Source organism: Streptomyces sp. NPDC050416 (assembly GCF_044458845.1).
GTDB lineage: Bacteria > Actinomycetota > Actinomycetes > Streptomycetales > Streptomycetaceae > Streptomyces.
In genome coordinates this window covers 57672-284277 of the sequence record NZ_JBITII010000003.1, presented here as the reverse complement: position 1 = coordinate 284277, position 226606 = coordinate 57672, and the positions used below count along the sequence as shown (strand labels likewise).

Genomic DNA, 226606 nt, shown 5'->3' with positions numbered 1-226606 from the left:
CCGGCTTACGGTCGCCCACACAGCGACTCCAGGGCTCGGCAAAGAGGAGGACGAGGGGCGGTATCTCTACGAACAGGCCGGTTTCGAGGCCTCCGTCGACATCACCACCGCCGCTGACGGCGGCCCTCTCCCCGACGGGCTCTGGGACATCTCCCTCGCGATCGGCGCTCAGGGCGTCACCCGCGAGGTCCGGATCGGCAGCAAGCGGGACGGCGGGGTCTCGGGTGCGCCGGCGATGCACATCGTGGACAGCGGCAGCGAGGCCCGTGCCGTCACGCTCTACACCACCAATCCCCACGGCAACTTCACGCTCGACATCGGTGAACGCAAGCATGAGGTGCTGCCACACCTGAGCCTGCGCGGCGTGCGGTGGGCCCCGGGCTCGTCGACGGAACTGGAGTTGGCCAGCCGGTGCACGCTGGCCGCCTTCCCGGACGGTGCTCTCGCCGTCCACCTGGAGGACGGCCGGGGCGAAACCGCCGTCTTCCCCGCCCGCGCAGCCTCACAGCCCGGCGGCGACTTCGTCGTACGGGTACCGGTCACCGAGCTGCCGGCCGGGCTCTGGACGGGGCAACTGCGGCTGGGCGCCTGGTCATTGGAGCTGCCGCCGATTCCCGAAAACCTCGCGCCCGCCAAGTGGCGTCGCCGCGGTCTCCCCTGGTTCGCGAAGCCTGCGCCGGGACGCGGACAGGAGTTCGCCCTTCAGGTCGCCCGTATCGACCTGGTCCGGGCCGTGACGCGCCGTCTCAAGCCGTAGACGGGGCCCCTGCTGGAGCTTCGGCACGCCCCTTCGTGACCCGGATCACTGACCCCGAGGGCATCCCGTCCCCTCCCCGGGGCACAGATACCAGGGCCCCCCTGGACACGGCATGAGGTTAGGCTAACCTAATCTTGAATTCAGCCAACTGGCTGACAGCCGTGCCCGCAGTGGCTCCGTACGTACGAAAGCAGACCCAGCGATGTCGAACGCCAGAACCGCCCGCTTCTCCCGCCGCGGCATCCTCGCCGCCGGCGGTGCCCTCGGACTCGGTGCGCTCGTGACCGCCTGTGGCAGCGAGGACTCGACGGACGGCGGCTCGGACTCGAAGGCGTCCGCCAAGTCCGGCCCGTGGTCCTTCAAGGACGACCGCGGCAAGAACGTGCAGCTCGACAAGGTCCCCGCGAACATCGTCGCCTTCACCGGCGTCGCCGCCGCCCTCTACGACTACGGCGTCTCCGTCAAGGGCGTCTTCGGTCCCACCAAGACGCAGGACGGCAAGCCCGACGTCCAGGCCGGCGACATGGACATCAGCAAGGTGACCATCCTCGGCAACTCCTGGGACCAGTTCAACGTCGAGAAGTACGCCGCCCTCGCCCCCGACGTGCTGATCAGCACCATGTTCGACTCCGTCGGCACCCTCTGGTACGTCCCCGAGGCCTCCAAGGACAAGATCGCCAAGCTCGCCCCGAGCGTCGGCATCTCCGTCTACGACCGTCAGCTCACGGCCCCGCTCCAGCGCATGTGGGAGCTGGCCGAGTCCCTCGGCGGCGACATGAAGGCCGCGAAGGCCACCGATGCCAAGAAGCGGTTCGAGGAGGCCTCCGAGCGGCTGCGCAAGGCCGCCAAGGCGCACCCCGACATCAAGGTGATGGCCGGTTCCGCCAGCCAGGAGCTCTTCTACGTCTCCGGCACCAACCTCTCCGTCGACCTGGAGTACTTCAAGGCCCTCGGTGTGAACTTCGTCGAGCCGCCGGAGAAGGCCAAGGCGAAGGGCGGCGGCTGGTTCGAGAGCCTGAGCTGGGAGAACGTCGACAAGTACGCGGCCGACATCATCATGATGGACGACCGGTCCTCGGCGATCCAGCCGGCGGACATCACCGAGGCGACGTGGAAGAAGCTGCCGGCGGTGAAGGCCGGGCAGGTCATCTCGCGGTCGGCCGAGCCGATTCTGTCGTACGACAAGTGCGTGCCGTTGGTGGAGAACCTGGCGAAGGCCATCGAGGGCGCGAAGAAGGTCAGCTAGGCGTTCAGCGCCGTGGGAGCTGCGCCGGGCCTGCGGCTGCGGGTTCGCTGTGGCTGGTCGCGCAGTTCCCCGCGCCCCTGAGAGGGCACTCCTCCACCGCCTGATGACAACTCAGGAGTCGTATATGACCACCGCCGTGGCCGCCCCGTTCCGTTTCTTCTCACTCCAGGTCGTGCGGACGAGGCGGCTCGGGCCGTCCCTGGTCCGTGTCACCTTCGGCGGGCCCGATCTGCACGCCTTTCATTCCGACGGGCGTGACCAGTCGCTGTCGCTGTTCCTGCCCCACCCCGGGCAGCCCGAGCCGGTCGTCCCGCTCGAACTCGGGGACGGATGGTGGCAGGGCTGGCGTGAACTGCCGGACGGCATACGGGCCGTGATGCGGTCGTACACCCTGCGAGAGTTGCGCCGCGACCCGGACGAGATCGACATCGACTTCGCCCTGCACGGCGTCGAGCCGGGCGCCTCGGTCCAGGCCGGCCCCGCCTCCCGCTGGGCCGCCGGTGCCGCGGCCGGAGACCGGGTGCTGCTGCTCGGGCCGGCCGTCGCCGACAACCGGGCGATCCGCTTCCGGCCGCCCGAGGACACCGACCTCGTGGTCGTCTGGGGCGACGAGACCGCCGTACCGGCCGCTTCGGCCATCGTCGAGTCGCTGCCGGCCGGCACCCGCGCCCGGGTCTGGCTGGAGGTGCCGCACGCCGGGGACATCCAGGACCTGGTGACCGAGGCGGACGCCGAGATCACCTGGCTCGTGAGGGAGGAGGCGGGCCGCGAGGACTCCTCCATGGCCCTCGACGCCCTCCGCGAGGCCCAACTGCCCCCGGCCGAGCGGCCGTACGTCTGGATCGCCGGCGAGTCGGGCTGTGTGAAGGAGCTGCGCCGGCACTTCGTGCGCGAGCGCGGGATCGACCGCCGCCGGGTCACGTTCGTCGGCTACTGGCGTCGCGGCGTGAGCGAGGAGCAGTTGCGGGCAGAGGGATAGCCCGCAACCCGCCCGCGCCCACGCGTCCCCGTCCCTCTCCCACCTATGTGACCCAAGTGACCACAGTCACGGCAGGGCCCGGTTCCGCCCTAAACAACTTAGGTTAGGCTTACCTAAGTTGAACCCGCGGTTCAGCCCGCCCCTGTCCCGCACCGGACTGTCCCCACCGGAGGACCCCCACATGCGCTCGCACCTGCTCAACGACACCACCGCGGAGCAGTACCGCCGCTCCGTGACCGCCGGAGTCGAGCGGGTGGCCGCCAAAATCGCCACCACTGAACGGCCGTTCACCGGCGTCACCGTCGACGCCCTGGCTCCCGCCATCGACGCGATCGACCTCGACAAGCCGCTGCACGACACCGCCGCGGTGCTCGACGAACTGGAGGACGTCTACCTCCGGGACGCGGTCTACTTCCACCACCCCCGCTACCTGGCCCACCTCAACTGCCCGGTCGTCATCCCGGCCGTGCTCGGCGAGGCCGTCCTGTCCGCCGTGAACTCCTCCCTGGACACCTGGGACCAGTCGGCCGGCGGCACCCTCATCGAGCGCAAACTGATCGACTGGACGACCGAGCGCATCGGCCTCGGCCCCGCCGCAGACGGCGTGTTCACCTCCGGCGGCACGCAGTCCAACCTCCAGGCGCTGCTGCTGGCCCGCGAGGAGGCCAAGACCGGCACCCTGGCGAAACTGCGGATCTTCGCCTCCGAGGTCAGCCACTTCAGCGTGAAGAAGTCCGCGAAACTGCTGGGCCTGGGCCAGGACTCCGTGGTCTCCATACCCGTCGACCACGACAAGCGCATGCAGACCGTCGCCCTCGCCCGTGAGCTGGAGCGCTGCAAGCAGGACGGCCTCGTCCCCATGGCCGTCGTCGCCACCGCCGGCACCACCGACTTCGGCTCGATCGACCCGCTGCCCGAGATCGCCGAGTTGTGCGAGCAGTTCGGCACCTGGATGCACGTCGACGCCGCCTACGGCTGCGGGCTGCTCGCCTCCCTGAAGCACCGGGACCGGCTGACCGGCATCGAGCGCGCCGACTCCGTCACCGTGGACTATCACAAGTCCTTCTTCCAGCCGGTGAGTTCGTCCGCCGTGCTGGTCCGCGACGCGGCCACGCTCCGGCACGCCACCTACCACGCCGAGTACCTGAACCCGCGCCGCATGGTGGAGGAACGTATCCCCAACCAGGTGGACAAGTCCCTCCAGACGACCCGCCGCTTCGACGCCCTCAAGCTGTGGATGACGCTGCGGACCATGGGCGCCGACGGCATCGGGCAGCTCTTCGACGAGGTGTGCGAGCTGGCCCGGGAGGGCTGGAAGCTGCTCGCCGGCGACCCGCGCTTCGACGTCGTCGTGGAGCCGAGCCTGTCCACCCTCGTCTTCCGCTACATCCCGGCGTCCGTCACCGACCCCGCCGAGATCGACCGCGCCAACCTCTTCGCCCGCAAGGCCCTGTTCGCCTCCGGTGACGCCATCGTCGCGGGCACCAAGGTCGGCGCCCGTCACTACCTGAAGTTCACCCTGCTCAACCCCGAGACGCAGGCGTCCGACATCGCCGCCGTCCTCGATCTGATCGCCGGCCACGCCGAGCAGTACCTGGGAGACTCCCTTGACCGCGCGTCCTGAAAACCCGACCAAGACCCACGACTTCGTGGGCATCGGGCTCGGCCCCTTCAACCTCGGCCTGGCCTGCCTCACCGAACCGATCGACGAACTCGACGGCGTCTTCCTGGAGTCGAAGCCCGACTTCGAGTGGCACGCGGGCATGTTCCTCGACGGCGCCCACCTCCAGACGCCGTTCATGTCGGACCTGGTCACCCTCGCCGACCCGACGTCCCCGTACTCCTTCCTGAACTACCTGAAGGAGAAGGGCCGGCTGTACTCGTTCTACATCCGCGAGAACTTCTACCCGCTGCGCGTCGAGTACGACGACTACTGCCGCTGGGCCGCGAGCCGGCTGCGCAGCATCCGCTTCGACACGACGGTGACGGAGGTCCGGTACGAGGACGACGTCTACCTCGTGCACACCGAGGCCGGAGACGTCTTCCGCGCCCGCCACCTCGTCCTCGGCACGGGCACCCCGCCCCACATCCCCGAGGCCTGCGAGAACCTGGGCGGCGACTTCATCCACAACTCCCGCTACCTGAGCCACAAGGCCGAGCTCCAGAAGAAGGACTCGATCACGCTCGTCGGCTCGGGCCAGTCGGCCGCCGAGATCTACTACGACCTGCTCAGCGAGATCGACGTCCACGGCTACCGGCTCAACTGGGTCACGCGCTCCCCGCGCTTCTTCCCGCTGGAGTACACCAAGCTCACGCTGGAGATGACGTCGCCGGAGTACGTCGACTACTTCCGCGAGCTGCCCGAGGCCACCCGCTACCGCCTCACGGCCGAGCAGAAGGGCCTGTTCAAGGGCATCGACGGCGACCTGATCAACGAGATCTTCGACCTGCTCTACCAGAAGAACCTCGGCGGCCCCGTGCCCACGCGCCTGCTCACCAACTCCTCGCTGACCAGCGCGACGTACGAGAACGGCACGTACACGCTCGGCTTCCGCCAGGAGGAGCAGGGCACGGACTTCGAGCTGACCTCCGAGGGCCTGGTCCTGGCCACCGGTTACCGATACACCGAGCCGGAGTTCCTGGGGCCCGTGCGGGACCGCCTGGTCTACGACTCCCGGGGCAACTTCGACGTCGCCCGCAACTACGCCATCGACGTCACCGGCCGGGGCATCTTCCTCCAGAACGCCGGCGTCCACACCCACAGCATCACCAGCCCCGACCTGGGCATGGGCCCGTACCGGAACGCGTACATCATCCGCGAGCTGCTCGGCACCGAGTACTACCCGGTGGAGAAGACGATCGCGTTCCAGGAGTTCTCCGTATGAGCACCACCGGCATCGGCACGTTCACCATCCGCCCGCTCGACCCCCTGAAGGACGCCGAGCTGCTGCACTCCTGGGTCACCCACCCCAAGGCGGCCTACTGGATGATGCAGGACGCGAAGCTCCCGGACGTCGAGCGCGAGTACATGCGCATCGCGGCGCACGAGCACCACCACGCCTACCTCGGCCTGCACGAGGGCAGGCCCGCGTTCCTGATGGAGAAGTACGACCCCCGGTACGTCGAGTTGACCGGGCTGTACGAGCCGGAGCCCGGCGACGTCGGCATGCACTTCCTGGTCGCGCCGACCGACCGGCCGATCCACGGCTTCACCCGGGCGGTCATCACGGCCGTGATGGACGAGCTGTTCGCCGACCCGCGCACCCGCCGGGTCGTCGTCGAGCCCGACGTGAGCAACAAGGCCGTGCACGCGCTGAACGAGGCCGTGGGCTTCGTGCCCGTCCGCGAGATCGACAAGCCGGAGAAACGCGCGCTGCTCAGCTTCTGCACGCGTGAACAGTTCCTGGCCGCCCGAGGAGTAGCCGTATGACCCTGTCCGACGCCGTAGCGCATCTGTCCCCCCACCGCTGGGCGCGGGCCAACCGCCTCCTGATCCGCAAGGCGCTCGCCGAGTTCGCGCACGAGCGCCTGATCACCCCCGAGCAGGACGGGAACGGTTACGTCGTCCGCAGCGACGACGGCCAGACCCGGTACACCTTCACGGCCACGCTCCGCGCCCTCGACCACTGGCAGATCGACGCCGACTCGATCACCCGGCACCGGGACGGCGCGGAACTCCCGCTCGCCGCCCTTGACTTCTTCATCGAGATGCAGAAGTCCCTCGGCCTGAGCGACGACATCCTGCCCGTCTACCTGGAGGAGATCTCCTCCACCCTCTCGGGCACCTGCTACAAGCTCACCAAGCCGCGGATCACGGCCGCCGAGCTCGCGCGCAGCGACTTCCAGACGATCGAGACCGGCATGACCGAGGGCCACCCCTGCTTCGTGGCCAACAACGGCCGGCTCGGCTTCGGCATCCACGAGTACCTGTCGTACGCGCCGGAGACGGCGAGCCCCGTCCGGCTCGTCTGGCTCGCGGCCCACCGCTCGCGTGCCGCGTTCACGGCCGGTGTCGGCATCGCGTACGAGTCGTTCCTGCGCGAGGAACTGGGCGCGGAGACCCTCGAGCGCTTCCACGGCGTCCTGCGCGACCAGGATCTGGACCCGGCCGACTATCTCCTCATCCCGGTCCACCCCTGGCAGTGGTGGAACAAACTCACCGTCACCTTCGCGGCCGAGGTCGCCCGCAAACACCTCGTGTGCCTCGGCGAGGGCGACGACGAGTACCTGGCCCAGCAGTCCATCCGGACCTTCTTCAACAAGTCCAGCCCCGAGAAGCACTACGTGAAGACGGCCCTGTCCGTCATCAACATGGGCTTCATGCGGGGGCTGTCGGCCGCCTACATGGAGGCCACTCCCGCGATCAACGACTGGCTGGCCCAGCTCATCGACAACGACCCGGTCCTGAGGTCGACCGGCCTGTCGATCATCCGGGAGCGCGCCGCCGTCGGCTACCGGCACCTGGAGTACGAGCAGGCGACGGACCGCTACTCGCCGTACCGCAAGATGCTCGCCGCGCTGTGGCGGGAGAGCCCGGTGCCGTCCCTGAAGGAGGGCGAGTCCCTGGCCACGATGGCGTCCCTGGTCCACGTCGACCACGAGGGGGCGTCGGTCGCGGGCGCGCTGATCGAGCGGTCGGGCCTCATCCCGACCGAATGGCTGCGCCGCTACCTCCAGGCCTACTTCACGCCTCTCCTGCACAGCTTCTACGCCTACGACCTGGTCTTCATGCCGCACGGCGAGAACGTCATCCTCGTGCTCAAGGACGGGGTCGTGCAGCGCGCGATCTACAAGGACATCGCCGAGGAGATCGCCGTCATGGACCCGGACGCGGTCCTGCCGCCGGCGGTGGAGCGACTGCGCGTGGAGGTCCCGGAGGACAAGAAACTCCTGTCGGTCTTCACGGACGTCTTCGACTGCTTCTTCCGCTTCCTCGCGGCGAACCTCGCCTCCGAGGGCATCCTGGAGGAGGACGACTTCTGGCGCACGGTCGCGGAGGTCACCCGCGCCTACCAGGACTCGATGCCCTCACTGGCCGACAAGTTCAAGCAGTACGACATGTTCGCCCCCGAGTTCGCCCTGTCCTGCCTCAACCGCCTCCAACTCCGCAACAACGAACAGATGGTCGACCTCTCGGACCCGTCCGGCGCCCTCCAGCTGGTGGGCACCCTGAAGAACCCGATCGCCGAGTTCTGACCCCCGCAGCAGACGGGCACCCCGGAGTACGGTCCTCCGGGGTGCCCGTCATGTGGCCTTCTTTCAGGGGCGCGGGGCTGTATCAATGTGCGGCTCCGCCGCTGCGGGCGCGACAAGCCCCCCACGCACCCGCAGCCGGATCACCGACCGTTGGACGCACCCCACGGAACCCGCGGCGACCGATACCACTCGATCCCCAGGACGTTCCACCTTGCTTGCCGGGCAGGGTGCCCGGTCCTTCAGGGCCGGGGCGAATGCCCGCTGTCGCGTAGCGGGCAGAGGGGAGCCGAATCGCCGCCGGGGCGATTCGGCGTGTCGGGACGGACGGTGGTGAGGTTGGCCTTGAGCCGTTCGTGGTGTTGGTTGAGGGTCGTGGAAGGTGAAAGCGTCGCCGGTCACTCTGATGGGTGATGTTGATCGAAGGCGTGCGCGGGAGGGGAAAGGGGTGGCTAGGTTCGTGGCATGTCACGTTTCCGGATGTACCCGTCGCCTGTGCAGGTTGAGCGGATGCTCACGCACTGCGCGCACGCCCGGTACGTGTGGAATCTTGCCGTTGAGCAACACTCGCACTGGCGCCGGTGGCGTAGGAGCGCGCCCGGTTTCGCGGAGCAGTGCCGTCAGCTCACCGAGGCCCGGCGGGAGAACGAGTGGCTCAGCTCGGGGAACGCGGATGTGCAGCAGCAGGCATTGAAGGACTTCGCCAGGGCCAAGGACGCCAGGTTCACGTCCGGGTTCGGTGAGCCGACCTGGCGCCGGAAGCATGTACACGAGGGCTTTCGGGTCATCGGCACCGACCGCGTACCGGAATATCACGCGGACGGGTCGCCGAAGCGGAACGCGAAGACCGGCAGGCAGGTCATGGGCCGGTCGGTCGTGGTGCAGAGGCTCAACCGGCGGTGGGCTCAGGTCAAAGTGCCCGGCTGCGGCTGGGTCCGGTTCCGTCTCAGCGCCAAGGGCAAGGGCGCGAAGCTGCCCGAGGCGAAGACGTTCCGGGTCACCTTCCGCAGCGGGCAGTGGCACATCGCGTTCGCAGTCATCCCTGAGCCAATCCCGGCGCCCGGCACGGGCGAGGTGATCGGCATCGACCGAGGTGTCACGATCACTGCTGCCCTCTCGGACGGCCGGAAGCTGAACTGCCCACAGCTCACCGTCAAGGAACGCGCCCAGATCCGAAAGCATGAGCGGCGGGCGGCCAGAGCGAGGAAGGACAGCCCCCAGAAGGCGTCCGAGTACGCGAAGGCGGCCAGGCTCAAGGCGCGGGAGGCGAACCGGCGCAAGGACTGGTGCGAGAAGACCAGCACCATGCTCGCTCGCTCTTATGGCCTTGTCCGGTTCGAGAAGCTGAACATCCACAACATGACCCGCTCCGCGAAGGGAACCGTGGAGCATCCCGGCCAGAACGTCGCCCAGAAGTCCGGCCTGAACCGGGCGATCCTCGCCCAGGGCTGGGGCCTGCTCCGGCAGCGCACCGGCAACAAAGCCCCCGGCCGGGTCGAAGACGTGCCCGCCCCCTACACCAGCCTGCGGTGCAGTAGCTGCGGATGGATCGACAAGAACTCGCGCAAGAGCCAAGCCGAGTTCGTCTGTTCCTCCTGCGGCTTCACGTGCAACGCGGACACCAACGCCAGTATCAACGTCGCGGCAGGACAGGGCGGGATCCCCCGCCCCCGGCGCTCAGCCGGTGCCGGAGGGGTGACAACGGCCACCAGCCGTTCGAGCGCCCGTGAACCTCAACCCAAATAGGTTGGAATCTCGCTCTTTCAGAGGGGGAGGATGTCAACCCATGGCGGAAATCATCCAGAAGGACGGCACATGGGCCTTCGACGGCGACGCCCTGCGGCTGACCCCCGGGCGGGACAGGAACGTCAGTCTGCTGCGCAGGGAGCTGGGTGAACTGGTGGTCCCGCTCGGGGCGTTGGCCGGGATCTCCTTCGAGCAGGGCAAGAAGGCGGGGCGGCTCAGGCTCCGACTGCGCGACGGCGCCGACCCGCTGCTGCACGCGACGGGCGGCCGGCTCACCGAGCCCCACGACCCGTACCAGCTGATCGTCGAATCCGACCGCTACGGCGTCGCCGAGTACCTGACGGACGAGGTCCGCAACGCGCTGCTCCTGGACCAGGTGCCGAGCGAACCGGTCGACGCCTACCTGCTGCCGGGCCCGTCCGTCCCCCTGTCGGTCTCCGCCGGGGACGGCACCGCCGCCTTCGACGGCGAGCGCATACGCCTGGAGTGGAACTGGAAGGCGGAGGACGCCAAGGCCGCCGCCGGTGCCCGCACTCTCGCGCTCACCGACATCACGGGCGTGGAATGGCAGCCGGCGGCGGGTCTGGAGAACGGCTACCTCCGCTTCACCGTGCGGCACGCCCCCACCAAGGCTCCGCCCAAGTACGACCCCAACGCCGTGGAGCTGTGGGGCTTCAAGAAGGACCCGCTGATGGCGCTGGTCGCGGCGGCGGTCCAGGCCAGGCTTCCGCACCCGGCCCGGGCCGCCACCGACGTCCCGGACGCGCGACCGGAGCTGCCTTCTCCCCCGGTCGCGTCCGCCGAGGACGATCACGACGCCCTGCTGCGCCGCCTGCGCGAGCTCGGTGACCTGCACCGCACGGGCGTCCTGACGGACGACGAGTTCGCACTGGCCAAGCAGGCGATCCTCAAGCGGATGTAGCGCCCCGGGACACCCCGGACCGCTGCCTACGGGCGCTACTTCGCCCGGCGCGCCACCGTGAAGTGGTCCACCCGGTCACCGGTCTCGGCGATGCCGCGCACCGTCAGCGTGGCCAGGCGTCCCTTCGGCGCGGGGGCGACGTCCACGCGCAGGAAGGAGTAGTCGAGGTAACGCACCCGTGACCAGGTGACGGTCTCGTTCTGCTTGCCGCCCTTGACGTTGACGAACGAGGACACGGAGTCCACGTCGTGCTCGTTGCCCTCGTACGACAGCGGGGCGCTGAACGCGTAGAGGCTGCGGCCCGCCGCGCCGGCCGTCACGTACACCACGCCGTCGGTCTCCGGATAGGCCGTGCCGCCGATCGGGAGCTTCCTGGTGACCCTGCCGTCCTTGATGACGTCGGTGCGCTCGTACTGGTGGTTGTGGCCGTTGACGACCAGGTCCACGGTGTACTTCTCGAACAGCGGCACCCACTCCTGCCGGACCCCGCCCTCGGAGGCGTGGGAGGTGGAGGTGCAGTAGGCGCAGTGGTGGAAGAACACGACGATGAAGTCGATGTCGGGCGCGGCCCGGTACTTCTTCAGCTGGGCTTCGAGCCACTTGGTCTGGGTGCCGCCCGAGATGCCGAGGTTGGCCGGGATCTCGAAGGAGATGTCGTTGGCGTCGAGCGAGATGACGGCCGTGTTGCCGTAGGCGAAGGAGTAGACGCCCGGGAGGTTCTTCTTGTCGGGGCCGTTGTCCGGGAGCGTCCAGCGGGCCTCCTCGCCGCCGTAGCCGTTGGGCGAGTACCAGGCCTCCATGTCGTGGTTGCCGTAGGCGGGCATCCACGGGACGGACTTGGCGACGGACTCGGTCTGGGCGAGGAACTGGTCCCACACGCGCGAGTCGAAGCCGGTGTCGTCGGTCCGGCCCTGGCCGGTCGGGTCGCCGTACGCGATGTCGCCGGCGTGCAGGTGGAAGGCCGGGTTCTGGCCGAGGAGGAGGCTGTTGTTGGCGAGCGCGTGGTAGCTGACGCCCTCGTCGCCGAAGGCCGTGAAGGTGAACGGCTTCTTGTGCGCGGGGGCGGTGGTGAAGGTGCCGAGGGTGCCCAGCAGGTGGGGTTCGGCCGGGTCGAAGCCCTGGTGGCCGACGCCGTAGTAGTACGTCCGGCCCGGGCGCAGGTGGGTCAGCTTGGCGTGGACGTAGTACTGGGTGTGGTTGCCGCTCGCGCCGACACCGGCCGGTGTGAAGAGGGTGCGGACCTCGGCGTCGATCTTCCGGGAGAGGTCAGTGGGGTGGGCGCCGATCCGGATGAACGGTTTCTTGACGGCGACCGGGACCTGCCAGGAGACGGTCATCTCGGTGCGCGGGTCGGTGCCGTAGGCGAGGTGGCGGCCGAAGGGGGCCACCCGGGCGCCGTCGACGGTGTCGGTGCCGGCCCGCCCGCTCGGAACGGCGGCCTGGGCGGTGGCGCCCGGTACGAACGCGCCACCGGTGACGGCGCCGAGCGTGACGGCACCGCCTCTGATCACCGGGAGAACCTGGCGCGCAGGTACTCGTGCTGCTCGGCCATGCTCATGCGCTTGGCGAGCCGCTCGGGTACGCCCATACGAGGAGTGTCCATGGCGTCCAAAAATCGACGCCTCGGGCAACGGGACACCGGCCGCCCGGTGGACGCTTCACGAACAGGCGCTCATGACAGGTTCAACGTTCCCCCAAGGGATTCCCGCAGCCTTCTGCCCGGAAACGGGCAGAAATCTTGCGTAAGCGCCGCCGGTGCTTCAGGATCTACCGGGTGCACGACGAACTCGTTGATCATCTGACGCGGTCCACGCCCCTCAACCGGGGTGAGGCGCTGCGCGTGATCCAGGACGTGCTCGCCTACTTCGACGAGACGACCGAGGAGTACGTCCGTCGCCGCCACCGCGAGCTCCAGGCCCAGGGCCTGGTGAACGCGGCGATCTTCGAGCGGATCGAGGCGGATCTCAAATACCGCGCGGTGGCACCGCCGGAGCTCTCGCTCCGGCAGCTGCGGCGCATCGTCTACGGCTAGGACTACGTATACATGTGCGGAATCGTCGGTTACATCGGGAAGCGTGACGTCGCTCCCCTCCTCCTGGAAGGCCTCCAGCGCCTGGAGTACCGCGGGTACGACTCCGCGGGCGTCGTCATCACGTCCCCGAAGGCCTCCGGCCTGAAGATGGTCAAGGCCAAGGGCCGCGTCCGCGATCTGGAGGCCAAGGTCCCGGCCCGCTTCAAGGGCACGACCGGCATCGCCCACACCCGCTGGGCCACCCACGGCGCCCCCTCCGACGTCAACGCCCACCCGCACCTCGACGCCGAGGGCAAGGTCGCCGTCGTCCACAACGGCATCATCGACAACGCCGCCGACCTGCGCCGCAAGCTGGAGGCGGACGGCGTCGAGTTCCTCTCCGAGACCGACACCGAGGTCCTCACCCACCTCATCGCCCGCTCGCAGGCGACGAAGCTGGAGGACAAGGTCCGCGAGACGCTCCGGCTCATCGAGGGCACGTACGGCATCGCCGTGCTGCACGCCGACTTCCCCGACCGGATCGTCGTCGCCCGCAACGGCTCCCCGGTCGTCCTCGGCATCGGCGAGAAGGAGATGTTCGTCGCCTCCGACATCGCCGCGCTGGTCGCCCACACCCGCCAGATCGTCACCCTCGACGACGGCGAGATGGCCACCCTGAAGGCCGACGACTTCCGCACGTACACGACGGAGGGCACCCGCACCACCGCGGAGCCCACCACCGTGGAGTGGGAGGCGGCCTCCTACGACATGGGCGGCCACGACACGTACATGCACAAGGAGATCCACGAGCAGGCCGAGGCCGTGGACCGCGTGCTGCGCGGCCGCATCGACGACCGCTTCTCCACCGTGCACCTGGGCGGCCTGAACCTCGACGCCCGTGAGGCGCGCCGGATCCGCCGCGTGAAGATCCTCGGCTGCGGCACCTCGTACCACGCGGGCATGATCGGCGCCCAGATGATCGAGGAGCTGGCGCGCATCCCCGCCGACGCCGAGCCGGCCTCGGAGTTCCGCTACCGCAACGCGGTCGTCGACCCCGACACCCTCTACGTCGCCGTCTCCCAGTCCGGCGAGACCTACGACGTCCTCGCCGCCGTGCAGGAGCTCAAGCGCAAGGGCGCGCGGGTCCTGGGCGTGGTGAACGTGGTCGGCTCCGCGATCGCCCGCGAGGCCGACGGCGGCATCTACGTCCACGCGGGCCCGGAGGTCTGCGTCGTCTCCACGAAGTGCTTCACGAACACCACGGTCGCCTTCGCGCTCCTCGCCCTCCACCTGGGTCGCACCCGCGACCTGTCGGTCCGCGACGGCAAGCGGATCATCGAGGGCCTGCGCAAGCTGCCCGCCCAGATCGCCGAGATCATGGAGCACGAGGAGGACGTCAAGAAGCTGGCCCTCCAGTTCGCCGAGGCCCGCTCGATGCTCTTCATCGGCCGGGTGCGGGGCTACCCGGTGGCCCGCGAGGCCTCCCTGAAGCTCAAGGAGGTCTCCTACATCCACGCCGAGGCCTACCCCGCCTCCGAGCTCAAGCACGGCCCGCTGGCCCTGATCGAGCCCGCGCTCCCCACGGTCGCAATCGTCCCCGACGACGACCTCCTGGAGAAGAACCGCGCCGCCCTGGAGGAGATCAAGGCCCGCAGCGGCAAGATCCTCGCGGTGGCCCACCAGCACCAGGAGAAGGCCGACGAAACCATCATCGTCCCGAAGAACGAGGACGAACTCGACCCCATCCTGCTCGGCATCCCCCTCCAACTCCTCGCCTACCACACGGCCCTGACCCTGGGCCGCGACATCGACAAGCCAAGGAACCTGGCCAAGTCAGTAACGGTTGAGTAGCTAGCCCAGGGGCGCGGGGAACTGCGCGAACAACCCCCACACACCCGCACAGGCCAAACAAAGAGGACGGACCCCCAAGCGCCGCCACCAGGCACAGGGGGTCCGTTTTCAACACCGGGAGGCCGCCCAACCCCCCGGCCTGCGCAGCTAACCGGTGGCCGTCACTCCCCGGCCCGCAGCGCGTCGCGGAACCGCCGTGGGCCAGTGCGCGAGCGCCGCAGTCGCCGCGTACCAGGCAACAGCCCCCGCGGCGACGGCGAACCAGCCCCCGGCCTTCGCGAGCCCGTCGTTCTCCGCGAACGCCGCGACCGCGAGAAGCAGCAGCGACACGCAGAACAGGCCGTACACGCCCCGCCCGAGCTGATCCCCGCCCGCCAGCGTGAGAGACAGCACCACCAGGGCGAACAACAGCAGGAACAACCCTGCCTCGTTGCCGGCGGCGGCGTCGGACACGGCCCAGGTGAACCACAGCGCCCCGAGTACCGAGAACGCCGTACCACCGGCGGCGTCACCCTCGCGCAGGGCCACCATTCCGGCGACGAAGAGGGCGACTCCGCCCACGTATTGGGCGAGGGACGTGGCGTCGGCGGCGGACACCCCGTCCATCACGGCGGTGTTGCCGAGTCCGAAGGCCAACAGGGTGATTCCGAGGGCGAGTCGACCGGCCACGGTCGTGATTCCGCTTCCCGCGGAGACGTCTTTGTCCACGGCGGGCTCCCTTCGTGCATGTGCAGTTGTGCGGTGTCCCGTATATGCCCTTCACAAGGGCACAAACACCTCTACGCACGAGTAGATTTACGCACTGCACAGGGGCGGCAAGGGAGTTGGCGCTCAGGGACTGCTCAGGGAATGACGATGACGGGCCGCTTCGCCCGCTTGGCGAGCCGCCCGGCGACGGAGCCGAAGATCCGCCCGACGATGCCATGGGTCGACCCGACGACGATCGCGTCGGCCTCGTACTCCCGGCCGACCTCTTCGAGTTCGTGGCAGATGTCGCCGCCGCGCTCGACCAGGATCCAGGGCACCTCGGCGAGGTAGTCCGCACAGGCCAGCTCAAGACCGAGCACCTCGGTCCGGTGGTCCGGCACGTCCACGAACACGGGCGGCTCACAGCCGGCCCACACCGTGGTCGGCAGCCGGTTGGCGACGTGGACGATGATCAGGCCCGACCCGGAGCGATGGGCCATGCCGATCGCGTACGCCAGGGCGCGCTCACTGGACGTGGAGCCGTCGAAGCCGACGACGACCCCGTGCTTGAAGGCGGGATCGCAGGAGTGGCGTGGCTCTTCCGCCGCCAGAGGCTCGGCCGCCGTGGGATCGGCGACGGGCCGCTTGCGGTCCGCGGGTTCGAAGAATTCGTGACCGGCCATGGCTGTCTCGGCGTTGTGATCCTTTATGGGTGGGCCCGCGAGCGGAGCTCGCTGACAGATCCAGCAGTGTGCGGCGGCGCTGTGTCCGGGAATGGTCTTCCCAACCCCATACCCCCAAGGGTACGGCGGCACGCCTCCTTAGCCCAGATCCCGCCCGCCGTGCGTGCGGGTTCCAGGGAGCATGCACGAGGCGGCGCCCGTAACGCAATGGTTGCTGCGCTGTACAGGCGGTTTGCGCAGGCGGTTTGCGCAGGATTCACTTACCCGTGGGGGTGATCGGGTCACACAGTGACCTGCTCACGGGCCGCGCGTTGAACCCCGTGAGTCACGCCACAGGGAGCACGCATGCCCGGACCCCGCCCCGCCTCCGAGGCGGACCGCGCGGCCCCGCCGCCGCGGGACACCGCGACGGACGTGGTTCGCTGGGCGGCCTTCAGCTGCCTGCTCGTCCCCCTCGTGCTCCTCGGGTACGGCACCTCCCTGGCCGGCGCCGCCGGCACGGCCCTCGGGCTCGCGGCCGTCACGGGCGCGTGCCGGGTGCTGCTGCGGCAGTCCGAGCGCGGCGCGGCCCGGCTGGCGGCGGAGGACCGGGCGCCCCACCGGGGCCGGCACCACCGCACTGGAACGGGGTCGCATCGCGGCGGGCGGCACACTGGCGGGGATACACCGGTCGGCTGACCGGTTTCCGCGCACACGCACGCTGCTTTTCAGCCAACTTCTCGCACCCGCGCATCACCCTGCCTGACCACCCCCCAACCCCCGTTCGACCTGCACGGAAAGGGCCTCCGGGGTGCTGCGCACCCTACGCGGATTGGCCACCGCGACAAGGCGCACTTCCCTGCACGCCCCACGAGTGCAACGCTTCGTGATCGAATGCTTCACGCCAAGTTGCCAAGTCGACAATGTGCCGAGTGCCGAACCGGCCACTGCGGCGCGACGGGACACAGTAGATTCGATCTTGACTGTCTACGGCGGGGGACTCGTGCAGGACCGAGGGGAAACGTGCAGGAGCGACACAACCGAGGAGCCGCGACCACCGAGGGGGGCTTAGCAGTATGAGCCACGACTCCACTGCCGCGCCGGAAGCCGCGGCCCGGAAGCTTTCCGGGCGACGTCGCAAGGAGATCGTCGCGGTGCTGCTGTTCAGCGGCGGCCCCATCTTCGAGAGTTCCATACCTTTGTCGGTGTTCGGGATCGACCGCCAGGACGCCGGCGTGCCGCGCTACCGACTGCTGGTGTGCGGCGGCGAGGACGGCCCACTGCGGACCACAGGGGGCCTGGAACTCACCGCACCACATGGCCTGGAAGCGATCTCACGCGCGGGCACGGTCGTCGTACCGGCCTGGCGTTCGATCACTTCTCCGCCACCGGACGAAGCGCTCGACGCGCTGCGCCGCGCACACGAGGAGGGCGCCCGCATCGTCGGGCTGTGCACCGGCGCCTTCGTTCTCGCGGCGGCGGGCCTGCTGGACGGCCGGCCCGCGACGACACACTGGATGTACGCGCCGACGCTGGCCAAGCGCTATCCGTCGGTGCACGTCGATCCGCGGGAGCTGTTCGTCGACGACGGCGACGTGCTGACGTCGGCAGGCACCGCCGCGGGCATCGACCTGTGCCTGCACATCGTGCGCACGGACCACGGCAGCGAGGCGGCAGGGGCCCTGGCCCGGCGCCTCGTCGTGCCCCCGCGCCGGAGCGGCGGCCAGGAGCGCTATCTCGACAGGTCTTTACCAGAGGAGATCGGCGCCGACCCGCTCGCCGAGGTCGTCGCCTGGGCGCTGGAGCACCTCCACGAACAGTTCGACGTGGAGACGCTGGCGGCACGCGCGTACATGAGCCGTCGTACGTTCGACCGCCGCTTCCGCTCGCTGACCGGGAGTGCCCCGCTGCAGTGGCTGATCACACAGCGGGTGCTCCAGGCGCAGCGCCTGCTGGAGACGTCGGACTACTCGGTGGACGAGGTGGCGGGGCGCTGCGGCTTCCGGTCGCCGGTCGCCCTGCGCGGGCACTTCCGGCGCCAGCTGGGCTCGTCGCCGGCCGCGTACCGGGCGGCCTACCGCGCCCGGCGCCCGCAGGGCGAGCGGCCGCAGGACACCGAGGCCGCCCCGGGCGGTACGGGGCCCGGCATGTCCGGGCACCCGGGGCATTCCGGCCAGCCGCCCGCTCCGCTGCATCCGGAGCACCCGGTCCCGCTGCAGTCTCGCCGTACGGCGGCGGCGAGCGCGGTCGGATCGTCCCCGGCCCTGTCCGCGTCGGCGTCGGCCGGGTCGGACAACGGGCGGGAGTCGTACGTGCCGAGCCGGGCGAGTCTGCCGGGGCAGCGCAGCGCGACGTGATGTGACGTGAGCCGGTGACCGGGCCCGCGGGGAGGTGACCCTCCGCGCGGGCCCGGTGCCGTTTAGGGGGCGGATGCGCCCTCGGCCGCGAGGCGGATGCGCCCGGCGGCCACAAGGTCACCGCACGGCCGGTCCGGCCCGCGGCGGCTCACCGTAAGGTTAGACACATGAACGATCGCATGGTGTGGATCGACTGCGAGATGACCGGCCTCTCGCTGTCGGACGACGCGCTCATCGAGGTGGCCGCCCTCGTCACGGACTCCGAGCTCAACGTGCTCGGCGAGGGCGTGGACATCGTCATCCGGCCGCCGGACCGCGCGCTGGAGACGATGCCGGAGGTGGTGCGTCAGATGCACACCTCGTCCGGGCTGCTCGCCGAGCTGCCGGACGGCACGACGCTGAAGGACGCCGAGGAACAGGTCCTGACGTACGTCAGGGAGCACGTCAAGGAGCCGGGCAAGGCCCCGCTGTGCGGCAACTCCGTCGGCACGGACCGCGGCTTCCTGCTGCGTGACATGCCGACGCTGGAGGACTACCTGCACTACCGGATCGTCGACGTGTCGTCGATCAAGGAGCTGGCCCGCCGCTGGTACCCGCGGGCGTACTTCAACAGCCCGCAGAAGAACGGCAACCACCGGGCGCTCGCGGACATCCGCGAGTCCATCGCGGAGCTGCGCTACTACCGCGAGGCCGTCTTCGTCCCGCAGCCCGGGCCCGACTCGGACACGGCGAAGAAGATCGCCGCGAAGCACGTGCTGCCTGCGCAGTAGCCGTGCCGGGGGCCCGTGGAGGGGCGCCGCGAAAGCCGGGCGCGAGCACCCCTTCGGACCCTGTACACTTTTTCTCGGCCGGTCGGGGAAATCACTGACCTCCAAGCCGGTCATGGTGGGTGTAGCTCAGCTGGTAGAGCACCTGGTTGTGGTCCAGGATGCCGCGGGTTCGAGTCCCGTCACTCACCCTGAGTAATCAGCCGGTGGCTTCGCGTAGAAGCCACCGGCTGATTCTTTTTTGCGCGCCGGTCCCGGGCCGGGCAGTGGCCGGGGTTACGGTCGGCGGCATGGACGGTGAGCGCCGAGGGTGGCGTGCGTGTGTGCTCAGCGGCGCGGTGTTCGCCGTGTGCATGGCCGGCACCACGCTGCCGACTCCTCTCTACCTCCTCTACCAGGGCAAGTTCGGGTTCTCCGAGCTGACGGTGACCGTGGTGTACGCCGTCTACGCCTTCGGGGTCATCGGGGTTCTGCTGCTGGCCGGCAACGCCTCGGACGCCGTGGGCAGGCGCCCGGTGCTGCTGTACGGCCTCGGCCTCGCGGCGGCGAGCGCCGTCTGTTTCCTGTGCGCGACCGGGCTGGGCTGGCTGTACGCGGGCCGGCTGCTGTCGGGACTCTCGGCCGGTCTGTTGACGGGGGCCGCCACGGCGTACGTCATGGAGCTGGCGCCGGAAGGCGGCGCCTCCCGGGCCACGTTCGTGGCGACGGCCGCCAACATGGGCGGACTGGGCTGCGGGCCGCTGCTGTCCGGGCTGCTCGCGCAGTACGCCGACTGGCCGCTGTACCTGCCGTTCGTCACGCACCTGGTGCTACTGGCCGGGTCGGCCGTCGTCCTGCTGCGGCTCGCGGAGACCGTACGGGAACGGAAACCGCTGCGCACCGTACGGCCGCAGCGCCCCGCGCTGCCGCCGCAGGTCCGGGCGGTGTTCGTCCCCGCGGCGATCGCCTCGTTCGCGGGGTTCGCCCTCTTCGGGGTGTTCACCTCGGTCAGCCCGGAATTCCTCGCCGAGTCCCTGCACGTGGACAACCACGCCGTGAGCGGGCTGGTCGTCGCGCTGGCCTTCTTCGCGTCGACCGCCGGGCAACTTGCGGTCGGCGGCGTCGGGGTGCGGCGCTCCCTCCCACTGGGCTGCGCCGGACTCCTCGCCGGGCTGGCCCTGCTCGCGGGCGCGCTGCGGTGGGACCTGATGTCCCTGGTGGTCCCGAGCGCACTCGTCGGCGGCGCCGGGCAGGGCCTGGCGTTCCGCGGCGCGCTGTCCGAGGTCGCCGGGGCATCCCCCGAACACCGGCGGGCGGCGGTGATCTCGACGCTGTTCGTCGTCGCCTACGCGGGCATCTCGGTCCCGGTGATCGGCGCCGGCCTCCTGACGAGCCCGCTCGGCCTGGAGGGCGCGGGCCTGGTGTTCATCGCGTGCATGGCGGTGCTGGTGTCTGCGGCAGCCGTGTACCTGGTCCGGCGGCCGGCGGTGGCGAGGGTCTGACGGTCCCTCTGTGCGATCGTGACGGCCATGGGTGAGCTGGTGGAGCGGGTCGACGAGCAGGACCGGGTGATCGGGATGGCCGATCGGGACGAGGCGATCCGGCACGGCTGGCCGCACCGGGTCGCGACCACGGTCTGCCGGGATCCGCAGGGGCGCGTGCTGGTGTACCGGAGGCCGGAGCACGTGTCCCGGTTCCCCGGCCACTACGACTGGCTGATCGGCGGGGGCGTCGAGGTCGGGGAGGCGTACGAGGAGGCCGCGGCCCGGGAACTGGCCGAGGAGCTGGGGGTCCGGGTAGGGGTGCGGTTCGTGTTCAAGTTCCTGTGCCGAGGGGCCATCAGCCCGTACTGGCTGGGCGTGCACGAGGCGGTCGTCGCCGAGCCCCTCGCTCCCGACCCTGCCGAGATCGCCTGGCACGGCTGGGTCGGGGAGCAGGAGCTTCAGGAGGCGTTCCGGCGGTGGACGTTCGTGCCCGACGGGATGCAGGTCATGCGGCGTTGCCCGGGCCTCAGCGCACCGAGCGCCGCCACGCCGCCCTCAGCTCCGCCACACGCGTGAACCGTTCGGCCGGGTCCGGGCGCGTGGCCCGCTCCAGGAGCGCCAGTTGGGCCGCCGTGCCACGCCAGGTGGGCTTCTCGCCCGGCGTGTTCAGCAGGAGGAGGACGGCGCGGCCCAGGGCGTGCACGGTGGTGCGGGTGTCGATCGTCGCGCCGCGTCGCCATTCCTCCGGGGCCATGAAGCGCCGTGAGCCCGGCAGGCGGTCCTCCTGGAGCACGAACGGGCCCGGGCGGTGCTCGTCCAGGTCGACCAGGTGGAGTGCGCCGGCGTCGAAGTCGTAGAGGAACGCGCCGTCGTAGAGGTCGACGGCGACAAATCCGGCTGCCTCCACCGCCAGGTGGGCGTCCAGGAGGTGGTCGACGGCGTGCAGGACCCGGGGGACGGGGAGGGCTTGGAAGCGGGCCAGGGGGCCGGTGTGCCGTAGCGGCGCGGGCGAGTACAGGGACTCGCCGTGACGCCAGGGCATCACCACCGCCGTGTGCCCGTCGCCCGTTGCGAACCGGTGCAGCTGGGGGACGATGACGGGGTGCCGTACCGCCCGGTGGAATGCCCGGGCGCGGTTCAGCGAGTGCTGGGCGGCGTCGGTCGTCGCCTCCTTCACGAACCAGCGTTCCCCGTCGGCGAGCCGGACCCCGTACGACACACAGCCCGAGTCCTGGTCGCGGAAGGCCCGGAAGACCTCGCCCACCCTGCGCAGGTACGGCTCGGTGCGCGCGACCTCGGTGATGTCGAGGAGAGGATGCGGCGTCACGACGACAACCGGGGCACCAGTTCCGTCGCCAGGACCACCTGTCGTCGGTCCATGCCCCGGGACGCCAGCGGGCGGCGGTCGGCGACCTCGGTGAGGAGGAGGTCGATCATCCGGCGGCCCATCTCCTCGATGGGCTGGCGGACGCTGGTGAGGGGCGGGTCCATGTGGCGGGCGATGGCGGAGTCGTCGTAGCCGACGAGCGCCACGTCGTCGGGGATGCGGCGCCCCGCGTCGCGCAGCGCCTGGCGGGCGCCGGCCGCGGTGACGTCGGATGCGGCGAAGACCGCGTCCAGGTCGGGGCGGCGCTCCAGCAGGGCCGCCATGGCACGGCTGCCGCCCTCCTCGGAGAAGTCACCCGGCTCGATCAGCGCCTCGTCGGCCTCGTGGCCCGCGTCGCTCAGCGCGTCGCGGTAGCCGTCGATGCGGCGCTGGGCGCCGTAGACGTCGAGGCGGCCGGTGATGTGGGCCACCCGGCGGCGGCCGCGGGACAGCAGGTGCTCGACGGCCTGGCGGGCGCCGCCGTAGTTGTCCGAGTCGACCGACGCCAGGGTCTCCCCCGCCGATCGCGGGCCGCTGATGACGGCCGGGATGTCCAGCTGGGACAGCAGGTCGGGCAGCGGATCGTCCGCGTGGACCGAGACCAGCAGGACGCCGTCCACCCGGTGCGCGGCCAGGTACTGGGCGAGGCGGCGGCGCTCCTTGTCGCTGCCCGCGAAGATCAGCAGGAGCTGCATCTCCGTGTCGGACAGTTCCGCCCCGACGCCCTTCAGCATGTCCGAGAAGTACGGCTCCGCGAAGAACCGGGTCTCCGGCTCGGGCACGACCAGGGCGATCGCGTCCGTGCGGTTGGCGGCCAGGGCGCGGGCGGCGGTGTTCGGGACGTAGCCGAGCTCGGCGACCGCCGCCTCGACGGCCGCGCGGGTCGCGTCGCTGACCCGGGGCGAGCCGTTGATCACCCGGGACACCGTGCCGCGGCCGACACCGGCGCGCGCCGCCACCTCTTCGAGGGTGGGCCGGCCACCGCTTCGGCCCCGCGCTCCGTGGCTTGCCATGGGCTCCGCCTTCCCGTCCACACCCGCACTCTGCGGCTGGCCTGGAATTTAACAGGCTTGTCAGTTGGAGTGACCGCTACCGGGGCCCGTCGCCCCCGGGCTTCCGCTTAGGACACGCCCCAGGCCCGCGGGCCGGTTCGACTGGCTCGATACCGCCGCCCGTGGCCGCAAGGGGCTGCGGCCCTGGTCCAGTTAACAGCCCGATAACTGAACGCATCTCTCCCTGTCCGGTCCCTTGACACCCCCGCCCGGACCGGAGAACCTTCAACACATCACTGGTGGGAGCGCTCCCACAGTACCTGACACATACACAACCCGCACGTTCCCCGCCCGAGCCGCAGCGAGTAAAAACGGGTCCAACAATGCAGTTGGCCGGGGGGTCGGCACGTCAGGGCAACAGGAGGACGACATGCGAGCACGCATCCGAACCGCCCGCAAGGCGATGGTCCTCGCGGCCGTCGCGTCGCTGGGCGCCGGGCTGCTGGCCGGCTGTGCCGACGACAACTCCGGCTCGTCGGACGGTGACGCCAAGGGCAAGACGACGATCTCGGTGGGGCTCTTCGGCACCATGGGCTTCAAGGAAGCCGGCCTCTACGCCGAGTACGAGAAGCTCAACCCGAAGATCAAGATCGCCGAGAACTCCGTCCAGCGGAACGAGAACTACTACCCGGCGCTGCTGAACCACCTCACCACCAACAGCGGTCTGCTCGACGTCCAGGCCGTCGAAGTCGCCAACATCGCCGAGGTCACGGCCACCCAGGCCGACAAGCTCGAGGACATGTCCAAGGCTCCGGGCGTGGACAAGAGCAAGTGGCTGGACTGGAAGTGGCAGCAGGCCACGACCAAGGACGGCAAGACCATCGGCCTCGGCACCGACGTCGGCCCGATGGCGATCTGCTACCGCACGGACCTCTTCAAGCAGGCCGGTCTGCCCACCGACCCGGCCGAGGTCGGCAAGCTGTGGACCGGCGACTGGGCCAAGCTCGTCGAGGTCGGCGAGCGCTACAAGGCGAAGGCCCCCAAGGGCACCTACTTCATGGACTCCCCCGGCGGTCTGATCCAGGCGGTCCTGGGCAGCGAGAAGGAGAAGTTCTACGACGCCTCCGGGAAGGTCATCTACAAGACGAACCCGGCCGTCAAGGCCGCCTTCGACCTGACCGCGGATGCCGCCAAGAAGGGCCTCGTCCAGTCGGAGACGCAGTTCCAGCCGGGCTGGAACTCCTCCATCGCCAACAACAAGTTCGCCGCCATCGCCTGCCCGCCGTGGATGCTCGGCACGATCAAGGGCTACTCGAAGCCGGACGCGGCCGGAAAGTGGGCCGTGGCCACCGCGCCCAAGGGCGGCAACTGGGGCGGCAGCTTCCTCACCGTGCCGAAGAGCGGCAAGCACGTCAAGGAGGCCCAGAAGTTCGTGGCCTGGCTGACCGCGCCGGAGCAGCAGGCGAAGCTGTTCAAGGTGCAGGGCAGCTTCCCGAGCACCCCGTCCGCGTACACGATGCCCGAGGTGACGGGCGCCAAGAACGAGATGACGGGTGACCAGCCGATCGGTGCGATCTTCGCCGAGGCCGCCAAGACCGCCCCGGTCCAGGTGATCGGCCCGAAGGACCAGATCATCATGCAGGGCCTGACGGACAACGGCGTGATCCTGGCGACGAAGGGCAAGTCGGCCAAGGAGGCCTGGGACTCCGCCGTCAAGACCATCGACAACAAGCTGGACCAGTGACCCGTATGGCCATCCGCCACGACACCGCCGCGCCCCCCGCCGAGGGGGGCGCGGCCCCGGGCCGCCCGCCCGCGGATTCCGTGTCCCTGGAGAAGGAGCGGCGGCGCCGGGACCGGCTGTCCCGCCGCTGGCAGCGGGACATCCGCTGGAGCCCGTACGCCTTCGTCTCGCCGTTCTTCCTGCTGTTCGTCGCGTTCGGCCTGTTCCCGCTGATCTACACGGGCTGGGCCTCGCTGCACCAGGTGGAGCTGACCGCGCCGACCGACATGAACTGGGTCGGGCTGCGCAACTACACCCGGATCTTCGACGACGAGTTCTTCTGGAACGCGGCGAGGAACACCCTGACCATCGGCATCATCTCCACCGTCCCGCAGTTGCTGATGGCGATGGGCATCGCCCACATCCTCAACTACAAGCTGCGGGCCTCGACCTTCTTCCGGGTCGCGATGCTCGCGCCGTACGCGACGTCGATCGCCGCCGCCTCGCTGGTGTTCGTGCTGCTCTTCGGCCGTGACTACGGCATGATCAACTGGGCGCTCGACATGGTCGGCATCAACCCGGTCGACTGGCAGAACGACAAGTGGTTCTCGCAGATCGCCGTCTCGTCGATCATCATCTGGCGCTGGACCGGCTACAACGCGCTGATCTACCTGGCCGCGATGCAGGCGATCCCGCAGGACCTGTACGAGTCGGCGGCGCTGGACGGGGCCAACCGCTGGCAGCAGTTCATCCATGTGACGCTGCCGGCGCTGCGCCCGACGATCCTGTTCACCTGTGTCGTGTCGACGATCGGCGCGAGCCAGGTCTTCGGCGAGCCGCTGCTGTTCGACGCCAACAAGGGCACTTCGGGCGGCGCGGAGCACCAGTTCCAGACGCTCGGTCTGTATCTGTACGAGCAGGGCTGGGTCGCCCAGCACCTGGGCCGTGCCTCGGCGATCGCCTGGACGATGTTCCTCATGCTGATCGTCATCGGCATCGTCAACTACGTCATCTCGCGCCGGCTGCGCGCCAGTAGTTAAGGAGTTCCGGCCGTGACGACGACTGTGACACCCCAGGACGCCCCGCCGCCCGGCGCGGCGCCCGTGAAGGAGTCCAAACGCCCCCGCCTGCCGAAGTCCGCGCGGGCCGGCGGGACGTTGCACGGCGGTCCGATCGCGTACGCGGTCCTCATCGTGTTCACGATCGTCTCGCTGTTCCCGCTGGTGTGGACGGCGATCGCCGCCTCGCGTGACAACCAGCGGCTCGCGCAGACGCCGCCGCCGTTCTGGTTCGGCTCGGGTCTGTTCGACAAGCTGGAGATCGCCTGGAAGGACGCCAATCTGGGTGAGGCGTTCCTCAACACCACCATCGTGGCGGGGATTTCAGCGGCGACCATCGTCTTCCTGTCGACGATCGCCGGTTTCGCCTTCGCCAAGCTGCGGTTCAGGGGCCGTGGCGCGCTGATGCTGATCGTGATCGGCACGATGATGGTGCCGCCGCAGCTGAGCGTGATCCCGCTGTACATGATGGTCGCCAAGCTCGACTGGACGGACCAGCTGCAGGCGGTGATCCTGCCGTCGCTGGTGAGCGCGTTCGGTGTGTTCTTCATGCGGCAGTACCTGATCCAGGCGCTGCCGGACGAGATCATCGAGGCCGCCCGGGTCGACGGGGCGAGCAGCTGGCGTGTGGTGTGGCACGTCGTGTTCCCGGCGGCGCGGCCGGCGATGGCCGTGCTCGGGATGCTGACGTTCGTGCAGACCTGGAACGACTTCATGTGGCCGTTCCTGGTGCTGACTCAGATGGGCAACCCGACCGTGCAGGTCGCGGTCGCGGGGCTGGGGCGCGGTTACACGCCCGACCAGTCCCTGATCATGGCGGGCGCGCTGCTGGGTACGCTGCCGCTGCTGCTGGTCTTCGCGATCTTCGGCAAGCAGATCGTGGGCGGCATCATGCAGGGCGCCGTGAAGGGCTGACGCCCTGTTTCCCGGGGCCGGACCGGCGCTGCTCCGGCCCCTCCTCCCCTTCTTCCTCCCCCTCCTCCCCCCTCCACCGTCGGTCTCCACGACCCCCAATGGGAGCGCTTCCATGCCTGACTCCGAGAACCCGGCCACTGCGGTGACCTTTCCTCCCGCCTTCCTCTGGGGCGCGGCGACCTCCGCGTACCAGATCGAGGGCGCGGTGCGGGAGGACGGCCGTACGCCGTCGATCTGGGACACCTTCAGCCACACGCCGGGCAAGACGGCCGGTGGCGACACCGGTGACATCGCTGTCGACCACTACCACCGCTACCGCGAGGACGTGGCGCTGATGGCGGAGCTGGGCCTGGGCGCCTACCGCTTCTCCGTCTCCTGGTCGCGGGTGCAGCCGACCGGCCGGGGTCCGGCCGTCCAGAAGGGCCTGGACTTCTACCGCCGGCTGGTCGACGAGCTGCTGTCCAAGGGCATCAAGCCGGCCGTCACGCTCTACCACTGGGACCTGCCGCAGGAGTTGGAGGACGCGGGCGGCTGGCCGGAGCGGGACACGGCGTACCGTTTCGCGGAGTACGCGCAGATCGTCGGCGAGGCGCTGGGCGACCGGGTCGAGCAGTGGATGACGCTCAACGAGCCGTGGTGCAGCGCGTTCCTGGGCTATGCCTCCGGGGTGCACGCGCCGGGCCGGACGGATCCGGCGGCGTCGCTGCGTGCCGCGCACCATCTGAACCTGGCGCACGGGCTGGGCGCGTCCGCCCTGCGGTCGGTGATGCCGGCCCGCAACACGGTCGCGATCAGCCTCAACTCCTCAGTGGTCAGGCCGCTTTCGCAGAGCCCGGCGGACGTGGCTGCGGCCCGGAAGATCGACGACCTGGCCAACGGTGTCTTCCACGGCCCGATCCTGCACGGCGCGTACCCGGAGTCGCTGTACGTGGCGACGGCGGAGCTCACGGACTGGAACCACGTCCTCGACGGCGACCTGGCGCTGATCAACCAGCCGCTGGACGCGCTGGGCCTCAACTACTACACGCCCGCGCTGGTCTCGGCGGCCGACCCGGCGGCCAAGGGGCCGCGCGCCGACGGCCACGGCTCCAGCGAGCACTCGCCCTGGCCGGCCGCGGAGGACGTCGCCTTCCACCAGACGCCCGGCGACCGCACCGAGATGGGCTGGACGATCGACCCGACCGGGCTGCACGAGCTGATCATGCGCTACACCCGGGAGGCGCCGGGCCTGCCGCTGTACATCACAGAGAACGGCGCGGCCTACGACGACAAGATCGACTCGGACGGCCGGGTGCACGACCCGGAGCGCGTCGCCTACCTGCACGGCCACCTGTCGGCGGTTCGCCGCGCGATCGCCGACGGCGCGGACGTCCGCGGCTACTTCCTGTGGTCCCTGATGGACAACTTCGAGTGGTCGTACGGCTACGGCAAGCGCTTCGGCGCGGTGTACGTGGACTACGCGACGCTCGAACGCACCCCGAAGTCCAGCGCCCACTGGTACGCCCGAGCGGCCCGGTCGGGCACGCTGCCGGAGGTGGAGGCCGTCTAGCCACTGCGGGGGCGGGGGGACGGGGCGCGGCACTGATAGGGGAGTGCCGCGCCCCGGCATGACCTCCGGCCCCGGGCGTCGCTACACGCCGACCAGGCGCACCCTGTCCCCGCAGAGCTTGGCCATGCCGTCGAGGTCGGAGGTGAGCATCACCACCGGGCGGTGCTGGCGCAGCGCCGTCTCGGCAACGGCGGCGCCGATGGCGTACTTGTGGCCGTGCAGCCCGGCACTGATGAGTAGGGCCGTGGCGGCTTTGGCTTCCTCTTCGCCGATGGGCACGATCCGGATTCCGGACAGCACCCAGGCGAGCCGCGCCTTGTCCGTCCGACGGTGCACTGCCTCGGTGATCGTGAGCGCACTGATGACCACCTCCATGCCCCGCCTGCGCGCTTCGGCGACGAGAGCGACGACAGGCTCGTGATCATCGACGAGCTTGGACAGACCTTCGCAGTCGAGGACCAGGGTGCCCTCGTGACTCAGCTTGCGGCGGGCCACTGGCCCTCTTCGCTGAACACCTCGTCGAAGACGCGACGCGCCCGCTCCTGTTCATCCGCGGAGACGGGGCCCCTGCGCTGTTCGTAGTCGGCCAGGTACTCGTCCAGGATCTGACCGCGCAGCTCACGCTCCACCGCCTCGGTGATGAAAGCGGAGAACTGCCGCTGGCCGACGCGCTTGCGGATCGCCTCGGCCGTTCCCTCCGGGAGGGAGAGGCTGACCCGGGTCGCCGGCCCTTCACCGATGCCGTACGAGGTCTCACTCATGCCACGACATTATCAAACGAGTAGGAATCGAGACCGTTCGTTCACCGTGTCGCTCCCGCTTCAACGCGCCGCTGCCGACAACAGCCGGCGGGTCGTCGTCACGCCCCACTCGTCGAGCGACAGCAGGCGGTCGCTGGAGGCCATGAGGCCTGCGGTGGACTCCACGTGTGCCGCCCACTGTGCGCGGGTCTCGACGGCCGGGCGGGCCATCAGGCAGTCGGGGTCGTTGGTCCACAGGCGGTCGTGCTGCCACTGGCGGGCCGCGCCCGTGAACTCGGCCGGGTCCTGGCCCGGCTGGGAGTAGTCGTCGGCCTCGGGGCGGCGGTGGGGGGCCGTGTCGGGGCTGACGCGCATGGCGTCGAACAGGCCGATGGAGGGGAGCATCGGGGCGCCGCAGCCCAGGAGGTAGGAGTCCGGGCCGATCGCGTCGCGGATCAGGCGGATGCCGGAGCGGTACGCCGTGAGGGGGTCGACGTCCGCGTGGCGGATGCCGTCCAGGGCGCCCGCGTAGAGGAAGTCGGTCTTGAAGTAGTCGTAGCCCTCCGCGCGCAGGGTGGTGAAGACCTCGGTCAGGTACGCCGCCGCGTCCGGGTGGGTGGTGTCCAGGACGCGCAGGTCGTGGCCCCAGTTGCGGCCGGCGTGAGCGAAGCCGCCGGTGGTGTCGCGGACCAGCCAGTCGGGGTGTTCGGCGGCCAGGTCGCTCGCGGGGTCGACGAGGAAGGGGGCCGTCCAGATGCCGGCGCGGCGGCCGCGGGAGCGGATCTTGTCGGCGATTCCGGCGCGGGAGCGGAAGCGGCCGGAGAGGGTGAGCCAGTCGCCGAGGGCCCGCTGGTAGCCGTCATCGATCTGGACGACGTCGAGGGGCAGGTCGAGGGTGTCCATCGCGCGGAGGTTCTCGTGGATGTCGTCCTCGGTGACCTCAGTGAAGTACTCGTACCAGGAGCACCAGACGGTGGGCGCCGGGCGCGGGGCCGCGACGCCGAGACCGGAGGCCCAGTCGCCCAGTACGGACTGGATGTCCTCGCCCGTCCACTCCTTCACCGGGCCGTCCGCGCTGACCTCCGCGACTCCGCCCCGTACGGCGAGCCGGATCGACGGCACCTCGCGCGTCGGCTCGGCCGCCGCCCACAGCCGGACCGGTGAGCCGTCGCCGGGGTCGAGCGCGAGCAGGCCCTCGCCCTGGAAGACGCCGGCGGGGACGGTGACGCCGGGCCGGTAGCAGACCGTGGCCCAGTTGGTGTTGGCCGGGCGGTGGGGCGCCGTGGCGAGGGCGTAGGCGCCGCTGGGGCTCCAGGACTGCCAGCCCTCCTCGTGGACGCGGGCGCGGCGGCGGTCGACGGGCACGGAGGCCAGCGGCGTGAAGGGGTGCTGCACGGTGATCTCTTTCGGGAGGGTCAGCCCTTGTTGGCGCCCAGGGTCAGGCCGCTGACGAACTGGCGCTGGAGCACGAAGTAGACGATGAGGGTGGGGATGGCCGTGAGCAGGGCTCCGGCCGCGACCAGGTTGGGGTCGGTGAAGTACTGGCCGGAGAGGTTGTTCAGCGCCGAGGTGATCGGCATGTTCTCGCCGGTGGAGATCAGGACGATGGCCCAGAAGAAGTCGTTGTAGATCCAGATGGAGAGCAGGGTGGCGAGGGCGGCCATCGCGGGCTTGCACAGCGGCAGCACGATCTGCCAGTACAGCCGCCACACGGAGGCGCCGTCGACCAGGGCGGCCTCGGTCAGTTCGTGCGGCAGCGAGCGCATGTAGTTGCTCAGCACGAACGCGCAGAAGCCGGACTGGAACGCCACGTGGATCAGGACCAGGCCGAGCGCGGAGTCGTAGAGCTTGCCGGACATGGTGATGCCGGGCAGGTCGATCAGCAGATACAGCCGGTACAGGGGGGTGATGATGACCTGCTGGGGCAGCAGGTTGCCGGCCGTGAACACCAGCAGCAGGAACAGGTTGAGGCGGAAGTCGAAGCGGCTGACGTAGAAGGCGACCATCGACGACAGCAGCAGCGTCAGCAGCACAGCCGGCACGGCGACGATCAACGTGTTGCCGAAGTAGTGCAGCATGTCCGACTGCTGGAAGGCGTTCGAGAAGTTGTCGAAGCTCAGCTTGTCGGGCCAGGAGACATAGCCCTTCGTGCTGGTCTCCGAGTAGGGCCGCATCGCCGCGAGCAGCGCCCACAGCAGGGGCGCCAGCCAGGCCAGCGCCGTGACGGCGAGGAAGGTGTGCAGCAGGATCCGGGCGGGGCGGATGGGGGTGCGCTGCTTGTGAGCGCCGGCGACGGTGCTCATGCGCGCCGCTCCTTCCGGAAGGTGGCGATCAGGTACGGGATGATCACCGCGAGCGAGATCACCAGGAGGACGACGGCGATGGCGGAGCCGTATCCGATCCGGCTGGACTCGCCGATGATGTTGTTGGTCACCAGGATCGACAGCAGTTCGGTGCCCTGGGCGCCCTTGTTGAAGACGAAGACCAGGTCGAAGGCGCGCAAGGCCTCGATGATCGTGACGACCAGGACGACGGTGTTGGTGGGCCGCAGGGTCGGGAAGACGACGTTCTTGAACGTCTGCCACTCGTTGGCGCCGTCCAGCGAGGACGCTTCCCGCAGGGCGGGGTCGACGCCCTTCAGGCCGGCCAGGTAGAGGATCATCATGTAGCCGGCGTGCCGCCAGGAGGCGGCGACCAGGACGGCCCAGAGGTTGAGGTCCGGGTCGCCGATCCAGTCGATGTAGTGGCCGGGCTTGTTGGCTCCGATGAGACTGTTGATCAGGCCGGTGTCGGGGTTGTAGACGAGCTGCCAGACGAACCCGGTGACCGCCAGCGACACCACCACCGGCAGGAAGAACGCGGTCTGGTAGACGCGGCTGAAGCGGATCCTCTTGTCCAGCTGCACGGCCAGGAACAGGCCGAAGGGCGTGGGCAGCAGGATGAGCACGACGAACCAGATGACGTTGTGCTCGACGGCGGGCCAGAACTGCGGGTTGCTGGTGAACAGCTGCCTGAAGTTCTCCAGGCCGACCCAGTGGATGGTGTCGAAGCCGATGCCGTCCCAGCTGGTGAAGGCCAGCGCGATGGAGGCGAGGGCCGTCAGCCACACCAGGGCGACGTGCAGGATCGTCGGCACGCCCGCCATCAGGCCGAGCGTGATGCGGTCGCGGTGGGTCAGCAGGCGCCTGTGCCCGTGGGGCACCTTGGCGGTCGTGGACGCGGGAGCGGGCCCCGGAGCCGGCTCGTCGGCCGTCTCCGGGACCTTGGCGGGGGTGGCAGTCATGTCGGATCCGAGTCGTCGATTCTCCGTTCGGTCAGGAGGAGGCGAAGATCGTCTTCTTCTGACGCTCGATCGACGAGAGGATGCTGTCGACGTTCTTGGGGTTGCGGACGAAGTTCTGGAGCGCGGGCTGCATCACCGTGGAGGTGAAGTCCGGGCGGGAGTCGCGGTCCATGAACTGCGTCAGGCTCTTCGCGCTGGAGATCATCTCGAAGGACTTCTTCTGGAGCGCGGTGTAGGAGGCGGTGTCGGCCTTGGTGGAGGCGGCCACCACGCTCGAGTCGGCCTTGAGGTAGATCTGTTCGGCCTCGGGGGCGCCCAGGTACTCCAGCAGCTTGGTGGCGCCGTCGCGGTTCTTCGGGGCCTTGGAGAGCATGAAGCCGTCGGTGGGCGCCTCGACGGTGTCCTGGCCGAACTGCGGGTCGATCTCCGGGAAGGCGAAGAAGTCGAGGTCGTCCAGGTCGGCCTTGTTGGTGAACTGCTGGCCGACGAAGGTGCCCAGCAGATACATACCGGCCTTCTTCGCCACCAGGGTCTGGGCCGCGTCCTGCCAGGTGCGGCCCACCGCGCCGTCCTGGTGGTAGGGGAGGATCTCCGTCCAGTGGTCGAAGACCTTGCGCACCTTGGGGTCGGTCCAGGAGGCCTTGCCCGCCATCAGCTCGACGTGGAAGTCGTAGCCGTTGGTGCGGAAGTTGATCTGGTCGAAGGTGCCCATCGCGGGCCAGGCGTCCTTGTCGCCGAAGGCGATCGGGACCAGCCCGTCCTTCTGCATCCGCTTGCACAGGGCGACGAAGTCGTCCCAGGTGGTGGGGACCTTGTAGCCGTGCTGGGCGAAGACGCTCTTGCGGTAGAAGACCGCCCACGGGTACGTGTACAGCGGCACGAAGTAGTACTTGCCGTCCTCGCCCTTGCTGAGCTTCTTCATCGCGTCGGGGAAGTTCCCGCCGATCTTCTGCCACACGTCGTCGATCGGGCTGGCCAGCTTCTTCGACGCGAAGAACTGCATGCGGTACCCGGCGAACCAGGTGAACACGTCGTCGGGCGTGCCCTGGAGGTAGGAGTTGATCTGCTCCTGGAACGTGTTGTGGTCCTTGGTGTTCACGTCGACCTTGATGCCGGACTTCTTCGTGAAGGCGGCGTAGATCTCGGCGAACGCCTTCTTCGGCACCGCGTCCGAGGAGTTCGAGCCGAGGCTGACCGTCTTCGGGTCGGCGGCCGCACCGCTGCCGCCACAGGCGCTCAGCAGGGGTATTCCGGCGCCGATCAGGGCCGCGCCGCCTATGCCGCGCAGGACCGAGCGGCGGCTGGCGGCGGGGAGGGAGAGTCCGGAAGGAGAGAGGTCGTGCATGAACGGCTCCTGAGGGCAGGGTTCGGCCACGAGCGTGTGGCGTGAAATCCAGTCTTAATCGACCAGAAATCAACTTGACCGAACACGGTGGCGCAATAACAGCCGTATGTCCGGTCATGCGTCAAGGGTCATCTCCTTCATTTGTCGAAACGTGACCGACCCGTGAGCGTGACCGGCCGTCGGAGAGGTCAGACGGAACGGGAGCGGTTGTATGCGGCAACCAGCCTGCCCCGCCGCCGGCGCCGCACCGGCCCGCGGTGGCCCCTGCGGCTCACCGGCGCCCGGCCGTCCAGCTGGATCCAGATCCGCACCTCGGTCCCGCCGAGCACCGAGGAACCGATCCGTACGTCCCCGCCGGTCGACTCCGCGAGCCGGCGCACGATGTCCAGCCCGAGCCCGGTCGAGCCGTCGGTCCCGGAGCCGCGGCCCCGCGCCATGGCGGCCCGGGGGTCGGGTATGCCGGGGCCCGCGTCGGAGACGAGGACGATCACCGCGTCCTCGCCGTTGTGCACGTCGACCGCGAAGGCGGTTCCCTCCGGGGTGTGCCGGAAGACGTTGCCGAGCAGCGCGTCGAGCGCGGCGGCCAGGTCGGCGCGGGCCACGGGTATGCGCACCGGCCGGTCGGCCCCGGACACCCGCCACTTGCGGCCCTCGTCCTCCGCGAGCGCCGACCAGAAGGCCATCCGCTCGCGGACCACCTCGGCGGCGTCACACCCGGCGCCCGGGCCGGCCGCGGCCGTCTGCGGCTTGGCCTCCCGGGCCGTACGGATGATGGTGTCGACCTCGCGCTCCAGCTGCTCGACCGCGGTCCGGGTCTGCTCGGCGGCCGGTCCCTCGCCGAGCGAGGCGGCGTTGAGCCGCAGCACGGTCAGGGGCGTGCGCAGCCGGTGGGACAGGTCGGCCGCCAGCTCCCTCTCGTTCGCCAGCAGCTGGACGACCTGGTCGGCCATCGAGTTGAACGCGACCGCGGCGAGCCGCAGTTCGGTCGGGCCCTCCTCGGGCACGCGGGCGCCGAGCCTGCCCTCCCCCAGGTCGCGGGCCCCTTCGACCAGGCGCTTGGCGGGCCGGACCATCCGCACGCCCAGCCGGTCGGCGACCGCGACCGAGCCGAGGACCAGCGCGACACCGACCCCGGCGAGCACCGCCCAGGCCGTGCCCACGCCGTTGGTGACCTCGGCCTCCGGCACGTACACCTCGACGACCGCGATCTCGCCGGTGCTGAGCGCGACCGGCTGGAGCAGCGTCGAACCGCCGGCGACTGCCGTGGTGGAGGCGCGGCCCAGCTTCCGCACGGCGGCGATGTCCTCGTCGGCCGCGCGCTGCCGCCCGAGTTCCAGGGCCTCCTGGCCGTCGCCCGTCGGTATGTGCACGGCCATCCCGGCGTCGGAGCCGGCGGAGGCCACGACCCGTTCGAGCTGATCGCGGTCGGTGGTGATGGACAGCGCCGGGGCGACGGCCGCGGCCTCCCGCTCGGCATTGGAAAAGGCGCGGTCCCGGGCCATCTCGCGGATGACGAGTCCGAGCGGCACCGCGAAGGCGAGCACGACCATGGTGGTCACCGCCAGCGACACCTTGACCAGGGCCCACCTCATCGCGGCGCCTCCGCCCCCGGCGGTTCGAGCTTCACACCGACGCCCCGAAGGGTGTGCAGATAGCGGGGGCTGGCGGCCGTCTCGCCCAGTTTCCTGCGTAGCCAGGACAGATGGACGTCGATGGTCTGGTCGTCGCCGTACGACTGCTGCCAGACCTCGGCGAGCAGTTCCTTGCGGGGAACGACGACCCCGGGGCGGCGGGCCAGGAAGGCGAGCAGGTCGAACTCCCGGCGGGTGAGGTCGAGCCGCGCGCCGTCCAGCTCGGCCTGGCGGCGCAGCGGATCGACGGTCAGGCCGCCCACCCGGATCACCGGGGACGGCTCCCCTTCGCCCGGGCCGGAGCGGGCGCGGCGCAGCACGGCCGCCATGCGGGCCGACAGGTGCTCGACCGAGAAGGGCTTGGTCAGGTAGTCGTCCGCCCCGGCGTTCAGCAGCCGGACGATCTCCGCCTCGTCGTCCCGGGCCGTGGCGACGATCACCGGCACGTCCGTGATGCCGCGCAGCATCTTCAGGGCCTCGGAGCCGTCGAGATCGGGCAGTCCGAGGTCCAGGATCACCACGTCGAAGCGGACATGGGCGACCTCGCGCAGCGCCTCCAGCGCCGTCCCGACGCTGCGTACGGTGTGCGAGGCGTCGGTCAGGTGCCGGATGAGCGCCGAGCGTACGAACTGGTCGTCCTCGACCACGAGCACACTTGCCATGCGCCGCACCGTACGCCATCTCGAACAGCCGGGTGCGGGCCTGTGGACAACTCCGCGCCTGGGGACAACCGGCCCCATCAGACTCCCGTTTGTGGACAACGCGTGGGACGCGTGAGGCAGTATGACCGGCGATGCGCAGAGGACTCCTACACGTACTGGCATGGCTGCTCGCCACGGGCGCGGCGGTCACGCTGTCGTGGTGGGGTGTCCACACGGTGATGACGGGCACGGCCTACGATCCGCCGCGCGCCCTGCCCGTCAAGGCCGCCGATGCGCCCAGGCCGGAGTCGGAGCCGCCGCCGACGCCTTCGCAGCGAACGAGTCCGCGACCGCGCCGGACGCCGAGTCCACCGCCATCGCCCACGGCCGGAGAGCCGAGCCCGACCCCCACACGTTCCCCCAGTCCCTCCCCCACGGCCACCGGCGAGGTCAAGAGCTACGACACCGAGGGCGGCCGGGCGGTCTTCGACCTGGGCAGGACCTCCGCCTTGCTCGTCTCGGCCACTCCCGGCGCGGGCTGGTCGATGCAGGTGTGGAAGACGGAGTCGTGGATCCGCGTGGAGTTCTCCTCGGGCGCGGACCGGGTGTCGGTGTTCTGCACCTGGCACGACGGACCGCCGCGCGTGGAGATCGGGACCTACTGAGTGCCGTACGGGTGCGTGCTTACGGGTGCGTGCCGCAGGGGCTCACCGGAAGACCGAAGCGGGCGGCGCGGGGGATGCCACGGCCGCGATGTCCGTGACGGGTGCGGCCCCACCGGTGAAGTCGGTGAGCGTCCTGCCGTGCTCGACCCGGCCGGGATGTGGGTCGCAGGCGGCGCGGCGGGTCAGTTCGGCGACGGGCAGCGGCTGGTCGGAGGCGACCAGGACGGCGTTTCCGAAGCGTTTGCCGCGCAGCACCGTCGGGTCGGCGACCAGCGCGAGCTGTTCGAAACGGGCGGCGGCGGTGGCGATCTGGCCGCGCAGGTGGGCGAGCGGCGGCCCGTCGGCGAGGTTGGCGGCGTAGATCCCGCCGTCCTTGAGGGCCCTGCGCACGTCGTCGAGGAACTCGGTGGAGGTCAGATGGGCCGGGGTCCGGGCACCGCTGAACACATCGGTGATGACCAGGTCGGCCCAGCCGTCCGGAACCTTGGCGAGACCTTCACGGGCGTCGACGGACCGCACCCTGATACGCGCGTTCGCGTCCAACGGCAGCTCGCGACGGACCAGTCGGACGAGGCCGGCGTCCCGTTCGACGACCTGCTGGGTGGAGCGGGGCCGGGTGGCGGCGACGTACCGGGCGAGGGTGAACGCCCCTCCGCCGAGGTGCACGGCGTGCACGGGCCGGCCCGGCGGGGCGACGAGGTCGATGACATGTCCGAGCCGGCGCTGGTACTCGAAGGAGAGGTACGCCGCGTCGTCCAGGTCGACGTGCGACTGCGGGGCCCCGTCGATCACCAGGGTCCAGGCCCGGGCCCGGTCACGGTCGGGGATGAGCTCGGCGAGCCCGCCGTCGACACTCTCGACGACGGCTTCCCCACCGGCCTGCCCGCGCCGACCGCTCCTGGACTTTCCCATGGGGTCATTATCGGGGTCGGGCTGCTAAGCAGGGCGTACGGTTCCCCGGGCGCCACCGCCCACCCCGCCTCACGTGGCCGCCTCGGCGGCCCGCTCCCGCACTCACCGCCCCGCCGGACCTCGGCGTCTAGCGACTGTCAGACAGGCCTAGCGGCAGCTGTCCGCCGCCCTGATCGTCCGGGCCGCCTCCCCGAGGGCCTTGCGCAGCACCACCGGGTCCGTCGCGAGGTCCGCCTCGCCGGGCGGCAGCAGCCAGTCCGAGCCCTCCACCGGGGGTTCGGGGGCCAGGGGCAGTCCGCGTCCGTCGGTCTGAGTGCAGGTGCTCCCCGGCACGTCCCACGCCTCGGCCGTCCCCGGCGGCACCAGGAAGCCCAGCGTGTCACCGCCGTCGTCGTGCAGAACGGGCCCGACCGCTTCCCCGGCCCCGCGCCGCAGGATGTCGACCGCCTCCAGCCCCTGCCGCGCCGGCACCGTCACGACGTCGCAACCGGCCGACGGTGAGCTCGGCGGCGTACCCGGCGGTGTACGAGGATCGTTGATCTGGCTGGTCTCCATCCCGGCCTCCACCACGGAACCCCTGCTTGGACGAGCGGTCGGGAGTCGGGGGCCTCCCGGTCCACAGGGTTCAACGCGGCAGACCGTCAACGGCTACGGCGGAAGTCAGCCGCAAAGGATGGCACTTCATGGCAGATCACGGATGAGATATCCGGTTTGTAGCCAAACTCAGCGTGAGGGCTCCGGCACAGCAGGTACGTTCTTGCCCGCCGGACACGGGGCAGACCATACGGGACAACACGTACAACTCGCCCCGAACCGGCATGGTTCGACGGTTCGCACGAGAGGACCCGGCCATGGCGTCGTCAACGGTGACCTCGTCTCAACCCAACCGGCCACCACGGCCCAACCTCGCCTTCCGGCAGCTGCGCGGACAGCGCTCGCCGGCCGAGTTCGCCGCGTCGATCCGCCGGGCGGCCCTGGAGATCGGCGAGCAGGTCAGCTGTGACGCGCGGTACATCGGCCGGGTCGAGGCGGGCGAGATCCGCTGCCCCAACTACGCGTACGAACGGGTGTTCCTGCACATGTTCCCTGGCCGCACACTCACCGACCTGGGGTTCGCGCCCCGCTCATCGGTACGCGGACGCCGGGCGCGCGAGACCGAGGACGCGCCCCTGACGTGCACCCCGAACCCGGCGAACGCCACCCCTGAGACCAGCGGGGCGTGCGAGCCGTATGAAACGCAGAACCCGTACGACCCGTACCACCCGCACGACACCTACGAGGAGAGCGACGTGCTACGTCGCGCATTCATGACCGGCGGGGGCGCCACGGTGGCCGCCGCCTCGCTGGGACCCGTCGGCCTCGCCCCCGACGCCGCGGCGGCACAGCGCCCCGTGCGCCGCGCCGGAGCGAGCGACGCGGGTGCTCTGGAAGACGCCGTCCGCCGCATCCGGCTGCTCGACGACCGGCACGGGGCCGACGGCCTCTACCGCCGCGCGGCGGCCCCGCTGCGTGCCGCCTACGCCCTGCTGGACGCCGGTACGACCCGGCAGACGACGGCGGACCGGCTCTACTCGGGCGCCGGTGAACTCGCCATCTCCGTGGGCTGGCTGGCCCACGACTCGGGCCGCTTCGACGACGCCCGCTCCCACTACGCGGAGGCCCTGGCGACCGCCCGGATGACCGGCGACCCGGGACTGGAGGCGCACGCCTTCTGCAACACGGCCTTCCTCGCGCGCGACGCGGGCCGGCCGCGCGAGGCGGTCCGGGCCGCCCAGGCCGCACAGCGCGTCGCCCGGCCCGTCGGCTCGGCCCGGCTGATGTCGCTGCTCGCGCTGCGTGAGGCGGGCGGCTGGGCGGGCCTCGCCGACCGCGTCGGCTGCGAGCAGGCACTGGCCCGGGCGCAGGCCCTCTTCGACCGGGGCCCCTCGGACGAGGATCCTGAGTGGATGAGTTTCTACGGAGAGGCCGAACTGGAGGGCCTGGAGGCGCAGTGCTGGTCCACGCTCGGCGACTGGCCCCGGGCGGCCCGGCACGCGCGGCGGGCGGCGGAGCTCCAGGATCCGCACTTCACCCGGAACATCGCGCTGTACACGGCGGAGCTGGCGGACGACCTCGCGCGGGGCGGGCGGCCGGACGAGGCCGCCGTGGCGGGGATGCGGGTGCTGGATCTGCTGGAGGAGGTCCAGTCGTCCCGGATCCAGACGATGCTGGCGGCCACGGCGCGGGTGCTCTCGCCGCACCGGCGGGCGTCGGAAGTGTCGGCGTTCCTGGAGAGGCATGCGTCGACGCCGAGGGTGGTGTGACGCGCCGCCCCCAGCAGCACGACGGCCCGCCGCCAGGGGGCTACGGCGGCTAGGCGGCCACGGCGGCCAGGTGCCCGAGGTCGTTCCAGCTCTCGATCGCCGGCTCCCCGTAAGCCCACCCCAGCACCGACAGTGACGTCGGGTTCAGCCGTATCCGCGCCGCGAAGTCGATCGGCAGGCCCAGCCAACGCGCCCCGATGGAGCGCAGGATGTGCCCGTGGGCGAAGACCAGGACGTCCCGGTCCTCGGCGCGCGCCCAGGAGACGACCTCGTCCGCCCGGGCCGTGATCGCGGCGAGGGTCTCGCCCTCGGGGACACCGTCGCGCCAGATGAGCCAGCCGGGCCGGACGGCCTGGATGTCCGCCGGGGTCATGCCCTCGTACGCCCCGTAGTCCCACTCCAGCAACGCGTCCCAGGTCCGCGCGCGGTCGCCGAAGCCGGCCAGTGCGCACGTCTCACGCGCGCGTGCCAGCGGGCTGGTGCGCACCTCGACGCCGGGCAGGCCGTCGTACGGCGCCCGGTGCAGGCGCTCCCCGAGCAGCTCGGCCCCGCGCCGGCCCTCCTCCAGCAGCGGCACGTCCGTCCTGCCCGTGTGCTTGCCGGACAGCGACCACGCGGTCTGTCCGTGCCGGGCCAGCAGGATGCGCGGAGCCATGGGGGACCTTTCCGGGAGAAAAACGCGAGCGGAACTCCACCATCATCGCGCACGCTGGTCGCGGGCAACCCGGGGGGCGATCTCTGCGTCTTTGAGGTCCGGAGGGCGCCCCCAGGGGGCGCCCGTACGCCGTAAAGTGACACGACCGACCGGCCGGGAGCCGTGTGGAGACGAAGGGGGAGGGCGATCGGATGCCGCACACCGAGACACCGGGCACCGAGGCGGCCCCTGCGCTCCGGCTCCGCTGGTGGACGGAGCTGCCGCTGATCCTTCTGGTGTACGCGTGCTACACGGCGGGCCGGCTCCTCGCCCGGGGTGACGTGTCCGGTGCGGTCGACCACGGCCTGGCGCTCCTGCGCGTCGAGAAGGCGCTGTATCTCAACTTCGAGCACCCGCTGAACCGCCTCTTCACCCACGAGGCATGGATAGGCATACCGGCGGACTTCTGGTACGCGTCGCTGCACTACCTGGTCACGCCGGCGATCCTCGTGTGGCTCTTCCGCTCCCACGCGGTGCGCTACCGCGCCGCGCGCACGTGGCTGATGACGTCCACCCTCATCGGCCTGGTCGGTTTCACGCTGATGCCGACCTGCCCGCCCCGGCTCCTCGACGCGAGCCACGGCTTCGTGGACACGATGGCGCAGTACAGCTCGTACGGCTGGTGGGGCGGCGCGGCGAGCGCCCCGCGCGGCATGGGCGGGATGACCAACCAGTACGCGGCGATGCCGAGTCTGCACGTGGGCTGGGCCCTGTGGTGCGGGGTGATGCTGTGGCGCCACGGCGGTACGCGCACGGCGAAGATCGCGGGAGTCGCCTACCCGCTGATCACGACGATCGTGGTCATGGGCACCGCCAACCACTACTTCCTCGACGCGGTCGCGGGCGCGGCCGTCATGGGCGTCGGGCTGCTGCTGGCCCCGGTCGTGACGCGCGCGGCGGACCGGGTCAAGGCGCGTTTCGTGCCGCGTGTCGCACCGGTCACGGCGGCACCTCCCGCCGCGGGTTCCCCGATTGTCAGTGCCGGATGCCAGACTTCCGCGGGTGAGCGAATTCCACGGCAGCGCGAGTCGCGGCTCGGAGCGGGAGCAGAGCCGAGTGCCTCCCCCAAGGACGCGGGGGACGGCGCTCCGGCACCGGCTCGCTGAGCTGCGCGGTCCCGACGTACCGGCGAAGGCCCTGGACGCACGCGCGTTGGCGGCGCTGGCCGCCAACCCCGGTTGCGCGCGCAGAGCGATCCTCGACGGCGCCGGGGTGAACAAGGCGGCGCTGGCGAGCGCGCTGGGCTCGCCGTCGGCCTTCGGGCAGTCCCAGTTCGCGCTCACGCGGGGCAACGCGTTCGAGGCGAAGGTCAAGGCCGACGGCGGCGCGGAGCTGCTGCGGCTGGTGCACGAGAAGCTGGACCGGACGGCCGAGCCGCCCGCGGAGGCGCGCGTGCCCGACCTGACCGCGACCGGCCCCCAGGGGCGTACGGCCCGTACGGCGCTGGAGCTGCGCGAGGCCGCCGCACACCCGGGCGCCTGGACACTGCTCGACCACCCGATGCTCGCGCTGGACGTCGCGGGCTCCCCCGCGTTCCTGGAGCCGGACGCGGTCGTGGTGCACCCGGACGGCAGCTGGACCGTGGTCGAGATCAAGTCGTTCCCGCTGCTGGACGGTTCGGCGGACCCGGCGAAGGTCGGGGCGGCGGCCCGGCAGGCGGCGGTGTACGTGCTGGCGCTGGAGGAACTAGCCGGGCGAGTGCACCCCTCCCCGCGGGTGCGGCACCGGATCCTGCTCGTCTGCCCCAGGGACTTCTCCAACCTGCCGGCCGCGTCCGCCGTCGACATCCGCAAGCAGCGTGCGGTGACGGCCCGTCAGCTGACCCGGCTGACCCGCATCGAGGACATCGCCGAGACGCTCCCCGAGGGCACGTGCTTCTCCCCCGAGCTGCCCGCGGAAGAGCTGACGGCCGCCGTGGAGTCGGTCCCGGCGGCGTACGCGCCGGAGTGCCTGTCCGCGTGTGAGCTGGCCTTCCACTGCCGGGGCCGCTCCCGCGAGGCGGGCGCGGTGACCTCGCTCGGGCGGCCGGTGCGGGCGGAGCTGGGCGGGCTGACGACCGTGGAGGACGTCCTCGCGGCGGCCCGCGGCGAGGCGGGTGATCCCGGCGATCCGGCGGTGGCGGCCCTCCGGCGGGCGGCGGCCCTGCGCGCCGAGGCACTGGAGGCGGCATGTCGCTGATCTCCACCCTGGCCCGGCTCGAAGCGGTCAGCACGGGCCGCGCCCAGCCCGCCGCGACCGTCCGGCACCGGCACCTGTCCGACCACCCGCTGGTGTTCGTGCCGCTGACCACCGCCGGTGAGGCAGGTGCCCCGCTCGGCGCGCTGGTCGGTACCGACCGGGACGCGCCGCGGCTGCTGGTCGTCCCGCAGCCCCGCGACCGTGACCTCAGGTTCGCTTTCCTGGCGGACCTGGCCGACGTGGTGCTGCCGTACGTCGACGCGTACGCCGAGGTCGTGGAGGCCGCCGAGCGCACCGAGACCGACCCGGAGACCGGCAAGCGGGTCAAGGTCGAGGTCGACCTGTGCGCGGACGCGCCGCAGCTGATCGTGCCGAGCCGCGGGGGCATCGACCTGGTGCGGCTGCTGGGGCGCTCCATGCGGTTCCGGCGTACGGCGGAACAGGATCCGGAGACCCCGTATCCGGCGCCGACCCGGGTGCCGTTGCTCGGGCGGTGGCTGACGCACTTCGGGGAGCGGGCCCGGGTGCCCGGCTCCTCCCTGCTGCTGGCCATGACCGACGTACTGGGCCGGCACTGGGCGACCGGGCAGTCCACGCTGGAGGACCAGCACCTGGGGGCGCTGCTCGCCTGGATCGACCCGCCGGAGGGCCTGACCGGTGCCGAGGCGGCGCTGCGGGCCGAGCTGGAGCGGGACGCGCAGGGCCAGCTGAGGTGTCCCCCGGCCGGTCCCGCGACGGACCCGGCGTTCGACAACAAACTGCTCGCCCCGGCCATCGAGCGTTACGACCGGGCCCGCACGGCCCTGGCCGCAGCCGAGGACGGTCTGGAGGCCGACGACCGGCTCGGCGCGCTGGCCGCCGCCGAGCGGGAGATCCGGGACCTGGTGCTCAGCCGTACCCTGCCCACCTGGGAGAAGGTCTGGCAGGGCCTGGACCTGCTGCGGGAGCTGCCCGAGGGGGCGCATGTCGGGGAGCGCTGGACCCGCGACCGCTGGTCCTTCACCGGCCACCGCGACCGGGTCCTGGCCGGCGAACCCCCGCAGCCGCGCCGCGACGACGCGGTCACCGCGGCGAACAAGCTCGCCACACGCGAGCGCGAGCAGGCCCGGCTGGAGGCGCAGGAGGCCCTCGACGACCCGCTGGTCATGGCGGGGCGGCGGCTGTCCGGGGAGGCGTTCGCGGGTGAGGTCACGGACGTCGTGATGGCGTTCAGCGAGGGCAAGCGGCCCAGCCCGCGCCCCCTGGTCACCGTGCGCACGGACGACCGGCCGCATCTCGGGGAGCGGACGAAGGTGTACCGGTCGCTGGGCGGGAAGCCGCAGTCGGCGGAGTTCGTCGGGACCGAGGAGGACGGCGGGTACGTCGTGCTGCGGATCCTCGACAAGATGGGCCGCGGCAAGGAACCCGAGCCGGGGTCGGTGCCGGAGAAGGGCGACCGGGTCTGCTTCACGCTCTTCGAGCACGAGCAGCGGGGCGGGGCCAAGCTTCCCGACCCGGAGGAGACACCCTGGACGCACGGTGGGCCGCCCGGTGAGGCGACCCTGGAGGCCGCCGACCCGGTGACCGCGGAGGACCTGCTGTGACGACGCTCTTCGATCCCGCCGCCGCGGCGGCCCAGGCCACCGACGCGATCCTCCACGACACGCTGCACGGCACCGCGCGCGGTGTCGTCGTCGACTCCCCGCCCGGCGCCGGCAAGTCCACGCTCGTGGTCCGCGCGGCCCTGGAGCTGGCCGAGGCCGGCCATCCGCTGATGGTGGTGGCGCAGACCAACGCGCAGGTCGACGACCTGGTCCTGCGACTCGCCGAGAAGAACCCCGAGCTGCCGGTGGGCCGGCTGCACAGCAGCGACGCCGACCCGTACGACAAGGCGCTCGACGGCCTGGACAACGTCCGCAAGTCGGCGAAGGCGGCCGACCTCGCCGGTTTGGCCGTGGTGATCTCGACGGCGGCGAAGTGGGCGCATGTGAAGGCCGACGAGCCGTGGCGGTACGCGATCGTCGACGAGGCGTACCAGATGCGCTCGGACGCGCTGCTCGCCGTGGCCGGGCTGTTCGAGCGGGCGCTGTTCGTGGGCGACCCGGGGCAGCTGGACCCGTTCGCGATCGTGGGCAGCGAGCAGTGGGCGGGCCTCACGTACGACCCGTCGGCCTCGGCGGTGACGACCCTGCTCGCTCACAACCCGGACCTGCCCCAGCACCGCCTGCCGGTGTCCTGGCGGCTCCCGGCCTCCGCGGCGCCCCTGGTCTCGGACGCCTTCTACCCGTACACGCCGTTCCGCAGCGGCACCGGCCACGGCGACCGCCGCCTGTCCTTCGCCGTGCCGTCGGACGGCTCGGGCCCCGACCGGGTGATCGAAGAGGCGGCCGAGTCGGGCTGGGGCCTGCTGGAGCTGCCCGCCCGGCACACCCCGCGCACGGACCCGGAGGCGGTCCGGGCGGTGGCCACGGTCGTACGGCGCCTGCTGGACCGGGGCGGCGCGGCGACCTCGGAACGCTCACCCGATCCCACCCCCCTGTCCGCGGACCGGATCGCCGTCGGCACGGCACACCGGGACCAGGCGGCGGCGGTGCGCGCGGCCCTGACCGACCTCGGCGTCACCGACGTGGTCGTGGACACGGCGAACCGGCTCCAAGGCCGCGAGTACGACGTCACGGTGGTCCTGCACCCCCTCTCCGGCCGCCCCGACGCCACGGCCTTCCACCTGGAGACGGGCCGCCTGTGCGTCCTGGCCTCCCGCCACCGGCACGCGTGCGTCGTGGTCTGCCGGGCGGGGGTCGGCGACCTGCTGGACGACTATCCGTCGACGGAGCCGGTACAGCTGGGGACGGTGGTGAAGTTTCCTGATGGATGGGAGGCGAATCACGCGGTGCTGGCACATCTGGCCGAACACAGGGTGCCGTGGCGGCCATGACCCCCACCAGCGGACACCCCACCCCTCCGCCGGCCGGAGGCCGGCACGCCGCCGGCAGCGGCCGATGAACACAGCCTGATGGATGGGAGGCGAATCACGCGGTGCTGGCACATCTGGCCGAACATCGCGTGTCCTGGCAGCCGTGACGAACGCCCGGTGGTGTCGCAGCCGTATCCACTACCGCGATGCCCACTTGCGCGACCGCGAGACAATGGACGGTGGCCCACTCCACCGGGAGGGCCAGCGCGACGTACGAGGAGGAGAAGACATGGCGGAGCCCACGCCGCGTCGGCACGAACCGCGGCTACGCCCCGCGCCCCTGCTCTTCGAGCCCGCGGAGGCGGCCTCCGACCCTGAGCACTTCTTCGATCTCGAGTCGATCGATGATCCCCGCGCGCTGCTGTCCCGCGCGACGGAGCTGACGCTGGCGTTCCGGGCCGCGGCGGACCGGGCGGTGGAGTTCCAGGCGATCGCGGCGGCGCAGCTGGCGGATCCGCGGCGGTTCGACCGGCTGACGACCGCGGACATCGCCGAGCGGGCCGAGTGGACCGAGGACTACGCCAAGAAGATGGTCGAGTTCGGACGGGACCTGATGCGGGGCGGCGGCGAGGGCCGGGGGTCCGTCGACCCGGTGTGAGACCGGGAGACCCGCACCTTCTCGATCTACCTGGCATATGCCAGGCGGGCAAGATACTCCCTCCCCACCCCTCCTGTCCCGATTTCCCGCAACCCTCGGGAACCGCGCGTGCACGGCCGGTAGACATGGACGCCATGAGCAGCGCATGGAACGCTTCCTATGTCACCCCGGACGGGGCAGCCTGGCTCGCCTCGGCAGGAACGTACCCGCGAAGCACGCTCGCCCTCTGGGAGGAGCGGCCGGACGCACCGGTGGTGCTGCCCTGCGGGTCGGTCTTCGACGTCGTCAGCGCGCCCGCGATGTTCGGGCGGCGGATGCTCGACCGGCTGTGGGACGACGGGCCCGGCTCCGGGCCGGTCGCGGAGTTCCGCGGCCGGATGCTGCTGTTCTCCGCGCCCGGCACGGCCCAGCGGCTGCCGGTGCTGCTGGAGTGGGAGGAGTGGGGCAAGCGCGGCGGGGACACCCATGAGCCCGGTCGTACAGGCGGGGTCCCGCCCCTGCTGTGCCACGGCACGGGCGACGCGGTCACGGTCCCGGCACCGGCGGACGACGCCTCCCCCGGCCGCTCCGGCGCCCGCTGGCTCGTCGCTCCCGACACCCGTCAGCCCTGGCTGCCCGGCCCCGAGGTACTGCTGTGGGCGGTCGTCCGGGCGGCCCGTTCGGCGGTGCGGATATCGATTTTTCCTCCCACCGACCAGGGTGCTAAGGTCTACGACGTCAGCAGGCGCCGCTAGCTCAGTTGGTTAGAGCAGCTGACTCTTAATCAGCGGGTCCGGGGTTCGAGTCCCTGGCGGCGCACCGACGGCAAAGGCCCTTCGCGAGAGCGAGGGGCCTTCTGCATGCCCGGCATCCGCATCGCGCGCCTTCAGCGCCCGGCCATGATCCGCACCGTCCAGGCCCCCGAAGCCGTGCGCCCCTCCACCTCCACCCGGACGCCCTCCCCTGGCACCGTGAAGCTCTCCCCGGGGCCGATCGGCGCGTCCGCGAGGGGCGGGTAGACCGAGTCCTCCCGGCAGGCCTCGGTGCGCGGATGGGCGTCGATCACCTCGATCGGCCCGCCCCCGGAGTGCGCCCCGCCCCGCACCCGGTACACGAGCACCCCCTGCCGGCACGCTGCCACGTCGTTGCCCACCGGCCCGCGCGCCTCGAACGCGAGCACGCTGTCGCGGCCGGTGCGCAGCACCGCGAGCTTGGTGCCCCGCCCGAGCCCGAAGGCCGGCGCCCCCGCGGCGCCCGTCACCGGCACCCCCGGTCCGGCCGCCAGCGGCTCCAGGGTCAGCCGGGCGGGCCCGGCGTCCTGCACACATCGGACCTGCCGCTGCTCCAGCCAGCCCAGCTTCCACCTGTGCCAGCCGAACAGGTCGGGCGCCAGTCCGAACTGGCTGCCCATCAGGTCCCAGTCGCCGACGTGCGTGTCCCAGTCGCCCTTGCCGTCCACGGGCCGGTGGTAGAGATCGGGCAGGTCGAACACGTGCCCGGTCTCGTGGGCGAGGACGAGCCGGTCCGGGGGATGCTGCTCGAACACCGTGACGACCCGGCGCAGATCGGCGCCGTCGGCCCGCATCGGACTCGTCAGGTTCACCACCTTGGTCGCGTCGGAGTCCACGCCGGGCGCGTCCGGGTCGGCGACGAAGTACACGACGTCGTAGCGGGAGAAGTCGACCTGCGGGTCGGCCACGGAGAGCGCGTCCCGCAGGTACGCGGCCCGGTGCACGGCGCTCCAGTCGCGCTGTATGTCGTACGCCGTGGACGGCTGCGGCATCTGGATCCAGTGCCCGAGCGAGTGCGGGCGCAGCGTGAAGCGGCCGTAGGAGGCGCGTTCGAAGAAGCGGGTGGTGGCCGGGAAGTGGTCGGCGGTCAGCTCCTGCGGCGTGGTCAGCGGATGGGCGTCCGGGAAGGACAGGAAGACCATGACCGCGTCCAGGGCCGGGGCCGGGCGCGGATAGGCGGCGTTCCAGGTGTCCAGGCCCTCGGAGTGGTGGGCGTCGGTGCGGGTCAGGGCGCAGGGCGCGGCCGAGTCGGGTTCGGCGGCCGACGGGCCGGTGCCGAGGGAGGTCGCGGCGAGGGCCGACATGGTGGTGAACACGGCCGCGGTGCTGCGCAGTCGGGCGCGCGGGAACTGACGCGGCACGGGTACCTCCGGGTACGGTTCGCGGGACACCGCACCCAGACTGTGATGATTTGTCGTACTGCGTCCTGTTTGCTTGCACCAGTCGAGTGAAGATGCCGAAACATCGCGGACGTCGACACCCGCGAAGCACTCACAGAACGTCACAACTGGTCGGGGGCCTGAAGAAGCCGTCCAGGCATGAGCAGAAACGATCTGGCAGAAGGGCGGGTTGGTCCGGAACACTGGACACCGGCTGGAAGGCCCTGGGGCCAGCCTCTATGATCGGCACACTTTCCTGACCTTTCCTGCACGGACAGAGATCGAATACATGCGGGAGCGAGCGGTGAGCGGAACCTCCGAAGGGCCGGCGCCCGCGGCAGACCTCGACGGGCCGGTCGTCACAGAGAGTGAGATCGACACGTCTCCCCGTACCGAGCCCCCGGCGCCCGCGCCCTATCGCTCCGTCTTCGCGGCCGCCCCGCTCGCCATGGCCGTCGTCGACCGCGAGGGGATGGTCGTCAGCGCCAACGACTCGCTCGCCGCGCTGCTCGGTACCCCGCCCGACGATCTGGCCGGGGCCGTCGCCGCCGACCTGGTCGACCTCACCGGTGACGCCCGCACCTGGCACGCGTACCGCGAGGTGCTGCGCGGCCGGCAGTCCCGGCTGCGCTGCACGCGCCGGCTCAAGCACCCCGACGGGCGTTGTCTGTGGGTGCAGGTGACGGTCGCCCCGCTGCCCGCCGAGGACCGGACCGTCCTGCTGACCGTCGCCGACATCAGCTCACGCCGCGAACTCCAGGCCCGTCTGCGGCACTTGCAGATGCACGACCCGGTGACCCGGCTGCCCAACCGCACGCTGTTCTTCGAACGCCTGTCGACCGCGCTGGAGGCGGAGTCGTACGAGCAGAGCGGCACGGGCCGGATCGGGCTGTGCTACCTGGACCTGGACGGCTTCAAGGCCATCAACGACACCCTGGGCCACCGCGTGGGCGACCGGCTGCTGGCCGCCGTCGCCGAGCGCCTCACCCGCTGCGCGGACGAGGCCGGGCGGTCCCGGCCCAGCATCCCGCTGGTGGCCCGGCTCGGCGGTGACGAGTTCGCGCTGCTCGTCGAGGACTCCACGGGCACCGAACAACTGGCCGAGCTGGCCGAGTCGGTGCTGGAGGCGATCCAGGACCCGTTCGACATCTCCGGGCAGCGGTTGTCGGTCTCGGCGTCGATCGGTGTGGTGGAGCGGCACGCGGCCGGGACGACCCCGACCGCCCTGATGCAGGCGGCGGACACCACGCTCTACTGGGCGAAGGCCGACGGCAAGTCCCGCTGGACGCTGTTCGACCCGGAGCGCAACGCCCACCGCATGACCCGCCAAGCCCTCGCCTCCACCCTGCGGCCGGCCATCGACCGGGGCGAGTTCCAGTTGGAGTACCAGCCGCTGGTGGGCATGGAGGACGACCGGCTGCACGGGGTCGAGGCACTCATCCGCTGGAATCATCCTCAGTTCGGCGTACTGACGCCGAATCGGTTCATCGGACTTGCCGAGGAGGACGGTTCGATCGTTCCGCTGGGCCGCTGGGTGCTGCGCACGGCCTGCGGACAGGCCCGCCGCTGGCAGCTGGACCACCCCGACGAGCCGCCGATCTTCGTGAGCGTGAACGTGGCGGTGCGTCAGGTCTGGGACTCGGACCTGGTGGCGGACGTGGCGGAGACCCTGGCCGAGACGGGCCTCGCGCCGCATCTGCTCCAGCTGGAGCTCACCGAGTCGGCGGTGATGGGCTCGGCCGGCCGGCCGCTCCAGGCCCTGAAGGCCCTCAGCGACATGGGCGTGCGCATCGCCATCGACGACTTCGGCACCGGCTACTCGAACCTTGCCTACCTCAGCCGCCTGCCGGTGTCCGTACTCAAGCTGGACGGCACCTTCGTCCGCGGCTTCCAGTACGACGACCGGGACAGCACGGCCACCCGCCCGAACCCGGCCGACGAGGTCGTGGTCGAGGCGATGATCCAGCTCGCCCACCGGCTGGGTCTGACGGTCACGGCCGAATGCGTGGAGACCTCGGACCAGGCGACCCGGCTGCGGCGCATCGGCTGCGACACCGGACAGGGCTGGCTCTACTCCCGTCCGGTGCCGCCGGACCGCATCTCCGAGCTGCTGGGCACGCCGGGCGTTCAGGCGGGCGTCGGCAACCCGTAGGCGTCGGCGATGAGTTCGTAGGAGCGCACGCGTACGTCGCCGTCGTGCGCGTTGGCCGTGATCATGAGCTCGTCGGCGCCGGTGCGCTTCTGCAGGTCGTCCAGGCCGGAGCGGACCTCGTCCGGGGTGCCGTGGATGACGTTGGCGTTCCAGGAGTCGACGAAGTCGCGCTCCATGGGGCTGAAGGCGTAGGCCTCCGCCTCCTCGGGGGTGGGCACGAGGCCGGGGCGTCCGGTGCGCAGCCGGACCATGCTGAGGGCGGCGGCCAGGATCTGGCGGCTGGCCTCCTTCTCCTCGTCGGCGGCGAGCGCGGAGACGCCGATGAGGGCGTAGGGCTCGTCGAGCACGGCGGACGGCTGGAAGGACTCCCGGTAGAGGTCCAGGGCCGGGATCGTGTTCTGCGCCGAGAAGTGGTGCGCGAAGGCGAAGGGCAGGCCGAGCACACCGGCGAGGCGGGCACTGAAGCCGGAGGAGCCGAGCAGCCAGACGGGCGGGCGGTGCGGGGACTGGACGCCGCCGGGGGACGTGGCCTGGACCGGCCCCGGTACGGCGTGGATACGGCGGTAGGGATGCCCGTCGGGGAAGTCGTCGTCGAGGAACCGGGTCAGCTCGGCGAGTTGCTCGGGGAAGTCGTCGGCGCCCTCATTGAGCCGGTCGGTGCGGCGCAGGGCGGCGGCCGTGGCACCGTCGGTTCCCGGCGCGCGGCCGAGGCCGAGGTCGATGCGGCCCGGGGCCATGGCCTCCAGCGTCCCGAACTGCTCGGCGATGACGAGCGGGGCGTGGTTGGGCAGCATGACGCCGCCCGAGCCGAGGCGGATGCGACCGGTGTGGGCGGCGAGGTGGGCGAGGATCACGGTCGGGGACGAGGAGGCCACGCCGGGCATGGAGTGGTGCTCGGCGACCCAGTAGCGGTGGAAGCCGCGGGCCTCCGCGAGGCGGGCCAGGTCGACGCTGGTGCGCAGCGCGTCGGAGGCGGTGCGGCCGGCCCCGACGGTGACCAGGTCCAGTACGGAGAGGGGGACGGGGGCGCTGCCCTGCGCTGCGCCGCGTATCTCGTCTGCCGCCACGGTGGGGTGCCTCCTGCTGTGGGCCGTGTGCTGTCGTCCCGGCTCTAACAGGGGACTGTCTCCGGTTATTCCCCCGGAGGTGCCTCCGCAGGGTCAGGCGGCCTGCTCCCAGTCGCTCCGCGCTTCGCCATACGGGGGCCGCCGGGCGCCCTTCTCGCGGGCGCGGAGCACGATCCAGGCGAGGGCGGCCCCACCGGCGAGCCACCAGGGCAGGGACCACACGGCACCCCACCAGTCCGCCCGCGGATCGAGGACGGCGTCGGCGCCGGCGGTGACCATCGCCGCCGCCAGGCTCCAGCACAGCAGGCGCCCGGACAGCTGGACAGCGCTTACAGAGGATCTGAACGGGCCCGTTTCGGCCATCGGGGAGTCCTTCACGGCACGACTGGCTGCGGACGTGGCCAGTGTGCACGGAATGGACAACTGAAGGGGAACGCGCTTTCGGTCAACTCAAGAGCCCTGCGCGGCGGCGGAAGTTGAGGATCCCTCACCTCCTGGCGGGCCGTTCACCCCCTATGCCCGGATCTGCCCCACCGAAGAGGTGGGACCGATTCCGGGCGTCGGTGGCGAGAACGGCACACCCGTTCACGCCTGGACGAGCGGCTCCCTCGTGAACAGTGCCCCCAGTTCCGGCGCGTTCACGCGGCGGTCCGCCAGGCGGAGGCCTTCCCAGACCGTGACCTGGTTGGCGGTGAGGACCGGCTTGCCGAGGTCCTTCTCCAGGGCCGGGATGTGGGCCGCCGTGTGCAGGGCCGTGTCGGGCAGGAGGAGGGCCTCGGCCTCGGGGTGGTCGGCGTGCCGGGCCATGGCGAGGAGTTCCGCCTCGCCCCAGGTGCCGACCTCGGCGGCCGTGATGATGCCGGAACTCTTCACCGAGACGACCTCGACACCGTCCGCCCGCAGGAACTCGGCGAACAACTGCGCCACGTCGTCCGGGTACGTCGCGCCGATCGCGACCCGGCGCACTCCCAGCTCCCGTACCGCGTGCACGAACGCGAAGGACGTCGAGGAGGCCGGCATGCCGGCGGTCTGCGCCAGGGTGCGCACCTGGTCCTGCGCTCCGTCCCAGCCGTAGACGAAGCTGCCGCTGGTGCAGGCCCAGACCACGGCGTCCGCGCCGGCGTGCCGCAGCTCCTGCACGCCCGCCGCGAGTCGCCCCGCGGAGCCCATCTCCAGCAGCGCGTCCACCCGGTGCGCGTCCTCACCGATGTCGGTGTGCACCAGGTCCACCCGGATGTCGCTGCCCAGCAACTGCTCGATGCGCGGATAGTCGTCCTCGGCCGAGTGGCCCGGGTAGAGAAATCCCAGCGCTGTCATGTCCAGCCTTCCTGCTGCTGCTCTTCTTCCGGCACGACGGGACCGTGGTTCGCCCCCGGCGATCCGAGACCGGCCCGCGCCTCCGGATTGATCAGCGCTTGATACGGTCCCACCGCACGGGTACCCAGTCGGCGCAGCGCCGCCCACATCGTCACTTGGTTGGCCGAGATCACCGGGATGCGCAGTTCGGCCTCCAGTTGGGGGATGACGTCGTAGGTGGGCAGGTTGGTACAGCTGATGAAGAGGGCGTCGGCGTCGTCGCGTACGGCCTGCCGCGCCATGTCCACCACCTCCCGGTAGGGGACCTTCCAGATGTGCCGGGTCAGCCCCATGAAGGCACAGCCGGAGATCGTGACGCCCGCCTGGGCCACATAGGCCTCCAGCGCCTGCGTCACCGACACCGTGTACGGCGTCACCAGCGCCACCCGCCGTACGTCCAGCTCCACCAGGGCTTCCAGCAGCCCGCCGGAGGTGGTGATCGCCGGGACGGCACCCGCCCGGCTCATCGCCTCGCACATCGCGCGCTCGCCCATGACACCGCCGACGAAACTGCCCGACGTACAGGCGTAGGCGATGACCTCGGGAGCGATCGCGTTGAGCGTGCCGACCGCCTCGCTCAGCGTCTGGTGTTCGCTGACCATGCGGGCGAGATCGAGGCTGACCTCGACCGGCACGAACGGTGTTCGTGTCATGTGCAGGGAGACCTCGTCCGGCACCCACCGCCACAGCTCGCGGTCGAGAGCGAAGTCGAAGGGGGCGACTACGCCGACCCCGCGCTGCGGGCTGGGCCCGCCGAGAAATGAGACGTCCATGGCAGGGCACCGGCCTCACACTGGGCAACGAGTGTGCAACGGATCGTGGGAACGCCCGTGTTGACGACGGTAGGTTCGGGTGCGAGCGTGGTCAATCCGCCCGGATCATTCCTTGGTCAACACCGTGTTAACTCGTCGTCACCGGCCGCCTGGCGAAGGCAGGCCGCCCCCGCCGCACGGCTGGAGAAACGGCTGCTCATGCCCACCCCCACCCTGCTCGTCCTGGACGCCGAACCCCTCCCCCGCCTCGGGAGCCTCACCGGCCGCGTGAGTATCGAACACACCGACGCGGAGGGTCTCGCCGCACGCCTCCCGCGTGCGGATGTACTCCTGGTGTGGGATTTCACCTCGCGCGCCGTGCGGGACGCCTGGCCCGGCGAGGGCCCACGACCACGCTGGGTGCATACGGCGAGCGCCGGTGTGGACCATCTGATGTGCCCGGAACTCGCCGCCTCCGACACGGTGGTGACGAACGCCCGCGGCATCTTCGACCAGCCGATCGCCGAGTACGTCGCCGCGCTCGTGCTGGCGATGGCCAAGGACCTGCCGCGCACGCTTCAGCTGCAACGGGAGCGGACCTGGCGGCACCGCGAGTCGCAGAAGGTCGCCGGGAGCCGGGCCGTCGTGGTCGGCACCGGGCCGATCGGCCGGGCGATCGCCCGCACGCTGGAGGCGCTGGACATCACGACAGCGCTCGTCGGCCGCGCCCCGCGCCCCGGCGTGCACGGCCCGGAGGATCTGGACCGGCTGCTGGCGCGCGCCGACTGGGTGATCGCGGCGGCGCCGCTCACCGATCGGACGCACGGCATGTTCGACGCCCGCCGCTTCGGCGTGATGCAGCCGTCCGCCCGGTTCGTCAACATCGGCCGCGGCCAGCTGGTCGTCGAGGACGCGCTCGCCGAGGCCCTGACCAAGCAGTGGATCGCGGGCGCCGCCCTGGACGTCTTCGAGTCCGAGCCGCTGACCCCCGACAGCCCGTTGTGGCAAGTCCCGGGACTGATCGTGTCCCCGCACATGAGCGGCGACATCGTCGGCTGGCGGGACGACCTCGGCGCCCAGTTCGTAGAGCTGTACGAGCTCTGGGCGGCCGGAAAGCCGCTGGAGAACGTGGTCGACAAACAGCGCGGGTATGTACCCGGACACTGACGTTCCTTGGAGGGTGCATGACCGAGCTCACCGAGCTGACCGCCGTACGGCTCCTCGACGGCTACCGCAAGGGCGAGTGGAGCCCCGTGGAGGCGACCCGCGCGGCGCTGGAGCGGGCCGAGGCGATCCAGCCGGAGGTGAACGCCTTCGTCCGGCTGACCGCCGAGGACGCGCTGGCCCGGGCCCGGGAGTCGGAGGAGCGATGGCGGCGCGGTGAGCCCCAGGGGCTGCTGGACGGGGTGCCGGTCACGGTCAAGGACATCCTGCTGCTGCGCGGGGCGCCGACCCTGCGCGGCTCGAAGGCCGTGGATCCGGCGGGGCGCTGGGACGAGGACGCCCCGTCCGTGGCCCGGCTGCGGGAGCACGGGGCGGTCTTCCTCGGCAAGACGACGACCCCCGAGTACGGCTGGAAGGGCGTGACGGACTCGCCGCTGAGCGGGGTGACGCGCAATCCGTACGACCCCTCGCGTACCGCCGGCGGGTCGAGCGGCGGCAGCGCGGCGGCCGTGGCGCTCGGCGCGGGACCGCTGTCGCTGGGCACGGACGGCGGCGGCAGCGTCCGCATCCCGGCGTCGTTCTGCGGGATCTTCGCGCTGAAGCCGACGTACGGGCGGGTGCCGCTCTACCCGGCGAGCGCGTTCGGCACGCTGGCGCACGTCGGGCCGATGACCCGGGACGCGGCGGACGCGGCGCTGCTGATGGACGTCATCGGCCATCCGGACTCGCGTGACTGGTCGGCGCTCGCCCCGCCGCCCGGTGCCTACGCGGACGGGCTGACGGGCGGGGTGCGCGGGCTGCGCGTGGCGTACTCGCCGTCGCTGGGCGGGCAGGTGGCGGTGCGTCCGGAGGTCGCGAGGGCGGTGCGGCACGCCGTGGAGCGGCTGGCGGAGCTCGGCGCGTACGTCACGGAGACCGACCCGGACCTGACCGAACCGGTGGAGGCCTTCCACACCCTGTGGTTCAGCGGGGCGGCCCGGGTGACCCAGCACCTGGGACCGAAGCAGCGGGAACTTCTGGACCCCGGCCTGCGCGAGATCTGCACACAAGGCGCCCGCTACTCGGCGCTGGACTATCTCGCCGCGGTGGACGTCCGGATGGACCTGGGGCGCCGGATGGGCCGCTTCCACGACACGTACGACCTGCTCGTCACGCCGACCCTGCCGATCACGGCGTTCGAGGCGGGCGTCGAGGTACCGAAAGGATCCGGCCATCGGCGCTGGACAGGGTGGACGCCGTTCACGTACCCGTTCAACATGACGCAGCAGCCCGCGGCGAGCGTGCCGGTCGGCGCCGACGGGGACGGCCTGCCGATCGGACTCCAGCTCGTGGCCGCCCGGCACCGGGACGATCTGGTGCTGCGGGCGGCCCACGCGCTGTACGAGGCCGGCGTGGCGTCCGCCGGCCGGATCAGGCCCGCCGGAAGCTGAGCGTCTCCCCTGCCGCTCCCGACCTCCACAGGTCGTTGCACGCCTCGGCCATGCTGTCCAGGCCCTCGACGATCTGGCCCCAGACGATGCCGGGGATCCAGCCGACATCGGCGTTCAGCAGCAGGTTGTTGCGCTCGTAGAACAGGGCCAGGTCGACGAGCGTGGTCCCGGCGCGGACCTCGCGGTCGTAGCCGTAGGACTTGGTCCCCAACTCCGCCCCGGCGAAGGTGAAATAACACAGATCGCCGGGAATCGGAGTGATGGTCGGGTTTTCCAGGGGTGGTTCGGTTTCGGCGAAGGGCGGGAAAAGGGCGTAGATCTCGTTGCGTGCGTACTTCGCGTGGTAGACGTCGCCGGCCAGCGGAAGGGCGTCCCAGACGGCCGCGCAGGTGATCGGCGCGCGGTCGTCCAGGAGCTTGGCCCTGCAGGTCACGTCGCGCTTGACCAGGGAGACTTCGATATAGCGATCAGCCATGCCTCCATGGGAGTGCCCGCCGCCCCCGCGGTCAAGGGCGCACCGGGAGACGTGCGGGGCTTGAAAAGATCGGCATAACCCGGATGCGGTCGGGTAGCCGCGCGCCCATGGCTCCACCACAGAGAAGCCCACTGAGAAGTCCGGAACCCATATCCCAGGCCGCCTCCAGGCCCACACGCCGGTCGCTGCTCGCGGGGGTCGCGGCGCTCGGCGCGCTGGGTGCCGCGGGATGCAGCCGTGTGGCCACGGCGTCGAGCACCGAGGGCGGTGACCTGCTCGGCCGGCTCCGGGCGGCGGGCGTCGTCCGCCTCGGCATCGCCGGTGAGATCCCGTTCGGCTTCATCGACAAGAACGGCGAGTTGACCGGTGAGGCACCGGAGCTGGCGAAGGTGATCTTCAAGCGCCTCGGCGTCGACCGGGTCCAGCCCGTGCCGACCGAGTTCGGCTCGCTCATCCCGGGCCTGAACTCCCAGCAGTTCGACGTCGTGGCCGCCGGGATGTACGTCAACCCCGAGCGCTGCGAGCAGGTCATCTTCTCCGACCCCGACTACCAGATGCTCGACGCGTTCATCGTCCGCAAGGGCAACCCGAAGGGGCTGCGCAACTACAAGGACATCGTCGAGAAGAAGGCGAAGTTCGCCACCGGGACCGGATACGCCGAGATCCAGTACGCCGTCGAGGCGGGGTACAAGGAGAGCGACATCCTCATCGTCCCGGACCAGGTGGCGGGGCTGAACGCCGTCGAGGCGGGCCGCGTGGACGTGTTCGCGGGTACGGCGCTCACCGTACGCGAGGTGGTGAAGAAGTCCGCCAAGGCGGAGGCCACCGAGCCCTTCAAGCCGATCGTGAGCGGCAAGCCGCACGTCGACGGGGGCGCCTTCGCGTTCCGGCCGACCGAGACCAAGCTGCGCGACGCCTTCAACGTCGAGCTGCACAAGCTCAAGAAGAGCGGCGAACTCTTCCGCATCCTCAAGCCGTTCGGTTTCACCGAGGCCGAGATGACGGATCTGACCGCGAAGGAGCTCTGCGGCGGATGACCTCGGGACTCTGGGAACTCGTACTGAAGGGCGTCTGGGTCACGATCCAGCTGCTCGTGTGCAGCGCGCTGCTGGCGGCCGCTGTGTCCTTCGTGGTCGGCGTCGCGCGCACCCACCGGCTGTGGATCGTCCGCTTCCTGGCGGGCTTCTACACCGAGGTGTTCCGCGGGACCTCGGCCCTGGTGATGATCTTCTGGGTGTTCTTCGTGTTGCCCCCGGCCTTCGGCTGGCAGCTGGTGCCGCTGTGGGCTGGCACGCTGGCGCTCGGCCTGACCTACGGGGCGTACGGCTCGGAGATCGTGCGCGGCGCGCTGACCGCGGTCGACCCGGCGCAGCGGGAGGGCGGGATCGCGCTCAGCTTCACACCCTGGCAGCGGATGCGGCTGATCCTGCTGCCGCAGGCGGTGCCGGAGATGATCCCGCCGTTCTCCAACCTGCTCATCGAGCTGCTCAAGGGCACCGCCCTGGTGTCGATCATGGGCATGGGCGATCTGGCGTTCAGCGGCAACCTGGTGCGTCTGGCGCTCCAGGAGAGCGCGGAGATCTACACGTACATCCTGCTCATCTACTTCGTGATCGCCTTCCTGCTCACCCGGGTCATGCGCGGGCTGGAGAAGAGGCTCAAGGCGGGTGTCGGGAAGAAGCCCGACAGCAAGACCCGGGCGCCTGAGCCGGTCGTGGTGGAGGCGGTCCGATGAACTGGGACTGGAGCGCGGTCTCCGACTTCATGCCGGACTTCTGGAAGGGTCTGCTGGTCACCCTTCAGATCCTGGTGATCGGTTCGCTGGTCTCGTTCGTGCTGGGCCTGGTGTGGGCGCTGCTGATGCGGCTGCCGACGCGCTGGGTGACCTGGCCGGTCGGCGTCGTCACGGAGTTCGTCCGCAACACCCCGCTGCTGGTGCAGCTGTTCTTCCTCTACTACGTGCTGCCCGAGTGGGGCCTGACCTTCTCGGCGCTCGCCACGGGCGTCTTCGCGATCGGGCTGCACTACTCGACGTACACGATGCAGGTCTACCGCGCCGGTATCGAGGCCGTGCCGGTCGGCCAGTGGGAGGCGGCGACGGCGCTGAACCTGCCGCTGCGCCGGACGTGGACCGCGGTGATCCTGCCGCAGGCGGTGCGCCGGGTCGTCCCCGCGCTCGGCAACTACGTCATCGCGATGCTCAAGGACACGCCCATGCTGATGGCGATCTCCGTGCTGGAGATGCTCGGCCACGCGCGCCTGTTCTCGCAGGAGCACTTCCAGTTCACCGAGCCGCTGACGGTGATCGGCGTGGCCTTCATCGTCATTTCCTATCTGGCCTCCCTTCTCCTGCGAGCCCTGGAGCGACGCCTTGCCCACTGACACTCTCCCCAACCCCGAGAAGAACCCCGCCAGGAGCACCGGCGAGCTGATCCGGCTGGAGCAGGTCACCAAGCGGTTCGGGAGCAACACCGTCCTGGACCACCTGGACTTCTCCGTCGACGCCGGCAAGCACGTCACCCTGATCGGGCCGTCCGGGTCCGGCAAGACCACGATCCTGCGGCTGCTGATGACCTTGCTCAAGCCCGACGAGGGCACGATCACGGTCGACGGGCAGAAGCTGTTCCCGGCCTCCGACAAGGAGGTGCGGGAGGTCCGCAAGAAGATCGGGATGGTCTTCCAGCAGTTCAACCTGTTCCCGAACATGACGGTGCTGCGGAACATCACCGAGGCACCGGTCACCGTCCTCGGCATGTCCAAGGACGAGGCCGTGGAGCGGGCCAAGGGCCTGCTGGACCTGGTGGGCCTGTCCGACAAGTGCGACGCGCACCCGGCGCAGCTGTCCGGCGGGCAGCAGCAGCGGGTGGCGATCGCCCGGGCGCTGGCCATGCGGCCGCAGGTGCTGCTCCTGGACGAGGTGACCTCCGCACTCGACCCGGAGCTGGTCGCGGGCGTCCTGGACGTGCTGCGGGACATCGCCCGCTCCACGGACATCACCATGCTCTGTGTGACCCACGAGATGAACTTCGCCCGGGACATCTCCGACCAGGTGCTGATGTTCGACTCGGGCCGGGTCATCGAGTCGGGCCCGCCGGAGAAGATCTTCAGCGAGCCGGAGCACGACCGCACGCGGGAGTTCCTCAGCGCAGTGCTCTGACTACAGCGCGTGACCAGGCAGAACGTCCGGACCCAAGGGCTGGGGCATGCTTCTGGCATATGCCAGAGGATCGATACCCCAGTCCGGGGGCCCGGGAATCTTGTCAACCCCCGCTCTCCGCAGGGTGTTTGCCGGTTAACCTGGAAGAGGTTCACTGACCGGATTACGGCCCTAACAGCAAGCGCAGGGGGAGACCACCGTGGCGCTGAAGCACGAGCCGCCGACCACCCCGTACCACGCGGCCCAGGAAGCCCTGCGCGTCCTGGAGACCGTGGCGCGGAGTTCCACCGGAATCATCGACGCCGAGCTCGCCCGGCACACCGGCATCGGACCGGAGCGGCTGACCGCGCTCCTGCGCATGCTGCGCCGCGAGGGCTACGTCGAGCAGATCGCCGACGGCGCGTACGTCACGGGCGAGACGCTGGCCCGCCTCGGCTCCGCCCAGCACCGCGAGCAGGCCCTGCGCGACAAGCTCCAGCACACCCTCGACCGGCTGCGCGACTCGGTCGGCGCCGCCGTCTACATGAGCCGGTACGTCGACGGCGAGATCAGCGTCACCCAGTACGCCGACAGCCCGGCCACGCCCAAGGTCAACGAGTGGGTCGACTTCCGCTCCTCGGCCCACGCCACCGCGATCGGCAAGAGCCTGCTCACCCAGCTCGACCACGCCGGCCGCCGCGACCACCTCGCCCGGCACAAGATGGCCCGCCTCACCTCGCGCACCATCACCAGCGACCGGCTGCTGCTCTCCCGGCTGGAGTCCCAGCCGCCCACCGTGCCCGTCCTGGACCTCCAGGAGTACGCGGTCGGCACGGTCTGCGCGGCCGTCCCCGTCACGGCCGGCTCCTCCGTCGGCTGCCTGGCCCTGTCCCTCCCGGTCGAGCACGCCCACCGGCTCCGCCAGGCCGCGGACGCCCTCAACCGCAACGCGGCCCCGGTCCTGCTGTCCATGGCGATCTAGCTCCTGCTGCGGTGGTCGGAAGCACCCCGGAGGACCGGGTATTATTTTCTCCGTCGCCGCCGCGAGAACGCGCCACGCGGAACGCGGTCGGCGGGAGTCATGCGCCGCTAGCTCAGTTGGTTAGAGCAGCTGACTCTTAATCAGCGGGTCCGGGGTTCGAGTCCCTGGCGGCGCACCGGTGAAGGGCCTCTCGTGGGAGCGGGAGGCCCTTCGGCGTGTTCGAGATCCTCCCTGGTCAGCGGGCGGTACGCGCGCTCCCCCGGCGGCCGCCACCACACCGGGTCCGCGCACCTGAGGCCCTCCCTCCGTAACGCCGCCCGATGGATCTTGTTCGTGGCCGTCACCGGCATCCGCCCCACCACCCGCACGAACCGGGGCGCCATCTTCGTCCCCAGGTCGGGCTGGGCGAGCAGGAACCGCGCGAACGCCTCCGGGTCGAAGGTCCCGGCGATCGTCGCCATCACCTGGTCCCCGGTCACCGGATCCGGCACCGCGTACACGGCGACGGCGGCGGCGCCCTCGTACCGGGCGAGGATGTTCTCGATCATCGCGGCGGCCAGGTTCTCGCCGTCGACGCGGAGGCGGTCGTCGGTGCGGCCGGCGAAGTAGAGGTAGCCGTCGGCGTCCCGGTAGAAGAGGTCACCCGTCCAGTACCAGCCCTCCCTGCGCCGCTCCGCCTCCGCCGCCGGGTTGCGCCAGTAGCCCTCGAAGGGGCTGGGTCCCTGGTTGACCAGTTCGCCGATCGCCTCGTCCCCGTTGAGCAGCCGCCCCGCCGCGTCGAAGCGGGCCGGCGGGCACTCCTCACGGCTCTCCGGGTCGAGGACGACGAGCCCGGGTGCCGCCCGGCCGACCGCGCCCGGCGGCGTTCCCGGCGACCACTGCACCGCCGCCCCGCCCTCTGAAGAGCCGTATCCCTCCACCAGCCGCACCCCGAACCGCCGCTCGAAGGCCGCCACGTCCACCGCGCCCGCCTCCGTGCCGAAGCCGAGGCGGAGGGGGTTGTCGCGGTCGTCGGGGCGCGGCTCGGTGGCCAGGACGTACTGGATCGCCCGGCCGACATACGTGAAGTACGTCGCCCCGTATCGGCGTACGTCCGGCAGGAAACGGGACGCCGAGAAGCGCCGGCGCAGCGCCACGCCCGCCCCGGTGACGAGTGCAGGCGCCCAGCCGGCGATCACCGCGTTGCCGTGGAACAGCGGCATGCAGAGGTAGTGCACGTCCTGCGGCCCCAGGGCGAACTGGCCGGCCAGGGAGCGTCCGGCGGCTGCCAGGCGGCCCTGGGAGCAGAGGGCGGCCTTGGGCGCGCCGGTCGAGCCGGAGGTGAAGTAGAGGAGGAAGCGGTCGCGTGGGGTGGCGCGGGAGGCGTCCGGGTGTGCGCCGGAGTAGGGGGCGAGGAGGCCGGCGTACTCCTCGGTGTCCGTCACCAGCATCCGCACGCCGGGCAGGTCCAGGCCCCTGAGCAGCGGCAGGTGGGTCCGCTCGGTGACCAGGATGCGGCACTCGGTGTGCAGGATGTCGCGGGCGAGTTCGGCGCCCCTGCGGGTGGGGTTCACGCCGGCGACCGCCACCCCGGCCAGGGCCGCCGCGCCCAGCCACAGAGGGAACTCGGGGGTGTTGTCGAGGAGCACCCCGATGTGGGGCTCGGCGTCCGGCGGCAGCAGGTCGGTGAGCAGGGCCGCCCGGGCCGCTGCTCCGGACGCCACCTCATGATGGGTCAGGACCTCTTCCTCGCACCACAGCCCCGGCCGGTGGTCGCCCCACCGGTCCCGTACGAGTTCCGCGACCGTACGTCCTGTGGACTCCATGGGCCGCAAGGTAGCTGATGCACCGTCAGATGTGGAGGGCCGCCGTGGCGTCACACCACGGTGAACATGAGATGGACGATCACCATGAACACCAGGCAGAAGACGATGAACACGCCCAGAAACACCGCCGCGCAGCCCGTGCCCGCCGCGAGCCTCCCCCGTGCCGGCGCGTGGGCCGTGGCGCGCTCGGGGCGGTCCGGCAGGTAGTACACGGTGACGATGTCACCCTCCACGGTCGTCGCCGGACCGTTCGCCTCGTCGAAGCGGATCACGCGGGCGTCGTGTGCGGTGAACTCGTAGACGTGGTGCAAGGTGGTCCGCACACTGGTGTCACCGCCGCCACTCGTCGTCGTGTAGGCCCGCAGACACCGCGCCTGGGACATGAACCCGCTGTTCCAGGCGCTGCTCACATCCTGCGCGCGGCGGGCTGTCCCGGTCAGGGCGAAGATCGCCAGGGCGATCATGAGTGCCGGTACGACATAGAAGAAAGCCTGGAATACCGCCATGGTGCCCCCCGATCTCCCGCACGGTCGCGATCGGCCGGCATGGGGAACCTACCCACACCGGCCGCACCGCCGCCTCAGGAGAACCTCAGAAGGTCACGTCCGAGCACGCGTAGAACGCGTTGCCCGTGTCGGCGATCGTCCACACCGCCAGGATGACGTGGTGGCCGCTCAGCCCGGACGGCAGTCTGCCGCTGTGGGAGAGCGTGGACGGGGGCCGCTGGCCGTTGTACGGCACGGTGAAGAACGGCGTGAGGTTGAGGTCGGACCGGGCCAGGTTGTGGTTCTGGTTCCAGCCCGGCTTGGTGATGTAGTACTTGAAGTCGGTCGTGGCATGCATGGCCGTGAACTGCCAGCGGAACGTGTAGGTCTGGCCGCCCGTCACCTTGGTGGTGGGCCAGGCCCCGCCGGACGGCGTCCGCGGTGCGCTGAGCGGGCTGAACTGGCCGAGGCCGGCGTTGCATATCTGTCCGTCGGCCGGGCCGGAGGCCGGGAAGCCCTTCGGGCCCTCGACGCTCTGCGGTTCCCATTGGATCGGCCCGCAGTTGGTCACGGTGCCGTTCTGGCAGAGCTTCTGCCGGCTGACGGGGAGGTCGGTGTAGCCGTGGCCGCTGGCGCCGCCGGAGGAGAGTACGAGGGCTCCGGTCGTGGCCAGTCCCACCGCGGCTGCGGACAACTTGGTCCTAGTGCGCATGCTGCCGCTCCTGGTGAACGTGGGGGAGGTGCAGTGAGCTGTGCAGGTAGGTCTAGACCAAGTCTGAGAGTAAGGACATCAGTTGAACATGTCCATACCAATCACGGAGTTGTTTCTCCCCGGCCCGCGCAGAACGCCACCGTCAGGTCCTTCACCAGCGCCTTCCGCTCGTAGTCGTCGAGTTCGACCAGCCCCCGCATGGTCAGCCGGGTCACCGTGTCCTCCACCGAGTCCACGACCGAGGTGAGCACGCTCGCCCGGTGCTGGGCGTCCAGCGCGGCGATGCGGCGGCGGTGCATCGCGGCGGCGACCTCGGGGGCGTACTCCACCCGGAGCGGCTGCACGGAGAACACCTCCAGGCCGACCGGCGCAGCGTCAGCCGCCACCAGCCGGGTCAGCGCCTCGGCCGCCGCGTCCGTGGCGCCCCTGGCCCCGCCGGGCATCTCCACCGGCACACGGGCCAGCGCCGCCTCGACGCACTCGCGCAGATACGTCTCGTGGTCCTCGACCCCCAGCGTGGCCCGCGCGGTGTCCCGCATCCGCCACACCACCAGGACGACCACCCGCAGCGCGACCCCGCTCGCGTCGGCGGCCGGCACCGGCTCGCTGCGCCAGTGCCGCAGCCGTACGTCCACCCGGCGGCGCAGCAGCAGCGGGTTGACCCACAGCAGACCCGAGCGCCGGACGGTCCCCCGGTAGCGGCCGAACAGATCCAGCACCCAGGCCCGGCCGGTCCGGCCCCGGGCCAGCCCGCCGAACCCGAACAGCCCGAGCGCCCCGGCCCCCGCGTACGCCGCCCACTGCGCGGGACCGAGCCCGGCCCCGGTGTGCGCGGGCAGCCGCAGCGCCTCCAGCACGAGCGGCGGGAGCAGCCCGGCCCACCAGGAGGTGGCCGCGCACCCGGCCGCCCCGCACACCCCGGCCAGCACACCCGCCGCCCCGGGCAGCACCCGCGCGGGCCGCTCCGCCAGGTCGGGGTCGACCTGCGGTGCCGGGCGCGGTGCCGCGGCCGCCGGGCGTCCGAGGCGCGGCTGCTCCCCCGTGCCCTGCCGGCGGGCGACGACCGCCGGCTTGAGCGGTACCGGCGCCGGGTCGGGGTCGTCGCGGAACAGCAGGTGGACGGGGATCTCGGTGGTGGCCTCGTTCTGGATGAGCCGGGCGGGTCTGACCGGTCCGTCGGCCAGGCCGCCGGCCGGCCCGTCGGGCTCGGACGTGTGGGAAGTGGTCGTACTCATGGGTGCCTCCAGCCTCCGCGCCAGATGCGTCACAACGGTGATCCCCGGTGCCCGGGGTCCGGGCCCCTCCGGGGCGGGCTTCACGAGAAGAGCCGCCGCCAGGTCTCGGGACCCGGGTAGCCGTCCGCCGCTCCGCCCCGCCAGCCCTGGGTGCGCTGGAAGGCCTCGACGGCCCGCCGGTCCGCCTCGCCCCAGCGCGGTCCCGGCCCGACCCGGTAGAACCTGCCGAACCCCTTGCGCACCAGCTGTCTCCCCAGCTGGGTGACGTACGCGTTGCTGGCGCCGGGCCGGAACATCGCCCGGCCCGGGTAGCCGGGGACGCCGTGGGAGGAGGGCGGCGGCCCGACCGCCCCGGCCTTCACGTCCTTGCCCTTGCCGGTGACCAGCAGCTCCCAGGTGCGCGGTCCGGGCAGGCCGTCCGCGTCGGCGCCCGTCCAGCCCTGGGCCAGCTGGAAGGCACGGGTCGCCCGCCGGTCCGCGTCCGTCCAGCGCGGGCTCGGGCCCAAGGCGTAGGAGCCGCCGGCCCCGCGCGCGACCAGCATCCGGCCGAGCAGCGTGACGTACTTGTTGTTCGCGCCGGGGCCGAAATACGCCGCTCCCGGGTAGGGCGTGGCGGCCTGTGCGCCCGGCTTCCCGGCGGCCGGTTCCTTGCCCGGCACGGTCCCCGGCTCCTGTGGGGTGACGCCCTTGTACCGGTAGGGGACGTACTGGTCCGAGTCGTTCCAGTAGGCGTACGGGGTGGACTGCCGGCGGGTGTGCGGGCGGGTCTGCTCGTAGGCGGTGTAGTAGCTGTGCGTGTAGTCCGTCCAGCCGCCGAAAATCACGACGTGCGAGCCGCTCTCCGGGGCGGCCGCATTGTGGAAGAGCAGAATGTCGCCCGGCTGGAGTTCCTCCTTGGAAATCCGCTCACCGTATTGGGTGAGGCTGCCCGTCCATTCGTTTCCGGGCAGCTTCCAGGCCATCGAGACATAGCCCGAACAGTCCTGGCGGTATCCGTCGGACCAGTAGTCGTTCATGCTGTACGGCACCTTCGCGGCGACCCAGGTCTTGGCCCGGTTGATGATCTCCGTACGAGTGATGGCGGTGGGCTTGAGGGTGGCCGAGGGCTTCGCGGGGCGACCGCCGGGGCCGTGCAGCGGGGCCGTGCCTCCCTGGGGGGTGTCGGGCTCGTCACCTGCGGAAACGCCGGGTCGATGGGGTGGTGCGTGCGAGGCGGCCGCAGCCGGTGCGGCGTGGCCCGCGCCGAGCGCCGCCGAGGTCGCGGCGGCCAGGGCGAGGGCACGGCGTGCGGCCGGGTGGGCGGTGGTGCGACCCGCCCAGGAGTGCGGCAGGGCGCGGCGCCAGTGGACGCATCCGGGGCAGTCGCAGTCGCTCGCGGGGTCGAATTCCTCGAATACCGGAGACCTCATGCGAATCCCCTCACACTTCCGGCGGAAAAGGCCGCGCCTGTATCCGTCCGGGCGCGCGTCGTCAGTTTCTCAACTGTCTTCCGCACGCGCATGCTGACGGTCCGAATGATGTACGCGGCGCCACAGGGGACCCCTCTCGGGGCCGGAGCCCGTGGTCCGGAGCACCTCCCGGCGTCCTGTAGAGTTACGACGTCAGCGCGCGCCGCTAGCTCAGTTGGTTAGAGCAGCTGACTCTTAATCAGCGGGTCCGGGGTTCGAGTCCCTGGCGGCGCACAGACGGCAAAGGCCTCTCGCGAGAGCGGGGGGCCTTTCGCATACCCGGCCACAGCCCTGGTGCACTCTGGCCGGAACCCGGCCCACCGCGCGATTGGCCGGATACCCTCTCGCCATGGCAGCGCGTGATCTCCAGGAGCGGATCAAGAAGCTCATCATCGACCGCCGGCTGGCCTCCGGGGCCCCGCTGCCGACCGAGCCCGAGCTGATGGAGTACCTCGGCGCGAGCCGGAACTCGGTGCGGGAGGCGCTGAAGGCGCTCCAGGCCATGGGCATCGTGGAGATCCGGCACGGCTTCGGCACCTACGTCGGCCCGATGTCCCTGGCCCCGATGATCGAGGGCCTCGCCTTCCGCACGGTCGCCGGGCACTACCGGGGCGAGGACTCCCTGCTCCAGCTGCTGGAACTACGGGAGGCGGTGGAGACCGGGCTGGTCTCCCGGCTCGCGGGGCGGATACCGGATGCGGACCTCGTTGAACTGGACGGGCTCGTCGGCCGTATGGAAGAGCAGGCCGCGCGCGGAGCCGGTCTCGCCGAGACCGACCGGGCCTTCCACGCCACCCTCTACCGGGGGCTGGACAACGTGCTGCTGAGCGAGGTCCTGGAGGCGTTCTGGGACGCCTTCCACCGGGTCCGCACCGACCTCGGGGGCGAGCCGCAGGACCCGAAGGTGACCTGCCGGCAGCACCGGGAGATCCTCGACGCGGTCCGGTCCGGTGACTCGATGCGGGCGGAGGAGGCCATAAGAGATCACTTCGGGAACATCCGCGCCCGCCTGTCCACAACCGCTCCACAGGCTCCCCACACCCACCACAATGAACGCGTATGACCGGTAAACGCCGTGTTTCGCACCTTGCGATCATGATGAGCGCCGTAGAACCCTGGTTTTCTGGTTTTTCAAGATGCTGCGGTTTCGCGGCAGTTGGGGGGATTCGGAGCCGGTTGCGCGCCGGGCGGGGGTAGGGGCTCCTGTTCATGAAGCGATGCCGAGGGGGGCATCATGCAACCGGAAGGTCGCGTTGCCGTGTCTATAGGGTGTGGATGACGTGGTGACAGCGACCCACCACTGATACGTCTGTGAAGGTCGAGGGGGACCTGCCGCAGACGGAAGGAAGCGACGAAACACGCGGTGTCCGCGTGTGGGGGGAATGACTCATGACGTCGAGGCCGACGGGCGCCCGGCAGCAGGACCACGACCCGTCCCAGACCACCCAGCTCAGGGTTCCGGCCCATCGGATGAGCACCACGGGGACGTTCCGGCGGATCAAGAAGACGCTGCCGAGATACGACTACGAGCACTACAGCCGGCTCGCGGGTCCCCTCACCCAGCCTGATCCGACCAAGCCCTACAGAGTGCAGTACCGGTCGCTGATCTCGCAGGAACCGCACCGCATAAGAGTCGCCCTGATGCTGGCCGCGGCGCCGGTGCTGTCCGTGGTGCTGCTGGTGTGGCTGCTCCAGCCCGAGCACTGGACCGAGCGCGACTACCCGGCCTTCGACTGGCTGCCCGCGCTCGACATGGTGATGCTGGTCTCGATCGGTCTGATCGAGTTCTTCCGCTGCATGAACGTGGTGTCGAACGCGCACGCCACGCTCGTCGCCCGCGACCCGATCCCGGTGGTGCCCGAGACCGGCACCAGAGTGGCCTTCCTCACCTCCTTCGTGCCCGGCAAGGAGCCGCTGGAGATGGTGACGAAGACCCTGGAGGCGGCCGTCAGGATCCGCCACCGGGGCCTGATGCACGTGTGGCTGCTCGACGAGGGCGACGACCCCGAGGTGAAGGCGGTCTGCGAGCGCCTCGGCGTGCACCACTTCTCCCGCAAGGGCGTCGCCAAGTGGAACCAGGCCAAGGGCCCGCACCGCGCCAAGACCAAGCACGGCAACTACAACGCCTGGCTGGAGGCGCACGGCGACGACTACGACTTCTTCGCCTCGGTCGACACCGACCACGTGCCGCTGCCCAACTACCTGGAGCGGATGCTCGGCTTCTTCCGCGACCCGGACGTCGGCTTCGTCATCGGCCCGCAGGTCTACGGCAACTACGACAACCCGATCACCAAGGCCGCCGAGTCGCAGCAGTTCCTGTTCCACGCGCTGATCCAGCGCGCGGGCAACCGCTACGGCTCCCCCATGTTCGTCGGCACCTCCAACGCCGTGCGCATCAAGGCGCTGAAGCAGATCGGCGGTCTGTACGACTCGATCACCGAGGACATGGCGACCGGGTTCGAGATGCACCGCCACAAGAACCCGGCGACGGGCAACAAGTGGCGCTCGGTCTACACCCCGGACGTGCTCGCGGTCGGTGAGGGCCCCAGCGCCTGGACGGACTTCTTCACCCAGCAGATGCGCTGGTCGCGAGGGACGTACGAGACGATCCTCAAGCAGTACTGGAAGGGCTGGTACTCGCTGCCGCCGAGCAAGCTCTTCAACTACACGATGATGATCATCTTCTACCCGATGTCGGCCCTGAACTGGATCCTGGCGGCGCTGAGCTGCTGCCTGTTCCTGGGCCTGGGCGCCTCGGGTGTCAACATCGACCCGGCGGTCTGGCTGATGCTCTACGGCAACGCCTCCGCCCTGCAGATCGGCCTGTACGTCTGGAACCGCCGGCACAACGTCTCGCCGCACGAGCCGGAGGGCTCCGGCGGTGTGGCCGGCATGGTGATGTCCGCGCTGTCGGCGCCGCTGTACGCGAAGGCGCTGATCGACTCCGTGCTGCGGCGCAAGAGCAAGTTCGTGGTCACGCCCAAGGGTGATTCGGCGAGCCCGGACCGCTGGTTCGGGACGTTCCGCTACCACTGGTACTTCGTCGCGATCTTCGGTGCGTCGATCGCGGCCGGCTTCGTCTTCGGCCACTCGCACCCCGCGATGATCATCTGGGCGACGTTCGCGCTGCTGATCACCGCCTCGCCGGTCTTCGCCTGGCGCTGGCAGCTGCGGCAGGACGCGAAGAAGCCCGCCGCTCCCGCCGCGGAGCAGCCGCAGGACCCTGCGGGGCCGCACCGGACGCAGCCGCTGCCCATCCAGCAGCCGTCGGCGGCGCACGCCCCGCAGCACAAGCCCGGTTGGGCCGCCACCCCTGGCGCAAACGGGGAGGTCGGGGGGACCGACCAGACCATGCAGATCGCCCTTGGTGGACTTGGGGGACGTAAGGAATGAACGACCGTGCAGGCCGCCGCCGGGCCCGTCGACTCGCGATCGGCACGGCGGTGGTACTCGCGCTGGCCGGGATGAACGGGCCGTGGCTCTACCGCTTCAGCACCGAGAAATACCACCAGTACACAATCAACAAGCCGGAGTACAAGGCCGCGAACGGCAAGTGGGAGATCATCGAGTTTCCCGAGGAGTACCGGCAGAACACGATCCACGCGGCGCTGCTGCGCACCGGCAAAGTGCTGCTCGTCGCGGGGTCGGGCAACAACCAGGACAACTTCGACGCGAAGAAGTTCGACACGCGGATCTGGGACCCGGTCAAGGGCACCATCAAGAAGGTCCCCACGCCCAGCGACCTGTTCTGCACGGGCCACACCCAGCTCGCCAACGGCAACCTGCTGATCGCGGGCGGCACCAAGCGGTACGAGAAGCTGAAGGGTGACGTCACCAAGGCCGGCGGCCTGATGATCGTCCACAACGAGAACCCGGACAAGCCGATCACGCTGCCTGCGGGCACGAGGTTCACGGGCAAGGAGAACGGCAAGACCTTCGTCTCGAAGGACCCGGTGCTGGTGCCGCGCGCGAAGAAGGTCTTCGACAAGGCGACCGGCAAGTTCCTGCGCAACGACCCCGGCCTCGGCCGGATCTACGTCGAGGCGCAGAAGCGGGGCAAGAAGTACGAGACGGGCACGCAGGACAACTACCGCGTGCACGGCCTGAAGGGCGCCGACGCCAAGAACACCTACGGCATCGCGCAGAAACTCGCCCTCGACAAGAAGGACTTCCAGGGCATCCGCGACGCCTTCGAGTTCGACCCCGTGGCCGAGAAGTACATCAAGGTCGACCCGATGAAGGAGGCCCGCTGGTACCCGACGCTCACCACCCTGAGCGACGGGAAGATCCTCAGCGTCTCCGGCCTCGACGACATCGGCCAGCTGGTCCCGGGCAAGAACGAGGTCTTCGACCCGAAGACCAAGAAGTGGACCTACACCGACAAGGTCCGGCAGTTCCCGACCTACCCGGCGCTGTTCCTCATGCAGAACGGCAAGGTCTTCTACTCGGGTTCCAACGCGGGCTACGGGCCGGACAACGTGGGCCGCGACCCGGGCGTGTGGGACGTGGACACCAACAAGTTCACGAAGATCCCCGGCCTGAGCGACCCCAAGCTGATGGAGACGTCCGGCACGGTGCTGCTGCCGCCCGCGCAGGACGAGAAGTACATGGTGATCGGCGGCGGCGGTGTCGGCGAGTCCCAGGAGTCCAGCGAGAAGACCCGGATCGTCGACCTGAAGGCCGACAACCCGCGCTTCGTGGACGGCCCGTCGCTGGACAAGGGCACGCGTTACCCGAACGCCTCGATCCTGCCCGACGACAGCGTGCTGATCTCCGGCGGTTCGGAGGACTACCGGGGCCGCGGCGACTCCAACATCTTCGAGGCGCGCATCTACGACACGGAGAAGAACGACCTCCGGCGGGTCGCCGACCCGCTGGTGGGCCGCAACTACCACTCCGGGTCGATCCTGCTGCCCGACGGCCGCGTGATGTTCTTCGGCTCCGACTCGCTGTACGCCGACGAGGCCAACACCAAACCGGGCGAGTTCGAGCAGCGCATCGAGATCTATACGCCGCCGTACCTCTACGGCGACGGGGACCAGCCCTCTCTCTCGGGCGGGCCGCAGACCATCGAGCGCGGCGGGACGGGCACGTTCACCTCGTCGGACGCGGCCAGGATCAAGAAGGCCCGGCTGATCCGCCCGAGCGCCGCCACGCACGTCACGGACGTCGACCAGCGGTCGATCGCGCTGGACTTCAAGGCGTCCGGCGACAAGCTGACGGTGACCGTGCCGAAGAACCGGAACCTGGTCCAGGCGGGCTGGTACATGCTGTTCGTGACGGACGACCGGGGTACGCCGAGCAAGGCGCAGTGGGTCAAGGTGCCGTAGCGATCGGCTGGTAGGGGCGCTCTCCGGTGCGGAGGGCGCCCCTTTCGTGTGCTGCCTTCGCTCGCGCTCGGCCCGTCGACGCTAGGGGGTGGCCTTGGCCAGCTTCAGGGCGTAGTCCGACCACCACTGGCCAGCCTTCGGCCCGCCCTTGCACTCGCCGTCCGACTCGCCCGGGCGCTTGACCCACAGGTACGCGTCGACCAGCGGGTCCGCCGTCTTCGTCGTCGGCGTCTCCCCGAGGGCCCGGCCGGGCGGGTTGCACCAACGCTCGTCCGGGTTGCCCTGGGTATAGGGGCCCTTGCCGTTGCGGCTGGTGTCGATGACGAAGTGCTTGCCACCGACCTTGGCGGAGAGCTGCTTGCCGTAGGCGATGGAGTCCTCGGTGGAGTAGAAGTTGGAGACGTTGACGGAGAAGCCGTCGGCCTGGTCGATGCCGGCCCACTTCAGCGGCTCGAAGATCTGGTCGGGGTTCTTCCAGCCGGCGTTGCCCGCGTCCAGGTAGACCTTCGTGTTCTTCAGGGACTTGAGCTTGCTGACGGCACCCTTGAGGAGGTCGTAGCGCTCCTCGTGGAACTGCTCCGGGGTGCAGCCGTCCACCAGGTGCAGCAGGGCGTCCGGTTCGAGGATGACCGTGGCGGAGCGGTCGCCGATGCCCGCCGCCACGCCGTCGAGCCACTGGCGGTAGGCGTTGCCGTCGGCGGCGCCGCCCTGCGAGTACTGGCCGCAGTCGCGGTGCGGGATGTTGTAGAGCACGAGCAGTGCCGTACGGCCGGCCTTGTCGGCGGCCTCGGTGAACCCCTTGGTCTGCTCCCGCGGGTTGTCCGGGCCGATCCACTCGGCGACCGGCTGCTCGGCGATCTTGCGGAGGTGCTCGGCGTCCTGCTTCTTGCCGGCCTTCTCCAGGGCGGCGACCTGCTGGGCCGCCGTGCCGTCCGGATTGACCCAGAACGGGGCCTTCTCCTTGGGCTGTTGAGTGATACCGGCGCCCGCGTCGGCTCCGTCCGCCCCGTCCCCTCCGTCACCGGAAGAACAGCCCGCGACCAGCAGTGCCGCCCCCAGCACCGCTGCGGACACCCGCCTTCCGGCGGCTGCCCCTACCCCCCTGCTGCCGTACATCCAACTCCCCCTTGGGCACACTGTTCCAAGTCTCAATCCTGACATACGTCGCGCAGCTCCCGTGGGAGCAAAGCCCACCAGCCCGTGACACACAGCCACCGAGCCGGGACTTGACGTTATTCAACCTCTAGGCCGGGGCGGCCCCCTGGTTCTAGAGTCTTCTCAGCAGGGCCCGGCCTCCGGCCAGAGCTTCACCCACCGTGGCTCCCGCGCCCTCCCGCGCAGCTCGCCGGGTTACTCCCGCAGCCCGTGCGCGCGCGGTCGAGGACCAGCCCGGTCGGCGACTTCAGGGGGAGCGGGTCGTCGACCGGGTTGGGTGGGCACCCCGAGGCCGCTAGGGCCGCAACGTGCCCTAGAGGCCCGTCCCCGTCAGGTACGCCGACACCACCACGTTCGCCGTGTAGCTGCGGGTCGTACGGTCGAAGCTGCCGCCGCAGGTGACAAGCCGCAGTTCGGCACGGCCCGACTCGCGGGGTCCGTAGGCCTGGTGGGCGTCGAAGTGGTCGCGGGTGAGAACCTGGACGGACTCGACGGTGAACTCCGCGACCTTGGCGTCGGCCCGGATCACCCGGATCGTCTGGCCCGGCCGCATGGCGCTGACCTTGTAGAAGACGGCGGGCCGGGTGTCGGTGTCGACGTGACCGACCATCAGCGCGGTGCCCGGCGCCCCGGGTGCCACGCCGCCCGCGTACCAGCCGACCACGCCCGGCTGGTCGTACGGGGGTGGATCGAGCGCGCCGCGCGCGTCCAGTCCCCGTGCCACCACGGGCGCCTGCACCCCGAGCCCGGGGATGTCGACGCGCTGGGGCAGCGCGTCACCCAACGGCCGGTGCTCGGGCGGCAGTTTCACGTCCGGGGGGCGTCCGGCGGCCGCCATGTCACCGGTCGTAGGGGCGGATATGCCGTGCCGTACGTCGGTCACCTCGCGGCCCCACAGCCACAGCCCGAGCAGCAGCGCCACCCAGGTCACGCCGGCCAGCAGCCGGCCGGTGCCGGAGGAGCGGCCCTTGATGCGTTCCTGGTCTCGATCCTGTTCGGACATGGTCAGTCCGTTCCACGGCTGCGGCGGACACCGCCCAGGGCGACGACCACCGCGGCGACGCCCGCGAGCACCAGGCCGGTCACCCCCTGCGCCGTGCCGGGACCGGCCCCGCGGTCCTCGGCGGCGACGAGGTCCGCCGCGCCACCACCGCCCGCCCGGACCGGGGCCACGGGCGAGGGGTGCGCGCCCGGTCGCCGGGGGGCGGACTGCTGCTGGTCCTCCCCGGGCGTGGACTGCTGCCCGTCACCTTCACCGTCCCCGTTTTCGCCGGGTGCGGACGACTGCCCACCGCCCTCGGGTACGGGCGGCTGGCCTACGGTGCCGGGTGCGGGGGGCTGACCGCCGGTCCCGGCGAGGTCGGACAGGGGCGGCGAAGGCTCGTCCGTCCCGGACGCCGACCGCCGCCGTCCCTCACCCTCCCGGACGGTGAACGTGCCGGCCCGTTCGGCGTCCCCGCAGCGGACCTGCACGACGTACGTCCCCGCGTCGAGCGTGGAGCGGACGCGGCTCTCGCCGACGAGGTCACCGTCGGCGACGGTGAGCCGCGCGTCCGCGACGAACGCCGCCGAGCGGGCGACGGCCGTTCTCTCCGCACAGCCGGTCACGCGGAGCGTGACGTCACTGCCGGGTGCGGGGGTCGCCGGGGTCACCGAGACGCCCCCTCCGTCCGCCGCGTACGCCGCCGGGGTGAGGACGGCCGCGACCAGGGCGCTCGTACAGACAGTGACTCTCAGGGAACCCATCGTGAACCTCCAGACGCCTGGAGCCTCCCCCGCACGGTGGGCCACCGCATCCTCAGGGAGGCGGCGGCTGCTCCGTACGGGTGGCGACGGGTTTGAGTCCCGGCCCGCTGCCTCCCGGGCTCAGACCCGGTCGACGAGGTCCGCGATGGAGTCCACGACCTGCGACGGCCGGTAAGGGAAGCCCTCGACCTGGTCGGGCCTGGTCAGGCCGGTGAGCACCAGGAACGTCTGCATCCCGGCCTCCATGCCCGCCAGCACGTCCGTGTCCATGCGGTCGCCGATCATCGCGCTGCTCTCGGAGTGCGCCCCGATGGCGTTCAGCCCGGTCCGCATCATCAGCGGGTTGGGCTTGCCCGCGAAGTACGGCTTCTTGCCGGTCGCCTGGGTGATCAGCGCGGCCACCGCGCCGGTCGCGGGCAGCGGGCCCTCGGTGGACGGGCCCGTCTCGTCGGGGTTGGTGCAGATGAAACGGGCGCCGCCGAGGATGAGCCGCACCGCCTTCGTCATGGCCTCGAAGGAGTACGTGCGGGTCTCGCCGAGGACGACGTAGTCCGGCTCGTGGTCGGTCAGGATGTAGCCGATGTCGTGCAGCGCGGTGGTCAGGCCGGCCTCGCCGATGACGTACGCCGACCCGCCCGGCCGCTGGTCGTCCAGGAACTGGGCGGTGGCCAGGGCCGAGGTCCAGATGCTCTCGATCGGCACCTCCAGGCCCATGCGACGCAGCCGGGCGTGCAGGTCGCGCGGGGTGTACATCGAGTTGTTGGTGAGGACGAGGAAAGGCTTTCCGGACTCGCGCAGCTTCTTGAGGAAGGCGTCGGCGCCGGGGATCGGGACGCCCTCGTGGATGAGAACACCGTCCATGTCGGTGAGCCACGACTCGATGGGCTTGCGGTCTGCCATGTGCGGGATCTCCTGCCGTACGCGTGCAGCGTGCGCCTTGGGGCCGGGCTCCCCAGCCTAAACAGTGGCCGGATCTTGGGGAATGGCCCGTGTACGGAGTCCCGACAGGCGGGACGGCTCCTCGCGGCCCAGCGGCCCGCGGCTCAGCGGCTCACCGGCGCCGGCGCGCGAGGAGCAGTGCCGCCCCGCCCCCGGCGAGCAGCATCGCCGCGGCGGCCGCGGCGACCTGACCGCCGGTTCCCGTACGGGCGAGTTCCTCGGCGAACGGGAGGCGGTCCTCGCGGGGCGGGACGGAGGCGTCGGGGTCGGGGTCGGGGTCGGAGTCGGAGTCGGGCTGGGCGTCGGTACCGCCGTCGGTCTCCGGCTCGCCCCCGTCGATCGGCCCGCCACCGTCGATGCCGAAGCGGTAGTCGTTCGACTGCCCGACCCAGTCGCCGTCGTCGTCGTGCCGCTGCACCACGGCGGCGTTGACGGTGACCTTGTTCGGTACGGCGTCCGAGGTGACCGCGAGCCGCACCTTCACGGAGACGGTCTTGCCCGGCCCGACGGTGAACCCGGCGAAGCGGTCCTCGTCGGCCGCGAACGCCCCGATGAGCTCGTCCTCACTCGTCTTCTCGAACCGCACGGGGTGTGCCCGCGCCCCCTCGAAGAACTCCAGCCGGGGCTGCGAGGGCTCCAGCGCCCGCTTGTCGTCGACGAGCACGACGACGGGGTGGATTCCGGTACACGGCCGGTCGGTCGTGTTGGTCAGCTCGACGTACCAGGTCCCGAACCCGCCCCCGGCCTCGTAGGCGCCGGGCCCGCCGTGGATGCGGGTGGTGAGCGGGAAGGTGTGGTCGTCGGGCGCGGCACAGGCGGGCGCCGGCTCGTCCGCGTACGCCGGATGAGCCCCGGCGAGCAGAACGGCGGCCGCCGCCGCGAGGCAGAAGTGAGCGGGCGTGCAGGGTCGCATGGAGATGTGACATTGCCGGATGGAGCCGAAAACCGGCCGACGTCGCCGGGAACACCCCCGAACGGCGGCGCGAATCCGCCCGGTCGGCGGACACCTCGGGCGACCGGACAGGGCCCTCAGCGGCGCCCCAGCGCCTTCGCACGCGAGTGGGCCCAGCCGGTCAGAGCGGGCCCAGCCGGTATTCGGCTCCGACCCCTCACCCGATCCCCCGCCCGAACACCGGCCCCAGCACCAGCTGAGCCGCCCCCACCGCGACGCCCCGCCCGCCGCCCGGCGCGACCCGCACCGGCACGGCGTCCTCCCCCGTCCGCCGCGCCCGGGCCTCCAGTACCGCACCGACTCCCCGCACGAACTTCTCCGGCGCCGCGGCCACCGTCCGGCCGCCCAGCAGGACCACATCGATGTCGAGGAGCCCGACCAGGTTCGCCGCGCCCGCTCCCAGCACCCGTGCCGCCTCTTCCACGTCCCCGCGCGCCACCGCACCGAGGCACAACGCCTCCACACAGCCCCGGTCGCCGCAGGTGCACGGCGGGCCGTCCAGCTGGATCACCTGATGGCCGAACTCCCCGGCCCCGGTCCGGGCTCCCCGGTGCACGCTCCCGCCGATCACCAGACCGGCCCCAAGGCCCGTACCGAGGTGCAGATACGCGAAGGAGCCGCCCTCGCCCCCGGCCGCCAGGCCGACCGCCGCCGCGTTGGTGTCCTTGTCGACCACGACCGGCACGCCGAGCCGCTCCGCCAGCGCCTCCCGCAGCGGGAAGCCGTCCCACTCGGGGAAACCGGTCACCCGGTGCAGCACCCCCCGGACGTGGTCGAGCGGCCCGGGCAGCGCCACCCCCACCCCGAGCAGGGAACCGGCACGTGCGAGGGGCGGCGACCCGGCAGGCAACGCCTCGGACACCGTGGCCCGGACAGCCTCGGGCTCGGCCGCACGGAGAGCCTCCGGCCCGGGCGCAGGGAGATCCTCCGGCCCGGGCGCACGGACAGCCTCCGCCCTCGTCCCCGGAACGGCCCCAGCCTCCGTCGCACGGACAGCCTCCGGCCCCGCCGCACGGACAGCCTCCGCCCTCGTCCCCGGAACGGCCCCAGCCTCCGTCGCACGGACAGCCCCGTCCCCCGTCACTCGGACGGCCCCACCATCCGTCGCACGCGCAGCCCCAACCCCCGTCACCCGGAGGGCCCCACCCTCCGCCGCCGGGACAGCCTCCACCTCCGTCAACCGCAAGGCTTCCGCCACCGTCGCCCGCACGGTCTCCGTCACCGCCGTCAGCACCGCCCCCGCACCGGCCCCAAGATCCAGCGCGGCCCGCCGCTCCCGCACCACCGTCCCGCGCAGATCCACGAGCACGGCCCGGACCTCGTCCCGGTCCAGGTGGACCCCCACCGCGTGCCCCGCCTCGGGCACCAGCCGCAGCACCGTGCGTGGCTTGCCCCCGGTCGAGGCGCGGCGCCCCGCCTCCGCCGCGAGCCCGTCCTCCCGCAAACGGGCCGTGATCTTGCTGACCGCCTGGGGGGTGAGGCCCGTCCGCTCCGCGAGTTCGAGCCGGCTGATGCCGTCGGGCCCGGCCGTCCGCAGCAGGTCGAGCACCAGCGCGGCGTTGTGGCTGCGCAGGGCGAGCAGGTTCGCCCCGCTTCCTGTCCCTCCGGCGCCGTGCATGCCGCCCACTCCGTCCGTACGGTCGTCCGCCCTGTTCACGCCCACGCCCTCCATTGTCCCCGGCGCTTGCACTTTGGCAACAGCGTTGCCAAAGTGGGTGGCATGACTGGCACACCCCTCGGCACGCCCGGCACGGGCGCCTCCGGCTCGCCCCTCCGCGTCGGCCTCGTCGGCTACGGCCTCGCCGGCTCCGTCTTCCACGCCCCGCTGATCGCCGCCACCGAGGGCCTCGCCCTCGACACGGTGGTCACCTCGAACCCCGAGCGGCAGCAGCAGGCCCGCGCCGAGTTCCCGGACGTGCGCCTGGCCGCCGACCCGGACGAGCTGTTCGACCGGGCCGCCGAGCTGGACCTGATCGTCGTAGCGTCCCCGAACAAGACGCACGTGCCGCTCGCGACCGCCGCGCTCCAGGCCGGTCTGCCGGTCGTGGTCGACAAGCCCGTCGCGGGCACGGCGGCCGAGGCCCGTGAGCTGGCCGCCCTGGCCGAGGAGCGCGGCCTGCTCCTCTCCGTCTTCCAGAACCGCCGCTGGGACAACGACTTCCTCACCCTGCGCAAGCTGCTGTCCGCGGGCGAGTTGGGTGACGTCTGGCGCTTCGAGTCCCGCTTCGAGCGCTGGCGTCCGAAGCCGAAGGGCGGCTGGCGGGAGTCCGGCGACCCCGCAGAGATCGGAGGTCTGCTGTACGACCTCGGCAGCCATGTCGTCGACCAGGCGCTGGTCCTCTTCGGCCCGGCGGCCGCCGTGTACGCGGAGTCGGACATCCGCCGCCCGGGCGCCGAGACGGACGACGACACGTTCATCGCGATCACGCACACCAACGGCGTCCGCTCCCACCTCTATGTCTCCGCGACGACCGCCCAACTCGGCCCCCGCTTCCGCGTCCTGGGCTCCGCAGCCGGCTACGTCAAGTACGGCCTTGACCCCCAGGAGGCGGCCCTGCGCGAAGGCCACCGCCCCGGTCCCGGCTGGGGCGCGGAGCCCGAGTCGCTGTGGGGACGCGTGGGTTCCGGCGAGTCCCCGGTCACGGGAGGCGGCCGGCCCGAACCCACCCTCCCGGGCGACTACCCCGCTTACTATGCGGCCGTGGCGAAGGCCCTGCTGGAGGGCGCCCCGAACCCGGTGACCGCCCTGGAGGCGGCCGCCGCCCTGGACGTACTGGAAGCCGCCCGTCGTTCGGCCCGCGAGAAGGTGACGGTGACCCTGTGACCCACAAGAGCAACCCCTCGCACAGCCAGGAGCTCACCCCGAAGTTCCACCCGGAGCTCACCCCGAGTCTGGAGGAGCTGGAGAAGGAGGAACGCCGCCTGGTGTTCCGCCAGTTCACCCACGACGACGCCTGGGCGCTCGGCTCGCTCCTCGTCGAGATGGCCCGGGAGCGGCAGGCCCCGGTCGCGATCGACATCCACCGCGCCGGCCAGCAGCTGTTCCACGCGGCGCTGCCCGGCTCCACGCCCGACAACGACGCCTGGATCGAGCGCAAGCGCCGGGTGGTGGAGCGCTACGGCTCCGCCTCCTACCTGGTGGGCGCCCGCTTCCGCGCCAAGGGCACGACGTTCGAGGAGTCCTCGCGCCTCGACCCCGACACGTACGCGGCGCACGGCGGTTCCTTCCCGATCACCGTCGAGGGCGCCGGCGTGATCGGCGCGGTGACGGTGTCCGGGCTGCCGCAGCTCCAGGACCACCGGTTCGTGGTCGAGGCCCTGGAGCGGTTCCTGGACGGCTAGTTGCTGTCGGAATCATCGGCGGCCCCCTCCGGTTGGCACCTGCAGTACGCATGATCGAGCATGGCGCCCAACCGGAGGGATCCCAACCGATGACCACCGCTCTGAAGGAAACCGTCGGCCGGTACGGCATCTGGAGCGTAGGCCTGCGCTCGGAGGACCCGGACCGGCGCGGCGAACTGACCGAGGCCGCCGCCGAACTGGAGGAACTCGGCTACGGCGCCGTGTGGCTGGGCGGCAACAGCTCCGCCGCCAACGCCGCCCCGCTGATCGAGGCGACCTCGAAGCTCACCGTCGGCACCAGCATCCAGAGCATCTGGCAGCACGAGCCGGACGCCGCCGCCACGGCCTTTGCGGAGCTGGAGTCGACCCACCCCGGGCGTTTCCTGCTGGGCCTCGGGGTGAGCCACGCCAAGCGTGTGGAGCAGTACTCCCGCCCCTACTCGGCCCTCGTCTCCCACCTCGACGGCCTGGACGCCGCCGGAGTGCCGGCCGACCGCCGCCTCCTGGCCGCCCTGGGCCCGAAGTCGCTCCGGCTGGCTCGCGACCGGGCGGCGGGCTCGATCCCGTACCTGGTCACCCCGGAGCACACCGCGCACGCCCGCGAGATCCTGGGCGAGGCCCCGCTGCTGGCCCCCGAGCTGGGCGTCATCCCGGAGACGGACCCGGCCCGCGCCCGCGCCCTGGCCCGCGAGTTCCTCGAGATCTACCTCCCGCTGCCGAACTACACCAACAACTTCCTCCGGCACGGCTTCACCGAGGACGACCTGACGGACGGCGGCAGCGACCGCCTCGTCGACGCCCTGTTCGCCTGGGGCGACGAGACGGCGATCCGCGCCAAGATCGACGCCTTCTTCGAGGCGGGAGCGGACCACCTCGCACTCCAGGTCCTGGACGGCGAGCCGCGCGACGCCCTCCCGAGGAAGGCGTGGCGCGACCTCGCGGCGCTGCTGGGCTGACCCTTCAGGGGCGCGGGGAACTGCGCGAACAACCACGACGAACCCGCAGTCGCGAACAATCCGCAGCTCCCCGCCCCTCAGGCGCTTTTGAACTCCTGCCGCTGCCGCCCGAGCCCCTCGATCTCCAGCTCCACGACATCCCCGGCCCGCAGGAACGGCTTGGGCTCGGGCGCCCCCAGCGCCACCCCCGCCGGCGTCCCCGTGTTGATCACATCGCCCGGGTACAGCGTCATGAACTGACTGAGATACCGCACGACCTCCCCCACCGGGAAGATCTGCTCGGCCGTTGTCCCGTCCTGCTTCAACTCCCCGTTGACCCACAGCCGCAGCGACAGCCGCTGCGGATCCGGCACCTCGTCCGCCGTCACCAGCCACGGCCCCAGCGGGTTGAACGTCTCGCAGTTCTTGCCCTTGTCCCAGGTCCCGCCGCGCTCGATCTGGAACTCCCGCTCGGACACGTCGTGCGCGACCGCGTACCCGGCGACATGCGCGAGCCCCTCCTCCGCGGACCCCAGGTACCTGGCCGTACGCCCGATGACGACGGCCAGCTCGACCTCCCAGTCGGTCTTGCGGGACGCGCGCGGCACGAGCACGGTGTCGTTCGGCCCGACCACCGTGTCCGGCGCCTTCATGAACAGGACCGGCTCGCCGGGCGGCTCGGCACCCGTCTCGCGCGCGTGGTCGTGGTAGTTCAGCCCGATGCAGACGATCTTGCCGATTCGCCCCAGCGGCGGCCCGATCCGCAGCCCGGTGGCGTCCAGTACGGGCAGCTCACCGGCGTCGACGGCGGCACGGACGCGGTCGAGCGCCGCGTCGTCCGCGAGCAGCGCCCCGTCGATGTCCGGCACCACGCCCGACAGGTCCCGCAGGGTCCCGTCGGCGTCGAGCAGTGCGGGCCGCTCGGCCCCGGCCGTGCCGACTCGCAGCAGCTTCATGATCACGTCTCCCTCGATCGCGGGCGCCCGCCGGAGGCCTGCGACCCGGATGCGGCGGGCCAGCCATCGGAGGACTGGTCGATCCTCCAAGCTGGCAGTGCACTCCGCAATACCCAGTTCACGTACTGGACCTCTCCTGCCCGACCGGCTACCGGTACAGCACAGCCCGCTCGACGACACTCCACGTCGTACTGGTCACGACGTACAGCGCGGCGGCCAGCGGCACGACCGCCACAGTGACGAGCGTGAAGAAGGACATGAAGGGCATCACCTTGGCCACCGCCCCGAGCCCCGCCACCTGCTCCTGCTCGCCACCGGCCGGCAGCGCCGGGCTCGCGGCCGTCATGCGCTTACTGAGGCGGTAGCTGAACGCGGCGACCCCGGCGACGACCACGAACAGCCCGGCGTAGACGAGCCCCGCCCCGCCGAAGAGGCCACCCTGGAGCGCGTCCACCCACCGCTCCCCCAGCGGCGCGGCGAACAACCGGTGGCCGAGCAGCTCATTGGCCCGCCCGCCGATCGTGTCGCTGGAGAACAGGTGGTAGAGCAGGAAGAACGCGGGCACCTGGAGCAGCCCGGGCAGACAGCCGGCCAGCGGCGACACCTTCTCCTCGGCGTGCAGCTCCAGCACGGCCCGCTGGAGCTTCTCGGGGTTCTTCCCGTGCTTCTTCCGCAGCTCGGCGATCTTCGGCTGGAGCGCGGTGCGGGCCTTCTGGCCGCGCGCGGCGGCCCGGGACAGGGGGTGGACGAGGAGTCGTACGAGCGCGGTGAACAGGACGATCGCGGCGGCGGCCGCGGAGGCGCCGAACAGCGGCTGGAGGAGGTCGGCGAGTCGCTCGACCAAGTGGGCGAAGACGGACATGGGTGAGCCCTCCGGGGGTCTCGTCGTGCCGGGAGTGGGACATGGCGGCATGACGACCCGCGCGGGGCCGGCTACGGGAACGTGCTGGCTGGCCCTACGCGAAGGTCGCCCGGAGGTCGTGTCCGGGTGCCCGGGGCCGGGTGCGCCCCCGGGCGTCGGGATCGCGTTGGGGCAGGAAGGCCGTACGGAGGTCACGGTCGCGGATGGCCGTACGCACCCGCGTACGCGGCACGGCGGGCGCGCAGCGCGTGGAGACCAGGGCACAGACCGTGAGCGCGGCGGAAGCAGCGGCGGTCGCGGCGAGCGCGACGGTGGCGTAGAGGCTGCCGGTGTCCAGCAGCGCCACTTCCAGGACCAGGAGGAGCAGCACGAGAGCGGGACGCAGACCAGTCCAGCCGCGGACCATCGACTCCCTCCTCCCGAACGCCTACTCGCTCGCTCGACTACCCATCGTCTTCGCTCTGTTCGTTATACAGGATCACTCCACCGAAGGCGTCCGAGACTTCGTACACGGGTTTGAGAAAGGTTCGTCGCAAGTCTCGACAACCCACCCGCCACACCCGATGCTTCTCGTTGCCATGAGCGGGCCATGTACGGGCCACATACGGGCCAACCCGCGACGCCGGGCCGGGGGGACCGGCGCCTGCCCCGATTCCCCTACGGAGGAGCCGTGATACGACGCAGGACCCTGCTGACCGCAGCAGGCGGTACGTTCCTCGGCAGCGCCCTGGCGACGGGCACCGCGCACGCGGACGCCACCATCGCCGTCAACCCCTCGACGACGTACGGCACCTGGGAGGGCTGGGGCACCTCCCTCGCCTGGTGGGCCAACGTCTTCGGCGCCCGGGACGACTTCGCGGACCTCTTCTTCACCACCAAGTCGGTGACGTACAACGGCAGATCGCTCCCCGGCCTGGGCCTGAACATCGCCCGCTACAACCTGGGCGCGTGCAGCTGGAACAGCGTCGGCGGCGAGACGATGGCCGAATCACCGAACATCCCGGCCTTCAAGCAGATCGAGGGCTTCTGGCAGGACTGGAACAACGAGGACCCCGCCTCCTCGGCCTGGAAGTGGTCGGCGGACGCCAACCAGCGCGCGATGCTGGTGAAGGCGACGCAGCGCGGCGCGATCACGGAACTCTTCGCCAACTCCCCCATGTGGTGGATGTGCGGCAACCACAACCCCTCGGGCGCGGCGGGCGGCGGCAACAACCTCCAGACCTGGAACTACCGCCAGCACGCCTCCCACCTGGCGGCGACGGCCCTGTACGCGCGTGACAACTGGGGCGTGAACTTCGCGACGGTCGACCCCTTCAACGAGCCGGCCTCCACCTGGTGGACCGCGACCGGCACCCAGGAGGGCTGCCACATGGACCCCGCGGTCCAGGCGGCCGTACTCCCGTACATGCGCAGCGAGTTGGACAAACGCGGCCTGACGAACCTCCGCATCTCGGCATCGGACGAGACGAACTACGACACGGCCCGCTCCACCTGGGCGTCGTTCAACTCCTCCACCAAAGCCCTGGTCTCCCAGGTCAACGTGCACGGCTACCAGGGCTCGGGCGGCCGCCGCGACCTCCTCTACACGGACGTGGTGACGACGTCCCGCAAGAAGCTGTGGAACTCCGAGACGGGCGACAGCGACGGCACGGGCCTGACCATGGCGTCGAACCTCTGCTACGACTTCCGCTGGCTGCATCCCACGGCGTGGTGCTACTGGCAGGTCATGGACCCCTCGACGGGCTGGGCGATGATCGCCTACGACGCGAACACCCTCCAGCCGACCACGGTCCAGACGAAGCACTACGTACTGGCCCAGTTCAGCCGCCACATCCGCCCGGGCATGACGATCCTCGACACGGGCGTGAGCTACGCGGTGGCGGCGTACTCGGCGTCGTCCCGCCGCCTGGTGCTGGTAGCGGTGAACACCTCCACATCGGCCCAGACCCTCACCTTCGACCTCTCCCGCTTCTCGACGGTGACGGGCGGCACGAACGGCGCGGTACCCCGCTGGAACACGGTGACGACCGGCGGCGGCGACCTCTACACCCCCCGCTCGGACATCCGCCTGTCCGGCAAATCGGTCAGCGTCCCCTTCGCCGCAAAGTCGGTCCAAACGCTAGAAATAGACGGCGTAACCCTCTAGCCCGCTGTCATGGCGGCGATTCGGGACGAACTGTAGAGCCGGGATGACAAGCATGGGGAACCCGCGCAGGCCAGGCGTCTGGCCTGCGCATCTCTCACGCTCGTCACCTCCCGGCAGTACGGTGTCCCCCATGCGCCCCGACTCGCCTGCCGAAAACGTCGACCACACCGCCGAGGCGGCACGCCTGGAGCGGACCGCCGGCCTGTATCCCGAGGACTCCGAGGCCCTGCTGCTGCGCGCCGCGGCCCACCTGGAACTCGCCGGCGACCGCCCCACGGCCACGGCCCTCTACGACCGTCTGCTGTCCTCCACGGACGGCCTGGAGAACCCCCACCTGGTACGGGCGCTCAAGGCGTCGAACCTCTGGGAGTACGGCCACGAGGCCGAGGCCAGGGCGATCATCGAGGGCGTCCGGGTGGCGTCCCCGCGGGACCCGGCCCCCTGGGTGATCGTCGCCGAGGCCCTGGAGTCGCACGACGAGCTGGAAGCGGCGCACGACACGTTCACGGAGGCCGTCCGCCTCCTCCTGACCGACGTCCCGGAACCCCCGCAGCCGACCCACCCCCTCCTCTTCGGCCGCCACAGGGTCCGCCGCATGCTGGGCAAGTCCCACGACGAGTGGGACGCGCTGGCGGACACGGTCCACTCCCTCCCGATCACCCTGGACGAACTCCACGACCCCAAGCGCGTCTGGTCCCTGGGCTCGGAAAACCCGGCGGAACTGGAAGCGGAGATCACCCGTCTCCGAGCGGAACTGGGCGCCTACCGCGAGGCCCTCTCCCGCCCCTTCCCGGTGGCGATCCTCCACTGGCCGGCGACGGAACTCTCAGAACTCCTCGAGGCGTACCCGGACCTGGCCTCGGAATACCCCTCCCACGAGACCCACCTCGCGACCATAGAGTCCGCCCTCCGGGAGCTCTCCTCTTCCGGCACCCCGAACCTGGGCATCGTCACCGGCACGGTCCCGTCCTACGAGGCCTTCGCGGCGTCGGAACTCTCGTCCCCCTCGGACCCGACCCTGCTCCCCCAGTACGCGACGACACTGGCGGCCCGGGGCCGAGCAGTGCAGTGGCCGCCACAGCAGGGGGCACTTTGCTGGTGCGGCTCGGGCCAGACGTACGGCGAGTGCCACGGCAGCACCATCTAAGCCCCCTGCCTACGGCCCCAGCCCCCGGACGACCCGAACGCCGCTGAGCCGACCCGGCGTGCGCCGAAACGGGGACGCGTCCGCCACCGCCGGGCAACTGAACAACTCACTACTGCGCCACGCCCTTGGCCCCCCGCTTCCCCGGGCCGCCCGCTCGCTTCTCTCCCGTGCTGGAGCGGCCCGGGTCAAGGGTGGCCCGCAGGGCCATCGGCGCCAGCCGACGCGGAACGCAGCGCAGCGGAGTGAAGCGCCCTTGAGGCGGGGCGCGGAGGCACGACACTGGCAATGGAAGCGGGTGGCCCGACAGACGAAAATGATCAGCCTGTGGCACAACCCCCTCGGATGTCGGTGACTGCTGCTAGAACAGATCCACATCGCCATGAGTGATCGTGCGCGCACTGGCAGAGGGAACAAGGGGGAGCCGTGACAGAACAAGGGACGATCGACTCCACCAGAGCGGCGATCATCGGCCGTGACGACATACATGCGTGAGGCTCGACGACAGTGAACAGCATGACGCCTTCCTCGCCCGGCGTCTCGGCCCGCATGAGCAGGCAGGCGAGCAAGGACACGGCCGTCGAACTGGCCGTGCGGAGACTGCTGCATGCGGCCGGGCTGCGCTACCGCGTGGAGTACCCCGTACCGGGCCTGCCCCGACGGCGCATCGACGTGGCGTTCCCTCGGGCCAAAGTCGCTGTCCTCATCGACGGCTGCTTCTGGCACGGCTGCCCTCAGCACGCCACTCATCCGAAAGCCAACGCGGAGTGGTGGCGCAGCAAACTGGACCGGAACATGGCCCGCGACCGTGAGACGACGGAGCATCTGGTCGCGGCGGGGTGGACAGTACTGCGGTTCTGGGAGCACGAAGCTCCCGAAGAGGTCGCCGTCCGAGTGGCGACGGTCGTGGAGCGGCGACGGACAGAACGAACCAGGGGGAGAAAAGAGTGAGTGGCCTCACATTCGTGGATGTGTGCTCAGGGGCGGGTGGGCTTGCTCTCGGACTGGAGCAAGCGGGTTTCGAGCCGCGCCTGCTGTTGGACGACGATGATTCCGCCGTCACGACTCTGCGGACCAATCGGCCGCAGTGGAACGTGCTTCACGCGGATCTGCTGGACTTCGATCCGGCCGAACACCCCGTGAGCTACGACGTGGATCTCCTCGCGGCGGGCCTGCCACGGGTGAAGTCGAGCGCGACCGTCGGACGGACGGATTCGCGTGTGGAAGAGCGGCTGCTGGAGGCCGCCGTCTATCTCGTCCACGCGATCCGGCCTCGGGCAGTACTCATCGAGAACGTTCCGGGGCTCGCCCACTCGGACGAGTATCAACCGTTCCGTGATTTCACCCGGGCGGAACTGGCCCACTTGGGATACGAGTTCAGTTGGTTCGTCGTGAACGCTGTCGAATTCGGAGTACCGCAGAGCCGTAAGCAGGGCGTCCTGATAGCCGTCGAACGGCATCGGGCCAAGGCATTCCGACAGCCGACACCCACTGTGCAGGAGCCGACGACGGTAGGCGCCGCTTTGGGACCGTCCATGGCCTCACGGGGTTGGCAGGACGCCGGCCGCTGGGCCGCCCAAGCTGATCAACCAGCTCCGACATTGGTCGGAGGCTCGAAGAACCGAGGCGGAGCGGACCTCGGACCGACCGGGGCCAAGCGGAAGTGGGCGACCATGGGCGTAAACGCCCACACCCTGGGCGATCAGGTTCCCGGCCCTGAGTTCGTTTGGGACCCCGAGCTGGGCAGGGACAACATGGTGAAGATCACGGCTGAACAGGCGGCCCTGCTGCAGGGCTTCCCCGAATCGTGGGAGATCGCCGGGCTGAAGACCGCCCGGTACCGCCAGATCGGACACGCGACACCGCCGCCCGTCGGGGAGGCATTGGGACGAGCCGTCGCCGAAGCGTTGGACGGGCGGCCGGCAGTCTCCCCCGCCGGCTAGACTTCCGCCACATGACCAGCGCGGCGCCACACCAGTCCATCCTCGACAAGCCCTACGTCCTCGATCTCTTCGCAGGACCCGGAGGGCTGGATGTGGCCGGGCACGCGCTCGACATCCCGAGTCTCGGCATCGAGTGGGACAGGAGCGCGTGTCTGACGCGATACGCGGCCGGGCTCGACACCCTCCACGCCGATGTGAGCGCGGTACGCAGGGATGCCTTCGAGTCCCTGCCGCCGGAGATCAACGTGCTCGCCGGTGGCCCCCCGTGCCAGACCTACTCGGTGGCCGGGAAGGGCGCCGGCCGCAAGGCCCTGGAAGAGGTCAAGGGGTACATCGAACGCCTGATGGCGGGCCACTCCGACGAGGCGATCGACAAAGACTTGAAAAAGCTCAGCGATCTACGCACCGCGATGGTCCTCGAGCCCCTCCGGTACGCCATTCAGGCAACCAGGAGCCCGAACCGGGAGAAGCGCCCGTATGACGTGATCGTCCTGGAACAGGTCCCCGCGGTCGAGGCCCTCTGGCACCACTACGCCAAGGTGCTGAAGGAGACGGGCCTTCCCGACGGCACCAAGTACGAGGTCGTGGTCGATGTCCTCGACACGGAGACCTATGGGGTGCCGCAGACGCGATCCCGTGCGGTACTGATCGCTCGACGTGAAGGGCTGGGTCAGCCCTCGCTTCCCGCGCCGACCCACCGCGCGTACGAGGCGAAGGAATGGAATCGCAGGGCGGACGAGATGGCGAGCCAGATCCATCAGCCGACCCTCGACGAGGACACCGCCCCGGAGACGGAGGAACGCGGGGAAGCCAGCGACCAGGGCCTGAAGCCCTGGAAGTCGATGGGTGAAGTCCTCGCCGACCCGGTGGGCAAACATCCAGGCCGCCGCACTCCGTTCCTCGTCCGCTCGAACTACGGCAGCTCCGGAGTCCCCGGGCGCCGTGGAGTGCGGACCGACCGGCAGCCCGCCGCCACTGTCACAGGTCGTATCTCCCGCTTCGTAGTGTTCGAGCACCTCGACAAGGACATCGTCCGCGAGGGCGCGCGATTCAGCATGAACGAAGCGGGAATGCTGCAGAGCTTCCCGCCGGACTATCCCTGGTCCGGTACGGCGCAGGCCCAGCAGGTGGGAAACGCGGTGCCGCCGGTGTTCGGTGCCCATCTGCTCAGCGCCTCTCTCGGCCTTCCCGCGCCCGATCCGGAGGTGCTGAGGAAGCCGTGGCAGCCGGCCACGGAGGAACAGCGTGCCAAGCTACGAAGCCACGGCTGCGGGGCCGCTGACACCTGCACCGCCAGGTGCCCGCGTCCGGACGATCAGGCGCCGGCCCGCTCATCCACCGCCCCTCGCAAAAAGGCGTCGGCGAAGCAATAGGTGCGACAGCAGATCGCTGCTTCGCGTCAGTCCGTGCTCTTCCTGCCCCTGACCGGGGCGGTCTCGAACAGCTCTGTGAAGTAGTCGGTGAGATCGGCCACGGACTTCTCCGGGACGGGGTCCTCGTCAGGCCCCTCCGGGAGTGCGTGTCGCGCGACCGGGGGTGCCGTGTCCGCCTCTGCGATCCACTCTCGCAAAGGGGCGGGGTCTCTGGGCTCGTCCGGCGCGAGGACGTCATAGGTCAGGGTCGCTCCCGCCGTACTGATCGCCACGCTGAGACCGTTGATCTCTCGACCGGTGGTGACCTGCCCGTTCTTCAAGAGGCGAACCAGAGCCTGGGCTGTGGGACGGTGATCGATCACGTCCATCCGCAGAACGGTGTGGATGAGGTCCTGATTGCCACAGGCGACCTCGACGGGCTCATAATCAGGTCCGTTCCGGAAGAGTTCAGCCGCCCACCACAGGCGGGAGAAGCACTGCCGGTCCGCCGGGCCCCGGAAACGGTCCGCGGCAACACGCCTCACCGGCCTGTTCGCCGTCGCCTCCGGCAAGTGGCGCCACACAACGTAATCGGGGGCCACCGCCAAGGCGATGTGATTCCACAGACGTTTGTCCGCCGCCTCCCGCCGCGTCAGGCGCAGCGTGGCATGAAGCCGCGGCGCGAGCCACGCGTCGGCTCGGGTGCGGTCCTCACGGAACTCGAACATGGCGTCGTCCATCAGACTTCGGATCGGCTCGGCCGACCACCTGGCGTCGTCCTCGGGGAGCGGCTCGACGACCTTGGCGAGTTCGATGCCGCCGTGCACCTGTTCACCTTTGAGCAGTTCTTCGGTGAGGAAGGGATCGACGGCCGAGGTAGCGAGAAGCGCCAAGCGCTCCGGTACGTGGTTCGGTTGGGTGATCACGTCTCACTCTCTCGGTTCATCTGTTCCAGACTGCGGATGGCATAGGCAAGTGCTTTGGTGGCATCGGCACGACGGGCCGCCGCGTAGTGAATGCGGGTCTGCAGCTCCACCCAGCCCGATTCGCCGGTGCGCCGGCGATGGACCTGTCGCAGGGCTTCCTCGACGTGCACGCCAGGAATCACATCGGGGAGCATCTCCCGCAGCACATCGCCCTGCCAGTCGGTCGGAAAGACCGGGCTGCCTCCGGGTTCCATCTCCAGATCGCCGATGGCACCGTGGAACACCGCGGTCCAGACGTCGGTGGCCATCTGGGCGACCAGGAGGTCACGCACCTTGCTGTCCACTCCTGAGCCACTGCTGTCCAACAACCCGAGGACGCCTTCGATGTCGGTGTTCACGAACACCGTGGGGACCCGGGCCGAAGTGTCCACGATCCAGGGCACGTCGGCGTAGGCGTGCAGCCACTCCCTTGAGCTCTTACTGAACGAGGCTTTCTGGACGTCTAGTTGGAGTCCGCGGACCGGCTCCTCGGACACCGTGTCGATGATCCAGCTTCGGTCCGTCTCTGCGATCGACCGTCCTCGTACCCCGTCCACCGTCCCGACGGCATGCACGGCAAGGGATGCCCGACTCAAGTGGTGGTCACGGAGCACCTCCAGTGAGCCCGACCAGTCTCGGCCGTCCTCCGCGTCACGCGTGAGGTCGGTGGACGTGCGGACATTGGTCTCGCCGTCCGTCAGCACGGCGAGAACACGCAGATCGGACCAGGCGGCATCCGGCGCGTTCGCCCCGGGCGGCAGCGTCGCGGAGAGACCGATCGTGGCACTCACCCAGTCGGCGTGGCCCGCGATGCCAAGTGCGACAGCCTGCTGTTGGGTCGAGTATGCGGTGGTCTCCAGCTGGTCGCGGGTGCCGTCGGAGAGCTTGAGGGAGACCGAGGTCACCCGGAGCGAGACCGGCCGGTTGAGCCTCTTGTACGGGTAGATCTTCACCGTCACTCCCCCTTGCCGGCACGGAGTTCGACGACGAGGCGGGTGAGCGTGGTTCTGACGGGGTGGCTGGTGACGTCGGTGAAACCGCGGAACTTCGCGCGGCGGGTGCCCGGGGTGAAGCGCAGAATGCCGTCCTCCACCTCACACCCCTCGACGGCCACGAGTTCTGCCCAATCCAGCTTCGGACGGCCCCCGGAGCGCACGTCCAGCTGTGCGACCGGCACCATCGGGACGACCTCGTCGCCCCGCGGGATGCTCACTTCTGCCGTGATCTGCCACTCCCCACCGTCGCCGATCGTCGCGTCGAGCCCGTCAAGGACCGGGACGACCGGCCCGGTGGGCACCTTGGCCTTTGGCCTCGTCTTCACGGTCAATGCCTTGCGCAGAGCCTCACCGCCTTCGCGGCTGCCGCGCTTGGGCCGCGCGACGAGTTCCCTGACCGCGTTGTTGACCTCGGTGGTCAGCGTGTTGATCCGTCGGTACGCGGAGGGCGACCAACGCAAGGACAGCTCCTCGGTCTGCCCCCAGCGGTCGTGCTCAGGCGGTTCCGCCGCGCGCAGGAATTCCTCGGCCTCCTTCGCGAAGGGGGCCGACTCCCCGGCGGCCTCCCCCACCAGGAGAACGGCCTGAAAGGGGTTGGTCCCGAGCGGCAGATTCGGGACCCCGGCCCTTTTGACAGTCATGCGGTTGCCACGCAGCGAGTGCACCTGATTCTTCGGTGTGTCCTTGTCATTGTCGGCTTCGGTGACCAACAGGACCGCTTGGTGCGTACCGAGTGTTCCCCGGGCGCCCCCGGACAGCGGGAGCTTGAGCGGAACGCTCCGCGCCGCCACCTGCCCGGCTTCGGTGAGCCGATCCACGGTGGCGCCCTCGTAGTGCGCGCGAAGGGCACGAGTCCGGGAAGGTTGCTCGGCAGACGGGTCCACCTGCTCCTCCGCCACGACCACGTCGCCGTTGCGCAGGGAGCGAACCGAGACCTCCAGGAGGGGAAGCCTGCTGCCCCCACCGGTCATCGCTGCCCAGAAGTCACGCCCCAGTGCCTCGACCAGACGGCGGTGCATCTTGCGGATGTCGCGCGTGTCTTCGCCGCCCTCTTCGTCCATGGTGTCGTCGTCAGAGAAGCCGTCCTCAAGGCTCGCCACGTCGTGCGCGCCGACGATGAGGAAGGAAGTACCGGGTTCGTCGCTTTCCCGGGTCAGGTGCAAACGAGCCACGGTCTCCTCGTCCGCCCACCAGGAACGGGCGACCATGGCGCCGGGCGAATCGGGATCGGGGCGTCCGAACCAGGCGGGGCCCGCGTACGGCTCGCCGTCGACCTCGCGCCATGGCAGTTCGAGACGGCCGATGACTCGTCGCTCCGTACGCCCCTCGTGAGGCTCGGACAGAGTGGAGTTGATGAGCACAAGCCCGAGAGCGCTGGTCGCCCACAACGTGGCCTTCCCCAGACCGTACGAACCACCTGCGGCAGGACCGGACTTGAGGCTCTGCAGTTGGCGCCTCACCACCGCAGCGAACTTGCCGTCCGCGTAGTCGTCACCGGTGAGGCCTGAGGCGTTGTAGTCGTCGACCCGCAGCAGGACCAAGCGGCCCTTCTCGTACATGTCACGTACCCCGGCGTCGACGACCCGGCCGACTTTCTGGTTACCGGCGATCTCCGAAACGGCGGAGTAGTGCGGGAAGAGATCGTTCCAGAGAATCGCCTCACGGAAGGCCTCCAAGGCCTCGCCGGTCAGCTCGTGCAGCGTGTAACGGACACGGACCGGGCGGCCGTTCTCCGTCAGCCGCTCGTCGAGGCTGTTCTGACAGGTCTCGCGTGCGAGGACCTGAACGTCGGCCTCAAAGGCGAAGGCTGCGGCATTCCCCAGGTCACGGCCCCCGTCGGGATACCCGGGACGGTGGTACCAGGTGACCGGCAGGCCGGCCTGGGTGTCGGTGGTGCGGGTGTGCACCGTACCGAGGTCCGTGCCCAGTGCCTTGGCGATGTCCACCATGACCGTCGGGCGGGGAGTCGACCTTCCAGTGATCCATGCGGAGACGGCGGCTCGAGTGACGTCGACCTCCTTGGCCAGTTCGGCCTGCGTCTTCCCCGCGAGCTTGAGCTGACGAGCCAGCCAGGGCCCGAACTCCTCACCTGTCTCCACGTGCCACCTGCTTCTTCCTCGAGTCGCATGCTGCAGACCATGAGGCTAATTTGACACGCACGCCATCGTCAACTGAAAGTTGACCAAGCTCGATCACCTTCCCCGCTTCGAGCTCCTGATCCGACTTGCCCGGATCGCACAACTTCGCCCCAGAACGCACCGTGCCCGGTAAGCGGAACAGGCAACTCCCCAAAGAAATACGGGAGTTCAGGCTTGCACACCGGAGCACCCACCGGCTAACTTGCACGATGACGGAATAGCCGTCTCGCTCACTAAACCGAACCAGGGAAGTGGGCGGCAACGGGTGAATTATACCCGAACCCATCCAGAGAAGCGGAGACGTAGCGTCCACATACACCTGCGGCGAAACGTTTCTCAAAAGGACTGGCGACACGAGAACTTCACCCGCTAGCGTTTTAGCGAAAGGAAGCTAGCTCGAGAACAGCTATCCGTTTCCATGGGGGCGTGCGCCCGAATACACCCCTGTGCTACTGACAGAACACAACGGGGGTGGAGCGCTCCATGAATGAACACGGCTGCGGCGACCATATGAACTCGTCCCGGGAGATGAGCGCATTTGAGCTGACGATTCGCATCGCGATGAGCAAGGCCGAGATAACCGAAATTCTTCAGGGATGCAACTTGTCGGAAGAACATTTCGTCGGCTGCTTCCCCGACTTGGCCAAGGCTGTTCAGGAGCTGCCGGACGAGGATCCCCCCTCACCATGACACCCCCGCAGCTCAGCGGCACCCCGGCCTTCACCTGAAAACACACCGAAGGCCACGCACCGAGCACCGCCAGCACAGCGCACAGAAGGAGACGGGCCGGCTGCACGACCTCGGCAGCTGGCCCGCCGCCCAAGCTTTCGCCCGGACCTCGACCATCCCAGGAGTGCAGCAGCAGTGCCGTCTTCGTCCTCAACGGTGATCGAAACCGTTCTCGAGCAGTCCTCCCGTGTTCTTCAGACTTACGCAGTAGACCCTGGTCTCGTGGCAGAGCACGCCAATGGTGAACGCCGAATCACACAGGGCGGATATGGCGATCGACAGCTTTTCGAACTCGTCCAGAACGCGGCCGACGAAATCGCCGACGAGCCGGGCGGGAGAATCTATGTCGTCCTGACGGAATCTCATTTGTATTGCGCCAACGAGGGAAATCCAGTAACCCAGGAAGGCGCGGAAACAATCCTTCGGATGAGTATGTCGAAGAAACGCGGCGGCCAGATCGGGCGATTCGGGGTCGGGGTGAAATCAGTCCTTGTAGTGACCGACACGCCGCAATTCTTCAGCCGCACCGGAAGTTTCGGATTCGACCGCGCCTGGTCGTACGAGCAGATCAAGGCCGTGCCAGGTGTGACGGCGCGCTACGGCACGGAGTTCGACGCTCCGGTTTTGCGCATGGCCCGCCCGCTCGACATGCAGGCCGAGCGGGCGGCTGATCGTGTTCTGGACGAACTGCTGACCTGGGCGACCACCGTCGTTCGCCTGCCCCTGCTCCCGAAGGCCGACGACCGACTGGGCCGGGACATGCACGGCGGTCGCGCCAAGGATCACGGTGAGCCCCGCCAGGAGTTCCCGGTCGGCTTCCAGCTCTTCTCGCCGCATGTCGCGAAAGTAGTGCTGGAGGACCGCCGGCCTCGGCCCATGGCCCGCCGGACACTGACCGCCCAGCAGTCCGGCGACCTGCACATCGTGGTCGAGGAACGGACCGGGAAGGCCGTAGCCAGCGAGCGGTGGCGGGTGTTCACCACCACACACAAGCCCGGCCCGGCGGCCCGCTCGGACGCGGGTGAGCTGCATGACCGGCTCTCTCTCGAACTCGCCTGGGCCGTGCCCGCCCTGGAGAAGGACCCGGAGAGCGGCCTGCACATCAGCCCGCGGTCGCGCGGTCGTGGCAAGTTCTGGTCCTTCTTCCCGACCAAGTACGAGATGTCGCTGAGCGGCATCCTCAACGGGGCCTGGAAGACCAACGAGGACCGGCAGAATCTGCTCGACTCCTCCCCCTTCAACCAGGAGATGATCAGGGTGTCGGCGCAGTTGGTCGTCGGCTCCCTCCCCGCCCTGGCTCCTGCCGCGGACCCGGCCGCCTACCTCCCGCTGCTGCCCGGCCGTGTCAAGGAGGCGATCAGCTGGGCCGACGAGTTCCTGACTCGGGAGATCTGGGACCGCGCCGCGGACAGTCCGTCCCTGCCCGACCAGGACGGCGTACTGCGCGTCCCGACCGAGCTGCGGGTCCACCCCCGGCTCGACAGGGATCTGAAAAAGCTGTCCGGTTGGCTCCGGATGTGGCACGAGTGCCCCGGGCGCCCTTCGAACTGGCTGCACCCGAGCGTCGAGGCGGACTCCCTGCGTTCCGGCAAGGTCGAGCACATTCTCGCCGCGGCCGGGCACGGGCGGACCGATGTCCGCGAATGGCTGGAGGCGTTGGTCGAGAGCGGCACCCCCGAGGCGTCAGCCGTGGCCATCCGCATCCTCGCGGACATGATCGAGGTCCGCTCCCCGTACGCCGATGAGGCGCGCAAGGCCCGGGTCGTACTGACCGAGGAGCACGGTCTCGTCGCCCCCGTGCACGGCAAGGTGTTCCGCCGTGCCGATCAGGGAGGGCTGCGCGAGTCCCTGGTGTACGTGATCGACGAACTCGCCCAGGACCTGTCGCTGATGCACGCGCTCAACGTCCTCGGTATTCGCGAGGCCGATGTCGAAGGCCGGTTCTTCAGCGTTCTCGACCAAGGCTTCGACCACTACAGCGAGTCGGACTGGGAGCGGTTCTGGGAATTGTTCCGCCAGGCCGGGGCCCGTCGAGTGGCCCACAAAGTTCTGGAGCGAGTACCCACGCCGGCCTCGACGCTCCGTGTGCGGACGGCCGACGGCCGGTTCCGGCCGGTGGAGAACTGCATGCTCCCGGGTGTCGTGGTCGACGCGAAGCGCGATCCGAGCGTCGCCGTCGACATGGCTTTCCACTCCGACGACGCTCCCTTCTTCGCACAGGTCGGCCTTCAGGAGCGACCGTCCGGAGGGGTGCAGCCCAAGGCGGACGAGGCCTGGTTCGAGGAGTACCGCGCAGCCGTCCACGCCGCCTACCTGCGCGGTCTGGACAGCCGCGCCCCCCGTCCGGCACTGAACCGGATGAAGGTCGAGGGCGCCGCGATCGGTGGCCCGCTCCACCTTTTCCGTGCCCTCTCCGAGGAGTCACGCGCGGCCTTCCTGAAGGTGCTGCCCGATGACGCCGTGGTGGACAACTGGACGCGCCAGATCGGCGCGCAGACCAGCACTCGGCAGGCGGTGGCCTCCCCGATCCGGTGGTTGTTGAGGAAATACGGCACGGTCGCCACCTCCCAGGGGATCAAGCCGCTGAGGGAGGCCGTCGGCCCCCAACTCGCCGCCTACCGCGACGTGCTGCCGGTCGCCGACATCTCCCCCGAGAAGGCCCGCAAACTGCGTCTCCCCACCACCGTCGACGAGGTTCCCGCAGACCGCTGGAACGCGCTCCTCGACGAGGTGTCCCGCAGCGAGGACGACTCCTTTGTCGGCGCCACCTACGTGATGCTCACCCGCTTCGGTGCCGACTTCCCCGAGGACTCCCTGACCCGGTGCCGGATCGGCGACACGTGGAGCACCCGCCCCGACGAGGAGATCACCCTCGCCGTCAATGCCGCCGAGTACCGGGCTCTCCGTGCCGAGCAGTTGCCCGCGCTGCTCGTGCCGACCGTCGAGGACGCCGAGCTGATGGTCGAGAAGTGGGGCATGCTCCGCTATGCCGACGTGATCAGCCGGGAGACCCGCGAGGTGGCCGAGGGAGACCCGGTGCCGCTCGTGGAGCTGTATCCGGCCCTGCGCCAGCGTCTGAACAGCGGGAACCGTAACAGCCTGGTGCAGCGCTGCACCGAGCTGGAGGAGATCACCCGCACGCCCAATGGCACACATGCCACCCCGCTCAAGGCGGTCAGTCAGGACGGCGTCGTCAAGGTCCGCGTCCCGCTGGATCGCGAGCCGATGCTGATCCTGATCGACCACGAACTCGGGCTCGGTCTCGGAGCGGCCGGGTGCCGGGCTGTGCTGGAGCATCAGGAGCGCATGGCGCGGGACAGCGAGATGCAGGCCGCACAGAAGGCCGTACGCGAGGCCGAGGACGTGGTCGCCAAGATCGAGTTGCTGATCGGGGCGGAGGCGCTGCGTGCCGGGCTGCCTGAAGGCTTGATGGAAGCCGAGCTGCAGGCGACCGACGGCGTGGAGCCGTCCGGGCGCCGGATCGCGCAGATGGCGTTCAACGCGCACGGCGACGGGGTGCTTCAGCAGCATGCCCGGGACATCCAGGCGCGCTTCCCCAACGCGCCGGTCGGGTACACGGGTTCGTCGGCCGCCATCGCCTTCGTCTCGGAGCTGAGGTTGCCTGTCTCGTTCGCCGGTTCGAGGACTCCGTCCCCGCCCGTGTTCGAGACGGTCGAGGGCCCTCGGGACTTCCCGAGCCTCCACGGCTACCAGGAGGACCTGGTCCGGAACATCTCGACCATGCTCGACCGGCTGGCTCCCCAGCGCGGCATGCTGTCCCTTCCCACCGGCGCCGGCAAGACCCGCGTCACCGCTGAGGCCGTGATCCGCTGGATCAAGCGGTTCGGCGACCTCAAGGGTCCGCTGCTGTGGATCGCACAGACCGAGGAGTTGTGCGAACAAGCGGTTCAGAGCTGGAAGTTCGTCTGGAGCAAGGTCGGCGCGGAGCGACCGCTCACCATCAGCCGGCTGTGGAGCAGCAACGAGGTCGGAAACGTCGTCGACCACCCCCATCTGGTGGTCGCGACCGATGCGAAGCTGCAGCGCTGCCTGGGCACCGACCAGTACGCCTGGCTTCGACAGGCCGCGCTGGTGATCGTCGACGAGGCGCACACCGCCATCTCCAAGCGGTACACCGAGATCCTGGGCCAGTTGGGACTCACCCAGTACGAGACCGGGCGGCATCTGCTCGGCCTGACGGCGACCCCGTTCCGCAACACCAACGAGGAGGAGACCCGCCGCCTGGTCAACCGCTTCGGCAACCGCCGTCTCGACGAGGGAGTCTTCCCGTCCGGGGACCCGTACCGGGACCTGCAGGAGTGGGGCATGCTCGCACAGGTCGAGCACCGCACCCTGCAGGGCGGCAAGATCGAGCTGACCCGGGACGAGAAGACCCATGCCGACCGCATGGCGATGCTCTCTCGCTCCGCCGAGCAGCGGCTCGCCGACGACCACGGGCGAAGCCGTCGCATCGTCGACGAAGTGGCCGCTCTGCCGGAGGACTGGCCGATGCTGCTCTTCGCCACCTCCGTGGACCACGCCAAGTACCTGGCAGCCATGCTCAACGACCGCGGCATCCGAGCCGCCGCCGTCGACTCCACCACCAGCGCCCAGGACCGTCGCACCCGTATCGAGAAATTCCGAAACGGCCGCATTCGTGTGCTCACCAACTACGGTGTTCTCACCCAGGGCTTCGACGCGCCGGCCACCCGTGCCGTCGTCGTGGCCAGGCCGGTCTACAGCACCAACGTGTACCAGCAGATGATCGGTCGCGGCCTGCGCGGACCCCGGAACGGCGGCAAGGACAGCTGCCTGATCCTCAACGTCAGCGACAACATCGAGAATTTCGACACAAAGCTCGCCTTCACCCAGTTCGAGCACCTCTGGAGCCGTTCGTGATCGACGCCTACCTCGACAGTCCTCCGCTCACCGAGGAGCAGCGGGCCGTGGTGGAGCAGCCCTGGGACGCGCGCGTCCTGGTGACCGCCGGCGCGGGGGCCGGCAAGACTCACACGCTGGTGCGCCGGCTCGACGCGCTGTGCGGGAACGAGGACCCCGAGGAGTCACTGGAGGCCTCCGAGATTCTGGTGCTCACCTTCTCCCGGGCGGCGGCTCGGGAGCTCCGAGAGCGGATCACTCGGCACGGTGAGCGCGCTCACCGGGTGCGGGCGCAGACGTTCGACGCCTGGGCGTACGGCGTGCTGCGGCAGGCGTATCCAGACGGAGACTGGAGCGCGGCTTCCTTCCTGGAGCGGATCGAGGCCGCTGCCCGTGCCGTCGAGAAGGGAGCGCTGGAGGCCGGCGATGCCGTTCCCCCCGCGCACGTCGTCATCGACGAGGTGCAGGATCTGCTGGGGGACCGTCGGGACCTCGTGGAGGCGCTGCTCGATCGCTATCAGGAGAGCTGCGGCTTCACCGTGGTCGGTGACGCCGCGCAGTCCGTGTACGGCTTCCAGATCACTGACCTCACCGAACGCGCCGACGAGACCGGCCGGTTCTTCGACTGGCTGCGCGCCTCGTATCCGGACGACCTGGTCGAACTCCGCCTCACCAAGAATTTCCGGGCGTCCACCCCGGAGGCCCGGATCGCGCTCGCACACGGACAGCGCCTCCAGAACGTCACCGATGCCGAAGAGGCCGCGGTCCTCTATGAAGAGATGCGCGAGCTGCTTCTCGATCCGGCGAACGGGATGGGAGCCCTCACGGACCCGTTCACCCTCGACGGACTCCGCGACTTCCCCGACACCTGCGCGATCCTCGCCCGTGACAACCGGCAGGCTCTCGTCGTCTCGGAGCTGCTCCACGAGCACGGCGTCGAACACAGGCTGCGACGCCCGCTGGAAGACCGCCCGGTCCCCTACTGGGTGGCCGAGCTGTTGCGCCGCACCGAGTCCGCAACGCTCTCCGAGGACCGGTTGCGGTCGTTGCTCGGAGAGATACCTCTGCCGTACGAGCCGGATACCGGAGCGGTGTGGGCCGCGATGCGCCGGGCCGCGCGAGGCCCGGGGCGAGGCGTCCTCGACCTGGACCGGCTGCGCCGCCTGGTTGCCGACGGCCGTTTCCCGGACGAGCTGGCCGATCCCGAGACCGCACGCATCGTGGTCTCCACCGTGCACCGGGCCAAGGGCCTGGAATTCGACCGGGTGATCGTCCTTGCCCCGCCGACCGTCGCGGAGTTGCAGCAGCAGTTCAAGGAGGAGCTGGATCTCCCGGCCGAGGCCCGCGCTCTGTACGTGGCCCTGACGCGTGCCCGTCAGGACCTGTATCACGTGAACCGGCCCGAGCTGCCGATCTTCAAACGGGCTGGTGGCAGGAAGAACGGCCGCAGGTTTCTGGGCGGCTGGAGACAGTACGACCGCTATGGGATCGTCGGCCAGGCCGGTGACGTGTGCGCGGACAACCCTCCCGGCCACGAAACGGACGCCGTGGCGACCCAGTCCTACCTTCTGGAACACGTCGCCCCCGGCCATGAGGTGGTGCTGCGCAGGCGGCACGACCTGCCGCTCGGCGAGTGGCAGAGCCCGCCGTACGCCGTGCTGCACAAGGGGCGGGAGATCGGCGAGGTCTCGGAGCGGTTCCGGCAGGAGCTGTTCCAGGTGCAGAAGGTGAATCGCACGTGGGCCCCCTGGTGGCCGGACGAGATCCACGGGCTGCGGGTGGACACCGTGGAGTCCGTCGCGGGCAGCACTGCCGCCGGCGCCAACGCCGGCCTCGGTGACCGGGGCGTGTGGATCGCACCTCGGATCACCGGAATCGGAAGGTACCGACGGGCGGACGACGAGGAGCAGCGCGCATGAACGACACGGAGAACCGGCACACCGAGCACTACCGCGTCCGGGACGAGGAGCTGATGGTGGGTCTCCGCCGCGAGCTTCTCGGCCCTGCCCCGGACGCCTCTCCGGAGGACCGCGAGGAAGTCCTCGCCCGTGACGCTCCGATCGACCGCTACTTGGCCGGTGTCCTCTACCCGAGGTCGGCGGACGTCGAAGCCGAGCAGAGGATGCTCGAGGACGAGGCGGAGCACAAGGGTCTGGACATGATCCCCCTGCGCACTCGCGACAACATGGAGGAGTCCGGGACCGCGCAGGAGGTCGGCGCCGCCGGGGCCCGCCGGCCCTCCTCCATGGGGCTCACCTTCGCCGTCGACCCGGCCATAAGCGACTCCATCGTGGTCCGTGCGCGGGCCGCCGCCTACCGGGCCACGGACGCGGACGGCAACCCTGTCCCCGCCCGCCGCGCCGAGGCCCGCACCACCTCCGATCAGCAGGAGCACTGGCGGCGTGAGGAACTCGCGCTGCCCGACACCACCGTGGATGTGACCACGCCTGCGCCCGATCTACGGTTCGAGTTGACCGACGGAGTCGGGCTGCGCGTAAACGTACGGCGCCCCGACCCGACGCTGGGCACAGTGACCGTAACGGTGACCCTGGTCAACACGCACAAGGTCGGCGAGCGGGAGCTGCAGGACGCGTTCTCCCTGTTCCAATGCGGACTCGTCGTCCGCGCGTCCGACGGATCCAGTGCTTTCGTCGAGCGTCCCGCCCCCGACGTCGCGCACGATCCCGAGGTCGCCACCAGCCGCCTGCTGCACCGCCACGCCCCGACCTTCGCCGTCGGGCACGGCTGCGCCGCCGAATGGGACTGGACGCCGCCGCCGATCGGCATGTCGGACTCCGTGTGGGCCGGTGTGTCCGAGGTGCGGAGCGAGTTCGTGCCGACCGTGGAGGTGTTGCTCACCGACTCCAACCCGGAGATCGACAGCTCCGCCCTGTCCATGCTCGGTCTGGCGGAGCACCCCGACGCGAAGGTCCTCGCCGCGCTGGAAGCGCTCGCCGCGGGCTACGAGCGGTGGATCGACCGCAAGCAGGCCGAGGCAGATGCCCTGGTCGGCGGTGCGTACGAGAAGGCCGCCCGCGACCAGGTGGACGCCTGCCGCGAGGCACTAGGCCGGATCCGCGAGGGCATAGACCTCCTGCGCAACAAGCCCGACCTGATGCGTGCCTTCCGGCTGGCCAACCGGGCCATGGCCGACCAGCGCGCCCGTAGCGCCTGGGTGAAGAGCGGCCGCAACGGCTCCCCCGAACCCGCCAATGGTCGCTGGCGGCCGTTCCAGATCGCCTTCGTCCTGCTCTGCCTGGCAGGCATCGACGACCCCGAGCACCGCGACCGCGAGGTCTCCGACCTCCTGTGGTTCCCCACCGGTGGTGGCAAGACGGAGGCGTACCTCGGGCTGATCGCGCTCACCTCCTTCTTGCGCCGGATCCGGCTCCGTGAGAACGGTGGCGGTGTCACCGTCCTGATGCGGTACACGCTCCGCCTGCTGACCCTTCAGCAGTTCGAGCGCGCCACGATCCTGCTCTGTGCCATGGAACGGATTCGCCTCGGCAACTTGTCCGAGCTACGCGGCGGACCGTTCTCCCTCGGCATGTGGGTCGGTGAATCCGCCACCCCCAACAAGTTGAAGGACGCGAACGACCAACTGGCAGAACTCCACAAGGACCTCGACAAGCGCCTGGCGACCAAGAATCCAGTTCAGCTGCACGCCTGCCCCTGGTGCGGCACCCGCCTGGACGCCCGCGCGTACGAGGTCGATGAAGACGCCAAGCGTATGCACGTGCGCTGCCCCGGCGCAGGCTGCGACTTCACGGACGGTCTGCCCGTCCACCTGATCGACGAGGCGGTGTACGACGCCCGACCGACGCTGGTCATCGCCACCGTCGACAAGTTCGCGTCCATGCCGTGGCGTCCGGCGACCGCCGCCCTCTTCAACAGGGACAATCCGAGCGACCGCACGCCGCCACCCGAGCTGATCGTTCAGGACGAACTCCACCTCATCTCCGGCCCGTTGGGGACGCTCACCGGTCTCTACGAGACGGCCGTCGACAAGCTCGCTGGTCGCCCCAAGGTGATCGCCTCGACGGCGACCATCCGGCGCGCCGCCGATCAGGGCCGCAGTCTCTTCGACCGCGAGGTTCGCCAGTTCCCGCCCGCAGGCCTGGACTCCCGTGACTCCTGGTTCGCTGTGGAGACCCCCCGAGAGGAGAAGGCGAGCCGTCGTTACGTTGGCCTCCTCGCCCCCGGCACCAGCCAGTCCACCCTGCTCATCCGCACGTACGCGACTCTGCTGCACCGGGCGAAGCAGGCGAAGACCTCGGACGACGTTCGGGACGCCTACTGGAGCCTGGTCGGCTACTTCAACAGCCTCCGACTGCTCTCAGCTGCCGAACTCCAGGTCCATGACGACGTGGTGGCGTATCTCGAACTGCTTGCCGCACGCGACGAGACCACCGTGCGTTCCGTCGCAAACTACTCGGAGCTGACCAGTCGCATCGACGCAAGCGAGATCCCGGCCCGCCTCAAGGGCATCGAGCGAAAGTATCCCGATCCTGACGTCGTGGACGTCCTCCTGGCCACGAACATGATCGCGGTCGGCGTCGACGTGGACCGGCTGGGCCTTATGGCCGTGATGGGCCAGCCACAGACCACCGCCGAGTACATCCAGGCCACCAGCCGCGTCGGCCGCGCTCACCCCGGTCTGGTCGCCGTGATGCTCAACGCGACCCGCTCACGCGACCGCTCCCACTACGAGAACTTCCTGCACTTCCACTCCGCGCTGTACCGCGAGGTCGAGTCGACCTCCGTCACCCCCTTCTCCGCCCGCGCCCGCGAACGCGGACTGCACGCGGTGATCGTCGCTCTGACCCGGATCTTGATTCCGGAGGCTCGACCCAACGAGGCCGCAGGCAGGGTGGAGTCGTACGAGCACCGGATCCGCGGCGAGATCAAGCCCGTCCTCCTTGACCGCGTCCACGCCGTCACCCCCGAGGAGGCCGACGCCGTCTCTCGTGCCTTCGACGAGTTCGTCGACTGGTGGTGCGAGGAGGCCGACATCCACAACGGCCTGCTCTTCGAACCGAAGAAGGGAAGGCGCACCCCTTCGCTTCTGCAGCCGTACGACGACGAGGCCGAGAACGCCGAGGCCTGGCCCACCCTGTGGAGCCTGCGCGACGTCGATGCCGAGTCCGCTCTGTTCATGGAGGCCACCCGATGACCCCGCCCCCCGCGCGCCGTCGCCGTTCCGGTGCGAACGGCTCGGCGCCCGCCCACAACCTCCCGCGCCGCGGCGCGGTCCGTCGCGCCCAGGCGATCACCACGTACGGCGTCGGTTCACTGATCGCGGTCGACCACGAATCCTTCGTCGTCTCGGGGCTGGACGGGGCGGACGAGCACTGGAGCACGGACGAGGCACCGCGTATCCACGAACGTCGTCTGGCTCGCATCCTGAAAGTCGAGCATTTCCGGCTGCCGCCCGCGTCCGACGAGCACAGCCAGGACGGCATTCGGGTCCGCCGCTTCCCGCTCATGCACTCCTGCCCCGAGTGCAACGAGTTGCGCCGCCATCGCGACTTCAACCCGCCGCCCGGCCAGAGCGTCTGCGGCACGTGTGAGACCGACCTCGTCCCGTCTCGCTTCGTGATCGCCTGCGAGGCCGGCCATCTCGACGAGTTCCCGTACTGGCACTGGGTCCACCGCGCCGCAGGGCGGGGCACGACGGCCGCCGGCCAGTGCGGTGGCACGCTCAGGCTGCGCACCTCCGGCCGCAGTTCCTCGCTCCGCTCGATCCTCGTGTCCTGCAGCTGCGGAGTGCCCGAGGTATCGATGGAGGGGTCCTTCCGCAAGAAGGCGCTCAAGGATCTCGGTCTGAGCTGCCGTGGCACGCGACCGTGGCTCGGCACGTCCGTCCCGGCGCAGCGCTGCAGCCTCACTCCACGCACCCTCCAGCGTGGTTCCTCCGCCGTCTGGCAGCCGGTGTTGAAGTCCGCGCTGTCCATCCCGCCGTGGAGCGACGGTCGCGCGGACCCACTCGCTCCGTACTGGAGCCGACTGCGCGATCTGAGCGACCGGTCCGATGTCGAGATGTGTCTCAAGGTTCTGTTCGGGGACGAATGCCCTGTGTCTGTCGATGAGGTGATGGAACTTCTCGCCGCCGAGCAGGAGGAAGACACCACCGAGGACGGGGAGCGCACCTTCGACCACCACTACCGTGCCTTGCGCAACAAGGAGTACGAACGTCTGCGTGCCGGCAACGACGAGCGCGAGCGTTCCCGTGACGAGCAGTTCATCTGCGAGACCCCGCTCGGTGACCCGACCGCTCTCGACGGCATCGGGGTCACCGGCCCGATGCTGGTCAAGAAGCTCCGCGAGGTCCGCGCGCTGAAGGCGTTCACCAGGCTCTCCGACCCCGACTCGATCTCCGAGACCAACGAGGCCGCGCTCTCCTCGATGCCACTGAACTGGCTGCCCGCCATGGAGGTTCGGGGCGAGGGCGTCTTCCTCCGACTGGCCGAGGACCGTCTTGCCGCCTGGGAGAACATCACCGCCGTGGCCAGGCGCGCCAAGCGCATCCGCACCGCACATCGCCGGGTGATGGAGCAGAGGGCCTCCGACCCCACCCAGGTCTTGCCCTCTCCCGCTACCCCCCGCATGGTGCTGCTGCACACCCTGGCCCACGTGCTCATCAACGAGTGGAGCCTGGACGCCGGCTACCCGGCCGCCGCCCTCCGCGAACGCCTCTACGCCGACGAGGAAATGGCGGGCCTGCTCATATACACAGCGACGAGCGACTCCGCAGGCAGTCTCGGCGGCCTGGTCGCCCAGGGCGAGCCCGAGCGGCTGGCAGGCACGATCCGGTCGGCGATCCGCCGGGCCTCCTGGTGCTCTGCCGACCCCCTGTGCATCGAGTCCGAGGCCTCCGGCACCGGCGGCACGAACCTGGCCGCCTGCCACGCCTGCGTGATGCTTCCGGAGACGAGCTGCGAACACAACAACATCCTGCTCGACCGCGCTCTGCTGGTCGGCACGCCCGAGGATCCGGACCTCGGCTTCTTCGCGGACATACTGCGCCACTGACAACCGGCCGGGTAAAGCATCAAGCCCCATGACGCAGGGCAGCGTGCTCAGCTTCGAAACGCATCTGCGCGCGGTCAAGCATGTCGTCCGCGTCTCGGCCGTGAGCCTGGAGCCAGTGGAGGAAGTCGGTGATTGCCGCGATCACCGTCTCCTCCGCCACGGCAGAGGCCAACCTGCCCACACCCGTTTTGCACGGCGACGGCGCAGCAGCGGCGTAGAGGCTGAGCAGGGCCTCGGCCCGCATCACACTGGGGGCTTCCAGGTGGCCGTGGGGCGCGGTGAGTTTTGTGGCCAGCTCGCACCAGGTGACCTTCCGGTCCGGGCGTAGCAGCACACCCCAGCGATCGGCTACAGCGTCCACAAGCGCCATGCCCCTCCCCTCCAGGGATTCTGTGCTCGGGTCCCGGAGGACAGGCAGGGCCCGTGTATCGGGGTCATGCACCTCGATGCGCAGGTGCGTGCCCCGCACTGAGACGGCCAGCGTCGCGGGCGTGCCGTGTCCGACGTGCGTGATGACGTTGGACACCAGCTCGCTGACGCACAGTTGGGCCTCGTCGGTGATGTCCTGCAACCCCCACATGCCCAGGTGCAGTCGCATGATCCGGCGCAGGGCAGCCACCTCCACGGGTTCGGCCGTAAAGGCAAGCTCCCACGGCTTGCGCGACATGCACGCTTCCTGGCTCACGCTGACCCCTCTCGTCGCGGTCGACACCACACCGGCAGCGCAGCGTCACGAACGATCACTTTGAGTTGTGCTGTCGACCACTGTGCTGGCAGCGCATCCCTTTGTGCAATGTGCACGGCGGGATTCCCACTTCCGTGTGATTGGCAAGCACACCCCTTGGCGCGAGACTGAACGCCCGCTACTGGAAAGAGGATTGGGATGGCCGGTTCACCTACGGCACGCCGTCGGCGCCTCTCGATCGAGCTGAAGAAGCTCCGCGAGAAGAGCACACTCACCTGCGCCCAGGTCGGTGCGGCCCTGGACTGGAGCGGCTCCAAGGTCAACCGGATGGAGACGGGCAGTGGGCGTATCCAGCCGTCGGACATCGATGCCCTGTGCCGCTTCTACGGCACGAGCGAGGAGCTGCGCGAGTTCCTCAAGTCGCTGGCCCGGCAGGCGAAAGTGCGCGGTTGGTGGCAGGTTCACGGCGCCGGCGTCCCCGAGTGGTTCAACATCTACATCGGCCTCGAGCAGGACGCTTCGACCTTCCGCCAGTACCAGTGCGAGGTCGTACCTGGCCTCATGCAGACCGAGGCGTACGCGTCCGAACTCCACAAGTCCGGCGCACACATGTCGGCCGAGGGCATCACCAAGGCCGTGCAGGTACGCATGGAGCGCCAAGCCATGTTGCGGCGACCGGACGCTCCCGACGCCTGGTTCATCGTGAACGAGGGTGCCCTGCGCCACGTCATCGGGGACCGCGTCCTGATGCGAGAGCAGATGAAGCGCGTCCTGGAGGCGGCCGATCTACCGACCGTGACCTTGCAGGTGCTCCCCTTCGACTCAGGGACTTATCCGGCCACCGGTTCGTTCACCATGCTGGGTTTTCCGGCCCCGGAGGACCCGGATCTCGTGTACCGAGACGGCATCACCGATGCCATGTACTTGGAGGGCGAGCATCATGTCCGTGAGTACACGAGGGCGTTCGACGGCCTCCGGGCCGCGGCCTTGAGTCCTCAACGCTCGGCCCTGTTGATCGAGTCGATCCTGAAGGATTACGCAAGGTGACAATAGAAGCGTCCGGCGGAAGCGGCCGTCCGGTGTGGTTCACGTCGTCGTACAGCAACGGCGCCGGGGGCGAGTGCGTCGAGTGCGCGTTCACCGGGGGCGGTGCCCTCGTCCGCGACTCAAAGGTCGTAGAGGCGCGGGTGATCGTGGTGGGAAGAGGTGCTTGGCGCTCCTTCGTCCAGAACGTGAAGCGCAGCGGGGTAGCACGCTGACGGGTGCCGCCCGGTTTGTTCGGTTGGCGGTTCCGGGGTGGGGCAAAGGGCCCTCGCCGGGTAGCTGGTAAGTGGTGGTAGCGGCCAAACCGCCGGACCGGATGCGCTCACCTGGGCGGTTCGGTGTCCGCCGCATCCGAGGGGGTCGGTACTACATCCGGGAGTGGGTTCATCACCCAATGCGCTTTCTCCCAGGTGATGGTCTCGGTGACACGGACGGGTCGATTCTTGGTACGTGCGGTTCCGGTGATGTCCACTTTCCATACGCCCGCGAAGTCAGATGCGCGCGTCCACCGAACGTCCCAGTCCCGTCCGCCGTACTCCTTGATCCGGGCGCGGGCGTCCTTGGAGCCCTGGGGATGGGCATCGAGCAGCCCGGACAGCCCGTCCTCGTCCGATGCGTTGAGGAACACTACGTAGTCCCGCAGGAAACGGTCCTGGTCCGCCAGGTCGGGTTTCGCGGACCCGGAGTCGTCCCCGCCGCCACAGGCGGTGAGCAGTACCGCGCAGAGCACCGCCATGAGCAGTCCGACGCGACGCCGCCATGAGCGGCGTCCGCTCCCGTCGGATGTGGGAGGCGTAATACGTCGCAGGTGGGGGGAGGGAACTCCGTTGCTCTTTAGCTGCACAAGCTCGTTGGCATCAAGTAGGACTCATGGGGGCACGCCCGAACATGAGACAGAGCCAAGACCCACGTATCGTTAGCCGATGACCGCATGCACAATAAAACCGTATAGGGGCCGTCAGTAATTCGACGACCCCTCACGAAAGACCTAGCCGACTACTACTCGTTGAACTCGCCAGTAGAGTCACAGGGAGAATTCAACTGGTTCTCGAACGGACCAGTCGGGTAACGTCCCCAGCACATGACGAACGTATAGCTGCCACCGTTTCCGATGTTGTGACCCTTACTGTCACATCCGGCGTCGCCGCCGTCGGAGATCGTCATCACTCTCTGGTAGCCGTCAGTGGTGATATACGAGTTGTAGAAAACCGCGCCATACACACCCTTGCCATCCGCCAGAGTGTCGCAGATCTTGAAGACGTCTCCGTCGTCAGTGAAGGTCATGTAGCCGCGGATGGTTTCTACCCTCATGTTTGCGGCAAAGGCCGGACTCGCTGTCGCGAGGACCATCGCGGCGGCACCTGCAGCCCCTGCTACCGTGCGGGCGAACTTGGACTTAAGCATTATCCCCCCATTTATCGGACGTCCATTCGTGAGCCGAATAAAGACGTCGATCATCGTTCGGGTAGCTTGCCATGAACTTGACATCTCTGCAAAGCAGCAGCAGGCCGCAGGCCGCTTACCGGGCGTGGGGATATCGCTGGACTGAGCGTCCTGGTCTCTTCCGGCCGCCGCCGTTGTCGTACGCCGGGACCCGTCAGCCCTCCACCCGGTCGTCCACCCGGCCCTCCACCGGATCCAGTTCTCCCCGTTCAACGCAGAACTCGTTGCCCTCGGGGTCGGCCATGACGACCCAGCCTCTGCCGTTCGGGAGGGTCTGGTCCGTCAGGATGCGGGCGCCGAGGGTCACGGCGCGTTCGACCTCCTGGGAGCGGGTGCGGCCTGTGGGCTGGAGGTCGAAGTGGGTGCGGTTCTTGGTTGTCTTGCCTTCCTCGACGCTGACGAAGAGGAGCCCGGGGGCGCCGTTCGGGAGCTCGATCAGCACCTCGGGATCGCCGGGCTTGTCCTCGTCGGAGATCGGGTGGCCCAGCAACTCGGACCAGAAGCGGGCGAGTTCGTAGGGCTGTCCCGTGCAGTCGAAGGTGATGTGGCGGATGGTGGGGTTCAACGGTCGTCTCCCTCGGGCGGGTTGGGCGTGCCGGGTACTGATGCGCCACCGCAGGATGGGCGGGGAGACGGGGTCGTGTCGAACCATTTGCTGGGTCAGGAGATGAAGGTCCTGATCGCCTCGTAGAGGCGGCCCGGCTGGTCCAGGTGGACGTCGTGGGCCGCGTCGGGGATGCGGATGTGGTGGGTGTGCGGCCGGTGGGTGAGCATCTGCGCCGGTTCGTCGGGGCGCATCGTGCCGTGTTCGCCCTGGATGAGGAGGGTGGGGCAGGTGATGCGGGACCATTCGGGCCAGTAGGCGGTGGTGGCCAGTTCGGCGACCGTGTTGATGATCGTGGTGCGGTCCCACCTCGGATACCAGCCGTCTTCTCGTTTCTCCAGGCCCCTCGCCCAGGCCTCGTGGCCCAGGAAGGCCTCCGCCTCGTCGAGGGACTTGAAGGGGGTCGGCCAGCTGGCCAGCCAGGTCGCTATCTGGGCGGGGACGTCCGGGGACGGGCCGGCCGGGCCCGCTTCGATCAGGATCAGGGACTTCACCAGGTGGGGGTGGGACGCGGCCAGGAGCATGGCCGTGTGGCCGCCGAGGGACTGGCCCACCAGGGTGACGGGGGCCAGGTCCAGTTCCCCGATCAGGGTCACGGCGTCCTGGACGTGGGCCGCGCGGGTCGTGGTCACCGGGGTGCGGGTGCTGGCGCCGTGGCCTCGGGCGTCGTACGTCACCACGCGGTGGCCGTCGGCCTGCAGTTGCGCGGCGAGCGTGTCCCACTCGCCCTGGTGGCCCGCCAGGCCATGCAGGAGGAGGAACGTGGCCGCGGGGTCCCCAGGGGCGTGGTGGTCCCTGTGGGCGAGGTGCGTGCCGTCGGGGGTGGTGAGGGTCGCGGACCTCGTGCGGGTCAAGTGTCGGCTCCTGTCCGTGGCTTGGCCGTCTGTCCGACGGCCGTCTGTCCGACGGGCACCTCCCGTCCGTCCAAGAGGTGGCCGTCGGACGCGGTTCAGGAGCCTACGACGCCGAGCCCTACGACACCGAGCCCTACGACACCGAGCTCTGCGACGCCGGGCTCAGGTCCACTCGGCCGAACAGGAGGGCGTAGCCGGCGGGGAGCTGGGCCAGGATGCGGGTGATCAGGTCGTCGCCGACGAGGGGCGGCAGCACGCTCAGGACCGAGCTGACGTCCCAGCGGGCCGTGGCGGGGGTCGCTCCCTCGATCCGGGCCGCGACGGAGTCGACGAACTCGGCGGCGGTCAGCCGGCGCGTGGCCGGGATCTGGGAGGCGACGACCCTGGCGGCCTCCTCGGGCAGGGCGCGGGCGAGGTCGACCCGTTCGTCGCCGATCACATGACCGCCGAGGGCGGACAGGACGATACGGGTGACCCGCTCCGCCTCCGACCTGGTGGTGTACTGGCCCGATTCCCGCACCGCTTCGATCAGCCGGGTCCAGGCGTTGTCGTCGCCTCGGGTGTCGTGGTTGCGCTGCGGGGCGGGGATCAGGGTCTTCGGGGTCGTGAGAGCAGTCGTCACACTGGGCACCGTCGTCACGCTCATGTGTGGGTCTTCCTCCGGATCCGGTCCTGCGTCGCGCCGCCGGGCTGGGACTCCGGCGGCGCGGGGTGGGTGTGGGGGGCGGGGGCTGTCCCGTGGGTGGGACGTGGGTGGGACGTCCTCGGGACAAGCCCCCGTGGGTTCTGCGTGGGTGCGTGGGTACGTGCGTGCCGTGCCGTCAGCCGCTGAGCTGCTTGGGCTTGTCGCCGCCCGTGATCTGGATGCGGCGCGGCTTGGCCTGCTCGGCCACCGGGATGCGCAGGGTCAGGACGCCGGTCTCGTACGAGGCGTCGATGCGCTCCGTGTCCAGCGTGTCACCGAGGAAGAGCTGGCGGGTGAAGGTGCCCGTGGGCCGTTCGGCGACGAGCAGCTCCGCGTCCTCGGGGGCGGGGGACCTGCGTTCGGCTCGGACGTTCAGGACGTTGCGTTCGACGTCCAGCTCGATCGTCTCGGGGTCGATGCCGGGGAGGTCGAAGTGGACGAGGAACTCGTCCCCGGAGCGGTAGGCGTCCATCGCCATCGCCGTCGGGCGCGTGGCGGGGCCGAGGACCTGCTGGGTGAGCCGGTCGAGTTCACGGAAGGGGTCCGTGCGCATGAGCATCACTGGTCACTCCTCTCTTCAGGCGCTGCCGGTGCGATGCCCTACGTTCTTCGCCTTCTTATATAGCTCGGAGCCGGAAACTTGACAAGCCTCGACTCAGGTTCGCCTGCCGTCCAGTGAGGCGTCTTCGTGCGCCCCGGCGCGTGCGCCTCCGACCTGGGGAGTTAGCCTCGGTGATCGCGAGCGGGGCAGGAGCGGCAGGCGCAGAGCAGAGCAGAAGCAGAGCAGGAGGCAGGTATGGCGAAGGTTCCGAGTGCGGTGATCGCCGCGAGCGGGCTCGTGGGCGGGTACGGCGTGGCCCGGTGGACCAGGCAGCGGCCGCTCGGCGGGGCCGTGCTCGCCGTCGCCGGGGCCGCGGCCGCGCGGCAGTGGCGGCAGCAGGCCGGCGGGGTGGCCGCGGGGGCGTTGTCGGCCGCGTATGTCGCCGCCTTCGCCGGGTCTCATCCGCTGGCCAAGAAGGTGGGTGCCTGGCCTGCCGTGTTCGGGGTGGCGGGGGCCGTGGCCGTGGCGTCCTGGGTGGTCGCCGACCGGCGCGGCTGAGCAGAGCGCACAGCAGAGAACCCCGGCCCTGAAACCCAGGGCCGGGGTTCTCGTCTGGAGCGCCGGGCAGGCCTTGCACCTGCATCTCCCCGCAGGAAGCGGGGCGTCTTTCCTTGGACCACCAACGCATCGTCCGGCTGACCGGAGCTCGGAGTTCCGGCGGCTGGACGCAGATCAACTATAGCGCAGTTTTTGTTATCGCCTCCGCCGTCCGGCCGTCTCCTCACCGTCCCCCGCAGGAACGCGACTTACGACGTTGAGGTACGACAACGTGACACGACAGATCAGCCGCCGGAACATGCTGAAGGCCACAGGCGCGGCAGCCGGAGCCGCGGGTATCGGCGCCGGTGTCGGTGCGACCGCTCTCGCGAGCCCGGCGCTCGCCGCCGGCTCCGGCTTCGCCCACCCCGGGCTGCTGCACACCCGTACCGACCTGGACCGTATGGCGGCCAAGGTGAAGGCGGGCGCCAGACCCTATACGGCCGGGTTCGCCAAGCTCACCGCCAACCGGCACGCGCAGAGCAGCTGGCGGGCCAATCCGCAGGCGACGGTGTACCGGGGGGCGGGGTCGCCCCAGAGCTACGCGGTCCTCTACAACGACATCCACGCCGCCTACCAGAACGCCCTGCGGTACCACGTCAGCGGCGAGACCGCGCACGCAGACACCGCGGTGGCGATCCTCAACGCCTGGTCGGGGAAGCTGACGTCGATCCAGGGCTCGGCCGATCGGTTCCTGGCGGCGGGGCTGTACGGGTACCAGTTCGCCAACGCCGCCGAACTCGTACGGGATCATGGTGACTTCGCGCTCGGGCGGGCGCAGGAGGTGATGCGGAACGTTTTCCATCCGCTCAGCGACAGCTTCCTGAGCGATCACAACGGTGCCGTCATCACCAACTACTGGCCCAACTGGGACCTGACGGCCATCGCCTGTGTGCTCGCCACCGGCATCTTCTGCGACGACCGTGCCGTGGTCGACCGGGCCGTCGAGTACTTCAAGCACGGAGACGGCATGGGGTCCGTCAAGCACGCGATTCCCGTCGTGCACGAGGACGGGCTCGCCGAGTGGGTCGAGTCCGGGCGGGACCAGGGGCATTCACTGCTCGGGGTCGGACTGATGGGCACGGTCTGCGAGATGGCGTGGAACCAGGGCATCGATCTCTACGGCTATGACGACAGCCGCTTCCTCAAGGGGGCGCAGTACGTGGCGAAGTGGAGCCTGGGCGGGGATGTGCCGTACACGGCCAATACGCGCAAGAAGGGGGCGATCGGGGGGTGGTCGGGGAGTGAGACCGCGGCGGAGGCGGCGGGTGTGGATCCGGCCATGACGCGTCCCGTCTGGGCGATGATCGCCAATCACTACACCAAGCGGCGGGGGATGTCGGCGTCGTATGTGACGCGTGCGGCGGCCAAGGCCGCGCCGGAGGGTGGGGGTGGGGATTACGGGCCGAACAGTGGGGGTTACGACCAGCTTGGGTTTGGCACGTTGGCCTTTACTCGGGATCGGGATCGGGATCCGATGGATGTGGCGCCGAGTGCTGATCCGACCGGGGCTGCCTCCGGTGGGGGTGCTCGGCCGCAGGGGGGTGTGAGTGCCTCGGCCTCGCCTGCCGCGGGGCGTGACCTCGCGGCGACCGGGGCCGAGGGTGTGGTCGGCTGGGCCGCTGCGGCGGGGGTTTCCGCTGTCGCGGGTGGGTTGCTGATGCTGCGGCGGCGGGGTCGGGTGCGGCGGGGTGGGGCCGAGTAGCGTCCGGCACGTTGCGGGGTCCTGGCGTTGTGGCCCGGGCACGGGTCGGGTCGCTCGCCCGCGCTGGCGGGGTGCCGCTGCGCCCACCCGTGCCGCCCCAAGCGGCACGACTGCCCGCAGCCAGGGCGACCACGGCTGCCCCGCAGCCAGGGCCCTACGCCGTCGCCGTCCTGGCCCCCGTCGAGCCGGAGGCCGACGTGGAGTCGCCGTCTGCCTTGCCCTCCTCCGCCGCCGTCAGTGGTGTGGCGATGTCCTCCAGGGAACGCCGTTCCGCGTGGACCGCGAGGAGCGCCGCTGTCAGGCCCGCCAGGCACATCAGGGTCGCGCCGATCTGGAAGGCGAGGACCGTGTCGCCGACCTTGCCCGTGCCGGTGAGGTCGGCGAAGAGGAGCGGGCCGCTGATGCCGCCGGCCGCCGTGCCGATGGCGTAGAAGAAGGCGATGGACATGGCGCGGGTCTCCATCGGGAAGACCTCGGAGACCGTCAGGTAGGCGCTGGACGCGCCCGCCGAGGCGAAGAAGAGGACCGCGCACCAGCAGGCCGTCAGCGTGCTCGCGCTCAGCGAGCCCTGGTCGAAGAGCCAGGCCGTGCCGAAGAGGAGCAGGCCGGACAGCAGGTACGTGCTGGAGATCATCACGCGGCGGCCGACCGTGTCGAAGAGCTTGCCCAGCAGCAGCGGGCCGCAGAAGTTGCCGAGTGCGATGACCGCGAAGTAGTAGCCGGTGCTGCCGCTCGGGACGTCGAAGAAGGTCGTCAGGATCGCGCCGAAGCCGAAGGTGATGGCGTTGTAGAGGAAGGCCTGGCCGATGAAGAGGGAGAAGCCGAGGATGGCGCGGCGGCGGTAGTCGGAGAAGACCGTGCGGCCGATCTCCAGGAAGGAGACGCTGCGGCGCTGGTGGATGGTGATCTCGCCTTCCGGGCGCGGCAGCGGTTCGCCGTTCTCCTCCTCGACCTTCCGTTCGATCGAGGAGACGATGCGTTCCGCTTCGTCGTCGCGGCCGTGGATCAGCAGCCAGCGGGGGCTCTCCGGGACGTGCCGGCGGACCAGCAGGATCACCAGGGCCAGGACCGCGCCGAGCGCGAAGGTGAGGCGCCAGCCGACGTTCGCCGCGAAGAGGTCCGTGTCGAGCGCGACGATCGACAGGAGGGAGCCGAAGACCGCGCCCAGCCAGAAGCTGCCGTTGATCATCAGGTCGACGCGGCCGCGGTACTCCTTGGGGATCAGCTCGTCGATCGCGGAGTTGATGGCCGCGTACTCGCCGCCGATGCCGAAGCCGGTGAGGAAGCGGAAGAGGAAGAACCACCAGGTGTCGAAGGCGATCGCGGTCAGGGCGGTGGCGCCGAGGTAGACCGCCAGCGTGATCATGAAGAGTTTTTTACGGCCCCACTTGTCGGTCAGCCGGCCCCAGAACAGCGCGCCGGAGCAGGCTCCCGCCACGTAGAGGGCGGCCGCGAGGCCGGTGACCTCGCCGGAGGTGATGGGCAGGCCGCTGCCGGGTTCCGACAGGCGGCTTGCGATGTTGCCTACGACGGTGACTTCGAGACCGTCGAGGATCCACACGGTGCCGAGTCCGATGACGATCGTCCAGTGCCAGCGTGACCACGGGAGGCGGTCGAGGCGGGCGGGGATGTCGGTGGTCACGGTGCGGCCGGTCCCGGCCTGTGCGGTGGTCATGGGCTCCCTCCTCATCGAGAAGAACCCGGGTCGAGTGCCCTGAGCGGAATCGCTTACGCCCTGATACCTGACGCCACCGGCGCGTCACGTCCCCGGCGCGTCACGTCCCCGACCGCTCACGCATCCGACCGCTCACGCACCCAGCGCGTGCGACACCGTGTAGATCAGCAGGCCGGCGAGGGAGCCGACCACCGTGCCGTTGATCCGGATGAACTGCAGGTCGCGACCGATGTTGGCCTCGATCTTCTTCGTGGTGTGCTCGGCGTCCCAGCTCGCCACCGTGTCCGTGATCAGGGAGGTGATCTCCTTGCGGTAGGTGGTGACGACGTAGACGGCCGCGTCCTCCACCCACTTGTCGACCTTGTCCTGCACCTTGCGCTCGCCCGCCATCCGGGAGCCGAGCGACAGCAAGGAGGCCCGTACGCGCAGCCGCAGCTCGCTGCGCTCGTCCTCCGCCGCCGCGACGATCATGGATCGTACGGCCGTCCAGGCGCTGGCGATGAGGTCTTGGACCTCGCCGCGGCCCAGCACCTCGCCCTTGAGGCGCTCGACGCGGGTGCGGGTGTCGGTGTCGGACTGGAGGTCGGAGGCGAAGTCGGTGAGGAAGCGGTCGAGGGCGCCGCGCGCGGGGTGGGCGGGCATGTCGCGCATCTCGGTGGCGAAGCGCAGGAGTTCCTTGTAGACGCGCTCGCCGACCTTGCGGTCGACGAACCTCGGCGTCCAGCCGGGGGCGCCGCCCTCCACGGCGTCCATCACCTCGTCGCGGTGCAGCACCAGCCAGTCGTGCGCACGGGTGACGACGAGGTCGACGACCCGCTTGTGGCCGCCGTCGGCGACGACCTTCTCCAGCATCTTGCCGATGCCGGGCCCGATCTCCTGGGCGTTGGCCCGGCGCGTGATCGCCTCTCCGACCACGGCCTGGACGTCGGAGTCGCGCAGGACCGTCAGGGCGCCGCGCAGGGCGGTGGACAGCTCCGCCGTGACCCGGTCGGCGTGTTCGGGGACGGCGAGCCAGGCGCCGAGGCGGCTGCCGATGCCGACGGCGCGCAGCCGCTGCCGTACGACGTCCTCGGAGAGGAAGTTCTCCCCGACGAACTCGCCGAGGGAGACGCCGAGCTGGTCCTTCTTGGTGGGGATGATCGCGGTGTGCGGGATGGGGATGCCGAGGGGGTGGCGGAAGAGGGCGGTGACGGCGAACCAGTCGGCGAGCGCGCCGACCATGCCCGCTTCGGCGGCCGCGGCGACATAGCCCGCCCAGGGGCCGGCGCCGGAGTTCTGGGCCCACTTGGCGAGGATGTAGACCACGGCCACGAACAGCAGCAGCCCGGTGGCGGTGAGTTTCATGCGGCGTACGCCGCGCTGCTTCTCCTCGTCCGCGGGGCTGAAGGTGGCCATCGCACGGTTCGTGGTGACGACGGGGCGGGCATGCTGCCCTCCGACGTCGCCCTTTTCTTCTGCTTTCGTCCGTTCCATCCGCTCCACCCGCTCGGTGATCCCGCACACATTGTCCCTTCCTGACCGACTCCTGGAACGGATCAGGAGTTCCCGGCGTCTGTCGGGAGGGGGTAGTGCCACGGGGTCCGTGTGAGCTTCCCCCGGCCCATGACGCATCATGGGCATATCAGATCGGAGCCTTGGGCTCCCATCGCCCGAGGAGAACTACACAGCATGACCCGGGGTCGTGGTTACGCCCTATTGGCCGTCGTTGTCGCAGCGATCGTGGCCCTTTCCACCGCCATATACGTCGGCGTGGCGTCCGACAGAGGTACGCCGGCGCGCAGCGCTCTCGCCGACGACCGCCTCCCGAACAACTCCGCCGCCCCGGCCTCCACCGGCACCTGGGTCGGCACCTGGTCCGCCTCCCCGGCCGCGGCCGAGCCGGGCACGGAGACGACCGGCATGGCGGACCGTTCGGTGCGCAACGTCGTGCACACCAGCGTCGGGGGTACGGGTGCCCGTGTGACGCTGTCCAATCTCTACGGTCAGGCGCCGCTGAGCATCACGCGCGCCTCGATCGCCGTCGCCGCCGGCAGCGGCACGGCCGCCGCGCTCCCGGACACCGTGCGGCAGCTGACCTTCAACGGCGGGCCGGCGGTCGTCATCCCGCCCGGCCGGCAGGTGATGAGCGACGCCGTGCGCATCGTCATCCCGCACGACGCGGACGTCCTGATCACCACGTACACGCCGACCAGCTCCGGCTCGGTGACGTACCACCGGCACGCCCGGCAGATCTCCTACGTCGCCCAGGGCGACCACACGGCCGACGCGACGGGCTCGCCGTACACCGAGCAGAGCATGGTGTGGCGGTACCTGACCGCGCTGGACGTGCTGAGCAACGAGTCCGACGGGACGGTCGTCGTCCTCGGCGACTCGCTCACCGACGGGATCACCTCCACCGCCGGTGCCAACAACAGGTGGACCGACGTCCTGTCCGACAGGCTACGCGCGGAGATCGCCGCCGGGCGGGACCTGCCCCGCTACAGCGTCGTCAACCAGGGCATCAGCGGGAACCGCGTCCTGACGGACGGGCTGGGCCGGCCGGCGGACAACCCCAGCGGGCTGAACCGCTTCGGGCGGGACGTGCTGGAGCGGACGAACGTCAAGGTCGTCGTCATCGACCTCGGGGTCAACGACATCCTGCGCAATCCGCGGCTCGCGGATCCGGACGCGATCGTCGGCGGGCTGCGCACGATGGTCGAGCAGGCGCATGCGCGGGGGCTGAAGGTCGTGGGGGCGACGCTGATGCCGTTCGGTGGGCACCGGGGGTACTCGGAGGCGCGGGAAGCCGTGCGGCAGCAGATCAATGCGGAGATTCGTGCGGGGCGGGTGTTCGACGCGGTGGTCGACTTCGATCAGGCGCTGCGTGATCCTTACGATCCGCGGCGGCTGCGGGCCGACTACGACTCGGGGGATCATCTGCATCCCAGTGACAAGGGGTATGCGCGGATGGCGGAGGCGTTCGACCTGGAGAGTCTCAAGGGGTCGGTGCCGGCGGAGCTGTAGGGCTGCAGCCGCCTGTTGTTCGACACTGGCGTGGGTGCTGAGGCGGGGTGGGTGCGCAGCCCGGCGGTGCGGGGTGCCGCCTGCGCCCACCCGTGCCGCCTGGGGGCACCTCCCAGGCCCTTAAGGCACTGGGGGAGGCACGACTGCCCGCAGTCAGCGCGCATCTCAGTCCAGCTGGCGGCGGCCCGACCGGCCGTCGAGCCTCTCCTGGCGGCGTTCCTCGCGAAGTCGCTGTTTCTCTGCCCGGGTCAGCTTTCGCTGGACTCCGACGCCGCCCCAGAAGGCGAAGCCGGTGATGACGACGCGCGGGGCGCCGGGGGCGCGGGGGACGCCCTCCTCACGGTGGTCGAAGCCGCCCATGATGCCGATGCCGCGGACGACGACCTCGACGCCGGGCGGGACGATGACATCCACCCCGCCCATGATCGCGATGGCGTTGATCTCGACCTCGCGGTCCGCGAAGTTCGCCTCGCGCAGGTCGATCTCCCCGCCCCCGCAGAGGGCGAGGCAGGTGAACCGCCGGGGCATCGTCCAGCGCCCCTCGCGCTGGAAGCCGGACATCACGGCCACGGCCCACGACGAGGAACCCTCCCCGCCGACGATCCGCCCGGACCAATGCGAGCCGTCCGGGCCGGCGGCGGGTTCCTTGGCCAGGGACACGGAGGGCGCCGTGACGCCCGCTGCCGGCAGGTCCCGGGTGATCGGCGCCAGTTCGCCGTACGTCCGCGCCTGATACGTCGCGTCCAGCCGCTCCTCGAACTCCGCCATGTCGAGACGGCCCTCCGCCAGGGCGTCCCGCAGGATCTCGGCGACCCGTTCACGGTCGGCGTCGGAGGCGCGGAGGTCCGGGACTGAGTCGTCGGTCATACACAGCAGATTACGAGTTCACCCCGCCGGGGGCTACGAGATCGCCCGCTCGGCCTGCTCCGCGTACATCTTCGCGATGACCGCCTCGATGTCCGGCTCCCGTACCGACAGGTCCACCAGCGGGTACTCCGCCGCGATCCTCGCGACGAGCGGTGCCGCCGACTCCGACGCCGGGAACGCCAGCCACTGCCGCGGGCCGTCCACCCGGACGACCCGGGCGGGTGCCGGGGCGTCGATCGGCGGCAGTTCCCGCTCCAGGTCCACCACCAGGGTCCGCTCGCTCTCCCCCGCCTCGTGCAGCCCGGCCAGCGGGCCGTCGTACATCAGGCGCCCGTGGTCAATGACCATGACCCGCTTGCACAACTGCTCGATGTCCTGGAGGTCGTGCGTGGTCAGCAGCACCGTCGTGCCGCGCTCGGCGTTCAACTCCCGCAGGAACTCCCGCACCTTGGACTTGGACACGACGTCGAGGCCGATGGTCGGCTCGTCGAGGTACAGCACCTCCGGGTCGTGCAGCAGTGCCGCAGCGATGTCGCCGCGCATGCGCTGCCCGAGCGAGAGCTGCCGTACCGGCACGTCCAGCAGGTCGCCCAGCTCGAGGAGTTCGACCAGCCGGTCGAGGTTCTCGCGGTAACGGGCGTCCGGGATCCGGTACATGCGGTGCATCAGCCGGTAGGAGTCGACCAGCGGCAGGTCCCACCACAGCGTCGTCCGCTGCCCGAACACCACGCCGATGCGGTGCGCGAGCCGGGTGCGTTCGCGGGAGGGGTCGATGCCGGCGACCCGGAGCCGGCCGGCGCTCGGGGTGAGGATGCCGGTCAGCATCTTGATCGTGGTCGACTTGCCCGCGCCGTTCGGGCCGATGTACCCGACCATCTCGCCGCGTCCCACGCGGAAGGAGATCGAGTCGACGGCCCGGACCTGCCGCCGTTCCCTTTTCATGAAGCCGGTCTTCTTGCGCACGTCGAAGACCTTCTCGACGCCGTCGAGTTCGATGAACCCGCCGTCCGCACCGTCCATGCCGTCCAACACCGTCAACTCCCTGTACTCCGGTAGGAACGAAGCCCCACCCGCCACACCAACCCCGCCAGCACACAGCACGCCACCGCCACGAGCGGCGACGCGAAGGCCGTCCACTGCGGCAGCGCGATCGGGTACGGCCGGCCCAGCACATAGGCGGCGGGGACCCAGTTGACGAAGGCGAGCGGCAGCATGAAGGTCACGCCGCGCACCAGGTCCTTCCCGAACACGGTCGGCGGATACTGCAGCAGCGTGGTCCCGCCGTACGTGAACGCGTTCTGCACCTCGGAGGCGTCCTGGGCGACGATCTGGAAGGCCGCGCCCGCCACGAACACCGCCGAGAAGATCGCCGCGCCGCTGACCACCATGATCGGCACCAGCAGCACCTTCGGCGCGCTCCAGTCGACGTCGACCGAGACCAGCGCCCAGCCCAGGACCACCGTTCCCTGAGTGATCCGCCCCAGGCGGCGCAGCGCGAAGAGGTCGGCGCCGACCTGGGCGAGCACCGGCGCGGGACGCACCAGCAGGATGTCGAACGAGCCGTCGCGGATCCGGGAGCCCAGGACGTCCATCGAGCCGAGCACCAGGTCGGCGATCCCGAACGCCGTCACCGACAGCCCGTACAGGAAGGCGATCTCGGGCAGTGACCAGCCGCCCAGCGAGTCGACCTGCGAGAACATCAGCAGGATCCCCACGAAGTCCAGGCCGGTCACCGCCAGGTTGCCGAACACCGTGACGACGAAGGAGGTGCGGTAGGTCATGCTGGAGCGCACCCACATCCCGGCGATCAACCGGTAGGCCCGCAGCCCCTCCAGCAGGGCGCTGCGCTCACCCACCCTGCACCACCACCCGGCGCGTCGCGGCCGACTGCAGCAGCCGCCCCGCCGCGAGCAGTGCCACCGCCCACGCCGCCTGGAAGGCGAACGCCCCGAGCGGGTCGGTCTCCCCCATCAGCACATCCGCCGGCATCTGGATCTGCGCCGCCCACGGCAGCACCCGCACGATGTCGCCGAACACGCCCGGGAAGGCGTTCAGCGGCAGCACCATGCCGGAGAAGAAGATGCCCGTGATCATCAGCACCTGGTTGACGCCCATGCCGTCCATCAGCCAGAACGCGCTCAGGGCCACCAGGAAGCGGAGCGCGAAGCTGACGACCGCCGCCAGCAGCAGCGTGACCACGAAGGCCGCCCAGGGGGTGACCGACGTCGGCAGCGCCATGGGGAAGAACACCGCGCCGAACACGAAGGGGACGACGCCCCGCCCCAGCATCTGGAACAGCGCCCGCCCCACGTCGCCCGCCAGCCACCACAGCTGCAGATCGGCCGGCCGGTACAGGTCGACGGCGATCTCACCGGTGCGGATGCGCTCCATCAGGTCCTTCTCGGCGCCGCCGCCCTGGATGGCGAGGGTCGCGTACAGGCACTGCCCCAGCCACACATAGGTCACGGCCTGCGCCTGGTCGTACCCTCCCAGATGCGGCTTCTCGTCCCACAGCGCCAGGTACGTGTGGACGAGGACGACGCCGAAGACCGTGTTGGTGAACACCCCGGCCACCGTGGCCGCCCGATACGTCGCGTACCGTCTGAAGCCCCCCGCCGCGACGGCCAGGTACAACCGTCCCGAGCCCACATCCACAGCCCTCCTCGCCACCGGGCACCGAAGCGCAGGAGCCTAGTGGAGCGGCGATCACGCGTGCCACGCAATTTCGGGGAGCGGCTCGGGTGCCGCGGGGCGAGTGCGCACCGGCCCAGACGGTACGATCCGTTGCGTCCGCGTGGGCCGAGGCGCCCGTGGCCAGGGCGAGCAGTCGCATCGTCGTGTCCCCCTTCAGGCGAATCCCGCGCACGCGGGATCGCGATACGAACAGGCGCGCAGGATGGCTCACTTCTTCCTGCGTCCGGCTGGGCGCTCGCCCGCCCACAGCCCGTCCCGCCGCCCGGCTCACGACACGGCCCTCGGTCAGGGAACTGATCGCCGGATGGGACAGTCTTCATCACAGGGGCGCAAGAGCGAGCAGAGACGTACGGGAACGACGTACGACGCGAAACAGGAGTCCGTGCACGACATGAGTGACGAGCCGCAGCCGCAGCAGCCGACACCGGGCTGGGCACCGAGAGAGCCGCAGGCGGACGGCGACCCGGCCACGCCGCAGGCCCGGCCGGCCGGGAAACCGAAGCGCACCGGCTGGCGCCGGATCATCCCGACGTGGCGCATGACGCTCGGTGCCTTCATCGTCGTCGCCCTGCTGCTGGTCGGCGGCTTCTTCCTCGGCTACTCGCTGGTGAAGATCCCGCCGGCCAACGCGCTCGCCACCAAGCAGGCCAACGTCTACCTGTACGCGGACGGCTCGGTGATCGCCCGCGACGGCGAGATCAACCGGGAGAACGTCACCCTCCCGCGGATCTCCAAGGACGCCCAGCACGCGATCCTGGCCGCCGAGGACCGCGACTTCTACACCGAGTCCGCCGTCGACCCCAAGGCCATGCTCCGCGCGGCCTGGAACACGGCCCTCGGCAAGGGCAAGCAGTCCGGCTCCACGATCACCCAGCAGTACGTGAAGAACTACTACCTGCGCCAGGACCAGACCATCACGCGCAAGGCCAAGGAATTCTTCATCGCGATCAAGCTGGACCGCGAGGTCAGCAAGGACCACATCCTCGAGGGCTACCTCAACACCAGCTACTTCGGCCGCAACGCCTACGGCATCCAGGCCGCCGCCCAGGCCTACTACGGCATGGACGCCTCGGACCTCGACCCGGCCCGCGCCGCCTACCTCGCCGCGCTCGTCAACGCGCCCAGCCAGTACGACGTGGTCGCCCACCCCGAGAACCGCAAGGCCGCCGAGTCCCGCTGGAACTACGTCCTGGACGGCATGGTCACGAAGGGCTGGCTCAGCGAGTCCAAGCGGGCCGGCATGAAGTTCCCGGTGCCGAAGGAGTCCACCCTGTCCACCGGCATGTCCGGGCAGCGCGGCTACATCGTGCGGACCGTCAAGGACTACCTCACCCAGAACAAGATCATTGACGAGAGCAAGCTCGACGCCGGCGGCTACCGCATCACCACGACGCTCCAGAAGCCCCGGCAGGACGCGTTCGTGAAGGCCGTCAACGACAAGCTGATGGACAAGCTGGACAAGAAGAACAACAAGGTCGACCGCTACGTCCGCGCGGGCGGCGCCTCCGTCGATCCCAAGACCGGCGAAGTCGTGGCGATGTACAACGGCATCGACTACGTCAAGCAGTACACCCCCAACGCCACCCGCAGGGACTTCCAGGTCGGCTCCACCTTCAAGCCGTTCGTGTTCACCGCCGCCGTCGAGAACCACTCGGAGACCCAGGACGGCCGCGTGATCACCCCGAACACGATCTACGACGGCACCAACAAGCGCCCCGTCCAGGGCTGGACCGGCGACCCCTACGCCCCCGAGAACGAAGACCAGCGCTCCTACGGCGACATCACCGTCACCGAGGCGACCGACAGTTCCGTGAACTCGGTGTACGCGCAGATGGCGGCCGACGTGGGCCCCTCGAAGGTCAAGCAGACCGCGATCGACCTCGGCATCCCCGAGGCCACGCCCGACCTCGCCGACGGCCCCGCCATCGCGCTCGGCACGGCCACCGCCAGCGTCCTCGACATGGCGGAGGCCTACGCCACGCTCGCCAACCACGGCCGGCACGGCACGTACACGATGGTCAAGAAGGTCACCAAGGAGGGCTCACCGGTCGAGCTGCCGGAGCGGCGCACCCGGCAGGCGGTGAGCCGCGAGGCCGCCGACACCACCACCTCGATGCTGCAGAGCGTCGTCCAGAACGGCACCGCCTCCGCCGCGCAGGGCGCGGGCCGCCCCGTCGCCGGCAAGACCGGCACCGCCGAGGAGGACACCGCGGCCTGGTTCGCCGGCTACACCCCCGAGCTCGCCACGGTCGTCTCCGTCATGGGCCAGGACCCGGTCACCGCCGCCCACAAGTCGCTGTACGGCGCGATGGGCCTGCCCCGCATCAACGGCGGTGGGGCGCCCACGGAGATCTGGACCCAGTTCACCCAGGACGCCCTCAAAGGCAAGCCCGTCAGCGAGTTCGACCTGCGGCTCCAGCCCGGCGCCGACGTCTCCCAGGCCCCCGGCACCGAGCCCCCGGCCGACCCGACCACGGGCGGCACCACCGACGGCGGCAGCACGTCCAGCGGCGGCCAGGAGACCGGCACCGAGACGCCCGGCCAGTCCCCGAGCGCGCCCGAGGGGCAGACCGAGGGCCAGAGTGACGGCGGCACCACCGACGGCGGCACGGGCGGCGAGTCCCCGACCGGCGGCGGCACCGCGGACGGCGGGACCGGCGACGGCGGCACCGCCACCGACGGCGGCACGACCGACGGCGGCACGACGGAGGGCGGCGGCGACGCGACCGACGGCGGGGACACGGGCGGCCCGACCGGCCCCGGCTGGGGCGTGGTCCCGCAGGGCGCCCGCCGCGAATAGATCAGTGACCGCTGGTCGCCTTCAGCCCCACCACGGCGACCAGCAGCAGGCACACGAAGAAGATCCGGGCGGCGGTCGCCGGCTCCCCCAGCACGGCCATGCCGAACACCGCCGCCCCGGCCGCCCCGATGCCCACCCACACGCCGTAGGCCGTACCGATGGGCAGGGTCTTGGCCGCCTGGGACAGCAGCAGCATGCTGGCAACGATGCCGGTGCCGGTGAGAACGCTGGGGAGCGGGCGCGTGAAGCCGTCGGTGTACTTCATACCGACGGACCACCCGACTTCGAGCAGACCGGCGACGACGAGCAGAACCCAGGCCACGACGGGCACCTCCGGGAAACGGGCTGACGGTGGGGTGCGTCGTCTTTGCCTTCGTCCCGGTACGGCGCGTCTCGTCGGGGGTCCCTCCAACGTAGCAAAGCAGCGCGGAAGGGGCCGGTGACGCTGGTCACCGGCCCCTTCTGTTGCTGCTGCCGCCGGAACTACAGATAGAGGCCCGTCGAGTCCTCCGAGCCCTCGAACCGGTCCGCGGCCACGGCGTGCAGATCACGCTCGCGCATGAGCACGTACGCGATACCGCGCACCTCGACCTCGGCCCGGTCCTCCGGGTCGAACAGAACCCGGTCGCCCGGCTCCACGGTCCGTACGTTCTGCCCCACCGCGACGACCTCGGCCCAGGCCAGCCGCCGGCCGACCGCCGCCGTGGCGGGGATCAGGATGCCGCCGCCGGAACGCCGCTCGCCCTCGCTGGTGTCCTGCCGCACGAGTACGCGGTCGTGCAGCATCCGGATGGGCAGCTTGTCAGGATGGGTGCTGTGCTCGTTTCTCTTGGCGCTCACGCCCTGAAACCTACCTGTCTTCCCCGGGGACGTAAGCGGTCGGGTCAGCCCTTGCGGCGCCGCGTGCTGAAGGCGAGCAGCCCCACCACGCCGACGACGACGAGCGCCACGGGCACGACCCGCTCAAGCCGCGGCGCCCCGTCCTCGTCAACGAACCGGGCGCGCACGTCCGTGACCGCCCGGTTGACCTCCACGTACGCCCGCCCGAGGGTGTGATCGATGTTGGACGCGACCTTGGCCTTGGCGTCCCCGACGATGGTCTTCGGGTGCACCCGCACCCCGATCTCGTCGAGGGTCTCGGCCAGGGTCGCGCGGCGGCGCCTGATGTCCGCCTCGATCTGCGCCGGGGTCCTGGTGTCCGCCGTGTCCGCCACCGTGTCGCCTCCGAAGTCGGTGTGAAGCCTGTGTGGGACAGTCTGTCAGCTCCACGGCTCACCACACTGTCAGCACCCCCGGTTACCCTGGCCCGATGAGCGAGCGACTCCAGCCGGGGGACGTGGCCCCCGCCTTCACCCTGCCCGACGCCGACGGCACCGAGGTGTCCCTGTCGGACCACAAGGGCCGCAAGGTCATCGTGTACTTCTACCCGGCCGCCCTCACCCCCGGCTGCACCAAGCAGGCCTGCGACTTCACGGACAACCTGGAGCTGCTGGCCGGCGCGGGCTACGAGGTGATCGGCATCTCCCCCGACAAGCCCGAGAAGCTGGCCAAGTTCCGCGACAAGGAGTCCCTGAAGGTCACGCTGCTGGCCGACCCGGACAAGCAGGTCCTGGACGCCTACGGCGCCTTCGGCGAGAAGAAGAACTACGGCAAGACCTACATGGGCGTCATCCGCTCCACGATCGTCGTGGACGAGGAGGGCAAGGTCGAGCGCGCGCTGTACAACGTCCGGGCGACGGGTCACGTGGCGAAGATCATCAAGGATCTGGGGATCCAGGACACGTGACCCGGCTCGCCCGTGCGGGTCAGACCGACTCGAGCAGGGTCGTGTAAGCCCCTTCGGCGGCCCGGCCCTGCGCCGTACCGGGCGGAGTGTGGGCGAGGAACTCGCCGGTCGAACCGTTCTGCACGAGGCGTCCGCCCACCAGTACGGACACGTGATCGGCCTCTTCGGCGAGGTCGGTCACGTCGTGCGTGGACAGCAGGATGCGGACCTCGTCCTTGACCGAGCCCAGGAGATCGCGGAAGACCCGTCGCTGACGCGGGTCCATACCGGCCGTGGGTTCGTCCAGGAGGAGCACCCGCGCCTCGTGCACCAGGGCGCAGGCCACCCCCACCCGCCTCAGCTGCCCGCCCGAGAGCCGGCTGGTGCGCGTGTCGGCGCGCTCCGACATCTCGACGCGGGACAGCGCCCGAGGAGCGTTGGCCCACGCATCGCCCCTGCTCATTCCCTTCAGCCAGCCCACATAGGCGACGTACTCGCGTGCCGTGAGCGAGGGCAGGGGGGTGATGTTCTGCGGCATCCAGGCCACCGTCCGCCGGTAGTCCTTGCTCTTCGCGTCGAGCCCGTCCCACGTCACGGTTCCCCGCTGCGGCGCGGTGACGGCAGCGGCCAGCTGCAACATGGTGGACTTTCCGGCCCCGTTCGGTCCGAGAAGGATGGTCAGTCCGTCCGGAAGGCGGTAGCTGAAGTCCTTCAGCACGGCGGCCCGCCGTCGGCCGTAGGCGAAAGTGCAGGAATCGAGAACAAGCGTCATGCGGCTCTCCGTGCGAAGCGGGTCGGTGAAAGGAGGTGGGCACCCACGCCGACGGTGAGCATCAAGACGGCTCCCGTCGTGGCATACCAGGTGCCGGGCGGTTCGAGGAGGACGGTCCACGGATAGGCGTCACCGGGCGCTCTCATGCCGAACAGCACGCCGAGCAGCGGCCACAGTGCGGGAACGAGGACCGCGGATCTCCCGAAGAGAGCCCCGCACGACAGGGTGAGGCCGGCGAGGAAGACCGTGTTGCGGCCCAGTGTCTCGGCCGACGCTGCCCCGGTGATCATGGCGATCACCTCACCCACAGCACATGCGAGGGCCACCACGCCGAGCGAGAGCAGGACGTCGAAGAACCTGACGGGTCGGATTCCGGTGTTCTCGGCGGCGTCCAGCCGGGTGTGCAGACAGTCGAAGAGGACCGAGGTCAGCACCAGCGGGACCAGCGTGGCGGCCTGCACGATCTCGGAGCCGCCGGACCAGATGGACGGCAGGAAGAGGGGGGTGTCCTGAACGATCGCCGCCAGCAGCGCGAACATCAGGAAGCCCAGGGGCAGCCGAGTGTGGGCGCGACGGGCACGCAGCCACCACATCACGTTGTCTTCCCGTCTTCCTCGCACGCCTCCGCCACGGTCGTCTCGTACCAGTCCAGTTGCCGGTCCTTGCTCAACCGCAGGACCTTCCCCACTCCGTCCTGGATACGGCTGCGTTCCTGAGGAGTGAAATCGGGCTCGGAGCTGAGCCGTCTCAAGTAGGTGTCAGCCTGCCCGACCTTGGAGGACACCCAGAAGTACACCAGGCGGGCGGGACCGGTGGCGGGAGGGGCGCATTCGAAACGCACCACTTCGCGGGCGATCTGGTAGCGAACGGTGCCGGTGGCCTCGCCGACCCCGAGGGGGACGGTCCAGTCGTCCTCCGTGGACGGTTCGGGATACCGGAGGCTGAGAGAGGTGTCCGCGATGGAAGCCGGTTCGGCGGGCAGACCGGCTCGCCGCAGTGTTTCCAGCGTGGCCTCCGCTTCCTCGCTGAGAGAGGAGATGTGCTCGGCGCGCGCCTCGGGCAGACAGATGCGGGGGGCTTGCCCGGCGCAGGCGACCGTGCCGTGACCGGTGCTCCGTGGGCCTATGTAGCTCCAGTTGCCGACCAAGGAGAACGAGCCGAACGCGCAGGCGAAGACGAGTGCTGCCGCGACGGCTCCTCGCAGCCGGCGGGAAACGGGTGCCCAGAGCAGGGCCATCGCGCAGGCGGAGCCGACGGCGAGCAGGAGGGGAGCCGCGAGGGCGGCGGGGGTGGGCAGCTCGCCGAACATCATCTTTCCGGCGAAGAGGCCGGTGAGGTGCCGGGGCCACGGTGTCTCCAGTCCCGTGGACCAGCCGACGGCCAGGAAGTCGGTGACCGCGATGATGGGCACCACGGCGATGTGCCGGATGGTGGCTCCGACGGCGAATCCGACGATGCCGTGGGCGACGCAGAGCACCAGCGCGAAGGCCAGCAGCGTGAGGCCGGGCAGGTCGGGTGCGACCTGCTCCTGCGCGAGGGCGCACAGCGTGGGGAGGATGAGGAGCAGCCAGGCCAGTGCGACGACGGGAGCCAGCTGCTGTGCGGCGATGGTGTAGCGGGATCGCACCGCCCCCAGCCCCCAGATTCCGGAGGCTCCCAGCTTGCGCGCCTCCCAGGCGGCGAGGCCCGAGGCGACCGCGAAGGCCACGGGCAGCAGGTTGCGCAGCACCGCGTCGACCACGGTGGCGGAGTAGCCCAGCGGATCGATACGGAGGTCGTCACCGAGATCGGTGGCGTAGTAGGCGAACACGAGAAGCAGGGCCACAGGCGCGACCCGCAGCGCGCTGCTGGACCTGATGAGTGTGAGGGGTTTCACTTCTTGGCTTCCTGGAGCGGTCCGAAAAGGGGGCGTGGTGCCTCGCCGCCAGCGAGGCACCACGCTGCAGATCACTGATCAGGAATCGGCGAGAGAGGTGTCGACTCCCGCGTAGGTCGCCCACAGCAGGCAGCACGCGTTGCTTCCGCCGCCGACGTTGTCGAGCTGGAAGAAGTAGTCCGACTCCTGGGGCAGGCCGTTGTACTCGCCCCGGCTCGCGTAGCTCGTGCCGTTGAAGCAGTTGGTGAACGTCTTCTCACCGTAGAAGTCGTTGGACGACAGCGCGTCGTAGTCCCACAACTCGACCCCGGTGGTCTTGCTGCCGCCCTGCACGGAACAGCCCTTGAAGATGATCTCCGTGTAGCTCTCGTCCGCCCAGTAGCGGGACTGGCCGTTGCTCCCGCCGCCGTCCGTCCACGAGTTGATGCTGCTCGACCAGTTGGCCCAGGCACCAGAGGACAACGCGAGGGTGAAGGCTGACGCCATGGCGATCACGGCGGACGCGCGCTTGGAGGATCTGCCCGACAATGCGGGAACTCCGAATCTCCCACCCGATGCGGCCCCCCATGAGGCCTGTCCACATCAGGCAAGGCGTGGAAGCTATCGAACAGATGATCTTTCAGTCAATGTGACGTAAACATTTTGTGTATCGCACCGCCTGTCTGAGCTGGCGAGGTGCAGGGTGTGGACGGCCTGCACGGAGGCGATGATCCGGGTGGTCGAGCACTGCGGCAGCGAAGGGACCGTCGGGCTCTGTGACGGCATCCACCTGCTCGGCGAGCGGGCGATCCTGCGCACGAGAGTGATTCAAAGCCTTACGACCACCCCGCTCCGCCGGTGGACCGCACGGCCGGAGCCTCGACACCCCGCGCCGGTCCGGCATTGCACTCGCAACACCAGCCGCACGCCGATCCGGCTCGGACAGTGACGAGTGACAGGCGGTCCAGACCTCCTGCCGCCCCAGCTCCGGCGAGACCGACCGCAGCATTTCGGCCTCTCTGCGCGGTAAAAACCCCGGCGCTCGTGATACTGAGCCTCCCGGGCGTGACTGTCCGATAAACGGTTCGTTACTCCGTGCGAGATCACGAACGGGTGGTCGGGGGACGGAGTGACGGAGGGGCTCGATGGGGGCGAGTGCGTACACCAGGGAGCGGCTGGAGGAGGCGGCTCGGGGGCGCGGACGTTGTCCGAGGCGTTGACCAGGTTGGGGGTGGATCCGGGGAGCGCCACGCGGGACTACCTCAGGCAGCGGATGAAGAAGCAACCAGCGTCGTCGGACCGCTGAGGAGATCCTCGTCGAGGACACGTCGACGCACGCCAGACGGGTCCCGAGTGCCCGGCTCAAAAGGGCGATGCGCGAGCTGGGCATCGAGGAGCGCTGCGCTCTGTGCGGCCTCGAAGCGGTCTGGCTGGGGGAAACGCTGCCCTTGGAGGTCGACCACATCGACGGCGACTGGCGGAACAACCGGGTCGAAAACGTTCGGTTCCTCCGCCCCGACTGCCACTCGACGACGGACAGTTACCGGGGCGCGGCAAGGGCCGCGCGCGGGGGCGTGCCTCATGAGCAGGCGGCGAGCCCGGCCCACTCCCAAGGAACTGCGCGTCGCCGTCGCCCAGTCCGTCTCCCTCGCAGAGGTGCTGCGCCACCTTGGACGGCCGGACAACGGCGGGCAGCGGGCGATGTTGCGCCAGTGGATCAGCCAGCAGCACATCGACACGGCGGATTTTCTGGGACAGTCACACAACCGGGGCAAACCGGGGACGATCCCGGCCAAGCGCCCCCAGGAGATTCTGGTCCGGCACGACGGAAAGCGCAGGACCAGAACGTCACTGTTGCGCCGCGCACTCGGAGCCGTTGGCGTGCCTGAGCGGTGCGCGCGGTGTGGCATCGGCGCCGAGTGGCTCGGCAAGCCCATGACGCTGGAGGTCGATCACATCAACGGGGACTGGAGCGACGACCGGCGCGAGAACCTGCGGCTGCTGTGCCCGAATTGCCACGCGATCACCAGGACGTGGTGCCGAGGAGGCCGCCGAGCGGTCCACCAGGCCAAGTAGAGTAGGCAGCGCTGTGGGCCCGTACCCCAGCTGGCAAGAGGGCGCCGGTTTAGGTCCGGTGTGTCGTGGGTTCGAGTCCCACCGGGCTCATCCACGAAGGGCGCACCACTCAGTGGGGCGCCCTTCTCCATGCCCTCAGCCGAGCAGTTCCCGCACCACCGGCACCAATGCCCGAAACGCCTTCCCCCGATGGCTGATCGCGTTCTTCTCCTGTGGAGTCAGCTGCGCGCACGTCCGCGTCTCGCCCTCCGGCTGGAGGATCGGGTCGTACCCGAAGCCGCCCGTACCTGTCGGCTCGTGGCGTAGGACGCCGCGCAGTTGGCCTTCCACCACCCGCTCGGTGCCGTCCGGCAGGGCCAGGGCCGCCGCGCAGGCGAAGTGGGCGCCGCGGTGTTCTTCGGCGATGTCGGAGAGCTGGGCGAGGAGGAGGTCCAGGTTGGCCTTGTCGTCGCCGTGGCGGCCGGACCAGCGGGCGGAGAAGATGCCGGGGGCGCCGTTGAGGACGTCGACGCAGAGGCCGGAGTCGTCGGCGACGGCCGGCAGGCCGGTTGCCCGGGCCAGGGCATGGGCCTTCAGCAGGGCGTTCTCCGCGAAGGTGACGCCGGTTTCCTTGACGTCGGGGATGTCCGGGTAGGCGTCGGCCCCGACGAGCTCGTGGGGCAGCCCGGCTTCGGCGAGGATCGCCCGGAGCTCGGTGATCTTTCCGGCGTTGCGGGTGGCGAGAATCAAGCGGGTCATGGCCCCAGTATTGCCGCAGCACCGGGCGCGCCCCGTAGGGGGCGCGGCCCGTCAGGGGCGCGGGGAACTGCGCAATCAGCCACGACGCACCCGCAGCCAGCGACCACCGAAACCCGGCAGACGAGTAGCCCGCCCAGCCGGCGCAGCGTTACGGCGTGCAGACCTTCGTCAGTTCGCCCGCCGCGTCCGTGACCGGGCTGATGTCGGGCGTCTCGTCGCCGTTCTTGACCGCCGTACGGACGTTGCCGACGGCCTTGTTGAGGTCGTCGACCGCCTTGTTGACGTCCGCGTTGTCGGTCTTGTCGCCGATCTTGGTCAGGTTCTTGTCGATGGAGTCGAGGGACTCGTCGAGCTGCGTCGGGTCGTTCGCGGCGTTGTCCACGGCCTGCTGGAGTTCCGTGACGCTGTCGGCGATGGCGTCGGCGGTCTGGACGCAGTCCAGCGCCTTGTCGACGGCGGCGCAGCCGGTGGTGAGTCCGGCGGTCAGCGCGACGGCCGCCAGGGTGGCGGCGACGGCGGCGGTGCGGCGTCGGCGGCGGCTCGCGGCCATGGAACGGTCCCTCTCGTCGGTCGGGCCGGGCGGCCCGTGTGGCTGGCCGGACGCACAGGGATGAGCCGTGCGCCCGCACTCCTTCAGACGCGAGTGTGCTCGGCGCGGTTGCCCGTGCCGAGCACCTGTCTTGGCGCGCCCTTTACTTTTCGAGGACGGTATCAAGTGCCGTGCGCTGGTGGGCGGCGAGTTCCGTGCAGCCGGCGACGGCGAGGTCGAGAAGGGCGTTGAGTTCGTCGCGGGCGAAGGGTTCGGCTTCGGCGGTGCCCTGGACCTCGACGAAGCGGCCGTCGCCGGTGCAGACGACGTTCATGTCGGTGTCGGCCTTGACGTCTTCTTCGTAGCAGAGGTCGAGGAGGGGGACGCCGCCGACGATGCCGACGGAGACGGCGCTGACGGTGCCGGTGAGGGGCTGGCGGCCGGCTTTGATGAGCTTCTTGCGCTGGGCCCAGGCGACGGCGTCGGCCAGTGCCACGTAGGCGCCGGTGATCGCGGCGGTGCGGGTGCCGCCGTCGGCCTGGAGGACGTCGCAGTCGAGGACGATGGTGTTCTCGCCGAGGGCCTTGTAGTCGATGACGGCACGCAGGGAGCGGCCGATGAGGCGGCTGATCTCGTGGGTGCGGCCGCCGATGCGGCCCCTGACGGACTCGCGGTCGCCGCGGGTGTTGGTGGAGCGGGGCAGCATGGAGTATTCGGCGGTGACCCAGCCTTCACCGCTGCCCTTGCGCCAGCGCGGGACGCCTTCGGTGACGGAGGCGGTGCAGAAGACCTTGGTGTCGCCGAAGGCGATGAGGACGGAGCCTTCGGCGTGCTTGCTCCAGCCGCGTTCGATGGTGATCGGGCGGAGTTGCTGGGGGGTGCGGCCGTCGATTCGAGACATGAAGCTGAGCCTATCCGTACATACGGAAGGGGCCCCTCCCGCGGTGGGGAGGGGCCCTCACGACTGACCTTCGGGGTCTGTCAGGGGATGAAGCCCGGGACGATCCCCGCGCTTCACATCAAGTCTTCGATCTCCGCGGCGATGGGGTCGGCGTCGGTGCCGATGACGACCTGGATCGCGGTGCCCATCTTGACGACGCCGTGAGCGCCGGCGGCTTTCAGGGCGGCCTCGTCGACCTTGGCGGGGTCCACGACCTCGGTGCGGAGGCGGGTGATGCAGCCTTCGACCTCTTCGATGTTGTCGATGCCGCCGAGCCCGGCAACGATCTTCTCAGCCTTGGTGGCCATGTTCGTTCTCCCTGATCGAACCGCTTTGTCGCAGTAACCCACAGTTGGCGCAACAGGTCTACACCACGAGCGCGCCTCTCCACAAAGGGCCGGGGGCCGCGGCCTCCGGTTCGTCGCAGCGGTCGGAATTCGCGGGTTCCACTCGTTCGGCCTACCGTGCTACAACTGGTCTACACCACTCACCGGTGGAGGTCGCGCGGTGCTCTTGTGAACCGCGTTCCCCTTTTGAGACGCCGCCGTCCCCCGTCGAACTCTTCCTGGGCGGCGCCGTGCCCCATGGAGGAAGTTCATGTCCACAGCCACAGCCGCGCCCGCGAGCCCGAAGAAGGGGTCTGCGGTGATGGCGGTCCTGCAGCGTATCGGCCGCAGCCTCATGCTGCCCGTCGCCGTGCTGCCGGCCGCCGCACTCCTGGTCCGCCTCGGTAACACCGACATGCTCGGGCGGGAGTCGTTCCCGGAGTTCATCACCAAGATCGCGGGCTTCATGTCCGCGGGCGGCAACGCGATCCTCGACAACATGCCGCTGCTGTTCGCCGTGGGCATCGCGATCGGCTTCGCGAAGAAGTCGGACGGCTCGACCGCTCTCGCCGCGGTCGTCGGTTACCTGGTCTTCAAGGGCGTCCTGGCCACGTTCACCGACCCGACCCTGCCGCAGGTGGCGGCGGAGGTCGACGGCAAGGCCGTGATGGTGGACGCCCCGGCCGACGCCAAGGTGCTCGGCGGTGTGGTGATGGGCCTCGTCGTCGCCCTGCTCTACCAGCGCTTCTACCGCACCAAGCTGCCCGACTGGGCGGGCTTCTTCGGCGGTCGCCGCCTGGTGCCGATCCTGTCCGCCTTCGCGGGCCTGGCCATCGGCATCGTCTTCGGTTACATATGGCCGGTCCTCGGTACGGCCCTGCACAACTTCGGTGAGTGGCTGGTCGGCTCCGGAGCCGTCGGCGCGGGCATCTTCGGCGTCGCCAACCGGGCGCTGATCCCGGTGGGCATGCACCACCTGCTGAACTCCTTCCCCTGGCTCCAGGCCGGCTCCTACGAGGGCAAGAGCGGCGACATCGCACGCTTCCTGGCCGGTGACCCGAACGCCGGGCAGTTCATGACCGGCTTCTTCCCGATCATGATGTTCGCCCTGCCCGCCGCGTGCCTGGCGATCGTGCACTGCGCCCGGCCCGAGCGCCGCAAGGTCATCGGCGGCATGATGTTCTCCCTCGCGCTGACCTCCTTCGTCACCGGTGTCACCGAGCCGATCGAGTTCACGTTCATGTTCATCGCCCCGGTGCTGTACGCGATCCACGCCGTGCTCACGGGTGTCTCGTTGGCGCTGACCTGGGCGCTGGGGATGAGGGACGGCTTCGGCTTCTCGGCAGGCGCGATCGACTTCGCTCTGAACCTGGGCATCGCGACCAACCCGTGGGGCCTGGCGCTGGTGGGCCTGTGCTTCGCGGCGGTCTACTACGTGGTCTTCCGCTTCGCGATCACGAAGTTCAACCTGCCGACGCCGGGCCGCGAGTCCGACGAGGAACTCGCCGAGCTGCAGAAGGCGGAGGCGAAGTAGCCCGCACCCCCGCACACGGTGAAGGCCCCGGAACCGCTTGGGTTCCGGGGCCTCTTCGTGCTCGGTGATCAGAGTGACCGGAGTGACCGGACGGTCCCTCAGACCTCGTACGTCTGCCGCGGCGCCGCGAGGTCCACCGGACCGTCGTACACCGCGCGGGCGTCGGTCAGGTTCGCCTGCGGGTCCGTCCACGGCGGGATGTGCGTGAGGACCAGGCGCCGGGCACCTGCCCGGGCCGCCGTCTCGCCCGCCTCGCGGCCGTTGAGGTGCAGGTCGGGGATGTTCTCCTTGCCGTGCGTGAACGCCGCCTCGCACAGGAACAGGTCGGCGTCCCGGGCGAGTTCGTCCAGGGCGGGGCTCACGCCGGTGTCGCCGGAGTAGGTCAGGACCTTGCCATCGTGTTCGACGCGGATGCCGTACGCCTCCACGGGGTGGGCCACGCGCTCGGTGTGCACCGTGAACGGGCCGATCTCGAAGGTGGACGGCTTGACCGTGTGGAAGTCGAAGACCTCGCTCATGGAGGAGGCGGAGGGGGTGTCCGCGTAGGCGGTGGTCAGCCGGTGTTCCGTGCCTTCCGGTCCGAAGACGGGGAGCGGATCGCAGCGGCCGCCGTCGTGGCGGTAGTAGCGCGCGACGAAGTACGCGCACATGTCGATGCAGTGGTCGGCGTGCAGGTGGCTGAGGAAGATCGCGTCGAGGTCGTAGAGACCGCAGTGGCGCTGCAACTCGCCCAGGGCACCGTTGCCCATGTCGAGAAGCAGCCGGAAGCCGTCGGCCTCGACGAGGTAGCTCGAGCAGGCCGATTCCGCGGACGGGAACGACCCCGAGCAGCCGACGACGGTGAGCTTCATGAAGCAGAAACCTCCGCTGGCGGGATAAGTCTGAGAGGGGCGTCGGGGGTCGTGCGGTGCGTCGAGCGTAAGGCGCAAAACCTCCGGTCGCTCCTCCGCCAAGGGCTGTTGTGGGCGAACTCACCTGTGGTGTCACCGGTTCGGCTGGCAGTGCCGGGGGTGATCCTCGGGAGAAGGGCGCGGGGGAGGGATGGCGCCGGTAACGTCTCAGTATGGACACGTCCTGGTGGCTGGCGCTCGCCGCGGTGGTACTGCTCGCGCTCGTCGCCACGCTCGTCGACGGCTGGGGGCGGCGGTCGTCGGCGCGGCGGGGCCGGGCGGCTGCCGGGAGAGCCGCGGTGGCGGGGCTGCCGCAGCCCGCGGAGATCTGGTGGGCGGACGTCCCCTACGAGGACGAGGCCCGCACGAAGGACCGGCCGTGCCTGGTCCTGGCGGTGCGCGGGGAGCGGGCGACCGTCGCGAAGATCACCACCCGGTTCCGGCACGAGCGCACCGGCGTGATCCCCCTCCCCCCGGGCTCGGTCGGCGACACCCAGGGCCGCGCGAGTTTCCTGGAGACGCACGAACTGCGGGAGGTCCCGGTGTGGGGCTTCCGGCGACGGATCGGGGTGGTGGACCCGGCGCTGTGGGACCAGGTGCGGTACCTGGCCGGCTAGAGCTGGGCTTCTCCTCGCGGCGTCCCTGCGGAAACGTGCCGCGGAGCTACTTGGCGTTTTGCCCGGTGCGGCGAGAGTGCGTGCCGGGCGTCGCGACGCCGCGGAGATCCATCGGAAGCCCCCTTGGCTCAGGCAGGTCAGCCGAGCGCGAGCAGCTTGAGTGCGGCAACCGTGCCGCCTCGCGCCGCGGCCCGAGCGGTGGTCCCGGCCGTCGGCCGCCGCCCTCACCGCGGCCATGGGAACAGCAGGTGCGGCACCAGTGCGGCAGCGGACGACCGCCTGACACCTGGTCGGCTGCCGGCCAGGGCTTCTGTCCGGCGCCCCCGCGGGGACATGCCGCAGAGCGGGACGCGACGGCAGGGTCCCGGCACGGTACGGCACGGCGACCGCGCGCCAGCAGCCGCGCGCCAGCAGCCGGTGCGACGACCGGGCCGCCCCGGGCCGGGGTCCGGGCCGTCTGCCACCGCTTTCGTCACGCTCGTGGGAGCAGCAGATCCGGCACCAGCGCGGCAGCGATGACCGCGGTCGGCGCCCGGCGGGACCCCGGCCGCCAGGGGCGGTCGGTCCAGCAAGCGGACCAGACCGGGCAGCGGCCCACGCCCGGGCTGCGGCCGTGACTGCGGGGCGGCGGGAACGCGAAAGGGCCGGAGTTCTCACTCCGGCCCTGCTGCGTCTGGTTCTGTGGTCTGCCGTCGGGTCACGCCCAGAGCTGGCCCTGGAGCGTTTCGATGGCCTCCTCCGTCGTGGCCGCCGTGTAGACGCCCGTCGACAGGTATTTCCAGCCGCCGTCGGCGACGACGAAGACGATGTCGGCCGGCTCACCGGCCTTGACGGCCTTCTTGCCGACGCCGATCGCGGCGTGCAGCGCGGCGCCCGTGGAGACGCCGGCGAAGATGCCCTCCTGCTGGAGCAGTTCGCGGGTGCGGGTGACCGCGTCCGCCGAGCCGACCGAGAAGCGGCTGGTGAGGACCGACGCGTCGTACAACTCGGGGACGAAGCCCTCGTCGAGGTTGCGCAGGCCGTAGACCAGGTCGTCGTAGCGCGGTTCGGCGGCGACGATCTGGACGTCCGGCTTGTGCTCGCGCAGGAAGCGGCCCACTCCCATGAGCGTGCCGGTCGTGCCGAGGCCCGCCACGAAGTGGGTGACGGAGGGCAGGTCCGCGAGGATCTCGGGGCCCGTCGTCGCGTAGTGGGCGCCCGCGTTGTCCGGGTTGCCGTACTGGTAGAGCATCACCCAGTCCGGGTGCTCGGCCGCGAGCTCCTTGGCGACGCGCACGGCGGTGTTGGAGCCGCCCGCGGCCGGGGAGGAGATGATCTCGGCGCCCCACATGGCCAGCAGGTCGCGCCGTTCCCGCGAGGTGTTCTCCGGCATCACGCACACGATGCGGTAACCCTTGAGCTTCGCCGCCATGGCCAGGGAGATGCCGGTGTTGCCGGACGTCGGCTCCAGGATGGTGCAACCCGGGGTCAGGCGGCCGTCCTTCTCCGCCTGCTCGATCATGTGCAGGGCCGGGCGGTCCTTGACCGATCCGGTCGGGTTGCGGTCCTCCAGCTTCGCCCAGATACGGACGTCGGCGGACGGCGACAGCCGCGGCAGGCGCACCAGGGGGGTGTTGCCGACCGCGGCCAGGGGTGAGTCGTATCGCATCGGTGATCAGACCATGCCGCCGGCCACGGCCGGCAGGATCGTGACGTTGTCGCCGTCCGTCAGCTTGGTGTTGATGCCGTCGAGGAAGCGCACGTCCTCGTCGTTCAGGTAGACGTTGACGAAGCGGCGCAGCTGGTCGCCGTCCACGATGCGGGCCTGGATGCCGGTGTGCCGCGACTCGAGGTCGGCGAACAGCTCGGCGAGGGTGTCACCGCTGCCCTCCACCGCCTTCTGACCGTCGGTGTACTGGCGGAGGATGGTCGGGATGCGGACCTCGATGGCCATGGCTCAGGGCTCCTGTCGGGAGTAGTCAGTCGGGCGCGCGGCAGCGCAGAAACAGCGGGGTGGTGCGTGTGTGCAGCGCCGCGGCTCACGGCCGTACGGCGGCAGGGGTCGGCGTCAACAGATGGCGCTGGCGAGCCTGCACAGGTCGACGTGCAGCCGCGCCACGAGCATCGTGCCCGGCGTCTTGTCGCTCACGTCGTGGAAAACCATGCGCTCATCGTATCGATTCCCGGTCCGGGTTCTGGAATGTGATCCCACATCGCGGACGATTTCCGGCCGGAGAGTGAGACCGCCCTGTTCAGCCCCCGTCCAGACCTGCTCAGTACGCCTCGACGATCTCGACCTCCTCCTCCGTGACCTCACCCTCGACGATCCGGAACGAGCGGAACTGGAACTCGCCGGCCCCGTCGATGTCGGCCGTCGAGACGAGGACGTAGTGCGCGCCGGGCTCGTTCGCGTACGAGATGTCGGTGCGGGAGGGGTAGGCCTCGGTCGCCGTGTGGGAGTGGTAGATCACCACCGGCTCCTCGTCACGGTCGTCCATCTCGCGGTAGAGCTTGAGCAGGTCGCCGGAGTCGAACTCGTAGAACGTGGGCGACATGGCCGCGTTCAGCATCGGGATGAAGCGCTCGGGGCGGTCCGAGCCCGCGGGGCCCGCGATCACGCCGCACGCCTCGTCGGGGTGGTCCTTGCGCGCGTGGGCGACGATCTGGTCGACGAGAGCCTGGGTGATGGTCAGCATGCTCGTCAGGATAAGCAGAAGGGCCGTTCCGTACCGATGGATGGTACGGAACGGCCCATATGCCGGACGCCCTGAGCGGCAGCCGCAGGGGGTGCCACGAGTACTCCCTGCGGCTGGACGTCCTGGCTGGTTCGTGGCCGGTCTTTCCGGAACTCAGCCGACCTTCTCGAACTCCGCGTCGCGGCGCTCGGCGATCTGCGGGTTGCGGCTCTTGAGGACCGCCCAGCCGATACCGAGGGCGACGGCCCAGCCGGCCGCGACGTACAGGCAGACCCGGGCGTCCTTGTCGTACGCGATCATGAAGGTCACGCCGATGAGGAAGAGGAGCGCGACCCAGCTGAACAGCGCTCCGCCGGGGGCGGGGAAGGACGAGGCGCGCAGCCGGCCCGCGTCGACCGCGGCGCGGTAGCGGATGTGGCTGACGAGGATCATCATCCAGGTCCAGATGCCGGCCGCGGTGGCGACGGAGGTGACGTAGAGGAACGCCTTCTCCGGGACGACGTAGTTCAGGACGACGCCGATGCCCATGAGCGCCACGGAGACCGTGATGCCGACGGCGGGGGTCTTGCGGGCGTTGAGCTTGCCGAACGCCTGCGGCGCCTCGCTGTTGGCGGCCAGGTCGCGCAGCATCCGGCCGGTGGAGTACATGCCCGAGTTGCAGGACGACAGGGCCGCGGTGAGCACCACGAAGTTGACGATGCCCGCGGCGAGCGGGATGCCGATCTCGCCGAAGGCGTGGACGAACGGGCTCTCGCCGGCGGAGAACTCGGTCCACTTGACGACGGAGAGGATCACCAGCAGGGCGCCGACGTAGAAGACGATGATGCGCCAGGGCAGGGTGTTGATGGCCTTGGGCAGGGTCTTCTCGGGGTTCTCGGACTCGCCCGCGGTGACGCCGACGAGTTCGACGGCGAGGTAGGCGAACATGACGCCCTGGAGCGTCATCAGGCTGGAGCCGATGCCGTTCGGGAAGAAGCCGTCGTGCGACCAGAGGTTGGAGACGGTGGCGGTGTCACCGGCGTCGGAGAAGCCGAGGGTGAGCACGCCGAGGCCGATGACGATCATGCCGATGATGGCCGTGACCTTGATCATCGAGAACCAGAACTCGACCTCGCCGAAGATCTTGACGGAGATCAGGTTGACGCCGAAGAGCACCACCAGGAACACCAGGGCGCTGACCCACTGCGGGATCTCCGGGAACCAGAAGTGGATGTAGATCGCGGCGGCCGTGAGCTCGGCCATGCCGGTGACCACCCACATGAGCCAGTACGTCCAGCCCGTGACGAACCCGAAGAACGGGCCGAGGAACTCGCGGGCGTACTCGGCGAAGGAGCCGGAGACGGGCCGGTACAGGAGCAACTCGCCCAGCGCCCGCATGATGAAGAAGATGACGACGCCCGCGAGGGCGTACATGAGGATGATGCTGGGGCCGGCCTTGGCGATGTTCGCTCCGGCGCCCATGAACAGGCCGACGCCGATGGCGCCGCCGATGGCGATCATCTGGACCTGGCGGCTACCGAGGCCGCGCTCGTACCCCTCTTCGGGGACGTTTTCCGTGTCGACCTGCGCAGAGGTCATGTGTGGTGCGCCTTTCTCCATGCCGACCCGGGCCTCTCGTCGGCCTCGGATCGGGTCTCGATCCCCCCGGATAAATGGAGCGGTGCCTGGCCGGCGGTTGCCGGCTCGGTGGCGCACCCGGCCGGACATTCGGGTGGTGTCGGCCGGGCGGTCGTGAAGATTTATCACGGCCGCAACACTGATCACTCGGGGGGATTGTGACGCACCGCACAGGGAAAACGGACAAAGCGCAGCCCAACGCGGCATAGAAGGCGGACACGGTGACGCGATCGTTATCCGGATTTGAGTGTCCTCTGAGCGAACACGGATCGGTCATCCGGCGGTCACAGAACCTGCACGGATCAGGGCATAAGGGTTCCGACCAGCGTCTCCTGGAGTCCACCCAGCCACAGGTAGGCCATCACCATCGGCTTGCGCGGGTCGTCGTCCGGGAGGCGGTAGAGGAGGTCGGTGTCCTCCTCCTCGGTGATCTCCAGCCGCGAGCCGATCGCGAGCCGCAGGTCGTTCAGGGCCGACAGCCACCGCTGGGACTCCTCCGCCGACAGCTTCAGCACCGCGCCGCCCTCGCCGGCCGAGGCCGAGGAGAGCGCGTCCAGGGAGCGGATCACCGCGAGGGCGTTGTCCCGCTTGCCGGCCCGCAGGTCGTTCTCCGTGTAGCGGCGGAACTCGGCGGAGTACGCCCGCCGCTCCTCGGCGTCCTGGGGTGAGGCGGGCTGCTCGGGGTCGCTGTAGGCGTCCGGGAAGAGGCGTTTGAGCACCGGGTCGGCGGGCGGCTCGCTCGGGCCTTCCGCGAACAGCTCGGCGAGCGGATCGCCGGAGGCGTCCTCGGCCGGGCCGGGACCGATGAGCTCCAGGAGCTGGACGGCCAGCGACCGGATGATGGAGATCTCGACGTCGTCGAGGGCGACGGCAGCGCCGCCGCCGGGGAGCGGTTCGAAGGTTCCGGGCATGAACGCCTTTTCGCTGCTGGGCGGGGAGCTGGCTACTTGCGGTCCTGCTGGAGGGTGGCCCACAGGCCGTAGCCGTGCATGGCCTGCACGTCGCGTTCCATCTCCTCGCGGCTGCCGCTGGAGACGACCGCCCGGCCCTTGTGGTGGACGTCGAGCATGAGCTTGGTGGCCTTGTCCTTGGAGTAGCCGAAGTACGTCTGGAAGACGTAGGTCACATAGCTCATGAGGTTGACCGGGTCGTTGTGGACGATGGTGACCCAGGGGAGGTCTGGCTCCGGTACGGCGAAGACCTCCTCCGCCGACTCGGTCCGTTCGATCTCCAGGGGCGCGGGTGACGTCACACTGCCCATGCTGCCACCCGAGGGGGGTAGTCGCACAAATGGGCCTGGAAGCCGGGGGCCTTGACGGAAATCGTCAAACTGACGAAATGGGGGTACGATCCCGCTCATGAACACAGCGGACCTTGGGCTGCCGGTGGATGTTCCCTCGACGGCGCTCTTCACGGACCAGTACGAGCTGACGATGCTGCGGGCCGCCCTGGAGGCGGGCACGGCCGAGCGGCGGAGCGTGTTCGAGGTCTTCACCCGGCGCCTGCCGAACGGGCGCCGCTACGGCGTCGTGGCGGGCACCGGGCGGGTGCTGGACGCGGTGGAGAACTTCCGCTTCGACGCGGGCGTCCTGGACTTCCTGCGCGAGCGGGAGATCGTCGGCGGTCAGACCCTCGAGTGGCTCGCCGGCTATCGCTTCAGCGGGGACATCTGGGGCTACCCCGAGGGCGAGGTGTACTTCCCGGGCTCGCCGATCATGCGGGTCGAGGGCACCTTCGCCGAGTGCGTGCTGCTGGAGACCGTGATCCTGTCGATCCTCAACCACGACTCGGCGATCGCCGCGGCGGCCTCGCGCATGGCGTCGGCCGCCGGGGACCGGCCGCTGATCGAGATGGGCGCCCGGCGCACGCACGAGCTGGCGGCGGTGGCGGCGTCCCGGGCCGCCTACGTGGGCGGCTTCGCGACCACCTCGGACCTGGCCGCCGGATTCCGCTACGGCATCCCCACCGTCGGCACCTCCGCCCACGCCTTCACCCTGCTCCACGACAGCGAGCGGGACGCCTTCCAGGCCCAGGTGAACACCCTGGGGCGGGGCACCACGCTGCTGGTGGACACGTACGACGTCACCGAGGCGGTCCGCACCGCCGTGGAGGTCGCCGGACCCGGGCTCGGGGCCGTGCGGATCGACTCCGGCGACCTGCTGCTGGTGGCGCACCGGGTGCGGCAGCAGCTGGACGAGCTGGGCGCGACCGACACGAAGATCATCGTGACCTCGGACCTGGACGAGTACGCGATCGCCTCGCTGGCGGCGGCGCCCGTGGACGCGTACGGCGTCGGAACGCAGCTGGTGACCGGGTCCGGACACCCGACGTCCTCGATGGTCTACAAGCTGGTCGCACGGGCCGAGTCGGCGGAGCCGGACGCGCCGCTGGTGCCGGTGGCGAAGAAGTCCAGCGGGGGCAAGACGTCCGTGGGCGGACGCAAGTGGGCCGCGCGGCGGCTGGACTCCCACGGCGTCGCCGAGGCCGAGGTGATCGGCACCGGGCCGGTGCCGGCGGAGCTCGCGGACCGGCAGCTGCTCGTGGAGCTGGTCAAGGGCGGCGAGGTCGTCGCCCGGGAGCCGCTGGACGCGGCGCGTGACCGGCACGCGGCGGCGCGCGCGGGGCTCCCGATGTCGGCGACACAGCTCTCGCGCGGGGAACCGGTCATTCCGACGGAGTACCTGCACGAGGCCTCGGGTAGCTAGGGGGTGTGCCGCGATGCGCCGAGCCGTGCCCCCTCCCGTCTCCTCCCCCATGTCAATAGGCTCGGAAGTTCACCGGCCGGGCTTGCCGACCTCATAGCCGAAGGACACCGACCATGCGCCGCGCCTTGATCGTCGTAGACGTGCAGAACGACTTCTGCGAGGGGGGCAGCCTCGCGGTGGCCGGCGGTGCCGACGTGGCTGCCGCCGTCACCGAACTGATCGGCCAGGCGGCCGGGTCCGGCTACCAGCACGTCGTGGCCACCCGCGACCACCACATCGCCCCCGGCGGCCACTTCTCCACCAACCCCGACTTCGTCCGCTCCTGGCCCGCGCACTGTGTCGCCGGCACGGAGGGCGTCGGCTTCCACCCGAACTTCGCCCCCGCCGTCGCGTCCGGCTCCATCGACGCCGTCTTCGACAAGGGGGCGTACGCGGCGGCGTACAGCGGCTTCGAAGGCGCGGACGAGAACGGCACGCCCCTGGCCGCCTGGCTCCGCTCCCGGGACGTCACCGAGGTCGACGTGGTCGGCATCGCCACGGACCACTGCGTGCGCGCCACGGCCCTGGACGCCGCGAAGGAGGGCTTCCGCACCCACGTCCTGCTCGACCTCACGGCGGGCGTGGCCCAGGAGACCACCGAGCGGGCCCTGGAGGAGCTGCGCGAGGCGGGCGTGGAGCTGTCGGGCAAGCCGGTCGTCCAGTGACCCGGTAGCTCCTGCAGCCCGGTAGCGCCCGAGGGTCAGGTCTGGGCCGTCGGGCGGCGCAGGAGGGCTCTGATCGGGCGCCACAGCTCCAGGGCGAGGTCCGGGCCTGCCACGACACCGTTGTCAGGGGCCGTGCGCCATATCAGGCCGTCGGGGTGGTGCAGGACCGCCGTGATCTCGTCGGGGGACGGCGGGGCGGCGTTGCCGCGCAGGTAGACCGAGCGCATGCCGAGGTTGCGGAGCCTGGTCAGGGCTCGGGCGCGGTTCACGGCGTGGACGAGTACGCGGACGGAGCCCGGGCCGTCGGCGGCGGGGCTGGGCAGGTTCAGCGCCACCACCACGGTGCCGTTCGGCAGCTTGCAGAAGCCTCCTGCGGCCATGCGGTCATACCCCCGTGTCGGTCGGTGTGTCGGTCGGTGTCAATAAGAGAACCACAGGACGCACCTAAACACGGATCGGCGGCGACCCGCCAGGGGGTCACCGCCGATCATGCTCTGACCTGGTAAAACGTGTTTTACTTCGCCGCGGGGCCTACTTCGAGCTCGATCGTCGAGCCGTCCTTGGCCTCCTTGATGATCTTGATCTTGGTGTTGGTGTCAGTGATCTTGACACCCGCGGTCGGGTTCGACTCGTCGTAGTAGTCGTTCTTCCGGTCGTTGAAGACGGAGACACCCTTCATGCCCGGGATGTACTTCGCCACGTCCGCCTTGTGCAGCGTCATGCCGTCGGTGCGGTAGAGGCTGAACGGCGAGTCGTAGGACTGGATCCGGTTGCGCATCAGCGTGCCGTCGGCCCACTTCAGCGCGTCCGGGTGCGAGTCGACCGGGAGGACCAGACCGGTGCCCTTGTGCTGGCTGGTGTTGTTGTCCGCCTCGGAGGTGTCCCACTTCCAGATCAACAAGCCGTTCTGGTACGGGTAGTGCTCGACCCAGTCCGGGCGCTCGGTGAAGCCGAAGTTGTACGGGCCGACCTTCAGCGTCTTGTCGTACGACACGTACTGCCGGTTCTCGGCGATGTAGTACTGCGCGTAGTCCTCGGTGAAGGATCCACCGATCCGGGTGAAGCCGTTCACCTTCCAAGCCGCGTCCGCGGTTTCGGCGTTGTCGGAGAAGACGGGGCTGCCGTCGGCGGTCACCGTCACCGAGTCGGCCGCGAAGCCCTTCTTCGACACACCGCTGTCCGTCGCGTAGCGGAAACGAAGGTCGATCTTCTTGCCTGCGTAGGCGTCGAGCGGGTAGACGAGCTTCTGGTACGCGTCGGCCGTACCGTCCAGCGCGGGGTTGTCGCTGCCGTCACGGCTGATCGGCTTGCCGTTCGCCGTACCGTCGATCGCCGTCCAGTTGGCGCCGCCGTCGGTCGACACCTCGGTGTAGACGAAGTCGTACTGCTTCTCGGTGTCCCACCAGCCGTCGAGACTGAGGGTCGCCGAGGACTTGCCCGTGAGATCCACGGAGCGGGCGAGCGTGTTCTTCAGGTTGTTGCCGCTTCCGCTCCACCACTGGGTGGAGCCCTGGGCCGGGGTGACGAGCTCGGTGGTCACCCGCTTCTTGGGGAGGTCGACCACGAGGGCCTGCTTGTGCTTGGTGTTGTACTCCGCCAAGCCGAGCTTGTGCCAGGAGTCGACCCCGGCCTTGGCCTTGTCGTAGTTCAGCCAGCCGAGCTGGAGCTTGTCCCAGGCGGTCATGTCGCCCGGCAGGTCACCGATCTCCTTCTTGCCGGTGCCGAGCCAGGAGCCGGAGGACATCAGGGTCCAGAAGCCGGTGGAGTTCTCGCCGCCACTGGTGTCGTAGTGGTCCGGCAGGCCGAGGTCGTGGCCGTACTCGTGGGCGTAGACGCCGAGTCCGCCGTTCTCCGGCTGGACGGTGTAGTCACCGACCCAGATGCCGGTGTCGCCGATCTTCGCGCCGCCGAGCTTGTTGTTCTCGGGGCCGGTGGCGCCGGCGTCGGTGCCGAAGGCGTACCAGCGGTGGGCCCAGATCGCGTCCGTGCCCTGGGCGCCGCCGCCCGCGGACTCGTCCTCGCCGGCGTGCACGATCTGGAAGTGGTCGATGTAGCCGTCGGGCTCGTTGAAGTCGCCGTCGCCGTCGAAGTCGTAGCGGTCCCACTCGTCGAACCGCGCGACGTCCGCCTTGATCTGGGCGTCGGTCCTCCCCGCTGCCTTCTGCTGGGAGACCCAGGCGTTCAGACCGTCGCTGACGACGTTCCACACGCTCGAGCAGTTGGTGTCACCGCAGGCGTTGTTGCCGTAACGGGCCTCGTTGTACGGCACCTTGACCCAGTCGGAGACCTCGCCGTCGACCGAGTAGCGCCCGGAGGACTGCTTCTCGTAGTACGTCTTGACCGAGTCGACGCCCTTGCCGGAACCGAAGTACAGGTCATCGAAGTACTGCTGGTCGTAGTCGGCCCGCCAGGCCGTGGAGTTGTCCTTCTTGCGATCGGGCTTGGCTATCTGGTTGTGCAGCGGGCCCGCGGTGCCGCCGTAGCGGCTGTCGACCTTGTCGCCGAACTCGACCAGGATGGTGAAGATCTTGTCGGTCTTCTCGCGGCCGAGCTCGACGTACTTGCTGTCGCCCTTCTTGCTCTTGAGCTGGACGACCTTCGAGCCGTCACGGTTCTTCACCGTGGACTTGCCGGATATGACCTGCTTCAGGGCCTCTTGTCGCTGGGCCTCCTGGGTCTTGCTCAGCGGGCCGTCGAGGTCGTGCTCGCCATGGTGGCGGTCCGCCGGGTCGTGCCGGTCCACGGTGGTGGACCTGGGAGCGGAAGCGTCGTCGGCCTGGGCCACGCCGTATGCGGAGACGGTGGCCGTGGCCGCCGCGAGCGCCACGCCTATGGCGGCGGCTCTGAACGTCCAGGGTCTACTGGTCACTTGAGTTCCTCCCCCGCGTTCGAGCGCGCGGAAGGAAGGGGTCCTGGTCGTGGAAGGCCCGCGCGCGCGTGATCAACGCGTGTAGTCAAGTGACGACATTTGACTAGAGGTTTAGAAGAAAAGACAGACCTTGACTTGGACAGGTCAATTGCACTATGCGGAGTCGACGTTCGTTTTACGGACAACCGATCCTTTGCCCGGGAGGTGATGTCCGCCTCCGAGCAGGCACGTGCCACCGTCCGGTGGGCGCGCGCATATGTCCACTACCTGGACGCCATGACTCCGTGCGCCCCCTGTGCTCCGGGCCTGTTGATTAGGTCACGCTTACCGCTCGTTCCAGTCGGGCACCCTGCCGATTAGAGTCGCTTGGCGGAACGCCCGGAAGCCGGCGGAATGCCAGGCCGACACCCCCGTGGACCCCCACTTTCGAGGACATGATGGCCATGCCCCGTCCGACTGCCGCACAGCTCGCCTACGGTTCCTGCACCGTGATCCTCTCGACCCTCGCCATGCTGCTGCTGTCACAGACGAGTTCGGGCGTAGGGATCGCGTTCATCGCCGTCGCGGCGCTCGCCCTCGGGCTGCTGGTCGCCATGACGGTGCCGCTGCCCGGGAAGCGCCCGGCCGCGGTGGAACAGCCCGCGGCCGAGGAACCCGTACGGGCCTCGGTCGCCGTACCGGCTCCGGAGCCGGTACGGGAGCGGGCGGTTTCCTGACCACCCCCTGATCCGTCCTTTTCCTTACCTCCGGTTGATACGTCTGTGCCTCAATCGGTGCTGACCACGACCGTTTTGGCCGCCTTGTCGTGCAGGCCCTGTTTGTAGGGCCGGTCGAAGAAGCTCCAGCCGCCCGAGATCGCGGTCCAGACGCAGGCGCAGCAGAAGGCGAACGGGATCCACAGCACGGCCGCGCGCATCAGCGCGTTCTGCGCGGAGGGCGTGGCGCCGTTGTCGAGGTTGGCCACGCGCATGTGCAGCAGCTTCTTGCCGAGGGTCTGGCCGGTCCGCGCGGTCAGGAGGGTGTCGTAGGCGATGTAGAGGACGGCGGCGACCCCCGACTGCCAGAAGGACTTGCCGACCTCGATGCGGTCGCTGTCCACGTCGTACTCGTTGACGCCGAAGCCCCAGGTGAGCAGCCAGACGACGACACCCACCAGGATCATGTCGATGATGCGGGCGAGCGTGCGCTTGCCGCTGTCGGCGAGCGGGGGCATGCCGGCGAGGGGGTCGGTGGGGTAGGAGCCGCCGCCGTAGGGGGAACCGCCGTAGGGGCCGCCGCCGGGCGGGCCTTCGTGAGGGCCTTGGCCGCCGCCCGGAGGCCCTCCGTAAGGGCCTTGGCCGCCGCCCGGCGGGGTACCGCCGGGGCCGCCGCCCGGGTAGCGCGGGTCGTAGGGCGAGCCCGTGCCCTCGCCGGGCTGCTCGCCCGGGGGCCGCTTCCTGAACGGATCGTCTTCCGGGGGCTGCTGACCGGAGCCGGGGGGCGGTTCACTGCTCATGGCCCGAGTCGACCGCGAACCCCCCGGCTCCGCATCCGGCAGACGGCCGTCCGAGGTACGGATTCACCTGATGCCGCGGCAGTACGCGGCCGTCCCGTGCCGGACGTAGCCGTGCTGCTCAGCCGGCCACGAACGTGTGCGCGGCCTTGTCGTGCCAGCACTGGCGCCACGGCTTGTCGAACAGACACCAGGCGATGCCGACGATCCCGACGACGAGGAGTCCGGGCACGCTGTAGACCAGCCAGCGGCGCAGGGCCGCGCCGAACTCCGGGGTGTCGTGGCCCTCGATGTCCCGCACGTCGAGGCCCATCAGCTTCTTGCCGAGGGTGCGGCCCCACTTGGCGGTGGGCAGCACCTCGGAGACGACGCCGACGAGCAGCAGGACGGCCAGGACGATGCCGAGGTACGCCGACGTGGTGCCGTCGAGCAGCCAGACCGTGACGGTCTCGCCGGAGAGCTTGGCCTCCTCGATCTTCTCGTTGACATGGTCGACCGCCTTGATGCCGAGCGGTACGGCCGCCCCGGCGGTGAGGGCGGCGAGGACGAGGGTGTCCAGCAGCCGGGCGGCCAGCCGCTTGCCGAGCCCCGCGGGGCGGGCCGACGCCTGGCGCCGCGCGGCCGCCTGGAAGATGTCCTCGGTCGGCGGCTTCCAGGGCGCGACGGGCTGCTCGTCGCCGCCCGCTCCGGCGAGCCGGTGGACCTGCTGCGCCCAGGAGGACTGGCCGCCGCCGGGGCCGGCGCTGAGGGGTGTGGCGGAGGCGGCGGGGCCTGGCTGGGGCCCGCCGGACTGCGGGGGGACGGTGGGCGCCGCCTGGGGCCCGGACAGCGCCGTCGGAGCGGCCGCGGAGGCCTGGACGCCGGGGTCGGCCTGCGCGGCGGCCCGGGCGGCGGCGGCCTTCCCGGCGGCGAAGCCGGGGCGGTTCGAGGCGTCACCGGAGGCGCCCGCACCGCCCTGCGCGCCGAAGGCGGGTCCCGCCGGACCGCCGGCCGGACCGGTCTGGGCCCCGAAACCGGGCCCGGACGCCACTCCCTGAGAGCCGAAGCCAGGGCCTGCCGCATTGCCGCCGGATCCACCCGGCCCGCCCGGCGCACCGAACCCGGAGCCCGAGCCCGCCGGGCCGCTGCCCGAACCGCCGGAAGCCGAAGCGGCAGCCGAAGCCGCCGCCGGGCCCTGACGCGGCGGCACCGCGCGGAACGTCATCGTGCCCTCGTCGGGGGCATCGGCGGAGGCCCCTCCCCCGGCCTTCCCCGTCGGACGGCGGAAGACGAACGTGCTGCCGGCGGCCGCGGCGTTCGCCTCCGGGTCGGCGGGAGACGGTGGTTCGCCCTGTCGGGCGGACTCGCCGGCCGGCTGCCGGTCGGCGTGCGACACCCTCGGGTCGGCACCCTGCTGAGGCGCACCCTGCTGAGCCGCACTCTGCTGGGCCGCTCCCTGTGCGCCCTGCGGTGCCCCCCACGAGACACGGCGGTCCTGGTCGCCGCCGAAGCCGGTCTGGCGGGAGCGGTCGGCGCCCCAGGCGGTCGCCGGTTCGGGACGGCTGCCGTGCTGGGCGTCGGCAGGGGACGGCTCGTCGGCCGGGTCCTCGTCGAAGAAGTGCGGACCGGTCTCCTCGACCGAGCCGGAGGTGCCGGGCTGTTCCGCCCCGGCCCCCGCCCCCGCGCCGGGCGGCGGCGCGAGCGTCTCGCCGTCCTTGGGTGCGGGACGGCTGGTGCCCGGTACCCAGGAGGCACCGTTCCAGTACCGGACATATCCAGGAATGGACGGGTCCGGGTAATAACCTTCGCGGGGCCTGTCGTCACCGGGGGCCGGGGTTGGGGCGCTCATCTCCGTCGTCCCGTATCTGCTCGAGGGCCAAATGGGGGCCTCCACATCTATCAGACGTGCGCAAGCCCCACCGCCGCTCCCACCGGACCCACCCCTTTCGAGCACCGATGTGCTACGCATCGCGCGGCCCGGCGCCTCTCCTTGCGAAAAAACTTCCGGCAACGCGCGTAATGCCGCCGCCCCCGCGCGCTCTCTCGTGCTGACCGGCCCTCACGGGCAGCCGTGCAGAGAAGGGAACACCGCGATGCGCACCGTGGTGGAACGCGAACTGGAGCTGAAACTCGTCCTGTCGCCCGAGCGCCGGATCCCGGTGCCGGCCCGGCTCGGGTACGTCACCGACGATCCCTACGCCGTCCACGTCACCTTCCACATCGACTCCGCGCACCCGGTGCACTGGACGTTCGCCCGGGACCTGCTGGTGGAGGGCGTGTTCCGGCCGTGCGGGCGGGGGGACGTGCGGGTGTGGCCGACGAAGGCCGAGGGACGCGGCGTCGTGCTGGTGGCGCTGACTTCACCGGACGGGAACGCCCTGCTGGAGGCACCGGCGGCGCAGGTGTCGGCCTGGCTGGAGCGCACCCTGCGGGTGGTCCCGCCGGGGACGGAGGGTGAGCAGCTCGGTCTCGACGACGAACTGGACCAGTTGCTCGCGCAGTGAGGACGCGCGACCTTCAGAACAGCTTGCCCGGGTTGAGGATGTTCAGCGGGTCGAAGGCCTGTTTGACGGCCCGCTGCATCTCCATCCCGACGGGGCCGATCTCGCGCGCCAGCCACTCCTTCTTCAGCACGCCGACGCCGTGCTCGCCGGTGATGGTGCCGCCGAGTTCCAGGCCGAGAGCCATGATCTCGTCGAAGGACTCACGGGCGCGCCGGGACTCGTCGGGGTCGGCCGGGTCGAAACACACCGTCGGGTGGGTGTTGCCGTCCCCCGCATGGGCGACAACTCCGATGGTGAGCCGGTATTTCTCGGCGATGCGGTCGACCCCGTCGAGCATCTCGGCGAGCCGGGAGCGGGGCACGCACACGTCGTCGATCATCGTGACGCCCTTGACGGCCTCCAGCGCGGTGAGCGACAACCGGCGCGCCTGGAGGAGCAGTTCGGACTCGGCCGCGTCGTCGGCCGGGACGACCTGGGTGGCGCCGGCGGCTTCGCACAGCGCTCCGACGGAGGCGAGGTCGGCGGCCGGGTCGGTGGTGTCGAAGGCGGCCAGGAGCAGGGCCTCGGTGGTCTCCGGGAGGCCCATCTGCGCCAGGTCGTTGACGGCCTTGACCGTCGTACGGTCCATGAGTTCGAGGAGTGACGGGACGTGGCCGCCCTCCATGATGCGGCACACGGCCTCGCAGGCGGCGGCCCCGGAGGCGAACTCGGCGGCCAGCACGAGCTGCTCGGGCGGCTTGGGACGCAGGCCGAGCACGGCCCGTACGACGATGCCGAGCGAGCCCTCGGAGCCGACGAACAGCCGGGTCAGGTCGTACCCGGCGACGCCCTTGGCGGTGCGGCGGCCGGTGGACATGAGGCGCCCGTCGGCGAGCACGACGTCCAGTCCGAGGACGTACTCGGCGGTGACCCCGTACTTCACGCAGCACAGGCCGCCCGAGGCCGTGCCGATGTTGCCGCCGATGGTGCACATCTCCCAGCTGGAGGGGTCCGGCGGGTAGTGCAGGCCGTGTTCGCCGACGGCCCGGGACAGGGCGGCGTTGATCACGCCGGGCTCGACGACGGCGACGCGGTCGACCGGGTTGATCTCCAGGATCCGGTCCATCTTGGTCAGGGAGAGCACGATGCAGCCGTCGGAGGCGTTCGCGGCGCCGGACAGTCCAGTGCGGGCGCCCTGCGGGACGACCGGGACGCGCAGGGCGGTGGCGGTGCGCATCACGTGCTGGACCTGCTCGACCGTGTGGGGCAGGACGACCACGGCCGGGGCGCCGGCCGGGCAGAAGCTCGCCATGTCGTGGGCGTAGGAGGCCGTGACGTCGGGGTCGGTGAGGACCGCTTCGGCGGGCAGGCCGCCGAGCAGGAGGTCGACGAGGTTGCCGGTCGTTTCGTCGCTGGGCGCTTCGATACGGCTCATGCTCACAGGTTCGCACCCGGGGCCATCGGTTTGAATCCTCCCCTCCCTGAAGGGGAGGGGATTCCTGGCTCAGGCTGCCTCTTGGAGCAGCGCTCCAGGAGGTCTTCCGCCATCAGCACCAGCCGGGTTGAGACCAGCCCGGACGAGCATGACGCGGGCGGAGTTCTTGTCCCGCGGGGACACGGTTCCGCACACGGTGCAGGTGTAGGTGCGCTCACCCAGCGGCAAGCGATGCTTGGCTCTCGCATCGCAGTGCGCGCAGTCCATGGTGGTGTGCGCGGGATGTACGAGGCGGATGTCCCGCCCGTGCTTGCGGCCCATCTCGATCAGAGCGGCCTTGGTGGCGCCGATGGCGGCGTCAGCGGCTTTGCGGGCCATGGTGCTCTTGGCCAGGAACTTCGGGCGGAAGTCCTCGACCGCGATGGCGTCGTGGTCGAGGACAGCCTTCTTGGCCCATTTACGGCCGGTGTCCTCACGCTGCCTCGCAACCTTCTTGTACGTCTTCGCCCGCAGTTTCTTCGCCTCGCGGTAGCCCTTCGATGCCGGTTGTCCCTTCTTCGGCTTGCGGCGGGCCATCATCCGGTCGTACCGGGTCAGCTTCGTCTGGGCCTTCCTGCCGTGCTCGGCGTTCGGCAGGTCGTGCACGTCGGACGTGGTGGTCGCGGTCTCCTTCACGCCCCAGTCGACGCCGAGTGCGTGGCCGGTCTCCGGCAGGGGCTGGACCTGGGCGGGGACAACGAACGAGCAGTACCAATGCCCGAGGCTGTCCCGGTACAGGCGCACCCAGGACGGCTCAGCCGGCAGTTCCCGCGACCACACCACCGCCAGGACGATGCCGCCCGCCAGGTGCAGCCGGCCGTCCTTCAGCCGGAACCCGCGCCGCGTGTAGTTGAGGGTCGGCAGTGCCTCGCGTTTGGTCTTCCACTTCGGCATCCCGGCCCGGCGCGCCATGGGCAGGCGCTCTTTGATGTCCTTGTGGGCCTTGGCGCGGGATCGGCCGAAGTCGCGGATGACCTGCTGCTGGACAACCGACGAGCCCGCACGCAGCCACGGCGTACGGGCGCGGGCTTCGGTCAGCATCCTGTCGAGTTGAGCCGGGCCGCACGTGGACTTCTGGCCGGTGGTCTTGTTGTGCAGGTGTACGGCCTTGGACTTGGCGACGCACTCGTTCCACACCCAGCGGCATCGGTCCCACTCCGCCGCCAGGCCGGTGCGGGCGGCGGACGACACACGCAGCCGGTAGGTGTACCGGGCATGCCCGCCCTCCGCTGCCGCCGTCGCCTGCGCCATCTCGCTCCCCAACGCCCGGCCGGGACACTGTGCCGTCCCGAACCTTCCGAAGGACCATATGTACGACAGCCGCACAGACGCACCCCGATCCCACAGCCACCACCCCGACCAGTGATCACGGGCACACGCGTTCGCATCACCTCGGCGATGCCGACAGCGGTGCGGGCGCTCCGCGCCCTGAACCGGATACGGCGACGCTCCGCGTCGCAATATCCGGATGCGATTCTTCCCCGGCGTGAACGCCAGGGCCTCCTCGCAAGAAACAGGTGAGCGCCATGGAGAACCAGCAGAAGCCCCCTGAGGGCCGCTTCCGCACCCGGCGGATGCTGCTCGCCTCCGTCGCGGGCTGTGCCGTGCTCGGCGGGGTGCTGGTGCTGCTGCCGTCGGGGCGGCAGGCCGAGCCCGCTCCGCCGTCGCCGGGGGCGGTGGCCATGGCGGCGGTCACCGCCGGGGTGCCAGCCGCGCTGCCCGGCCTGGCGGAGCTGATCGACGAGCGGGAGAAGCGGCTGCGGGCCTGTCCGCGGGACGCGCGGTCCTGGGCGGTGCTCGGGGCGGCCTACTTGACATCCTCCTGCCAGCCGGGGCGTGGTGCCCCGGCCGGATCAGCACCTTCGCTTCGAACTCGATGCCTGCCATGGGGTCTCCGATCGCTGGACACTGCTGGTTTCTCAACGACCGTGCAGCGTGGGGGCCCGCAGCCGGTGACGGGGGACGTTCCGGCGGCGGGCTTGCGGCCACCCGGCACGGGGCGTTCGGGGCAGCCGCGGCGTCCCGCTACCGGCGTCGGTGCGGGCCGGTAGCGGGGGTTCCCAGGCGGGTGCCGACGGCGATCGTCTCGTTGCCCGCGAGTCGCAGGATTGCCCGGAGGATGATCGGCAGACGGCGGTCGTCGAGGTCCTCCACGGAGGCCAGGGTTGTGATCCCGATGCCCACCATCGACAGCACCAGGCCGAGGAACGAGCGCTGCTGTTCGTCCAGGCCCGACGTGTACTGGCACCCCGACAGCGCTTCGAAGCGGGCCCACGCGCCCTCATCGGTGCAGACGATCAGGGCGTACTGCACCGCCTGGACCTCCAGGACCGTCCGCTCCTCCACCAGCGCCTGGACGGCCGCCCGGTCGCGGGACGACCTCGCCGTACGCACCAACTGCCCGCACAGTCTCTGGAACTCGTCGGCGGCGTCGGGTGTCGTGGTCTCGGTCTCGGTGGTGGTCATGTCGATGCCTCCGCAGGGCGTCGGTGGTCGACACGAGCCCGAGCGCGAGACCGAGCTTCCCGGTACTCGTCGTACAGCCGATCATGGGTCTCGCAGGGAAGGCCGAGGTTCGCGCCCTCGTCGTCCATGGCCCGGCAGGTCGGGCACGTCAGGCAGTGGTCCGCCAGGCGCACGAACGCGGTCTGCCAGGGCGTCTCGACCACTCCCGCGCTGACGATCTCGTAGTACTCGCACAGGGCGACCAGGACGCGGGCGAGCCTGCGGGCGTACATCACGCTGCCGCTCAGCCAGGCGAAGCCCCGTTCGGGGGCGCGGAGCTTGCCGCGCGCCTCTCTGACGCAGGTCAGGGCCCCGTGGCGGGTTGGGCTGTTCTTCGGCAGCCGCCCGGCCGCCTGCTCGACCTCGGGCACCAGCAGTTCGAGGTGGCCGCGCAGCGTGGCGGTGAGTGTGTCCAACTCGTTGTCGGTCGGCGGGAGGGCGTCCGGGCCGGAGTCCGGGCCCAGAACCCGCTGGGCGGTCTCGCGCATTATCGCTAGGTCCGGAGGGGCTTCGGCGACCGTCATCAGGGCTGTAGCGTTCATGGTGTCGACGCTCCTCGCAGCGTTGGCCACGCCCCGGGAGGCCTCCACCTCGCCAGGGTTCTGTCGTAACTCCCGACGCTAGAAGCGCGGTGTGCGCCGCAGCCAGCAGTGTGCGAATGTGTGCGTGCAGCCGTACTCAAAGCGGGTGTTGGCCGCTTTGCGCCCTTGACCAGTCCTCCCGCAGGCGTGACGGTGGTGCAGAAAACCACACATCGCGTGGAAGGTGCCTGACGTGCCGCTGCTGTTCATCGGGATCGATCCGGAGACCGGCCAGGACAAGAGTCCCACCGTGTGGATCGACCAGGAGAAGCAAGAGATCATCTTCCAGGGGTACAAGCCGGACCCCGAAACCGAGGCGGAGTGCGCTGCGTTCGAGGTGCCTGGCCACGCGAAGGGCATCCCGGACGACGAGGCAGTTATCCGAATCCCGGCCCGGATGGTGTCGATGATCAGGGAGGCGTGCGATGCCGTCGAACGAGCCCACGTTCGCTGAACTGCTCGCGGACTGCTCGCACTCCGCCGTACACCTCGAAATGCGGGACGCCTACGCCGTAGGCGACGAGGCAGACGACTTCGACACCTGGCTGCGAACGGGGCAACGGGACACCGACCCCACCTCGGAGTACTGGACGCCCTGGGTTGAACTGATCTCGAGGGCCGTCGCCCGCGGCGTCGTGGTACGGCGCGCCCGCATCGTCTCCGAGCCGGTCTCCGACTACATCCGGTACGAGCACGCCGCGACGGACGTAAACGTCCAGGCCGGCGAACAGGTGCGCTGGCTGTCTCGCAGCCACGCCTCGGACCTGGCACTGCCCGGCAACGACTTCTGGCTGTTCGACGACCACGTGATCCGCTGGCACCACTTCGCAGGCGACGGAAGATGGGTCCGCCAGGAGATCTCCGGTGATCCGGCAGCCGCCAAGCTGTGCGCCGAGTCCTTCGACGCCGTGTGGGAACGCGCAGTCCCCCACGACCAGTACGAGATCCACTGACAAGGAAGCACCGGTAGGCCAGCTCGATGTCCGTCTCCCCCTCCTCCTCCGCCCAGGCAGCCCGCGAAGCCGTCGCCAGACGCCTCCGCGAGCTCCGCAAGGAAGCAGGGCTGACGATCGTCCAGTTGGCCGCCGCGTGCCGCTGGCACCACTCCAAGACGTCCCGCATCGAAAACGCCCTGCAATCACCGACCACCACGGACATCCGCCTGTGGTGCTCCGCCACCGGCGCCGCGGACCAGGCGCAGGACCTCATCGTCCAGTCCCTCAACGCCGAGTCCTTGTACAGGGAATGGCGGCACCAGGTGCGCGCCGGTCTGAAGCATCTCCAGGACTCGGTGGCGCAGTTCTACCGAGACACCCAGCTGTTCCGCGTCTACTCCTCCACGATCGTGCCGGGCCTGCTCCAGACCGAGGGATACGCGGCCGCCGTACTTAGCACCGCCGCGCGCTTCCGAGACCTGCCGATCGACGACAGCGCCGAGGCAGCCTGGGCCCGCGTCGAACGATCCCGTGTGATCCACGAGCAGGGGCATCGGTTTGTGATCGTGCTTGAGGAGTCCGTTCTTCACTGCCAGATGGCGGACGCCGACGCGATGGCAGCCCAGCTGGGCAACCTGCTCTCGGCTGGTGCCCTGCCGGCAGTGTCGCTCGGCATCATCCCCATGGCGACGGTGAAGCGTCGGCAGTGGCCGGAGGAGACGTTCCAGGTGTACGACGACCAGCTGGTGTCAGTCGAGTTGGTCTCCGCCGAGGTGAAGGTCACGCAGCCGTCCGAAGTAGCTCTGTACCTCAAGACGTTCGAGGAACTACGCTCCATGGCCGTGTACGGTGCCGAGGCCCGCGCGTTGGTCCTGAGGGCCATCGAGGCCTTGCACTGACATCGGAAGGCATGCGCCCGGGTGGCCCGTCATGGCTGCTGGCTACGCCTTCGGTACCGCCCACTCCTCGGGCATGTCCAGCACCTCCGGCATGTACAGGACCCGCTCAGGCCGCTGCTTGGCTGGCACCGCGAACACGGTCTTCCCACGGACGCAGTCGCCGGTCCTCATCTTCGCCTCATATGGATACTCGGTCTTGGGGAAGTCCCCGTATGTCATGGTGCTCGGTTCAGTCCGTGCCGCGTGGGCCAGCGCCCCTGAGTACCGGGTCACCCCGCTTGTGCCCTTCTTCAAGCACGCTTTGATCTCCAGCGCGGCCCACGTGTAGCGCGTTGTGCCGAACTCCTGGTCGGCAGACGTCTGCGGGTGGAACGTACCCTGCTCGTACCCGAGCACGGTGATGGCCATGGTCACGCCGTCGATGTCGTCGGTGAAGGTGAACGTCTGCCCGAAGGTGTGGGGCTTGTCGGGGCTGGGCGCGGCCTTCGGCGTGTTCTTCTGTGTCGCTGGCTTGCTCGGGCTCGGTTTGGCGTCGGGCTCGTTGTCGCTGCGGCAGGCGGTGAGGGCGAGCAGCAGGACAGCGTCCGTGGTGACAGTACGGGTGCGCATGGCCCCCCAGGACGTGCGTGCTGGAGACGGCATCATGCGGTGGGTGAGTCCGGTCGCGCGACACGGGCGTCAATCGAGGAGCAGCTCGCCCGCCCCGGAGCGGGGGCGGGCGCAAGCCGGCCAGGCTCACTTCCCGATGTTGATCTTGTCGTTGTCGAGGAGCGCGGTGTGCGTCGCCGCGGTGATGATCAGGATGATCATCAGGAACCCGGCGAACGGACTGTTCGCGTCATCACCAGTCGGGCTGATGGCCATCGCCAGCAGGAAGATGGCGATCTCCCCGACCACGTAGGTAACCGCCAGCCACGGCTTCACGACGCCCTTCACCGCGGCGACGACGAACGGGACGGCGGCGGCCAGACCGATGGTGACGATGGGAACGAGCGTCCAGATCACCTTGGCGATGGTGGTGCTGAACATGCGGGGCCGGGCGGGCGTGAGCGGGGCGTTGATGTAGGGGCTGCTGGCCATGCGTTCTCCCGTTGCTGATTGGTGGCGTGAGGGGCAGTGTCCTGCTGACGTGACCCGTTGTCAGGCGGTTCGACTGGATTGCCGTCGTAGGAGTGACGCGGGCGGATTGGTAGTGGGATGGCGTCATCCACATGCCTCCGCGTCGTCTGTCGCCGGGCCGTACGCCGCTGCCCCTGGAGGTGGTCACAAGCACAGGGCTCTGTGATGCCGTACAGGGTGGACTTGGCGGCGACGAGCTGCCACAGCGCGAACCCTGTGCCGAACACGGCCGCGGTCATGGCGACGAGGCCGCGCAGCGGCCGAGGTGCACGTACTCCTCGACGTCCTCGGTGCGTACGGCGTTGTCGCGGGGGTGCGACCTCGCGGTCCCACACCCACCGGTTCGTCTCCTTCACGAAGTGGCAGGCCCCGCGGAGACATGCCGGCCAGCTGGATCGCGTATCAGGGAGCGCGGAGGCCCGTGGTAGGCGGCGGTATATCCGAGGCGGGCGGCCGTGGTGAACTCGGTGCGGGCACGCAGCCATGCGGGCAGGATCGGCACGGTCCGGCGGTGCCGGACCGGCCACGAGTGCTCTGAGCATCCGTCGGGGCGTACGGGTGCCCCGTGACACCCGCACAACCTTGAGCCGCCGTGGGACTAGAGGTTGCCGCGGCGGGCCTGCTCGCGCTCGATCGCCTCGAACAGGGCCTTGAAGTTGCCCTTGCCGAAGCCCATCGAGCCATGGCGTTCGATGATCTCGAAGAAGACGGTCGGGCGGTCCTGGACCGGCTTGGTGAAGATCTGCAGCAGGTAGCCGTCCTCGTCGCGGTCGGCGAGGATCTTCAGCTCGCGCAGGGTGTCGATCGGGACCCGCGTCTCGCCGACCCACTCCCCCAGCGTGTCGTAGTACGAGTCGGGCGTGTTGAGGAACTCCACGCCGGCCGCGCGCATGGTGCGGACCGTCTGGACGATGTCGTTGGTGTTGAGCGCGATGTGCTGGACGCCCGCGCCGCCGTAGAACTCCAGGTACTCGTCGATCTGGGACTTCTTCTTGGCGATGGCCGGCTCGTTGATCGGGAACTTGACCTTGAGCGTGCCGTCGGCGACGACCTTGGACATCAGTGCGCTGTACTCGGTGGCGATGTCGTCGCCCACGAACTCCTTCATGTTCGTGAAGCCCATGACCTTGTTGTAGAAGCCGACCCACTCGTTCATCCGGCCGAGTTCGACGTTGCCGACGCAGTGGTCGATGGCCTGGAAGGTGCGCTGCGCGGGCGGCTCGACCATCGGCTTGGCCGCGACGTAGCCGGGCAGGTACGGGCCGTCGTAGCCGGAGCGCTCGACCAGGGTGTGACGGGTCTCGCCGTACGTGGCGATCGCGGCCAGGACGACCGTGCCGTGCTCGTCCTTCAGCTCGTACGGCTCGGCCACCGAGCGGGCACCGTGTTCCAGGGCGTAGGCGTACGCGGCACGGGCGTCCGGCACCTCGATGGCGAGGTCGACGACGCCGTCGCCGTGCTCGGCCACGTGCCGGGCGAGGAAGTGACCCCAGTCGCTGGACGGCTTGATGACCGAGGTGAGGACGAAGCGCGCGGAGCCGTTCTCCAGGACGTAGGCAGCGGTCTCGCGGCTGCCGTTCTCCGGTCCGGAGTAGGCGACCAGCTTCATGCCGAAGGCGGTGGAGTAGTAGTGCGCCGCCTGCTTGGCGTTGCCCACGGCGAAGACGACCGCGTCCATTCCCTTGACCGGGAAGGGGTCGGCCTGCCGGGCGGTGTCGGGAGTGTGGTGTGTGGTCTGCGTCATAGCCGCAGGGTCTCCCTGCTCGGCAAGGTGCGCAATAGTTTGCGATTCCGCTGGGCAATCTGTTCAGCAATACAGCCGTATCGACGGCGTTTCTGTACAGGATGACCATGCCGGGAGGCTGCTGTGGCGATCGATCATCTGGACGGCCGGATCATCCTGCTGCTGGCGCGGGAGCCGCGGATCGGGGTGCTGGAGATGTCCCGGCGGCTGGGCGTGGCCCGGGGCACGGCGCAGGCGCGGCTGGACCGGCTTCAGTCGAACGGAGTCATCCGCGGCTTCGGCCCGGAGGTGGACCCGGCGGCGCTCGGCTACCCGGTCACGGCGTTCGCCACGCTGCAGATCCGGCAGGGTCAAGGCGCCGACGTACGCGCCCACTTGGCGACCGTGCCCGAGGTGCTGGAGCTGCACACCACCACGGGCAGCGGGGACATGCTGTGCCGGCTGGTGGCCCGCTCGAACGCCGATCTCCAGCGTGTGATCGACCGGGTCGTCGGTTTTGATGGCATCGTCCGGGCCTCCACGGCGATCGTCATGGAGAACCCCGTTCCGCTGCGGATCATCCCGCTGGTGGAGCAGGCCGCGGAGGAGACCTGAATCGTGGGGTGAGCGCGTGTGAACTTCTGGGAGTACGTGGCGGGCCGGCACCAGCAACTGCTCACGGACGCCTACCAGCACGCGAGCGCCGTCTTCCAGTGCATGGTCGTCGCGACCGTGCTCGGGGTCCTGATCGGCGTCGCCACCTACCGCAGCGAGTGGGCCGGGAACCTCGCGACCACGACCACCGCCACCGTCCTGACCGTGCCGGCGCTCGCCCTGATCGGCCTGCTCATCCCGGTCGTGGGCCTGGGCGTGGCGCCGACGGTGATCGCGCTGACGCTGTACGGGCTGCTGCCGGTCGTGCGCAACGCGATCGTCGGGCTGCGCGGGGTCGACCCGGCGCTGGTGGACGCGGCCACGGGCATCGGGATGTCCCGCCCGGCCCGGCTGCTGCGGATCGAGCTGCCGCTCGCCTGGCCGCCGATCCTCACCGGCATCCGGGTCGCGACCCAGATGCTGATGGGCATCGCGGCCATCGCGGCGTACGCCTCGGGCCCCGGTCTCGGCAACGTCATCTTCCGCGGCCTCGCCTCGCTGGGCAGCGCCAACGCGCTCAACCAGGTCCTCGCGGGCACGCTCGGCATCATCGTCCTGGCGCTGCTGTTCGACGCCGCGTACGTCCTGATCGGGCGGCTGACCATTCCCAGGGGGATCCGTGCCTGAGACCGACGGCCACGGGGCCTCCATCGAGCTGGAGAACCTGACCAAGCGGTACCCCGGCAGTGCGCGGCCGGCCGTGGACAACGTGAGCATGGAGATCAAGGCGGGCGAGGTCGTCGTCCTCGTCGGCCCCTCGGGCTGCGGCAAGTCGACCCTGCTCAAGATGATCAACAGGTTGATCGAGCCGACCGGCGGCCGTATCCGCATGGGCGGCGAGGACGTCACCGACATCGACCCGGTCGGGCTGCGCCGCAAGGTCGGCTACGCGATCCAGTCCGCCGGGCTCTTCCCGCACATGACGGTCGCGCAGAACATCGGCGTCGTCCCGAGGATGATCGGCTGGTCGAAGGCCCGGATCAAGGCGCGGACCGAGGAGCTGCTCGACCTCGTCGGCCTCGACCCCGGCGAGTTCCACGGCCGCTACCCGCGCATGCTCTCCGGCGGCCAGCAGCAGCGCGTGGGCGTGGCCCGGGCGCTGGCCGCCGATCCCCCGGTGCTGCTGATGGACGAGCCGTTCGGGGCGGTGGACCCGATCACCCGCGACCATCTCCAGGACGAGCTGATCCGGCTCCAGCACGAGTTGCACAAGACGATCGTCTTCGTCACGCACGACTTCGACGAGGCCATCAAGATCGGCGACCGGATCGCCGTGCTGCGCGAACGCTCCCACGTCGCGCAGTTCGACACCCCGGAGGCGATCCTCACCAACCCGGCGGACGACTTCGTGTCCGGGTTCGTCGGCGCCGGGGCGGCGCTGAAGCGGCTCAACCTGACCCGCGTACGGGACGTGGAGATCACCGACTATCCGACGGTGACGATCGACGACCCCTTGCAGCAGATCTTCAACCGGCTGCGGGCCGGCGGCACCAACGAGGTCCTGCTGCTCGACCGGCGCGGCCGTCCCTACAAGTGGCTCAGGCGCGGCGACCTGATGCGGGCCCGGGGCTCGCTGGCCCGCGCCGGGACGCTGGTGCACGACACGGTCACCCGGGACGCGACCCTGCGGGACGCGCTGGAGGCGGTACTCACCGACAACACCGGGCGGGTGGCGGTGACGGGACGGCACGGTGAGTACACCGGCGTCGTCGACATGGAGACGCTCCTCAACTCCGTGCACGACATGCTGGAGGCCGACCGGCTGGACGCGCTGGAGAGCCAGCACGAGTTGGAGGAGCTGCGGGCGGCGCAGACGCACGCGGAGCAGGAGGGCGGCGAGGGCCTCACGGGCGTGGGCGGCCTCGGAGGGAAGCGGTGACCGCTCCCGGGCCGGTGCGCACCGCCCCAAGACCAGCGGACGAAGAGGAGGCCGAGGCGCCGCCCCGGACGTCACCCGGCCCACCGCCCCGGCGCGTCGGCCCGCTGAAGCTCACCGTGCTGCCCGCCGTCCTGGTGGCCGTACTGCTCGCCACCTGGCTCTGGTTCCGGCAGACCGACCTGGACGCGCTGACCCGCAACGCCCTGTCGGACGGCCAGGTCTCCAAAGCCCTGTGGCAGCACATCCAGCTGACCGTGATCTCCACGTTCTTCGTGCTGGTCATCGCGATCCCGCTCGGGATCCTGCTGACCCGCCCGGCGTTCCGCAGGGCCACTCCGGTGGCGATGGCGTTCGCCAACATGGGCCAGGCGACGCCCGCGATCGGCCTGCTGGCGCTCCTCGTCATCTGGCTGGGCATCGGCCGCAGGGCCGCCCTGATCGGCATCATCGCCTACGCCGTGCTGCCCGTGGTGTCCAACACGATCGCCGGCCTCAAGGCGAACGACCCGACGCTGCTGGAGGCGGCCCGGGGCATCGGCATGTCGCCGACGGGAGTCCTGACCCGGGTCGAACTCCCCCTCGCCGTCCCGCTGATCCTGGCGGGTGTCCGCACGGCCCTCGTCCTGAACGTCGGCACGGCGACCCTGGCCGTCTTCGGCGGGGGCGGCGGACTGGGCGTGCTGATCACGACCGGGATCACCAACCAGCGGATGCCGGTGCTGGTGCTGGGCTCCGTCCTCACGGTGGTCCTGGCACTGCTGGTGGACTGGCTGGCCTCGCTGGCGGAAGTGCTCCTGCGGCCCCGGGGGCTCCAGCCATGAGGCGGCGGTTGTTCCTGGCGCCGGCAGCGGGGCTGCTGGTCGCGGGGTGCGGCCTGACGAGCGGCTCCCCCATGGCGGACGACGTGCGGCCCGGTTCGGTCGGGCGGGGCGAGCCGTTGAAGGGCGCGAGCCTGACGGTGACGTCGAAGTCGTTCACCGAGGGGCTGATCCTCGGCGCGATCATGGGCATCGCCCTGGAGGCGGCCGGGGCGGAGGTACTCGACCGCACGGGCATCCAGGGGTCCATCGGCAGCCGCGAGGCCGTCCGCAAAGGGGACGCCGACGCCGGCTACGAGTACACGGGCACGGCCTGGATCACGTACCTGGGCAACAGCGAGCCGGTCACCGATCCGCGCGCGCAGTGGGAGGCGGTGAGGAAGGCCGACGCGGCGAACGGGCTGGCCTGGCTGCGGCCGTCGTCCCTGAACAACACGTACGCGCTGGCGATGAACCAGGAGAACGCGAGGAAGTACGGCACGAAGACCCTGTCGGACGTGGCGAAGCTGGCGAAGTCCGACCCGGGGGCGGTGAAGCTGTGCGTGGAGGTCGAGTTCGCGAACCGGGCGGACGGGTTGCCGGGCATGCAGCGGACGTACGGGATGAAGCTGCCGGCGCGGAGCGTCACGCAGATGGACACGGGGATCATCTACACCCAGACGTCGAAGGGGAGTTGCCCGTACGGGGAGGTGTTCACCACCGACGGGCGCATCGACTCCATGAACCTGGCGGTCATGGCGGACGACAGGAAGTTCTTCCCCAACTACAACGCCGCGCCGATGATCAACGCGAAGACGTTGCAGGAGTGGCCGGCGATCGCGGACGTCCTGGACCCGGTGACGGCACGGCTGAACAACACGGTGGCCCGGAGGCTGAACGCGAGGGTGGATGTGGAGGGGGAGGATCCGCACCAGGTGGCGTGGGAGTGGATGGTGGAGGAGGGGTTGGTCAGGGAGGGGTGACCGGCATTGATGGAGAGAGTTGCAAAGAAACCCTTGCAAGGGTTCCTTTGCAAGGATAGCTTTGCATCGTGACCCAACCCCAGAACCCCCAAGTGCGGCAACTCGACGCCCGATCCCTACGGGGACTCGCGCACCCCCTGCGGATGCAGCTGCTCGACGCCCTGCGCTTCGGCGGCCCGGCCACCGCCTCGCAACTGGCCGCGAAGCTGGGCGAGTCCAGCGGCGCCACCAGCTATCACCTGCGCCAACTCGCGGAGTACGGCTTCATCGAGGACGCCCCCGAGCACGGCAAGGGACGCGAGCGGTGGTGGAAGGCGACTCACCACGGCCTCCGTTTCGACGACGCCCTGCTCACCGACTCGGACCCGGCCGTGCGCGGCGCGGCGGACATGTACCTCCACGAGGTCGCCACCACGCAGACCCGGGACCTGTCGACGTGGCTGGGCAACCGCGAGTCATGGCCCGAGGAGTGGAGCCGCGTCTGGGACATGAGCAGTTGGACGCTGCTGCTGACGCCCGAACTGACTCAGGAACTCGTCGAGAAGATGCACGCGCTGCTCGACAGCTACCGCGACCGCGCGACCGAGGACACCCCCGGCGCCGAGCAGGTCCGCCTCCACACCCACGCCTTCCCGATCAGGACGGACTGAGATGCACCCCGACATCCACCTCGCCCTGCACCACGCCCGCGCCGCCGATCTCCGTGCCGAAGCCGGAGGCCGGGCCCCCGCCGCCCGGAACAGCCATGGTCTCCGTACCCGCCTCGGCTGGACCCTCGTGGAGGTCGGGTTAAGGCTCGCCACCCGGCCGGGGACGGCAGCCGCCGCCCACTAGACGGACCCGCCCTAGCAGCTGGGCACGGATCCCTTCCCCGTCTCCAGGGCCACCAGTGAGCTCACCGTGCTCTTCAGCGTCGTCACCGGGATCAGCCGCAGGCCCTTCGGCAGTTCGGCCCGCGCGTCCGCGCACTCCGCCTTCGGAACGAGGAACACGGTCGCCCCGTCCCGCTTGGCGGCCTGGGTCTTGAGGGCGACGCCGCCCACCGCCCCGACCGTGCCGTCGGCGGCGATCGTGCCGGTGCCGGCGATGACACGGCCCCCCGTGAGATCACCACCCGTGCCGTCGCCGTCGAGCTTGTCGATGATCCCCAGGGAGAACAGCAGCCCGGCGCTGGGCCCGCCCACGTCCGCGAGCCGCAGGCCGACCTTGACGTCCTTGTCGTCGAGGCCGAGATAGTTCAGCGCGGCCTGCGTCGCCGCGTCCTGGGACTCCTTCATCTGCTTCTCGTTGTGCCGCTCGATCTCCTGGACGGAGTCGCCGCTCGGGTAGATCGCGTCGCGCGGCATGACCGCCCGGTCCGTGCGGAACCAGTTGTCGATGACGTCCGGGAGCGAGACCCGGGTGTCCGGTGAGGTCGCCACGATGGTGGTCATACGCAGCTGGCCAGGCGTCTCCCGGGTCGGCGCGCCCTTGATGGTGATCACCGGGGCGCCCTTGTCCTCCCCGAGCACGTTCGTCGTCTGCCCGGGCTGCGCCACCGAGAACGGCAGCGGCGCGAAAACCGCCGTGGCGAGCAGGGCCACGACGGGCAGGGCGCAGACGGCGATGGCCTGGGGACGCGTGAGACGAGAGAACACGGGATCAATCTAACTCGGGCACGGAATCGGGCCGGTCCCAGGTCGCCCGGGGCCCGGCAGGAGGGATCCGCACACGTCAGCACAGCGCGTCCGCACAGGTCAGCGCAGCGCGTCCGCGACCTCTCGTGCCGCCTCGACGACCCTGTCCCCCACCCGCTCCGGCACCACGTCCGCCAGCATCACCACGCCCACGCTGCCCTCGACGCCCGTCACGCCCAGCAGCGGCGCCGCCGCCCCGCACGCGCCGGCCTCCAGCTCGCCGTGGGTCAGGGTGAAGCCCGGGTCCGTCATCGGGTGCTGCCGGGCCGCGAGGATCGCCTTGCCCGCGGCGCCCCGGTCCAGGGGGTGGCGGAAGCCTGCCCGGTAGGCGACGTGGTAGTCCGTCCAGGTCGGCTCCACCACGGCCACGGCGAGGGCGTCCGCCCCGTCCACCAGGGTCAGGTGCGCCGTCGCGCCGATGTCCTCGGCCAGCGACCGCAGCGCCGGCATCGCGGCCTCTCGTACGAGGGGGTGGACCTGCCGGCCCAGACGCAGCACGCCGAGCCCGACCCGGGCACGTCCGCCCAGGTCACGGCGTATGAGCGCGTGCTGTTCCAGCGTGGCGAGCAACCGGTACACGACGGTCCGGTTGACGCCCAGTTTGAGGGAGAGCTCGGTCACGGTCAGTCCGTGGTCCGTGTCGGCGAGCAGCTTGAGGACACGTAGTCCCCTGTCGAGCGTCTGGGAGGTCTCCGCGGTCACGACGCCCACTCCTTAGTGGTGAGGTCGACGGCCCCCTGGTCGGTGGATGCGTCACCGAGTCCCGTCGGCGACGCGCTTCAGAGGCCGCCGATCGGCCGGCGGCCCGGCCTGTCCGGGCCGCGTCGCTTCACGGCTGCGCTCCGCGGCGGCGCTGCCACGGGGCGTGTGCGTAGCCGGACAGTAGCGAAGGGAGTTCGCTGAGCGGAAGGCTCCGTCCAGAATCCGGGCACCGTCCAGGACCCACTGGCGCCCTTTGCCCGCATACGTACGACCCGGGGGTCACTTCATGCGCGTGGCCCACTCCTGCACCTTGGCGATCCGCTGCCGTAGCTGCCCTGCCGTCGCCTCCGCCGCCGGAGGCCCGCCGCACACGCGCCGCAGCTCCGTGTGGATCACGCCGTGCGGCTTGCCGCTCTGGTGGACGTACGCGCCGACCATCGTGTTGAGCTGCCGCCGCAGCTCCATCATCTCCTTGTGCGAGACGACCGGCCGCCGCTCGGCGGGCACTTCGAGCAGGTCGGCCTCCGCGTCCGGCTTCTTGCGGCTGTGCGCGATCTGCCGGGCCTGCCGCTTCTGCAGCAGCAGCTGGACCTGGTCGGGTTCCAGCAGGCCGGGGATGCCGAGGTAGTCCTGCTCTTCCTCGCTGCCCGGGTGGGCCTGCATGCCGAACTCGGCGCCGTTGTACATGACCCGGTCGAAGACGGCGTCGGACTCCAGCGCCTCGAAGGGCAGCATGTCCTGCTCGCCGGTGTCCTCGTCCTGCTCCTTGTTCGCCTCCTCCATCTCCTTCTCGGATTCGGCGTACGGGTCCTCCTCGCCCTCCTTCTTGGGCTTGTCGAGGACGTGGTCGCGTTCGCGCTCCATCTCGTTGGCGAAGGAGAGCAGGTCCGGCACGGTCGGCAGGAACACGGAGGCCGTCTCGCCACGCCGCCGGGACCGTACGAAACGGCCGACGGCCTGCGCGAAGAACAGCGGAGTGGAGATGGTGGTGGCGTACACGCCCACCGCGAGGCGCGGCACGTCGACGCCCTCGGACACCATCCGCACCGCGACCATCCACCGGTCGGTGTTGTTGCTGAACTCGTCGATCCGCTCGGAGGCGCCGGAGTCGTCGGAGAGCACGAGGGTCGCCTTGCTGCCCGTGATCTCGCGGATCAGCTTGGCGTACGCGCGCGCCGAGTCCTGGTCGGAGGCGATGACGAGCGCGCCGGCGTCCGGGATGGCCTTCCTGACCTCGGTCAGCCGCTGGTCGGCGGCGCGCAGCACGGCCGGCATCCACTCGCCGCGCGGATCGAGGGCGGTCCGCCAGGCCTGGCTGATGGCGTCCTTGGTCATGGGCTCGCCGAGCCGCGCGGCGACCTCGTCCCCGGCCTTGGTGCGCCAGCGCATGTTGCCGCTGTAGGAGAGGAAGATGACGGGCCGGACGACGTTGTCGGCGAGGGCGTTGCCGTAGCCGTAGGTGTAGTCCGCGGCGGACCGCCGGATCCCGTCGTTCCCCTCCTCGTACGTCACGAAGGGGATGGGGTTGGTGTCGGAGCGGAAGGGCGTACCGGTCAGGGCCAGCCGGCGGGTCGCGGGCTCGAAGGCCTCCAGACAGGCCTCGCCCCAGGACTTGCTGTCACCGGCGTGATGGATCTCGTCGAGGATGACCAGCGTCTTGCGCTGCTCCACCCGGTTCCGGTGGAGCATCGGCCGCACGCCGACGCCCGCGTACGTCACGGCGATCCCGTGGTACTCCCGGCCGAGCGGCCCGGCGCTGTACTCCGGGTCGAGCTTGATGCCTATCCGGGCCGCGGCCTCCGCCCACTGCTTCTTCAGGTGCTCGGTCGGGGCCACCACGGTGACCTGCTGCACGACATGGTGGTGCAGCAGCCAGGACGCCAGCGTCAGCGCGAAGGTCGTCTTGCCGGCGCCGGGGGTGGCGACCGCCAGGAAGTCCCGCGGCTGCTCCTGGATGTACTTCTCCATCGCGCCCTGCTGCCAGGCGCGCAGCTTGCTTGCGGTACCCCAGGGGGCGCGGCCGGGGAACGCCGGGGACAGGTGGTGCGAGGCAGAGCTGGTGCCGGCGGTGGTAGTCACGGTCTCCGTTGGGGGTCGGGCGGCTCGTTCGAGGGAGCCTGACGGCTCGGCTACGTATGACAACCGGGCCACCCTACCGGCGGCCCACCACGCTCATGCGCGGACCAGCCCGGGTCATGCCCGGGTGGGATTCACGTCACAGCCCGGCAGGGCTCCTCACCGCTCCCGCAGTCGCGTGGTCACCCAGGCCCCCACCAGCGCGACCACCGCCATCGGCAGGAACACCGCGGCGAAGGCGGCCGGGTGGGAGGCGGTGGCGGTGGTGGTGGTGGTGTGGGTGACCGTGCCGCCGCCGAGGGCGGCGAAGGCGGCGCCGCCGGCGGAGAGCAGGACGACGTTGGACAGGCCGTCGGAGATCTGGAGGGCGGCGGAGTTGGTGCCGGCCTCCTCGGGGGCGGAGAGCTTGAGCAGGAGCACGCTCGTGGAGGAGATGACGAGGCCCATGCCGAAGCAGCCGAAGGCCCAGGCGACGGCCAGGGTCCACACGGGCACGGAGTCGAGCAGCACACTCGGCGCGGTGGCGATGGCCGCCGCCACCAGCAGCATGCCGAGGGTCGTCAACCGCTCCCGGTAGGGCTCGAACCGCGGCCGCGACTGCACCCACGAGCCCAGCGCCCACGTCCCGCCGCCCGCCGCGAGCGAGAAGCCGGCCAGCGTCGGACTGAGCCCCCGCTGGGTCACCAGCATCAGCGGCACGAAGGATTCGGCGGCGATGAAGGACCCCGCGGCGACGCCGCGCAGCAGCACCACGGAGGGCAGCCCGCGAGCGGCCCGGTAGGTGCCGCGCGGGAGCAGCCCGAGCACGGCGGGCACCAGCAGGGCCAGTCCGGCGGCGCCCGGCAGGAGCGAGAGCGGGCGCAGGTCCTGGGCGGCGTACTGGAGGAGGCCGGCGCCGAGGGAGATGGCCAGCGCCAGGCGGATGCGGCGGCGGTTGAGGGAAGGGGGCCGGCCGGGAGCAGACTCCGAGTCCGGCGTCGGCACCGGCCCGGCCGCGCGGCGCCGTATCTGCGGCAGCGCGAGCGCGAGCGGGAAGACGACGAGCACGGGTATCCCGATGAACACCCACCGCCACCCGAGCTGCTCGGTCACCGTGCCGGCGGCGAGGGGGCCGACGATCGACGGCAGGATCCAGCCCGCGGCGAACGCGGCCATGATGGCCGGCCGCAGCCGCTCCGGATACGCCCGCCCGACGACGACGTACAGCGCGACGATCACCAGCCCACCGCCGAGCCCCTGTACGGCCCGCCCCAGGATGAACACCCACATCGCCCCGGCCGTCCCCGACAGCAGCAGCCCGGCCCCGAAGGAGGCGATGCCCGTCGTCAACGGCCCGAGGGGGCCGCGCCGGTCCGACCACTGACCGGAGAGCACCATCCCGAACAGACTCGTCGTGAAGTACCCGGAGAACGCGAACGCGTACAGCGGCACCCCGTCCAACTCCCGCGCCGCGACGGGCATCGCCGTACCGACCGCCGTCGCCTCGAAGGCGATGAGCAGCACCACGGAGACGATCCCGAAGCTCAGCGCCCGGTACTCCCGCCCCAGCACGGTCTGGTCCGGCGCGGGTACGGAAGTCAGGCCATCGGCTTCCACGACATCTGCGTCACGCGGCTTCGGGGCGGTCATGACCGTCAGAGTAAGGGCCACGCGGCACTTTGACCCCTGTCGCGAGACGGTCCCCTCGTGGGACCTTGGTCGTACGTCCCCTCCTCTCGGCCACCCCCTTCATGAACGGCGTATGGCAGTCGCGTTGCAGCCCGCCCGATGCCCTTGAGCCCTCACTCCAGCCCGGCCTACGGTCACTGCACGAGTTCAGACACGGTCGTGTGCCCGAGTGGTTCAGGGGCTCGCCTGCAAAGCGAGTTACGCGGGTTCGAATCCCGCCACGACCTCCAGAGGCGCAAAGCGTCAGCCGGCATCGGGAAGTGCCGCCGGGTCGGTGCCCCCGTCGGCCTTTCGCCGCGCCCGGCGCGCGTTCTCCGCTCGTACGGCGTCCAGCCACCGCCAGAGGCCGACCTCCTCGATCCTCAGCCCGGGGCAGGCGATCCGATGCGGTACGCGGCACACCGCACCGGGCGCGGGCTCGTCCTCGCGGCTGTTCCATGCCGTGCCGTCGGAGTCCACGTACCAGCGGTGCCAGGCGGGCACCATGTGCGCGGGCACCAGCATGTCCGGTTCCAGGAGGACATGCCAGCCGTAGTAGGTGACACGCCGGTCCCCGACGAGCCCGCAGTTGGGGCAGACGGGCGGCGCGGGCGGTTCGGGGCCGGTGGCGCCTTCCATCGCGGCCTGGGCCCGGTCGGTCTTCTCCCACGGTCGCGGGGCGTCCGGTGGCCGCTGCCGGTGTCCGTCGGGGTCGGGTAACGGGATGATGCTCGACTCGTCTGTGTCCCCCATGGCGCGAGCATGTGCGCGGGTCGGGGACCGGGAAAGGGCGCGTTCAGGGCGCAACGGGGCAATCCGCCGGGCGTCAGGGCTCGGTGCACGACTCGGGGCGGGGCTTCGTGAAGTCGCGCACAACCCTCAGTGCCTCTTACGTGTCCAGGACATGACCGGTAGCCGACGTTCCGGTCGTCTCGCCCCCCTGTTCGACGAGGAGAACCACCGTGCACCTCCGCCCCTCGGCAGCCGTCCTGACCGCTGCCGTGATCGCCGTCGCCGGTCCCGCTGTCGCCGCACCCCAGGCGCAGGCCGAGGAGGGCGCGCCCGAGCTGGTCGTGTCGGCCCTGCCTTCCGCGACTCCCAAGCCCGGTGAGGTGTACGACAAGTCCGTCACCCTCACCAACAAGGGCACGGCCGCCGCGGACGGAGTCACCTTCCGGGTCCGCCTCACGCGCGGGCTGGACTTCCCCGAGCAGGTGCAGGGCTGCACGTACTCGACCGTCAAGGACCAGGTGCGGCAGGCCCTGTGCGAGCTCGACACGGTCATCGAGCCCGGCGCCTCCGTCACCACGCCCGTCCGGTTCAAGGCGCTGGGCAACGCCCTGATGGAGGCCGTCGAGTACGGCACGAGCGCGACCGGTGAGGCCCCGGGCGAGGGATACGACGACAGCTACCGGCGGCTCACCCTGACCGCCGACAACACCGCCGACCTCGTGGCCGTCGGCGAGGACACCGAGGCGCTGCCCGGTGAGGAGCAGTCGGTCACGGCGACCCTGCGCAACGACGGTCCCGGTTGGGTGCAGAACCAGGAGAGCGACGACCTCCCGGGCCTGCTGGTGCAGATCCCGCCGGGCACCGTCGCCGTCGGCGTGCCCAAGGGCTGCGCGCCGTTCGGGATCGACGGGCCGAGCGGACCGCAGGGGACCACGGGCAAGCCCAAGTACGTCTGCTGGCCGCAGGACGGGACCCTCGACGTGGGCCAGTCCCTGGCGTACACCTTCACGCTGAAGATCGAGAAGTCGGCGCAGGACCCCGAGGGCGAGGTCAAGGCGTCGTCCGTCTACGACATCGCCCCCGCGTACGACAAGAACCGTGCCAACAACACCGCCCTGATCCGCATCGACCTGCCGAGCGACAACGAGCCCGGGCCGAGCCCCTCGGACGGCTCCGACGGTGGCTCCGGCAACGGCGGGAACGGAAACGACCCGGAGGGCCAGGCCGCCGGCGGCACGGGTGCCACGGCCTCCCCCTCGGCGTCGGCCTCGACCGGCACCACGACGGGTGGTTCCAGCGGCACCACGACCGGCGGTACCACCGGCGGCAACCTCGCCTCCACCGGCTCCGACGGCACCCCGCTCCTCGCCGGTGCCGCGGCCGCCACCGCGGTGATCGGTGGCGGCCTGGTCTTCGCCGTACGCCGCCGCCGCGGCGCCGCCGGGTCCGCCTGACGGCAGCGCCGTCAGAGCACCCCGCCCGCCTCGTCCCGGAACGCGTCCGTCCAGTAGTGACGGCCCGAGCTGCCGGGCGTGACGCCCGTCGGGTCGACCGCCGAGAGGACCTGGAGCATCGTCATGGCCAGCTGGTCGTACGTGTCGGTCGTCAGCTCGTGGTCCGACTGGGCGTCGATCGCCCGCTCGCGGTGCAGGAGCCAGAGGGTGAAGGCCAGGGTCGAGACGTCCGTGTTCAGCGGGGACAGCGTGGCCTCGGGCTCGCTCCAGTTCAGGACCGCACCCGTCGCACCGTCGACGACCAGGCTGTTGTCCTCGACGAGATGACCGAGGCGTATCAGGCGGTGGGCTCCGGAGGGGAGCTCCGCGAGGCCGTCCGAGTCGGCGTGGTACTCGGCCAGCGTCGCCAGGGGCACGTCCGTGTCCAGGGAGAAGACGTGGGCCTCCTCCGGGAGGCCCACCTCGCGCAGGAAGCGGCGGGTCGGCTCGTGCGTGAGCGTCGCGGGGAAGTCGACGTCCTCGAAGCGGGCCACCTTGCCGGGGCCGAACTCCTGGTCCAGGAGGCGGTGCGGGAGGTCCAGGGACAGGCCGGACGCGCCGCCCCGGCCCGCGACCAGGGACAGCGGGCGGATCAGCGCCGCCATCTTCCAGAACGGGGCCGGCTCGCCGTCCGCCCCGTCCCGGAACACCGCCAGCAGGTGCTGGGACGCCTCCGCCACCGCCTTGGGGCCGAAGCGGCCCGCGTAGGAGGCGAACTGGCCGCGCAGGCCCGCCAGTTCGTCCGTCGCCTCGGCGAAGCGCACCAGCGTCCGCAGCGAGGGCGCCAGGGGGCGGCGGTCCATCAGGTCGGGGCGGTCGTGCAGGACGTACGTCGTCGAGATCTCGCCCGTCGCGCCGTCCAGCAGGACCGACTCCGTCTCCAGGCCTCCCGGGCCGAGCAGCCCGCCTATGACGAGCTGCTCGCGCAGCTCCGCCGACAGCCGGTCCGACGGATCGCCCGTCGAGTCCGCCACCGTGCGCAGGCCCTCCCGGTCCAGCTCGGCGAAGCTCAGCACGCCGCTGCCGCAGGGCAGTCCGGGCCCGGTCAGCCAGTGCCGCGTCGACGCGTGCGTCACCCACGGATCCAGCTCGGACTCGGTCAGGGTGATCACCGCGGAACCGGCGTCGGTCGTACTCATGGGCTCCCCCGCATGTGCTTGCTCACCGTCCCCTGGCGGGGCACGGCAGACCGCCCGGCCAGGCCCGGCAGCCGTCCCCCACTGCCCAGAACAGTACGCCCCACCACTGACAACGCCCCGGAACAGCGACGCGCGCCCCGGCGACCACACGCGTCCACCTCACAGGACGCTCAGAGCACCCTCGCGCGTTGCCTCTCCCCCAGAATCGCCGCCACGGTCTGCCCCACCGTCAGCTCCGATGTGTCCAGCCACAGTCCGATGCGCGGCGTCCGCGCGCAGCGCCTCGTCCAGCATGCCGACGGTCCAGGCGGCGCCGTATCCCGTCTCCGTCCGCTCCACCTCCCGCGCGGCCACCGCCTCGGCCCGCGGCGCGAGGACGACCACGTACAGCGGCCGGGTGCGCACCAGACCGGTGTACGTCCTCAGGTCCTCGCCCAGCACCACGTCCTGCACGACCGCCGTGAACCCGGCCTCGGCGTACGCGTCCGCCGTCGCCGCCGACAGGCGGTGGCGGAGCAGGAGTTGGGCCCGGGCCTCGTCCCCGGCGCGGGGGAGGTACTCCTCGCGCCCGGACACGATCATGCGCCGGAACAGGTCACCCCTGACGTGCGCCGCCCGCGGCAGCGTCTCCGCCAGCGCCTGGGCGACGGTCGACTTGCCGGCCGCCATCATCCCGGTGACCAGGACGACGCCGGCCGCACGGGCGTCACGCCCGTTCCGTCACCACCGCCGCCTGCGGGCGGATGGGCAGGCGGTTCACGGGGCGGCCCGTGGCGGCCCGTACGGCGGACGCGATGGCCGCCGGGGACGTCACCACCGGCACCGCGCTGACCGCCTTCGCCCCGAAGGGGGCGACGACGTCCCGTTCTTCGACCAGGCGGACGATGCGGATGTCGGGCGCGTCGAGCGCGGTCGGGAGGGCGTAACCGGTCAGGTCCGGGTGGCGGATCAGGCCGCGCGGGGTGCGCAGGTTCTCGGTCAGCGCGATGCCCAGGCCCTGGGTCACGCCCGCCTCGATCCGGGCGGCCAGCTGGGCCGGGTTCAGGACCCGCCCCACGTCCTGGGCGACGGCCAGTTCCACGACCCGTACGGAACCGATCTCGATGTCGACGTCCACCACCGCGCGGATCGCGCAGAAGGACATGCCGACGAACGCGTCGCCCTGGCCGGCCTCGTTCAGCGGCTCGGTCGGGTGCGGGCGGCACTGGGCGGTGGCCCACAGTTCCTTGCCGTCCAGCGCCTCGGTGACGGTCGTCGACAGGACGCCGTCGTACGACGTGATCTTGCCGTCGGTGATCTGGAGCAGCTCCGTGGACATGCCGAACTTGTGGGCGAGCGGCTGCAGGAGCTGCGTACGGACCATCTTGGCCGCGCGCTCCACCGCACCGCCCGAGACCCAGGTGTGCCGGCCGCGGCAGCCCGCGCCCGCCGGTGGCTGGTCGGTGTCGACCGGCGCCACGTGCACCTCGTCTATGCCGAGCGTCTCCTGCACGATCTGCCGGGCCAGGGTCGTGAAGCCCTGGCCGGTCTCGACGGCCGCGCACAGCACCGTCGCCACACCGTCGTGGACCTTCACGGTCGCCGTGGAGACCTCGTCCGCGCCCTCCGCGCCGAGCATGTGCACCATGCCCACGCCGTAGCCCACCCCCCGGCGCACCGCGCTCGGTTCGCCCGCGCCCTCGGGGCCGCCGGACAGCAGCCACTCCTCCTCGGGCGTGTCCTTGGGCAGCGGCGGGAGCGGGAAGTCCCGTACGGCCTGGAGCAGTTCGGCGACGGGGGCCGGACAGGTCACGGTCTGGCCGGTCGGCAGCACGTCGCCCGTCGCCATGGCGTTGCGCAGCCGCACCTCGGCCGGGTCGATGCCGAGCTTCTTGGCGATCTTGTCCATCTGCGCCTCGTAGGCGGCGCAGACCTGCATGGCGCCCTCGCCGCGCACATGGCCGGACGGGGGGTTGTTGGTGCGTACGGCCCAGCCCTCGATGAAGGCGTTCGGGACGACGTACGGGCCGCAGGCGAACGCGACGGCGGCGGCCAGGGCGTCGGCGGAGGTGTCGGCGTAGGCGCCCGCGTCGAGCAGGATCTGCGCCTCCACCTTCACGAGTCTGCCCTCGGCGTCGGCGTGGTGGCGGTAGCGCAGCAGGGTGGGGTGCCGGTGGGTGTGCCCGAGGAAGGACTCCTCGCGCGTGGCCGCGAGTTTCACCGGGCAGCCGGTGCGCAGCGCCAGCAGGCCGAGCGGGAGTTGGAAGCCCTGGTCCTCCCGGTCGGCCGTGGCACCGGGGACGCCGGTGACGACGACCTTGACCCGCTCGGGTTCCAGGCCGAAGGCGGCGGCGGCCCTGTCGCGGTCGGCGTGCGGGTCGGTGGAGGCGAGGTACAGCTCCACACCGCCGTCCGGGCGCGGGACGGCCAGGCCCGCCTCGGCGCCGATGGGCGCGGGGTCCTGGCGGCCGATGCGGTACAGGCCCTCGACGACGATCTCGCCGGCCGCCTCCGGGTCGCCGTGGCGCAGCGGGATGTGCCGGATCAGGTTCCCGTCGGGGTGCAGCGGCTCGGCCTCGAAGGCCTGTTCCGGGTCGGTCACCGGGTCGAGCACCTCGTACTCGACGATGACGGCGGCGGCGGCCATGCGCGCGGTGTCCGGGTGGTCGGCCGCCACGGCGGCGATGGGCTCACCGTGGTGGCGTACGACCTCGGAGGCGAAGACCGGGCGGTCGGCCTTGCCGCGGCCGTGCAACGCAAGCCCGGGGACGTCCTCGTGGGTGACGACGGCGCGTACGCCGGGCATCTCGCGCGCGTGGGAGGTGTCGATGGACACGATGCGCGCGTGCGGGTGCGGTGAGCGCAGCACGGCCGCCCACAGCAGGCCCTCGGCCCACAGGTCGGCGGCGTACGGGAAGGTGCCCTCCGTCTTGGCGCGGGCGTCGGCGGGAGGGAGGGAGGCGCCCAGGCCGTGGGGCAGCGGTTCGGGGGCGGGGGCGGCCTCCGCGGCCTGTGCGGCCTGAGCGGTGGCTGCTTCGTTGCTCACGCGGGGCCTCCGTCCTGGCCGTAGGGCTGGTCATGAGGGTCTGGAGTGTGCGGGTCCGGGGCGTGCGGATCCTGAGCGTGCGGGTTCGGGGCGTGCGGTTCGGGGGCCGAGCCGAAGGCCGACGCGTGGACGCCGCCGGCGCCCGGGCCCGCCTGGTGCGGGATACGGGCCTCGTCCGGGTCGCCGTCGGCGGGCGCGCTGTGTGCCTGGCGTTCGGCGACGACCTCCTTCACGGCGTCCACCACGCCCCGGTAGCCGGAGCAGCGGCACAGGTTGCCGCACAGCGCCTGGCGGGTCTCCAGCTCGCTGGGCGCCGGGTTGCCCTCCAGGAGGTCGTGCACGGTCATCGCCATGCCGGGTACGCAGAAGCCGCACTGCACGGCGCCGCAGCGCGCGAGCGCCCGCTGCACGTCCGACGGCCGGCCGTCCTCGGCCAGGCCCTCGACGGTTCGGACCTCGCTGCCCGCGGCGGTCACGGCCGGGACCAGGCAGGACGCGACGAGCCGCCCGTCGACCTGGACGTTGCACGCGCCGCACTCGCCCTGCGAGCAGCCGTCCTTGGCCCCCGCGAGTCCGAGCCGCTCGCGCAGCACGTACAGCAGGGACTCGCCGATCCACGCGTCGGTGACGGGGCGGTCGGTGCCGTTGACACGCAGGACGAAGGAGGCGAGGGGGTGTTCGTCCTGCGGGGCGGTGGAGGGCGCGTCCTGGGACGCCTCGTCCTCGCTGTCGCCCGAGTCGTGCGCGTCACCGGACGGGTCCTGCGATGCCGGCTCGTCCGGGGTCTCGCCGTCGGCGGACTCCGGCCCGGCGTCCGGGTCCGCCTCGTCGGGGAGGGGCCCGGCGGACGGCTCGGCGGGGGCGTCAGCGGGCTCTGCGGCCCTTGGGGCGTCCTCGGTTGCCTCGGCGACCTCACCGTGGCCGGGAGCGTCCTGTGAGGCTTCCTGGACGGTCTGCGGGCGCGCGGCGGCTTCCGCGTGCGGCTCGTCGTGCGCGGGCTCACCGCGGGTCTCCCCGGGAGCCTCGGGGTACGGCTGGGGGGACGCGGACCGTTCGGGGCCGTTCGCGTCCGACCCGGGGTGGTGCTGGGTCGGCTCACCGTCAGGGCCCGAGTGCTGCGGCGCGTGTCCGGGTGGGCCGGATGGCTCCGGGCCGGGGGTGGGTGTGCCCGACTGTTCCGGCCCGTGGCCGGCGGGGCCGGAGGGCTCGGGGCCGTGGTGGTCGGTGAAGGGGTGCGGCTGCGGGCGGCGTCCGGTGAAGTCGGACGACTCGGAGCCGTGGTCCGTGAAGGCGGACTGGGCCGACTCGTGGCCGGTCGCTCCATGCGGCTCCGGGCCGTGTCCGGGTGGGCCGGAGGGCTCCGGGCCTCGGCCGGGCGCCCCGTCCGGGTCCGATCCCCCGTGCTCCGTGAAACCATGCGGATCCGGGCCGTGGCCGGGCACGCCGTGCGACTCCGCGCCGTGATCGGCGTAAGCCGGCTGCTCCGGGCGGTGATCGGCGAACGCGGACGGATCCGAGCCGCGGTCCGTGAAGGCGGACTGATCCGGGCCGTGGCCGGGCACACCGTGCGACTCAGAGCCCTGGCCCGGCACACCGTGCGACTCCGGGCCGTGCTCCGTGAAGCCGTGCGGGCCCGGGCCGTGGTCGGGCGCACCGTGCGGGTCCGAGCCCTGGCCGGGCACGCCGTGCGACTCCGGGCCGTGCTCCGTGAAGCCGTGCGGGCCCGGGCCGTGGTCGGGCGCACCGTGCGGGTCCGCGCCGTGATCGGCGTAGGCCGACTGCTCCGGGCGGTGGCCGGCGAAGGCGGACGGAGCCGAGCCGTGGCCGGCGAACTCCGGCTGCTCCGGCGCGTGGTCGCCGCCGTCGGACGGCTGGGGCGCGTGACCGGCGCCGGACATCTCCGGCCGATGGCCGCCCGGCCCGGACGACTCCGGTCCATGGCTGCTCAACCCGGTCGACGCCTGCCCGTGACGGCCGAACTCCGACGGCGGCTCCTGCCCATGATCAGCGAACCCGGACGACTCCTGCCCGTGACCGCCGAACCCCGACGCCTCAGGCGTCTGCCCGGCGTCCTCCGGCCGCTGCGGCGCGTGACCGGTGCCGTCGGTCGCTCCCGCGGCGTGGCCGGCCGTCGGGTCCGCCTCCTGCGGCAGGGGCCCGGCGGGCTGTTGCTCCACGGCATGGGGGCTCCGCGCGCCCGGGTCCGGTGCGTACTCGGAGGCCGGTCCGGCAGCCCCCGGCTGCCCGTGCTCGTGCGGATAGCCTGGCCCGTTCTGCTCCTGCCCCGCCGTGTCCTGCGGGACCTGCTGCCCCCACGGCCGGCCCGCCGCCTGGGTCGCCCACGGCGCGGGCGCACCGCCCGGCAGCGTCGGCGGCGGGGTGCCACCCCACTGTTCGACCAGCGAGGACGTGGTGAACTCGCCCGACTCGTCCGGCAGGTCGCCCCCGGCGACGGGGATGGACCACTGTCCGGTCACGTCATGGCCGGGCGCGGTCTCCGCCGCCCCGGCGTCCTCGAAGTTCCACTGCCCGGTGGCTCCGGGGTTGTACGTGAAGCGGTCGTCCGCGCCGTGCCGCCCCGCCTGCGCGTCGGAGCCGTAGGGCGTGCCGGATCCGTACGGCGCCTGCGAGCCGTACGACTGCTCCCCCGTTTCGTGTCCGGGCTGCTGGTGGCCGCCCTGCTCGTAGCCCTGCCGGTGGGCGGCGTGCGGGTCGTGCCACTGGGCGCCGTCGACGGGCGCGCCGGGCACCGGCCACGCTCCGGGGGCCGCCGGGTCGGTGCCGGCGGTCGTGGCGGGGTCGACCGTTATCTGCGGCGGTACGTAGCCGTGGCCGGGCGCGGCGAGGGGACTGTCGGCGGCCAGCAGGGCGTCGACGCCCCCCTCGGGGAGTTCGACGAAGGCGGTGGCGCCGTCGTCGTACTCACCCTGGGGCAGCGGGTCCCAGCGGCTCCCGCCCCGGTGCGTGCCCTCTCCGTGCTGGTCGTCGGTCACGACAGCGCCCTCCCCAGTGCTCGTCGGGCCAGCGCGGCGACGGTGCGCCGCAGGTGCAGTACGGCGGGCGGGAGCTGCGGTACGGAGCCGTCCTCGGCCGGGGCCGCGTCGGGGATGCAGGCCGCGGCGACGTACTCCCCGAAGGCGCTCAGCGCCTCCGGCACGAGCGCGCGGTTGTTGTCCCAGTCGATGAGCCGGCCGACCCACTGCTCGGCCTCCAGGGGCCGCAGCGGCATCGGCGCTATGGCGCCCACCGCGCAGCGCACACCCCGGCGTGCGGGGTCCAGGACCAGGGCCACGGACGCCACCGCGCGCCCCGGGCCGGTCCGGCCGGTGGCCTTCAGGAAGACCTGCGGGGCGTGCAGCAACGGCACGCGCACGTAGCCGATGAGTTCACCGGCGCGCAGCATGTCCATCCCGGCCAGCAGGTGCGACACCGGGATCTCCCGGCGGGCCCCGCCCGGGCCCGCGATGATCAGGGTCGCCTCCAGGGCGGCCAGCACCGGCAGCGCGTCCCCGGTGGGGGCGGCCGAGGCGATGTTGCCGCCCAGGGTGCCCGCGTTGCGGATGTGCGGCGGGCCCGCGGCGCGCGCGGCGGCGGCGAGCGCCGGGATCAGGGCCGCGAAGTCGGGGCGGCCCATGCGCGCGTGCGTGAGGCCCGCGCCGAGCAGCGCGTGGCCGTCCAGGTACTGCCAGCCGCGGATCTCGCTGATCTTGCCGAGTCCCACCAGCGCGGCGGGCCTGAGCTGTCCGGAGTTGACGGCGGCCATCAGGTCGGTGCCGCCCGCGACGGGCACGGCGGCGGGCACGGCGGTGAGTGCCGCGACGGCCTCGTCCAGCGTCGTGGGCAGCGTGACGGCCTGCGCCGCCTGCGGTGCGTGCGTGGTCAAACCGGCTGCCCCTTCCCGCTGCCCCACCTGGTCCCACCTGTGCTGCCGTACGGTACGTGCTGACAGGGCGGACGTGGCAACTCTGGCACATCTTGGCGAGAGCCGAAGACACGGGTCCGCTAGGAGGCATTCGCCCACCTCACCGGCGAGATGGTCCGTTTTCGCACTGGTTCACCAGTGCGTGGCGATTGGCACTTTCGGTGACCCTTGTGCGCTTTTTCCGTGGCCTGTTCGAGCTGTTCGGTAGCGGCGGCCGGTCCTACCGGCGGGGCGGCGGACCGTCGATCGGGCGGCCCAGCACCCCCGGGCGCCGCTGCCAGGGCAGCGGGCCGGCGGGTGGCCGGTAGGCGACGCCGAGGGCGTCGAGCCGCCGGTAGTGGGCGGCCATACGGCGCTCGAAGCCGGCGAAGTCCCGTTCCGCCGGGGCGGGCAGGGCGCTCCACGCGACCTCGGCGAAGGCCGCGAGCCGGGGGAACGCCTGGTAGTCCACGCGCGCGTGGTCCTCCATCACCTCGGTCCACAGGTTGGCCTGGGTGCCGAGCACGTGCCGGGCCTCCTCGGGCGTCAACTCCGGCGGCACGGGCTCGAACCGGTAGACGTCCTCCAGGGTGCGCACCCACCCGATCGGTACCGGCTCGTCGGGGCCCGGATCCTGACGGTGGTCCAGATACACCTGCTGCTCGGGGCACATGACGACGTCGTGGCCGGCCTGGGCGGCGGCGATGCCACCGGCGTAACCGCGCCACGAGGACACGGCCGCGCCCTTCGCCAGCCCGCCCTGGAGGATCTCGTCCCAGCCGATCAGCCGGCGCCCGCGCGCGGTGAGCCACGCGTCGAAGTGCCCGATGAACCAGGACTGGAGCTCGTCCTCGTCCGCGAGCCCGAGTTCCCTGATGCGCGCCTGGGCGGTGGCGGACCGGCGCCACTGGTCCTTGGGGCATTCGTCGCCGCCGACGTGGACGAACTCCGACGGGAACAGCTCCAGAACCTCCTCGAAGACGCCCTCGTAGAAGCGCAGGGTGTTGTCAGTGGGGGCGAGTACGTTCGGGTTGATTCCCCAGGTGTCCCAGACGGAGAGGGCGGTGGTGTCGATGACGTCGGTGTTGCCGAGTTCCGGGTACGCGGCGATGGCGGCCTGCGAGTGGCCGGGTACGTCGATTTCGGGGACGACGGTGATATGCCGCTCGGCGGCGTAGGCGACGATCTCCCGGATGTCGTCCTGGGTGTAGTAGCCGCCGTGCGGCTTCTCCTCCCACAGGGGTGAGGCCCGGTGGCCGGTTTTCGTCCGCGCCCGCCAGGAGCCGATCTCGGTCAGCCGTGGATGCCGCTCGATCTGGACGCGCCAGCCCTGGTCGTCCGTCAGATGGAAGTGGAAGACGTTGAGTTTGTGCGCCGCCATGAGGTCGAGATAACGCAGGACACCTTCCTTGGGCATGAAGTGCCGGGCGACGTCGAGCATCAGGCCGCGCCATCGGAATCGGGGGGCGTCGTGGATGGTGACGGCGGGCACCTCCCACTCCTGCCTACGGGTCACCGGAGCCCGGCGGAAGGCCTCAGGGCCGAGCAGTTGACGGAAGGTCTGGGCGCCCCAGAACAGGCCCGCCGGGCTCGCTCCTTCGATGAGGACGCGGCCGGTGCCGACCGTGAGGCGGTACGCCTCGGGACTGTCGAGGGCGGGGTCGAGGGCGGGCAGGATCCCCAGCCGGACACGGTGGGCGTCGTCGCCGGTGTGCGGGTCCAGCGGCAGACCGGTCGCCGCGCCGACGGTCGCGCGCAGCCACCGCGCGACCGGCTCGGTGCCGGGGCCCGCCTCGATGCCGGTGCGCGTGTCGAGGAGGAAGCCCTGTCCGTCCCCGGCCTCGACACGCAGGGGCGCCGGGATCACGTCCGTCTTCGGAGGAGTCACGTCAGTCCTTCACTGCTCCGCCCAGTCCGGAGACCAGGCGGCGCTGTACGAGTACGAAGAAGACCAGCACCGGAATCGTCATCACCGTCGATGCCGCCATCACCCCGCCCCAGTCCGGGTCGTCGGGCTTGTAGAAGACCAGCAGCGCCATCGGCAGCGTCGACTGCGAAGTGTCACTGATGATGAACGACTTGGCGAAGAGGAAGTCGTTCCAGGCGGAGATGAAGGAAAACACGCTGGTGGCCACGAGCCCCGGCAGGACCAGCGGGAAAAGGACCTGCCACAGGAATCTGGCCCGGCTCGCCCCGTCGATGTACGCGGCCTCCTCCAGCGCCTCCGGAACGGCTTTCACGAACCCCCGCAGCATCCAGATCGCGAACGGCAGCGAGAAGGCGATGTGGGGCAGGATCAGCGAGCCCAGCGTGTTCAGCTGACCGAAGTCCCGCATGACGAAGAAGAGGGGGATCGTCAGGGCCTCCACGGGCACCATCTGGGCCACCAGAAATATGATCAGCAAGGTGGTCCGGAGGCGGAACCGGAATCGTGTCACGGCGGTCGCGGCGAGAAACGCGATCAGCGCGGAGGCGATCACGACACAGCCCGCGACGACAAGGCTGTTGAGGAAGTAACGGCCGAATTCCTGCTGCCCGAAGACCCGCCGGAAGGAGTCGAGAGAAGGCGCGAGCGTCCACGGCCTGGGCTCGCTCGACTCGATCTCCCCGGCCGGTTTGAAGGCGCTGAGCACCATCCAGTAGAGGGGGAAGGCGACGACGACCGCGACCAGCAGGGCCGAGGCCTCGGCGGCCGTCCGCCCCGGGCGGCGCACACGGACGCGCGGCGGATTCACAGTTCCTCCCCCTGACGGCGCAGCAACCGCAGGTACACCAGCGTGACGGCGAGCTGGATCAGCAGCATCACGACGCCGATCGCCGAGCCCAGGCTGTACTGCGAGGACGCGAACGCCTGCTGATAGGCGTAGACGTTGAGGACCAGGTTCTGGCCGGCGATTCCGCCGCCGCCCGTCATGACGTAGATCTGGGTGAAGACCTTGAAGTCCCAGATGACCGACTGGATGGTGACGACGACCAGGATGGGCCGGAGCATCGGGGCCAGCACGGAGCGCCAGACGCGCCACTGCGAGGCGCCGTCGAGGGAAGCGGCCTCCAGGACCTCGGCGGGCACGGCGCGGATCCCCGCGTAGACGGTCACCATGACGAACGGGAAGGAGCACCACACCACTTCGAGCAGGACGAGGAAGAAGGCGCTGAGACGCCCGTACGTCCAGGAGTGGTCGCCGAGGCCCAGCACGCGGTTGACCGGTCCGAAGTCCGGGTCGAAGAGGAACAGCCACACCGTGGAGCCGGTCACGGCCGGGGTCGCCCACGCACCGAGGGCGGCCAGCATCAGCGCGAGCCGCGGTACGGCCCGGACGCGGGTGAGCAGCACGGCGAGGGCGCATCCCACCGCGAGCGTGCAGACGACACAGGCGGCCGCGAACAGCACGGTGGCGAGCAGCACCTGCCAGAACTGCGGATCCCCGAACAGCTCGCTGTAGTTCGCGAACCCGCGGAACACCGTCGGTTCCCCGCCGCTGACCTGGGCCTGCGTGTACTCGAAGAACGAGATCAGCCCGAGCTGATAGATGGGGTAGACGAGCAGCCCGCCGAGCACGACGAGCGCGGGCGCGAGATAGAGCCAGGGCGTCCAGCCGCCGGACACGAGCGGCGACTTACCGCCCCCGCCCTGACGCGCCCTGCGCGGACCCCCGGCCGAAGCCCGCCCCGCCACCCCACCGCGATGCGCTGCGCGACCCTCACCGAGACCGACCGTGGCCGAGCGAGGTGCGGCGACGGCGACGGGAGCGTCAGCTCCGGCCGCCTCACCCCCAGGCGATTCCCCGCTGTCGTTCACCCGGCTCACCCGGTGGAGCCGAACGCGGTGTTCATCTTCTTCGCGGCGGCCTCGGACGCCGCGGCCACGCTCTTCTTGCCGCTGATGATCTCCTGGAACATCGTGGGCAGGACGAGCGAGGAGTCGATCTCGGCCCAGGCGGGTGAGGCGGGGACGAACTTGGTGCCCGCCGAGAGGGTCCGCACGAAGGGCTTCACGAACGGTTCCTTCTGCGCGACCTGCCGGCGCACGTCCGTGAAGGTCGGCAGGAAGCCCATCGCGTCGAAGAGTTCGGTCTGGGTCTTCTTGGAGGCGAGCTGCTGCATCAGCTGGACCGCGAGCGTGCGGTGGGACGTGCTTTTCAGGACGCCGATGTTGTTGCCGCCCGCGAAGGCCGGTGCGATCGAGCCGGGCTTCACACCCGGCAGCGGGACGACCGCGTACTTGCCCTTGACCTTCCCGGCCTCGACGGCGGTGTGGCTGAAGTCGCCGCCGATCGCCATGCCGGCCTTGCCCGCGGCGAACGCGGAGATCGTGTCGTTGCCGCCCATGCCCGCGCACTTGGCCGCCGGGCAGTTGTCGTCCCCGAAGAGGGACGTGTACGCCTTGATGCCCTTGCGCGCCTGAGGGCTGTCGATGCCGGAGGCGTACGAACCGCTCTTGCCGCTCGCGAGTGCACCGCCGTTGGCCCAGACGAAGGGCATCGCGCCGTAGGTGTAGGCGCCGCCGACCACCAGCCCGTACAGCTCGGGCTTCGCGGCGCGTATCTCGCGGGCGGTGGAGGCCAGTTCGTCCATCGTCTTCGGGACGGACAGGCCGAGCTCCTCGAACACGTCCGTGCGGTAGTACAGCGCGCGGACGCCGACGTAGAAGGGGGCGCCGTAGACCTTGCCGTCGACCGTCACCGACTGCTTGGCCGTCGGGTCGGTGTCCTTCGCCTCGCTCCAGTCACCGAACTCCTTCGTGACGTCGAGGAGTCCGCCGTCCTTCACATAGCCGGCGGTGTCGGTGTTGCCGTACTCCATCACGTCGGGAGCGGAGGCGGGGTCGTTGAAGGCGGCCTTGACGCGCTGGGCGCGGGTGTCGACGGGGATGTACTCGACGTCGACCTCGGTGCCCTTGTGGGCCTTCTCGAAGGCGGCGACGACGGAGTCGACGGCCTTCTCCTTGGGCGTGTTGCCGACCTCCTGGAAGAGCCACACGCGGAGCGTGCCGGTCTTCTCGTCCTTGTCGGAGGAGGAGTTCGTGGCGGTCTGGGGCGCGCAGGCGGTGGCCAGGAGGGCGGCGAGCGCGGTGAGCGCGGCACATCGGACGGACAGCTTCATGGAGTGCTCCTCCGAAGGAGTGTTGCAACATGCGCAATGAAGGTTTCGCTGTGCACAACACCTCGGAGGCTAGGGACTGCATGAACACGCCCACAAGAGGTCTCAACCACTCTGTGACCGGCAGACGCATCCTGCGCAACGCCCGAACAGCACAAAAGCCCCCAGGGCGCGCAAAACGCACCCTGGAGGCTTTACGCCACGCGGGCCGGACCTACTGGTCGCCCTGGCCCTTGTCGTCGTCCCCGGAGCCCATGGACTCGTAGATCTCCTTGCACATGGGGCACACCGGGTACTTCTTCGGGTCGCGGCCCGGCACCCAGACCTTGCCGCACAGCGCCACGACGGGGGTGCCGTCGAGGGCGCTCGCCATGATCTTGTCCTTCTGGACGTAGTGGGCGAAGCGCTCGTGGTCACCGTCACCGTGAGAGGTCTGCGGCGTCGGCTCTACGAGGGTCCCCGTACCAGTCCCGCGCTCGGGCTCGAGAGTGCTCATAGGCCCAAGGGTACTGAAGGTCACAGACATCAGTTGAGCGAAGGGTCGTCCGGGTACGTCGCCACCATCGCCAGCTCGTTGCGCTGGCGGCGCAGCACCTCGCGCCAGAGTCTCTCCGGGGACGGCGAGGAGACGTCACCGGGCTCCGACTCGACGACGTACCACGCGCCGTCCACCAGCTCGTCCTCCAGCTGACCGGGGCCCCAGCCGGCGTATCCGGCGAAGATCCGCAGGGAGCCGAGGGCGGAGGCCAGCAGCTCCGGCGGGGCCTCCAGATCGACCAGACCGATCGCGCCGTGCACCCGGCGCCAGCCCAGCGGCGCGGTCTCCCCGGACGCGCCGCCCGGGACGACGGCGACCCCGAGGGCAGAGTCCAGCGACACCGGGCCGCCCTGGAACACGACGCCGGGCTCGCCGGCGAGATCGCCCCAGCCCTCCAGGATGTCGTCCACGTCCACCGGGGTGGGGCGGTTGAGGACGACGCCGAGAGAGCCCTCCTCGTCGTGGTCGAGGAGCAGCACCACCGCGTGGTCGAAGTTCGGGTCCGCCAGGGCGGGCGTGGCCACGAGCAACCGCCCTGTGAGCGAGGACACCTCGGTCATGCCAGACATGATCCCGCATCTTCCCTCCCCGTGGGGAGCCAATGCGGGGACGCGAGTGAACGCAGCCATGATTCCGGGATGCGGCCTGGTAAGGCCTCGATCGAGGGTGGCGGTGGGAGACGGGCGGGCGCACCGATGCGTCCCACGCGCACGGACGCGACCGTGACCCCACGTGCCCGGCACGGAACCGTTCGTGTTGTGACAGAGCTATGACGTGACTGGGTCCGACTCAGGCTTACGGAAGGGGGGTGGAAGGCGATTACCCTTTCCCTCCTGGCCCCTGCCCGACTCCACGGAACGCGAGATTCATGACCGTCAACGACGATGTCCTGCTTGTCCACGGCGGAACCCCGCTGGAGGGCGAGATCCGTGTCCGCGGTGCGAAGAACCTCGTACCGAAGGCAATGGTGGCAGCGCTGCTGGGCAGCGCCCCGAGCCGCCTCCGCAATGTTCCGGACATCCGTGACGTACGGGTCGTACGGGGCCTGTTGCAGCTGCACGGTGTGACGGTGCGCCCGGGGGACGAACCCGGCGAACTGGTGATGGATCCGACGCGCGTGGAGAGCGCGAACGTCGCTGACATCGATGCCCACGCCGGTTCGAGCCGTATCCCGATCCTCTTCTGCGGTCCGCTGCTGCACCGCCTCGGCCACGCGTTCATACCGGGCCTCGGCGGCTGCGACATCGGCGGCCGGCCCATCGACTTCCACTTCGACGTGCTGCGGCAGTTCGGCGCGCGGATCGAGAAGCGGGCGGACGGGCAGTACCTGGAGGCGCCGCAGCGGCTGCGGGGCACGAAGATCCGGCTGCCGTACCCGTCCGTCGGCGCGACCGAGCAGGTCCTGCTGACGGCGGTGCTCGCCGAAGGCGTCACCGAGCTCTCGAACGCGGCTGTCGAGCCGGAGATCGAGGACCTGATCTGCGTCCTTCAGAAGATGGGCGCCATCATCGCGATGGACACCGACCGGACCATCCGCGTCACCGGTGTCGACAAACTCGGCGGCTACACCCACCACGCCCTCTCCGACCGCCTGGAGGCCGCCTCCTGGGCGTCCGCGGCGCTGGCGACCGAGGGCAACATCTACGTCCGCGGCGCCCAGCAGCGCTCGATGATGACGTTCCTGAACACCTACCGGAAGGTGGGCGGGGCCTTCGAGATCGACGACGAGGGCATCCGCTTCTGGCACCCCGGCGGCCAGCTGAAGTCCATCGCGCTGGAGACGGACGTCCACCCGGGCTTCCAGACCGACTGGCAGCAGCCGCTGGTGGTCGCCCTGACCCAGGCCACGGGCCTGTCCATCATCCACGAGACGGTCTACGAGTCCCGTCTCGGCTTCACGTCCGCCCTGAACCAGATGGGCGCGCACATCCAGCTCTACCGCGAGTGCCTGGGCGGCTCGAACTGCCGCTTCGGCCAGCGCAACTTCCTGCACTCGGCCGTCGTCTCCGGCCCCACCAAGCTCCAGGGCGCCGATCTGGTCATCCCCGACCTCCGCGGCGGCTTCTCGTACCTCATCGCGGCGCTGGCGGCCCAGGGCACGTCCCGCGTCCACGGAATCGGCCTCATCAACCGCGGCTACGAGAACTTCATGGAGAAGCTGGTGGAGCTGGGCGCGAAGGTCGAGCTGCCGGGCAAGGCGCTCGGCTGATCCCGGCCCTGGAGCAACGCCCGTCCGGCTGGGGGTCCGGGGGTCATCCCCCGGGCAAGCACAGCATGGAGAAGCTCGTGGAGCTGGGCGCGAAGGTCGAGCTGCCGGGCAAGGCGCTCGGGTAGCTACGCAGGCAGTGACGCCAAAGGGGCGGCCACCCGGTTCGGGTGGCCGCCCCTTTGATGTCACTCACTGTGGTTCGTACACCGTCGGCGTACGAACGGCAGGGTTACTTGCCCTTGGCGGCTTCCTTGAGCTTGGAGCCCGCGGACACCTTCACGCTGTAGCCGGCCGGAATCTGGATGGGCTCGCCGGTCTGCGGGTTGCGGGCGGTGCGAGCGGCACGGTGGGTGCGCTCGAAGGTCAGGAAGCCGGGGATGGTGACCTTCTCGTCCCCCTTGGAGACGATGTCGCCGACCACGTCGGCGAACGCGGCCAGAACGGCGTCGGCGTCCTTGCGGGTCACCTCGGCGCGGTCGGCCAGCGCGGCCACCAGCTCACTGCGGTTCATGTTGTTACTCCCGTGTTCATCTTGCCGTTGAGGCGTCAGATCGAAGCCGATGCTGCCAGGGTCCTCCGTGAGTCCCCGGACCCGGGTCCGTCGTCAGACCCTCGCGCCCAGGGACGCATCCTGCCTCTACCTGCGGCGGGAAAGCCAATCCGGCACCCGCAGGAGTCGTGAGAACACCCTTGGGAGTCACACGAAAAGAGGGCCTGAGCCTGGCCGACACGATAGAGGGCGGCCCAAGGGGTCGGGTTCCCCGACGCGCCGTTGCCAGGCCAGTCGTGGCAATCCTCACAGCGGCCGCAGGGCCGCGCCCTACGGCTGCGAGGTCGTCGCCGCCGCGCCGGCCGCCTTCGCGGCCTCCCGCACCGCCCCCGCGACCGCGCCCGCGACCTTGTCGTTGAAGACGCTCGGGACGATGTAGTTCGGGTTCAGCTCGTCCTCGGTCACCACGTCCGCGAGGGCCTTCGCCGCCGCGAGCATCATCTCGGTGTTGACCGTACGCGACTGGGCGTCCAGCAGGCCGCGGAAGACGCCCGGGAAGACCAGCACGTTGTTGATCTGGTTCGGGAAGTCGGAACGGCCGGTGGCCACAACGGCCGCGGTCTGACGGGCGATTGCCGGGTCGACCTCGGGGTCCGGGTTCGCGAGCGCGAACACGATGGCACCCTCGGCCATGGCGGCCACGTCGTCGCCGTCGAGGACGTTCGGGGCCGAGACGCCGATGAAGACGTCCGCGCCGCGCACGGCCTCCTTGAGCGTGCCGGTCAGGCCCTCGGGGTTGGTGTTGTCGGCGATCCAGCGCAGCGCCGAGTCCGGGGCGGCGTCCACCAGGTCCTCGCGGCCGGCGTGCACGACGCCGTGGATGTCGGCGACGACCGCGTTCTTGACGCCCGCGGCGATCAGCAGCTTCAGGATGGCCGTACCGGCCGCGCCGGCGCCGGACATGACGACGCGGATGTTCTCGATCGCCTTGCCCGTGACACGCAGGGCGTTCGTGAGGGCGGCGAGGACGACGATCGCGGTGCCGTGCTGGTCGTCGTGGAAGACGGGGATGTCGAGGGCCTCGCGCAGCCGGGCCTCGATCTCGAAGCAGCGGGGGGCGGAGATGTCCTCCAGGTTGATGCCCGCGAAGCCCGGGGCGATCGCCTTGACGATCTCGACGATCGCGTCGGTGTCCTGGGTGTCGAGGCAGATCGGCCAGGCGTCGATACCGGCGAACCGCTTGAACAGGGCCGCCTTGCCCTCCATGACGGGCAGCGCGGCCTTCGGGCCGATGTTGCCCAGGCCCAGCACCGCCGAGCCGTCCGTCACGACCGCAACGGAGTTGCGCTTGATGGTGAGGCGGCGGGCGTCCTCGGGGTTCTCGGCGATCGCCATGCAGACGCGGGCCACGCCCGGCGTGTAGACCATGGACAGGTCGTCACGGTTGCGGATGGGGTGCTTCGACGCCATCTCGATCTTGCCGCCGAGGTGCATGAGGAAGGTCCGGTCCGAGACCTTGCCCAGCGTGACGCCCTCGATGCCGCGGAGTTCCTCGACGATCTCGTCCGCGTGCGCGGTCGACGAGGCCGCGATGGTGACGTCGATACGGAGCTTCTCGTGACCGGATGCGGTGACGTCGAGGCCGGTCACCGAGCCTCCGGAGGACTCCACGGCGGTGGTGAGCTGCGAGACGGCGGTTCCGCTCGCGGGCACCTCCAGCCGGACCGTCATCGAGTAGGAGACGCTGGGCGCCGTTGCCATGGCCGACTTCCTCTGCTTTCACCTGACGCTGAGTTGTGCCGTCCGATCGTCGCACCTACCGCTGAGTAGCAGGTAGCCACCCTCGATTGCGAACGTTTTGTTCGCGGAACCCGCCAGCAAAAAGAGACCCACGTCACGTAGGACGTGGGTCTCTTATGAAGTAGGTGGCACCGACCCGCCATGCTCGCCTCGCGGCAAGTGGTCGCTCGTAGCGACGATGGTTGGGCCCGGGGGCTTGGATCGGGCCGGTGCCACGTCCAGGCTAACAAACAGATCCCGTAAGGCCATTCCCGTACCGGCAGTTCATTTCGCCGGCAAGTGGGTATCGGGGCGCGATCCCGCCGGACGGACCGGAATCAGTCCCTGAGCAGGTCCGGTACTCCCGCCGCGTCGGGCTCGTCCCGGTCCGCCGAGACGACCGTGAGCTGCTGGGTGGCCCGGGTGAGTGCGACGTAGAGCACACGCAGGCCGGCCGGGGACTCGTCGGCGATCTCCGCCGGAGAGACCACGACCGTCGCGTCGTACTCCAGGCCCTTCGCCTCCAGGCTGCCGAGGGCCACGACCCGGTCACCGAGCCCGGCGAGCCAGCGGCGGGCCTCCTCGCGGCGCTGCATGGCGACGACCACGCCGACCGTGCCGTCGACGCGCTCCAGCAACCGGGCCGCCTCGGCACGGACGGTTTCGGCCAATGTGTGGTCCACGACGGTGAAGCGGGGCTCGACACCGGTGGAGCGGACCGCCTTCGGGGACGCGGAGCCGGGCATGGCGAGGGCCAGCACCTTCGAGGCGAGCTCGGCGATCTCGGCCGGGTTGCGGTAGTTCACGGTGAGCTCGAACCGGCGGCGCGGGCGGGTGCCGAGGGCCTCGTCACGGGCCTCGGCGGCCTCGTCCGGGTCGGACCAGGAGGACTGGGCCGGGTCACCGACGACCGTCCAGGTGGCGTGCCGGCCGCGGCGGCCGACCATGCGCCACTGCATCGGGGTCAGGTCCTGGGCCTCGTCGACGATGACATGCGCGTACTCGGTGCGCTCCTGCGCGAGGCGCTCGGCGCGCTCGCGCTGCGACTCCTCGCGCACCGGCATCAGCTCCTCCAGGCCGGTGAGCTGGTCGAGCGGGTCGAGTTCGCGCCGCTTCCGGGGGCGGGCGGGGGCGCCGAGGATCGCCTGGAGCTCGTCGAGCATCGCGATGTCGTGCACGGAACGCCCCTCGCGCTTGAGGGAGCGGGCGACCTTGCGGATCTCGCCGGGGTTGAGGATCCGCCGGGCCCAGCGGCCGAGGCGCCGCTCGTCGGCCATGGCGCCCAGGACGGCCGCCGGGGTCAGCTCAGGCCACCAGGCGTCGAGGAACGCGATGAAGGCGTCCTCGGAGGTGATGTCCTCGTCGAAGGAGGAGCGCAGCTCGGCGGCGAGCTCGGGGTCGGTGTGCCGGCCGGCCGCGCCGGACTGTTCCCACAGGGCGTCCAGGAGGAGCTTGCGGGCGCGGGGGCGCAGCAGGTTGACGGGTGCGGTGCCGCCGAGGGCGGCGCGGCGGATGTCCGCCAGCTGCCCGGCCTCCAGTTCCAGGCGGCGGCCGAAGGCGACCACGCGCAGCCGGGCCGGTGAATCGTTCAGCTCCAGGGCTCCGCGCGCGGCCTTGCGCAGGATCTTGAGCATGCGGGACGAGCCCTTGGCGCGGGCCACGGACGGGGAGTCGTAGAGCGTGGCCTCGGCGCCGTCGACGAGGGAGCCGATGGCGCGGATGGCGACCTGGCCCTCCTCGCCGAGGGAGGGCAGCACGCCCTCGGTGTAGGCGACGAGCAGCGGGGTCGGCGAGACGATCAGGATGCCGCCCGCGTACCGGCGCCGGTCCTGGTAGAGGAGGTAGGCCGCGCGGTGCAGGGCGACGGCGGTCTTGCCGGTGCCGGGGCCGCCCTCGACGTAGGTCACGGAGGCGGCGGGGGCGCGGATGACCAGGTCCTGCTCGGCCTGGATGGAGGCGACGATGTCGCGCATGGTGTGGCTGCGGGCCTGGCCGAGCGCGGCCATCAGGGCGCCGTCGCCGATGACGGGCAGCTCGTAGCCGTCGAGGAAGGCCGTCAGCTCGGGACGCATCAGGTCGTCCTCGACGCCGAGCACCTTGCGGCCCTTGGAGCGGATGACCCGGCGGCGGACGACGCGGCCGGGGTCCACGGGCGTCGACCGGTAGAAGGGGGCGGCGGCCGGGGCCCGCCAGTCGATCACCAGCGGGGCGTAGTCCTGGTCGAGGACACCGATGCGGCCGATGTGCAGCGTCTCGGCGATGTCGGCGGTGTTGTCCTCGCGGATCGCGCCCTCGGCGGGCTCCACGGCGGTGTAAGCGCCGTCGGGGCCCTTCTTGCCGTCCTTGCCGCGCAGCAGGTCGATACGGCCAAAGAGGAAGTCCTCGAACTCGTTGTTCAGCCGGCTGAGGTGTATGCCGGCCCGGAAGACCTGGGCGTCCCGCTCGGCGAGCGCGCCGGGCGTGCCGACCTGGCCGCGCTGGGCCGCGTCGTTCATGAGGAACTCGGCCTCGTGGATCTTCTCCTCGAGGCGCCGGTACACCCGGTCCAGGTGTTGCTGTTCGACGCCGATCTCTCTGTCTCTCAGGGAGTCGAGCGCGGTTTCCTGCTGAGCCTGAGCGGCCACCGGGCCCCCTTCTGACGTGCTGGGCAGCCGTCCACCGTACGCGAAGGGGACCCGGTAAGGCTACGCGTCGACCTCGACCAGCCGCTTGCCGTCGAAGGTCACTACCTCGAAGTGATCGATCTCGTTCGGCTCGAAGGCGGCGCCGCCCTGGACGTACAGCGGCTCCTTGGCCTTCTCGGACTTGGCGTCCGGCAGGCCGTAGCCCCATTCCGGGACGGACCAGGAGGACAGGGTCTCCCGCTCGCCGTTCTTGCCGACCGCGACGAGGGCGCACTTCAGCGGGCCCTTGACGTTCTTCAGTTCCAGGACCATTCCGGTGCCCCAGTCCTTCTTCTGGACTGCGACGGTCGCGGAGACCTTGGTGTTCGGGTCGGTGGCCGAGATCTTGTCGGAGATGCCGTCGAAGGCCTCCTTGGCGGGGCTCGCGGCGAGCGGGCGGTTCTCGGCACCGCCGCCGTCACCGCCGCTGTTCGTCGCGACCGCGACGAAGGGGCCACCGATGATCAGTGCGCCGGCCGCGGCCACCATGTAGAAGCTGCGGCGGCGCTTCTGGGCGCGGCGGTCGGCGACCTCGTCGACCAGCTTCTCCACCAGGCGCGGGCGGGGCTTCGCGGACAGCGACTCACCGATCGCGGGTGTGCCGGAGCCGGGCAGGTCGGCGAGGGCGGCGAGCATGGGCTCCATGCCGGCCAGCTCGTCGAGCTGCTGGGCGCACCATTCGCAGGTCGCGAGGTGGGCTTCGAAGGCGGTCGCCTCGGCGTCGTCGAGGATGCCGAGAGCGTAGGCGCCGACGGTCTCGTGCTCGTTCGGCACCGGAGATTCCTGCATGGGTCCAGACATACCCATGCCTCCCGTACCGAACCCCTGGTTACCCCCGTAAACACTCATCACGCCGTCACCCCCCGCTCCTCCAGTGCCAGCTTCATCGAACGCAGGGCGTAGAACACCCTGGAGCGGACGGTTCCGCTGGGTATGCCCAGGGTTTCGGCCGCCTCATTGACCGTACGCCCCTTGAAGTACGTCTCGACGAGCACCTCCCGGTGAGCGGGGGTCAGGTCGTCGAGTGCGTCCGAGAGAGTCATCAGCCACAGCGCCTTGTCGATCTCGTCCTCCGCGGGGATGACCTCCAGCGGCGACGGGTCGACCTCCTGCGGCCGGGCCTGCCGGCTGCGGTGGCCGTCGATGACGATGCGCCGGGCGACCGTCACCAGCCAGGGGCGTACCGATCCGGTCGCCCGATTGAGCTGACCGGCGTTCTTCCAGGCACGGATGAGCGTCTCCTGCACGACGTCCTCGGCGCGCTGCCGGTCTCCGGCGACCAGGCGCAGGACATATGCCAGAAGGGGTCCGGCGTGTTCGCGATAGAGCGCACGCATCAGCTCCTCGTCGGGTTCCGAGGGCTGGGACATGCGATGTCGGGCCCTCGGTGCACGTTCATTGGCCACGACGGAATCCTTGCGCACGCCCACCTCCGGTGTCCGGGGGTTCCCCCAGTCGGTCGCTCCACATGCCGTACGGACGCGAGGCGTTGGGTGTTCAAAGAGGCGTGACAGATTTCTTCGAAGTGACGTGACTAGCGGGACATGGGAGCACATTCCCACCCCGCGTTCTTTACATTTCCGCCACATGGGCGCGATCAAGCCAGGCTTTCCCTACGGGTCCGTAGGTAAACGGCATGTAATCGAAATCACTTCGACAGCGCGTCCGCAGAAGTCGCATTTAGGACAGGGAAATTGGATGCAGTGACCACCCAACGGCCTTGCCGCTAAGGGCAAAAGGGACTTAAGCCCGGGTGAGTGCCGCGCGGCGGCGGTGCCGGGCGACCCGTTCGCGGTTTCCGCAGACCTCGCTGGAGCACCAGCGCCTCCTGCGTCCCCGGGAGGTGTCGAGGTACACGATCGGGCAGTTGTCGCCCTCGCACTGGCGCAGGGCAGCGCGGGCGACGGGGTCGGTCAGCAGGTCCACGGCGTCCCGGGCGACGGCCGCGAGCAGGGCGGCGCAGCCCGGCGGGCCGTCCAACTGCCGTACGAGCTCGCCGTCTCCACCGCGCACCGCGCGCGGGGCGGGGGGCGCGGTGCGGGCGAGGTCGTTGACGCGCGCCAGCGCGAAGTCGTACGCCCGGGCTCCGGCCCCCGGCCAGCCCCGCACCAACCGGTCGACCTGGCCGCGCAGTTCGCGGAAGGCGGCCGGCCAGGCCGCGTCGGCGTGGGCCAGGGCGGTGTCCGCCGGGACCAGCCCGGAGCCGGTGATCCAGGCGCGCAGCACGGCCACGGAGCCGAGCCGTTCCTCCGGATGTGTGGTGGAGAGCAGGTCGAGGCAGATCCGCCCGGCATCGAAGCGCAGCTCGTACGGGGCCGTGGCCGTACCCAGTGCCATGTGCCTGTCACCGCCTATAGGGGTGCACCCCGGGTCGCGAGGGCTCGGTGAGGTGCCAGTGAGAGGGCTGGGAAACCGTTCCCTCTTACAGTGCCTGCCCACTCCGGCGCCGGGAACCCCTCGCACCGGCCGCTCGCGTGTCGGCGTGGCGGTATCCCGCTCAACCCGCGGACGCGCTCACGCGTCCGCGTACTTCGTGTCCGCCGCCGGGTCCAGGGCGAGGCGGTACCCCCGTTTGACCACTGTCTGGATCAGTTTCGGGGTGCCGAGTGCGGTGCGGAGACGGGCCATCGCCGTCTCGACCGCGTGCTCGTCGCGACCGGAGCCGGGCAGGGCGCGCAGGAGTTCCGCGCGCGCGACCACCCAGCCGGGGCGGCGGGAGAGGGCGCGGAGCAGGGACATGCCGGCGGGCGGTACGGGCTTGAGGTCGCCGTCGACCAGGACGGCGTGGCCGCGGATCTCCACCCGGTGCCCGGCGATCGGCAGCGCGCGTGCCCGGCCGGGCAGTTCCTTGCACAGGAGCTGGACCAGGGGGCCGAGCCGGAAGCGTTCGGGCTGGACCGTGTCGATGCCGCGCGACTGCAGCGGCAGGGCGGTGACCGGGCCCACGCAGGCCGGGAGCACGTCGTGGCTCAGGGCCTCCAGCACCTCGGGAAGCATCCCGCGCTCCTCCGCCCGGGAGAGCAGGGAGGCCGCAGCCGGGGCGCTGGTGAAGGTCAGCGCGTCCACGCCCCGGGAGACCGCCGCGTCCAGCAGGCGGTCCACCGGGGCGATGTCCTCCGGCGGCATCCACCGGTAGACGGGCACGCCCACGACCTCGGCCCCGCCCTCGCGCAGCGCCTCCACGAACCCGGGCAGCGGCTCACCGTGCAGCTGGATCGCGATGCGCTGCCCGTCGACGCCCTCCTCCAGCAGCCGGTCGAGCACCTCGGCCATGGACTCCGACGACGGCGACCACTCCTCCGTCAGCCCGGCGGCCCGGACCGCGCCCTTCACCTTGGGCCCGCGCGCCAGGATCCGTACGCCGCCGAGCCGTGACAGCAGATCGTCGCCGAGCCCCCAGCCGTCGGCGGCCTCGACCCAGCCACGGAAGCCGATCGCGGTCGTGGCGACCACGATGTCCGGCACCTGCCGGATGAGCTCCTTCGTCGCGCCCAGCAGTTCACTGTCGTCGGCGAGCTGCACGATCCGCAGGGCAGGGGCGTGCATGACGGCGGCGCCGCGCCGCTGGAGCAGCGTCCCCAGCTCGTCGGCCCGGCGCGCGGCCGTCACACCCACGGTGAAACCCGCCAGGGGTCCGTGGTTCGGTCGCTGTTCTTCCTCGTACATGGCTCTCGTCCCGCACTCGAGTCGTCGTACTTCATGGGTACGGCGTACCTACATGCCGATCGAGCCTGTCAACGGCTCGTGACAGGCCCGGATCGGCATGATGTCGACGGTGTTACCGATGCCGCTTTCCGCCGGATCGACGGCTGCGGGCTTCGGCCGGGGGTCCGGGGGTTGTCCCCCGGGTCAGCACAGCGTCAGACCTTGGCGTAGCTGAGCTGCGGCTCCGCCTCCGAAGTCGCCGTCGTGGCGGCTACCAGGGGGGTCGTGCGGCGAAGGTATACGGCCCAGGTGACCGCGAAGCAGACCGCGTAGAAGGCGAGGAAGGCGACGAATGCCCCGGTGCCGGAGCCGTAGGAGAGGAAGGACTGGCGGAAGGCGAGGTTGATGCCGACGCCGCCGAGCGCGCCCACCGCGCCGATGAGTCCCATGGAGGCGCCGGAGAGGCGACGCCCGTAGGCAGCGGCCGCTTCACCCTGCAGCCCCTTGGCGAGGGCCTTGTTCTGGAAGATGCCCGGGATCATCTTGAACGTCGAGCCGTTGCCGAGCCCGCTGAGCACGAAGAGCACCACGAACGCCACGGTGAACAGCGCCAGCGACTTCTCCATCGAGGCACCGATCAGGATCGCCGTCGCGACGCCCATGCCGACGTAGTTCCACAGGCTGATCTTCGCGCCGCCGTACTTGTCGGCCAGCCAGCCGCCCAGGGGGCGGATCAGCGAGCCGAGGAGCGGGCCGATGAAGGTGACGTACGCCGCCTCCAGCGGGGTGCGCCCGAACTGGTTCTGGAGGACCTGGCCGAAGGCGAAGCTGTATCCGATGAACGATCCGAACGTGCCGATGTAGAGGAAGGCCATGATCCACGTGTGGGCGTCCCGCGCGGCGTCCTTGGCGGCACCGGTGTCGTTCTTGACGTTCTCCAGGTTGTCCATGAAGAGCGCGGCCATGACCGCGGCGACGAGGATCAGCGGGATGTAGATCCCGAGCAGCACCCGCGGTCCGCCGCCGGCGCCGATGATCGCGAGCGCGGCCAGCTGGATCACCGGTACGCCGATGTTGCCGCCGCCCGCGTTCAGGCCGAGGGCCCAGCCCTTCTTCCGCAGGGGGAAGAAGGCGTTGATGTTGGTCATGGAGGAGGCGAAGTTACCGCCGCCGACGCCGGCGAGCAGGCCGACGAGCAGGAAGGTGGAGAAGGAGGTGCCCGGCTCCATCACGGTGAACGCGGCGACGGTCGGGACGAGGAGGAGGCCGGCGGAGATGATCGTCCAGTTCCGTCCGCCGAAGATCGCGACGGCGAAGGTGTAGGGGACGCGGACGACGGCGCCGACCAGCGTGACCATCGAGGTCAGCATGAACTTGTCGGCCGGGGTCAGCCCGTACTCCGGGCCCATGAAGAGGACCAGAACGGACCACAGGGTCCAGATCGAGAAGCCGATGTGCTCGGAGAGCACGGAGAAGAAGAGGTTCCGGCGGGCGACCTTCTCGCCCGTCTCCTTCCAGAAGGTCTCGTTTTCCGGATCCCAGTGCTGGATCCAGCGTCCGCCCCTGCTCGGGGGTGCGGGTGCCGTGCCAGGGCTTGTCATGACGCCTCCACTTGCTCCGGGACTCGGTCGTTCCATGAGTGCTGATCCCGAAGGTAGGGAGGACGCGTTTCGTGACTGTGCCAGCGGGTGACCGCGAGGGAACTTTGCTCTCACCCCGGCTTGGGGCGGGATGAGAGGTTCCGTGGCGTCGGGTCAGCTTTGCGGGGGCTGTCCGTGCGGCTTCTGCTACCTGGGGGGCTGCTGTTGCTGAGGGTACGGCTGGGCGTACGGGCCGGGGGGCTGCTGTGGAGGGTACGGCGTGGGGGCGGGCTGGGCCGTGTACGGGCCCGGCGCGGGCTGGCCGGGGGCGGGCTGGCCTCCGTACGGACCGGCGGCCGGCTGGCCCCCGTACGGACCGGCGGCAGGCTGACCCCTGTACGGGCCTGGCGCGGGCTGGGCGGGGTACTGGGGGCCGGGAGCCGGCTGGCCGGGGTACGGACCGGGGGCGGGTTGGGCGTACGGCCCCGGCGCCTGCTGCCCGTACCCCGCGGGGGCGCCCGCGGCCGGGGCGGGCATCCCGCCGGGCTGACCCGGCACTCCCGGCTGACCCGGCACTCCCGGCTGGCCGGGCTGACCCGGCGCACCCGCGTACCCCGGTGTCCCGGCCGCCGCCTGCCCGCCGCCGTACGGCCCTCCCGCGAACGGATTGCCCTGCCCCGGCAGCTGCGCCCCGGGCGGCAGGTACCGCACCCGCCCGTTCTCCTCGGTCACCGGCATGAAGCCGGCCGCCTGCAGGCGCGCGGCGAACTTCCTGTTGCGCTTGCGCGTGGCCAGCAGCCCGATGCCGAGGATCGCCATGATCACGAGCCACACCGCACCCGCCGCGATGAAGTCGAAGGACTCACCGCCGGACCGGAAGGCGAGGACCACGCAGCCGATCGTGACGCCGAGCGCCCCGTAGCCCATGCGCTTCTCGGCGTTCTTGCCGGTGAGGTCGAAGTTGATGCGGGCCTTGAGGAGCTCGAAGGCGTCCGGCACGAGCGGCGGGAGGGAGACGCCGTCGGACGCGTTGGGGTACTGAGCCCAGTTCTGTGCGGCCCGGGCCCGGGCCTGCGGGCTGGGGTCGGGCAGGATCAGCATGGTGAGTGCGCCGTTGCGGCCGCTGCTCTGCCGGACGTCCGCGTACTCGTAGCCGAACTGCTGGGCGACGAAGGCCAGCCGGGCGAGCTTCTTCACGGATGCCATCGGGCTGGTGAGCTCGACCGGTTCTCCGCTCGCCATCAGCCGCAGCATCTTCTGTGTCTGCCGCTTACTCATCCACCACTCCCCCGGACGCCCACTGGGCACAGTTGTTCACATGCGCAACCCGGGCAGTTTTCCACACCGGGAAAGCCCGGGGGAACGGGGTCCCGGCGCTCCTCGTGCTGGCGATGAGCGATCCAGCTCAGCTGCCGGTTGCCGCCCGCCTCCGGGTTCCTCGAGCCCTCACCCGAGGCGCACTGTTCGGCCACAACCGGGGTTTCCGCTTCGCCGCGACGTCCTCGACCCAGCCGAACGCGAGGGTCGCCGCGCCGATCAGGGGCCAGACCAGGACGAACATCCAGATCGTGTACGTGGAGTCCAGGGCGGACACCGCGCTGTCGCTCTGCAGGAACGGCAGTTCGTAGAGGAGGTCGAGGATCGGGACCGTCGCCATGATGAGGAGGTTGTGCCAGAGGTAGATCGTGACGGCGCGGTTGTTGGAGAGGGTCACGAGCCCGTCCCACCTGGCGAGGCGGCCCGGGAGTTCGCGCCAGGACGGGGAGTACTGGAGCAGGATGACCACGAATCCGAAGGACCACGCCGCCTGGGCCAGGGGGATGTCGTTGAGGTCCCAGCCGTCGGGGCCCAGGTGGCCGGAGGCCCACCACAGGCCGAAGGCCATCAGCAGGGCCGCGCAGGAGATCGCCAGGTAGCGGGGGATCTGCTTGAGCAGGCCCTCGTGGTGGGCGAAGCCCAGGATCCAGCAGCCGCCGTAGACCGCGAAGTCCGTCACCGCGTTGCCCGTCTCGCCGGGGATCTTCACCAGGCCCGTGCCGACGACCGCCGTGAGGCCCAGGGGTGCCAGCAGCGTCGGCCACGGTGCCCGGCGGAACGCCCACAGCAGCAGCGGGGAGGCGATGACGAACCACAGGTAGGCCCGCAGGTACCACAGCGGACCGGCCGCCTGCACCGCCCAGGTGTCCTCCAGCAGCCCGGACTTGGCGCCGAGGTGCCAGGGGAAGGGCGGGGCGCCGACGGGGAAGACGTAGTTGACCAGGTCGATCAGGCCCCAGGTGCCGCCGTGGTCCGGGTCCTTCAGCGGGTTCCAGCCGCCCGCGAACATCATCGCCAGCGCCACCACGCCGAACGCCCAGAGCGGGGGCAGGAGCCGGCGGATCCGGCCCCGGATCACCCCGAGCGCCGGGCGCTTCAGCGAGCGCGCCATCAGGGAGCCCGCCAGCGCGAACATCACGCCCATCGACGGGAACAGCACCGTCAGCCACGCCCAGCCGAACAGGTGGTAGACGACGACACGCACCAGGGCGATCGAGCGCAGCAGGTCCAGGTAGCGGTCACGGCCGCCGCCCTGGCGCGGCGCCGTGTCCGGGCCGGTTCCGCCCGTGGCCGCGGGGTCCGTCGTGCGCTGCTGCGGGATGCCGTACGTCGGCGGCCCCGGCATGCCGGACGCCGCCGACGACGTGGGGATCGGGTTTCCGTGGGTCATGCCACCGGCCTCCGCTCGCCGCTGCTGTGGGACCGCTGGCGCGGCACGGGGCCGCCGCCGGGCGCGTCGACGACACCGGTGCGCCGCAGCTTCTGCCAGCGCAGCCGGCCGCCGGTGAGGGCGGTGATCCAGGACTGGAGAAGGACGACATACATGAGCTGTCGGTAGAGGATCTGCTGCAAGGGCAGGGAGATGAGGTGGGTCATGCGCTCACGATCTAGTCGGAAGGCGTAGGCCGCGCAGACCGCCTGGATCGCCAGGACGCCGAGCCACGCCATGATCGTCTTCTGGGTCGGGCCGAACACGAGGCCATAGATGAGGAACACGTCGATCAGCGGGGCCAGCAAGGGCGCCACGACCATGAAGAGGGACACCAGCGGCAGGCCGACACGGCCGAAGCGGCCCGAGGGGCCCTTGTCGACCAGGGCCCGGCGGTGCTTCCAGATGGCCTGCATGGTGCCGTACGACCAGCGGTAGCGCTGGGACCACAGCTGCTGGACCGTCTCCGGCGCCTCGGTCCAGGCACGGGCGTTCTCCGCGTAGACCACCCGCCAGCCGTCGCGGTGCAGGGCCATCGTGATGTCGGTGTCCTCGGCGAGCGTGTCGTCGCTCATGCCGCCGACCCGTTCCAGCGCGCTGCGGCGGAACGCCCCGACCGCGCCGGGGATCGTCGGCATGCAGCGCAGGACGTCGTACATGCGGCGGTCGAGGTTGAAGCCCATCACGTACTCGATGTGCTGCCAAGCGCCGATGAGGGTGTCCTTGTTGCCGACCTTGGCGTTGCCCGCGACCGCGCCCACGCGCGGGTCTCCGAAGGGCTGCACCAGTTCGCGCACGGTGGACGGTTCGAAGACCGTGTCGCCGTCCATCATCACGATCAGGTCGTAACGGGCGTTGGCCACGCCGCGGTTGAGCGCGGCCGGCTTGCCCGCGTTGAGCTGGCGGACCACCCGGACGTTGGGCAGGCCCATGGCCTCGACGATCCGGGCCGTGCCGTCGGAGGAGCCGTCGTCGATGACGAGGACCTCGATGGGGTGGTCACTGGCGGCGAGGGAACGGACCGTGTTCTCGATGCACTTGGCCTCGTTGTACGCCGGGACCAGGACCGACACCGGTTCGGTGACCGGCGCTCCCCAGCTGAAGCCGCGGCGGCGCACCCGGCGTGCGTGCACCCCGGAGAGCAGCAGCATCAGCACGAAGCGGCCGATGACGAGGGTGCCGACGATCGCGAGGCAGACGACCAGTCCGTCGGTGAGGTGCTCCGAGGCCTGGACCAGGAAGATCCATGCCGTGCCCTTCCACTGGTCGAGTCCGGTGACCGGGGAGTGCGCGCTCGGGGCGTCGAGGGCCTCGGTGAGGTTGTCGAACGCGTAGCCCTGCTCGCGCAGGTCGGGCAGCATGCGATCCAGTGCCGCGACGGTCTGGTGGCGGTCGCCGCCGGAGTCGTGCATGAGGACGATCGCGCCCTTGCCGCCCTTGGGCGTGGCACGGCGGACGATCTCGGCGACACCGGGCTTGCGCCAGTCCTCGCTGTCGGTGTTGTTGACGACGGTGATGTAGCCGCGGCGGCCGATGTACTCGGTCACCGGCCAGGACCTGTTGTCCATGGCGTCGGCGAAGGAGGAGTACGGCGGCCGGAAGAGGGAGGTGCGGATGCCCGCCGCGCCCGAGAGGGCGAGCTGGTTCTGGGACAGCTCCCAGTCGATGCGCTTCTTGGACTGGTAGGACAGGTCGGGGTGGTTGAAGGTGTGCAGACCGACCTCGTGGCCTTCCTCGACCATGCGCCGGACCAGGTCCGGGTAGCGCGAGGCCATGGTGCCGGTGACGAAGAAGACGGCGTGCGCGTCGTGCTTCTTCAGTACGTCCAGGACCTTCGGCGTCCAGACCGGGTCCGGGCCGTCGTCGAAGGTGAGGACCAGGTGCCGGTCGGGCACGCGCAGGGTCTCCGTGCGGCCGCTGCGGGTGTCGATGACCGGGCCGCCGTTCATGATCTTCTCCGGCACCTGGTCGGTGGCGGCGGGCGGCCGGACCCGGTGGTCGGCGAGGATCTCGCTGTGCACGTAGCCGCGCAGCATGAGCATGGCCATCAGCGCGACGAGGACGAGCAGGGGCAGCAGCAGGCGCAGGGGCAGACGGCGCCTGGAGCCGCCTCGGGCTCGGGGCGCGGGCCCGGAACGGCTGGTATGGGATGCCATGGGTGGTGGTACTCCGGGGTGGTGCGGGGACGAAGTGCTGCGGGGACGGGGTGGTGCGGGGACGGGGCCGGCGCGCTCCGTGGCGTGATCAGGTCCCTGCGCTCCAGCGGGAAGGGGAGCTCTGGGCCTGAGACCGGGGCACCGGAGCGCCCTTTCCTCCGGATCTCCCCTGAGGGCGGAGGCGGCGGGCGCCGCCCGCGCGACCGGTACCAGGGGTCCGCGAAGTCCCGTCGTCCGCCCGGAGGGCGGGCCCTGCGGCATTCGGTGCGTGCTCTGGGACACCCCCTGTCGCTCGAAGAGCTCGGGGGGAGCGTGCCGGGCGTCGAAGGGCCGGCGGGGCTTTGCGGACACCCTCTAGACGGCGGGTGGCTCCGCGACGGGTGGCTCCGCGACGGGCGGCTGGGCGACGGGCGGTGTCTCGAGCGGGCCTTCGGCCACCGTGTCGGTGTCGTCGGCGGCGCCCGTGGTCTCGGTCGGTTCCGGGGTGGGCTCGACCGTCGGCGTGGGGTCGGTCGCCGGCGTGGTCGCCGGGTCCGCCGGCTTGGTCGGGGTCGGTTCGGTCACGCCCTTCCCCGGGGCCGGCGTGGTCGGGGTCGCCGTCGGCGAGGGCTTGGCGGTCGTGCCGGAACGGCCCGGGCCCGCCGATGCCGCGGGTTCGTCGAGGGCGCTGGGGCCGGACGCGGGTGCCGTGGCCTCGTCGGTCGCCGGCGCGCCGCCCGGGGCGGTGACGCCCGTGTCACCGGCCGGTGCCGACTCCGTGGGCTGCGGCGGGGTGTCGACCTGCCCGGCCGGCCGGCCCTCCTGCTGGCCCGGTACGGGCAGCCAGGGCGCGTTGGAGTTGCCCGACAGCACCGTGGCGACGATGACGACGGCGTAGACCCCACAGGCCAGGGCGATGGCTATGCCGATCCGGCGGAGGCGACGGCTGCGGCGACCGGACTCGTCCACGAAGACGGGCCGGTCGGCGGTGCCCGCGCCGGTGCCTTCCTTGGCCTGCCGTACGAACCCGTCGCCGAGCTGGACGGCGTCGAGCTGGACGGTGACCTCGTGCGGGTCGTGAGCGTGCCCGGCCCGAACGTGCCCGACCGGGTCGGCGTCCTCCTGCCAGGGGTCGCGGACGGCCTGACGGGTACCGGAATCCGCCGCGTACGAGTCGGCCTCACCCTCGCTCTGCCGGGGAATGCCGCGCAGCATCTCCGTCAGCTCCGTCCCCGCGGACGGGCGGGTACCCGACACCTGGACGTCGCCGCCGGAGAACACCTGCGTGGCTCTCCGGTCCCGGGCTCTGCCGTCCGCGAGGAGTTCACCGGTCGCCGATGCGACCTCGGGCCATTCGGGTTGGGCGTCTTTTCGCCACGGATTCACACGCACGCAGTTCCCCCCACGGGATGGTTCAGGTGCGCTTGCGACCTGAGCACCCGTCGTTCGGACCGGGTCCCCAACCCGTCCCAAGCGCCCCCATTACCACAGCGTGCTCAGACGTCGAATGTAGCGCACGCGGAGGATATGTGCGGACCACGTGCGGGATCGTGTCAATAGCGAGACACCATGAGGACGTCATCGGTGGCCGGAACCCACCCTCCGTCGGGCCTCCGCAGCCACCCCTCCTCCACCGCGAGCCGCGCCGCGGCCCGCCGCAGCGCGTCGAGCGCGGGGTGCGTCAGGCCCCTGCGCCACACCAGCGACACGGGAGAGAGCGGAACCGGATCGACCGGGGGACGGGACACCGTCCCCTGCGGGGCCGGGAACCCCACGACGGCCAGAACCGGGTTGCGCGTCCGGGCCATGACCCGCTGGAACTCCTCCTCACCGACGGCCAGTGGCGCCGGTGGCGCGATCTCGATGCCCCGCCCCTCGAACAGCAGCCGCGCGAGGCCGGTCCACTCCGGCGTGCGGGGATTGCCGGCGCCCGCGTAGACGGTCTCGCCGGCCAGCTCCGCGAGCGGCACCTGCGCCAGCGGGGCCAGCCGGTGGTCCTCGGGCAGCACGACCGCCATCGGCTCGTACCGCACGGGCTGGTGGCCGAGCCCGGCCCGCAGCGCCGGGTCCAGCCCGGCGAACCGCCCGAACGACACGTCCAGCCGGCCCGCGAGCAACTCCCCCGCCGCCCCGGTCAGGCCGCTCTCGTAGCGGGCCATCAGCTCGTCCCCGGGGGCGAGTTCACGCGCCCGGTGCAGCACGCGCCGCGGCGTGACCAGGCCCGGGGAGTTGAGGTCCACCAGCAGGGGCCGGGCCTGGTCGAAGGCGGCGAGCAGTTCCTCCTGCGCCTGGAGCACGCGGCGGGCGTACGGCAGCAGCCGGTCTCCTTCGGGCGTGAGGGTCACCTGCCGGGTGGTCCGCACGAACAGCTCGGCGCCCAGTTCCCGCTCCAGCCGCCGCACGTCCCGGCTGAGCGCCTGCTGGGCCGTGTGGAGACGCACCGCGGCACGGGTGAAGTGCAGTTCCTCGGCGACGGTGACGAAGGCACGCAGGAGCCGGGGGTCGAGGTGGCCGGACATGCCGTGAACCTACAGCGGCGGGCTGCCCGCCCGGTCCCCCGCACCCCGCGACCTCCTCAGTCCCCGGCCACCCGCCCAGGCCCCTCGCCCTCACGCACACACTCACCCTGAACCGCCGCACCAGAACCCGCACCGGCAGCGGTCACTTCGCACCCCGGAACCTCCCCACCGGAAAGCTCCCTCAACGCGACCTGCCCCAGACGATGCCGAGGCACCGGCGTACGCACGGGCGGACGCGTCAGCGTGATCTGGCGGACGACCTGCTGAAAGCAGGCCAGCGCCGCCAGCCCGGGCAGGGCAGCGGCCGCGGTACCGAGGACGGTCCTCGGCGCCTGGGCGACACACAGCAGCACGGCGACGCACGAGAAGACCAGCACCACACACCAGGAGTGCACGGCACGGCGCTGGTGCAGCGCGGCCCGCAGGACGGACAGGGAGGCCACCAGCCAGGGCCCGTAGACGAGCAGGGGCCACCAGGTGCCGAGGGCGCGCCCCGCGGGGGACAGGCCGACCAGGCGCAGCGGGGGGTAGGCGACCATGCCGCTCAGGAGACTCACCGCGGAGGCGATGACGGCCGTCAGGGCGGCGATGAGGAAGCTGGTGGTGCGGAGCACGCCCGGTGCTCTACGGGCCCGGACCTTGCGGTGACGCCGGGGGACGTCCCGCACGGGCGGCAGTTCCTCGGTGATGTCCTGGAGCCGCTGCATGCGCTCGCCGGGGGCCGGATCCGCGGGAGCGGCCGGTGCCACGTCGCGCGGGGCGGGGATCCTCGGATCCTGCTCCCCGAGTGCCTCCTCGAGGATGAACGCCAGTTCCTCGGCCGGGTCCCAGGTCGGATCCGGCGGTGTCAGCGGGGTCACGAAATCCCAGGTGGGCGCCCGGTGCCTGCCGGAGCCCTCGATTCCTTTGTCGTACATAGCGCGGCCCGACTATTCCGCGAGCGCGAAAGCAGGCCATTCCGTCGCACTGATCCACCGTCGGGCGAGATCCTTTTCCAGCACGCTCATGGCATCGATGAAATCGCGCAGTACCGGCTCGGTCACCTGGAGCGCGACCGGGCAACCGGCCTTGGTGAGCGTGCCGTTGACGGTGGCCGACGAGTGCCCTGGAGCGGGAATGTAGGTGTAGGGGCCGAGCGTTACCGCCCAACCGTCTTTCCTGATCGCCTCGGTCATGTACCGACTAACCGTCGGCCCTCTTCACCGGATGCGCGGCAAACGAGTGAAGGATTTCCCGGTTGAGCATCTTTTCTATGCGCCATTATGGACTCTCCATACCTCTGTATGAAGAAAGAGCGGCGAATATTTCCAGCCCGTCCTACAACCCAGGTGCGTGAATCGGCGCGGAACAGGTGTTGGACCGCCCGGTCACCTCCGGGCGACGGTGGGCGCATGCCGCAACTCACCCCGTACCGCCGTCTCTTCGGGCTGCCGGGCGCCCGTGCGTTCACCGCCGGGAACCTGATCGCCCGGCTGCCGATGGGCATGTTCAGCGTCAGCGCGGTCGTCATGATCGCCGGGACGCGGGGCTCGTTCGCCCTCGCCGGTGCCGTCACGGCGACGGGCCTCGCGGCGACCGCGGTGGTGGCGCCGTGGACCGCGCGCCTCGTCGACCGGCACGGGCAAGCCCGGGTGGCCCTGCCCGCCACGGTGTTCGCCGTCCTCGGCTCGCTCGCCCTGCTGCTCTGTGTCCGCCACGACGCCCCCGACTGGACCCTGTTCGCCTCCTATGCCGCCACCGCCACGACCCCCAACACCGGCGGCATGTCCCGGGCCCGCTGGGCACATCTGCTGGCCGGTGACCCGAAGGGCCTGCACACCGCCAACTCCTTCGAGCAGGCCGCGGACGAGCTGTGCTTCATGCTGGGCCCGGCGCTCGCGGCCTTCCTGTGCGGGGCGTTCTTTCCGGAGGCGGGCACGCTCGTCGGGGCGGTGCTGCTGCTGACCGGGATGGTCCTGTTCACGACCCGGCGTGCGACGGAGCCGCCGGTCCGCGCGTACATACCCGCGAAGGCACCGCTGCGCGCCCCCGGCATGCCCCCGCTGCTCGCGGTCTGCCTGGCGATGGGCGCGGTGTTCGGCTCGACGGAGGTCGTCACGCTGGCGTTCGCGGACGCGCGGGGGCACCGGTCGGCGGCCGGTGTCGTGCTCGCGCTCCAGGCGGCGGGCTCGTGCGCGGCGGGCCTGTTGTACGGCGCCGTGAAGCCCACCGGGTCGGTCGCCTCCCGGCTGCCGTGGTGCGTGGCCGCGATGACCGCGCTGCTGACCCTGCCCCTGCTCGCGGCCGCCCTCACTGGTTCGCTCCCGCTCCTGGCGGGCGCGCTGCTGATCGCCGGGATGGCGACGGCTCCGACGATGGTCACCACCATGACGCTGGTCCAGGAGCGCACCCCGCAGGGCCGGCTGAACGAGGGCATGACCCTGGCGGTGACCGGCCTGCTCGGCGGTATCGCCTGCGGCAGCGCGCTCGGCGGCTGGACGGTGGGGCATGTGTCGGTGACGGCGGGATACGGCATCCCGGTGACGGCGGCCGTCGTGGCCCTGGCGTTGTCACTGGTCGGCGCGTCGGATCGCTTCACCGATCACCGCATGCCCCATTGACGCCCTCACGCACCGCACATACGTTCTTCCGTCGAAGCGCTTCGACGCAACCTGCCGCCCCGCGGGCACGGGAAGAAGGACCACTCACATGCAGTACACCGACGGCTACTGGCTGCTCCGGGAGGGCGTCACGGCGGCGTACCCGGCCGAGGTGCTCGACGTCAGCGAGTCGGACGGCACGCTCGAGCTCCACGCGCCGACCCGGCCCGTCCGCTCCCGCGGTGACCTGCTGAAGGGCCCGGTCCTGACGCTCCGCGCGCACTCGCTCATGCCCGACGTCTCGGCCTGACACTGACACACTTCACGGGAGGCGTGCCGCGGGGACCCGAGTTCGAGCTCACCGGGTCAGGAGCCGCCCCGCAGATCGCGTACGACGACGAGCACGCGACCCTGACCTCGGGCGAGCTGTCGGCCCGGGTGGCCCGCGGCGGCCCCTGGCAGGTCGAGTTCCGCGCGCAGGGCCGCACCCTCACCAGCAGCGGTCACAAGAGCATGGGCATCATGCGGGACGCGAGCGGCGCGCACGACCTGCGCGAACAGCTGGTCCTCCAGGTCGGCACGTCCGTCTACGGCCTGGGCGAGCGCTTCGGCCCGCTGGTCAAGAACGGCCAGGTCGTCGACATCTGGCAGGCCGACGGCGGCACCTGCAGCGAACAGGCCTACAAGAGCGTCCCCTTCTACCTCACGGACGGGGGTTACGGCGTCTTCGTCGACCACCCGGGCAAGGTGTCCTTCGAGGTCCCTCGAAGGTCGTGTCCCGGGTGCGGTTCAGCGCGGAGACGCAGGAGCTGACGTACTACGGCGTCCACGGCCCGGCCCAGAAGGAGATCCTGCGCAAGTACACGGCCCTGACCGGCCGCCCGGCCCTGCCGCCCGCCTGGTCGTTCGGCCTGTGGCTGTCGACGTCTTTCACAACGTCGTACGACGAGAAGACGGTGACGTCCTTCATCGAGAGCATGCGGGAACGCGAACTCCCGCTGTCCGTCTTCAAACTTCGAGGGCTTCACGGCCGCGGCCGACCGGCGCGGGCTGACGCCCTCGGTGCACCCCGTCGAGTCGGCCCCGGCCGCGGCCCACCCCATCGCACAATGCCCCGCTCCTGGGACCGCACGCCGGTACCGGAGACGACGCTGCTGCCCGCCGCGGCTGACCGAGCGGGCGAGCACGCGCCACGCATGACAAAGGCCCCGCCGCTCGTAAGCGACGGGGCCTGTGCCCACATGGGATGAGTGGAGATGGCGGGAATCGAACCCGCGTCCAACGGTGTGGAAACAGGGCTTCTCCGTGTGCAGTCGGCTGTGCTTTTCTCGGCCCCGGAGATCACGCCGACAAGTCTCCGACGGGCCCAGTCACTGTGTGGTTTCCCTTTTCACCCCGTGACCGGGATCAAGGTTTAGTTCCCTAAATGATGCCAGGAACCGGGTCGGGAACACTCCCGGGCTGACACTCCCTTAAGTAGGGGAGCCGCTGCTCGCTACCTGAAGATCAGGCAGCGAGGGCGAGCTCGCCCTGGGAGATGGATCGCTTGGAATTGGCGATTATTTTTTTCGGCCTGTGGTTTACGAGATCATGGCCGCTTCCTCGACACGCTTCCCCTGCTTCGACAGCCGCTGTCGAAACCGATCATCCCCATGTTGATTTTTCAATCTTCGCCCCCGCTGTGAGGGGCTCACACCGCCTGGGCGGTGCAGATGCCATCGTACGGGATCAACCTCCGCCGATGCCACCGTATTCCCGGCGGTCATCCCGCCGTCGCACTTGGTTCAACGCCTCCCCGCACCGGAGCATTCCCGGCCCCGGCGTGTGATGCAGGTCACGCACGCTGCTTGCGCCGCACCGCCGAGATCACCCGCTCGGCCTCGCGCCGGTCCTGCTTCTCGCGGAGCGTCTGGCGCTTGTCGTACTCCTTCTTGCCCTTCGCCAGCGCGATCTCGACCTTGGCGCGGCCGTCCTTGAAGTACAGGGCGAGGGGCACGATGGTGTGACCCGTCTCCTGCGACTTCGACTCCAGCTTGTCGATCTCCTCGCGGTGCAGCAGCAGCTTCCGCTTGCGCCGCGCGCTGTGGTTGGTCCACGTGCCCTGGCTGTACTCGGGCACATGCACGTTGTACAGCCACGCCTCGTGCCCGTCCATCTGCACGAAGCCGTCGACCAGCGACGCCCGTCCCTGGCGCAGCGACTTCACCTCGGTGCCGGTGAGGACCAGACCGGCCTCGTAGGTGTCGATGATGAGGTAGTCGTGCCGCGCCTTCTTGTTCTGCGCGATCAGCTTGCGCCCTTTTTCCTTAGCCATAGTGCCGCCCATTTTCGCACTACGGAGGGGGTCCGGGGGAAGTCGATTACGAGGAACCGGCCAGACCGCGCAGTACGGTCTCGGCCCGCTGGAGTGCGCCCTCGTCGGCCTCCAGGTCGGGCGTGATGCCCCGGCCGTCGACCGCGCGGCCGGAAGGGGTGCGGTAGTGCCCGACGGTCAGCTCCGCGACGGAGCCGTCGGGCAGCCGGCTCGGCATCTGCACCGAGCCCTTGCCGAAGGTCCGGGAGCCCACGACGAGCGCCCGTCCGCGGTCCTGAACAGCGCCGGTGAGCAGTTCGGCCGCGCTCATCGTCCCGCCGTCGACGAGCGCGACCAGGGGTCTCGTCGTGTCGCCCCCGGGCTCGGCGTGCAGCGCGCGCTGCTCGCCGTCGACGTCGTAGGTGGCGACCAGGCCGCCGTCGAGGAACGCGGAGGCCGCGGTGACGGCCTCGGTGACCAGACCGCCTGAGTTGCCGCGCAGGTCGAGGACGATCCCGCCGCCGGGCGGGGCCTGCCGGACGGCCTCGCGGACCTGGTCGCCGGAGCCCTTGGTGAAGGTGTCGACCCGGATGAGGGTGACCGAGCCGGCGACTTTTCGAACGGCGACCGAGTCCGTGGACAGCTGGGCCCGGCGCACGGTCTCGGTCCATGCGCGCGTGCCCCGCTCAAGGCCGAGGCGGACGGTGGTGCCGGCGGGGGCGTCGGTGGCGTCCCCGCGCAGTATGGCGACGACCTCGGTGACGGGCCGCCCGTCGGTCTTCCGGCCGTCGACGCTGCGCAGCAGGTCTCCGGGGCGGATCCCGGCGGTGGCCGCGGGCGAGCCGGCCCGCACCTTCGTCACCTCGATACGGCCGTCGTGCGCGCTGCGCGCCCACAGGCCGACGCCGGTGTACTGGCCGTCGAGGGTTTCCTCGAACTCCTCGTACTCGCCCTGGGAGTAGACGGCGCCCCAGCGGTCCCCACTGCGGCTGACGGCGCGCTTCGCGGCCTCCATCGGGGACTTGCCGTCGGCCATGGCCTCCTCGGCCGCCCTGGTGACGTCCGCGTGGTGCCCGGCCGGAGCGGCCGAACGCGCCTCGTCCCGCGCCGCCTTCCGGTCGGCCTGCGGGAGGGATCCCGTGGCCGCGCCGGCGACGAGCACGCTCGCGAACATCAATGTCAGGGCGGCCCCGCGGCGAACGCGACGGGGCTGACAGAACGGGTCACGACCTGACATGGCGGTGAGTCTAGGACAAGGGGAAGGGCCGTACGGCTTGTTGACCGTACGGCCCCTCTTGGTATGCGTCACACCTTCAAGTACTTGCGCAGCGCGAAGAACGCCGCCAACGCGGGCATCAGCAGGCTCGTGGCCAGGATGAGCGGCAGCTTCGTCAGGACGGCGTCCCACCCGATGAAGTTGATCAGCGTCAGCTGGTCGGCCAGGGCCAGTCCGTGGTCGATGAGGAAGTACCGGGCGATCAGCAGGAAGCCGCACGCGAGCGTGCCGCCGATGAGCCCGGCGACCGCGGCCTCCATGATGAACGGCGCCTGGATGTAGAAGCCCGAGGCGCCGACCAGGCGCATGATGCCGGTCTCGCGCCGGCGGCTGAACGCCGAGACGCGCACGGTGTTGACGATCAGCATCAGCGCGACGACCAGCATCAGCGCCATCACCGCGCGGGCGGCCCAGTTCATGCCGTTCAGCAGCTTGAAGAGGTTGTCCAGGATGCCCTTCTGGTCCTGGACGGACTGCACGCCGTCCCGGCCGTTGAAGGCGGTCGCGATGACCTGGTACTTCTGCGGGTCCTTCAGCTTGATGCGGTACGACTCCTGCATCTGGTCCGGCGTGAGGGAACTGGCCAGCGGGGAGTCGCCGAACTGCTCCTTGTAGTGCTTGTACGCCTGGTCCTGCGACTCGTAGGTGACCGTCTGGACGACGTTCATCTTGTCGAGGTCGGCCTTGATCTGCTTCTTCTGGTCGTCCGTCACCGCGCCCTTGGCGCAGTTGGGGTCGGACTCGGCGTCGCTCTTGTTGCAGAGGAAGATCGAGACGTTGACCTTGTCGTACCAGTAGCCCTTCATGGTGTTGACCTGGTCGCTCATCAGGAGCGACCCGCCGAACAGGGCGAGCGACAGGGCGACGGAGACGACGACCGCGAAGGTCATCGTCAGATTGCGGCGGAGACCGACGCCGATCTCCGACAGGACGAACTGGGCGCGCATGGCGAGGGGTTATGCCTTTCCGTGACTCTCGGGTGCGGTCTCAGTGCTGGTAGCCGTAGACACCGCGGGCCTGGTCGCGGACGAGGCGGCCCTTCTCGAGTTCGATGACGCGCTTGCGCATCTGGTCCACGATGTTCTGGTCGTGCGTGGCCATCACCACGGTGGTGCCCGTCCGGTTGATGCGGTCGAGCAGCTTCATGATGCCGACGGAGGTCTGCGGGTCGAGGTTGCCGGTGGGCTCGTCGGCGATGAGCAGCTTCGGCCGGTTGACGAAGGCCCGCGCGATGGCCACACGCTGCTGCTCACCACCGGACAGCTCGCCGGGCATCCGGTCCTCCTTGCCGCCGAGCCCGACGAGGTCGAGCACCTGCGGCACGGACTTGCGGATCTCGCCGCGCGACTTGCCGATGACCTCCTGCGCGAAGGCGACGTTCTCGCCGACCGTCTTGTTCGGCAGCAGGCGGAAGTCCTGGAACACCGTCCCCAGCTGGCGCCGCATCTGCGGCACCTTCCAGTTGGACAGGCGCGCGAGGTCCTTGCCCAGAACGTGCACCTGCCCGTGACTGCACCGCTCCTCGCGGAGGATCAGCCGCAGGAAGGTGGACTTTCCGGAGCCGGAGGACCCCACGAGGAAGACGAACTCGCCCTTCTCGACCTCCAGGGAGACATCCCTGAGGGCGGGGCGGGTCTGCTTGGGGTAGACCTTGGAGACGTTGTCGAATCGGATCACGGATGCACCACGGGTCGCCGGGGGTAGATGAGCGTGACCATACGCGAACCGGGCAGCAGACCGCAGTCACCGACAGTGGTTGCTTAGCAGATGTGCCGTTTTGTGCCAACCCAAGGGGCGCGGGGAACTGCGCGACGAGCCACATGCGGCCCGCAGCCGCGCGACAACAGCAACCACCCCTCTGGGAGCGAACCGCGCGCCCTCCGGAGGAACCTGGCACAGTGGAGAGGGAACGTTCGCACCACCACGAGCGTTACATACAAGGAACCGGCGCAAGGAGGGCGAGCGCATGACGTACGACCGGCTGGTGTGCGCGAACTGCGCGGCGCCCGTGAGCGAGGGCCGGTGCCCCGTGTGCCGTGCGAACCGCGAGCGGCTGCAGCAGGAGAACTTCCTCGCGGGTCTGAACCCGATGGCACTGATCGCACTGCTCACCGTGCTGATCGCCGCGGTCGCACTACTGGCGCACCAAACCGCCTAGCGACGACATGGCCGAGGGCCCGGAGCGTTCGCTCCGGGCCCTCGGCTGTGCGCTGTGCCTACCGTCCGTACGGACGCGGCTACCGTCAGGCGGCAGCCCCGCCGCGGCCGCCCACGAGGCGCGGCAGGACGCGGAAGCCGACACCGCCGGCGATCATCGTGGCGGCCCCGACCACCAGGAAGGTGGTCTGCGCGGCACCCGTCTCGGCGAGCTCCTGGCCGTTGCCCTGGGCCTGAGGCGCCGCCGGGGTGGCGTCCGAGCCGGTGTCGGTGAGGGACGAGGAGCCCTCCTCCTGCGGCGCGGTGCCGCCGTCGGGGTCGGCGGCGTTGCCGCCGCCGTTCCCGCCACCGTTGGCGTTGCCGTTGCCGCCCCCGTTGGCGTTGCCGTTACCGCCGCCGTTGCCGTTCCCGTTGCCCGGGTTGCTCGGCTGGCTCGTCGGGTCCTCGGTCGGCTCGGTGGGCTCGTCCGTCGGCTCGGTCGGCTCGTCCGTGGGCTCCTCGGTCGACGGCGGGTCGGTCGGGAGGTCCGTGGGCGGGTCGGTGGGGAGCTCGGTGGGAACCGGCGGGGTCGGGGTCGGGGCCGGCGACTCGTCGGCGCACAGGATGCCCAGCAGGCAGTTGTCGGTCTCCGCGGCGGATGCGGCGCCGGCGGCGGTCAGCGAGGCGCCGGCGGCGATCACGGCACCGGCCGCTATCCGCGCGACACGGATCCGCGTCTTCTTCGTCATGTGGTTGCTACCCCCAGTAGCTCATCGTCATTAGGCAGCGTTCGGAGCTGTGCTCGACGGGGGTAGCTGCGGTGAAAGAGCCCCCCGGTTCACATGCGCCCCAGAGACACGCATGCCGCGCTTTACCCTTCCCATTTTCCAAAGACACGTCAAGGGCGTTTGCGGGCACCATGTCCAACTACGGGGGCAATGCCGGGAGTCTGAATCTGTGAGTGTGATGTAAAACCCAGACATGCCGACGCAGAAGCGGGCACGGAAAAGGCAACTGCCGCCCCGACGGCGGCAGTTGCCTTGTCGACAAACTTACTTCTCCTGCTGCTTGCGCCAGCGAATTCCGGCCTCGAGGAAACCGTCGATCTCACCGTTGAAAACGGCCTCGGGGTTACCGACCTCGAAGTCGGTGCGCAGGTCCTTGACCATCTGGTACGGGTGCAGCACGTACGAACGCATCTGGTTGCCCCAGGAGTTGCCGCCGTCGCCCTTGAGGGCGTCCATCTTGGCCTGCTCCTCCTGGCGGCGCCGCTCCAGCAGCTTGGCCTGGAGCACGTTCATGGCCGTCGCCTTGTTCTGGATCTGCGAGCGCTCGTTCTGGCAGGAGACGACGATGCCGGTGGGGAGGTGGGTGAGGCGCACCGCGGAGTCGGTGGTGTTGACACCCTGGCCGCCGGGGCCGGACGAGCGGTACACGTCCACGCGCAGTTCGGACTCGTCGATCTCGATGTGGTCGGTCTGCTCGACCACGGGCAGGATCTCCACGCCCGCGAAGGAGGTCTGCCGCCGGCCCTGGTTGTCGAAGGGCGAGATGCGCACCAGGCGGTGCGTGCCCTGCTCGACGGAGAGCGTGCCGTACGCGTACGGCGCCTGGACGGCGAAGGTGGTCGACTTGATGCCGGCCTCCTCCGCGTACGACGTCTCGTAGATCTCGGTCTTGAAGCCGCGCTGCTCGGCCCACCGCAGGTACATGCGCTGGAGCTTCTCGGCGAAGTCGGCGGCGTCGACGCCGCCCGCCTCGGCGCGGATGTTCACCAGGGCCTCACGGGAGTCGTACTCCCCGGACAGGAGCGTGCGGACCTCCATCTCGTCCAGCGCCTTCTTGACGGCGACGAGCTCGGACTCGGCCTCGGCGCGGGTGTCCGGGTCGTCCTCCTCCTCGGCCATCTCGAAGAGCACGGCGAGGTCGTCGATGCGACCGCGCAGCGCTTCCGCCTTGCGCACCTCGGCCTGGAGGTGGGACAGCTTGCTGGTGATCTTCTGCGCCTCATCGGGGTTGTCCCACAGGGACGGCGCGGCCGCCTGCTCCTCGAGCACGGCGATGTCTGCCCTCAGCTTGTCGAGGTCCAGAACGGCCTCGATCGACTCCATGGTCGAGGAGAGGGACTTGAGCTCTTCGGATACATCGACGACTGCCACGCCCTCCAGCGTAACGGCTCCGCCCGGCGGCCATCGCCGGGCGCCCGGGCCGGCCGGCGGGATCGGTAGGGCCTCGGGAGGTCAGGGGGACTGCGGGGCCGAGTTCTTCGTGTCCTGGGGAGGTGCGCTCGCGTCGTCGCCCGAGGTGGACAGCCACGCCCCGACGCCGACCGCCGCCGCCAGGACGACCGCGCCCGCGCCGAGGGCCACGCGGCGGCGCCGGGCGATGGCGCGGTTGCGGGCCGAGCCCGGCCGGGGCGTGCCCGACGCGCGCGGGGCCCGGGCCGTGCCGTGCGCGCCCCCGGCCAGCTCGTCGGGGGCCGGCACGCGCATCGAGGTGTGGGTGTCCCGGTTGGAGTCGGCCGGTTTCGCGCCCGGCACCAGGGGGACCGCGCCCCGCCGCCGGACCCGCTCGGCCGGTGCCGGCCTGGCGGGCTGCTCCTCCCGGTCCGCCTCCTCGGCGGACTCCGTGTCCGGCTCGTCCACCTCCAGCGGCGGCATGCCCGCCAGCATCGGCAGCAGCTCCCGCAGCCGGGCCCCGAGCTCCGAGGCCCGCAGCCGCGAGGCCGGCGCCTTGGCCAGGCACTGCACGAGCAGCTGCCACAGCTCGTCCGGGATGCCGGGCAGCGGGACGACCGTCTCCGTGACGTGCCGGCGCAGGACCGCGCCCGGATGGCCGCCGCCGAACGGGGTGAAGCCGGCCAGCAGCTCGTAGAGGACCGTGGCGAGCGCGTAGATGTCGACGGAGGCGCGGGGCGGCAGGCCCTCGACGATCTCCGGGGCCAGGTAGTCCGGCGTGCCGATGATCTTCGTCGCCTTGGTGCGGCGCGGGGTGTCGATGAGTTTCGCCACGCCGAAGTCGGTCAGCAGCGCGCGGTGGGAGCCGCCGGGGCCCAGGGGGCCCTGCATGTCCAGCAGGACGTTCTCCGGCTTCACGTCCCGGTGGACGACGCCCGCGGCGTGCGCGGCCGCCAGCCCGTCGGCGATGTCCGCCGAGATCGCGACGGCCGCCTCGGGCGCGAGGCGGCGGTCCCGCTCCAGCCGGGTCCTCAGGTCGGTGCCCCGGACGAGGTCCATGACCAGCGCCAGGTCGTTGCCGTCGACGACCAGGTCGCGCACCGACACCACGTGCGGGTGCTCAAGGCCGAGCAGCGCCGTCCGCTCCTGCACGAAGCGCCCGACGAGTTCCTGGTCGGAGGCCAGGTCCTCGCGCAGCAGCTTGATGGCGACGGGGCCCTCGGGACCCTCGCCCAGCCACACCGTGCCGGCGCTGCCCCGCCCCAGGATCTGGTGGGCGGTGTACCGGCTGCCGATCTTCCGTGCCAAGGCTGCTCCTACCGACGCGTGTTGTCGCTAAAACTACGCGTCCGGAGAGCCAACCTTCACCGCCGAGGCAGAAATCACCCGCCAGGTGTCGACAAATCACCAACCCCGCGGGGAGGTTCCGGTCAGTTCGTGCCCGAACCGCTCCCGCCGAGCTCCTCGATCCAGCCGGTCACCGTGCTGAACCAGTCGGTGAGCTGGTCCCAGTAGCCCTTGCCGGTGCCGATCCACTCCTGGAGCGGGCTCAGTTCCCAGATCAGCCAGCCGGCGACGAACAGGATGACGATCGTGAAGAGACAGCCCTTCAGGCAGCCGAGCCCGGGGATCCGCATCGGGTTGGCGCTGCGCTGCCGGGGCTGGCGGGGCTCGCGCTGGGGCCGCTGCGGCTGCTGGGGCTGGGGCGGTGGCGCGGGCGGGGCGTAACGCTGCGGCGGCTGGGGCCGCTGGGGCTGCGGGGCGTACTGCTGGGGCTGCTGCTGCGGATGGCCGTAGCCGGGTCCGGGCGGGGGCGCCTGGCGGCGCGGGGGCTGCTGGGGCCGGGCGACCTGCCGCTGGGGGCGGCGGCGCAGCGGGTCCTCGTTCGGGTCGAGGTACTGGACCTGCGTCTGCTCGTTGCGGTCGCGGGCCGCCCGCAGCTGGTTCTGCCAGGGGTGCGGGTCCTCGGGTCCGCCCTGCTGGCCGGGGTGGCCGGGCGAGCCCGGCGGGACCGGCGGCATGACGGCGGTCGGGTCGGCCGCGCCCCGGTTGGGCAGCACCGCGGTGGGGTCGGCGGCGCCGGCCGGGCCGCCGGTGTGCGGCATGACGCTGGTCGCGGCGTTCGGGTCGTACGAGCCCGCGCCCTGCGGGAGGACCTGGGTGGGGTCGGCGTCGCCCGCGCCGGGCGTGTCCGGCACGGGCGCGGGCGCCGGGTCGGGCACCAGGAGCGCGCCGACGTTCTCGGCGGCGGCGATCTGCGCGGAGTTCGCGTGCACCCCGATGCCCTCGGCGACGACGCGCAGGCCACGGGCGAGGTTCACGGCGCTGGGCCGCTCGTCCGGGTTCTTGCGCAGGCAGCGCTCGATGATCGTCCACAGCGGGTCGGGGACCGTGGAGGGGCGGCGCGGCTCGGCGCTCAGGTGCTGGTGCAGCACCTCCAGGGCGGAGCCGCCGGAGAACGGCGGGCGGCCGGTGACCAGCTCGTACAGCAGGATGCCGGCGCCGTAGATGTCGACGGCGGAGGTCTGCGGGCGGCCCTCGGCGGACTCGGGCGCGACGTACGCGGGCGTGCCGACGAACTCCTGGGTTCGGGTCAGGCCCGGGGAGTCGGCCAGGCGGGCGATGCCGAAGTCGGTCAGCAGCGGGTGCATCTGCCCGTCGTACTGCTGGAGCAGCACGTTCGCCGGCTTGAGGTCGCGGTGGACGACGCCGTCGGCGTGGCTGGCGGCGAGCGCGTCGGCGATCTGGGCGGTGAGCAGGGCCGCGGCGACGGGGCTGAAGGGCCCGTTCTCGCGCAGGTAGCGGTGCAGGTCGGGGCCCTCGACGAGGTCCATGACCAGCGCCAGCAGCTCCCCCTCGACGACCAGGTCGCGGACCCGGACGATGTTCGGGTGGGTCAGCCGGAGCAGGACGGAGCGCTCCCGGAGGAACCGCATGACGATGTCCGGGTCGCTCGCCAGCTCCTCCTTGAGGACCTTGATCGCGACGGTCTCGCCGGGCTGTCCCGGCACGGCCGCCTCGGCGCCCGCGGTCTCGCGCTGGCGGGCTCGCCAGACGGTGCCCGTGGCGCCGCGCCCGAGCGGCTCCTCGAGCAGGTACTTGCTGCCTACCGGCCGCACGTCATGCGCTCCCTGGTGCTTGCCTTGCCTGCTGGCCTGTCCGACCCACTGTAGTGCCGTGCCGCCGGGGACCGGGGTGTCGTCATTCTGTGGGTCTTACGTATGCGTTCTCGCACGCGTTCGAATTTCGCACGCGTTCGAAGGAAAGACGCTCACCTCGGTCTCGTGGTTGCCGAGAGTGAGCGTGACCGATCTCAAGTGATCGCCAGTGGGTCATCTCTCAGGCACTTTTGCGGGCAGAGCCGACCAATCAAGATCACTTGTTCCCGAGCGAGGGGCGCGGTGTCAGTGGCAGGTGCGAGGATGCGTGCAGTACTGGCCGACGTGCTGGGGCGGGGTGGGGGGACTCCGCGCCCGGGCAGAAGGGACCGCTGACGGCGATGCAGATCCGGCTGACCGTCGTAGACCCGCTGGGCCTGGCGGCTCCGGCCCGGGACCGCGCCGCCCGCAGTGACGTACTGGTCACCGCGCCCGCCGGTACGGCCCTCGCGGCGGTGGCCTCCGGGCTCACCCAGGCGGTCCTCGGCGGTGACGGCTCGGGCACCCCGGTGCTGTACGCCGGGGAGCAGCGGCTCGACGCCCAGCGCTGCACGCTCGGCGAGCCCCCGCTGACCGACGGTGCCGTGCTGTCCGTGGGCGCGCCGGGCGAGCCGGAGCCGCATCCCGAGCTGGACGACGCCCCGGCCCAGCTCCAGGTGGTCGCCGGGCCCGACGCCGGCGGCGTCCACATCCTGCACGGCGGCGAGATCCGCATCGGCCGCTCCGCCGACGCCGACGTACCGCTCGACGACCCGGACGTCTCCCGGCTGCACTGCGCGGTGACGGTGAGCGCCGACGGCCGCGTCTCGGTCGCCGACCTCGACTCCACGAACGGCACGACGCTGGACGGCACGCGGGTGGGCGGCCGGGCGGTCCGTTTCGCGCCGGGGGCGCTGCTGCGGATCGGCGAATCGGCCCTGCGGCTGGCTCCCGCCGGGGGGCCGGGGGGCCGGGTGGACACGACGCCGGACGGGGAGGGACACGTGCGCGTGCCGGGTCCTGCGGGCGCCGGCGGTGCGGGGCCCTCCGGGGGTTTCGGGGCTGCCGGAGGTTCCGGGTCTGGCCGGGGGCCCGGGGCTGGGGGTTCCGGGGCTGGCGGGGGTTCCAGGTGTGCCGGGGGTCCCGGGGATTCGGGGTCTGCCGGGGGTTCCGGGGTTGCGGGGTCCGGGGCGGCCGGGCCTGGCAGGGCATCCGGTTCCACCGGCGCGTTCGGGCCTGCGGGGGCGATCGGATCTGACGGGGGCGCCGGTTCTGCAGGGGCTGTCGGTTCTGCAGGGGCTGGAGGGGCGGCGGGGGCTTCCAGGGCTACCGCGCCTGGCTCTTCGGGGTCTTCGGGGACTGCCGTGCCTGCTGGCCCTGCGGGGTCTGCGGGGGCTTCTGGGCCTGGCAGACCTTCCGGGGCTTACGGGAGGGCTGGGACTGCAGGGGGTTTCGGTTCCGGTGCTTCCGGTGCCGCCAGGGCATGCGGTGCCTCCGCTGCCGCCGGGGCATCCGCTCCCTCAGACGGTCCTACCGGGGCTGCCGCGGCTTCCGACCCTGCAAGGTCTTCTGGGACTCCCGGGCCTTCCGGGACCACCGGGGCCGCCAGGTCTGCCGGGGCCTCCGGTCCTGCCGGGTCCACCCATCACGCTTACGGCTCGGCGGCCCGGGGCACGCCGGGCGCCGACGGTCACGGCTCCGAGGACTCGGCGGTGGTGCCGGGGCAGGGTGGGGCGCCTCGGGTCGAGAGCAGGGGTGCGGGAGCGGCCGCGGAGGCTTCGCGGCCGGCTGCCGAGGGTGGGCCGGGGACCCCACAGGGCGGGTTCCGGGCCGCTGCCGGTGACCACGGGCAAGGCATCGCGCGGGGCCACGGAGACTCGGCGCCCCCCGCATCCCGGGAAGAGGCGCGTACGGCGTCGTCGGAAGGCGTGGTCCGGGCTCCCCGGCAGCGTGGCAGCGCCGAGGGCACGTCGGCGGTGGGCTCCCCCGACGGCGTCACCAGCACTCCCAGGCAGCACGGCGCGGCGCAGTACGGGCCCGGTGCCGGGGACACGCACGCCGGCCGCTCCGGGGCCGGGGCGCTGGGCGGGGCGTTCGACGACGGGCGTGCGGGCGGTTCCGGCCAGGGCGCCGGAACGGCGGACGGTACGGGCCCTCATGCCCGGGCAGGGGCCGAGCCGACCCCGGGTCCGACGGCTCCGACGGGCGCCGGTCCGGCCAGGGGCGATCGCCCCGGCCGCGACACGAGCGGCACAGGCCCAAGCCCTCACGCCCCGGCCGGAGGCCAAGGCGGACACCCCGACGCCACCAGCGGCACGGGCGTAGCCCCACACGCCCCGGCCGGAGGCCAAGCAGTTCCCCGGCCGACGCCCCACACCACTGCCGGCCCGGCCGGGCGCGGCCGCCCCGGGGACGACAGCGGCTCCGGCGCCCCGGACGAGCGGTCCGGGCGTGGGCGCAAGGGCACCCCTCTCCGGGGGACCGATGTTCCGCCGGGGACGCGCAAGCGGGGCGGGCTCGGGGCGTGGGCGCGGCGGCTGGCCGGAGGGCGTGGTGAGCAGGAGGCTCCCGCGCGCGAGACGTACGAGGACGAGCCCGTCGAGGTGGCGGCGGAGCACTCCGCGGTCGTCGGGCCGGCCGTGCCGGAGACCTGGCCGGATCCGGCCACGCTGCTGCTGACGGCGCTGGGGCCGGGCCCCCGGCTGTGGGAGCGCGGGCCGGGCCACCCCGAGGCGCTCGCGGTGCGCCTTGGCACCGCCGACCGGGCCGCGCCGGACGGCTCCGGCCTGCTGCCCGCGGTGCCGGTGACCGCCGGGCTGCGCGAGGTGGGCGCACTGGGAATGGCCGGGCCGAGGGCGCGGCTCGCCGGGCTGGCCCGTGCCGTGCTGGCGCAGCTCGCCGCGCTGCACTCCCCCGACACACTGGAGATCGTCCTGATCGCCGCGGACCGCTCCCGCCCTCTGGCGGAGCGCACCGCCGAGTGGTCCTGGCTGGGCTGGCTGCCGCATGTCCGCCCGGGGCACGGGCAGGACTGCCGCCTGCTGCTCGCCTACGACCGGGAACAGGCCGCCGCCCGCACGGACGAGCTCATCCGCCGTTTGGAGGACCAGGTGGCGGACGCGGAAGGCAGCGCCGCAGGGGCCGGCGGGCTGCTGGGCAACGTGCGGTTCTCCAGAGCCCAGGGGACCGACGGCCAGGGCGGTGACAGCCAGGGGATCAGCACCGCCGGTCCCCTGGCCCGCCGCCCCTCCTGGGCCCGGGACGACATACCCGCTCCCGCCCCCGGCCAGGCGACCGGCTTCCCCGGCCCGTACACCGTCCTCGTCGTGGACGGCGACCCCGGCGGCGCCGACCTGCGTGCGGCCGTGGCGCGGCTGGCGATGGAAGGCCCCCGGGCCGGGATCCATGTCGTGTGCCTGGCCGAGACCGCCGCCGCCTCGCCCGCCTCACCGGTGACGGAGACATACGAGGCGGCCTGCTCCGTGGCGCCGACGTTCGGGCAGTGCGGTGCCGTCGCGCTGCTCAGCGGGGACGTGGCGACGGCTCTGCGGCTGATGCGCGTGGCCCGGGTCGGGGGCGAGGACTCCCCGGCCGGACCCGTCGGGCACGGCACCATCGCCACGGTCGACGCCGTCTCCCCCGCGTGGGCCGAGCGGTTCGCGCGGGCGCTGGCGCCGCTGCGTACGGACGGCTCGGCGAGCGACGGGCAGCCGCGGGTCTCCGCGCCGCTGCCCCAGGCGGCACGGCTGCTGGACGAGCTGGGCCTGGCCCGGGCCACCCCGGCGTCGCTGATGGCGCGCTGGGCGGACGCGGCCGACGACACCGAGGCGCTGGGCGGGCGGGTGCGCGCGGTGCTGGGCGCGGGGCCGCGCGGCCCGGTCTGCGCGGACCTCGCGGCACAGGGACCGCATCTGCTTGTCGAGGGCCCGCCGGGCAGCGGCCGTACGGAGCTGCTGCGGGCGGTCGTCGCGTCCCTGGCCGCCGCCGAGCGGCCGGACCGGCTGGGCATCGTGCTGGTCGACGGCCGGGGCGGCCCCGGCGCGGGCGGCGGTGCCGGTGAGGGACTGCGCGTGTGTACGGACGTCCCGCATGTCACCACGTACCTCACGGCCCACGATCCGGTCCTGATGCGCGAGTTCGCGCAGTCCCTGAGTGCCGAGCTGAAGCGGCGCGCCGAGCTGCTGGGCCGGTCCGACTTCGCCGAGTGGCACACCGGGCGCGAGCTGTCGGGCCGTATGGTCGCCCAGCGCACGGCGACGGCCCGGGGCGGCGCCCCCACCGAGGCAGGTGCCGCGGATCTCGACTCCCCGCCCAGTTCGACGATGCGGTTGCGGCCCGGAGCGGCCCGGCGGCAGACGCAGGCGGCCCCGCCGCCCCTGCCCCGGCTCGTCGTGGTCGTGGACGACCTGGACGCGCTGGTCTCCCCGGCCCTCGGCTCGACCGGACGGCCCGCGGCCGGGTCGGTGATGCGCGCGCTGGAGGCCGTGGCCCGGGAGGGCGACCGGCTGGGCGTCCACCTGGTGGCGGCGACCGGCCCGTGCCCCCGTACGGCGGAGACGGAACCGGCGCGCCGGGCCACCCTCCGCGTCACGCTCGACGCTCCCGCGCCGGGGCCTGACGAGCCCGCTCCGGGCCGTGGCCGTCTCGCCTGCGAGGACGGGCGGGTCACGCCGTTCCAGGGCGGGCGGGTCACCGGCCGTATCCCCCGGACGGCGACGCTGCGACCCACGGTCGTACCCCTGGAATGGCACCGCATGGGTGACCCTCCGGCCCGGCGTCCGGTGCGGGAGCTCGGAAACGGCCCCACCGACCTGGCACTGTTGGCCAGCGCGCTGGAAAGGGCGGCGCGGGAGGTCGCGGCGGCGCAGGTGCCGTCGCTGCTGTAGCACTCGTCCATGGCACTGGCTGGATGCCGACCCCCTCCGTTGATCAGGGACGAGTCCCTGGTCACGAGGGGGTCACGATCCCCCGCTTGACAGCCGACGCCATCTTGCCGCCCCCGCACACCCGGGCGTAGACCAGATCGCACGGGAGCGCGCTCGACGTTCGACGAGGGAACGAAGAACGGGGCAGTCATGCGCATGACGAGCAGCACCATCCTGAAACGCCGGTCGCCGGAACGGGACAAGGCGACCCCCCAGCACCGCAGAGCCGCCAAGGCCGCGGCAGCCGTCGCCGCGGGAGCGCTCGCGCTCTCGCTCACCGCCTGCGGAGGCGACGACAAGGACAGCAGTGGAAGCCCGGGCAACACCGAGGAGGCCGCCGCCAGCAACGTCACTCTTCCGAAGCTGAACGGGACGAGCCTGGAGATCGCCGCTGTATGGACAGGCGCTGAACAGGCCAACTTCAAGAAGGTCCTGGCGGAGTTCGAGAAGCGCACGGGCGCCAAGGTCACGTTCGTGCCCGCCCAGGACCCGATCATCAACTTCATCGGCTCGAAGGTGGCCGGCGGGCAGCCGCCGGACATCGCGATGCTGCCGCAGCCGGGCGCCATCAAACAGGCCGTCGACCGGGGCTGGGCCAAGCCCATCGGCGCGGAGGCGCAGAAGGAGCTCGGCGAGAACTACTCGCAGGGCTGGCAGGACATCGGCAAGGTGGGCGGCAAGCAGTACGGCGTCTACTACAAGGCCGCCAACAAGTCCCTGATCTGGTACAACAACCAGGTCTTCGAGAACGCCGGGGCGAGTGAGCCCGAGACCTGGCCGGATCTGCTGAAGACCGCGCAGACGGTCTACGACTCCGGCGTCACCCCGTTCTCCGTCGGCGGCGCCGAGGGCTGGACGCTGACCGACTGGTTCGAGAACGTCTACCTCTCCCAGGCCGGCCC

General features: G+C 70.6%; 202 protein-coding genes, 6 tRNA genes, 1 other RNA gene, 4 pseudogenes and 1 riboswitch (2 of these 214 only partly in view). Of the genes and pseudogenes, 91 read left to right on the top strand and 122 right to left on the bottom strand.

Features of this window, described 5'->3' with window-relative positions:
- The 9 genes from ACIBL4_RS10905 to ACIBL4_RS10865 all read left to right on the top strand — a co-directional run.
- Nucleotides 1-757: the 3' portion of a hypothetical protein gene (locus tag ACIBL4_RS10905; RefSeq protein ID WP_399408554.1), read on the top strand. 170 nt of this gene lie to the left of the window's left edge; 757 of the gene's 927 nt are visible here — the last part of the coding sequence; its start codon lies beyond the left edge, outside the window; the stop codon is at nt 755-757.
- A 202-nt stretch (nt 758-959) separates the two neighbouring features.
- A complete protein-coding gene (locus tag ACIBL4_RS10900; RefSeq protein WP_399408552.1) occupies nt 960-2003 on the top strand; it encodes an ABC transporter substrate-binding protein in 1044 nt (347 codons plus the stop codon).
- Between the two features lie 124 nt (nt 2004-2127).
- Entirely contained in the window at nt 2128-2982 is an 855-nt protein-coding gene (locus tag ACIBL4_RS10895) for a siderophore-interacting protein (protein ID WP_399408550.1), read from the top strand.
- 181 nt (nt 2983-3163) lie between these two features.
- A complete protein-coding gene (gene desA, locus ACIBL4_RS10890; RefSeq protein WP_399408548.1) occupies nt 3164-4606 on the top strand; it encodes a lysine decarboxylase DesA in 1443 nt (480 codons plus the stop codon).
- A complete protein-coding gene (locus ACIBL4_RS10885) occupies nt 4590-5867 on the top strand; it encodes a lysine N(6)-hydroxylase/L-ornithine N(5)-oxygenase family protein (protein ID WP_399408546.1) in 1278 nt (425 codons plus the stop codon). The genes desA and ACIBL4_RS10885 overlap by 17 nt, the downstream gene beginning before the upstream one ends.
- Nucleotides 5864-6412 (top strand): GNAT family N-acetyltransferase, encoded by a 549-nt coding sequence (locus tag ACIBL4_RS10880; RefSeq protein ID WP_399408544.1) that lies wholly within the window; start codon nt 5864-5866, stop codon nt 6410-6412. Before ACIBL4_RS10885 ends, ACIBL4_RS10880 begins: the two co-directional genes overlap by 4 nt.
- Nucleotides 6409-8178, top strand: coding sequence for an IucA/IucC family protein (locus ACIBL4_RS10875; protein ID WP_399408542.1), 1770 nt, complete (start codon nt 6409-6411; stop codon nt 8176-8178). The genes ACIBL4_RS10880 and ACIBL4_RS10875 overlap by 4 nt, the downstream gene beginning before the upstream one ends.
- A 462-nt stretch (nt 8179-8640) precedes the next feature.
- Complete coding sequence (locus ACIBL4_RS10870; RefSeq protein WP_399408541.1) at nt 8641-9921, top strand: RNA-guided endonuclease InsQ/TnpB family protein; 1281 nt, start codon at nt 8641-8643, stop codon at nt 9919-9921.
- A gap of 40 nt (nt 9922-9961) precedes the next feature.
- Entirely contained in the window at nt 9962-10843 is an 882-nt protein-coding gene (locus ACIBL4_RS10865) for a DUF4429 domain-containing protein (RefSeq protein ID WP_399408539.1), read from the top strand.
- Nucleotides 10844-10878: 35 nt separating this feature from the next.
- On the opposite strand, the pseudogene ACIBL4_RS10860 reads toward ACIBL4_RS10865, so the two are convergent.
- Nucleotides 10879-12446: pseudogene (locus ACIBL4_RS10860) on the bottom strand (purple acid phosphatase family protein).
- Nucleotides 12447-12617: 171 nt separating this feature from the next.
- Between ACIBL4_RS10860 and ACIBL4_RS10855 the strand changes: the two are divergent.
- Both ACIBL4_RS10855 and glmS read left to right on the top strand, forming a co-directional pair.
- Nucleotides 12618-12875, top strand: a complete 258-nt coding sequence (locus tag ACIBL4_RS10855) for a hypothetical protein (protein WP_037673904.1) — start codon at nt 12618-12620, stop codon at nt 12873-12875.
- Between the two features lie 12 nt (nt 12876-12887).
- Nucleotides 12888-14705, top strand: coding sequence for a glutamine--fructose-6-phosphate transaminase (isomerizing) (gene glmS / locus ACIBL4_RS10850; RefSeq protein WP_399408537.1), 1818 nt, complete (start codon nt 12888-12890; stop codon nt 14703-14705).
- Nucleotides 14706-14852: 147 nt separating this feature from the next.
- Here glmS and ACIBL4_RS10845 read toward each other — a convergent pair whose 3' ends face one another.
- Entirely contained in the window at nt 14853-15413 is a 561-nt protein-coding gene (locus tag ACIBL4_RS10845; RefSeq protein WP_399408535.1) for a GPR1/FUN34/YaaH family transporter, read from the bottom strand.
- 134 nt (nt 15414-15547) lie between these two features.
- Nucleotides 15548-16075 (bottom strand): universal stress protein, encoded by a 528-nt coding sequence (locus ACIBL4_RS10840; protein ID WP_020123262.1) that lies wholly within the window; start codon nt 16073-16075, stop codon nt 15548-15550.
- Nucleotides 16076-16420: 345 nt separating this feature from the next.
- On the opposite strand from ACIBL4_RS10840, the gene ACIBL4_RS10835 reads away from it, so the two are divergent.
- The 6 genes from ACIBL4_RS10835 (at nt 16421) to ACIBL4_RS10810 (ending at nt 21217) form a co-directional block, all read left to right on the top strand.
- Nucleotides 16421-16753, top strand: coding sequence for a hypothetical protein (locus ACIBL4_RS10835; protein ID WP_399408532.1), 333 nt, complete (start codon nt 16421-16423; stop codon nt 16751-16753).
- 377 nt (nt 16754-17130) lie between these two features.
- Nucleotides 17131-18411 carry a helix-turn-helix domain-containing protein gene (locus ACIBL4_RS10830; protein ID WP_399408530.1) on the top strand — a complete coding sequence of 427 codons (1281 nt, stop codon included), beginning with the start codon at nt 17131-17133 and terminating at the stop codon, nt 18409-18411.
- A 167-nt stretch (nt 18412-18578) separates the two neighbouring features.
- Nucleotides 18579-19181: an oligoribonuclease gene (orn, locus tag ACIBL4_RS10825; protein ID WP_037673934.1), complete on the top strand. Its 603-nt coding sequence runs from the start codon at nt 18579-18581 to the stop codon at nt 19179-19181.
- 115 nt (nt 19182-19296) lie between these two features.
- A tRNA-His gene (locus tag ACIBL4_RS10820) sits at nt 19297-19369 on the top strand.
- Between the two features lie 99 nt (nt 19370-19468).
- Entirely contained in the window at nt 19469-20659 is a 1191-nt protein-coding gene (locus tag ACIBL4_RS10815; RefSeq protein WP_399408528.1) for an MFS transporter, read from the top strand.
- Nucleotides 20660-20686: 27 nt separating this feature from the next.
- Complete coding sequence (locus tag ACIBL4_RS10810) at nt 20687-21217, top strand: NUDIX domain-containing protein (protein ID WP_399408526.1); 531 nt, start codon at nt 20687-20689, stop codon at nt 21215-21217.
- Here the strand turns inward: ACIBL4_RS10810 and ACIBL4_RS10805 are convergent.
- Nucleotides 21168-21968 (bottom strand): serine/threonine protein kinase, encoded by an 801-nt coding sequence (locus tag ACIBL4_RS10805; RefSeq protein ID WP_399408524.1) that lies wholly within the window; start codon nt 21966-21968, stop codon nt 21168-21170. The two genes, ACIBL4_RS10810 and ACIBL4_RS10805, sit on opposite strands and share 50 nt — an antisense overlap.
- On the bottom strand, nt 21965-23020 hold the full coding sequence (locus tag ACIBL4_RS10800) for a LacI family DNA-binding transcriptional regulator (protein WP_399408522.1): 1056 nt from the start codon (nt 23018-23020) through the stop codon (nt 21965-21967). The genes ACIBL4_RS10805 and ACIBL4_RS10800 overlap by 4 nt, the downstream gene beginning before the upstream one ends.
- A gap of 409 nt (nt 23021-23429) precedes the next feature.
- Here ACIBL4_RS10800 and ACIBL4_RS10795 point away from each other — a divergent pair, with 409 nt between their 5' ends.
- The 4 genes from ACIBL4_RS10795 to ACIBL4_RS10780 all read left to right on the top strand — a co-directional run bounded on the left by ACIBL4_RS10795 (nt 23430) and on the right by ACIBL4_RS10780 (nt 28244).
- The gene (locus ACIBL4_RS10795) at nt 23430-24743 is read left to right on the top strand and encodes an extracellular solute-binding protein (protein ID WP_399408520.1); all 1314 of its coding nucleotides are present in this window, start codon (nt 23430-23432) and stop codon (nt 24741-24743) included.
- Nucleotides 24744-24748: 5 nt separating this feature from the next.
- A complete protein-coding gene (locus tag ACIBL4_RS10790; protein ID WP_399409317.1) occupies nt 24749-25762 on the top strand; it encodes a carbohydrate ABC transporter permease in 1014 nt (337 codons plus the stop codon).
- Between the two features lie 12 nt (nt 25763-25774).
- Entirely contained in the window at nt 25775-26695 is a 921-nt protein-coding gene (locus tag ACIBL4_RS10785) for a carbohydrate ABC transporter permease (protein ID WP_399408518.1), read from the top strand.
- Between the two features lie 112 nt (nt 26696-26807).
- Nucleotides 26808-28244, top strand: a complete 1437-nt coding sequence (locus tag ACIBL4_RS10780) for a GH1 family beta-glucosidase (RefSeq protein WP_399408516.1) — start codon at nt 26808-26810, stop codon at nt 28242-28244.
- Nucleotides 28245-28325: 81 nt separating this feature from the next.
- Here ACIBL4_RS10780 and ACIBL4_RS10775 read toward each other — a convergent pair whose 3' ends face one another.
- The 8 genes from ACIBL4_RS10775 to ACIBL4_RS10740 form a co-directional block, all read right to left on the bottom strand.
- The gene (locus ACIBL4_RS10775) at nt 28326-28739 is read right to left on the bottom strand and encodes a DNA-binding protein (protein ID WP_399408514.1); all 414 of its coding nucleotides are present in this window, start codon (nt 28737-28739) and stop codon (nt 28326-28328) included.
- Nucleotides 28721-29005 carry a hypothetical protein gene (locus ACIBL4_RS10770; protein WP_399408512.1) on the bottom strand — a complete coding sequence of 95 codons (285 nt, stop codon included), beginning with the start codon at nt 29003-29005 and terminating at the stop codon, nt 28721-28723. Before ACIBL4_RS10770 ends, ACIBL4_RS10775 begins: the two co-directional genes overlap by 19 nt.
- Before the next feature lie 60 nt (nt 29006-29065).
- Nucleotides 29066-30379, bottom strand: coding sequence for a glycoside hydrolase family 36 protein (locus ACIBL4_RS10765; RefSeq protein ID WP_399408510.1), 1314 nt, complete (start codon nt 30377-30379; stop codon nt 29066-29068).
- A gap of 20 nt (nt 30380-30399) precedes the next feature.
- On the bottom strand, nt 30400-31287 hold the full coding sequence (locus ACIBL4_RS10760; RefSeq protein WP_399408508.1) for a carbohydrate ABC transporter permease: 888 nt from the start codon (nt 31285-31287) through the stop codon (nt 30400-30402).
- Nucleotides 31284-32267 (bottom strand): carbohydrate ABC transporter permease, encoded by a 984-nt coding sequence (locus ACIBL4_RS10755; protein WP_399408506.1) that lies wholly within the window; start codon nt 32265-32267, stop codon nt 31284-31286. The genes ACIBL4_RS10760 and ACIBL4_RS10755 overlap by 4 nt, the downstream gene beginning before the upstream one ends.
- A 31-nt stretch (nt 32268-32298) precedes the next feature.
- On the bottom strand, nt 32299-33612 hold the full coding sequence (locus ACIBL4_RS10750) for an ABC transporter substrate-binding protein (protein WP_399408504.1): 1314 nt from the start codon (nt 33610-33612) through the stop codon (nt 32299-32301).
- A gap of 188 nt (nt 33613-33800) precedes the next feature.
- Nucleotides 33801-35204, bottom strand: a complete 1404-nt coding sequence (locus ACIBL4_RS10745) for a sensor histidine kinase (RefSeq protein WP_399408502.1) — start codon at nt 35202-35204, stop codon at nt 33801-33803.
- Nucleotides 35201-35905 (bottom strand): response regulator transcription factor, encoded by a 705-nt coding sequence (locus ACIBL4_RS10740; RefSeq protein ID WP_399408499.1) that lies wholly within the window; start codon nt 35903-35905, stop codon nt 35201-35203. The genes ACIBL4_RS10745 and ACIBL4_RS10740 overlap by 4 nt, the downstream gene beginning before the upstream one ends.
- Before the next feature lie 131 nt (nt 35906-36036).
- Here ACIBL4_RS10740 and ACIBL4_RS10735 point away from each other — a divergent pair, with 131 nt between their 5' ends.
- Complete coding sequence (locus tag ACIBL4_RS10735; protein WP_399408497.1) at nt 36037-36549, top strand: hypothetical protein; 513 nt, start codon at nt 36037-36039, stop codon at nt 36547-36549.
- Between the two features lie 42 nt (nt 36550-36591).
- Here ACIBL4_RS10735 and ACIBL4_RS10730 read toward each other — a convergent pair whose 3' ends face one another.
- Nucleotides 36592-37461, bottom strand: a complete 870-nt coding sequence (locus tag ACIBL4_RS10730) for a spermidine synthase (RefSeq protein ID WP_399408495.1) — start codon at nt 37459-37461, stop codon at nt 36592-36594.
- A gap of 147 nt (nt 37462-37608) precedes the next feature.
- Complete coding sequence (locus ACIBL4_RS10725; RefSeq protein ID WP_399408493.1) at nt 37609-38016, bottom strand: hypothetical protein; 408 nt, start codon at nt 38014-38016, stop codon at nt 37609-37611.
- Nucleotides 38017-38312: 296 nt separating this feature from the next.
- Between ACIBL4_RS10725 and ACIBL4_RS10720 the strand changes: the two genes are divergently transcribed.
- Nucleotides 38313-39764 carry a hypothetical protein gene (locus ACIBL4_RS10720; protein ID WP_399408491.1) on the top strand — a complete coding sequence of 484 codons (1452 nt, stop codon included), beginning with the start codon at nt 38313-38315 and terminating at the stop codon, nt 39762-39764.
- 49 nt (nt 39765-39813) lie between these two features.
- Here the strand turns inward: ACIBL4_RS10720 and ACIBL4_RS10715 are convergent, their stop codons facing one another.
- Nucleotides 39814-40419 (bottom strand): histidine phosphatase family protein, encoded by a 606-nt coding sequence (locus tag ACIBL4_RS10715; protein ID WP_399408489.1) that lies wholly within the window; start codon nt 40417-40419, stop codon nt 39814-39816.
- Nucleotides 40420-40610: 191 nt separating this feature from the next.
- Between ACIBL4_RS10715 and ACIBL4_RS10710 the strand changes: the two genes are divergently transcribed.
- From ACIBL4_RS10710 to ACIBL4_RS10680, 7 genes are all read left to right on the top strand, one after another.
- Entirely contained in the window at nt 40611-41564 is a 954-nt protein-coding gene (locus ACIBL4_RS10710; RefSeq protein WP_399408487.1) for a phosphatase PAP2 family protein, read from the top strand.
- Nucleotides 41515-42636 (top strand): hypothetical protein, encoded by a 1122-nt coding sequence (locus ACIBL4_RS10705; RefSeq protein ID WP_399408485.1) that lies wholly within the window; start codon nt 41515-41517, stop codon nt 42634-42636. Before ACIBL4_RS10710 ends, ACIBL4_RS10705 begins: the two co-directional genes overlap by 50 nt.
- Nucleotides 42627-44219: a hypothetical protein gene (locus ACIBL4_RS10700; RefSeq protein WP_399408483.1), complete on the top strand. Its 1593-nt coding sequence runs from the start codon at nt 42627-42629 to the stop codon at nt 44217-44219. The genes ACIBL4_RS10705 and ACIBL4_RS10700 overlap by 10 nt, the downstream gene beginning before the upstream one ends.
- Complete coding sequence (locus tag ACIBL4_RS10695) at nt 44216-45550, top strand: AAA family ATPase (RefSeq protein WP_399408482.1); 1335 nt, start codon at nt 44216-44218, stop codon at nt 45548-45550. The genes ACIBL4_RS10700 and ACIBL4_RS10695 overlap by 4 nt, the downstream gene beginning before the upstream one ends.
- Before the next feature lie 268 nt (nt 45551-45818).
- Nucleotides 45819-46187 carry a hypothetical protein gene (locus tag ACIBL4_RS10690; protein ID WP_399408480.1) on the top strand — a complete coding sequence of 123 codons (369 nt, stop codon included), beginning with the start codon at nt 45819-45821 and terminating at the stop codon, nt 46185-46187.
- A gap of 134 nt (nt 46188-46321) precedes the next feature.
- Nucleotides 46322-46921, top strand: a complete 600-nt coding sequence (locus tag ACIBL4_RS10685) for a bifunctional DNA primase/polymerase (protein WP_399408478.1) — start codon at nt 46322-46324, stop codon at nt 46919-46921.
- Nucleotides 46912-46985: transfer RNA gene (locus ACIBL4_RS10680), tRNA-Lys, on the top strand. The genes ACIBL4_RS10685 and ACIBL4_RS10680 overlap by 10 nt, the downstream gene beginning before the upstream one ends.
- Nucleotides 46986-47052: 67 nt before the next feature.
- Here ACIBL4_RS10680 and ACIBL4_RS10675 read toward each other — a convergent pair.
- Complete coding sequence (locus ACIBL4_RS10675) at nt 47053-48348, bottom strand: M6 family metalloprotease domain-containing protein (RefSeq protein WP_399408476.1); 1296 nt, start codon at nt 48346-48348, stop codon at nt 47053-47055.
- A 277-nt stretch (nt 48349-48625) separates the two neighbouring features.
- Here ACIBL4_RS10675 and ACIBL4_RS10670 point away from each other — a divergent pair, with 277 nt between their 5' ends.
- Nucleotides 48626-50488, top strand: a complete 1863-nt coding sequence (locus ACIBL4_RS10670; protein ID WP_399408474.1) for a putative bifunctional diguanylate cyclase/phosphodiesterase — start codon at nt 48626-48628, stop codon at nt 50486-50488.
- On the opposite strand, the gene ACIBL4_RS10665 is transcribed toward ACIBL4_RS10670, so the two are convergent.
- From ACIBL4_RS10665 to ACIBL4_RS10650, 4 genes are all read right to left on the bottom strand, one after another.
- A complete protein-coding gene (locus tag ACIBL4_RS10665; RefSeq protein WP_399408472.1) occupies nt 50464-51555 on the bottom strand; it encodes an LLM class flavin-dependent oxidoreductase in 1092 nt (363 codons plus the stop codon). The two genes, ACIBL4_RS10670 and ACIBL4_RS10665, sit on opposite strands and share 25 nt — an antisense overlap.
- A gap of 93 nt (nt 51556-51648) precedes the next feature.
- Nucleotides 51649-51918 (bottom strand): hypothetical protein, encoded by a 270-nt coding sequence (locus ACIBL4_RS10660; protein WP_399408470.1) that lies wholly within the window; start codon nt 51916-51918, stop codon nt 51649-51651.
- A 222-nt stretch (nt 51919-52140) separates the two neighbouring features.
- Nucleotides 52141-52872, bottom strand: a complete 732-nt coding sequence (locus ACIBL4_RS10655) for an aspartate/glutamate racemase family protein (RefSeq protein WP_356929710.1) — start codon at nt 52870-52872, stop codon at nt 52141-52143.
- Entirely contained in the window at nt 52869-53684 is an 816-nt protein-coding gene (locus ACIBL4_RS10650; RefSeq protein WP_399408468.1) for an aspartate/glutamate racemase family protein, read from the bottom strand. Before ACIBL4_RS10650 ends, ACIBL4_RS10655 begins: the two co-directional genes overlap by 4 nt.
- 198 nt (nt 53685-53882) lie before the next feature.
- Between ACIBL4_RS10650 and ACIBL4_RS10645 the strand changes: the two genes are divergently transcribed.
- Together ACIBL4_RS10645 and ACIBL4_RS10640 are read left to right on the top strand one after the other, a co-directional pair.
- A complete protein-coding gene (locus tag ACIBL4_RS10645) occupies nt 53883-54830 on the top strand; it encodes a D-2-hydroxyacid dehydrogenase (RefSeq protein ID WP_399408466.1) in 948 nt (315 codons plus the stop codon).
- 17 nt (nt 54831-54847) lie between these two features.
- On the top strand, nt 54848-56257 hold the full coding sequence (locus ACIBL4_RS10640) for an amidase (RefSeq protein WP_399408464.1): 1410 nt from the start codon (nt 54848-54850) through the stop codon (nt 56255-56257).
- On the opposite strand, the gene ACIBL4_RS10635 is transcribed toward ACIBL4_RS10640, so the two are convergent.
- Entirely contained in the window at nt 56238-56732 is a 495-nt protein-coding gene (locus tag ACIBL4_RS10635) for a DUF3830 family protein (protein WP_399408462.1), read from the bottom strand. The genes ACIBL4_RS10640 and ACIBL4_RS10635 overlap by 20 nt on opposite strands.
- Nucleotides 56733-56839: 107 nt before the next feature.
- Here ACIBL4_RS10635 and ehuB point away from each other — a divergent pair, with 107 nt between their 5' ends.
- The 6 genes from ehuB (at nt 56840) to ACIBL4_RS10605 (ending at nt 61025) form a co-directional block, all read left to right on the top strand.
- Nucleotides 56840-57769, top strand: a complete 930-nt coding sequence (gene ehuB, locus ACIBL4_RS10630; RefSeq protein WP_399408460.1) for an ectoine/hydroxyectoine ABC transporter substrate-binding protein EhuB — start codon at nt 56840-56842, stop codon at nt 57767-57769.
- The gene (gene ehuC, locus ACIBL4_RS10625; protein ID WP_150481052.1) at nt 57766-58467 is read left to right on the top strand and encodes an ectoine/hydroxyectoine ABC transporter permease subunit EhuC; all 702 of its coding nucleotides are present in this window, start codon (nt 57766-57768) and stop codon (nt 58465-58467) included. The genes ehuB and ehuC overlap by 4 nt, the downstream gene beginning before the upstream one ends.
- A complete protein-coding gene (gene ehuD / locus ACIBL4_RS10620; protein WP_020271736.1) occupies nt 58464-59114 on the top strand; it encodes an ectoine/hydroxyectoine ABC transporter permease subunit EhuD in 651 nt (216 codons plus the stop codon). Before ehuC ends, ehuD begins: the two co-directional genes overlap by 4 nt.
- Nucleotides 59104-59889 (top strand): ectoine/hydroxyectoine ABC transporter ATP-binding protein EhuA, encoded by a 786-nt coding sequence (gene ehuA, locus ACIBL4_RS10615; protein ID WP_399408457.1) that lies wholly within the window; start codon nt 59104-59106, stop codon nt 59887-59889. Before ehuD ends, ehuA begins: the two co-directional genes overlap by 11 nt.
- Before the next feature lie 199 nt (nt 59890-60088).
- Entirely contained in the window at nt 60089-60850 is a 762-nt protein-coding gene (locus tag ACIBL4_RS10610) for an IclR family transcriptional regulator (protein WP_399408455.1), read from the top strand.
- Nucleotides 60851-60951: 101 nt separating this feature from the next.
- Nucleotides 60952-61025: transfer RNA gene (locus ACIBL4_RS10605), tRNA-Lys, on the top strand.
- Here the strand turns inward: ACIBL4_RS10605 and ACIBL4_RS10600 are convergent.
- From ACIBL4_RS10600 to ACIBL4_RS10580, 5 genes are all read right to left on the bottom strand, one after another.
- Complete coding sequence (locus ACIBL4_RS10600) at nt 60991-62655, bottom strand: long-chain-fatty-acid--CoA ligase (RefSeq protein WP_399408453.1); 1665 nt, start codon at nt 62653-62655, stop codon at nt 60991-60993. The genes ACIBL4_RS10605 and ACIBL4_RS10600 overlap by 35 nt on opposite strands.
- 50 nt (nt 62656-62705) lie before the next feature.
- The gene (locus ACIBL4_RS10595) at nt 62706-63161 is read right to left on the bottom strand and encodes a DUF3592 domain-containing protein (protein ID WP_399408451.1); all 456 of its coding nucleotides are present in this window, start codon (nt 63159-63161) and stop codon (nt 62706-62708) included.
- Between the two features lie 85 nt (nt 63162-63246).
- Nucleotides 63247-63852, bottom strand: coding sequence for a lytic polysaccharide monooxygenase (locus ACIBL4_RS10590; RefSeq protein WP_399408449.1), 606 nt, complete (start codon nt 63850-63852; stop codon nt 63247-63249).
- Between the two features lie 101 nt (nt 63853-63953).
- Nucleotides 63954-65087 carry an SPFH domain-containing protein gene (locus tag ACIBL4_RS10585; RefSeq protein WP_399408447.1) on the bottom strand — a complete coding sequence of 378 codons (1134 nt, stop codon included), beginning with the start codon at nt 65085-65087 and terminating at the stop codon, nt 63954-63956.
- An 80-nt stretch (nt 65088-65167) separates the two neighbouring features.
- Nucleotides 65168-66496, bottom strand: coding sequence for a peptidoglycan-binding protein (locus ACIBL4_RS10580; protein WP_399408445.1), 1329 nt, complete (start codon nt 66494-66496; stop codon nt 65168-65170).
- 199 nt (nt 66497-66695) lie between these two features.
- Here ACIBL4_RS10580 and ACIBL4_RS10575 point away from each other — a divergent pair.
- The 4 genes from ACIBL4_RS10575 (at nt 66696) to ACIBL4_RS10560 (ending at nt 71865) form a co-directional block, all read left to right on the top strand.
- Nucleotides 66696-66769: transfer RNA gene (locus tag ACIBL4_RS10575), tRNA-Lys, on the top strand.
- A gap of 115 nt (nt 66770-66884) precedes the next feature.
- Nucleotides 66885-67598 carry a FadR/GntR family transcriptional regulator gene (locus ACIBL4_RS10570; RefSeq protein ID WP_399408443.1) on the top strand — a complete coding sequence of 238 codons (714 nt, stop codon included), beginning with the start codon at nt 66885-66887 and terminating at the stop codon, nt 67596-67598.
- A gap of 326 nt (nt 67599-67924) precedes the next feature.
- Complete coding sequence (locus tag ACIBL4_RS10565; protein ID WP_399408441.1) at nt 67925-69928, top strand: glycosyltransferase family 2 protein; 2004 nt, start codon at nt 67925-67927, stop codon at nt 69926-69928.
- On the top strand, nt 69925-71865 hold the full coding sequence (locus ACIBL4_RS10560; protein WP_399408439.1) for a galactose oxidase-like domain-containing protein: 1941 nt from the start codon (nt 69925-69927) through the stop codon (nt 71863-71865). Before ACIBL4_RS10565 ends, ACIBL4_RS10560 begins: the two co-directional genes overlap by 4 nt.
- Nucleotides 71866-71946: 81 nt before the next feature.
- On the opposite strand, the gene ACIBL4_RS10555 is transcribed toward ACIBL4_RS10560, so the two are convergent.
- The 6 genes from ACIBL4_RS10555 to ACIBL4_RS10530 all read right to left on the bottom strand — a co-directional run bounded on the left by ACIBL4_RS10555 (nt 71947) and on the right by ACIBL4_RS10530 (nt 78275).
- Entirely contained in the window at nt 71947-72981 is a 1035-nt protein-coding gene (locus ACIBL4_RS10555) for a glycoside hydrolase family 6 protein (RefSeq protein WP_399408437.1), read from the bottom strand.
- 352 nt (nt 72982-73333) lie between these two features.
- Nucleotides 73334-74023 (bottom strand): class F sortase, encoded by a 690-nt coding sequence (locus ACIBL4_RS10550; RefSeq protein WP_399408435.1) that lies wholly within the window; start codon nt 74021-74023, stop codon nt 73334-73336.
- Nucleotides 74024-74025: 2 nt separating this feature from the next.
- Nucleotides 74026-74766 carry a hypothetical protein gene (locus ACIBL4_RS10545; RefSeq protein ID WP_399408433.1) on the bottom strand — a complete coding sequence of 247 codons (741 nt, stop codon included), beginning with the start codon at nt 74764-74766 and terminating at the stop codon, nt 74026-74028.
- A gap of 120 nt (nt 74767-74886) precedes the next feature.
- Nucleotides 74887-75666, bottom strand: coding sequence for an HAD-IIA family hydrolase (locus ACIBL4_RS10540; protein ID WP_356024128.1), 780 nt, complete (start codon nt 75664-75666; stop codon nt 74887-74889).
- A gap of 151 nt (nt 75667-75817) precedes the next feature.
- Nucleotides 75818-76618, bottom strand: a complete 801-nt coding sequence (locus ACIBL4_RS10535) for an LPXTG cell wall anchor domain-containing protein (RefSeq protein ID WP_399408431.1) — start codon at nt 76616-76618, stop codon at nt 75818-75820.
- Nucleotides 76619-76814: 196 nt separating this feature from the next.
- The gene (locus ACIBL4_RS10530) at nt 76815-78275 is read right to left on the bottom strand and encodes an ROK family protein (RefSeq protein ID WP_399409315.1); all 1461 of its coding nucleotides are present in this window, start codon (nt 78273-78275) and stop codon (nt 76815-76817) included.
- Nucleotides 78276-78377: 102 nt separating this feature from the next.
- Between ACIBL4_RS10530 and ACIBL4_RS10525 the strand changes: the two genes are divergently transcribed.
- The 3 genes from ACIBL4_RS10525 to ACIBL4_RS10515 all read left to right on the top strand — a co-directional run bounded on the left by ACIBL4_RS10525 (nt 78378) and on the right by ACIBL4_RS10515 (nt 80955).
- The gene (locus ACIBL4_RS10525; protein ID WP_399408429.1) at nt 78378-79481 is read left to right on the top strand and encodes a Gfo/Idh/MocA family oxidoreductase; all 1104 of its coding nucleotides are present in this window, start codon (nt 78378-78380) and stop codon (nt 79479-79481) included.
- Entirely contained in the window at nt 79478-79999 is a 522-nt protein-coding gene (locus ACIBL4_RS10520) for a heme-degrading domain-containing protein (protein ID WP_399408427.1), read from the top strand. The genes ACIBL4_RS10525 and ACIBL4_RS10520 overlap by 4 nt, the downstream gene beginning before the upstream one ends.
- Before the next feature lie 89 nt (nt 80000-80088).
- Complete coding sequence (locus ACIBL4_RS10515; RefSeq protein ID WP_399408425.1) at nt 80089-80955, top strand: LLM class F420-dependent oxidoreductase; 867 nt, start codon at nt 80089-80091, stop codon at nt 80953-80955.
- Nucleotides 80956-81032: 77 nt separating this feature from the next.
- On the opposite strand, the gene ACIBL4_RS10510 is transcribed toward ACIBL4_RS10515, so the two are convergent.
- The 3 genes from ACIBL4_RS10510 to ACIBL4_RS10500 form a co-directional block, all read right to left on the bottom strand.
- Nucleotides 81033-81890: a fumarylacetoacetate hydrolase family protein gene (locus tag ACIBL4_RS10510; protein WP_399408423.1), complete on the bottom strand. Its 858-nt coding sequence runs from the start codon at nt 81888-81890 to the stop codon at nt 81033-81035.
- 148 nt (nt 81891-82038) lie between these two features.
- A complete protein-coding gene (locus tag ACIBL4_RS10505) occupies nt 82039-82752 on the bottom strand; it encodes a YidC/Oxa1 family membrane protein insertase (protein ID WP_399408421.1) in 714 nt (237 codons plus the stop codon).
- A gap of 94 nt (nt 82753-82846) precedes the next feature.
- The gene (locus tag ACIBL4_RS10500) at nt 82847-83158 is read right to left on the bottom strand and encodes a DUF6412 domain-containing protein (protein WP_399408419.1); all 312 of its coding nucleotides are present in this window, start codon (nt 83156-83158) and stop codon (nt 82847-82849) included.
- A gap of 264 nt (nt 83159-83422) precedes the next feature.
- Here ACIBL4_RS10500 and ACIBL4_RS10495 point away from each other — a divergent pair, with 264 nt between their 5' ends.
- From ACIBL4_RS10495 to ACIBL4_RS10475, 5 genes are all read left to right on the top strand, one after another.
- Nucleotides 83423-84898, top strand: a complete 1476-nt coding sequence (locus ACIBL4_RS10495) for a beta-1,6-galactanase (protein ID WP_399408417.1) — start codon at nt 83423-83425, stop codon at nt 84896-84898.
- Nucleotides 84899-85028: 130 nt separating this feature from the next.
- A complete protein-coding gene (locus tag ACIBL4_RS10490) occupies nt 85029-86045 on the top strand; it encodes an SEC-C domain-containing protein (RefSeq protein ID WP_399408415.1) in 1017 nt (338 codons plus the stop codon).
- A 546-nt stretch (nt 86046-86591) separates the two neighbouring features.
- Complete coding sequence (locus ACIBL4_RS10485; RefSeq protein WP_399409313.1) at nt 86592-86993, top strand: very short patch repair endonuclease; 402 nt, start codon at nt 86592-86594, stop codon at nt 86991-86993.
- Nucleotides 86990-87985, top strand: a complete 996-nt coding sequence (locus tag ACIBL4_RS10480; RefSeq protein WP_399408413.1) for a DNA cytosine methyltransferase — start codon at nt 86990-86992, stop codon at nt 87983-87985. The genes ACIBL4_RS10485 and ACIBL4_RS10480 overlap by 4 nt, the downstream gene beginning before the upstream one ends.
- A gap of 11 nt (nt 87986-87996) precedes the next feature.
- Nucleotides 87997-89358: a DNA cytosine methyltransferase gene (locus tag ACIBL4_RS10475; protein WP_399408411.1), complete on the top strand. Its 1362-nt coding sequence runs from the start codon at nt 87997-87999 to the stop codon at nt 89356-89358.
- 26 nt (nt 89359-89384) lie between these two features.
- Here the strand turns inward: ACIBL4_RS10475 and ACIBL4_RS10470 are convergent, their stop codons facing one another.
- From ACIBL4_RS10470 to ACIBL4_RS10460, 3 genes are read right to left on the bottom strand one after another with little or no spacing between them, the layout of a single operon-like run.
- Nucleotides 89385-90263 (bottom strand): DUF6339 family protein, encoded by an 879-nt coding sequence (locus ACIBL4_RS10470; protein WP_399408409.1) that lies wholly within the window; start codon nt 90261-90263, stop codon nt 89385-89387.
- On the bottom strand, nt 90260-91255 hold the full coding sequence (locus tag ACIBL4_RS10465) for a hypothetical protein (protein WP_399408408.1): 996 nt from the start codon (nt 91253-91255) through the stop codon (nt 90260-90262). Before ACIBL4_RS10465 ends, ACIBL4_RS10470 begins: the two co-directional genes overlap by 4 nt.
- 2 nt (nt 91256-91257) lie before the next feature.
- Nucleotides 91258-93396: a helix-turn-helix transcriptional regulator gene (locus tag ACIBL4_RS10460; RefSeq protein ID WP_399408406.1), complete on the bottom strand. Its 2139-nt coding sequence runs from the start codon at nt 93394-93396 to the stop codon at nt 91258-91260.
- A gap of 522 nt (nt 93397-93918) precedes the next feature.
- On the opposite strand from ACIBL4_RS10460, the gene ACIBL4_RS10455 reads away from it, so the two are divergent.
- The 5 genes from ACIBL4_RS10455 to drmB all read left to right on the top strand — a co-directional run bounded on the left by ACIBL4_RS10455 (nt 93919) and on the right by drmB (nt 106074).
- Complete coding sequence (locus ACIBL4_RS10455) at nt 93919-94125, top strand: hypothetical protein (protein WP_399408404.1); 207 nt, start codon at nt 93919-93921, stop codon at nt 94123-94125.
- A 174-nt stretch (nt 94126-94299) separates the two neighbouring features.
- On the top strand, nt 94300-99063 hold the full coding sequence (locus tag ACIBL4_RS10450; protein WP_399408402.1) for a DEAD/DEAH box helicase: 4764 nt from the start codon (nt 94300-94302) through the stop codon (nt 99061-99063).
- Nucleotides 99060-100961 carry a UvrD-helicase domain-containing protein gene (locus ACIBL4_RS10445; RefSeq protein WP_399408400.1) on the top strand — a complete coding sequence of 634 codons (1902 nt, stop codon included), beginning with the start codon at nt 99060-99062 and terminating at the stop codon, nt 100959-100961. The genes ACIBL4_RS10450 and ACIBL4_RS10445 overlap by 4 nt, the downstream gene beginning before the upstream one ends.
- Entirely contained in the window at nt 100958-104215 is a 3258-nt protein-coding gene (locus ACIBL4_RS10440; protein ID WP_399408398.1) for a helicase-related protein, read from the top strand. Before ACIBL4_RS10445 ends, ACIBL4_RS10440 begins: the two co-directional genes overlap by 4 nt.
- Nucleotides 104212-106074, top strand: a complete 1863-nt coding sequence (drmB, locus tag ACIBL4_RS10435) for a DrmB family protein (protein ID WP_399408396.1) — start codon at nt 104212-104214, stop codon at nt 106072-106074. Before ACIBL4_RS10440 ends, drmB begins: the two co-directional genes overlap by 4 nt.
- Nucleotides 106075-106093: 19 nt before the next feature.
- Here the strand turns inward: drmB and ACIBL4_RS10430 are convergent, their stop codons facing one another.
- Nucleotides 106094-106759 (bottom strand): ATP-binding protein, encoded by a 666-nt coding sequence (locus ACIBL4_RS10430; RefSeq protein WP_399408394.1) that lies wholly within the window; start codon nt 106757-106759, stop codon nt 106094-106096.
- Nucleotides 106760-106957: 198 nt separating this feature from the next.
- On the opposite strand from ACIBL4_RS10430, the gene ACIBL4_RS10425 reads away from it, so the two are divergent.
- Together ACIBL4_RS10425 and ACIBL4_RS10420 are read left to right on the top strand one after the other, a co-directional pair.
- Nucleotides 106958-107806, top strand: a complete 849-nt coding sequence (locus ACIBL4_RS10425; protein WP_399408392.1) for a helix-turn-helix domain-containing protein — start codon at nt 106958-106960, stop codon at nt 107804-107806.
- A complete protein-coding gene (locus ACIBL4_RS10420; RefSeq protein ID WP_399408390.1) occupies nt 107803-108018 on the top strand; it encodes a DUF397 domain-containing protein in 216 nt (71 codons plus the stop codon). Before ACIBL4_RS10425 ends, ACIBL4_RS10420 begins: the two co-directional genes overlap by 4 nt.
- A 107-nt stretch (nt 108019-108125) precedes the next feature.
- Here ACIBL4_RS10420 and ACIBL4_RS10415 read toward each other — a convergent pair whose 3' ends face one another.
- The 6 genes from ACIBL4_RS10415 to ACIBL4_RS10390 all read right to left on the bottom strand — a co-directional run bounded on the left by ACIBL4_RS10415 (nt 108126) and on the right by ACIBL4_RS10390 (nt 111948).
- Nucleotides 108126-108539 (bottom strand): hypothetical protein, encoded by a 414-nt coding sequence (locus tag ACIBL4_RS10415; protein ID WP_399408388.1) that lies wholly within the window; start codon nt 108537-108539, stop codon nt 108126-108128.
- A 263-nt stretch (nt 108540-108802) separates the two neighbouring features.
- Complete coding sequence (locus ACIBL4_RS10410; RefSeq protein ID WP_399408386.1) at nt 108803-109207, bottom strand: hypothetical protein; 405 nt, start codon at nt 109205-109207, stop codon at nt 108803-108805.
- A 193-nt stretch (nt 109208-109400) separates the two neighbouring features.
- On the bottom strand, nt 109401-109811 hold the full coding sequence (locus ACIBL4_RS10405) for a VOC family protein (RefSeq protein ID WP_399408384.1): 411 nt from the start codon (nt 109809-109811) through the stop codon (nt 109401-109403).
- Nucleotides 109812-109906: 95 nt separating this feature from the next.
- Entirely contained in the window at nt 109907-110704 is a 798-nt protein-coding gene (locus tag ACIBL4_RS10400; RefSeq protein WP_399408382.1) for an alpha/beta fold hydrolase, read from the bottom strand.
- Nucleotides 110705-110837: 133 nt separating this feature from the next.
- A complete protein-coding gene (locus ACIBL4_RS10395) occupies nt 110838-111350 on the bottom strand; it encodes a DUF2267 domain-containing protein (protein ID WP_399408380.1) in 513 nt (170 codons plus the stop codon).
- 175 nt (nt 111351-111525) lie between these two features.
- A complete protein-coding gene (locus tag ACIBL4_RS10390; RefSeq protein WP_399408378.1) occupies nt 111526-111948 on the bottom strand; it encodes an Hsp20/alpha crystallin family protein in 423 nt (140 codons plus the stop codon).
- 237 nt (nt 111949-112185) lie between these two features.
- On the opposite strand from ACIBL4_RS10390, the gene ACIBL4_RS10385 reads away from it, so the two are divergent.
- Both ACIBL4_RS10385 and ACIBL4_RS10380 read left to right on the top strand, forming a co-directional pair.
- Nucleotides 112186-112488 (top strand): hypothetical protein, encoded by a 303-nt coding sequence (locus ACIBL4_RS10385; RefSeq protein ID WP_020272524.1) that lies wholly within the window; start codon nt 112186-112188, stop codon nt 112486-112488.
- A gap of 298 nt (nt 112489-112786) precedes the next feature.
- Nucleotides 112787-114232: an alginate lyase family protein gene (locus tag ACIBL4_RS10380; protein WP_399409311.1), complete on the top strand. Its 1446-nt coding sequence runs from the start codon at nt 112787-112789 to the stop codon at nt 114230-114232.
- A gap of 154 nt (nt 114233-114386) precedes the next feature.
- Here ACIBL4_RS10380 and ACIBL4_RS10375 read toward each other — a convergent pair whose 3' ends face one another.
- Both ACIBL4_RS10375 and ACIBL4_RS10370 read right to left on the bottom strand, forming a co-directional pair.
- Nucleotides 114387-115907: an MFS transporter gene (locus ACIBL4_RS10375; RefSeq protein ID WP_399408376.1), complete on the bottom strand. Its 1521-nt coding sequence runs from the start codon at nt 115905-115907 to the stop codon at nt 114387-114389.
- 132 nt (nt 115908-116039) lie between these two features.
- Nucleotides 116040-117410, bottom strand: a complete 1371-nt coding sequence (locus ACIBL4_RS10370; protein WP_399408374.1) for a DUF445 domain-containing protein — start codon at nt 117408-117410, stop codon at nt 116040-116042.
- A gap of 165 nt (nt 117411-117575) precedes the next feature.
- Here ACIBL4_RS10370 and ACIBL4_RS10365 point away from each other — a divergent pair, with 165 nt between their 5' ends.
- Nucleotides 117576-118910, top strand: coding sequence for an SGNH/GDSL hydrolase family protein (locus ACIBL4_RS10365; RefSeq protein ID WP_399408372.1), 1335 nt, complete (start codon nt 117576-117578; stop codon nt 118908-118910).
- A gap of 165 nt (nt 118911-119075) precedes the next feature.
- Here ACIBL4_RS10365 and ACIBL4_RS10360 read toward each other — a convergent pair whose 3' ends face one another.
- The 4 genes from ACIBL4_RS10360 to ACIBL4_RS10345 are packed head-to-tail and all read right to left on the bottom strand — an operon-like array spanning nt 119076 to nt 122426.
- On the bottom strand, nt 119076-119777 hold the full coding sequence (locus tag ACIBL4_RS10360) for a DUF1707 domain-containing protein (RefSeq protein ID WP_399408371.1): 702 nt from the start codon (nt 119775-119777) through the stop codon (nt 119076-119078).
- A 33-nt stretch (nt 119778-119810) separates the two neighbouring features.
- Nucleotides 119811-120797, bottom strand: a complete 987-nt coding sequence (locus tag ACIBL4_RS10355; protein WP_399409309.1) for an ATP-binding cassette domain-containing protein — start codon at nt 120795-120797, stop codon at nt 119811-119813.
- 14 nt (nt 120798-120811) lie between these two features.
- A complete protein-coding gene (locus ACIBL4_RS10350) occupies nt 120812-121633 on the bottom strand; it encodes an ABC transporter permease (RefSeq protein WP_399408369.1) in 822 nt (273 codons plus the stop codon).
- Nucleotides 121626-122426, bottom strand: a complete 801-nt coding sequence (locus ACIBL4_RS10345) for an ABC transporter permease (protein ID WP_399409307.1) — start codon at nt 122424-122426, stop codon at nt 121626-121628. The genes ACIBL4_RS10350 and ACIBL4_RS10345 overlap by 8 nt, the downstream gene beginning before the upstream one ends.
- 436 nt (nt 122427-122862) lie before the next feature.
- Between ACIBL4_RS10345 and ACIBL4_RS10340 the strand changes: the two genes are divergently transcribed.
- The gene (locus tag ACIBL4_RS10340; protein ID WP_399408367.1) at nt 122863-125271 is read left to right on the top strand and encodes a transglycosylase domain-containing protein; all 2409 of its coding nucleotides are present in this window, start codon (nt 122863-122865) and stop codon (nt 125269-125271) included.
- A 1-nt stretch (nt 125272) separates the two neighbouring features.
- On the opposite strand, the gene ACIBL4_RS10335 is transcribed toward ACIBL4_RS10340, so the two are convergent.
- The 3 genes from ACIBL4_RS10335 to ACIBL4_RS10325 form a co-directional block, all read right to left on the bottom strand.
- Nucleotides 125273-125593, bottom strand: coding sequence for a DMT family transporter (locus tag ACIBL4_RS10335; protein ID WP_399408365.1), 321 nt, complete (start codon nt 125591-125593; stop codon nt 125273-125275).
- Nucleotides 125594-125626: 33 nt separating this feature from the next.
- Nucleotides 125627-125694, bottom strand: a riboswitch (guanidine-III (ykkC-III) riboswitch).
- Nucleotides 125695-125754: 60 nt separating this feature from the next.
- Nucleotides 125755-126111 (bottom strand): co-chaperone GroES, encoded by a 357-nt coding sequence (locus ACIBL4_RS10330; protein ID WP_010040015.1) that lies wholly within the window; start codon nt 126109-126111, stop codon nt 125755-125757.
- A gap of 44 nt (nt 126112-126155) precedes the next feature.
- Complete coding sequence (locus ACIBL4_RS10325; RefSeq protein WP_020272535.1) at nt 126156-126485, bottom strand: DUF3618 domain-containing protein; 330 nt, start codon at nt 126483-126485, stop codon at nt 126156-126158.
- 95 nt (nt 126486-126580) lie between these two features.
- On the opposite strand from ACIBL4_RS10325, the gene bcp reads away from it, so the two are divergent.
- The gene (gene bcp, locus ACIBL4_RS10320) at nt 126581-127057 is read left to right on the top strand and encodes a thioredoxin-dependent thiol peroxidase (protein WP_399408363.1); all 477 of its coding nucleotides are present in this window, start codon (nt 126581-126583) and stop codon (nt 127055-127057) included.
- Between the two features lie 19 nt (nt 127058-127076).
- On the opposite strand, the gene ACIBL4_RS10315 is transcribed toward bcp, so the two are convergent.
- The 4 genes from ACIBL4_RS10315 to ACIBL4_RS10300 form a co-directional block, all read right to left on the bottom strand.
- Nucleotides 127077-127808: an ATP-binding cassette domain-containing protein gene (locus tag ACIBL4_RS10315; protein WP_399408361.1), complete on the bottom strand. Its 732-nt coding sequence runs from the start codon at nt 127806-127808 to the stop codon at nt 127077-127079.
- Nucleotides 127805-128401: a hypothetical protein gene (locus ACIBL4_RS10310; RefSeq protein WP_399408359.1), complete on the bottom strand. Its 597-nt coding sequence runs from the start codon at nt 128399-128401 to the stop codon at nt 127805-127807. Before ACIBL4_RS10310 ends, ACIBL4_RS10315 begins: the two co-directional genes overlap by 4 nt.
- Nucleotides 128401-129684, bottom strand: a complete 1284-nt coding sequence (locus ACIBL4_RS10305) for a hypothetical protein (RefSeq protein ID WP_399408357.1) — start codon at nt 129682-129684, stop codon at nt 128401-128403. Before ACIBL4_RS10305 ends, ACIBL4_RS10310 begins: the two co-directional genes overlap by 1 nt.
- A gap of 78 nt (nt 129685-129762) precedes the next feature.
- On the bottom strand, nt 129763-130170 hold the full coding sequence (locus ACIBL4_RS10300) for a hypothetical protein (RefSeq protein WP_399408355.1): 408 nt from the start codon (nt 130168-130170) through the stop codon (nt 129763-129765).
- 638 nt (nt 130171-130808) lie between these two features.
- Here ACIBL4_RS10300 and ACIBL4_RS10295 point away from each other — a divergent pair.
- From ACIBL4_RS10295 to ACIBL4_RS10285, 3 genes and pseudogenes are all read left to right on the top strand, one after another.
- Nucleotides 130809-131248, top strand: a pseudogene (locus ACIBL4_RS10295) (HNH endonuclease signature motif containing protein).
- A complete protein-coding gene (locus tag ACIBL4_RS10290; RefSeq protein ID WP_399408353.1) occupies nt 131245-131739 on the top strand; it encodes an HNH endonuclease in 495 nt (164 codons plus the stop codon). Before ACIBL4_RS10295 ends, ACIBL4_RS10290 begins: the two are co-directional and overlap by 4 nt.
- A 15-nt stretch (nt 131740-131754) precedes the next feature.
- Nucleotides 131755-131829 (top strand) — tRNA-Leu (locus ACIBL4_RS10285).
- 45 nt (nt 131830-131874) lie between these two features.
- Here the strand turns inward: ACIBL4_RS10285 and rdgB are convergent.
- The 4 genes from rdgB to ACIBL4_RS10265 all read right to left on the bottom strand — a co-directional run bounded on the left by rdgB (nt 131875) and on the right by ACIBL4_RS10265 (nt 134254).
- The gene (rdgB, locus tag ACIBL4_RS10280) at nt 131875-132477 is read right to left on the bottom strand and encodes an RdgB/HAM1 family non-canonical purine NTP pyrophosphatase (protein WP_399408350.1); all 603 of its coding nucleotides are present in this window, start codon (nt 132475-132477) and stop codon (nt 131875-131877) included.
- A gap of 148 nt (nt 132478-132625) precedes the next feature.
- The gene (locus ACIBL4_RS10275) at nt 132626-133027 is read right to left on the bottom strand and encodes a hypothetical protein (RefSeq protein WP_356928701.1); all 402 of its coding nucleotides are present in this window, start codon (nt 133025-133027) and stop codon (nt 132626-132628) included.
- Nucleotides 133028-133169: 142 nt separating this feature from the next.
- Nucleotides 133170-133907, bottom strand: coding sequence for a ribonuclease PH (rph, locus tag ACIBL4_RS10270; RefSeq protein WP_356928700.1), 738 nt, complete (start codon nt 133905-133907; stop codon nt 133170-133172).
- A 113-nt stretch (nt 133908-134020) separates the two neighbouring features.
- Nucleotides 134021-134254, bottom strand: a complete 234-nt coding sequence (locus tag ACIBL4_RS10265; RefSeq protein ID WP_020270294.1) for a glucose PTS transporter subunit EIIB — start codon at nt 134252-134254, stop codon at nt 134021-134023.
- A 289-nt stretch (nt 134255-134543) separates the two neighbouring features.
- On the opposite strand from ACIBL4_RS10265, the gene ACIBL4_RS10260 reads away from it, so the two are divergent.
- Nucleotides 134544-135806, top strand: a complete 1263-nt coding sequence (locus ACIBL4_RS10260; protein ID WP_356928699.1) for a PTS transporter subunit EIIC — start codon at nt 134544-134546, stop codon at nt 135804-135806.
- 98 nt (nt 135807-135904) lie between these two features.
- On the opposite strand, the gene ACIBL4_RS10255 is transcribed toward ACIBL4_RS10260, so the two are convergent.
- Nucleotides 135905-136657 carry an MBL fold metallo-hydrolase gene (locus tag ACIBL4_RS10255; protein ID WP_399408347.1) on the bottom strand — a complete coding sequence of 251 codons (753 nt, stop codon included), beginning with the start codon at nt 136655-136657 and terminating at the stop codon, nt 135905-135907.
- 212 nt (nt 136658-136869) lie between these two features.
- Here ACIBL4_RS10255 and ACIBL4_RS10250 point away from each other — a divergent pair, with 212 nt between their 5' ends.
- Nucleotides 136870-137313: a type II toxin-antitoxin system PemK/MazF family toxin gene (locus ACIBL4_RS10250; RefSeq protein ID WP_356928697.1), complete on the top strand. Its 444-nt coding sequence runs from the start codon at nt 136870-136872 to the stop codon at nt 137311-137313.
- 697 nt (nt 137314-138010) lie between these two features.
- Here ACIBL4_RS10250 and ACIBL4_RS10245 read toward each other — a convergent pair.
- From ACIBL4_RS10245 to clpS, 7 genes are all read right to left on the bottom strand, one after another.
- On the bottom strand, nt 138011-138961 hold the full coding sequence (locus ACIBL4_RS10245) for a PLP-dependent cysteine synthase family protein (protein WP_399408344.1): 951 nt from the start codon (nt 138959-138961) through the stop codon (nt 138011-138013).
- 6 nt (nt 138962-138967) lie between these two features.
- Complete coding sequence (locus ACIBL4_RS10240; protein WP_193505787.1) at nt 138968-139246, bottom strand: MoaD/ThiS family protein; 279 nt, start codon at nt 139244-139246, stop codon at nt 138968-138970.
- Nucleotides 139247-139360: 114 nt separating this feature from the next.
- A complete protein-coding gene (locus ACIBL4_RS10235; protein WP_356928695.1) occupies nt 139361-139456 on the bottom strand; it encodes a putative leader peptide in 96 nt (31 codons plus the stop codon).
- 109 nt (nt 139457-139565) lie between these two features.
- Entirely contained in the window at nt 139566-139988 is a 423-nt protein-coding gene (locus ACIBL4_RS10230) for a Mov34/MPN/PAD-1 family protein (protein WP_399408341.1), read from the bottom strand.
- A 153-nt stretch (nt 139989-140141) separates the two neighbouring features.
- Nucleotides 140142-141566, bottom strand: a complete 1425-nt coding sequence (locus tag ACIBL4_RS10225; protein WP_399408339.1) for an amino acid permease — start codon at nt 141564-141566, stop codon at nt 140142-140144.
- Between the two features lie 341 nt (nt 141567-141907).
- Nucleotides 141908-142516: a DUF2017 domain-containing protein gene (locus ACIBL4_RS10220; protein WP_399408337.1), complete on the bottom strand. Its 609-nt coding sequence runs from the start codon at nt 142514-142516 to the stop codon at nt 141908-141910.
- A 32-nt stretch (nt 142517-142548) separates the two neighbouring features.
- Nucleotides 142549-142866: an ATP-dependent Clp protease adapter ClpS gene (gene clpS, locus ACIBL4_RS10215; protein ID WP_020270284.1), complete on the bottom strand. Its 318-nt coding sequence runs from the start codon at nt 142864-142866 to the stop codon at nt 142549-142551.
- Nucleotides 142867-142963: 97 nt separating this feature from the next.
- On the opposite strand from clpS, the gene ACIBL4_RS10210 reads away from it, so the two are divergent.
- On the top strand, nt 142964-144310 hold the full coding sequence (locus tag ACIBL4_RS10210) for a nicotinate phosphoribosyltransferase (protein WP_399408335.1): 1347 nt from the start codon (nt 142964-142966) through the stop codon (nt 144308-144310).
- Nucleotides 144311-144423: 113 nt separating this feature from the next.
- Nucleotides 144424-145014: an isochorismatase family protein gene (locus ACIBL4_RS10205; protein ID WP_399408334.1), complete on the top strand. Its 591-nt coding sequence runs from the start codon at nt 144424-144426 to the stop codon at nt 145012-145014.
- 35 nt (nt 145015-145049) lie between these two features.
- Here ACIBL4_RS10205 and ACIBL4_RS10200 read toward each other — a convergent pair whose 3' ends face one another.
- Nucleotides 145050-145394, bottom strand: coding sequence for a hypothetical protein (locus ACIBL4_RS10200; RefSeq protein WP_399408332.1), 345 nt, complete (start codon nt 145392-145394; stop codon nt 145050-145052).
- Between the two features lie 134 nt (nt 145395-145528).
- The gene (locus ACIBL4_RS10195; protein WP_399408330.1) at nt 145529-147883 is read right to left on the bottom strand and encodes an immune inhibitor A domain-containing protein; all 2355 of its coding nucleotides are present in this window, start codon (nt 147881-147883) and stop codon (nt 145529-145531) included.
- Nucleotides 147884-148320: 437 nt separating this feature from the next.
- Between ACIBL4_RS10195 and ACIBL4_RS10190 the strand changes: the two genes are divergently transcribed.
- A complete protein-coding gene (locus ACIBL4_RS10190; RefSeq protein WP_399409305.1) occupies nt 148321-148599 on the top strand; it encodes a hypothetical protein in 279 nt (92 codons plus the stop codon).
- Nucleotides 148600-148649: 50 nt separating this feature from the next.
- Here ACIBL4_RS10190 and ACIBL4_RS10185 read toward each other — a convergent pair whose 3' ends face one another.
- Both ACIBL4_RS10185 and ACIBL4_RS10180 read right to left on the bottom strand, forming a co-directional pair.
- Nucleotides 148650-149378 (bottom strand): RDD family protein, encoded by a 729-nt coding sequence (locus ACIBL4_RS10185; protein ID WP_399408328.1) that lies wholly within the window; start codon nt 149376-149378, stop codon nt 148650-148652.
- Between the two features lie 118 nt (nt 149379-149496).
- Nucleotides 149497-151203: an RDD family protein gene (locus tag ACIBL4_RS10180; RefSeq protein WP_399408326.1), complete on the bottom strand. Its 1707-nt coding sequence runs from the start codon at nt 151201-151203 to the stop codon at nt 149497-149499.
- Between the two features lie 244 nt (nt 151204-151447).
- On the opposite strand from ACIBL4_RS10180, the gene ACIBL4_RS10175 reads away from it, so the two are divergent.
- A complete protein-coding gene (locus ACIBL4_RS10175) occupies nt 151448-151858 on the top strand; it encodes an SsgA family sporulation/cell division regulator (protein WP_399408324.1) in 411 nt (136 codons plus the stop codon).
- A 13-nt stretch (nt 151859-151871) separates the two neighbouring features.
- Here ACIBL4_RS10175 and ACIBL4_RS10170 read toward each other — a convergent pair whose 3' ends face one another.
- Together ACIBL4_RS10170 and ACIBL4_RS10165 are read right to left on the bottom strand one after the other, a co-directional pair.
- On the bottom strand, nt 151872-153272 hold the full coding sequence (locus ACIBL4_RS10170; protein WP_399408322.1) for an FAD-binding oxidoreductase: 1401 nt from the start codon (nt 153270-153272) through the stop codon (nt 151872-151874).
- A 69-nt stretch (nt 153273-153341) separates the two neighbouring features.
- The gene (locus ACIBL4_RS10165) at nt 153342-154562 is read right to left on the bottom strand and encodes an RNA-guided endonuclease InsQ/TnpB family protein (protein ID WP_399408320.1); all 1221 of its coding nucleotides are present in this window, start codon (nt 154560-154562) and stop codon (nt 153342-153344) included.
- A gap of 275 nt (nt 154563-154837) precedes the next feature.
- Here ACIBL4_RS10165 and ACIBL4_RS10160 point away from each other — a divergent pair, with 275 nt between their 5' ends.
- A complete protein-coding gene (locus ACIBL4_RS10160; protein WP_399408318.1) occupies nt 154838-155362 on the top strand; it encodes a hypothetical protein in 525 nt (174 codons plus the stop codon).
- Here the strand turns inward: ACIBL4_RS10160 and ACIBL4_RS10155 are convergent.
- Both ACIBL4_RS10155 and ACIBL4_RS10150 read right to left on the bottom strand, forming a co-directional pair.
- On the bottom strand, nt 155337-155777 hold the full coding sequence (locus ACIBL4_RS10155) for a hypothetical protein (protein ID WP_399408316.1): 441 nt from the start codon (nt 155775-155777) through the stop codon (nt 155337-155339). The two genes, ACIBL4_RS10160 and ACIBL4_RS10155, sit on opposite strands and share 26 nt — an antisense overlap.
- Nucleotides 155774-156358: a DUF6415 family natural product biosynthesis protein gene (locus tag ACIBL4_RS10150; RefSeq protein ID WP_399408314.1), complete on the bottom strand. Its 585-nt coding sequence runs from the start codon at nt 156356-156358 to the stop codon at nt 155774-155776. Before ACIBL4_RS10150 ends, ACIBL4_RS10155 begins: the two co-directional genes overlap by 4 nt.
- A 232-nt stretch (nt 156359-156590) precedes the next feature.
- On the opposite strand from ACIBL4_RS10150, the gene ACIBL4_RS10145 reads away from it, so the two are divergent.
- Genes ACIBL4_RS10145 through ACIBL4_RS10135 form a run of 3 tightly spaced genes read left to right on the top strand, consistent with a single transcriptional unit; the run spans nt 156591 to nt 158231 of the window.
- Nucleotides 156591-156851: a hypothetical protein gene (locus ACIBL4_RS10145; RefSeq protein WP_351406560.1), complete on the top strand. Its 261-nt coding sequence runs from the start codon at nt 156591-156593 to the stop codon at nt 156849-156851.
- Nucleotides 156823-157350, top strand: coding sequence for a DUF6879 family protein (locus tag ACIBL4_RS10140; protein ID WP_399408312.1), 528 nt, complete (start codon nt 156823-156825; stop codon nt 157348-157350). Before ACIBL4_RS10145 ends, ACIBL4_RS10140 begins: the two co-directional genes overlap by 29 nt.
- Nucleotides 157351-157376: 26 nt before the next feature.
- Nucleotides 157377-158231, top strand: coding sequence for a Scr1 family TA system antitoxin-like transcriptional regulator (locus tag ACIBL4_RS10135; protein ID WP_399408310.1), 855 nt, complete (start codon nt 157377-157379; stop codon nt 158229-158231).
- A gap of 42 nt (nt 158232-158273) precedes the next feature.
- Here the strand turns inward: ACIBL4_RS10135 and ACIBL4_RS10130 are convergent, their stop codons facing one another.
- The 3 genes from ACIBL4_RS10130 to hppD form a co-directional block, all read right to left on the bottom strand.
- Complete coding sequence (locus tag ACIBL4_RS10130) at nt 158274-158840, bottom strand: hypothetical protein (protein WP_399408308.1); 567 nt, start codon at nt 158838-158840, stop codon at nt 158274-158276.
- Between the two features lie 126 nt (nt 158841-158966).
- The gene (locus ACIBL4_RS10125; protein WP_399408306.1) at nt 158967-159311 is read right to left on the bottom strand and encodes a hypothetical protein; all 345 of its coding nucleotides are present in this window, start codon (nt 159309-159311) and stop codon (nt 158967-158969) included.
- Between the two features lie 637 nt (nt 159312-159948).
- On the bottom strand, nt 159949-161094 hold the full coding sequence (gene hppD / locus ACIBL4_RS10120) for a 4-hydroxyphenylpyruvate dioxygenase (protein ID WP_279545629.1): 1146 nt from the start codon (nt 161092-161094) through the stop codon (nt 159949-159951).
- 123 nt (nt 161095-161217) lie between these two features.
- Here hppD and ACIBL4_RS10115 point away from each other — a divergent pair, with 123 nt between their 5' ends.
- From ACIBL4_RS10115 to ACIBL4_RS10085, 7 genes are all read left to right on the top strand, one after another.
- The gene (locus ACIBL4_RS10115; protein WP_003990570.1) at nt 161218-161688 is read left to right on the top strand and encodes an Lrp/AsnC family transcriptional regulator; all 471 of its coding nucleotides are present in this window, start codon (nt 161218-161220) and stop codon (nt 161686-161688) included.
- A gap of 18 nt (nt 161689-161706) precedes the next feature.
- Nucleotides 161707-162354, top strand: coding sequence for an ABC transporter permease (locus ACIBL4_RS10110; protein ID WP_399408303.1), 648 nt, complete (start codon nt 161707-161709; stop codon nt 162352-162354).
- Nucleotides 162347-163606, top strand: coding sequence for a betaine/proline/choline family ABC transporter ATP-binding protein (locus tag ACIBL4_RS10105; RefSeq protein ID WP_399408301.1), 1260 nt, complete (start codon nt 162347-162349; stop codon nt 163604-163606). The genes ACIBL4_RS10110 and ACIBL4_RS10105 overlap by 8 nt, the downstream gene beginning before the upstream one ends.
- Nucleotides 163603-164427, top strand: a complete 825-nt coding sequence (locus ACIBL4_RS10100) for an ABC transporter permease (RefSeq protein WP_399408299.1) — start codon at nt 163603-163605, stop codon at nt 164425-164427. Before ACIBL4_RS10105 ends, ACIBL4_RS10100 begins: the two co-directional genes overlap by 4 nt.
- Entirely contained in the window at nt 164424-165386 is a 963-nt protein-coding gene (locus tag ACIBL4_RS10095) for a glycine betaine ABC transporter substrate-binding protein (RefSeq protein WP_399408297.1), read from the top strand. Before ACIBL4_RS10100 ends, ACIBL4_RS10095 begins: the two co-directional genes overlap by 4 nt.
- A 68-nt stretch (nt 165387-165454) precedes the next feature.
- The gene (locus tag ACIBL4_RS10090) at nt 165455-166036 is read left to right on the top strand and encodes an ArsR/SmtB family transcription factor (protein WP_399408295.1); all 582 of its coding nucleotides are present in this window, start codon (nt 165455-165457) and stop codon (nt 166034-166036) included.
- A gap of 1 nt (nt 166037) precedes the next feature.
- The gene (locus ACIBL4_RS10085) at nt 166038-166220 is read left to right on the top strand and encodes a hypothetical protein (RefSeq protein WP_399408293.1); all 183 of its coding nucleotides are present in this window, start codon (nt 166038-166040) and stop codon (nt 166218-166220) included.
- Nucleotides 166221-166231: 11 nt separating this feature from the next.
- Here the strand turns inward: ACIBL4_RS10085 and ACIBL4_RS10080 are convergent, their stop codons facing one another.
- The 4 genes from ACIBL4_RS10080 to ACIBL4_RS10065 all read right to left on the bottom strand — a co-directional run bounded on the left by ACIBL4_RS10080 (nt 166232) and on the right by ACIBL4_RS10065 (nt 171469).
- Nucleotides 166232-167023, bottom strand: a complete 792-nt coding sequence (locus ACIBL4_RS10080) for a S16 family serine protease (RefSeq protein ID WP_399408291.1) — start codon at nt 167021-167023, stop codon at nt 166232-166234.
- Between the two features lie 99 nt (nt 167024-167122).
- Nucleotides 167123-167764 carry an IclR family transcriptional regulator gene (locus ACIBL4_RS10075; RefSeq protein WP_086561612.1) on the bottom strand — a complete coding sequence of 214 codons (642 nt, stop codon included), beginning with the start codon at nt 167762-167764 and terminating at the stop codon, nt 167123-167125.
- Nucleotides 167765-168043: 279 nt separating this feature from the next.
- Nucleotides 168044-169843, bottom strand: coding sequence for a DEAD/DEAH box helicase (locus ACIBL4_RS10070; RefSeq protein ID WP_399408289.1), 1800 nt, complete (start codon nt 169841-169843; stop codon nt 168044-168046).
- A 156-nt stretch (nt 169844-169999) separates the two neighbouring features.
- A complete protein-coding gene (locus tag ACIBL4_RS10065) occupies nt 170000-171469 on the bottom strand; it encodes an MFS transporter (RefSeq protein WP_399408287.1) in 1470 nt (489 codons plus the stop codon).
- Between the two features lie 194 nt (nt 171470-171663).
- Between ACIBL4_RS10065 and ACIBL4_RS10060 the strand changes: the two genes are divergently transcribed.
- Nucleotides 171664-171738 (top strand) — tRNA-Cys (locus ACIBL4_RS10060).
- Nucleotides 171739-171751: 13 nt separating this feature from the next.
- On the opposite strand, the gene ACIBL4_RS10055 is transcribed toward ACIBL4_RS10060, so the two are convergent.
- Nucleotides 171752-172240: a DUF6083 domain-containing protein gene (locus ACIBL4_RS10055; protein WP_399408285.1), complete on the bottom strand. Its 489-nt coding sequence runs from the start codon at nt 172238-172240 to the stop codon at nt 171752-171754.
- Between the two features lie 209 nt (nt 172241-172449).
- Here ACIBL4_RS10055 and ACIBL4_RS10050 point away from each other — a divergent pair, with 209 nt between their 5' ends.
- The gene (locus ACIBL4_RS10050; protein ID WP_399408283.1) at nt 172450-173673 is read left to right on the top strand and encodes an LPXTG cell wall anchor domain-containing protein; all 1224 of its coding nucleotides are present in this window, start codon (nt 172450-172452) and stop codon (nt 173671-173673) included.
- Nucleotides 173674-173684: 11 nt separating this feature from the next.
- Here the strand turns inward: ACIBL4_RS10050 and ACIBL4_RS10045 are convergent, their stop codons facing one another.
- The 11 genes and pseudogenes from ACIBL4_RS10045 to ACIBL4_RS09995 all read right to left on the bottom strand — a co-directional run bounded on the left by ACIBL4_RS10045 (nt 173685) and on the right by ACIBL4_RS09995 (nt 187975).
- Nucleotides 173685-174851, bottom strand: a complete 1167-nt coding sequence (locus ACIBL4_RS10045) for an SUKH-4 family immunity protein (RefSeq protein WP_399408281.1) — start codon at nt 174849-174851, stop codon at nt 173685-173687.
- A 170-nt stretch (nt 174852-175021) separates the two neighbouring features.
- A pseudogene (locus tag ACIBL4_RS10040) lies at nt 175022-175523 on the bottom strand (AAA family ATPase).
- Between the two features lie 34 nt (nt 175524-175557).
- A complete protein-coding gene (locus tag ACIBL4_RS10035) occupies nt 175558-177876 on the bottom strand; it encodes a xanthine dehydrogenase family protein molybdopterin-binding subunit (protein ID WP_399408279.1) in 2319 nt (772 codons plus the stop codon).
- On the bottom strand, nt 177873-180869 hold the full coding sequence (locus ACIBL4_RS10030) for a 2Fe-2S iron-sulfur cluster-binding protein (RefSeq protein ID WP_399408277.1): 2997 nt from the start codon (nt 180867-180869) through the stop codon (nt 177873-177875). The genes ACIBL4_RS10035 and ACIBL4_RS10030 overlap by 4 nt, the downstream gene beginning before the upstream one ends.
- On the bottom strand, nt 180866-181759 hold the full coding sequence (locus ACIBL4_RS10025) for a xanthine dehydrogenase family protein subunit M (RefSeq protein ID WP_086561620.1): 894 nt from the start codon (nt 181757-181759) through the stop codon (nt 180866-180868). The genes ACIBL4_RS10030 and ACIBL4_RS10025 overlap by 4 nt, the downstream gene beginning before the upstream one ends.
- Before the next feature lie 259 nt (nt 181760-182018).
- Nucleotides 182019-183665 carry a beta-N-acetylhexosaminidase gene (locus ACIBL4_RS10020; RefSeq protein ID WP_399408275.1) on the bottom strand — a complete coding sequence of 549 codons (1647 nt, stop codon included), beginning with the start codon at nt 183663-183665 and terminating at the stop codon, nt 182019-182021.
- 1 nt (nt 183666) lies between these two features.
- Nucleotides 183667-184512 (bottom strand): carbohydrate ABC transporter permease, encoded by an 846-nt coding sequence (locus tag ACIBL4_RS10015; RefSeq protein ID WP_399408273.1) that lies wholly within the window; start codon nt 184510-184512, stop codon nt 183667-183669.
- Nucleotides 184509-185453, bottom strand: a complete 945-nt coding sequence (locus ACIBL4_RS10010; protein WP_399408271.1) for a carbohydrate ABC transporter permease — start codon at nt 185451-185453, stop codon at nt 184509-184511. The genes ACIBL4_RS10015 and ACIBL4_RS10010 overlap by 4 nt, the downstream gene beginning before the upstream one ends.
- Before the next feature lie 128 nt (nt 185454-185581).
- Complete coding sequence (locus ACIBL4_RS10005; protein WP_399408269.1) at nt 185582-186880, bottom strand: extracellular solute-binding protein; 1299 nt, start codon at nt 186878-186880, stop codon at nt 185582-185584.
- Nucleotides 186881-187091: 211 nt separating this feature from the next.
- Entirely contained in the window at nt 187092-187373 is a 282-nt protein-coding gene (locus ACIBL4_RS10000) for a DUF3039 domain-containing protein (RefSeq protein ID WP_399408267.1), read from the bottom strand.
- A gap of 29 nt (nt 187374-187402) precedes the next feature.
- Complete coding sequence (locus ACIBL4_RS09995) at nt 187403-187975, bottom strand: YqgE/AlgH family protein (protein ID WP_356926960.1); 573 nt, start codon at nt 187973-187975, stop codon at nt 187403-187405.
- Nucleotides 187976-188283: 308 nt separating this feature from the next.
- Between ACIBL4_RS09995 and murA the strand changes: the two genes are divergently transcribed.
- Nucleotides 188284-189624: a UDP-N-acetylglucosamine 1-carboxyvinyltransferase gene (murA, locus tag ACIBL4_RS09990; RefSeq protein WP_399408264.1), complete on the top strand. Its 1341-nt coding sequence runs from the start codon at nt 188284-188286 to the stop codon at nt 189622-189624.
- Nucleotides 189625-189853: 229 nt separating this feature from the next.
- On the opposite strand, the gene ACIBL4_RS09985 is transcribed toward murA, so the two are convergent.
- The 15 genes from ACIBL4_RS09985 to ACIBL4_RS09915 all read right to left on the bottom strand — a co-directional run bounded on the left by ACIBL4_RS09985 (nt 189854) and on the right by ACIBL4_RS09915 (nt 208356).
- Nucleotides 189854-190135: an HU family DNA-binding protein gene (locus ACIBL4_RS09985; protein WP_003990598.1), complete on the bottom strand. Its 282-nt coding sequence runs from the start codon at nt 190133-190135 to the stop codon at nt 189854-189856.
- A gap of 309 nt (nt 190136-190444) precedes the next feature.
- Nucleotides 190445-191875: an NAD-dependent malic enzyme gene (locus ACIBL4_RS09980; RefSeq protein WP_399408262.1), complete on the bottom strand. Its 1431-nt coding sequence runs from the start codon at nt 191873-191875 to the stop codon at nt 190445-190447.
- 356 nt (nt 191876-192231) lie between these two features.
- Nucleotides 192232-194517 (bottom strand): HelD family protein, encoded by a 2286-nt coding sequence (locus ACIBL4_RS09975; protein ID WP_399408260.1) that lies wholly within the window; start codon nt 194515-194517, stop codon nt 192232-192234.
- Between the two features lie 60 nt (nt 194518-194577).
- A complete protein-coding gene (locus tag ACIBL4_RS09970; protein ID WP_356926956.1) occupies nt 194578-195405 on the bottom strand; it encodes a zf-HC2 domain-containing protein in 828 nt (275 codons plus the stop codon).
- Nucleotides 195405-195926 (bottom strand): sigma-70 family RNA polymerase sigma factor, encoded by a 522-nt coding sequence (locus ACIBL4_RS09965; RefSeq protein ID WP_010039908.1) that lies wholly within the window; start codon nt 195924-195926, stop codon nt 195405-195407. Before ACIBL4_RS09965 ends, ACIBL4_RS09970 begins: the two co-directional genes overlap by 1 nt.
- Before the next feature lie 373 nt (nt 195927-196299).
- Nucleotides 196300-196893 (bottom strand): CGNR zinc finger domain-containing protein, encoded by a 594-nt coding sequence (locus ACIBL4_RS09960; RefSeq protein WP_399408257.1) that lies wholly within the window; start codon nt 196891-196893, stop codon nt 196300-196302.
- Between the two features lie 177 nt (nt 196894-197070).
- Nucleotides 197071-198222 carry a uroporphyrinogen-III synthase gene (locus tag ACIBL4_RS09955; protein ID WP_399408255.1) on the bottom strand — a complete coding sequence of 384 codons (1152 nt, stop codon included), beginning with the start codon at nt 198220-198222 and terminating at the stop codon, nt 197071-197073.
- Nucleotides 198223-198416: 194 nt separating this feature from the next.
- Complete coding sequence (locus tag ACIBL4_RS09950; RefSeq protein WP_399408253.1) at nt 198417-199802, bottom strand: nitrate/nitrite transporter; 1386 nt, start codon at nt 199800-199802, stop codon at nt 198417-198419.
- 186 nt (nt 199803-199988) lie between these two features.
- A complete protein-coding gene (locus ACIBL4_RS09945; RefSeq protein WP_399408251.1) occupies nt 199989-201059 on the bottom strand; it encodes a hypothetical protein in 1071 nt (356 codons plus the stop codon).
- 127 nt (nt 201060-201186) lie between these two features.
- Nucleotides 201187-202488 (bottom strand): acyltransferase, encoded by a 1302-nt coding sequence (locus tag ACIBL4_RS09940; protein WP_399408249.1) that lies wholly within the window; start codon nt 202486-202488, stop codon nt 201187-201189.
- Nucleotides 202485-204683, bottom strand: a complete 2199-nt coding sequence (locus tag ACIBL4_RS09935; RefSeq protein ID WP_399408247.1) for a polysaccharide deacetylase family protein — start codon at nt 204681-204683, stop codon at nt 202485-202487. Before ACIBL4_RS09935 ends, ACIBL4_RS09940 begins: the two co-directional genes overlap by 4 nt.
- Before the next feature lie 354 nt (nt 204684-205037).
- Nucleotides 205038-206054 (bottom strand): hypothetical protein, encoded by a 1017-nt coding sequence (locus ACIBL4_RS09930; protein ID WP_399408245.1) that lies wholly within the window; start codon nt 206052-206054, stop codon nt 205038-205040.
- Between the two features lie 161 nt (nt 206055-206215).
- A complete protein-coding gene (locus ACIBL4_RS09925) occupies nt 206216-207181 on the bottom strand; it encodes a LysR family transcriptional regulator (RefSeq protein WP_399408243.1) in 966 nt (321 codons plus the stop codon).
- A gap of 56 nt (nt 207182-207237) precedes the next feature.
- Nucleotides 207238-208098, bottom strand: a complete 861-nt coding sequence (locus ACIBL4_RS09920) for a hypothetical protein (RefSeq protein WP_399408241.1) — start codon at nt 208096-208098, stop codon at nt 207238-207240.
- A gap of 12 nt (nt 208099-208110) precedes the next feature.
- Nucleotides 208111-208356 carry a hypothetical protein gene (locus tag ACIBL4_RS09915; RefSeq protein ID WP_399408239.1) on the bottom strand — a complete coding sequence of 82 codons (246 nt, stop codon included), beginning with the start codon at nt 208354-208356 and terminating at the stop codon, nt 208111-208113.
- A 108-nt stretch (nt 208357-208464) separates the two neighbouring features.
- Between ACIBL4_RS09915 and ACIBL4_RS09910 the strand changes: the two genes are divergently transcribed.
- Together ACIBL4_RS09910 and ACIBL4_RS09905 are read left to right on the top strand one after the other, a co-directional pair.
- Nucleotides 208465-209781, top strand: a complete 1317-nt coding sequence (locus tag ACIBL4_RS09910) for an MFS transporter (protein WP_399408237.1) — start codon at nt 208465-208467, stop codon at nt 209779-209781.
- An 88-nt stretch (nt 209782-209869) separates the two neighbouring features.
- A pseudogene (locus ACIBL4_RS09905) lies at nt 209870-210770 on the top strand (TIM-barrel domain-containing protein); the annotation flags it as partial.
- Nucleotides 210771-211008: 238 nt separating this feature from the next.
- Here ACIBL4_RS09905 and ssrA read toward each other — a convergent pair.
- The 5 genes from ssrA to ftsE all read right to left on the bottom strand — a co-directional run bounded on the left by ssrA (nt 211009) and on the right by ftsE (nt 215006).
- Nucleotides 211009-211412: a transfer-messenger RNA gene (gene ssrA, locus ACIBL4_RS09900) on the bottom strand.
- Between the two features lie 182 nt (nt 211413-211594).
- A complete protein-coding gene (gene smpB, locus ACIBL4_RS09895) occupies nt 211595-212074 on the bottom strand; it encodes an SsrA-binding protein SmpB (RefSeq protein WP_010039871.1) in 480 nt (159 codons plus the stop codon).
- Nucleotides 212075-212120: 46 nt separating this feature from the next.
- Nucleotides 212121-213290 carry a S41 family peptidase gene (locus ACIBL4_RS09890; protein WP_399408235.1) on the bottom strand — a complete coding sequence of 390 codons (1170 nt, stop codon included), beginning with the start codon at nt 213288-213290 and terminating at the stop codon, nt 212121-212123.
- Nucleotides 213291-213358: 68 nt separating this feature from the next.
- Nucleotides 213359-214276, bottom strand: coding sequence for a permease-like cell division protein FtsX (gene ftsX, locus ACIBL4_RS09885; protein ID WP_356926944.1), 918 nt, complete (start codon nt 214274-214276; stop codon nt 213359-213361).
- Between the two features lie 40 nt (nt 214277-214316).
- Nucleotides 214317-215006: a cell division ATP-binding protein FtsE gene (ftsE, locus tag ACIBL4_RS09880; RefSeq protein ID WP_003990615.1), complete on the bottom strand. Its 690-nt coding sequence runs from the start codon at nt 215004-215006 to the stop codon at nt 214317-214319.
- A 289-nt stretch (nt 215007-215295) separates the two neighbouring features.
- Here ftsE and ACIBL4_RS09875 point away from each other — a divergent pair, with 289 nt between their 5' ends.
- A complete protein-coding gene (locus ACIBL4_RS09875; RefSeq protein ID WP_306966631.1) occupies nt 215296-215487 on the top strand; it encodes a hypothetical protein in 192 nt (63 codons plus the stop codon).
- A gap of 85 nt (nt 215488-215572) precedes the next feature.
- Here ACIBL4_RS09875 and ACIBL4_RS09870 read toward each other — a convergent pair whose 3' ends face one another.
- From ACIBL4_RS09870 to ACIBL4_RS09855, 4 genes are all read right to left on the bottom strand, one after another.
- A complete protein-coding gene (locus tag ACIBL4_RS09870; RefSeq protein ID WP_399408232.1) occupies nt 215573-216214 on the bottom strand; it encodes a hypothetical protein in 642 nt (213 codons plus the stop codon).
- Nucleotides 216215-216517: 303 nt separating this feature from the next.
- The gene (gene prfB / locus ACIBL4_RS09865) at nt 216518-217624 is read right to left on the bottom strand and encodes a peptide chain release factor 2 (protein ID WP_399408230.1); all 1107 of its coding nucleotides are present in this window, start codon (nt 217622-217624) and stop codon (nt 216518-216520) included.
- Nucleotides 217625-217705: 81 nt separating this feature from the next.
- A complete protein-coding gene (locus tag ACIBL4_RS09860) occupies nt 217706-218950 on the bottom strand; it encodes a serine/threonine-protein kinase (protein WP_356926940.1) in 1245 nt (414 codons plus the stop codon).
- Nucleotides 218951-219072: 122 nt separating this feature from the next.
- A complete protein-coding gene (locus tag ACIBL4_RS09855) occupies nt 219073-220761 on the bottom strand; it encodes a serine/threonine-protein kinase (RefSeq protein ID WP_399408228.1) in 1689 nt (562 codons plus the stop codon).
- A gap of 380 nt (nt 220762-221141) precedes the next feature.
- Between ACIBL4_RS09855 and ACIBL4_RS09850 the strand changes: the two genes are divergently transcribed.
- Together ACIBL4_RS09850 and ACIBL4_RS09845 are read left to right on the top strand one after the other, a co-directional pair.
- The gene (locus ACIBL4_RS09850) at nt 221142-225665 is read left to right on the top strand and encodes an FHA domain-containing protein (protein WP_399408226.1); all 4524 of its coding nucleotides are present in this window, start codon (nt 221142-221144) and stop codon (nt 225663-225665) included.
- Between the two features lie 189 nt (nt 225666-225854).
- Nucleotides 225855-226606, top strand: partial view of an ABC transporter substrate-binding protein gene (locus ACIBL4_RS09845; RefSeq protein ID WP_399408224.1) — the 5' portion only. 655 nt of this gene lie beyond the right edge of the window; 752 of the gene's 1407 nt are visible here — the first part of the coding sequence; the start codon lies at nt 225855-225857; the stop codon falls past the right edge of the window.

Coding starts and splice junctions, on each gene's coding strand:
- ACIBL4_RS10555 (WP_399408437.1), bottom strand. CDS start 72,981: ATGTACGGCAGCAGGGGGGTAGGGGCAGCCGCCGGAAGGCGGGTGTCC.
- ACIBL4_RS09940 (WP_399408249.1), bottom strand. CDS start 202,488: ATGACCCACGGAAACCCGATCCCCACGTCGTCGGCGGCGTCCGGCATG.
- ACIBL4_RS10655 (WP_356929710.1), bottom strand. CDS start 52,872: ATGACAGCGCTGGGATTTCTCTACCCGGGCCACTCGGCCGAGGACGAC.
- ACIBL4_RS10645 (WP_399408466.1), top strand. CDS start 53,883: ATGCCCACCCCCACCCTGCTCGTCCTGGACGCCGAACCCCTCCCCCGC.
- ACIBL4_RS10545 (WP_399408433.1), bottom strand. CDS start 74,766: ATGGGTTCCCTGAGAGTCACTGTCTGTACGAGCGCCCTGGTCGCGGCC.
- ACIBL4_RS10455 (WP_399408404.1), top strand. CDS start 93,919: ATGAATGAACACGGCTGCGGCGACCATATGAACTCGTCCCGGGAGATG.
- ACIBL4_RS10355 (WP_399409309.1), bottom strand. CDS start 120,797: ATGGACGGTGCGGACGGCGGGTTCATCGAACTCGACGGCGTCGAGAAG.
- ACIBL4_RS10590 (WP_399408449.1), bottom strand. CDS start 63,852: ATGCGCACTAGGACCAAGTTGTCCGCAGCCGCGGTGGGACTGGCCACG.
- ACIBL4_RS10065 (WP_399408287.1), bottom strand. CDS start 171,469: ATGACCGCCCCGAAGCCGCGTGACGCAGATGTCGTGGAAGCCGATGGC.
- ACIBL4_RS10490 (WP_399408415.1), top strand. CDS start 85,029: ATGCGCCCCGACTCGCCTGCCGAAAACGTCGACCACACCGCCGAGGCG.
- ehuC (WP_150481052.1), top strand. CDS start 57,766: ATGACCTCGGGACTCTGGGAACTCGTACTGAAGGGCGTCTGGGTCACG.
- ACIBL4_RS10380 (WP_399409311.1), top strand. CDS start 112,787: ATGCTGAAGGCCACAGGCGCGGCAGCCGGAGCCGCGGGTATCGGCGCC.
- hppD (WP_279545629.1), bottom strand. CDS start 161,094: ATGACGCAGACCACACACCACACTCCCGACACCGCCCGGCAGGCCGAC.
- ACIBL4_RS10175 (WP_399408324.1), top strand. CDS start 151,448: ATGCGCACCGTGGTGGAACGCGAACTGGAGCTGAAACTCGTCCTGTCG.
- ACIBL4_RS10150 (WP_399408314.1), bottom strand. CDS start 156,358: ATGAACGCTACAGCCCTGATGACGGTCGCCGAAGCCCCTCCGGACCTA.
- ACIBL4_RS10745 (WP_399408502.1), bottom strand. CDS start 35,204: ATGAGGTGGGCCCTGGTCAAGGTGTCGCTGGCGGTGACCACCATGGTC.
- ACIBL4_RS09945 (WP_399408251.1), bottom strand. CDS start 201,059: ATGAGTAAGCGGCAGACACAGAAGATGCTGCGGCTGATGGCGAGCGGA.
- ACIBL4_RS10365 (WP_399408372.1), top strand. CDS start 117,576: ATGACCCGGGGTCGTGGTTACGCCCTATTGGCCGTCGTTGTCGCAGCG.
- ACIBL4_RS10505 (WP_399408421.1), bottom strand. CDS start 82,752: ATGTCCGTCTTCGCCCACTTGGTCGAGCGACTCGCCGACCTCCTCCAG.
- ACIBL4_RS10570 (WP_399408443.1), top strand. CDS start 66,885: ATGGCAGCGCGTGATCTCCAGGAGCGGATCAAGAAGCTCATCATCGAC.
- ACIBL4_RS10830 (WP_399408530.1), top strand. CDS start 17,131: ATGAGCCACGACTCCACTGCCGCGCCGGAAGCCGCGGCCCGGAAGCTT.
- ACIBL4_RS10690 (WP_399408480.1), top strand. CDS start 45,819: ATGGCGGAGCCCACGCCGCGTCGGCACGAACCGCGGCTACGCCCCGCG.
- ACIBL4_RS10810 (WP_399408526.1), top strand. CDS start 20,687: ATGGGTGAGCTGGTGGAGCGGGTCGACGAGCAGGACCGGGTGATCGGG.
- ACIBL4_RS10005 (WP_399408269.1), bottom strand. CDS start 186,880: ATGAAGCTGTCCGTCCGATGTGCCGCGCTCACCGCGCTCGCCGCCCTC.
- ACIBL4_RS10045 (WP_399408281.1), bottom strand. CDS start 174,851: ATGAGTACGACCGACGCCGGTTCCGCGGTGATCACCCTGACCGAGTCC.
- ACIBL4_RS10685 (WP_399408478.1), top strand. CDS start 46,322: ATGAGCAGCGCATGGAACGCTTCCTATGTCACCCCGGACGGGGCAGCC.
- ACIBL4_RS10315 (WP_399408361.1), bottom strand. CDS start 127,808: ATGACGCTTGTTCTCGATTCCTGCACTTTCGCCTACGGCCGACGGCGG.
- ACIBL4_RS10410 (WP_399408386.1), bottom strand. CDS start 109,207: ATGCTTAAGTCCAAGTTCGCCCGCACGGTAGCAGGGGCTGCAGGTGCC.
- ACIBL4_RS10600 (WP_399408453.1), bottom strand. CDS start 62,655: ATGGAGTCCACAGGACGTACGGTCGCGGAACTCGTACGGGACCGGTGG.
- ACIBL4_RS10815 (WP_399408528.1), top strand. CDS start 19,469: ATGGACGGTGAGCGCCGAGGGTGGCGTGCGTGTGTGCTCAGCGGCGCG.
- ACIBL4_RS10140 (WP_399408312.1), top strand. CDS start 156,823: ATGCCGTCGAACGAGCCCACGTTCGCTGAACTGCTCGCGGACTGCTCG.
- ACIBL4_RS10240 (WP_193505787.1), bottom strand. CDS start 139,246: ATGGCCATCGAGGTCCGCATCCCGACCATCCTCCGCCAGTACACCGAC.
- ACIBL4_RS10730 (WP_399408495.1), bottom strand. CDS start 37,461: ATGGGAAAGTCCAGGAGCGGTCGGCGCGGGCAGGCCGGTGGGGAAGCC.
- ACIBL4_RS10865 (WP_399408539.1), top strand. CDS start 9,962: ATGGCGGAAATCATCCAGAAGGACGGCACATGGGCCTTCGACGGCGAC.
- ACIBL4_RS10715 (WP_399408489.1), bottom strand. CDS start 40,419: ATGGCTCCGCGCATCCTGCTGGCCCGGCACGGACAGACCGCGTGGTCG.
- rph (WP_356928700.1), bottom strand. CDS start 133,907: ATGTCTCGAATCGACGGCCGCACCCCCCAGCAACTCCGCCCGATCACC.
- drmB (WP_399408396.1), top strand. CDS start 104,212: ATGACCCCGCCCCCCGCGCGCCGTCGCCGTTCCGGTGCGAACGGCTCG.
- ACIBL4_RS10220 (WP_399408337.1), bottom strand. CDS start 142,516: ATGCCCGGAACCTTCGAACCGCTCCCCGGCGGCGGCGCTGCCGTCGCC.
- ACIBL4_RS10580 (WP_399408445.1), bottom strand. CDS start 66,496: ATGAGGTCTCCGGTATTCGAGGAATTCGACCCCGCGAGCGACTGCGAC.
- ACIBL4_RS10360 (WP_399408371.1), bottom strand. CDS start 119,777: ATGACCGACGACTCAGTCCCGGACCTCCGCGCCTCCGACGCCGACCGT.
- ACIBL4_RS10185 (WP_399408328.1), bottom strand. CDS start 149,378: ATGAGCAGTGAACCGCCCCCCGGCTCCGGTCAGCAGCCCCCGGAAGAC.
- ACIBL4_RS09980 (WP_399408262.1), bottom strand. CDS start 191,875: ATGGCAACGGCGCCCAGCGTCTCCTACTCGATGACGGTCCGGCTGGAG.
- bcp (WP_399408363.1), top strand. CDS start 126,581: ATGAGCGAGCGACTCCAGCCGGGGGACGTGGCCCCCGCCTTCACCCTG.
- ACIBL4_RS09920 (WP_399408241.1), bottom strand. CDS start 208,098: ATGTACGACAAAGGAATCGAGGGCTCCGGCAGGCACCGGGCGCCCACC.
- ACIBL4_RS10515 (WP_399408425.1), top strand. CDS start 80,089: ATGACCACCGCTCTGAAGGAAACCGTCGGCCGGTACGGCATCTGGAGC.
- ACIBL4_RS10205 (WP_399408334.1), top strand. CDS start 144,424: ATGCGCCGCGCCTTGATCGTCGTAGACGTGCAGAACGACTTCTGCGAG.
- glmS (WP_399408537.1), top strand. CDS start 12,888: ATGTGCGGAATCGTCGGTTACATCGGGAAGCGTGACGTCGCTCCCCTC.
- ACIBL4_RS10720 (WP_399408491.1), top strand. CDS start 38,313: ATGGCGTCGTCAACGGTGACCTCGTCTCAACCCAACCGGCCACCACGG.
- ACIBL4_RS10585 (WP_399408447.1), bottom strand. CDS start 65,087: ATGAGTACGACCACTTCCCACACGTCCGAGCCCGACGGGCCGGCCGGC.
- ACIBL4_RS10125 (WP_399408306.1), bottom strand. CDS start 159,311: ATGGCCAGCAGCCCCTACATCAACGCCCCGCTCACGCCCGCCCGGCCC.
- ACIBL4_RS10895 (WP_399408550.1), top strand. CDS start 2,128: ATGACCACCGCCGTGGCCGCCCCGTTCCGTTTCTTCTCACTCCAGGTC.
- ACIBL4_RS10755 (WP_399408506.1), bottom strand. CDS start 32,267: ATGACTGCCACCCCCGCCAAGGTCCCGGAGACGGCCGACGAGCCGGCT.
- ACIBL4_RS09955 (WP_399408255.1), bottom strand. CDS start 198,222: ATGTACGAGGAAGAACAGCGACCGAACCACGGACCCCTGGCGGGTTTC.
- ACIBL4_RS09850 (WP_399408226.1), top strand. CDS start 221,142: ATGCAGATCCGGCTGACCGTCGTAGACCCGCTGGGCCTGGCGGCTCCG.
- ACIBL4_RS10300 (WP_399408355.1), bottom strand. CDS start 130,170: ATGGCGTCAGCCTTCACCCTCGCGTTGTCCTCTGGTGCCTGGGCCAAC.
- ACIBL4_RS10395 (WP_399408380.1), bottom strand. CDS start 111,350: ATGAGCGTGACGACGGTGCCCAGTGTGACGACTGCTCTCACGACCCCG.
- ACIBL4_RS10595 (WP_399408451.1), bottom strand. CDS start 63,161: ATGGCGGTATTCCAGGCTTTCTTCTATGTCGTACCGGCACTCATGATC.
- ftsX (WP_356926944.1), bottom strand. CDS start 214,276: ATGCGCGCCCAGTTCGTCCTGTCGGAGATCGGCGTCGGTCTCCGCCGC.
- ACIBL4_RS10190 (WP_399409305.1), top strand. CDS start 148,321: ATGGCCATGCCCCGTCCGACTGCCGCACAGCTCGCCTACGGTTCCTGC.
- ACIBL4_RS10390 (WP_399408378.1), bottom strand. CDS start 111,948: ATGCTCATGCGCACGGACCCCTTCCGTGAACTCGACCGGCTCACCCAG.
- ACIBL4_RS10530 (WP_399409315.1), bottom strand. CDS start 78,275: ATGCACGGCGCCGGAGGGACAGGAAGCGGGGCGAACCTGCTCGCCCTG.
- ACIBL4_RS09960 (WP_399408257.1), bottom strand. CDS start 196,893: ATGGCACTGGGTACGGCCACGGCCCCGTACGAGCTGCGCTTCGATGCC.
- orn (WP_037673934.1), top strand. CDS start 18,579: ATGAACGATCGCATGGTGTGGATCGACTGCGAGATGACCGGCCTCTCG.
- ACIBL4_RS10565 (WP_399408441.1), top strand. CDS start 67,925: ATGACGTCGAGGCCGACGGGCGCCCGGCAGCAGGACCACGACCCGTCC.
- ACIBL4_RS10500 (WP_399408419.1), bottom strand. CDS start 83,158: ATGGTCCGCGGCTGGACTGGTCTGCGTCCCGCTCTCGTGCTGCTCCTC.
- ACIBL4_RS10290 (WP_399408353.1), top strand. CDS start 131,245: ATGAGCAGGCGGCGAGCCCGGCCCACTCCCAAGGAACTGCGCGTCGCC.
- ACIBL4_RS10760 (WP_399408508.1), bottom strand. CDS start 31,287: ATGAGCACCGTCGCCGGCGCTCACAAGCAGCGCACCCCCATCCGCCCC.
- ACIBL4_RS10000 (WP_399408267.1), bottom strand. CDS start 187,373: ATGAGCACTCTCGAGCCCGAGCGCGGGACTGGTACGGGGACCCTCGTA.
- ACIBL4_RS10640 (WP_399408464.1), top strand. CDS start 54,848: ATGACCGAGCTCACCGAGCTGACCGCCGTACGGCTCCTCGACGGCTAC.
- ACIBL4_RS09935 (WP_399408247.1), bottom strand. CDS start 204,683: ATGGCATCCCATACCAGCCGTTCCGGGCCCGCGCCCCGAGCCCGAGGC.
- ACIBL4_RS10770 (WP_399408512.1), bottom strand. CDS start 29,005: ATGAGTGAGACCTCGTACGGCATCGGTGAAGGGCCGGCGACCCGGGTC.
- ACIBL4_RS10180 (WP_399408326.1), bottom strand. CDS start 151,203: ATGAGCGCCCCAACCCCGGCCCCCGGTGACGACAGGCCCCGCGAAGGT.
- ACIBL4_RS09985 (WP_003990598.1), bottom strand. CDS start 190,135: ATGAACCGCAGTGAGCTGGTGGCCGCGCTGGCCGACCGCGCCGAGGTG.
- ACIBL4_RS09910 (WP_399408237.1), top strand. CDS start 208,465: ATGAAGAAAGAGCGGCGAATATTTCCAGCCCGTCCTACAACCCAGGTG.
- ACIBL4_RS10210 (WP_399408335.1), top strand. CDS start 142,964: ATGAACACAGCGGACCTTGGGCTGCCGGTGGATGTTCCCTCGACGGCG.
- ACIBL4_RS09970 (WP_356926956.1), bottom strand. CDS start 195,405: ATGAGTGTTTACGGGGGTAACCAGGGGTTCGGTACGGGAGGCATGGGT.
- ACIBL4_RS09965 (WP_010039908.1), bottom strand. CDS start 195,926: ATGTCCCAGCCCTCGGAACCCGACGAGGAGCTGATGCGTGCGCTCTAT.
- ACIBL4_RS10340 (WP_399408367.1), top strand. CDS start 122,863: ATGAGTGACGAGCCGCAGCCGCAGCAGCCGACACCGGGCTGGGCACCG.
- ACIBL4_RS10425 (WP_399408392.1), top strand. CDS start 106,958: ATGGCCGGTTCACCTACGGCACGCCGTCGGCGCCTCTCGATCGAGCTG.
- clpS (WP_020270284.1), bottom strand. CDS start 142,866: ATGGGCAGTGTGACGTCACCCGCGCCCCTGGAGATCGAACGGACCGAG.
- ACIBL4_RS10135 (WP_399408310.1), top strand. CDS start 157,377: ATGTCCGTCTCCCCCTCCTCCTCCGCCCAGGCAGCCCGCGAAGCCGTC.
- ACIBL4_RS10475 (WP_399408411.1), top strand. CDS start 87,997: ATGACCAGCGCGGCGCCACACCAGTCCATCCTCGACAAGCCCTACGTC.
- ACIBL4_RS10635 (WP_399408462.1), bottom strand. CDS start 56,732: ATGGCTGATCGCTATATCGAAGTCTCCCTGGTCAAGCGCGACGTGACC.
- ehuB (WP_399408460.1), top strand. CDS start 56,840: ATGGCTCCACCACAGAGAAGCCCACTGAGAAGTCCGGAACCCATATCC.
- ACIBL4_RS10795 (WP_399408520.1), top strand. CDS start 23,430: ATGCGAGCACGCATCCGAACCGCCCGCAAGGCGATGGTCCTCGCGGCC.
- ACIBL4_RS10230 (WP_399408341.1), bottom strand. CDS start 139,988: ATGCTGACCATCACCCAGGCTCTCGTCGACCAGATCGTCGCCCACGCG.
- ACIBL4_RS10510 (WP_399408423.1), bottom strand. CDS start 81,890: ATGAAGCTGCTGCGAGTCGGCACGGCCGGGGCCGAGCGGCCCGCACTG.
- ACIBL4_RS10265 (WP_020270294.1), bottom strand. CDS start 134,254: ATGGCCACCAAGGCTGAGAAGATCGTTGCCGGGCTCGGCGGCATCGAC.
- ACIBL4_RS10250 (WP_356928697.1), top strand. CDS start 136,870: ATGGACACGTCCTGGTGGCTGGCGCTCGCCGCGGTGGTACTGCTCGCG.
- ACIBL4_RS10670 (WP_399408474.1), top strand. CDS start 48,626: ATGCGGGAGCGAGCGGTGAGCGGAACCTCCGAAGGGCCGGCGCCCGCG.
- ACIBL4_RS10260 (WP_356928699.1), top strand. CDS start 134,544: ATGTCCACAGCCACAGCCGCGCCCGCGAGCCCGAAGAAGGGGTCTGCG.
- desA (WP_399408548.1), top strand. CDS start 3,164: ATGCGCTCGCACCTGCTCAACGACACCACCGCGGAGCAGTACCGCCGC.
- ACIBL4_RS10840 (WP_020123262.1), bottom strand. CDS start 16,075: ATGGCCGGTCACGAATTCTTCGAACCCGCGGACCGCAAGCGGCCCGTC.
- ACIBL4_RS10055 (WP_399408285.1), bottom strand. CDS start 172,240: ATGGGGGACACAGACGAGTCGAGCATCATCCCGTTACCCGACCCCGAC.
- ACIBL4_RS10790 (WP_399409317.1), top strand. CDS start 24,749: ATGGCCATCCGCCACGACACCGCCGCGCCCCCCGCCGAGGGGGGCGCG.
- ACIBL4_RS10170 (WP_399408322.1), bottom strand. CDS start 153,272: ATGAGCCGTATCGAAGCGCCCAGCGACGAAACGACCGGCAACCTCGTC.
- ACIBL4_RS10310 (WP_399408359.1), bottom strand. CDS start 128,401: ATGTGGTGGCTGCGTGCCCGTCGCGCCCACACTCGGCTGCCCCTGGGC.
- ACIBL4_RS10875 (WP_399408542.1), top strand. CDS start 6,409: ATGACCCTGTCCGACGCCGTAGCGCATCTGTCCCCCCACCGCTGGGCG.
- ACIBL4_RS10485 (WP_399409313.1), top strand. CDS start 86,592: ATGAGCAGGCAGGCGAGCAAGGACACGGCCGTCGAACTGGCCGTGCGG.
- ACIBL4_RS10275 (WP_356928701.1), bottom strand. CDS start 133,027: ATGGCCGCGAGCCGCCGCCGACGCCGCACCGCCGCCGTCGCCGCCACC.
- ACIBL4_RS09875 (WP_306966631.1), top strand. CDS start 215,296: ATGACGTACGACCGGCTGGTGTGCGCGAACTGCGCGGCGCCCGTGAGC.
- ACIBL4_RS10780 (WP_399408516.1), top strand. CDS start 26,808: ATGCCTGACTCCGAGAACCCGGCCACTGCGGTGACCTTTCCTCCCGCC.
- ACIBL4_RS09995 (WP_356926960.1), bottom strand. CDS start 187,975: ATGACCGAGGTGTCCTCGCTCACAGGGCGGTTGCTCGTGGCCACGCCC.
- ACIBL4_RS10385 (WP_020272524.1), top strand. CDS start 112,186: ATGGCGAAGGTTCCGAGTGCGGTGATCGCCGCGAGCGGGCTCGTGGGC.
- ACIBL4_RS10560 (WP_399408439.1), top strand. CDS start 69,925: ATGAACGACCGTGCAGGCCGCCGCCGGGCCCGTCGACTCGCGATCGGC.
- ACIBL4_RS10540 (WP_356024128.1), bottom strand. CDS start 75,666: ATGGCAGACCGCAAGCCCATCGAGTCGTGGCTCACCGACATGGACGGT.
- ACIBL4_RS10800 (WP_399408522.1), bottom strand. CDS start 23,020: ATGGCAAGCCACGGAGCGCGGGGCCGAAGCGGTGGCCGGCCCACCCTC.
- ACIBL4_RS10200 (WP_399408332.1), bottom strand. CDS start 145,394: ATGGCCGCAGGAGGCTTCTGCAAGCTGCCGAACGGCACCGTGGTGGTG.
- smpB (WP_010039871.1), bottom strand. CDS start 212,074: ATGGCTAAGGAAAAAGGGCGCAAGCTGATCGCGCAGAACAAGAAGGCG.
- ACIBL4_RS10130 (WP_399408308.1), bottom strand. CDS start 158,840: ATGCGCACCCGTACTGTCACCACGGACGCTGTCCTGCTGCTCGCCCTC.
- ACIBL4_RS09950 (WP_399408253.1), bottom strand. CDS start 199,802: ATGACAAGCCCTGGCACGGCACCCGCACCCCCGAGCAGGGGCGGACGC.
- ACIBL4_RS10535 (WP_399408431.1), bottom strand. CDS start 76,618: ATGCGACCCTGCACGCCCGCTCACTTCTGCCTCGCGGCGGCGGCCGCC.
- ACIBL4_RS10710 (WP_399408487.1), top strand. CDS start 40,611: ATGCCGCACACCGAGACACCGGGCACCGAGGCGGCCCCTGCGCTCCGG.
- ACIBL4_RS10735 (WP_399408497.1), top strand. CDS start 36,037: ATGCGCAGAGGACTCCTACACGTACTGGCATGGCTGCTCGCCACGGGC.
- rdgB (WP_399408350.1), bottom strand. CDS start 132,477: ATGACCCGCTTGATTCTCGCCACCCGCAACGCCGGAAAGATCACCGAG.
- ACIBL4_RS10700 (WP_399408483.1), top strand. CDS start 42,627: ATGTCGCTGATCTCCACCCTGGCCCGGCTCGAAGCGGTCAGCACGGGC.
- ACIBL4_RS10165 (WP_399408320.1), bottom strand. CDS start 154,562: ATGGCGCAGGCGACGGCGGCAGCGGAGGGCGGGCATGCCCGGTACACC.
- ACIBL4_RS10155 (WP_399408316.1), bottom strand. CDS start 155,777: ATGACCACCACCGAGACCGAGACCACGACACCCGACGCCGCCGACGAG.
- ACIBL4_RS10740 (WP_399408499.1), bottom strand. CDS start 35,905: ATGGCAAGTGTGCTCGTGGTCGAGGACGACCAGTTCGTACGCTCGGCG.
- ACIBL4_RS10245 (WP_399408344.1), bottom strand. CDS start 138,961: ATGCGATACGACTCACCCCTGGCCGCGGTCGGCAACACCCCCCTGGTG.
- ACIBL4_RS09890 (WP_399408235.1), bottom strand. CDS start 213,290: ATGTCAGGTCGTGACCCGTTCTGTCAGCCCCGTCGCGTTCGCCGCGGG.
- ACIBL4_RS10160 (WP_399408318.1), top strand. CDS start 154,838: ATGGAGAACCAGCAGAAGCCCCCTGAGGGCCGCTTCCGCACCCGGCGG.
- ACIBL4_RS09925 (WP_399408243.1), bottom strand. CDS start 207,181: ATGTCCGGCCACCTCGACCCCCGGCTCCTGCGTGCCTTCGTCACCGTC.
- ACIBL4_RS10095 (WP_399408297.1), top strand. CDS start 164,424: ATGAGGCGGCGGTTGTTCCTGGCGCCGGCAGCGGGGCTGCTGGTCGCG.
- ACIBL4_RS10085 (WP_399408293.1), top strand. CDS start 166,038: ATGCACCCCGACATCCACCTCGCCCTGCACCACGCCCGCGCCGCCGAT.
- ACIBL4_RS10235 (WP_356928695.1), bottom strand. CDS start 139,456: ATGGTTTTCCACGACGTGAGCGACAAGACGCCGGGCACGATGCTCGTG.
- ACIBL4_RS10525 (WP_399408429.1), top strand. CDS start 78,378: ATGACTGGCACACCCCTCGGCACGCCCGGCACGGGCGCCTCCGGCTCG.
- ACIBL4_RS09915 (WP_399408239.1), bottom strand. CDS start 208,356: ATGACCGAGGCGATCAGGAAAGACGGTTGGGCGGTAACGCTCGGCCCC.
- ACIBL4_RS10225 (WP_399408339.1), bottom strand. CDS start 141,566: ATGACCTCTGCGCAGGTCGACACGGAAAACGTCCCCGAAGAGGGGTAC.
- ACIBL4_RS10440 (WP_399408398.1), top strand. CDS start 100,958: ATGAACGACACGGAGAACCGGCACACCGAGCACTACCGCGTCCGGGAC.
- ACIBL4_RS10550 (WP_399408435.1), bottom strand. CDS start 74,023: ATGTCCGAACAGGATCGAGACCAGGAACGCATCAAGGGCCGCTCCTCC.
- ACIBL4_RS10255 (WP_399408347.1), bottom strand. CDS start 136,657: ATGAAGCTCACCGTCGTCGGCTGCTCGGGGTCGTTCCCGTCCGCGGAA.
- ACIBL4_RS10415 (WP_399408388.1), bottom strand. CDS start 108,539: ATGGCGGTGCTCTGCGCGGTACTGCTCACCGCCTGTGGCGGCGGGGAC.
- ACIBL4_RS10650 (WP_399408468.1), bottom strand. CDS start 53,684: ATGGACGTCTCATTTCTCGGCGGGCCCAGCCCGCAGCGCGGGGTCGGC.
- ACIBL4_RS10870 (WP_399408541.1), top strand. CDS start 8,641: ATGTCACGTTTCCGGATGTACCCGTCGCCTGTGCAGGTTGAGCGGATG.
- ACIBL4_RS10880 (WP_399408544.1), top strand. CDS start 5,864: ATGAGCACCACCGGCATCGGCACGTTCACCATCCGCCCGCTCGACCCC.
- ACIBL4_RS10725 (WP_399408493.1), bottom strand. CDS start 38,016: ATGGAGACCAGCCAGATCAACGATCCTCGTACACCGCCGGGTACGCCG.
- murA (WP_399408264.1), top strand. CDS start 188,284: ATGACCGTCAACGACGATGTCCTGCTTGTCCACGGCGGAACCCCGCTG.
- ACIBL4_RS10750 (WP_399408504.1), bottom strand. CDS start 33,612: ATGCACGACCTCTCTCCTTCCGGACTCTCCCTCCCCGCCGCCAGCCGC.
- ACIBL4_RS10900 (WP_399408552.1), top strand. CDS start 960: ATGTCGAACGCCAGAACCGCCCGCTTCTCCCGCCGCGGCATCCTCGCC.
- ehuD (WP_020271736.1), top strand. CDS start 58,464: ATGAACTGGGACTGGAGCGCGGTCTCCGACTTCATGCCGGACTTCTGG.
- ACIBL4_RS10835 (WP_399408532.1), top strand. CDS start 16,421: ATGCCCGGACCCCGCCCCGCCTCCGAGGCGGACCGCGCGGCCCCGCCG.
- ACIBL4_RS10660 (WP_399408470.1), bottom strand. CDS start 51,918: ATGGCCGAAACGGGCCCGTTCAGATCCTCTGTAAGCGCTGTCCAGCTG.
- ACIBL4_RS09870 (WP_399408232.1), bottom strand. CDS start 216,214: ATGACGAAGAAGACGCGGATCCGTGTCGCGCGGATAGCGGCCGGTGCC.
- ACIBL4_RS10375 (WP_399408376.1), bottom strand. CDS start 115,907: ATGACCACCGCACAGGCCGGGACCGGCCGCACCGTGACCACCGACATC.